This window comes from Cupriavidus sp. JZ107 (assembly GCF_053903255.1).
This window is the reverse complement of record NZ_CP096480.1, coordinates 632,107-856,210: the sequence shown is the minus strand read 5'-3', so window position 1 is coordinate 856,210 and position 224,104 is coordinate 632,107. Positions and strand designations below refer to the sequence as shown.

The 224,104-nt window shown below is 69.2% G+C and carries 201 protein-coding genes, 4 pseudogenes and 1 riboswitch (2 of these 206 running past the window's edge); of the genes and pseudogenes, 93 read left to right on the top strand and 112 right to left on the bottom strand.

The window, feature by feature from the left end:
- Positions 1 to 1,249, top strand: partial view of an ATP-binding protein gene (locus M1D55_RS03665; protein WP_456281139.1) — the 3' portion only. 671 nt of this gene lie to the left of the window's left edge; the window shows 1,249 of its 1,920 coding nt (coding positions 672-1,920); its start codon lies off the left edge, out of view; it ends in the stop codon at positions 1,247 to 1,249.
- The gene (locus M1D55_RS03660) at positions 1,246 to 2,646 is read left to right on the top strand and encodes a sigma-54-dependent transcriptional regulator (protein WP_456281138.1); all 1,401 of its coding nucleotides are present in this window, start codon (positions 1,246 to 1,248) and stop codon (positions 2,644 to 2,646) included. The genes M1D55_RS03665 and M1D55_RS03660 overlap by 4 nt, the downstream gene beginning before the upstream one ends.
- Positions 2,647 to 2,676: 30 nt before the next feature.
- Here M1D55_RS03660 and M1D55_RS03655 read toward each other — a convergent pair whose 3' ends face one another.
- The 5 genes from M1D55_RS03655 to M1D55_RS03635 form a co-directional block, all read right to left on the bottom strand.
- Positions 2,677 to 3,360 carry a hypothetical protein gene (locus M1D55_RS03655; RefSeq protein WP_456281137.1) on the bottom strand — a complete coding sequence of 228 codons (684 nt, stop codon included), beginning with the start codon at positions 3,358 to 3,360 and terminating at the stop codon, positions 2,677 to 2,679.
- 342 nt (positions 3,361 to 3,702) lie between these two features.
- Positions 3,703 to 4,401: a DUF2239 family protein gene (locus tag M1D55_RS03650; protein WP_456281136.1), complete on the bottom strand. Its 699-nt coding sequence runs from the start codon at positions 4,399 to 4,401 to the stop codon at positions 3,703 to 3,705.
- 100 nt (positions 4,402 to 4,501) lie between these two features.
- Positions 4,502 to 5,479 carry a Bug family tripartite tricarboxylate transporter substrate binding protein gene (locus M1D55_RS03645; protein WP_456281292.1) on the bottom strand — a complete coding sequence of 326 codons (978 nt, stop codon included), beginning with the start codon at positions 5,477 to 5,479 and terminating at the stop codon, positions 4,502 to 4,504.
- A gap of 23 nt (positions 5,480 to 5,502) precedes the next feature.
- Positions 5,503 to 6,414, bottom strand: coding sequence for a phosphate/phosphite/phosphonate ABC transporter substrate-binding protein (locus tag M1D55_RS03640; RefSeq protein ID WP_456281135.1), 912 nt, complete (start codon positions 6,412 to 6,414; stop codon positions 5,503 to 5,505).
- Positions 6,411 to 7,412, bottom strand: coding sequence for an ornithine cyclodeaminase family protein (locus M1D55_RS03635; RefSeq protein WP_456281134.1), 1,002 nt, complete (start codon positions 7,410 to 7,412; stop codon positions 6,411 to 6,413). Before M1D55_RS03635 ends, M1D55_RS03640 begins: the two co-directional genes overlap by 4 nt.
- Before the next feature lie 130 nt (positions 7,413 to 7,542).
- Here M1D55_RS03635 and M1D55_RS03630 point away from each other — a divergent pair, with 130 nt between their 5' ends.
- Entirely contained in the window at positions 7,543 to 8,430 is an 888-nt protein-coding gene (locus M1D55_RS03630; protein ID WP_064575560.1) for a LysR family transcriptional regulator, read from the top strand.
- Positions 8,431 to 8,473: 43 nt separating this feature from the next.
- Here M1D55_RS03630 and M1D55_RS03625 read toward each other — a convergent pair whose 3' ends face one another.
- The 5 genes from M1D55_RS03625 to M1D55_RS03605 form a co-directional block, all read right to left on the bottom strand.
- Entirely contained in the window at positions 8,474 to 9,670 is a 1,197-nt protein-coding gene (locus M1D55_RS03625; RefSeq protein WP_456281133.1) for a c-type cytochrome, read from the bottom strand.
- Between the two features lie 100 nt (positions 9,671 to 9,770).
- Complete coding sequence (locus M1D55_RS03620; RefSeq protein WP_456281132.1) at positions 9,771 to 10,637, bottom strand: ABC transporter ATP-binding protein; 867 nt, start codon at positions 10,635 to 10,637, stop codon at positions 9,771 to 9,773.
- Entirely contained in the window at positions 10,631 to 11,674 is a 1,044-nt protein-coding gene (locus tag M1D55_RS03615) for an ABC transporter permease (RefSeq protein ID WP_456281131.1), read from the bottom strand. The genes M1D55_RS03620 and M1D55_RS03615 overlap by 7 nt, the downstream gene beginning before the upstream one ends.
- A gap of 3 nt (positions 11,675 to 11,677) precedes the next feature.
- The gene (locus M1D55_RS03610) at positions 11,678 to 12,706 is read right to left on the bottom strand and encodes an ABC transporter substrate-binding protein (protein WP_456281130.1); all 1,029 of its coding nucleotides are present in this window, start codon (positions 12,704 to 12,706) and stop codon (positions 11,678 to 11,680) included.
- A gap of 77 nt (positions 12,707 to 12,783) precedes the next feature.
- Complete coding sequence (locus M1D55_RS03605) at positions 12,784 to 13,896, bottom strand: LLM class flavin-dependent oxidoreductase (RefSeq protein WP_023264675.1); 1,113 nt, start codon at positions 13,894 to 13,896, stop codon at positions 12,784 to 12,786.
- 247 nt (positions 13,897 to 14,143) lie between these two features.
- Between M1D55_RS03605 and M1D55_RS03600 the strand changes: the two genes are divergently transcribed.
- Positions 14,144 to 15,331, top strand: a complete 1,188-nt coding sequence (locus M1D55_RS03600; RefSeq protein WP_456281291.1) for an acyl-CoA dehydrogenase family protein — start codon at positions 14,144 to 14,146, stop codon at positions 15,329 to 15,331.
- 4 nt (positions 15,332 to 15,335) lie between these two features.
- Here the strand turns inward: M1D55_RS03600 and M1D55_RS03595 are convergent, their stop codons facing one another.
- Positions 15,336 to 18,245, bottom strand: coding sequence for an EAL domain-containing protein (locus M1D55_RS03595; RefSeq protein WP_456281129.1), 2,910 nt, complete (start codon positions 18,243 to 18,245; stop codon positions 15,336 to 15,338).
- Between the two features lie 335 nt (positions 18,246 to 18,580).
- Here M1D55_RS03595 and M1D55_RS03590 point away from each other — a divergent pair, with 335 nt between their 5' ends.
- Positions 18,581 to 19,030 carry a nuclear transport factor 2 family protein gene (locus M1D55_RS03590; RefSeq protein ID WP_006576799.1) on the top strand — a complete coding sequence of 150 codons (450 nt, stop codon included), beginning with the start codon at positions 18,581 to 18,583 and terminating at the stop codon, positions 19,028 to 19,030.
- A gap of 33 nt (positions 19,031 to 19,063) precedes the next feature.
- On the opposite strand, the gene M1D55_RS03585 is transcribed toward M1D55_RS03590, so the two are convergent.
- From M1D55_RS03585 to M1D55_RS03560, 6 genes are all read right to left on the bottom strand, one after another.
- A complete protein-coding gene (locus tag M1D55_RS03585) occupies positions 19,064 to 20,077 on the bottom strand; it encodes a tripartite tricarboxylate transporter substrate-binding protein (protein WP_006576798.1) in 1,014 nt (337 codons plus the stop codon).
- Positions 20,078 to 20,269: 192 nt separating this feature from the next.
- Positions 20,270 to 21,175: a LysR substrate-binding domain-containing protein gene (locus tag M1D55_RS03580; RefSeq protein ID WP_064575565.1), complete on the bottom strand. Its 906-nt coding sequence runs from the start codon at positions 21,173 to 21,175 to the stop codon at positions 20,270 to 20,272.
- Between the two features lie 49 nt (positions 21,176 to 21,224).
- Complete coding sequence (locus M1D55_RS03575) at positions 21,225 to 21,506, bottom strand: helix-turn-helix domain-containing protein (RefSeq protein ID WP_456281128.1); 282 nt, start codon at positions 21,504 to 21,506, stop codon at positions 21,225 to 21,227.
- The gene (locus tag M1D55_RS03570; protein WP_456281127.1) at positions 21,503 to 21,841 is read right to left on the bottom strand and encodes a type II toxin-antitoxin system RelE/ParE family toxin; all 339 of its coding nucleotides are present in this window, start codon (positions 21,839 to 21,841) and stop codon (positions 21,503 to 21,505) included. Before M1D55_RS03570 ends, M1D55_RS03575 begins: the two co-directional genes overlap by 4 nt.
- Before the next feature lie 295 nt (positions 21,842 to 22,136).
- Positions 22,137 to 23,141, bottom strand: coding sequence for a tripartite tricarboxylate transporter substrate-binding protein (locus tag M1D55_RS03565; RefSeq protein ID WP_440268229.1), 1,005 nt, complete (start codon positions 23,139 to 23,141; stop codon positions 22,137 to 22,139).
- On the bottom strand, positions 23,138 to 23,992 hold the full coding sequence (locus tag M1D55_RS03560; RefSeq protein WP_456281126.1) for an amidohydrolase family protein: 855 nt from the start codon (positions 23,990 to 23,992) through the stop codon (positions 23,138 to 23,140). Before M1D55_RS03560 ends, M1D55_RS03565 begins: the two co-directional genes overlap by 4 nt.
- A gap of 115 nt (positions 23,993 to 24,107) precedes the next feature.
- Here M1D55_RS03560 and M1D55_RS03555 point away from each other — a divergent pair, with 115 nt between their 5' ends.
- From M1D55_RS03555 to M1D55_RS03535, 5 genes and pseudogenes are all read left to right on the top strand, one after another.
- A complete protein-coding gene (locus M1D55_RS03555) occupies positions 24,108 to 24,995 on the top strand; it encodes a LysR family transcriptional regulator (protein WP_006579852.1) in 888 nt (295 codons plus the stop codon).
- A 107-nt stretch (positions 24,996 to 25,102) separates the two neighbouring features.
- Complete coding sequence (locus M1D55_RS03550; protein ID WP_064575567.1) at positions 25,103 to 26,083, top strand: SDR family oxidoreductase; 981 nt, start codon at positions 25,103 to 25,105, stop codon at positions 26,081 to 26,083.
- Positions 26,084 to 26,279: 196 nt separating this feature from the next.
- The gene (locus M1D55_RS03545) at positions 26,280 to 27,557 is read left to right on the top strand and encodes an MFS transporter (RefSeq protein ID WP_456281125.1); all 1,278 of its coding nucleotides are present in this window, start codon (positions 26,280 to 26,282) and stop codon (positions 27,555 to 27,557) included.
- Positions 27,558 to 27,668: 111 nt separating this feature from the next.
- The gene (chrA, locus tag M1D55_RS03540) at positions 27,669 to 28,892 is read left to right on the top strand and encodes a chromate efflux transporter (RefSeq protein ID WP_456281124.1); all 1,224 of its coding nucleotides are present in this window, start codon (positions 27,669 to 27,671) and stop codon (positions 28,890 to 28,892) included.
- 133 nt (positions 28,893 to 29,025) lie between these two features.
- Positions 29,026 to 29,658: pseudogene (locus M1D55_RS03535) on the top strand (UdgX family uracil-DNA binding protein); the annotation flags it as partial.
- A gap of 122 nt (positions 29,659 to 29,780) precedes the next feature.
- Here the strand turns inward: M1D55_RS03535 and M1D55_RS03530 are convergent.
- The 6 genes and pseudogenes from M1D55_RS03530 to M1D55_RS03505 all read right to left on the bottom strand — a co-directional run bounded on the left by M1D55_RS03530 (position 29,781) and on the right by M1D55_RS03505 (position 35,790).
- Positions 29,781 to 30,173, bottom strand: coding sequence for a Na+/H+ antiporter subunit G (locus tag M1D55_RS03530; protein ID WP_456281123.1), 393 nt, complete (start codon positions 30,171 to 30,173; stop codon positions 29,781 to 29,783).
- Positions 30,174 to 30,184: 11 nt separating this feature from the next.
- The gene (locus M1D55_RS03525; RefSeq protein ID WP_006578890.1) at positions 30,185 to 30,460 is read right to left on the bottom strand and encodes a K+/H+ antiporter subunit F; all 276 of its coding nucleotides are present in this window, start codon (positions 30,458 to 30,460) and stop codon (positions 30,185 to 30,187) included.
- Complete coding sequence (locus M1D55_RS03520) at positions 30,445 to 30,948, bottom strand: Na+/H+ antiporter subunit E (protein WP_232206482.1); 504 nt, start codon at positions 30,946 to 30,948, stop codon at positions 30,445 to 30,447. The genes M1D55_RS03525 and M1D55_RS03520 overlap by 16 nt, the downstream gene beginning before the upstream one ends.
- Positions 30,945 to 32,495, bottom strand: coding sequence for a monovalent cation/H+ antiporter subunit D (locus M1D55_RS03515; RefSeq protein WP_064575579.1), 1,551 nt, complete (start codon positions 32,493 to 32,495; stop codon positions 30,945 to 30,947). The genes M1D55_RS03520 and M1D55_RS03515 overlap by 4 nt, the downstream gene beginning before the upstream one ends.
- A gap of 167 nt (positions 32,496 to 32,662) precedes the next feature.
- Positions 32,663 to 32,983, bottom strand: a pseudogene (locus M1D55_RS03510) (Na+/H+ antiporter subunit C); the annotation flags it as partial.
- The gene (locus M1D55_RS03505) at positions 32,983 to 35,790 is read right to left on the bottom strand and encodes a monovalent cation/H+ antiporter subunit A (protein WP_456281122.1); all 2,808 of its coding nucleotides are present in this window, start codon (positions 35,788 to 35,790) and stop codon (positions 32,983 to 32,985) included. The gene M1D55_RS03505 and the pseudogene M1D55_RS03510, both read right to left, overlap by 1 nt.
- Before the next feature lie 382 nt (positions 35,791 to 36,172).
- On the opposite strand from M1D55_RS03505, the gene M1D55_RS03500 reads away from it, so the two are divergent.
- A complete protein-coding gene (locus M1D55_RS03500) occupies positions 36,173 to 36,601 on the top strand; it encodes a hypothetical protein (RefSeq protein ID WP_043437284.1) in 429 nt (142 codons plus the stop codon).
- A 59-nt stretch (positions 36,602 to 36,660) separates the two neighbouring features.
- On the opposite strand, the gene M1D55_RS03495 is transcribed toward M1D55_RS03500, so the two are convergent.
- The 5 genes from M1D55_RS03495 to M1D55_RS03475 all read right to left on the bottom strand — a co-directional run bounded on the left by M1D55_RS03495 (position 36,661) and on the right by M1D55_RS03475 (position 41,966).
- Positions 36,661 to 36,894: a hypothetical protein gene (locus M1D55_RS03495; RefSeq protein WP_064575582.1), complete on the bottom strand. Its 234-nt coding sequence runs from the start codon at positions 36,892 to 36,894 to the stop codon at positions 36,661 to 36,663.
- Positions 36,895 to 36,930: 36 nt separating this feature from the next.
- Positions 36,931 to 37,380, bottom strand: coding sequence for a PA2169 family four-helix-bundle protein (locus tag M1D55_RS03490; RefSeq protein ID WP_053823726.1), 450 nt, complete (start codon positions 37,378 to 37,380; stop codon positions 36,931 to 36,933).
- Positions 37,381 to 37,620: 240 nt separating this feature from the next.
- Positions 37,621 to 38,217: a GTP cyclohydrolase II gene (ribA, locus tag M1D55_RS03485; RefSeq protein WP_023263528.1), complete on the bottom strand. Its 597-nt coding sequence runs from the start codon at positions 38,215 to 38,217 to the stop codon at positions 37,621 to 37,623.
- A gap of 204 nt (positions 38,218 to 38,421) precedes the next feature.
- The gene (gene cls / locus M1D55_RS03480; protein WP_456281121.1) at positions 38,422 to 39,849 is read right to left on the bottom strand and encodes a cardiolipin synthase; all 1,428 of its coding nucleotides are present in this window, start codon (positions 39,847 to 39,849) and stop codon (positions 38,422 to 38,424) included.
- A 272-nt stretch (positions 39,850 to 40,121) separates the two neighbouring features.
- Complete coding sequence (locus M1D55_RS03475) at positions 40,122 to 41,966, bottom strand: EAL domain-containing protein (RefSeq protein WP_232206487.1); 1,845 nt, start codon at positions 41,964 to 41,966, stop codon at positions 40,122 to 40,124.
- 327 nt (positions 41,967 to 42,293) lie between these two features.
- Between M1D55_RS03475 and M1D55_RS03470 the strand changes: the two genes are divergently transcribed.
- The 4 genes from M1D55_RS03470 (at position 42,294) to M1D55_RS03455 (ending at position 47,892) form a co-directional block, all read left to right on the top strand.
- Positions 42,294 to 43,934 carry a methyl-accepting chemotaxis protein gene (locus M1D55_RS03470; protein WP_456281120.1) on the top strand — a complete coding sequence of 547 codons (1,641 nt, stop codon included), beginning with the start codon at positions 42,294 to 42,296 and terminating at the stop codon, positions 43,932 to 43,934.
- Between the two features lie 166 nt (positions 43,935 to 44,100).
- Positions 44,101 to 45,714 carry a class I adenylate-forming enzyme family protein gene (locus M1D55_RS03465; RefSeq protein WP_456281119.1) on the top strand — a complete coding sequence of 538 codons (1,614 nt, stop codon included), beginning with the start codon at positions 44,101 to 44,103 and terminating at the stop codon, positions 45,712 to 45,714.
- A 19-nt stretch (positions 45,715 to 45,733) separates the two neighbouring features.
- A complete protein-coding gene (locus M1D55_RS03460) occupies positions 45,734 to 46,621 on the top strand; it encodes an IclR family transcriptional regulator (RefSeq protein ID WP_456281118.1) in 888 nt (295 codons plus the stop codon).
- Positions 46,622 to 46,821: 200 nt separating this feature from the next.
- Positions 46,822 to 47,892 carry a hypothetical protein gene (locus M1D55_RS03455; protein ID WP_456281117.1) on the top strand — a complete coding sequence of 357 codons (1,071 nt, stop codon included), beginning with the start codon at positions 46,822 to 46,824 and terminating at the stop codon, positions 47,890 to 47,892.
- Here M1D55_RS03455 and M1D55_RS03450 read toward each other — a convergent pair.
- The gene (locus tag M1D55_RS03450) at positions 47,882 to 49,615 is read right to left on the bottom strand and encodes a thiamine pyrophosphate-binding protein (RefSeq protein WP_456281116.1); all 1,734 of its coding nucleotides are present in this window, start codon (positions 49,613 to 49,615) and stop codon (positions 47,882 to 47,884) included. The genes M1D55_RS03455 and M1D55_RS03450 overlap by 11 nt on opposite strands.
- Positions 49,616 to 49,974: 359 nt before the next feature.
- On the opposite strand from M1D55_RS03450, the gene M1D55_RS03445 reads away from it, so the two are divergent.
- Together M1D55_RS03445 and M1D55_RS03440 are read left to right on the top strand one after the other, a co-directional pair.
- Complete coding sequence (locus M1D55_RS03445) at positions 49,975 to 51,081, top strand: malate/lactate/ureidoglycolate dehydrogenase (RefSeq protein WP_456281115.1); 1,107 nt, start codon at positions 49,975 to 49,977, stop codon at positions 51,079 to 51,081.
- Positions 51,082 to 51,152: 71 nt separating this feature from the next.
- Positions 51,153 to 51,521 carry a 5-carboxymethyl-2-hydroxymuconate Delta-isomerase gene (locus M1D55_RS03440; RefSeq protein WP_006580094.1) on the top strand — a complete coding sequence of 123 codons (369 nt, stop codon included), beginning with the start codon at positions 51,153 to 51,155 and terminating at the stop codon, positions 51,519 to 51,521.
- 34 nt (positions 51,522 to 51,555) lie between these two features.
- Here M1D55_RS03440 and M1D55_RS03435 read toward each other — a convergent pair whose 3' ends face one another.
- Genes M1D55_RS03435 through M1D55_RS03425 form a run of 3 tightly spaced genes read right to left on the bottom strand, consistent with a single transcriptional unit; the run spans position 51,556 to position 55,048 of the window.
- A complete protein-coding gene (locus tag M1D55_RS03435; protein WP_456281114.1) occupies positions 51,556 to 52,911 on the bottom strand; it encodes an alpha/beta hydrolase in 1,356 nt (451 codons plus the stop codon).
- A 38-nt stretch (positions 52,912 to 52,949) separates the two neighbouring features.
- Complete coding sequence (locus tag M1D55_RS03430; protein WP_456281113.1) at positions 52,950 to 54,368, bottom strand: heavy metal sensor histidine kinase; 1,419 nt, start codon at positions 54,366 to 54,368, stop codon at positions 52,950 to 52,952.
- Positions 54,365 to 55,048, bottom strand: a complete 684-nt coding sequence (locus tag M1D55_RS03425) for a heavy metal response regulator transcription factor (RefSeq protein WP_006580091.1) — start codon at positions 55,046 to 55,048, stop codon at positions 54,365 to 54,367. The genes M1D55_RS03430 and M1D55_RS03425 overlap by 4 nt, the downstream gene beginning before the upstream one ends.
- Before the next feature lie 449 nt (positions 55,049 to 55,497).
- Between M1D55_RS03425 and M1D55_RS03420 the strand changes: the two genes are divergently transcribed.
- A complete protein-coding gene (locus tag M1D55_RS03420; RefSeq protein WP_231906401.1) occupies positions 55,498 to 55,884 on the top strand; it encodes a hypothetical protein in 387 nt (128 codons plus the stop codon).
- A 188-nt stretch (positions 55,885 to 56,072) separates the two neighbouring features.
- Here the strand turns inward: M1D55_RS03420 and M1D55_RS03415 are convergent, their stop codons facing one another.
- On the bottom strand, positions 56,073 to 56,516 hold the full coding sequence (locus M1D55_RS03415; RefSeq protein ID WP_023264950.1) for an HU family DNA-binding protein: 444 nt from the start codon (positions 56,514 to 56,516) through the stop codon (positions 56,073 to 56,075).
- 236 nt (positions 56,517 to 56,752) lie between these two features.
- The gene (locus M1D55_RS03410) at positions 56,753 to 57,250 is read right to left on the bottom strand and encodes an Mpo1 family 2-hydroxy fatty acid dioxygenase (RefSeq protein ID WP_456281112.1); all 498 of its coding nucleotides are present in this window, start codon (positions 57,248 to 57,250) and stop codon (positions 56,753 to 56,755) included.
- 209 nt (positions 57,251 to 57,459) lie between these two features.
- Here M1D55_RS03410 and M1D55_RS03405 point away from each other — a divergent pair, with 209 nt between their 5' ends.
- The 5 genes from M1D55_RS03405 to M1D55_RS03385 all read left to right on the top strand — a co-directional run bounded on the left by M1D55_RS03405 (position 57,460) and on the right by M1D55_RS03385 (position 62,765).
- Positions 57,460 to 58,203, top strand: a complete 744-nt coding sequence (locus M1D55_RS03405; RefSeq protein ID WP_456281111.1) for a Crp/Fnr family transcriptional regulator — start codon at positions 57,460 to 57,462, stop codon at positions 58,201 to 58,203.
- Entirely contained in the window at positions 58,200 to 59,069 is an 870-nt protein-coding gene (locus M1D55_RS03400; protein ID WP_456281110.1) for an arylamine N-acetyltransferase family protein, read from the top strand. The genes M1D55_RS03405 and M1D55_RS03400 overlap by 4 nt, the downstream gene beginning before the upstream one ends.
- A gap of 201 nt (positions 59,070 to 59,270) precedes the next feature.
- Positions 59,271 to 60,035, top strand: a complete 765-nt coding sequence (locus M1D55_RS03395) for an SDR family NAD(P)-dependent oxidoreductase (RefSeq protein WP_456281109.1) — start codon at positions 59,271 to 59,273, stop codon at positions 60,033 to 60,035.
- 22 nt (positions 60,036 to 60,057) lie between these two features.
- On the top strand, positions 60,058 to 61,869 hold the full coding sequence (locus tag M1D55_RS03390; RefSeq protein WP_456281108.1) for a class I adenylate-forming enzyme family protein: 1,812 nt from the start codon (positions 60,058 to 60,060) through the stop codon (positions 61,867 to 61,869).
- A 44-nt stretch (positions 61,870 to 61,913) separates the two neighbouring features.
- Positions 61,914 to 62,765, top strand: coding sequence for an acid phosphatase (locus tag M1D55_RS03385; protein ID WP_456281107.1), 852 nt, complete (start codon positions 61,914 to 61,916; stop codon positions 62,763 to 62,765).
- A gap of 14 nt (positions 62,766 to 62,779) precedes the next feature.
- Here M1D55_RS03385 and M1D55_RS03380 read toward each other — a convergent pair whose 3' ends face one another.
- The 4 genes from M1D55_RS03380 to M1D55_RS03365 form a co-directional block, all read right to left on the bottom strand.
- Entirely contained in the window at positions 62,780 to 63,304 is a 525-nt protein-coding gene (locus M1D55_RS03380; protein WP_456281106.1) for a CreA family protein, read from the bottom strand.
- A gap of 2 nt (positions 63,305 to 63,306) precedes the next feature.
- The gene (locus M1D55_RS03375; RefSeq protein ID WP_006577832.1) at positions 63,307 to 63,792 is read right to left on the bottom strand and encodes an acyl-CoA thioesterase; all 486 of its coding nucleotides are present in this window, start codon (positions 63,790 to 63,792) and stop codon (positions 63,307 to 63,309) included.
- Positions 63,793 to 63,978: 186 nt separating this feature from the next.
- Positions 63,979 to 64,260 (bottom strand): HU family DNA-binding protein, encoded by a 282-nt coding sequence (locus M1D55_RS03370; protein ID WP_006577833.1) that lies wholly within the window; start codon positions 64,258 to 64,260, stop codon positions 63,979 to 63,981.
- 279 nt (positions 64,261 to 64,539) lie between these two features.
- Complete coding sequence (locus M1D55_RS03365; RefSeq protein ID WP_064575595.1) at positions 64,540 to 65,760, bottom strand: Bcr/CflA family multidrug efflux MFS transporter; 1,221 nt, start codon at positions 65,758 to 65,760, stop codon at positions 64,540 to 64,542.
- Between the two features lie 317 nt (positions 65,761 to 66,077).
- Between M1D55_RS03365 and M1D55_RS03360 the strand changes: the two genes are divergently transcribed.
- The gene (locus M1D55_RS03360) at positions 66,078 to 66,644 is read left to right on the top strand and encodes a hypothetical protein (RefSeq protein ID WP_023264682.1); all 567 of its coding nucleotides are present in this window, start codon (positions 66,078 to 66,080) and stop codon (positions 66,642 to 66,644) included.
- Between the two features lie 328 nt (positions 66,645 to 66,972).
- Here the strand turns inward: M1D55_RS03360 and mdoH are convergent, their stop codons facing one another.
- Together mdoH and M1D55_RS03350 are read right to left on the bottom strand one after the other, a co-directional pair.
- Positions 66,973 to 69,552: a glucans biosynthesis glucosyltransferase MdoH gene (mdoH, locus tag M1D55_RS03355; protein WP_006577836.1), complete on the bottom strand. Its 2,580-nt coding sequence runs from the start codon at positions 69,550 to 69,552 to the stop codon at positions 66,973 to 66,975.
- On the bottom strand, positions 69,525 to 71,045 hold the full coding sequence (locus tag M1D55_RS03350) for a glucan biosynthesis protein G (protein WP_456281290.1): 1,521 nt from the start codon (positions 71,043 to 71,045) through the stop codon (positions 69,525 to 69,527). Before M1D55_RS03350 ends, mdoH begins: the two co-directional genes overlap by 28 nt.
- 784 nt (positions 71,046 to 71,829) lie before the next feature.
- Between M1D55_RS03350 and M1D55_RS03345 the strand changes: the two genes are divergently transcribed.
- The gene (locus M1D55_RS03345; protein ID WP_456281105.1) at positions 71,830 to 72,246 is read left to right on the top strand and encodes a hypothetical protein; all 417 of its coding nucleotides are present in this window, start codon (positions 71,830 to 71,832) and stop codon (positions 72,244 to 72,246) included.
- 90 nt (positions 72,247 to 72,336) lie between these two features.
- On the opposite strand, the gene M1D55_RS03340 is transcribed toward M1D55_RS03345, so the two are convergent.
- Entirely contained in the window at positions 72,337 to 72,975 is a 639-nt protein-coding gene (locus M1D55_RS03340) for a surface-adhesin E family protein (RefSeq protein WP_006577838.1), read from the bottom strand.
- 259 nt (positions 72,976 to 73,234) lie between these two features.
- The gene (gene ribB / locus M1D55_RS03335) at positions 73,235 to 73,945 is read right to left on the bottom strand and encodes a 3,4-dihydroxy-2-butanone-4-phosphate synthase (RefSeq protein WP_456281104.1); all 711 of its coding nucleotides are present in this window, start codon (positions 73,943 to 73,945) and stop codon (positions 73,235 to 73,237) included.
- A gap of 225 nt (positions 73,946 to 74,170) precedes the next feature.
- Positions 74,171 to 74,361: riboswitch (FMN riboswitch) on the bottom strand.
- 240 nt (positions 74,362 to 74,601) lie between these two features.
- Between ribB and M1D55_RS03330 the strand changes: the two genes are divergently transcribed.
- On the top strand, positions 74,602 to 75,228 hold the full coding sequence (locus tag M1D55_RS03330; protein ID WP_456281103.1) for an acyloxyacyl hydrolase: 627 nt from the start codon (positions 74,602 to 74,604) through the stop codon (positions 75,226 to 75,228).
- Here M1D55_RS03330 and M1D55_RS03325 read toward each other — a convergent pair.
- Positions 75,216 to 76,121 (bottom strand): helix-turn-helix domain-containing protein, encoded by a 906-nt coding sequence (locus M1D55_RS03325; protein WP_456281102.1) that lies wholly within the window; start codon positions 76,119 to 76,121, stop codon positions 75,216 to 75,218. The genes M1D55_RS03330 and M1D55_RS03325 overlap by 13 nt on opposite strands.
- Before the next feature lie 127 nt (positions 76,122 to 76,248).
- Between M1D55_RS03325 and M1D55_RS03320 the strand changes: the two genes are divergently transcribed.
- The 4 genes from M1D55_RS03320 to M1D55_RS03305 all read left to right on the top strand — a co-directional run bounded on the left by M1D55_RS03320 (position 76,249) and on the right by M1D55_RS03305 (position 78,864).
- Complete coding sequence (locus tag M1D55_RS03320) at positions 76,249 to 77,562, top strand: hemolysin family protein (protein ID WP_006577842.1); 1,314 nt, start codon at positions 76,249 to 76,251, stop codon at positions 77,560 to 77,562.
- A gap of 141 nt (positions 77,563 to 77,703) precedes the next feature.
- The gene (locus M1D55_RS03315) at positions 77,704 to 78,087 is read left to right on the top strand and encodes a DUF6152 family protein (protein ID WP_023264679.1); all 384 of its coding nucleotides are present in this window, start codon (positions 77,704 to 77,706) and stop codon (positions 78,085 to 78,087) included.
- Between the two features lie 19 nt (positions 78,088 to 78,106).
- Complete coding sequence (locus M1D55_RS03310; RefSeq protein ID WP_456281101.1) at positions 78,107 to 78,613, top strand: DUF6644 family protein; 507 nt, start codon at positions 78,107 to 78,109, stop codon at positions 78,611 to 78,613.
- 119 nt (positions 78,614 to 78,732) lie between these two features.
- Entirely contained in the window at positions 78,733 to 78,864 is a 132-nt protein-coding gene (locus M1D55_RS03305; RefSeq protein WP_006578423.1) for an entericidin A/B family lipoprotein, read from the top strand.
- Between the two features lie 72 nt (positions 78,865 to 78,936).
- Here the strand turns inward: M1D55_RS03305 and M1D55_RS03300 are convergent, their stop codons facing one another.
- The 4 genes from M1D55_RS03300 to M1D55_RS03285 form a co-directional block, all read right to left on the bottom strand.
- Positions 78,937 to 80,679: a phospholipase D-like domain-containing protein gene (locus M1D55_RS03300; RefSeq protein ID WP_456281100.1), complete on the bottom strand. Its 1,743-nt coding sequence runs from the start codon at positions 80,677 to 80,679 to the stop codon at positions 78,937 to 78,939.
- 100 nt (positions 80,680 to 80,779) lie between these two features.
- Positions 80,780 to 81,421: a bifunctional 4-hydroxy-2-oxoglutarate aldolase/2-dehydro-3-deoxy-phosphogluconate aldolase gene (locus M1D55_RS03295; RefSeq protein WP_023264677.1), complete on the bottom strand. Its 642-nt coding sequence runs from the start codon at positions 81,419 to 81,421 to the stop codon at positions 80,780 to 80,782.
- Positions 81,422 to 81,514: 93 nt separating this feature from the next.
- Positions 81,515 to 82,450, bottom strand: coding sequence for a sugar kinase (locus tag M1D55_RS03290; RefSeq protein ID WP_064575610.1), 936 nt, complete (start codon positions 82,448 to 82,450; stop codon positions 81,515 to 81,517).
- A 48-nt stretch (positions 82,451 to 82,498) separates the two neighbouring features.
- On the bottom strand, positions 82,499 to 83,827 hold the full coding sequence (locus tag M1D55_RS03285) for an amino acid deaminase (RefSeq protein WP_456281099.1): 1,329 nt from the start codon (positions 83,825 to 83,827) through the stop codon (positions 82,499 to 82,501).
- 197 nt (positions 83,828 to 84,024) lie between these two features.
- Between M1D55_RS03285 and M1D55_RS03280 the strand changes: the two genes are divergently transcribed.
- From M1D55_RS03280 to fghA, 8 genes are all read left to right on the top strand, one after another.
- The gene (locus tag M1D55_RS03280; protein ID WP_456281098.1) at positions 84,025 to 84,939 is read left to right on the top strand and encodes a MurR/RpiR family transcriptional regulator; all 915 of its coding nucleotides are present in this window, start codon (positions 84,025 to 84,027) and stop codon (positions 84,937 to 84,939) included.
- A gap of 2 nt (positions 84,940 to 84,941) precedes the next feature.
- On the top strand, positions 84,942 to 86,471 hold the full coding sequence (locus M1D55_RS03275) for an N-acyl-D-amino-acid deacylase family protein (RefSeq protein ID WP_456281097.1): 1,530 nt from the start codon (positions 84,942 to 84,944) through the stop codon (positions 86,469 to 86,471).
- A gap of 66 nt (positions 86,472 to 86,537) precedes the next feature.
- Positions 86,538 to 86,930, top strand: a complete 393-nt coding sequence (locus tag M1D55_RS03270; RefSeq protein ID WP_053823699.1) for a RidA family protein — start codon at positions 86,538 to 86,540, stop codon at positions 86,928 to 86,930.
- 210 nt (positions 86,931 to 87,140) lie between these two features.
- Positions 87,141 to 88,502 (top strand): GntP family permease, encoded by a 1,362-nt coding sequence (locus M1D55_RS03265; protein WP_023264676.1) that lies wholly within the window; start codon positions 87,141 to 87,143, stop codon positions 88,500 to 88,502.
- A gap of 147 nt (positions 88,503 to 88,649) precedes the next feature.
- Entirely contained in the window at positions 88,650 to 89,582 is a 933-nt protein-coding gene (locus M1D55_RS03260; protein ID WP_456281096.1) for an aldo/keto reductase, read from the top strand.
- 54 nt (positions 89,583 to 89,636) lie between these two features.
- On the top strand, positions 89,637 to 91,052 hold the full coding sequence (locus M1D55_RS03255; RefSeq protein ID WP_456281095.1) for an NTP/NDP exchange transporter: 1,416 nt from the start codon (positions 89,637 to 89,639) through the stop codon (positions 91,050 to 91,052).
- A 191-nt stretch (positions 91,053 to 91,243) separates the two neighbouring features.
- On the top strand, positions 91,244 to 92,350 hold the full coding sequence (locus M1D55_RS03250) for an S-(hydroxymethyl)glutathione dehydrogenase/class III alcohol dehydrogenase (protein WP_456281094.1): 1,107 nt from the start codon (positions 91,244 to 91,246) through the stop codon (positions 92,348 to 92,350).
- 20 nt (positions 92,351 to 92,370) lie between these two features.
- A complete protein-coding gene (gene fghA, locus M1D55_RS03245) occupies positions 92,371 to 93,231 on the top strand; it encodes an S-formylglutathione hydrolase (RefSeq protein WP_006578119.1) in 861 nt (286 codons plus the stop codon).
- A gap of 33 nt (positions 93,232 to 93,264) precedes the next feature.
- Here fghA and M1D55_RS03240 read toward each other — a convergent pair whose 3' ends face one another.
- Complete coding sequence (locus M1D55_RS03240) at positions 93,265 to 94,257, bottom strand: GlxA family transcriptional regulator (protein ID WP_023264392.1); 993 nt, start codon at positions 94,255 to 94,257, stop codon at positions 93,265 to 93,267.
- Between the two features lie 371 nt (positions 94,258 to 94,628).
- Between M1D55_RS03240 and M1D55_RS03235 the strand changes: the two genes are divergently transcribed.
- A complete protein-coding gene (locus M1D55_RS03235) occupies positions 94,629 to 96,446 on the top strand; it encodes a cation:proton antiporter domain-containing protein (RefSeq protein WP_232207012.1) in 1,818 nt (605 codons plus the stop codon).
- Between the two features lie 21 nt (positions 96,447 to 96,467).
- Here M1D55_RS03235 and M1D55_RS03230 read toward each other — a convergent pair whose 3' ends face one another.
- The gene (locus M1D55_RS03230; RefSeq protein ID WP_006578912.1) at positions 96,468 to 97,505 is read right to left on the bottom strand and encodes an AraC family transcriptional regulator; all 1,038 of its coding nucleotides are present in this window, start codon (positions 97,503 to 97,505) and stop codon (positions 96,468 to 96,470) included.
- A gap of 228 nt (positions 97,506 to 97,733) precedes the next feature.
- Between M1D55_RS03230 and M1D55_RS03225 the strand changes: the two genes are divergently transcribed.
- The 5 genes from M1D55_RS03225 to M1D55_RS03205 all read left to right on the top strand — a co-directional run bounded on the left by M1D55_RS03225 (position 97,734) and on the right by M1D55_RS03205 (position 103,653).
- Entirely contained in the window at positions 97,734 to 98,867 is a 1,134-nt protein-coding gene (locus M1D55_RS03225) for an acyl-CoA dehydrogenase family protein (RefSeq protein ID WP_232207013.1), read from the top strand.
- A gap of 58 nt (positions 98,868 to 98,925) precedes the next feature.
- A complete protein-coding gene (locus tag M1D55_RS03220; RefSeq protein ID WP_456281093.1) occupies positions 98,926 to 100,449 on the top strand; it encodes a CoA-acylating methylmalonate-semialdehyde dehydrogenase in 1,524 nt (507 codons plus the stop codon).
- A 26-nt stretch (positions 100,450 to 100,475) separates the two neighbouring features.
- Positions 100,476 to 101,375: a 3-hydroxyisobutyrate dehydrogenase gene (mmsB, locus tag M1D55_RS03215; protein WP_064575636.1), complete on the top strand. Its 900-nt coding sequence runs from the start codon at positions 100,476 to 100,478 to the stop codon at positions 101,373 to 101,375.
- The gene (locus tag M1D55_RS03210) at positions 101,372 to 102,556 is read left to right on the top strand and encodes an enoyl-CoA hydratase/isomerase family protein (protein ID WP_456281092.1); all 1,185 of its coding nucleotides are present in this window, start codon (positions 101,372 to 101,374) and stop codon (positions 102,554 to 102,556) included. The genes mmsB and M1D55_RS03210 overlap by 4 nt, the downstream gene beginning before the upstream one ends.
- A 275-nt stretch (positions 102,557 to 102,831) precedes the next feature.
- Positions 102,832 to 103,653 (top strand): hypothetical protein, encoded by an 822-nt coding sequence (locus M1D55_RS03205; RefSeq protein ID WP_456281091.1) that lies wholly within the window; start codon positions 102,832 to 102,834, stop codon positions 103,651 to 103,653.
- Positions 103,654 to 103,787: 134 nt separating this feature from the next.
- Here M1D55_RS03205 and alaC read toward each other — a convergent pair whose 3' ends face one another.
- Positions 103,788 to 105,050 (bottom strand): alanine transaminase, encoded by a 1,263-nt coding sequence (alaC, locus tag M1D55_RS03200; protein WP_006577854.1) that lies wholly within the window; start codon positions 105,048 to 105,050, stop codon positions 103,788 to 103,790.
- Between the two features lie 268 nt (positions 105,051 to 105,318).
- Here alaC and M1D55_RS03195 point away from each other — a divergent pair, with 268 nt between their 5' ends.
- Positions 105,319 to 105,603, top strand: coding sequence for a nicotinamide mononucleotide transporter (locus M1D55_RS03195; RefSeq protein WP_006577853.1), 285 nt, complete (start codon positions 105,319 to 105,321; stop codon positions 105,601 to 105,603).
- 47 nt (positions 105,604 to 105,650) lie between these two features.
- Here M1D55_RS03195 and M1D55_RS03190 read toward each other — a convergent pair whose 3' ends face one another.
- From M1D55_RS03190 to M1D55_RS03180, 3 genes are all read right to left on the bottom strand, one after another.
- Entirely contained in the window at positions 105,651 to 106,493 is an 843-nt protein-coding gene (locus M1D55_RS03190; RefSeq protein ID WP_456281090.1) for a siderophore-interacting protein, read from the bottom strand.
- A gap of 3 nt (positions 106,494 to 106,496) precedes the next feature.
- A complete protein-coding gene (locus M1D55_RS03185) occupies positions 106,497 to 107,135 on the bottom strand; it encodes a PadR family transcriptional regulator (RefSeq protein WP_456281089.1) in 639 nt (212 codons plus the stop codon).
- A 104-nt stretch (positions 107,136 to 107,239) separates the two neighbouring features.
- Positions 107,240 to 108,520, bottom strand: coding sequence for an AI-2E family transporter (locus M1D55_RS03180; protein WP_456281088.1), 1,281 nt, complete (start codon positions 108,518 to 108,520; stop codon positions 107,240 to 107,242).
- 255 nt (positions 108,521 to 108,775) lie between these two features.
- Between M1D55_RS03180 and M1D55_RS03175 the strand changes: the two genes are divergently transcribed.
- Together M1D55_RS03175 and M1D55_RS03170 are read left to right on the top strand one after the other, a co-directional pair.
- Positions 108,776 to 110,098, top strand: coding sequence for a DSD1 family PLP-dependent enzyme (locus M1D55_RS03175; RefSeq protein ID WP_456281087.1), 1,323 nt, complete (start codon positions 108,776 to 108,778; stop codon positions 110,096 to 110,098).
- 52 nt (positions 110,099 to 110,150) lie between these two features.
- A complete protein-coding gene (locus tag M1D55_RS03170; RefSeq protein WP_456281086.1) occupies positions 110,151 to 110,792 on the top strand; it encodes a histidine phosphatase family protein in 642 nt (213 codons plus the stop codon).
- A gap of 8 nt (positions 110,793 to 110,800) precedes the next feature.
- Here M1D55_RS03170 and M1D55_RS03165 read toward each other — a convergent pair whose 3' ends face one another.
- Positions 110,801 to 111,202, bottom strand: coding sequence for a tautomerase family protein (locus M1D55_RS03165; protein WP_456281085.1), 402 nt, complete (start codon positions 111,200 to 111,202; stop codon positions 110,801 to 110,803).
- 179 nt (positions 111,203 to 111,381) lie between these two features.
- On the opposite strand from M1D55_RS03165, the gene M1D55_RS03160 reads away from it, so the two are divergent.
- From M1D55_RS03160 to M1D55_RS03150, 3 genes are all read left to right on the top strand, one after another.
- A complete protein-coding gene (locus tag M1D55_RS03160; protein ID WP_456281084.1) occupies positions 111,382 to 112,269 on the top strand; it encodes a LysR family transcriptional regulator in 888 nt (295 codons plus the stop codon).
- 148 nt (positions 112,270 to 112,417) lie between these two features.
- On the top strand, positions 112,418 to 113,455 hold the full coding sequence (locus M1D55_RS03155) for a M14 family zinc carboxypeptidase (protein WP_456281083.1): 1,038 nt from the start codon (positions 112,418 to 112,420) through the stop codon (positions 113,453 to 113,455).
- The gene (locus M1D55_RS03150) at positions 113,452 to 114,219 is read left to right on the top strand and encodes an alpha/beta fold hydrolase (protein WP_456281082.1); all 768 of its coding nucleotides are present in this window, start codon (positions 113,452 to 113,454) and stop codon (positions 114,217 to 114,219) included. The genes M1D55_RS03155 and M1D55_RS03150 overlap by 4 nt, the downstream gene beginning before the upstream one ends.
- Here M1D55_RS03150 and M1D55_RS03145 read toward each other — a convergent pair.
- From M1D55_RS03145 to M1D55_RS03115, 7 genes are all read right to left on the bottom strand, one after another.
- Entirely contained in the window at positions 114,216 to 115,022 is an 807-nt protein-coding gene (locus tag M1D55_RS03145; RefSeq protein WP_456281081.1) for an HvfC family RiPP maturation protein, read from the bottom strand. The genes M1D55_RS03150 and M1D55_RS03145 overlap by 4 nt on opposite strands.
- Positions 115,015 to 115,893, bottom strand: coding sequence for an HvfB family MNIO-type RiPP peptide maturase (locus M1D55_RS03140; RefSeq protein ID WP_456281080.1), 879 nt, complete (start codon positions 115,891 to 115,893; stop codon positions 115,015 to 115,017). Before M1D55_RS03140 ends, M1D55_RS03145 begins: the two co-directional genes overlap by 8 nt.
- A 126-nt stretch (positions 115,894 to 116,019) precedes the next feature.
- Positions 116,020 to 116,586: an HvfA family oxazolone/thioamide-modified RiPP metallophore gene (locus M1D55_RS03135; protein ID WP_456281079.1), complete on the bottom strand. Its 567-nt coding sequence runs from the start codon at positions 116,584 to 116,586 to the stop codon at positions 116,020 to 116,022.
- 147 nt (positions 116,587 to 116,733) lie between these two features.
- Positions 116,734 to 117,363, bottom strand: coding sequence for an HvfX family Cu-binding RiPP maturation protein (locus M1D55_RS03130; RefSeq protein ID WP_064573886.1), 630 nt, complete (start codon positions 117,361 to 117,363; stop codon positions 116,734 to 116,736).
- A gap of 302 nt (positions 117,364 to 117,665) precedes the next feature.
- Positions 117,666 to 118,250, bottom strand: coding sequence for a cytochrome P460 family protein (locus M1D55_RS03125; RefSeq protein WP_456281078.1), 585 nt, complete (start codon positions 118,248 to 118,250; stop codon positions 117,666 to 117,668).
- A gap of 15 nt (positions 118,251 to 118,265) precedes the next feature.
- Positions 118,266 to 119,318 (bottom strand): alpha/beta fold hydrolase, encoded by a 1,053-nt coding sequence (locus M1D55_RS03120; RefSeq protein WP_456281077.1) that lies wholly within the window; start codon positions 119,316 to 119,318, stop codon positions 118,266 to 118,268.
- A gap of 168 nt (positions 119,319 to 119,486) precedes the next feature.
- Positions 119,487 to 120,530, bottom strand: coding sequence for a hypothetical protein (locus M1D55_RS03115; RefSeq protein ID WP_456281076.1), 1,044 nt, complete (start codon positions 120,528 to 120,530; stop codon positions 119,487 to 119,489).
- On the opposite strand from M1D55_RS03115, the gene M1D55_RS03110 reads away from it, so the two are divergent.
- Positions 120,529 to 120,732: a hypothetical protein gene (locus M1D55_RS03110; RefSeq protein WP_456281075.1), complete on the top strand. Its 204-nt coding sequence runs from the start codon at positions 120,529 to 120,531 to the stop codon at positions 120,730 to 120,732. The genes M1D55_RS03115 and M1D55_RS03110 overlap by 2 nt on opposite strands.
- A gap of 300 nt (positions 120,733 to 121,032) precedes the next feature.
- Here the strand turns inward: M1D55_RS03110 and M1D55_RS03105 are convergent, their stop codons facing one another.
- From M1D55_RS03105 to M1D55_RS03085, 5 genes are all read right to left on the bottom strand, one after another.
- Positions 121,033 to 122,514 carry a hypothetical protein gene (locus tag M1D55_RS03105; protein WP_456281074.1) on the bottom strand — a complete coding sequence of 494 codons (1,482 nt, stop codon included), beginning with the start codon at positions 122,512 to 122,514 and terminating at the stop codon, positions 121,033 to 121,035.
- Positions 122,515 to 122,731: 217 nt separating this feature from the next.
- Entirely contained in the window at positions 122,732 to 123,358 is a 627-nt protein-coding gene (locus M1D55_RS03100) for a LysE family translocator (protein WP_006577703.1), read from the bottom strand.
- A gap of 42 nt (positions 123,359 to 123,400) precedes the next feature.
- On the bottom strand, positions 123,401 to 125,077 hold the full coding sequence (locus M1D55_RS03095; protein ID WP_456281073.1) for a histidine kinase N-terminal 7TM domain-containing protein: 1,677 nt from the start codon (positions 125,075 to 125,077) through the stop codon (positions 123,401 to 123,403).
- Between the two features lie 157 nt (positions 125,078 to 125,234).
- Positions 125,235 to 125,855, bottom strand: coding sequence for a TetR/AcrR family transcriptional regulator (locus tag M1D55_RS03090; RefSeq protein ID WP_006577701.1), 621 nt, complete (start codon positions 125,853 to 125,855; stop codon positions 125,235 to 125,237).
- A 293-nt stretch (positions 125,856 to 126,148) separates the two neighbouring features.
- Positions 126,149 to 126,529, bottom strand: a complete 381-nt coding sequence (locus M1D55_RS03085) for a hypothetical protein (RefSeq protein ID WP_232207032.1) — start codon at positions 126,527 to 126,529, stop codon at positions 126,149 to 126,151.
- A 523-nt stretch (positions 126,530 to 127,052) separates the two neighbouring features.
- Here M1D55_RS03085 and M1D55_RS03080 point away from each other — a divergent pair.
- The 3 genes from M1D55_RS03080 to M1D55_RS03070 all read left to right on the top strand — a co-directional run bounded on the left by M1D55_RS03080 (position 127,053) and on the right by M1D55_RS03070 (position 128,781).
- Positions 127,053 to 127,412 (top strand): hypothetical protein, encoded by a 360-nt coding sequence (locus M1D55_RS03080; protein ID WP_456281072.1) that lies wholly within the window; start codon positions 127,053 to 127,055, stop codon positions 127,410 to 127,412.
- A gap of 190 nt (positions 127,413 to 127,602) precedes the next feature.
- A complete protein-coding gene (locus tag M1D55_RS03075; protein WP_456281071.1) occupies positions 127,603 to 128,322 on the top strand; it encodes an alpha/beta hydrolase in 720 nt (239 codons plus the stop codon).
- A gap of 87 nt (positions 128,323 to 128,409) precedes the next feature.
- Entirely contained in the window at positions 128,410 to 128,781 is a 372-nt protein-coding gene (locus tag M1D55_RS03070; RefSeq protein WP_064573897.1) for a hypothetical protein, read from the top strand.
- Positions 128,782 to 128,806: 25 nt separating this feature from the next.
- Here the strand turns inward: M1D55_RS03070 and M1D55_RS03065 are convergent, their stop codons facing one another.
- Positions 128,807 to 129,940, bottom strand: a complete 1,134-nt coding sequence (locus M1D55_RS03065; RefSeq protein WP_456281070.1) for an AGE family epimerase/isomerase — start codon at positions 129,938 to 129,940, stop codon at positions 128,807 to 128,809.
- 162 nt (positions 129,941 to 130,102) lie between these two features.
- Between M1D55_RS03065 and M1D55_RS03060 the strand changes: the two genes are divergently transcribed.
- Entirely contained in the window at positions 130,103 to 130,342 is a 240-nt protein-coding gene (locus tag M1D55_RS03060) for a hypothetical protein (RefSeq protein ID WP_006577695.1), read from the top strand.
- Between the two features lie 247 nt (positions 130,343 to 130,589).
- Entirely contained in the window at positions 130,590 to 130,892 is a 303-nt protein-coding gene (locus tag M1D55_RS03055) for a hypothetical protein (RefSeq protein ID WP_006577694.1), read from the top strand.
- Positions 130,893 to 130,914: 22 nt separating this feature from the next.
- On the opposite strand, the gene mdtD is transcribed toward M1D55_RS03055, so the two are convergent.
- Positions 130,915 to 132,363, bottom strand: a complete 1,449-nt coding sequence (gene mdtD / locus M1D55_RS03050; RefSeq protein ID WP_053823671.1) for a multidrug transporter subunit MdtD — start codon at positions 132,361 to 132,363, stop codon at positions 130,915 to 130,917.
- Between the two features lie 174 nt (positions 132,364 to 132,537).
- On the opposite strand from mdtD, the gene M1D55_RS03045 reads away from it, so the two are divergent.
- Positions 132,538 to 133,134 carry a lipocalin family protein gene (locus M1D55_RS03045; RefSeq protein ID WP_456281069.1) on the top strand — a complete coding sequence of 199 codons (597 nt, stop codon included), beginning with the start codon at positions 132,538 to 132,540 and terminating at the stop codon, positions 133,132 to 133,134.
- Between the two features lie 57 nt (positions 133,135 to 133,191).
- Here M1D55_RS03045 and M1D55_RS03040 read toward each other — a convergent pair whose 3' ends face one another.
- Positions 133,192 to 133,530: a hypothetical protein gene (locus M1D55_RS03040; protein WP_232207036.1), complete on the bottom strand. Its 339-nt coding sequence runs from the start codon at positions 133,528 to 133,530 to the stop codon at positions 133,192 to 133,194.
- Between the two features lie 252 nt (positions 133,531 to 133,782).
- Between M1D55_RS03040 and M1D55_RS03035 the strand changes: the two genes are divergently transcribed.
- Complete coding sequence (locus tag M1D55_RS03035) at positions 133,783 to 134,259, top strand: hypothetical protein (RefSeq protein WP_023265132.1); 477 nt, start codon at positions 133,783 to 133,785, stop codon at positions 134,257 to 134,259.
- Between the two features lie 76 nt (positions 134,260 to 134,335).
- On the opposite strand, the gene hpnA is transcribed toward M1D55_RS03035, so the two are convergent.
- Positions 134,336 to 135,337: a hopanoid-associated sugar epimerase gene (gene hpnA / locus M1D55_RS03030; RefSeq protein WP_456281068.1), complete on the bottom strand. Its 1,002-nt coding sequence runs from the start codon at positions 135,335 to 135,337 to the stop codon at positions 134,336 to 134,338.
- Positions 135,338 to 135,514: 177 nt separating this feature from the next.
- On the opposite strand from hpnA, the gene ispH reads away from it, so the two are divergent.
- The 6 genes from ispH (at position 135,515) to M1D55_RS03000 (ending at position 142,519) form a co-directional block, all read left to right on the top strand.
- Complete coding sequence (gene ispH / locus M1D55_RS03025) at positions 135,515 to 136,450, top strand: 4-hydroxy-3-methylbut-2-enyl diphosphate reductase (protein ID WP_232207039.1); 936 nt, start codon at positions 135,515 to 135,517, stop codon at positions 136,448 to 136,450.
- Between the two features lie 66 nt (positions 136,451 to 136,516).
- Entirely contained in the window at positions 136,517 to 137,713 is a 1,197-nt protein-coding gene (gene hpnH / locus M1D55_RS03020; protein ID WP_456281067.1) for an adenosyl-hopene transferase HpnH, read from the top strand.
- Positions 137,714 to 137,719: 6 nt separating this feature from the next.
- The gene (gene hpnI, locus M1D55_RS03015) at positions 137,720 to 139,111 is read left to right on the top strand and encodes a bacteriohopanetetrol glucosamine biosynthesis glycosyltransferase HpnI (protein ID WP_456281066.1); all 1,392 of its coding nucleotides are present in this window, start codon (positions 137,720 to 137,722) and stop codon (positions 139,109 to 139,111) included.
- Positions 139,108 to 140,529 (top strand): hopanoid biosynthesis associated radical SAM protein HpnJ, encoded by a 1,422-nt coding sequence (gene hpnJ / locus M1D55_RS03010; protein WP_456281065.1) that lies wholly within the window; start codon positions 139,108 to 139,110, stop codon positions 140,527 to 140,529. The genes hpnI and hpnJ overlap by 4 nt, the downstream gene beginning before the upstream one ends.
- Before the next feature lie 110 nt (positions 140,530 to 140,639).
- Positions 140,640 to 141,482 carry a hopanoid biosynthesis-associated protein HpnK gene (gene hpnK, locus M1D55_RS03005; RefSeq protein WP_456281064.1) on the top strand — a complete coding sequence of 281 codons (843 nt, stop codon included), beginning with the start codon at positions 140,640 to 140,642 and terminating at the stop codon, positions 141,480 to 141,482.
- Entirely contained in the window at positions 141,479 to 142,519 is a 1,041-nt protein-coding gene (locus tag M1D55_RS03000; protein WP_064573910.1) for a lysylphosphatidylglycerol synthase domain-containing protein, read from the top strand. Before hpnK ends, M1D55_RS03000 begins: the two co-directional genes overlap by 4 nt.
- A gap of 11 nt (positions 142,520 to 142,530) precedes the next feature.
- Here the strand turns inward: M1D55_RS03000 and M1D55_RS02995 are convergent, their stop codons facing one another.
- Entirely contained in the window at positions 142,531 to 143,172 is a 642-nt protein-coding gene (locus M1D55_RS02995) for an MlaC/ttg2D family ABC transporter substrate-binding protein (RefSeq protein ID WP_064573911.1), read from the bottom strand.
- 92 nt (positions 143,173 to 143,264) lie between these two features.
- Here M1D55_RS02995 and hpnN point away from each other — a divergent pair, with 92 nt between their 5' ends.
- Entirely contained in the window at positions 143,265 to 145,877 is a 2,613-nt protein-coding gene (gene hpnN, locus M1D55_RS02990) for a hopanoid transporter HpnN (protein ID WP_456281063.1), read from the top strand.
- A 48-nt stretch (positions 145,878 to 145,925) separates the two neighbouring features.
- The gene (locus M1D55_RS02985) at positions 145,926 to 146,792 is read left to right on the top strand and encodes an MlaA family lipoprotein (protein WP_456281368.1); all 867 of its coding nucleotides are present in this window, start codon (positions 145,926 to 145,928) and stop codon (positions 146,790 to 146,792) included.
- 101 nt (positions 146,793 to 146,893) lie between these two features.
- Here the strand turns inward: M1D55_RS02985 and M1D55_RS02980 are convergent.
- Positions 146,894 to 147,457 (bottom strand): annotated as a pseudogene (locus M1D55_RS02980) (phosphorylase family protein); the annotation flags it as partial.
- Positions 147,458 to 147,513: 56 nt separating this feature from the next.
- On the bottom strand, positions 147,514 to 149,595 hold the full coding sequence (gene shc / locus M1D55_RS02975; RefSeq protein WP_456281367.1) for a squalene--hopene cyclase: 2,082 nt from the start codon (positions 149,593 to 149,595) through the stop codon (positions 147,514 to 147,516).
- Positions 149,596 to 149,856: 261 nt separating this feature from the next.
- Between shc and M1D55_RS02970 the strand changes: the two genes are divergently transcribed.
- Positions 149,857 to 151,107 carry a CaiB/BaiF CoA transferase family protein gene (locus M1D55_RS02970; RefSeq protein WP_456281062.1) on the top strand — a complete coding sequence of 417 codons (1,251 nt, stop codon included), beginning with the start codon at positions 149,857 to 149,859 and terminating at the stop codon, positions 151,105 to 151,107.
- Positions 151,104 to 152,015: a citryl-CoA lyase gene (locus M1D55_RS02965; protein WP_456281061.1), complete on the top strand. Its 912-nt coding sequence runs from the start codon at positions 151,104 to 151,106 to the stop codon at positions 152,013 to 152,015. Before M1D55_RS02970 ends, M1D55_RS02965 begins: the two co-directional genes overlap by 4 nt.
- A gap of 32 nt (positions 152,016 to 152,047) precedes the next feature.
- On the opposite strand, the gene M1D55_RS02960 is transcribed toward M1D55_RS02965, so the two are convergent.
- From M1D55_RS02960 to M1D55_RS02945, 4 genes are all read right to left on the bottom strand, one after another.
- Positions 152,048 to 153,361 (bottom strand): diguanylate cyclase, encoded by a 1,314-nt coding sequence (locus tag M1D55_RS02960; RefSeq protein WP_456281060.1) that lies wholly within the window; start codon positions 153,359 to 153,361, stop codon positions 152,048 to 152,050.
- A gap of 161 nt (positions 153,362 to 153,522) precedes the next feature.
- Positions 153,523 to 154,251 carry an IclR family transcriptional regulator gene (locus tag M1D55_RS02955; protein ID WP_043438918.1) on the bottom strand — a complete coding sequence of 243 codons (729 nt, stop codon included), beginning with the start codon at positions 154,249 to 154,251 and terminating at the stop codon, positions 153,523 to 153,525.
- A 259-nt stretch (positions 154,252 to 154,510) separates the two neighbouring features.
- Positions 154,511 to 155,518, bottom strand: coding sequence for an isocitrate/isopropylmalate dehydrogenase family protein (locus M1D55_RS02950; RefSeq protein WP_232207311.1), 1,008 nt, complete (start codon positions 155,516 to 155,518; stop codon positions 154,511 to 154,513).
- A 184-nt stretch (positions 155,519 to 155,702) separates the two neighbouring features.
- A complete protein-coding gene (locus M1D55_RS02945; protein WP_456281059.1) occupies positions 155,703 to 157,052 on the bottom strand; it encodes a bifunctional alpha/beta hydrolase/OsmC family protein in 1,350 nt (449 codons plus the stop codon).
- A 425-nt stretch (positions 157,053 to 157,477) separates the two neighbouring features.
- On the opposite strand from M1D55_RS02945, the gene M1D55_RS02940 reads away from it, so the two are divergent.
- The 3 genes and pseudogenes from M1D55_RS02940 to M1D55_RS02930 all read left to right on the top strand — a co-directional run bounded on the left by M1D55_RS02940 (position 157,478) and on the right by M1D55_RS02930 (position 161,364).
- Complete coding sequence (locus tag M1D55_RS02940; RefSeq protein WP_456281058.1) at positions 157,478 to 158,602, top strand: TRAP transporter substrate-binding protein; 1,125 nt, start codon at positions 157,478 to 157,480, stop codon at positions 158,600 to 158,602.
- 15 nt (positions 158,603 to 158,617) lie between these two features.
- Positions 158,618 to 159,211, top strand: a pseudogene (locus M1D55_RS02935) (TRAP transporter small permease subunit); the annotation flags it as partial.
- A 209-nt stretch (positions 159,212 to 159,420) separates the two neighbouring features.
- Positions 159,421 to 161,364 (top strand): TRAP transporter large permease, encoded by a 1,944-nt coding sequence (locus M1D55_RS02930; protein ID WP_456281057.1) that lies wholly within the window; start codon positions 159,421 to 159,423, stop codon positions 161,362 to 161,364.
- Between the two features lie 63 nt (positions 161,365 to 161,427).
- Here the strand turns inward: M1D55_RS02930 and M1D55_RS02925 are convergent, their stop codons facing one another.
- Genes M1D55_RS02925 through M1D55_RS02910 form a run of 4 tightly spaced genes read right to left on the bottom strand, consistent with a single transcriptional unit; the run spans position 161,428 to position 165,708 of the window.
- On the bottom strand, positions 161,428 to 162,387 hold the full coding sequence (locus M1D55_RS02925; RefSeq protein ID WP_456281056.1) for a CobW family GTP-binding protein: 960 nt from the start codon (positions 162,385 to 162,387) through the stop codon (positions 161,428 to 161,430).
- Positions 162,384 to 164,039, bottom strand: coding sequence for an amidohydrolase (locus M1D55_RS02920; protein WP_232207303.1), 1,656 nt, complete (start codon positions 164,037 to 164,039; stop codon positions 162,384 to 162,386). Before M1D55_RS02920 ends, M1D55_RS02925 begins: the two co-directional genes overlap by 4 nt.
- Before the next feature lie 51 nt (positions 164,040 to 164,090).
- The gene (locus M1D55_RS02915; protein ID WP_006578429.1) at positions 164,091 to 165,473 is read right to left on the bottom strand and encodes a sodium:solute symporter family protein; all 1,383 of its coding nucleotides are present in this window, start codon (positions 165,471 to 165,473) and stop codon (positions 164,091 to 164,093) included.
- A 10-nt stretch (positions 165,474 to 165,483) separates the two neighbouring features.
- Positions 165,484 to 165,708 carry a DUF3311 domain-containing protein gene (locus M1D55_RS02910; protein ID WP_232207305.1) on the bottom strand — a complete coding sequence of 75 codons (225 nt, stop codon included), beginning with the start codon at positions 165,706 to 165,708 and terminating at the stop codon, positions 165,484 to 165,486.
- A 144-nt stretch (positions 165,709 to 165,852) separates the two neighbouring features.
- Here M1D55_RS02910 and M1D55_RS02905 point away from each other — a divergent pair, with 144 nt between their 5' ends.
- A complete protein-coding gene (locus M1D55_RS02905) occupies positions 165,853 to 166,782 on the top strand; it encodes a LysR family transcriptional regulator (RefSeq protein ID WP_006578427.1) in 930 nt (309 codons plus the stop codon).
- A gap of 148 nt (positions 166,783 to 166,930) precedes the next feature.
- On the top strand, positions 166,931 to 167,950 hold the full coding sequence (locus M1D55_RS02900; protein WP_456281366.1) for an aldo/keto reductase: 1,020 nt from the start codon (positions 166,931 to 166,933) through the stop codon (positions 167,948 to 167,950).
- Between the two features lie 24 nt (positions 167,951 to 167,974).
- On the opposite strand, the gene M1D55_RS02895 is transcribed toward M1D55_RS02900, so the two are convergent.
- The 4 genes from M1D55_RS02895 to M1D55_RS02880 form a co-directional block, all read right to left on the bottom strand.
- The gene (locus M1D55_RS02895) at positions 167,975 to 168,589 is read right to left on the bottom strand and encodes a hypothetical protein (RefSeq protein WP_456281055.1); all 615 of its coding nucleotides are present in this window, start codon (positions 168,587 to 168,589) and stop codon (positions 167,975 to 167,977) included.
- A 151-nt stretch (positions 168,590 to 168,740) separates the two neighbouring features.
- The gene (locus M1D55_RS02890; RefSeq protein WP_023263779.1) at positions 168,741 to 169,403 is read right to left on the bottom strand and encodes a TetR/AcrR family transcriptional regulator; all 663 of its coding nucleotides are present in this window, start codon (positions 169,401 to 169,403) and stop codon (positions 168,741 to 168,743) included.
- On the bottom strand, positions 169,403 to 170,905 hold the full coding sequence (locus M1D55_RS02885; RefSeq protein WP_456281054.1) for an MFS transporter: 1,503 nt from the start codon (positions 170,903 to 170,905) through the stop codon (positions 169,403 to 169,405). Before M1D55_RS02885 ends, M1D55_RS02890 begins: the two co-directional genes overlap by 1 nt.
- 309 nt (positions 170,906 to 171,214) lie before the next feature.
- Positions 171,215 to 172,222: a LysR family transcriptional regulator gene (locus tag M1D55_RS02880; protein WP_456281053.1), complete on the bottom strand. Its 1,008-nt coding sequence runs from the start codon at positions 172,220 to 172,222 to the stop codon at positions 171,215 to 171,217.
- 326 nt (positions 172,223 to 172,548) lie between these two features.
- Here M1D55_RS02880 and M1D55_RS02875 point away from each other — a divergent pair, with 326 nt between their 5' ends.
- Both M1D55_RS02875 and M1D55_RS02870 read left to right on the top strand, forming a co-directional pair.
- Entirely contained in the window at positions 172,549 to 173,883 is a 1,335-nt protein-coding gene (locus M1D55_RS02875; protein WP_456281052.1) for an MFS transporter, read from the top strand.
- An 88-nt stretch (positions 173,884 to 173,971) separates the two neighbouring features.
- Entirely contained in the window at positions 173,972 to 175,498 is a 1,527-nt protein-coding gene (locus M1D55_RS02870; protein WP_456281051.1) for a M81 family metallopeptidase, read from the top strand.
- Between the two features lie 363 nt (positions 175,499 to 175,861).
- Here M1D55_RS02870 and M1D55_RS02865 read toward each other — a convergent pair whose 3' ends face one another.
- The 6 genes from M1D55_RS02865 to M1D55_RS02840 form a co-directional block, all read right to left on the bottom strand.
- Entirely contained in the window at positions 175,862 to 179,341 is a 3,480-nt protein-coding gene (locus M1D55_RS02865) for an error-prone DNA polymerase (protein ID WP_456281365.1), read from the bottom strand.
- Positions 179,342 to 179,546: 205 nt separating this feature from the next.
- Positions 179,547 to 179,939 (bottom strand): PIN domain-containing protein, encoded by a 393-nt coding sequence (locus M1D55_RS02860; RefSeq protein ID WP_456281050.1) that lies wholly within the window; start codon positions 179,937 to 179,939, stop codon positions 179,547 to 179,549.
- The gene (vapB, locus tag M1D55_RS02855; protein ID WP_006577142.1) at positions 179,936 to 180,178 is read right to left on the bottom strand and encodes a type II toxin-antitoxin system antitoxin VapB; all 243 of its coding nucleotides are present in this window, start codon (positions 180,176 to 180,178) and stop codon (positions 179,936 to 179,938) included. Before vapB ends, M1D55_RS02860 begins: the two co-directional genes overlap by 4 nt.
- Before the next feature lie 106 nt (positions 180,179 to 180,284).
- The gene (locus M1D55_RS02850) at positions 180,285 to 181,901 is read right to left on the bottom strand and encodes a Y-family DNA polymerase (protein WP_456281049.1); all 1,617 of its coding nucleotides are present in this window, start codon (positions 181,899 to 181,901) and stop codon (positions 180,285 to 180,287) included.
- Entirely contained in the window at positions 181,834 to 182,796 is a 963-nt protein-coding gene (gene imuA / locus M1D55_RS02845; RefSeq protein WP_064573935.1) for a translesion DNA synthesis-associated protein ImuA, read from the bottom strand. The genes M1D55_RS02850 and imuA overlap by 68 nt, the downstream gene beginning before the upstream one ends.
- A 162-nt stretch (positions 182,797 to 182,958) precedes the next feature.
- Positions 182,959 to 183,873, bottom strand: a complete 915-nt coding sequence (locus tag M1D55_RS02840; protein ID WP_456281048.1) for a LysR substrate-binding domain-containing protein — start codon at positions 183,871 to 183,873, stop codon at positions 182,959 to 182,961.
- Positions 183,874 to 184,015: 142 nt separating this feature from the next.
- Between M1D55_RS02840 and M1D55_RS02835 the strand changes: the two genes are divergently transcribed.
- From M1D55_RS02835 to serA, 3 genes are all read left to right on the top strand, one after another.
- Positions 184,016 to 185,323: an MFS transporter gene (locus M1D55_RS02835; RefSeq protein WP_064574521.1), complete on the top strand. Its 1,308-nt coding sequence runs from the start codon at positions 184,016 to 184,018 to the stop codon at positions 185,321 to 185,323.
- Between the two features lie 121 nt (positions 185,324 to 185,444).
- Positions 185,445 to 186,137, top strand: coding sequence for a hypothetical protein (locus M1D55_RS02830; RefSeq protein WP_456281047.1), 693 nt, complete (start codon positions 185,445 to 185,447; stop codon positions 186,135 to 186,137).
- 61 nt (positions 186,138 to 186,198) lie between these two features.
- Positions 186,199 to 187,431: a phosphoglycerate dehydrogenase gene (serA, locus tag M1D55_RS02825; protein WP_456281046.1), complete on the top strand. Its 1,233-nt coding sequence runs from the start codon at positions 186,199 to 186,201 to the stop codon at positions 187,429 to 187,431.
- Positions 187,432 to 187,455: 24 nt separating this feature from the next.
- Here serA and M1D55_RS02820 read toward each other — a convergent pair whose 3' ends face one another.
- Together M1D55_RS02820 and M1D55_RS02815 are read right to left on the bottom strand one after the other, a co-directional pair.
- Positions 187,456 to 187,767, bottom strand: coding sequence for a hypothetical protein (locus tag M1D55_RS02820; RefSeq protein WP_006576889.1), 312 nt, complete (start codon positions 187,765 to 187,767; stop codon positions 187,456 to 187,458).
- 154 nt (positions 187,768 to 187,921) lie between these two features.
- A complete protein-coding gene (locus M1D55_RS02815) occupies positions 187,922 to 189,439 on the bottom strand; it encodes a BON domain-containing protein (protein WP_456281045.1) in 1,518 nt (505 codons plus the stop codon).
- Positions 189,440 to 189,638: 199 nt separating this feature from the next.
- On the opposite strand from M1D55_RS02815, the gene M1D55_RS02810 reads away from it, so the two are divergent.
- The 4 genes from M1D55_RS02810 (at position 189,639) to M1D55_RS02795 (ending at position 191,608) form a co-directional block, all read left to right on the top strand.
- Positions 189,639 to 190,112 (top strand): CBS domain-containing protein, encoded by a 474-nt coding sequence (locus tag M1D55_RS02810; RefSeq protein ID WP_082928328.1) that lies wholly within the window; start codon positions 189,639 to 189,641, stop codon positions 190,110 to 190,112.
- 143 nt (positions 190,113 to 190,255) lie between these two features.
- On the top strand, positions 190,256 to 190,444 hold the full coding sequence (locus M1D55_RS02805) for a DUF3008 family protein (RefSeq protein WP_006576892.1): 189 nt from the start codon (positions 190,256 to 190,258) through the stop codon (positions 190,442 to 190,444).
- A gap of 53 nt (positions 190,445 to 190,497) precedes the next feature.
- Positions 190,498 to 191,118: a DUF4142 domain-containing protein gene (locus M1D55_RS02800; RefSeq protein WP_006576893.1), complete on the top strand. Its 621-nt coding sequence runs from the start codon at positions 190,498 to 190,500 to the stop codon at positions 191,116 to 191,118.
- A gap of 91 nt (positions 191,119 to 191,209) precedes the next feature.
- Positions 191,210 to 191,608, top strand: coding sequence for a BON domain-containing protein (locus M1D55_RS02795; protein ID WP_064573947.1), 399 nt, complete (start codon positions 191,210 to 191,212; stop codon positions 191,606 to 191,608).
- Positions 191,609 to 191,760: 152 nt separating this feature from the next.
- Here the strand turns inward: M1D55_RS02795 and M1D55_RS02790 are convergent, their stop codons facing one another.
- Positions 191,761 to 192,228, bottom strand: a complete 468-nt coding sequence (locus tag M1D55_RS02790; RefSeq protein ID WP_006576894.1) for a hemerythrin domain-containing protein — start codon at positions 192,226 to 192,228, stop codon at positions 191,761 to 191,763.
- A gap of 65 nt (positions 192,229 to 192,293) precedes the next feature.
- Positions 192,294 to 192,746, bottom strand: coding sequence for a BON domain-containing protein (locus tag M1D55_RS02785; protein WP_082928329.1), 453 nt, complete (start codon positions 192,744 to 192,746; stop codon positions 192,294 to 192,296).
- Positions 192,747 to 193,058: 312 nt separating this feature from the next.
- Between M1D55_RS02785 and M1D55_RS02780 the strand changes: the two genes are divergently transcribed.
- Positions 193,059 to 193,568 carry a CinA family protein gene (locus tag M1D55_RS02780; RefSeq protein WP_064573951.1) on the top strand — a complete coding sequence of 170 codons (510 nt, stop codon included), beginning with the start codon at positions 193,059 to 193,061 and terminating at the stop codon, positions 193,566 to 193,568.
- A gap of 245 nt (positions 193,569 to 193,813) precedes the next feature.
- Here the strand turns inward: M1D55_RS02780 and M1D55_RS02775 are convergent, their stop codons facing one another.
- Complete coding sequence (locus M1D55_RS02775; RefSeq protein WP_456281044.1) at positions 193,814 to 195,856, bottom strand: ATP-binding protein; 2,043 nt, start codon at positions 195,854 to 195,856, stop codon at positions 193,814 to 193,816.
- 315 nt (positions 195,857 to 196,171) lie between these two features.
- Here M1D55_RS02775 and M1D55_RS02770 point away from each other — a divergent pair, with 315 nt between their 5' ends.
- The 3 genes from M1D55_RS02770 to M1D55_RS02760 all read left to right on the top strand — a co-directional run bounded on the left by M1D55_RS02770 (position 196,172) and on the right by M1D55_RS02760 (position 197,512).
- A complete protein-coding gene (locus tag M1D55_RS02770; protein ID WP_456281043.1) occupies positions 196,172 to 196,501 on the top strand; it encodes a hypothetical protein in 330 nt (109 codons plus the stop codon).
- 181 nt (positions 196,502 to 196,682) lie between these two features.
- Entirely contained in the window at positions 196,683 to 197,165 is a 483-nt protein-coding gene (locus M1D55_RS02765) for a hypothetical protein (RefSeq protein WP_456281042.1), read from the top strand.
- Positions 197,166 to 197,182: 17 nt separating this feature from the next.
- Complete coding sequence (locus tag M1D55_RS02760; RefSeq protein ID WP_456281041.1) at positions 197,183 to 197,512, top strand: hypothetical protein; 330 nt, start codon at positions 197,183 to 197,185, stop codon at positions 197,510 to 197,512.
- Positions 197,513 to 197,533: 21 nt separating this feature from the next.
- Here the strand turns inward: M1D55_RS02760 and M1D55_RS02755 are convergent, their stop codons facing one another.
- Both M1D55_RS02755 and M1D55_RS02750 read right to left on the bottom strand, forming a co-directional pair.
- The gene (locus tag M1D55_RS02755; protein ID WP_064573958.1) at positions 197,534 to 198,124 is read right to left on the bottom strand and encodes a hypothetical protein; all 591 of its coding nucleotides are present in this window, start codon (positions 198,122 to 198,124) and stop codon (positions 197,534 to 197,536) included.
- Positions 198,125 to 198,133: 9 nt separating this feature from the next.
- Entirely contained in the window at positions 198,134 to 199,147 is a 1,014-nt protein-coding gene (locus M1D55_RS02750) for an SDR family oxidoreductase (protein WP_064573959.1), read from the bottom strand.
- 500 nt (positions 199,148 to 199,647) lie between these two features.
- Between M1D55_RS02750 and M1D55_RS02745 the strand changes: the two genes are divergently transcribed.
- From M1D55_RS02745 to M1D55_RS02725, 5 genes are read left to right on the top strand one after another with little or no spacing between them, the layout of a single operon-like run.
- Entirely contained in the window at positions 199,648 to 200,919 is a 1,272-nt protein-coding gene (locus M1D55_RS02745; protein WP_064573960.1) for a glycosyltransferase family 4 protein, read from the top strand.
- Positions 200,920 to 200,932: 13 nt separating this feature from the next.
- A complete protein-coding gene (locus M1D55_RS02740; protein ID WP_064573962.1) occupies positions 200,933 to 202,030 on the top strand; it encodes a UDP-glucuronic acid decarboxylase family protein in 1,098 nt (365 codons plus the stop codon).
- Positions 202,027 to 202,230 (top strand): hypothetical protein, encoded by a 204-nt coding sequence (locus tag M1D55_RS02735; RefSeq protein ID WP_023263497.1) that lies wholly within the window; start codon positions 202,027 to 202,029, stop codon positions 202,228 to 202,230. Before M1D55_RS02740 ends, M1D55_RS02735 begins: the two co-directional genes overlap by 4 nt.
- Before the next feature lie 3 nt (positions 202,231 to 202,233).
- On the top strand, positions 202,234 to 202,968 hold the full coding sequence (locus M1D55_RS02730) for a PIG-L deacetylase family protein (protein WP_006578788.1): 735 nt from the start codon (positions 202,234 to 202,236) through the stop codon (positions 202,966 to 202,968).
- Positions 202,969 to 202,982: 14 nt separating this feature from the next.
- A complete protein-coding gene (locus tag M1D55_RS02725; RefSeq protein ID WP_064573964.1) occupies positions 202,983 to 203,900 on the top strand; it encodes a glycosyltransferase family 2 protein in 918 nt (305 codons plus the stop codon).
- Positions 203,901 to 204,157: 257 nt separating this feature from the next.
- Here M1D55_RS02725 and M1D55_RS02720 read toward each other — a convergent pair whose 3' ends face one another.
- The 11 genes from M1D55_RS02720 to M1D55_RS02670 all read right to left on the bottom strand — a co-directional run bounded on the left by M1D55_RS02720 (position 204,158) and on the right by M1D55_RS02670 (position 217,245).
- Entirely contained in the window at positions 204,158 to 205,105 is a 948-nt protein-coding gene (locus tag M1D55_RS02720; RefSeq protein WP_456281040.1) for a glycosyltransferase, read from the bottom strand.
- On the bottom strand, positions 205,098 to 206,225 hold the full coding sequence (locus tag M1D55_RS02715; protein WP_006578785.1) for a glycosyltransferase family 9 protein: 1,128 nt from the start codon (positions 206,223 to 206,225) through the stop codon (positions 205,098 to 205,100). The genes M1D55_RS02720 and M1D55_RS02715 overlap by 8 nt, the downstream gene beginning before the upstream one ends.
- Positions 206,222 to 207,265 carry a glycosyltransferase family 2 protein gene (locus M1D55_RS02710; RefSeq protein ID WP_456281039.1) on the bottom strand — a complete coding sequence of 348 codons (1,044 nt, stop codon included), beginning with the start codon at positions 207,263 to 207,265 and terminating at the stop codon, positions 206,222 to 206,224. The genes M1D55_RS02715 and M1D55_RS02710 overlap by 4 nt, the downstream gene beginning before the upstream one ends.
- Positions 207,252 to 209,018 carry a carbamoyltransferase family protein gene (locus M1D55_RS02705; RefSeq protein ID WP_456281038.1) on the bottom strand — a complete coding sequence of 589 codons (1,767 nt, stop codon included), beginning with the start codon at positions 209,016 to 209,018 and terminating at the stop codon, positions 207,252 to 207,254. Before M1D55_RS02705 ends, M1D55_RS02710 begins: the two co-directional genes overlap by 14 nt.
- A 33-nt stretch (positions 209,019 to 209,051) precedes the next feature.
- Positions 209,052 to 210,248 (bottom strand): glycosyltransferase family 9 protein, encoded by a 1,197-nt coding sequence (locus M1D55_RS02700; protein ID WP_456281037.1) that lies wholly within the window; start codon positions 210,246 to 210,248, stop codon positions 209,052 to 209,054.
- Entirely contained in the window at positions 210,245 to 210,901 is a 657-nt protein-coding gene (locus M1D55_RS02695) for a D-glycero-alpha-D-manno-heptose-1,7-bisphosphate 7-phosphatase (RefSeq protein ID WP_456281364.1), read from the bottom strand. Before M1D55_RS02695 ends, M1D55_RS02700 begins: the two co-directional genes overlap by 4 nt.
- Positions 210,901 to 211,641, bottom strand: a complete 741-nt coding sequence (locus M1D55_RS02690) for an SDR family oxidoreductase (protein ID WP_064573971.1) — start codon at positions 211,639 to 211,641, stop codon at positions 210,901 to 210,903. Before M1D55_RS02690 ends, M1D55_RS02695 begins: the two co-directional genes overlap by 1 nt.
- A 570-nt stretch (positions 211,642 to 212,211) precedes the next feature.
- Positions 212,212 to 212,679: a heme-binding protein gene (locus M1D55_RS02685; RefSeq protein ID WP_232206668.1), complete on the bottom strand. Its 468-nt coding sequence runs from the start codon at positions 212,677 to 212,679 to the stop codon at positions 212,212 to 212,214.
- A 167-nt stretch (positions 212,680 to 212,846) separates the two neighbouring features.
- A complete protein-coding gene (locus M1D55_RS02680; protein WP_456281036.1) occupies positions 212,847 to 215,561 on the bottom strand; it encodes an ABC transporter transmembrane domain-containing protein in 2,715 nt (904 codons plus the stop codon).
- Between the two features lie 44 nt (positions 215,562 to 215,605).
- Complete coding sequence (locus M1D55_RS02675; protein ID WP_456281035.1) at positions 215,606 to 216,562, bottom strand: hypothetical protein; 957 nt, start codon at positions 216,560 to 216,562, stop codon at positions 215,606 to 215,608.
- A gap of 137 nt (positions 216,563 to 216,699) precedes the next feature.
- Positions 216,700 to 217,245, bottom strand: coding sequence for a low affinity iron permease family protein (locus M1D55_RS02670; protein WP_456281363.1), 546 nt, complete (start codon positions 217,243 to 217,245; stop codon positions 216,700 to 216,702).
- A 410-nt stretch (positions 217,246 to 217,655) separates the two neighbouring features.
- Between M1D55_RS02670 and M1D55_RS02665 the strand changes: the two genes are divergently transcribed.
- Together M1D55_RS02665 and M1D55_RS02660 are read left to right on the top strand one after the other, a co-directional pair.
- Entirely contained in the window at positions 217,656 to 219,407 is a 1,752-nt protein-coding gene (locus M1D55_RS02665) for a BON domain-containing protein (protein WP_456281034.1), read from the top strand.
- 19 nt (positions 219,408 to 219,426) lie between these two features.
- Positions 219,427 to 220,047: a ParB-like protein gene (locus tag M1D55_RS02660; protein ID WP_064573976.1), complete on the top strand. Its 621-nt coding sequence runs from the start codon at positions 219,427 to 219,429 to the stop codon at positions 220,045 to 220,047.
- Positions 220,048 to 220,331: 284 nt separating this feature from the next.
- On the opposite strand, the gene M1D55_RS02655 is transcribed toward M1D55_RS02660, so the two are convergent.
- The 3 genes from M1D55_RS02655 to M1D55_RS02645 all read right to left on the bottom strand — a co-directional run.
- Positions 220,332 to 220,895, bottom strand: a complete 564-nt coding sequence (locus tag M1D55_RS02655; RefSeq protein WP_456281033.1) for a SecDF P1 head subdomain-containing protein — start codon at positions 220,893 to 220,895, stop codon at positions 220,332 to 220,334.
- A gap of 173 nt (positions 220,896 to 221,068) precedes the next feature.
- A complete protein-coding gene (locus tag M1D55_RS02650; RefSeq protein ID WP_006575714.1) occupies positions 221,069 to 221,500 on the bottom strand; it encodes an outer membrane protein assembly factor BamE in 432 nt (143 codons plus the stop codon).
- Positions 221,501 to 221,628: 128 nt separating this feature from the next.
- A protein-coding gene (locus M1D55_RS02645; RefSeq protein WP_456281032.1) for an ESPR-type extended signal peptide-containing protein crosses the window boundary here: on the bottom strand, positions 221,629 to 224,104 show its 3' end. 6,293 nt of this gene lie beyond the right edge of the window; the window shows 2,476 of its 8,769 coding nt (coding positions 6,294-8,769); the start codon falls outside the window, past its right edge; the stop codon is at positions 221,629 to 221,631.

Here is a 224,104-nt window from a genome sequence, read left to right as displayed (position 1 = left end):
GGTGCTGCTGACCAGCGAACCCGGCTGGCGCTTCCGTTCGCTGGTGCCGCTGGGCGAGCCGGCGGCCGAGCAGTTGCGGCGCAGCCTGCAGTTCGGCGATGCAACCTTCGCCCCGCTGCCGATCCGGCCGTTGTCCGCCCCGGCCGGTGCCGCGCCGGCATGGAAACCCCCGGTCAGCGGCGAAGAAATGCGCGCCGACGTGCCCGGCCACCCGGCCGGCGACAGCTATCTGCACGTGGCGCTGCCCGTACCTTCCACGCATTGGACCTTCCACCTGCTGGCACCCAGCCGCGGTGAACGGACCGGCATCGCGGCGCGGATGCAGGCCCAGGCGCTGGTGGTGCTGCTGCTCGCCTATGTCGCCATGGCCACCGCGTTCTATGCGCGGCGCCGGCTGCGGCGGCACAACGCCCAGCAGGCGGCGATCCGCGCCGAGCTGACCGCGCGCGTGGAGGCGCGCACCGCGGAATTGCAGGCGGCCAACGACCAGTTGCGCGCCGAAATGGAGGAGCGCCGGCAGGCCGAGCTGCGTCTCCATGCCGCGCAGGAAGAACTGGTGCAGGCCAACAAGCTGACCTTCCTCGGCCAGATCGCCGCCGGCGTCGCACACGAGATCAACCAGCCGGTGGCCGCGATCCGCAGCTATGCCGACAACGCCGGCAGCTATCTGGAACGCGGCGAGCCCGACGGCGCCCGCGCGAGCCTGGCTCGCATCGGTGCCCTGACCGAACGCATCGGCGCCATTACGGGCCAGCTGCGCGCGTTTGCCCGCAAGGGTTCGGGCGCACGAGAGCCGACGCGGGTGGACGACGCGATCGACGGCGCGCTGCTGTTGCTCGGGCCGCGCCTGCGCACGCAGCCCGTCGCGCTGGTGCGTTCCGGCGACAAGGGACTGCGCGTACAGGCCGAACGCCTGCGGCTCGAACAGGTGCTGGTCAATCTGCTGCAAAACGCGCTGGACGCCGTCGCCGGCCGCGACGATGCGCGGATCGATATCGCGACGCATGCCGACCAAGCGCGCGTCCGCATCGAGATCGCCGACAACGGCCCGGGCATCGCGCCCGACATCGCCGAGCGGCTGTTCACGCCCTTCTCCACCTCGAAGCGCGAAGGCATGGGGCTGGGGCTGGTGATCAGCCGCGACATCGTCGCCGACTTCGGCGGCACGCTCGATACGCGCTCCGGCAGCACGGAAAGCGGCGGGCCTGGCGGCGCCATCTTCACCATCACATTGAATTCATCCCCATGATGCAAACCACCGAAGGCCAGGCCAGCCATCGCCCGGTGCGCCGGGTCGCCCTGGTCGACGACGACCACGATGTCCGCGCAGCCGCGGCCGAGAGCCTGACGCTGGCCGGCTATCGGGTCGACGCGCACGCCAGCGCGCAATCGTTTCTCGACAGCCTGCGCGACGGCTATCCGGAGGTGCTGGTCACCGACATGCGGATGCCGGGGCTCGACGGCCTGCAACTGTTCGAACGGGTGCTGGAGCGCGACGCAAGCCTGCCGGTGATCTTCATCACCGGACATGGCGATATCGCGCAGGCGGTCGAGGCGATGCGCCGAGGGGCCTACGATTTTCTGGAGAAGCCTTACGCCACCCATCGGCTGCTGACCGCGGTCGGTCATGCCTGGGAACAACGCCGGCTGGTGCTGGAAAACCGCCGCCTGCACGACGCCGCATCGCAGGCCGAAAGCGCCTGGCCGCTGATTGGCGTCACGCCGGCAATGGAGCGGCTGCGCCAGACCATCCGCCATATCGCCGATGCTGACGTCGACGTGCTGGTGGTCGGCGAAACCGGCAGCGGCAAGGAAATGGCTGCGACCGCGCTGCATCGGTGGAGCCGTCGCAGCGCCGGCGAACTGGTCGCGCTCAATTGCGCGGCGCTGCCCGAGAGCGTGATCGAGAGCGAGCTGTTCGGCCACGAGCCCGGCGCCTTCACCGGCGCGCAACGCAAGCGGATCGGCCGCATCGAACATGCCAATGGCGGCACGCTGTTCCTGGACGAGATCGAAGGCATGCCGCCGTCGGTGCAGCTCAAGCTGCTGCGCGTGCTGGAGACGCGCAGCGTCGCGCCGCTGGGAACCAACGAAATGCGGCCGGTCGATCTGCGGGTCATCGCGGCCAGCAAGGTCGATCTGGGCGACCCGGCACAGCGCGGCGATTTCCGCGAGGACCTGTATTACCGCCTCAACGTCGTCACGCTGTATATGCCCCCGCTGCGCGAGCGGCGCGAAGACATTCCGCTGCTGTTCGAGGTCTTCACCGGCCAGGCCGCGCGCCGCTTCCAGCGTGAGGCGCCGCCGGTCACCGATGCCGTACGGCGCTACCTGAACACGCACGCGTGGCCGGGCAACGTACGCGAACTGCTGCATTTCGCCGAACGGTTCGTGTTGGGGGTGCATACGCTGCCGGCCGCACCTGTCGCGGCGAGCACGACGTCAGACGGTACGAGCGGCGAAGGCACGTTGGCCGAACGGATGGACCGCTACGAAGCCCAGCTGATCCGCGACACGCTCGCCGCGAACGGCGGCAATGTACGGTCAACGCTGGAATCGCTGGGCATCGCCCGCAAGACGTTCTACGACAAGCTGCATCGGCATGGGATCGAACGGCGGGAGTATTTGGCGGAGAAGGGGGAGTAGTCGAGGAGACGCTGGCTATTCGCGCGCTCTTCATTGGCCGAAGGAACCGTCTGATCCAGCTTGGTGAGGTGCTGAACTCGTTGGACGCTCAGACTTCTCACCATAGGCGTTCCGGCGTTGAGGCGCCGCCAGCAGTCGAGCCTGCGGCGCCTTGTCCGCCGCTATCCAGGCAGACCAGGCAGCTTGGAGTCGACAATGGCCGTTGCACCAGCGCGGCACCGTGTCGTCTATCCACGCGAGCATGGCGACGCCGTCCTGATAGATCTGGCCGAGATCCGTGGGGCTGAGCCACAACACTGGTTCGTGGTGGAAGACGCGATTTCGCAATGCCCGTAGTCGGTTCAAGATCGGGGACACGTTGTGGCGTTGACGTTCGACTTTGGGCAGGTGCCGAAACGCCTTCCTCAAGGGTTTCCACAGCAGCGACTGGAATTCCGCATTGAACAAGGTCACCCAGAAACCAAAGGTCAGTTCGGCGATGACCTTGTCCGGCGTACCGCGCTCTTTACGAAAGTGGAGTTTCGCTTTTGCGGCCTGGACTTGCGCAAATTGCCTCTCAAACAACGGGACACCTCTCCATGCCTCCCACCAGTCCAAGCGCCCGTAGTATTCGACCAACTGCCGATTGACGGCATTGCGAAGACACACCTCTACGACGGCCAGGAACGGAGTCAGCGCGCCGGCGACCAGGAGGTTATGGCGGTATGCCTCCATCGCCCTGATCCGGTCGCCACGACAGTGCGCCAAGTAGCGGCCAACTCTTGGCGATGAAAAGGCCTGCTCAAAGTTTCGCCAATCCACAACGCCTCCATGCTTTCGTGCGGTGCGCTATGGTGTGCCAGCCTCGGAGTTTTTTCGAGCGAAGCTCGTCGCGAAGTTTCGAATACGCCAAAGGTGGGGTAGAATCGCCGGGCAGCCCTAATCTGTCCTCTCCCGGATGACCATGCCGGTGATGACTCTAGGTACGTCAGTGGCCCGCCTCGCGCGGGCCACTTCATTTTGTACGCCGCACAACCGCCGGAAGAACTCTGGTCCAGCGGACCACGATCCGATGCGCTACGGCTGCTTCCGTTGCGTGGCAGCGCGACGGCGCGGCGCGGCCAGCGGTTCGGCCCCCTCTCCGCCGGGCGCCTCCCCCGGGAACGCCGGCTCGGCCAAGCGCCGCACATGATCCCGCAGATCGCGCGGCCATGATTCGGTCAGCATCACGAAGCGCTCGCCGTCACCGGCGTACAGCGCGCGGGACGCGTCCTCGTAGCCGGGTTGGTTGCCAAGCATCGCAAGCATGAAGCGGTCGGCTGCCTGCTGCGCTTCGCGCATCGCCTGCCGTCCTCCGTCCTGGGCACGCGCGTGCTCAACCAATTTGCGCAGCGTCACTGACGCGCCGCCCGGCTGTGCGGAAAGCCATTCCCAGTGGCGCGGCAGCAGGGTTACCTCGCGTGCCACCACGCCGAGCCTGGGACGGCCTGGCGTCCGGGGTTCGCCCCTGCTCTCTTCCCCTTCGCGTTCCGCCTGCTCCGAGGCCGGCTGTCGCCCGTCCGGTTGCAGCCTCGCGACAATCTCCTGATCCGTGCCGCGCAGGTCGAAATCGATCTGGCGGCCGCTGCGATCGTCGAAGATCAATACCGCTGGCGCCGACGCGTCGTCGCCCCGTTGCGCGAGGGCGCGCTTGACGGCAAGGGCAACGGCGCCGGGCGCGCCAGAAGCGAGAATGCGTTCGCCGATGAACGCGGTGCAGGTGTCTGGTTTTGGCATGTTGGAACTCCGTGAACTGGCGCTATTTTATCCGGGTAAAACAAGATGTCAATATTACCCGGGTTAAATTCCGCAACACGGTCACGCCCCTGCTGTCCACTCACTCCACCGAAATCCCCCGCTGCTTGATCACCGCTCCCCAACGCGCCGTCTCTTTCTGGATCGTCTCTCCCAGCTGCCGTGGCGTGCCGCCGCCGACGTCCATGCCGAGCGTCGCGAGCTTGCTCTTCAAGGCGGGATCCGCCAGCACCTCGCCGGTCTGGCGGTTCAGTTGTTCGACGACGTCGCGCGGCGTGCCGGCCGGGGCCATCAGCGCGTACCACGACACCGCCTCGAACTGCGGGAAGCCCTGTTCGGCGACAGTCGGCACATCGGGCAGCACGGCGGAGCGCCTGGCGCTGGCGACGCCCAGCGCGCGCAGGCGCCCGGCCTGGATATACGGCAACGCCGCCGACATCTGCGCAAACATCATCGTGACCTGGCCGCCGACGAGGTCGGTCATCGCCGGACTGACGCCCTTGTAGGGCACGTGGATCAGCTTGACGTTGGCGTCGAGCTGCAGCAGTTCACCGGCCAGATGCGCCTGGCTGCCCGCGCCCGGCGAGGCGAAGGTCAGCTTGCCGGGCTGCTGGCGTGCGAGCTTCAGCAGGTCGGCAAGCGACTTCGCCGGGACGCCGGGGTGAACCACCAGCACGTTTTCGGCCGTGGCCAGCATCGCGACCGGCACCAGGTCGGCCGCCTTGTACGGCAGGTTCGGCATCAGCGACGGATTGACGGCGATATTGCCGACCGGCACCACGGCCAGCGTATAGCCGTCGGGCGCGGCCTTGGCGACCTGATCGACGCCGATCGTGCCAGCCGCGCCGGCCTTGTTCTCGACGACGACCGGTTGGCTCCAGCGTTTGGACAGCCCCTCGCCTACCGTACGTCCGAGCACGTCCGCCGGACCGCCGGCCGCAAACGGCACTACAAGCCGGACCGGCTTGGCGGGATAGGCCTGCCCGCCGCCCTGCGCCGACGCGCCAAGCGGCACGCTTGCCGCGAGCAGCGCGCCCAGTATCGTGGAAAGCAAACGCATCATCGTGATTCTCCGAGAGTGGATCAGGCCAATGGATCGGATGGGTGCCGCGAGGACTCCAGCGAAGGCTCCGACAATGACGCCGGCACGGACTCCGGCAAAAACGGCAAGACACCCTGCACAACCGGTGTCGCCGCGGTCAGCGCCACCCCCGCGCGATCCGCCTCGTGCGCCCAGCGGACCAGGCGCCGATAGTCGTCCGGCACCATTGCCGCAAAGCGCGACAACCGCAGCGCGGCAAGCGCCTCGCCGCATTCCGGGTCGCGATGCGCGTGCAGCAATGCCTCGCGCAGCCGCGCCGCGATGTCTTCGTCGATGCCGGGAGAAGCGACCAGCGGCGGAATCGGCGAGGACTGCGTCACCGCCAGCGTGCGCACGGCGGCGATCCGTTCTGGCGCATGCAGCCGCAGCAAGTCGAGCACATAGCTGTCGACCACGCCGACCTCGGCGCGACCCGCGATCACCGCGTCGATCACGTCCTGCGGTGTCGGCGTGGCGTCATCGGTCGGCAGATACAACGCGCCCTCGACCAGCCCGAACTCCATCAGATAGCGGCGCGGCGCGTTGTACCCCGAATTCGATTCCGGCAGCATGCACGCAAGGCGCGTGCCGAAGGTCTGCGCCAGCGAGGTGCAGGGCGCATCGGCGCGCACGATGAATTCGCTGAAATAGCGCGGCATGCCGCCGTAGCGCGGCAGATCGGGCAACGGCGCGGCCAGCAGCCGGTAGCGCACCGGCGACGCCGCAAACGGATAGCCGCACATCAGCACGCAGGCGCAGTCGTCGCGCTCCCACAGCGCGCGGATCGGCGCCGGCGCGTCATGCTCGACATAGTCCAGTGCCACGCCGGCGCGCTGCGCCACGCGCATCAGCAGCGTCCGCCAGGCGCTGGCTGCTTGCGGCGACACCGAATACATCCTGGCATTGGCGATCATGCGTAGACCAGCCTTTGGCCGATGCCCATGCGCTGCGCCTTCTGCATGATCGCGTGGCCGAGCGCAATATCGCTGAGCGACAGGCCGCGATGCCAGAACAGATTGGTTTCGTCGTCGCTCTGCCGCCCCGGCTTGCGGCCCGCGACAATCTCGCCGAGCTCGGCATGCAGGGTCTGCTCCGACAGCTTGCCGGCCTCGACATGGGCGCGCAGCGAGCCGAACATGCCGCCCTTGCATTGGCTCCAGTCGTCGACCACCAGCTTGTCCATGATGTCGGTCAGCGACAGCTCGACCGCGCTCATCGTGCCGTAGGGCACGACAAAGGCGCCGCGCGAGATCCACTCGGTCTTTAGCAGCGGCGTCGGCCGCTCGAGCCGCGAGGCCTCGACGACGATATCGGCGCCGCGCACGCACGACTCCCAGTCCTCGGTCACGATGATCGCCTTGCCGAGGTCGCGCTCGAGCTTCGCGGCGAACGCATTGCGGCTTTCGGGGCGGCGCGAGTGCACGCGGATCTCGTCGAAGTCGAACAGGCTGTCGAGCAGCCGGATATTCCAGTAGGACGTGCCGCGCGCACCGATATGGCCCAGCACCTTGCTGTTGCGTCGTGCCAGATGCCGCGCGCCGAGCGCGGTCAGCGCACCGGTGCGGGCATCGGTGATGAAGGTTGCGTCGATCACGGCGACCGGCATGCCGGTGCGTGGATCGAACAGGTTCAGCAGCGCCATTTCCGATGGCAGGCCCCGCTTGTAGTTGTCGACGAAGTCGCCGACGATCTTGACGCCCGCCAGCCCGAGCGGCGCGACATAACCGCGCAGCACGTTGAAGTGTCCGTTGAAGGCGGGGTCCGGAATCAGATGCATGCGCGGCTCGATCACGGTCTGCCCATTGCCCTGCGCCACCAGCCCCTGCTCGACCGCGGCAAGGATCTCTTCCTCGGTCATCGCAAGCTGCGCGATGTCCTTGCCGTTGAGGTAAGTCAGATGGATGTCGCTCATACCGTCTCCTGATGTTCGTCAGATATCGCGTGATGTCGTGGAACCGTGAAATCGTCGAATTCAGTGTAGGGAGCGCGGCCATGACTGTCATATGCTTATATATCGGTGACGCTTAACATCGTGTTATGTGATGAAAATCAATCTGCGCCAGATCGAAGTGTTCCGCGCGGTGATGCTGACAGGTTCCATCAGCGCGGCCGCCAAGCTGTTGTATGTCTCGCAGCCGGCGATCAGCCGCCTGCTGTCGCATACCGAGCAGCGCCTGGGCTTCGCGCTGTTTCGGCGCACCAAGGGGCGGCTGTATCCGACGCCGGAAGCGCGCCGCATGCTGGCCGAGGTCAACGCGGTCTATGACGGCATCGAGCGCGTCAACGAGATCGCCGAGGATCTGGCGGCAAACCGCACCGGCAGCCTGCGCGTGTCGTGCAGCCCCAATCTGGGGCAGACGGTGCTGCCCCGTGCGATTGCGCGCTTCCGTCTGGCGCATCCCGAAGTCCGCATCGTGGTGCGCACGCAGATTCCCGCCAACATGCTGCGCACGCTGCTGTCGGGGCAGGCCGAGCTCGGCGTATCGACGATGCCGCTGACGCATCCGAACCTGGAGGCGCGCGTGCTGGCGCGCAATCCGCTCGTCGCGCTGGTGCCCGAGGGCCATCGCCTCGCCGGCCGCAGTGCGGTACGGCCCGCCGATCTGGCCGGCGAGCCGCTGATCGGCTACGGCGACGATGTCCCGTTCGGGCTGCTGATCCGGGAGATGTTCGGCGGCGAGGCCGATCAACCGGACTTCAGCGTGCAGGTGGAACAGGCGCACGTCGCCCGTGCGCTGGCGCAGGCCGGGGCCGGCATCGCGCTGGTCGATGCGATGACGGTGTTCGGCCAGAGCTGGCCCGATATCGTCGCGGTGCCGGTCAGGACGCGCGTCACCGCGTCCGCACAGATCTTCCATGTCGAGACCGAGCCGCTGTCGCGGCTGGCGCTCGACTTCGTCGACACGCTGGTGGCGATGATGAAGCGATAAAGATCACGGCGCGTACGGCCGCGCACCGCGGCTGGGCCTTCCGCTAATGCAAGATGCCGCCCTTGACGAAGCGCACCGGCTCGGCGTCCATCCGCAACAGCAGCGCGGTCAGGCCATCGGGCGCCGGCTTTTCGGTCGTCGCACTCGTCGTCGGCTTCGCCCCCTGCCCCGACTCGCACAGCAGATCGGCATCGGACCAGCCCTTCTGCTGCGGCGTACCCCGCGCGCGCAGCCAGCCATCGCGATCGGCCAGCAGCTCGGTGCCGCCGAGGCGCTCCGGCGCGACGCCGGCGAGCCGCGCGACGGTATCCCAGGCCTGCGGCGACACCGCCGCGCAATCGCTGCGGAACTGCGGCACAAAAGCGGGGGGCTTGCCGTCGGGCGTCACGAGCAAGGTCAGGAAGCGCGGGTCCTCGAGCGGGATGCCTTGGGACGAGCCATCGAAGGCCACCAGCCTCAGCCGCTGGCCGTCGCGCCACTGCGCCAGCCGGCGCGGCGTGCCGGCTCCGCAGCGGATCGCCATGTCGGGAAGCGCCACGGCCATCGGCCAGCTGCCGGCCGACTTCGCGCCCTCGCCCGCGGCCAGCGCCTTGGCATAGTCGAGCACCGCCCAGATCTCGCCGTCGCTCAATACCCCGGCGAATGCGGGCATGACAGGGCCGCCATGGTCCTCACGCATGCCATCGGCGATACGCCAGAACAGCTCGCCATCGGCGCGGCGCCCCAGCAAGGGCCCGACCAGCGTCGGCGGCCAGCGCGGCAACGTCGCCGCCAGTGGCCCTTCGCCACGGCCATCGTCGCCGTGGCAGGCGGCGCAATGCTGCCCGTAGATTCGTGCGCCGAGGGCAATCGCTTCCACCGAAAATCCGGTCGGACTCGCATGAAAGCTGGTCGGCGCGGCCGGCACGAACAACAGCACCGGCGCAGGCCAGGGAGCGAGCAGCAGGCCGGCGGCGGCGATCGCCAGCAGCATCGCGCGGCGGCGCCGCCATGGCAGCGCCAGCAGCATCGCCATCAGCGACAGCGCGACGGCGATGCCGGTCCAGGCCAGTTGCCTTGCCACGCCAAGATCGATCAGCAAGGTTTCGCCGGCGATCCGATGGCTCCATGGCCAGGCCGGTTGTCCGTGCACATCGCCGGTCAGACCCAGCCAGTGCCATAGCCGCAGCAAGCCGAACTGCGCCTGCTCGACGATGGCCAACAGCGTATCGAGCCAGGCCGGCAACACCACGCCATTCATCGCACCGCTCGCGCCACGGCGTCTCCAGACGCCGCTCCCAACGCCGCTCCCAACGCCGCTCCCAACGCCGCTGCCAACGCCGCTGCCAACGTGTCGGCCATCACCAGCTCGCGTCCAGGCCCAGATGGGTCAGCGCCTCGTGCCGCATCTCGGTCAGCCTGGGATCGCCGCGATGGCGGGGATACGGCAGATCGACGTCGATCTCCGCGCGGATGCGGGCCGGCCGATCGCTGAACACGATCACGCGCTGCGCGAGGAACAGCGCCTCCTCCACATCGTGCGTGACCAGCAGGGCCGAGAACCCGGCGCGCTGCCACAGCGCGACCAGTTCGCTCTGCATCGCCAGCCGCGTCAGCGAATCGAGCTTGCCGAGCGGCTCATCGAGGACCAGCAGGCGCGGATCGTTGACCAGCGCGCGCGCGAGCGCCACACGCTGCGCCATGCCGCCGGACAGCTGATGCGGAAAGGCACGCGCGAAGTCCTTCAGGCCCACCCGTTCGAGCGCCGCGTCGACCCGTTGATGCTCGCGGCCCAGCAGCCCGCGTGCCTGCAGGCCGAGCGCCACGTTGTCCCAGACGCGTCGCCACGGAAACAGTGTCGGGTCCTGGAACACGACGATGCGCGACGGGTCCGGGTCCGTGATCGTCGCGCCGTCCTGCAGGATCTGTCCTTCCACCGGCGCGTCGAGGCCCGCCACCAGCCGCAGCAACGTCGACTTGCCGCAGCCGCTGGGACCCAGCAGCGCGACAAATTCCCCCGGCTCGACGTTCAGGTTCACGTGGTCGAGTACCTGCAGCCGCGTCTCGCCTTCTCCGAACCAATGGCTGACCTGCCGTACCTCGATGCCAGCTCCGGCGCCCTCGCCTTCGATGCCCCCACCCGTTCCGTTGTTTTGTTGTTGATGCGAGCCGGCCAGTCCCCGCGCCACCGTCGCCCCTGCCTTGTCCGCAATCGCCGTGCTCACCATTTGACGGTCCCCTTCTGCCACGACAGCGCCCGGTCGCGCAGCGCAAACAACAACGTGATGACGCCGGAGAACAGCAGCGCCATCACGATCAGCGCCGCGTACATGTTCACGTACGAGGCCCAGCCCTGCGCCCACGTCAGATACCAGCCAAGTCCCGACTTGACGCCCATCATCTCGGCGGTGACCAGCACCGAGAACGACGCGCCCAGCCCCATGAACAGGCCGACGAACACCTGCGGCAGGGCCGCCGGAATCGCGACGCGCAGCACCAGGAACCAGCCCGACGCGCCCATCGTCCGCGCCACGTCGTAGTAGCGCTTGTCGACGCTGGCGACGCCGGACCACGTCAGCACCGCGACCGGGAATGCCGTGGCCAGCGCGATCAGGAACACCGCGGCCGAATAGCTCGACGGGAAGAAGTAGAAGGTCAGCGGCAGCAGCGCGGTCGATGGCAAGGGGCCGAGCACGCGCAGCACCGGATGCACCCAATAGCCGATCCGGCGCGACCAGCCGATCGACACGCCGATCAGGAAGCCGACGACCGCGCCGTGCGCAACGCCGAAGCCGAGCAGCTTCAGCGTGTTCAACGCGCTGTCGCCGAGCCGGCGCCAATCATCGAGATAGACCTCGATCAGCGCCTGCGGCGGCGCGAAGAACGGCGTCGGCAGTGTTCCGGTCTTGGCGGTCAGATATTCCCAGGCGGCCAGCACCAGCGGCACGGCCACCAGCCACGGCCCGGCAGCGCGAAGTGCCGCCCAGGCGCGATGCCGGGCCCACAAGCGCGGACCGACCGCGGCGGATAGCGCGAGCGCTGTGGCCACGACCAGTGCGGCGACGCCCAACTCGGCGGTATAGGCCCAGTCGCTGAACCCCGCGACCACGTTGGGCCAGCGCCAGGTCAGCAGGCCGAAGCCGGCCCATGCCAGCGCGGCAACGTAGCCGACCGGCCATGGCCTGGACACGCCCGCCCCCGCGCTCCGGCGCTTGGTCCGGCCGGCGTCGCTCGCCGCCTCGAACGCAGCTTGATGCGTACTCATGATTTATCCCAGGACATTGGCGTAGACATGCTGCGCCAGGCGTTGCGGATCGGTGGTCTTCTTGATCACGCCGATCTTGCGGAAATCCTCGGCATAGAAGGCGATTTCATCGCGCAGATCGACGCCGGTCGGATGATGGGTATAGGTCAGCGTCGCGTAGAGCTTGCGCAGATCGTCCAGCGAGATCTTCGGCGAGTACCTGGCGAACACCTTGGCCGCCTCGTTCGGGTTCTCGTGCACAAAGTCGGTCGCCTGCACGATCGCGCGCGCCAGCGCGGACGCCGTGGGCCGATCGTTGCGGACCAGTTCGCCGCGCGCGCCGACCACGCAGCAGACCTTGCGCGCGTACTCGCCGCTCAGATTGGTCGCCAGTTCGACGTAGGCGCCATGGGTGCGCTTCTCGAGCAGATAGAGATTCGGGTCGCCGTCGGCGATCGCCTGGATCTCGCCCTTGTCGACCGCGACGCCGAGCAGGTCGGCCGGATACTGGCGCCAGGTCACGTCCTTGTCCGGATCGATGCCGTTCTTGGCCAGCAGGATCGTGAAGAAGTGCTTGCCCGGCGCGGCCAGATCGCTGACGCCGACCGTCTTGCCCTTCAGCGCCCGCAGGCTGGTGACGCCGGCCGCCTTCGAGCCGACCAACCGCACGCACCCTCCGTGCGAGCTGCCGATGATCTTGACGTCGAATCCCGCCTCCAGCGGCTTGAGCCAGCGGTGGATCATGCCGACCGCGGCATCGGCCTTGCCGGTGGCGATCGATTCGAGCAGCTGGTCGGTGGAGCCGCTGTAGTTGATCAGATCGACCTGCAGGCCGTTCTTCTCGAAGAAGCCCTTCTCCTGCGCGACCACGATCGGCGTCAGGCAGAACGAATTCTGGTTCCAGGCGAAGGTCAGCTTGCGCGGCGCGGACCAGGCGCGCCGGCCGAGTATCAGCGCCGGGGCGGCGATGGCCGCGGCGCCGGCCAGGCGCAGCACGTCGCGCCGCCGCCCGGCGCTTGGCGCTGCATCGGCAGTGGGTTCGAAATGGCTCATGGTGATACGGCTCCCGTGGTTCTACGTGTTGTTGGTTTCGTCTCGGTATGTCGTGCGCGGTGTTGCCGGCGCGGCGGTCATGCCGCCTGCCGTTGCCCTTCTGCCTGCTCGAGCCGCCGCTGCGCATCGCGCTCGGCGACCAGCGCCCGCAGCCGCGGAATCAGCTCGCGGCCATAGTCGACCGCATCGTCGAGCGGATCGAAGCCGCGGATCAGGAAGGTGGTCACGCCCAGGTCGTAGTAGTCGAGCAGCGCGTGCGCGACCTGCTCCGGCGTACCGACCAGCCCCGTCGAATTGGACCGGCCGCCGGTCTCGCGCGCGATCGCGGTCCACAGCCGGGTATCGACGCGATCGCCCTGTTCGGCGGCGGCCAGCAGGCGGCGTGCGCCCTCGCTCTGCTGCGGCCCGCCGCGGCTGTAGCCCTGCTGCACGCGCAGCGCGCGGGTGCGTTCGAGAATGCGGTCGGCACGCTCCCATGCCTTCTGCTCGGTCTCGGCCAGCACCGGCCGGAACGACACCGAGAAGCGGATCTGGCGGCCGTGCCGCGCGGCCTCGGCACGTACCCGCGTGGTCAGCTCGCGGACCTGGTCCAGCGACTCGCCCCACAGCGCATAAACGTCGGCGTGCTTGCCGGCGACCGCGATCGCCGGCGCGGAAGCACCACCAAAGTAGATCGGCACATGCGGCTGCTGCGCCGGCTTGACCTCGGAAAAGCCGCGCTGGAAGCGGTAGTGGCGGCCCTCGTGATCGAACGGCTCGGGCTCGGTCCAGATCCGGCGCAGGATGCCGAGGTATTCGTCGGTACGCGCATAGCGTTCGTCGTGATCGAGGAAATCGCCATCGCGCTTCTGTTCGTCGTCCGAGCCGCCAGAGATGAAGTGCACGCCGAGCCGGCCGCCGCTGAACTGGTCCAGCGTCGCGATCTGCCGTGCGGCAAGCGTCGGCGCGGTAAAGCCGGGCCGATGCGCCAGCATGAAGTGGATCCGCTCGGTCACCGCGGCCGCATACGCGATCGTCAGCGTGGCCGACGGGCCGGTGGAATGGTGCGGCACCAGGATGCGGTCGAAGCCGGCCTGCTCGTGCGCCTGCGCGAAGGCCCTGACATAGTCGCGATCCACCACGGGACCGCTGGGCGGATGGATCTCGGATTGCTTCTGGCTCTGGATCATGCCGATGATGTCGACGCTCATGGGTTCTCCTGTGTCGCCCGCTGCGGTCACGGCGGCGGAATCTGGCGACAAACGTAAGGCAAACCCGCGTGTGACCGAACGAATAAAAACGAAACTCCATATTCGATTTGCATCGTTCATCGAAGCGGCATCTCGGCGTTACGCTAGGCGCCGATCCGAATCCGCACAGGGAACGACCGTCATGCCCTCTTCCACCTTGCTTCGACTGCGAGGCAGCGAGCCGCATCTGGACCGAATGCGCGACCGCATGCGCAACGACACACTCGACGAGACGCTCGACGACACGCTCGACGCCTTGCGCACCGCCTTCGCGGCGAGCGCCGCACGGCACGACGCCGATGGCAGCTTCGCGCACGACAACTTCGCGCTGCTGCATCGCCATGGCCTGATCGCGCAGGTCGTGCCGCAATCCCATGGCGGCGGCGGCGCGAACCTGGCGCGGGCGCGCCGCATCGTCGCGGCGGTCGCGGCGGGCGATGCCGCCACCGCGCTGGTGCTGACGATGACCTATCTGCAGCACCGCGCGATGGCGCGCGACGACACGCATTGGCCACCGGCAGCCACACAACGGGTGTTCGACAGCTCGGTGTCCGAGGGCGCGCTGATCAACGCCCTGCGCGTCGAGCCGGAACTGGGCTCGCCTTCGCGCGGCGGACTGCCGGGCACGGTGGCAACGCGCACGGCGGACGGCTGGCGCCTGCACGGACGCAAGCTCTATTGCACCGGCATCCCGGCGCTGCGCTGGCTCGCGGTCTGGGCGCGCACCGACGAGCCGCAGCCGCGCGTCGGCGTGTTTCTGGTGCCGGGTCCCGCCGATCCGGCGCGCGGCATTCGCGTGGTCGAAAACTGGAACCATCTGGGGCTGCGCGCTTCGGGCAGCCACGAGACGGTGCTGGACGATGTGTGGATTCCGCCGGAATACGCGGTCGATCTCCGCCTGCCCGAGCAATGGACGCCGGCGGGCGCCAGTCAGGCCGATATCGACGCCAATGCCGATCAGCAGGCCTGGATGGTCGTACTGCTCGGCAGCCTCTACGATGCGGTGGCGCGTGCCGGCTTCGACTGGATTCGCGACTTCGTGCAGACCCGTGCGCCGGCGAGCCTGGGCGCGCCACTGGCGACGTTGCCGCGCGTGCAGCAGACCATCGGCGAAATCGCCGCGCTGCTGCAGGCCAACCGGGCACTGCTCGACGACGCGACCTCGCGCATCGATGCCGGCCACCCGCCGACGCCCGGCGACAGCGGGCTATTGAAGTTCACCGTGACCGGCAATGCGATCCGCGCGGTCGAACTCGCGCTGCAACTGGCGGGCAATCACGGACTGAGCCGCAACAACCCGCTGGAGCGCCACTACCGTGACGTGCTCTGCAGCCGCGTGCATACGCCGCAGGACGACGCGATCCTGATCGCGGCGGGCAGGCATGCGCTGGCGTGATGGTTCATGATGCCGCCCGCCCGGCGATGTATGCGCTGGCACCGCGCTCGAGCAGTTGCAGGGCCTGCGCCGCCGGCACCGGCGGACTGAACAGATAGCCCTGCCCCTCGTCATAGCCCTCCTCGCGCACCGCGGCGAGCTGGCTCTCGGTCTCGATGCCCTCGGCCGTGGTCACGAGCTCGAACGCCGCGCCGAGGCTCGCCACCGCGTGCAGGATCGCGCGCGCTTCGTGGCCGCCGTGCAGATCGGTGACGAAGGAGCGGTCGAGCTTTATCTTGTCGAAGGCAAAGCTGCGCAGATAGCCCAGCGACGAATAGCCGGTACCGAAGTCGTCCATCGCGATGCGCACACCGACCTCGCGTAGCGCCTGCAGCGTCGACAGATTGGTCTGGCTCTCCTGCAGCAGCACCGACTCGGTGATCTCCAGCTGCAGCCTTTGGGGTGACAGCCCGGCCTCGCCCAGCGCTTGCCGCACCGTGCCAACCAGCGCCGGATCGCGGAACTGCAGCGGCGACAGGTTGACGGCCACCGACACCGCGGCCGGCCAAGCCGCGGCCTGCCGGCTCGCCTCGCGCAACACCCAGGCGCCGATCGGCACGATCAGGCCGGTCTCCTCGGCCATCGGCACGAACTCCGCCGGCGAAATCATGCCGCGGTCCGGATGCTGCCAGCGCAGCAGCGCCTCGAAGCAGCGGACCTGTCCCGAGCGCAGGTCGTACACCGGCTGGTAGTGCAGCACGAACTGTCCGTCGGCCAGCGCCTGGTGCAGGTCGCGCTTGATCGCGACGCGGGCGCGCAACTGCGCGTCCATGTCGGCGTGGAACGCGAGCACGCTCGAGGCGCCCTCGCGCTTGGCGTGGTCGAGCGCGATATCGGCGGCGCGCAGCAGATCGTCGGGCCGTTCCCCGTGTTCGGGCGCGATCGCGATGCCGACACTCGCGCCCATGGTCACCGTATGCTCCTCGATCGTGAACGGCTCGGACAGGCAGCACTGGATGCGGCGCGCCAGCGCCGCCGCCTGCGCGCCGTCGGCGACCGGCGTCTGCACCACGACGAATTCGTCGCTGCCCAGCCGGGCGACGGTATCGGCCTCGGTCAGGCAGCCGCGCAGCCTGTCCGCAACCTGGCGCAGCACGGCGTCGCCGACCGCATGGCCGAAGGTGTCGTTGACGCCCTTGAAGCCGCTCAGATCGACGCAATGCAGGGCGGCGCGGCTGCGCTCGCGCAGCAGCAGCTCCAGATGCTCGCGCAGGGCGACGCGGTTCGGTGTGCCGGTCAGCGCGTCGTGCCGGCTCAGGTAGGCCAGGTGCTGCTGCGCGGCCAGGCGTTCCTGTTCGGCGCGGCGGCGTTCGGTGATGTTGCGAAAGAAGATCGACAGGCCCTCGGCCGTCGGATAGGCGTGCACTTCCAGCCAGATCGCCAGCGGCGGCAGGTATTCCTCGAAGGCGACCGGCACCTGTTCGTCCAGCGCGCGCCGGTAGTGCCGCGCGAACACGCCGTCGGCCTCCTCGGGAAACATCTCCCACAGGCTGCGGCCGATCGCGGGGGCGCGTTCCTGCAACGCCCGGGCGGCGTTGCCGTTGAAATAGGTCAGGCGCCAGTCGCGGTCGATCACGATCACGCTGTCCATGGTGCTCTCCAGCACCGCGGACAGCCGCTGCGCCACCTGCTGCGCCTCGCGTTGCGCGCGGTCGGCCGCGTCGCGCGCCTGGCGCGCCTCGGTGGCATCGAGCGAAATCGCCAGCAGGCGCGCCGGCCGGCCCTGCTCGCCCGGGATCGACGCGGTCACGGTATCGAGCCACTGCACGGCGCCATTGCGGGTATGGCGGCGGATCGTGAAACGGCCGATGCCGCCGGAGCGGGCCGCGTCCAGCGCCGCGCCGGCGTCCGCGCGGCAGGGCTCCGGGACCAGGTCGACCCATCGTTGGCCCAGTACCGGCTCGTCGTCATCGAGCTCCAGCAGGCGATACGCGGTCGCATTGGCGTACAGCACGCGGCCATCCAGGTCGAGCACGCGAATGCAGTTGGGGCTGTTCTCGAGGATGCTGCGGCTGAATCGCTCGCTTTCGCGCAGCGCCGCCTCGGCACGCTTGTGGTCGTCGATGTCTTCCAGCGTGCCGTACCAGCGCACCACCTTGCCATCGTCGTCGCGCCGGGCCGCGGCGCGCGAGCGGAACCAGCGGTATTGGCCGGCCTGCATCCGCAGCCGGAACTCGTGGTCGAACGGCTGCCCCGTATCGACGCTGTCCCGCCAGCGCCGCAAGGTGTCGGGCAGATCGTCGGGATGGACCTGCTCGGCCCAGCCGGTGCCCTTGCCCTGCTCCACCGATCTGCCGGTCAGCTCCTCCCAGCGCGGCCCGGCTTCGGACACCAGCCCTTGCGCATCGGCGGTCCACGGCACCTGCGGATTCAATTCGACCGAATGGCGGTAATGCGCCTCGCTCTCGCGCAGCGCGCTCTCGGCGCGGCGGATGTCGGTGATATCGATGATCGAGGCGATCACGACCGGCATCGGCGCGCCGTCGGGTCCGGCCAGCATCACGCGGCGCTTGCGCGTTGCCAGCACGCGCGTGCTGCCGTCGGCGGCGGTCAGCGTCTCCTCGACCTCGCGTTCCTCACCGGTGTCGAACACCTCGTCGTCGACCGCCCAATAGCCGTCGGCCTGTTCCCTGGGCAGGAAGTCATGATCGGTGTGGCCGAGCAGCGCCGCACGGCTGTGGCCCATCAGGTCGCACATCTGGTCGTTCAGCAGCAACCAGCGATGGGCGCGGTCCTTGACCAGCACCGGATGCGGCAGCGCGTTCAGCAGCGCCTCGAGCGCGGCCGCGCCGCGGTCGCCGTGAAACAGCGCGAGCGCTGATGGGCCATCCTCCGATGGCGCTTCCTGTCGATCGGGCGCTGCGCGAGGGGTCATGAACGGGGCGATGGTTGCGTGGCGACAGCGGCGCGGTGCGGAGTGGCCGCGTCCGTACCGTGTCCATTGGGCGGCACTGTAGCGCACATGTCATCCGCCTTGCTGTCCACCGCTGTCCGACACTCGGTGAGCGGCGATACGCGATCGTGGCGTTGGGCGATGGCTTCGCATGGGCTGGCGACCGAGTCGCGCTTCTAATGCAACTGGTTGCATACGCTGAGGCGCACTGCTATTCTCAATGCAACCAGTTGCATAAGCAAGCGTGCCGCGGCTTCGGTCGATCCCCTCGGCAGGCTTTGCGCCGTCCCTGCCCTTGACCCGAAGAGGAGAGCCTGATGGAAATCGACGACCAGCCCTTGTCCGATGCCGCGCGCCGTACCCTGGCGGCCTGGCATCGGTTGCTGGAGCGCAATGCGATGGAGGAACTGGATCCGCTGCTGTCGGACCGCATCGTGTTCCGCTCGCCGGTCGCGCATACGCCCTACCCCGGCCGCGACGCGATCAAGCTGGTGCTGAAGACCGTCAATACGGTGTTCCAGAACTTTCGCTATCACCGCACCTTCGCCAGCAGCGACGGCAACAGCGTCGTGCTGGAATTCAGCGCCGAGGTCGACGGCAAGGCGCTCAAGGGCATCGACATGCTGCGCTTCGACGAGCAAGGACGGATCGAGGAGTTCGAGGTGATGGTGCGCCCGATGAGCGGCCTGCAGGCCTTGGGCGCGGCGATGGGCGAGCGCCTCGGCGCCGCCCGCGAGACGCTGACGGGCAAGGCGCCGCGGCATTGAACCGGCGGCGCCCGGGATAGCCGGTGCCGGCGCTCAGTCGGCGAAGGCGCCGGCCTTGCGCAGCATCGGCTGCCACTTGTCGCTTTCGGCCTTGAGCCAGGTCTTCAGGCCTTCCGGGGTCTGCTTGGCCGGCGGCACTATCTCGGCGCCCAGTTCGTCCAGCCGCTTGACCACCGCCGGGTCCTTCAGCGCCGCCTGCAGCGCGGCGGTCAGGCGCGCGACCACCGGGGCCGGCGTGCCCTTCGGCGCATACACGCCGTGCCACACCTTCATCTCGAAGCCCTTGAGGCCGCCTTCCTGCAAGGTCGGCGCATTGGGCAACGCGCGGATCCGCTGCGGCGTGGTGACGCCGTACAGCTTGACCTTGTTGGCGGCGATCTGCGGCAGCGTCGCGGTGGTCTGGTCGCACAACACGTCGACCTGGCCGCCCAGCAGCGCCGTCATGGCGGGCGCCGTGCCCTGGAACGGAATCACGTTCAGCTTGACGTTGGTGGCCTGCTCGAACAGCAGCCCGCACAGCTGCGAGACCGCGCCGAGCCCCGCGTTGGCAAGATTGATCTTCGACTCGTTCTGCTGCACGTAGCGGACCAGTTCCGCCGTGTTGTTGGGTGGCAAGTCTTTCTTGCCCAGCAGCGTCATCGGCACGTCGGCGACCTGGCCGACGTATTCGAAGTCCTTCAGCGGGTCGTACGACAGCTTGCGGTACAGCGCCGGCGCGGTGGCCATGCCGTTGTGGTGGATCAACAGCGTATAGCCGTCGGCCTCGGCGCGGGCCACATAGGCCGGCGCGATGGTGCCGCCCGCGCCAGTACGGTTCTCGACCACCACGCTCTGGCCGAGGTGTTTCGACATGGCCTGGCCGAGGCTGCGCGCGACCACGTCGGTGGGACCGCCGGCGGAGAACGGCACCACCAGCGCGATGGGCTTGTGCGGGAAGGCATCGGCCGCCTGCACGGCGGCCGCGGCGAGCAGGCCGAGCGCCGCGACGGTCAGGCGCAGCGAAGCGAGCGGTCGAAGGGAATGGGTGGACCCAATACGAACAGCCATGGCGATGTCTCCGGATGTAATGCCCTGCGTACCCAGGGCTCGAAATCGCCGTAGTGTCGGCCAACCGGCCGCTTCGGCGCCATCTGCCATTGCTTAAGCCATCGTACGGGTCAGCGGAAGCCGGGTTTATGCGGATCGCTGTTGCGGCCCGCCGGCGGACGCTGACAGCGACGGCTCAGCCGCCGGCGCGCCTCACTCCCCGGCGGCCATCCGCTCGAGATGCGCCACCAGCATGCGCGCGGCCGGCGACAGGCTCTGCTCGTCGCGGAAACAGATCGCAAAGCGCCGATGCGCCCAGCCATCGGTCAGCGGCACGACCCGCACGTCAAGACTCGCGGCGACCGGTTCGACCACCTCCCGCGGCATGATCGCCAGGCCCAGCCCGGCGCGCACGCAGCGCAGCGACGCGTCGAAGGTCGACACCACCGCGCGATAGGTCACGGGCCTGCCGACGATGGCCGCATGGCGCGCCAGCATGGTGTGTACCGCGGTCTGCGCCGGCAGGCCGATATGGTCGAAGTCCAGCGTATCGGAGAACGCGCACTCGATTGCCTCGGCGAGCGGATGCGAGGCAGGCACCACCGCGGCCAGATGGTCGGCGCGATAGGGGCGCGTGGCGAGCCCTTCCAGATCGGCGGCGTCCCAGCAGATGCCGAGCGGCGCGGAGCCCTCGCGCACCGCGCGCACCACCTCGCGGCTCACGGCTTCCTCGACCGACACGCGGATATCGCGGTGCTCGGGCTGCTGCAGAAAGCCGGCAATGTCGTCGGGCAGCGATTCCGCCATCGACGACACCGTGGCGAGCAGCCTGACCTGCCCCTTGATGCCCGAGCCATAGTCGGCCATGTCGCGCGCGACCCGGTCGGCCGCCGCCAGCATCGCCCGCGCATGCTCGAGCAGGATCTCGCCGGCCGGAGTCGGAATCACGCCGCGCCGGCGCCGTTCGAGCAGCTGCGCGCCGACCGTATCCTCCAGTTGCGCCAGCCGCTTGCTGATCGCCGACGCGACGATATGCTGTTGCTCCCCGGCCCGCGCCATGTTGCGCGTTTCGCAGACCGCGACAAACAGGCGCAGGCTGGTCAAATCCAGGTCCCGCATCGTGGGCTTGCTCCTTGGCACCTCGCGCGATCAACGAAACGACGTTGCGTCATGCACTTTCGACTACGCGCATCTCCACGTGCATACCGGCCGCGGCTGCCATATTGACCAGGGCATCGAGACCAAACAGATTGATCTTGCCGCGCATCAGGTCCGAAATGCGCGGCTGGGTCACGCCGAAAAGCCGGGCAGCCTCGGCCTGGCTCATTTCGCTGCGGCTAATGTAGTTCTTCAGCGCAATCATCAGTTCGGAACGCAGCTTCATGTTCTCCGCTTCTGCCGGCGTGTTTTCGATGGCGTCCCAAACGCTTGCATACTGGTTCTTGCTCATTGCCCTTGCTCCTTGAGCAGCTCGCGGTAACGCCTGGCGGCCAGATCCAGGTCGGGCTTGCTCGTCTTCTCCGTCTTCTTCTGGAAACAGTGAAGCACGTGCACGGCGTCGGCAAGCTTGGCTACGTAGATCACACGGAACACTCCGCACTCATCGCGAATCCGGATCTCTCGCACACCGGGACCCACGGTGTTCATCGGCTTCCAGTCATCCGGCTCCTGTCCGCGTTGGACCTGGTCCAGTTGATGGCCTGCTTCTCGTCTGGCTGCCGGCGTGAATTCGCGCAGGTCGTCAAGGGAGCTGCCGCAGAACCGGATGGGTTTGAGCACCGACATGGCGATTATACAAATTTGTATATAAGTGAGACAGGAAAATCGCGCTGACAGCGCGATCGCTTCATCACTTGTCGTCGCCCCCATCAACGGTATGCCGGCTGACCTGCATGGCTTCGTGCCGCGACCGTTGCCCGCAACGCCCGTCAGGAATCCGGCTGGATGGCCGCCTATTCTGCGGCGGCCGTGCGCAGCCGGAGCGCAGGATTTTCCGCGGACTATTGATCTGCGGCGCGACCGTCAGGGATCGCTGCCGGGGCATGCCGGTCCGCAAGCTGCCGGAGTGGACCTGCGTACTTCAATCGAGGCTGAGCTTCGCCTGCGCCGCGACCTTCTTCCACTTGGCGATTTCCGCTCGGCGGAAAGCATCGAGCTCGGCCGGCGTCGAGCCGACGGTCTCGGCGCCAAAGCCCGCCAGTTGCTCGGCCACGACCGGATCCTTCAGCACCTGCGCCAGCGCGCGGGAGACCTGGTCGACGATGGCCGGCGGCGTGCCGGCCGGCGCGAACACCGCGTTCCATTCGTAGCTCTCATAGCCCGGCACGCCCGCCTCCGCGATGGTCGGCAGCTCGGGCGCGGCCTTCGAGCGCTTCGAGCCGCCCACCGCCACCACACGCAGCTTGCCGTTCTTGATGTGCTGCCAGGCCGAACCCATGCTGGCGAACATCACCGGCACCTGGCCTGCCATCACGTCGACCATCGCCGGACCGCCGCCCTTGTAGGCGACGTGCTCGAGCCGCGTGTTCGCCATCAGGTTGAACAGCTCGCCGGCCAGATGCTGCGCCGAGCCGTTGCCGGCGGAGGCGAAATAGACCGGCTTGCCGGCATTGGCCTGGCCCAGCTTGATCAGGTCGGCCACCGACTTGACCGGATACGACGGCGTGACCACCAGCGCATTGGGCACGCGCAACAGCAGCGACACCGGTGCGAAATCCTTCAGCGTGTCGAACTGCATGCGGCTGTGCAGCGCCGGGTTCTGCGCGTGATTCGACGCATCGAGCATCAAGGTGTAACCGTCCGGCTTGGCGCGGGCGACATAGGCGCCGCCGATCATGCCGCCCGCGCCGCCGCGGTTCTCGATCACGACCGGCTGGCCAAGCAGGCTGGACAACTTCGGCGCCAGCAGCCGCGCGACGACGTCGACCGTGCCGCCCGGCGGATAGGTGACGACCAGCGTCACCGGGCGGTCGGGGTAGGCCGCGGCGGCGGGCGCGGCCGCCGCCGCGAGCAGCACCGCGGAGGCGGCGGCCAGGCACGCGCCGGCACGGCGCGACAACTTGTGGAACAGGACGGGCAACATCATGCGAAGTCTCCTTGGAATTGAAATAGGTGCAACGCGGTATCGCCGAGCAATTGCCGGCGCTGCGCGGCATCGTCGATCCAGTCATCCAGCCATTGCCGGGTCGCCCCGTAGGCCACGTGACGATGTTGGGTATGAGGCCAGTCGCTGCCCCACAGCAGGCGTTCGGCGGTGAAGGCCTCGAGCAGCCGCCGCGCCGCCAGCCGTCCGGCCTGCGCGCATTGCGCATCGGCCCAGTTGCGATAGGCGCCGGACAGCTTGACCCAGACCCGGCCGCTGTCGGCGTGGCGCAGCAGATCGTCGAAGCCGGGATCGGCCACGCCGAGCGCCGGATCGGGCCGGCCGAAATGGTCGACGACGATGCGGCAGCCGGCCGCCAGCAGCGCCGGCATGACCTGCTGCAGCCGCGCCGCGGGCAGATGCAGTTCGACGTGCCAGCCTCGCGCATGAATGCGTTCGAGCAGGCCTCGCCACGGCGCGGAGCCGAGATCCGGCGCCGGCAGGCCGAGCAGGTTCAGCCGGATGCCGGCCACGCCGGCGGCGGCCATCGCGTCCAGTTCGGCGTCGTCGGCGGCGGGATCCACCACGGCCACGCCGCGCAGCCTGGCCGGTGCGGCGCGCAGCGCCGCCAGCAGGTAGCGGTTGTCGGTGCCGAGAAAGCTCGGTTGCACCAGCACGCCGTGGCTCAGCCCATGCGCGTCGAGCTGCGCCAGGTAGTCGCCCAGCAGCGCGTCGTGGTCCGGCGCGTAGCGCCGGTTCACCGCCAACGCAAGGCCGTGCTCGAACACATGCGCATGCGAGTCGACGGCAGGTATTGGCGAAGCGGTTGGCGAGGTTGGCGAGGGCTGGGACAAGACGCGGCTCCGAACGGAAAGCAGATGAAATCGGGAAACGAAGTTCGGACGGATTCTAGGGAGCGCGGGTATAGTTTTCCATTATCCAGAATCTGTTTATTCATATCGTTTCAGTATGGAAACTCGCCATCTGCGCTACTTCCTGGCCGTGATCGACCATGGCAGCGTCAGCCGCGCCGCCGACTGGCTCGGCATCGCGCAGCCGGCACTGAGCACCGCGCTGGCCCGCATGGAGAAGGATCTTGGCGTCCGCCTGTTCGAGCGCTCGCGCCGCGGCGCGCAGCCGACCCCGGCGGCGCTGGCGATCCTCGACGATGTGCGTACCAGCGTCGAGCGCATCGACGCGGCGGCAAGGCGCGCGCAGGAGATCGGGCGCGGCAGCGCGGGGCAATTGACGATCGGCCTGGTCTCGTCGGCGCTGTTCGATACGCTGCCGCGCGCGCTGCGCGAGCTCCGCCGGCGCGCGCCGGGCGTGCGCGTGATCCTGCGCGAGATGAGCAATGCCGAGCAGGCCGAGGCGCTGCGCACCGGTGCGATCGATATCGGCCTGATGCATACGCCGGTGGCGGTCGGCGGCCGCATGCGCGAGCGTCCGCTGCTGCGCGACCGGCTCGTCGCGGCCATCCCGGACGAGCTGGAACCCGGGCCGGATGGCAAGGTGTCGCTCGCGCAGATCGCCGACGCCGGCCTGGTGATGTATCCGCAGTCGCAGCTGCCGGCCTTCCATGCCGGCATCCTCGACGCGATGCGCAAGGCGGGCCACGAGGCCCACGTCGCGCAGGAGGCCAACCGGACGCTGACGGTGCTGGCCTGCGTCGCCGGCGGCTGCGGCGTGGCGCTGCTGCCGAGCTGGATCCGATCGATGAACTTCCGCGGCGTGCGCTTCTGCGAGGTCCGCGACGGCGCCGCGCTGCCGACCTTCGACTTGTCGGTGATCTGGCCGGCGCGGTCGGTGCCGACGCTGGCCGATCTGTTCGCCGGTCTGGAGATGGGGCCGGCCTAGCGGCATGGGCTGACAGCACGGCGGCGGACAGGCTCGGCGGCCGATCAGCCGTGGCATGGCGTTTGCATCGTCACCCCGCACGATTGCCGATCCGCGAAGGAGTGACCATGCGCCCGTCCCGTCCCGTCACCATCGTCATCACCGGCGCGTCCAGCGGCATCGGACGGGCCACCGCCGAGGCCTTCGCCCGCCGCGGCGTGCGCCTGGTGCTCGCGGCGCGCGGCGAAGCGGCGCTGCGCGAGGTCGCCCATGTCTGCGCCGCGCACGGCGCCGACACGTTGACCGTGCCGACCGACGTCGGCGACGCGGAAGCGGTGGCGGCGCTGGCCCGGCTCGCGGCCGACACTGGCGACGGCCGCATCGACGTCTGGATCAACAACGCCGGCGTCGGCGCGGTCGGCCTGCTGGAGCAGACGCCGGTCCATGCGCACGAGCGCGTGCTGCGAACCAACCTGATCGCCTACCTGTACGGCGCGCACGCGGTGCTGCCCTACTTCAAGCGCGAGGGCCACGGCACGCTGATCAATGTGCTGTCGATGAACGCCTGGTCGCCGTCGGCTTATGGCGTGTCCTACACCGCGAGCAAATACGGGCTGCGCGGCTTCAGCGAAGCGCTGCGCGCCGAACTGTTGCCCTTCCCCGGCATCCACGTCTGCGACATCTTCCCCGCGGTGGCCGATACGCCCGCCTTTCGGCATTGCGCCAACTACACCGGCAAGGCGATCCGGCCGCCGCGGCCGCTGGTCGATCCCCGCACGATCGCCCGCGCCATCGTGCGCGCGGCGGCGCAGCCGCGCCGCCAGGCGACCACCATCGGCAGCGTGGCGTGGCTGTCCCGCCTCGGCAATCTGGTCGCGCCGGGCCTGACGCGCCGCTTTTCCCAGCAGCTGGCCCAGCGCTATCTGGACCGCGCCGACCACGCGTCACGCACCGATGGCAATCTGTTCGATCCGACCGAGGGCTATCTGGCCGTGGACGGTGGCTGGCGCAATCGCACGGACGCATCTCGCGCGGCGCAGGCCGGCGTGATCGGCGCCGGCCTGCTGGCGTTCGGAATTTGGGCGCTGTGGCGGCGGCAGGCCGGCTAGGGACGGCCAAGGTCGACCCGCGTGCCGGCGGCGTCATGCTGCGCTGCCGCACGATCGCGCGTTTTGCTTCACAATAACGCCGAAGCCGGCCGCCCGTAACTCGACGAGCGTGTCAGCGGGCCGCAGAGCCCGCGCTCCGGCCAATCACAAGATCCAAACAACACGCGTCCGCGCGATCTCTTGCAGTCATCTCCTCATGTCCGCCCCTGACGGTAGCCCGTACGATCCGATCGACTCCATTTCACACGCCCCCGCCTCTTCCGCAGCCTCCGTGGCTCCGTCTGACGCCACCAGCAAGGCCGCACGCCGCGCCGCGCGGCTCGCGCTGCTGGCGCTGGGGGTCGGCGGCTTCGCCATCGGCACCGGCGAATTCGTCATCATGGGCCTGTTGCCCGACGCCGCCAGCGACCTCGGCATCACGATCCCGGCCGCCGGCCATCTGATCAGCGCCTATGCACTGGGCGTGGTGATCGGTGCCCCGCTGCTGGCGGTGCTTGGCGCGCGACTGCCGCGCCGCACGCTGCTGCTGGCGCTGATGGCGGTCTTCGCCGTCGGCAACTTCGCCAGCGCGCTGGCGCCCGGCTACGGCTCGATGATCGTCGCCCGGCTGCTGACCGGCTTTCCGCATGGCACCTACTTCGGCGTGGCGGCGCTGGTCGCCGCCAGCCTGGTTGGGCGCGAGCGGCGCGCGCAGGCGGTCGGCATGGTAATGCTGGGGCTGACCGTCGCCACGCTGGTCGGGGTGCCGATCGCCGCGGCGATCGGCCAGTGGTTGGGGTGGCGCTCGGCGTTCGCGCTGGTCGGCCTGATCGGCGCGCTGACGGTGCTGCTGGTCTGGCGCTGGGTGCCCTTCGTGCCGGCCGACCGGCACGCCAGCCCGCTGCGCGAACTGTCGGCGCTGGGGCGCAAGCAGGTCTGGCTGACCCTCGGTATCGGCGCGATCGGCTTCGGCGGCATGTTCGCGGTGTTCAGCTATATCAAGCCGACGATGATCGAGCTGGCGCATATGCCCGCCAGCGGCATCCCCTTCGTGCTCGCGCTGTTCGGCGTCGGCATGGTGATCGGCAACCTGGCGGGCTCGAAGCTGGCCGACAAGGCGCTGATGCCGACCATCGGCGGCGTGCTGGTCTGGTCGGCGGCGGTGCTCGGCGCCTTCGTGTTGACCGCGCCGCATGCCTGGCTGGCATCGGCCAATGTGCTGCTGATCGGCACCGTGGTTGCGCTCGGACCGGCGCTGCAGATCCGGCTGATGGACGTCGCCGGCGATGCGCAGACGCTGGCCGCGGCGCTCAATCACTCGGCCTTCAACATGGCCAACGCGCTCGGCGCCTGGCTGGGCGGCGTCACGATCGCGGCGGGCCTGGGCTGGCAATCGACCGGCTGGGTCGGCCTGCTGCTGGCGGCCGGCGGCCTGCTGGTCTATCTGCTGTCGCTGTCCGACGCCTCGCGCCGCCGCGCGCCGGCCGCTGCCTGACGATGCGGTAGCCGCGCCTTGCCGCCGCGGCGCCATCGCGCTGCGCTACCATGGCGCTCCCTGCACTCGAGCCGACGCTCGTACCGGTCCAGCACCATGGAGCCAGAACCGATGCCGGCCACCGACGGCCATCCCCTCGCCCCCAACCGCCATCCGGTATGGGAGGTGTTCGTGGCCTTCCTGCGGCTGGGCCTGACCTCCTTCGGCGGGCCGGTCGCGCATCTGGGCTATTTCCACCAGGAGTTCGTGGTGCGCCGGCGCTGGTTCGGCGAGCGCGTCTATGCCGATCTGGTCGCGCTCTGCCAGTTCCTGCCGGGGCCGGCCAGCAGCCAGGTCGGCATGGCGATCGGGCTGTCGCGCGCCGGCCTTGCCGGCATGCTGGCGGCGTGGATCGGCTTCACGCTGCCGTCGGCCATCGCGCTGATCCTGTTTGCGCTGACCCTGTCGACCTGGGGCAATGTGCTGCCCGCCGGCATGCTGGCCGGGCTGAAGATCGTCGCGGTCGCGGTGGTGGCGCAGGCGGTCTGGGGCATGGGCCGCTCGCTGTGTCCGGACCGCCCGCGCGCGACGATCGCCGCGGTCGCGGCCTGCGTGGTGGTGCTGGTGCCGGGAGCGCTGGCACAGGTCATGGTGATGGCGGTGGCCGCATTGCTCGGCCGCGCGATGCTGAAGACCGCGCCGGCCGCCGAGCACGACCCTTTGCCGATCGCCGTCGGCCGCCGGCTCGGCGCGCTGCTGCTATTGCTGTTCGCCGCATTGCTGGTCCTGCTGCCGCTGGCGGCGCAAACCTGGCCCGGCCAGGCGCTGGCGCTGACCGATGCGTTCTACCGCGCCGGCTCGCTGGTGTTCGGCGGCGGCCACGTGGTGCTGCCGCTGCTGCAGGCCGCGGTGGTGCCCACCGGCTGGGTCGATAACGACGCCTTCCTGGCCGGCTACGGCGCGGCCCAGGCGGTGCCCGGCCCGCTGTTCACCTTCGCCGCCTTCCTCGGCGCCGCGATGCGGATCGCGCCGAGCGGCTGGGCCGGCGGTGCGCTGTGCCTGGTCGCAATCTTCCTGCCGTCGTTCCTGCTGGTCGCCGGCGCGCTGCCGTTCTGGGAGCGGCTGCGCCGCAGCCCGCATGCGCAGGGCGCGCTGGCCGGCGTCAATGCGGCAGTGGTCGGCGTGCTGCTGGCGGCCTTGTACGACCCGGTCTGGACCAGCGCGATCCACCGCCCGGCCGACTTCGCGCTGGCCCTCGCGGCGCTGGTGGCGCTGATGTTCTGGAAGCTGCCGCCGTGGCTGGTGGTGCTGGCCTGCGCGTTCGGGGGTTGGGGGTTGTCGCTGTTGCCACTGTGATCCCGCTGTGATCCCGCTGTGATCGCGCTGTAATCCCGCTGTGATCCGATCCCGGCGGATCGGACCCGGCGCCGTTGGCATGCGGCGTGCTTGAAGGACGGATGCGGTTCCGCAGCACCGCCAGCCACGCGCCATGTCCTCGCCATCCCGCCCCACCCCACCCGATGACGCACCCGACGACGCGCCGGAACCGTCCGACCAGCGGCCCGCCACGCTCGATGCCTGCCGCCGCTGCGACCTGTGGCGCAATGCCACCCACGGCGTGCCCGGTGACGGCCCGGCGCCGGCGCCGGTAATGGTGGTCGGCGAACAGCCCGGCAACCAGGAAGACCTCGCCGGCAAGGCCTTCGTCGGTCCCGCGGGCCGGCTGCTCGACGAGGCCTTCGAGAAGGCCGGCTTGTCGCGCGAGTCGGTATTCCTGACCAACGCGGTCAAACATTTCAAATGGGAACTGCGCGGCAAGCGGCGCTTGCACAAGACGCCGGCACAACGCGAGATCGAGGCATGCGGCTATTGGCTCGAGGACGAGCTGGAACGGGTTGCGCCGCGCGTGGTGGTGGCACTCGGCGCGACTGCACTGAAGGCCGTGCTGGGGGTCAAGGCAACGTCGCTGCGCAAGGTGCTGCGCCAGCCGATCGAGCACGAGGGCCGCACCGTGATACCGACCTACCACCCGTCCTATGCGTTGCGCGTGCCCGATCCCGCGGCGCGCGAGGCCGCCTTCGATGAAATCGTCGCGGCCTTGAAGCTGGCCGCGAAGGTCAGCGGCAAGCCCGCGCGCAAGCGCGCCGGCGCGACGGTGGCCAAACCGACTGCGGCGCCCCCATCCAACGCTGCTTCGAGGCCCCGCGCGAAGCCGGCGCCCAAGCCTCGGCCAGCGGCGAAATCCTAGCGCCCGCCGGTGCCGTCCTCGTCGGCCTCGTCGTCCGGCCCGGACTCGGCGCCGCGATCGGTCAACCAGGGCCGTCCGCGCGTGGGCGGATGGACCGGCACGCGCTGCTGCATCGCCGCCTTGGCCAGCATATGCGCGCTGATCGGCGCGGTCAGGAACAGGAAGGCCGTCAGCAGGATCTCGTGCAGGCTCCAGCCCTCGCCGAGGCTGCTGAAGTAGACGACCGAGGCGATCACCACGCCGCCGACGCCGAGCGTGGTCGATTTGGTCGGCCCGTGCAGCCGCATGAAGAAGTCCGGCAGGCGCAGCAGGCCGATCGCGCCGACCAGCGTGAACAGGCTGCCGATCAGCAGCAGCGCGCAGACGATGGCTTCGAGGTAGAACGGCATCGCGGCACTCCCTACTTCAGCTCGATGATGTCGCCGCGCTGCAGGTACTTGGTCAGCGCGACCGTGCCGATGAAGCCCATCACCGCCAGCAGCAGCGCGACCTCGAAGAACTGCGCCGAGCCGAGCCAGATGCCGAACACCACGATCAGCGCGATCGCGTTGATGTTCAGCGTGTCCAGCGCGACGATGCGGTCCGGCAAGGTGGGCCCGATCAGCAACCGCAGCAGCGTCAGCAGGAAGGCGATGCCGAGCATCGCCAGCGAAATCGGAATCACGATGGCAAGCATAGGAAGATCTCCCTCAACGGCGCCTCGTAGCGCGACTTGATGCGCGCGATCATTTCGTCCGCATCGTCGAGATCCAGCACATGGATCAGCAGACAGCGGCGGTCGTCGCTCAATTCGGCGCAGACGGTGCCGGGGCTCAGCGACACGATGCTGATCAGCGCGGTCAGCGCGATCTCGTGCTCGGCTTCGAGCGGCAGCTCGATAAAGGCCGGCTGCAGGCGCGCGCCACGCACCAATACGAGCCAGGCGACATGCACGTTGGCGACGACGATGTCGACCGCGACATGCCAGACCAGACGCAACGCGAGCCACGGCCGCGCCAGCCGCAGCGGCCGCAGCCACAAGCGCCGGCCGACGCGCAGGCCGAAGGCCCAGGCCAGCAGCGCGCCCAGCAGCCAGTCGCCGGGCGCGGCGGCATTGCCGAGCAGCAGCCAGATCGCCAGCAGCATGGCGCTGAGCCAGGGATGGGGCAACAGGCGCCGCATCATCGTGCCGGCTCCGTCGGCGCGCCCAGCACCGCGCGCGTATAGGCGGCGCGATCGAACAGCTGCAGCGCGGTCGCATCCAGATAGGCGGACAAGGGCCGTGCGAACACGACCAGCGCCACGCTGCAGGTGAGCAGCAAGGCGCAGCAGACCAGCTTGGCCGCGTCCGGCCGGCGCACCGGCGGCGTACTGGCGTCGGCCCGCGTCACCATGCCGTGCTCATGCGCGGCAGCAGCCGCCGGCCCCTGCCACAGCAGGCGGCTGCCGGTGCGGCTGATCGCGATGATCAGCGCCAGGCTCGACACCAGCACCGCCGGCCACAGCACCGCGGCGCCGTTCCATTCGCCATACAGCGGCACCGCCTGCATCAGCATCACCTTGCCGATGAAGCCGGACAGCGGCGGCAGCCCGACCACGACAATCGCGGCGGCCAGATACAGCGTGCCGGCCAGCCGCGAAATGCCGCCGCCGACCGGCATCCGGCCCGACCGCATCTCCAGCGAATCGGCCAGCAGGAACAGCGCGGCGGTGCCCACCGTGGTGCTGGCCAGGTAGTACAGCGTCGCGCTCCAGGCCTGCGGCGTCTGGATCGATACGCCCGCGCACAGCAGTCCGACCGACACCAGCACCAGATAACCGGTCAGCCGTTTCATCGAACGCGCCGCCAGCGCACCGCATGCCGCCAGCACCATCGTGACGATCGCCAGCCACCACAGCCAGTGATGCAGGAAGGCGCCGAACCAGCCGCGCCCGCCGTCGAACAGCAAGGCGTGGCAGCGCAGGATCGCGTAGACGCCGACCTTCGTCATGATCGCGAACAGCGCCGCCACCGGCCCCGCCGCCGCCGCATAGGCGCGCGGCAACCAGAACGACAGCGGAAAGATCGCCGCCTTCAAGCCGAACACCAGCATCAGCATCGCGCCGGCCGCCAGCGCCAGCGGCACCTCGGACGGCGCCAGCCGCGCCAGCCGCTCGCCCAGATCGGCCATGTTCAGCGTGCCGGTGATGCCGTACAGCACGCCGATCGCCAGCAGGAAGAACGACGAGCCGACCAGGTTCAGCACGACGTAGTGCAGGCCGGCGCCGATCCGCTCGCTGCCGCCGCCGTGGACCAGCAGCGCGTACGAGGCGATCAGCAGGATCTCGAAGAACACGAACAGGTTGAACAGATCGCCGGCGAGGAACGCGCCGTTCAGGCCCATCAGCTGGAACTGGAACAAGGCATCGAAATGCCGGCCGGCTCGGGTATCGCGCTCGCCGGCGCTGAGCACCGCGGCCGCGCCGAGCAGCGCCGTCAGCAGCAGCATCAGCGCCGCCAGCCGGTCCAGCTGCAGCACGATGCCGAACGGCGCGGCCCAGTTGCCGAGCGCGTAGACCGCGATATTGCCGCTGGACGCCTGGCCCACCAGGCTGGCCGAAATCGGCAGCAGCGCCAGCGTGGCCAACACGCCGAGCCAGCGCGAACGCGCGCGCCAGCGGGCCGGCAGCACCACCAGCAGGCCGGCGCTGAACAGCGGCACCAGGATGGGCAGCAGCATCGCGTGGTTCATCGCGCCTCCTCGCTGGCCGGGGATGGCGTGGTGGACGGCGCGGTAGACGGCGCGGCGGAGGGCGCGGCAGACGGCGCGGCGGACGGCGAGGCCGAACCCGCGCGCTCGGCATCCTCGGGACGTTCGGGCTCGGGCGGCTGCCCCGGCGTGGTCGCCCACGGATCGGGCGGCTCGTCGCCGTCGACATGATCGCTGCCGCGCAGTGCCCGCGAACGCAGCGCCAGCACCATGATGAAGGCCGTCATCGCAAAGCCGATCACGATCGCGGTCAGCACCAGGGCCTGCGGCAACGGGTCCGCATACTGCGCGCCGGGCGCGATGATCGGCGGCTTGCCGGTGGTCAGCCGGCCCATGCCCAGCAGGAACAGCGTGACCGCATAGGTCATCAGCGTCAGGCCGAGCACCACCGAGAAGGTGCGCGCGCGCAGCACCAGATAGATGCCGCAGGCGGCAAGCACCCCGATGGCGGCAGCAAACACGGCTTCCATCAGGCGGTCTCCGCGATCTGGCGCGCGGCGGCCACCCGCTTGTCGCGCACGCCCAGGTGGGACACGATCAGCAGCACGGTGCCGACCACGGTCAGATAGACGCCGAGGTCGAACAGCAGCGCAGTCGCCAGTTCGATGTCCCCGATCCAGGGCAGGTGGAAGTGGCCGAACGCGGTGGTCAGATACGGATAGCCGAACGCCCAGCTGCCCAGGCCCACCAGCCCGGCCAGCAGGATGCCGGCGCCGGCGATCGCGCGATGATGCAGCGTGATGCGCGACTCGGTCCACAGCACGCCGCTGGCGATGTATTGCAGCAGCAGCGCCACCGCGGTGATCAGTGCGGCGACGAAGCCGCCGCCGGGCAGCTGATGCCCGCGCAGCAGCATGAAGACCGCCACCAGCATCGTCAGCGGCAGCATCAGCCGCGCCAGGATCGCGAGCAGCAGCGGATGGCTCTGGCGCGACCAGGGCATGTCGTTGGGACCGGCGGTCGGGGCCGGCAGCCTCAGGCCCTTGAGCAGCGCATGGACGCCGAGGCCGGCGATCAGCAGCACGCAGATCTCGCCCAGCGTATCGAAGCCGCGGAAGTCGACCAGGATCACGTTGACGACGTTGTGCCCGCCGCCGCCCGGCACGCTCTGCGCGATGAAAAAGTCGGCGATGGTCTGGTGCGGGCGCGTCATCACCGCGAACGCGGCCACGCCGACGGTGCCGCCGCCGGCCAGCGCCAGCGCGGCATCGCGCAGATGCCGCGCGGTGCCGGCGCGCTCGGGCAGGTCGACCGGCAGGAAGTACAGCGCGAGCACCAGCAGAATGATGGTCACCACTTCGACCGAGATCTGCGTCAGGGCCAGGTCGGGCGCCGAGAAGCGCGTAAAGGCCAGCGCCACCATCAGTCCGCACAGGCTCGCCATCAGCAGCGCCACCACGCGCTGTCGGCGGGCCATCACCACTGCGATGGCGGCGATCGCCAGCAGGGCCAGGCCGGCCGCCGTGACCGGATCGACGGCCGATAGCGGAGCCGGCCCCTGGGCGCGCTCGAGGTCGAACAGATAGCGCGCCGGCAGCAGCACCATGGCCGCGATCGCGAAGGCCAGGTAGCGCTGCAGCGAGCCGTTCTCGAACAGCAGCGCAATACGCCCGGCGGCGCGCTCGATCCGTTCGATCGCATCCTCGAAGCGGTCGCGCGCGTTCAGCTGCGGCAGCTTCGCGTGATAGTGGCGGAACGAATCGCGGCGCAGGAAGAACAGTGCGCCGCCCGCCGCCATCGACAAGGCGCTCATCGCCAGCGGCAGATTGAAGCCGTGCCACGGACTTAGGCTGTAGATCGGCAGCGGCGCGCCCATGGTGCCGCGCGCGGCCGCATCGAGCAGGCCGGCGACGGTGTGGTTCGGAAACAGCCCGACTACCAGGCAGGTCACCACCAGGATCTCGACCGGAATCTTCATCCAGCGCGGCGGCTCGTGCGGCGGGTAATGCGGCAGGTCGTCGGGCTCGCCGTCGAAGAAGACCCCATGGATGAAGCGCAGCGAGTACGCCACGGTCAGCGCGCCGGCGGCGGTCGCCAGCGCCGGAATGGTCCAGTTGAACGGACCGAGCAGGCCCTGCGCCAGCGTCTCGCCGAAGAACATCTCCTTGGAGAGGAAGCCGTTGAGCAGCGGCACGCCGGCCATCGCCAGCGACGCGACGATCGCCAGCAGCGCGGTGTGCGGCATGTAGCGGCGCAGCCCGCGCAGGCGGCCCAGGTCGCGCGTGCCGGTCTCGTGGTCGATGATGCCGGCGGCCATGAACAGCGAGGCCTTGAACACCGCGTGGTTCATGATGTGGAACAGCGCGGCGACCGTGCTCAGGCCGGTATCGAGTCCGAACAGCAGCGTGATCAGGCCCAGGTGGCTGATCGTGGAATACGCCAGCAGCCCCTTCAGGTCCCGCTGCAGCAGCGCCATGCCGGCGCCCACCACCAGCGTGGCGAGGCCGGTCAGACTCAGCATGTAGAACCACCAGTCGGTACCCTCGAGCACCGGATACAGCCGCGCCAGCAGGAACACGCCGGCCTTGACCATGGTGGCCGAATGCAGATACGCCGAGACCGGCGTCGGTGCCGCCATCGCATGCGGCAGCCAGAAGTGGAACGGAAACTGCGCCGACTTGGTGAAGACCGCGAGGAGCACCAGCACGATCATCGGCGGATACAGCGGGTGTTTCTGCGCGGTACCGGCGCTGGCGATCACGTCCGACAGCTCCATGCTCCCGCAGATATGGCCGAGCAGCAGCACCCCGGCCAGCAGCGCGAGGCCGCCGCCGCCGGTGACCGTCAGCGCCATGCGCGCCCCCTTGCGCGCATCCGAGCGATACGACCAGAAGCCGATCAGCAGGAAGGAAACGATGCTGGTCAATTCCCAGAACACGACCAGCAGCAGCAGATTGCTCGACAGCACCACGCCGAGCATCGCGGCCATGAACAGCAGCAGCAGGGAGAAGAAGCGCGCGGTCGATTGGCTGCGCGACAGGTAATAGCGCGCATACAGCAGCACCAGCAGGCCGATGCCGAGCACCAGCAGCGAGAAGGCGTAGGACAGGCCGTCCAGGCGCAGGCTCAGCGCGAAGCCCAGGCCGTCGAGCCACGGCATGCGCCAGGCCAGCACCTCGCCGCTGAAGATCTCGCTTCGCACGCTGGCCAGCAGAGCGAGTCCGAGCATCGGCGTGCCGAGCACCAGCGGTGCGGTCAGCGGGCGCAGATGGCGGCCGACCAGCGGGGTCAGCATTGCCGCGCCCAGCGGCAGGGCGATCAGCCACAGCATCACCATCTGTCGTCTCCGGCAGAGCGTGCGGGAAGGCGAAGGGAAGGCGGCGGGCCCAGCCGCGCCGAGCATCGTGTGCGCAACATGAGGCTATTGTGCCCCATGACACCGGCATCGCGGCGATTGTTATGTCTGCCCTAAAAATAATTCACATCGAATGGGGACCATTGCACGCGAACCTGCATGCCGCACCGGGCGTATCACCGCATTCCAAAGAGCGCGGCCATTCGGGATAGCACGAGGTTGGATCGCCCCCCGGCGCCTACATATACTGGCATGCGGCCTGCATCGACGGCCGCACGACGCATCGTCCACGAGCATGCATACGCACCGCGCCGCTACCCCTGCCGCGCGGGACGACCGCACAACACCGAACCGGGAGCGGAGAATGGGGATGCTGACTGAAGAACAATACCAAGCCACGCAGGAATCGCGCCGCGCCGGATTGCGCGCGCTGCGCGCCGCGCTGCTGAAATCCCACAAGGAGATCATCCAGCACGACCGTAACGAATATGAACGCCTCTATGGCCCGATCCCCGCGGGCCAGTTCGTGCAGATCGTCACCGAGGACAACTATTTTCGCTGGCTCGACCCGCTGTCGCGCCTGATCGTCGAGATCGACGAGGAGCTCGACGGGCCCAAGCACCACGACGGCACCTGCCGCGCGGTGGCGGAGGCCGCGGCGCGGCTGTTCAGCACGCAGGGCGACCCCGCGTTCCGCGAGCGCTATCACGAAGCGCTGCAGGACGAGCCCGCGGTCACCGTCGCGCACGGGCAACTGATGTCGGTAATCGCACAACTTCGCAAGCTGCCGTAACGCGCGCACGACAAGACGCGGGAGCCGTGCGGCTCCCGCGTTCATTTGCAGATCCGCGATCAGCCGGTGCGCGCGCCCTTGCCGCCCTCCTTGCCGGGCCGGCCCGCGCTGCCGCTGTCGTCCTTGTCGGGTTCGACCGCGATCGGATCGCTGGCCGGGAACGTTTCCTCGAGCGCCTCGTCGAGATTGCGCTCGGTCTGATCCTCGGCCGCCCCACCCCGGCCCTGCTGGCCGGAGCGCGGAACCGCGGTGTCGGACTTGTTGGACTTGCCGGACTTGTCGGGCTGGCTCATCGTCTGTCTCCTTCGCGTGGCAAAGGCCGGAGCCGGTCAGGTCGCGCGATAGCGGTTGCGCAGGTCGCGCACCAGGTCGTGGTTGCGCAGCACGCCGTGATACTGGCGCTCGATCAGCGCGCGCACTTCGAAGCTCAGGTCGTCGTGCTGCAGGGCGTCCGCGTATTTCTTCTTGGCCACGTCCTCGCCGCGCTCGCACTCTTCCAGGATCGACAGATCGGTGCGGTTCGCGACCGCGCTGCGCAGGCTGACCCAGCCCCGGTGCAACGCGCCGGCCACGCTGCCGCCCTCTTCCGGCCGGCCGCCCAGCGCGATCACCTGCGACTGCAGTTCGCGGATGGCGGCGCCGATCTCGGTCGCGCGGCTGGTGAACAGTTCCTTCAGCTCAGGATTGGTGGCGTCCTCGGCGGCCTTCAGAAAGCCTTGCTCGCCGTCGCGCGACACTTCGATCAGATCGTTGAGCACATCGACGTTCTTGTCTGCCATGGCGACTCCTCGTTATCGTGGTGCCGCCGCATGCCGCGGCGGCGGTTGCAGGACGTATGCAGCGAGGCTGCAAAACGGCGCGCACCGCTTGCGGTGCGTCCATGCCTTCACGATAAGAGAAGCGGCGGGCCGGGACTGTAAGCAGGCCGCCCGAGAAGCTGTCGGCCGATGCCTACAGGGTTGGTGCAGCGCTTCTGCAGGGGTCTCGTCCGGCCCGTCGACCGGATCGACGGCGCACCGTCAGTCCAGCAGATGCCCGAGCCGGACGCGCTTGGTGGCCAGGTATTTTTCGTTCTCGGCGTTGGCAGGCACGCTGTGGCGTACCTGCTCGAGCACGGCGATGCCGGCCTCTTCGAGCTGCTGCCGCTTGCGCGGATTGTTGCTCATCAGCCGGATCGATTTGACGCCCCATTGGCGCAGCAGATCGGCGGCGAAGGCATAGGTGCGCGAGTCGACCGCCTGTCCCAGCGCCAGATTGGCGTCGACGGTGTCCAGCCCGCCATCCTGCAGGCTGTACGCGCGGATCTTGTGGCCCAGGCCGATGCCGCGGCCTTCGTGGCCGCGCAGATACAGCAGGATGCCGCGGCCCTCGGCGGCGATGCGCTCCATCGCCAGCGCCAGCTGCTCGCCGCAATCGCAGCGGCACGAACCGAATACGTCGCCGGTCAGGCATTCCGAATGCAGCCGCGTCAACACGCCCTCGCCGGCGATATCGCCGACGCTGAGCGCCAGGTGTTCCGTCCCGCTGGTCGCGCCCTTGAAGGCGTGAGCGGTGAACTCGCCGAAGCGGGTCGGCAGCCGTGCCGAACCGATCAGCGTGATTTCCGTGTCGTTCATATCATCTTGCCAATGCGTGTGCGCCGGATGCCGTGGCAGCGGGCGGGCGTGGGTCCCGGGAGTCCGCTGCCCGCCTGGTGATGCCCTGCCGATGGCCCCTTCCAGGGCGGCGCCTGACGGCAAGGATACCGCGAATCGGAAATCGCCCGCTGGAGGCCTCCGTAACCGGACCCCGGACCCCGGACCCGGGCGCGTTCTCCACCCCTACAGGATCGGCGCGAACAGCTTGGCCACATGCATCGCCACGCGGCGCGGACCCGGCGCGGCCAGGTACTCGTCGCGGCCGATCTCGCGTGCCTGCGCAAAATCGGCCAGCAGCATTCCCTCGACCTGACCAGCGAAGGCGCGATCGGCGGTCATCACGGTCAGCTCGAAATTGAGCCGGAACGAGCGGTTGTCGAGGTTGGCGGTGCCGACCGCGGCCAGTTCGTCGTCGATCAGCATCACCTTCTGATGCAGAAAGCCAGGGATATAGCGATAGATGCGGATGCCCGCGCAGATCGCCTGATAGGCGTACAGCGTCGAGGCGGCGAACACCACCTTGTGGTCCGCGCGTCCCGGCATCAGGATGCGCACGTCGACGCCTCGCAGCACGGCGAGCCGCAGCACCGCGAACACCGCCTCGTCGGGCACGAAGTACGGCGTCGTGATCCACAGCCGCTTGCGCGCGGCCTGGATCGCCTCGACAAAGAACAGCGAGCAGGTCTCCTGCGAATCGGCCGGACCGCTCGGCACCACCTGGCACACCATCGCGCCGGCCGGTTCGGCCGGCGGAAGCAGCAGCGTCGGTACCTCGCGCGAGGCCCAGTACCAGTCCTCCGCGAAGGTCATCTGCAGGTCCAGCACCGCAGGGCCGCGCACTTCGATATGGGTATCGCGCCACGGCGCCAGCGGCGGCCTGCGGCCCATGTATTCGTTGCCGACATTGTGGCCGCCGATGAAGGCGCGCTCGCCATCGACGACCACCAGCTTGCGGTGATTGCGGAAGTTCAGCTGGAAGCGATTGACGAAGCCGCGATGCGGCGCGAACGCGCTGACCTTGACCCCGCACTCGGCCAGGCGGCGAACGTAGTGGCCGGGCAAGGCGTGGCAGCCGATGCTGTCGTACAGGAAATAGATCTCGACGCCGGCGGCCGCGCGCTCGCACAGCAGTGCCTGCAGCTCGCGCCCCAGCTCGTCGTCATGGACGATGAAGAACTGCACCAGCGCGACGCGGCGCGCGGCCTTCAACGCGGCGAAGATCGCCGCAAAGGTCTCCTGCCCATCGACCAGCAGTTGCACATGATTGCCGGACAGGCAATGCAGCCCTGTCAGCCTTGGCAGCGCGCGCAACCCAGGGTGATCGGGTTGCCGGACAATGCAGGCCTCGCGCTCTTGCGGCTCCATGCCGTGGCGCAGTTCGCGCATCTGCTGGCGATAGAAGCGCCGCGCATTGACATAGCCGACGAAATTGCTGCTGCCGAACACCAGGTACGGCACCAGCGCCAGATACGGTATCAACAGCAGCGAGCCGGCCCAGGCAATGGCGCCCGGCGCGGTCCGGACCGTCATCACGGCATGCATCGCGGCAAACACGCCGACCAGGTGGAAACACAGGACAATCGTCGCGACAACGCTGGTGCTCGGTAACATCGGCTGCCATCCGCTGCGGAATCCGGTTGAACGATGAACGATGAACAGTGAACGCTGAACTGCCGCGCATTGTGGCATAGGGGGCCCGCATCGCGGCCTTCCATGTATGCGACATGGACGCTCGTCGGTTCGATGCCGCCCTCTGCATTTTTTTTAGGCAGTCCGATGGCACGACGCGCCGGCGCACGGCTGGCGCCCTGCCCGGTCGGGTTATCCACACAATCTGTGGATAACCCGAACACCCGTTCGCTGATCGGCCGCAGGCCGGTCGCTCAATGTGGACGGCCCTCTGCCGGTTCGTCGGAGGGACCCGCCGCGGCCAGCGTCGGCGCAAGATCGACGACCGCGAAACCGGCCGGATCCTTCTTGGCGTCGCGCTTGGCGGCGGCCGCGGCGGCGGCGATATGGCTGCTGCCCAGGCGCCAGCCGTCGGTCTCGGCGCGCGCGGCGCCGTGGGCCACGCGGACCGCGCCGATGGCCATGCTGACCATCGGGAAGAACGCGCTGCGGCCATGGCGGTCCTCGCCATGGATGCCGCCTGCCGCGCGGTCGTCCGCATCGTAGAGCTCGCGCGCGGCGCGGTTGAAACGCGCGATCGCGCCGCGCGCCCGCTGGCTCCAGTCGGCGCTCTGGTACAGCACCAGGAAGTCGTCGCCGCCGACATGGCCGAGGAAGTCGCGCACCGGATCGCAGGCATCGGCGAGGATCGCGGCCGCGCCCTTGATCATCTCGTCGCCCTTCCAGTAGCCGTACTGGTCGTTGAAGGGCTTGAAGTGGTTCAGGTCGACATAACAGGCGCAGAACGCCGCGCCCGCATCGAGCAGCCGGTCGACATGCTGGTTCAGCGGAATATTGCCCGGCAGGAAGGTCAGCGGATTGGCATAGCGCGCCGCCTCCATGCGGATCTCGGTGACGGCGCGGATCAGGTCGGCGCCGGTGCCCAACCCGGCATAGCGGCCGCCGTCGGTGATGATGAAACCATCGGCCAGATAGCGCTGGTTGCCGCTGGCCAGGCTCTTGGCCATGGTCTCGATGGTGGCGCCGCGATCGAAGCAGACCGGCTCGCGATGTGCCATCAGGATGCAGGCCTTCTTGCCGTACAGCTCGCGATGAAACGGCGCGGCATAACGATCGATGAAGCTCTGCCGGTTGATGATGCCGATTGGCTTGCCGTCCGCATCGAGCACCGCCAGCGCATGCAGGCCGGGGTGGGCATGGAACAGCGCCAGCACCTCGTTGTTGGTCTGCTCCGGCCGCACCGTCGGCGCGCGCCGCAGCAGCTTGCCCGCATTCGGCCCGGTCCAGCCCGAACGGACGACCTGCGGAAACACCGCGATCTGGCGCGACTCCAGCGCCTGCACGACGTCCCGCGGCGGCGCCTGCGACGGCTCCGGCAACGGCCGGCCGAGCAGATAGCCCTGGCCGAACGGCACCCCAAGATCGCGCAGCACCGCCAGCTCCTCGCTGTCCTCGATGCCTTCGGCAATCACGCTGGTGCCCAGCGCATCGGCCAAGCTCAACACGGTGCGCATCAGTTCCAGCCGCCGCGAGCATGAGGCCACGCCGTGCACCAGCGATTTGTCGAGCTTGATGAATTGCGGCGTCAGCTGGACCAACAGGTCGAGATTGGCATGGCCGGTGCCGAAGTCGTCCAGCGCATAGCGCAGGCCGAGATCGCGCAACACCACCATCGCGTCCGCGAACGCGGCCATGTCGCCGATGCGGGTCTGCTCGGTCAGCTCGATCACCACCCGCCCCGGCGCCACCGTGTTGGCGAGCAGCGCCGACATGCCGCGGCCATGGTCGGCCAGCAGCTGGCGCAGCGTCATCGGACTGAAATTGACGAACAGCAGCCCCGGCAACTGCAGTTCGGCAAAGCGCGCCAGCGCGGCCCGGGCCGCCTGCACTTCCAGCGCCATCGTATCGGCGGGGCTGACGGCAAGCCGGAACAGCGCTTCGGGCGAGGCCAGCGGCGAGCCCTCGGGTCCGCGCAGCAGCGCCTCGTATCCCAGCAGATCGGCCGACTCGAAGCGCACGATCGGCTGGAAGACGGCGCGCAGCGGCGGCAGACGCATCGGCGCGGCCGCTGCGCCGGATTCGATCACGGCAACGGACATGGGGATCTCGACAACGGTGTGAAGGACGCCGGGATGCACGCGGCGGCGGCGTTGGTGGCCTGGCGCCCGGCATCGACGAGGTGCCCGGCAAGGCAGCCTATTTCATGACAGTCATATGACGGCCATATGACAACCCCGCCGCATGGCGGGACGTCACGGCAACGTCACATCGCCTCGCCAGCATGGCGCCCAAACAAGCAAACAACCATTGACGGGCGCCGCGTGCGGCGGGGGAAAACCATGTTGCAAGGGTTCAGAACGGGTTGGCCGCGCTGGCGGTCGAGGTTCGGCCTGCGATCGATGGCAGGCAACGGGATCGCAGCGGTGATGGACACCGCTGCCACGGCACGAACAGGGGAAACGACAACGGGAGCCGCCGCATCGTCGCCGGACGCCTCGCCGCCGTCCTCCACAGGCCGGCGGCTGCGGCGCCTGCCGCTGGCCGCGCGGCTCGGCACCGCGTTCGTGCTGGTCTACCTGTTCGGCGCGGCGGCCGCGGTCAGCGGCATCGTCAATCTGGTCGCGCTGAAGGACAAGACCGACACGCTGTATCAGCGCGACATGCGCGGCGCGGTGGCCGCCGAGCGCGCGCAATCGGCGCTCGCCGGGCTGGGCCACGCCCAGCTGGCGTTGACGATGGCCACCAGCACGGCCGAGCGCGATACCGCCGTCCAGCAGATCGCGCAGGCGCTGCGGACGCTGGACACCACGCTGTCCGGCGTCGCCCGGGCCGCGCCGGATCAGGCCGAGGCGCTGGCGCGCGAGCGGGCCAGCGCCGCGCAGTTGATGCAGGGCTATGTCGAACTGCTGCGCAAGCAGCCGCTCGACGCGCTGCAGTTCGACAGCGCGGTCTCCGTCGAGGGCCACTTCGTCGCCGAACAATTGGCCAAGCTCGGCACGCAGATCGAGCAGGCGCGCGCGCGCCTCGAGAAGCAGGCTGCCGATACGGTGGCTTCGGTCTCGTCGAGCCAGGCCCGCGCGCAATGGATCACGATGGCGATGCTGGCGGCGAGCCTGGTGGCCGCCGCGGTGCTGGCATGGCTGGCCGCCCGCGCGCTGCTGGCCGAGCTCGGCGGCGAACCGCGCGAGGCGGCCGACGCGGCGCGGCGCATCGCCGCCGGCGACCTGACCGGCGGCGAGCGTCTGCAACGGCGTGGCGCGCGCGGTCTGCTGCAGGACCTGGCCGCGATGCGCGACGCGCTGGCCGCGATGCTCGCGCGCATTCAATCGTCGGCGCGCCAGATCCACGGCGCCAGCGAGCAGATCGCCGCCGCCAATCGCGACCTGTCGGAACGCACCGGGCGTCAGCTGGCCGCGGTCGACGAGGCGGCCACCAGTATCGGGGAGCTGCGCGGGCTGGTCGAGCAGATCCACGTGCGCGCGCACGAGTCCAGCGCGATGGCCAGCCAGGCGCGCGACGCCGTCGGGACCGGCAGCGCGGTGGTGCGCAGCATGCGGGCGTCGATGGATGCGGTGCAGGCGCGCTCGCGCGACATCTCCGAGGTGGTGGGCGTGCTGCAGGGCATCGCCTTCCAGACCAATCTGCTGGCGCTGAACGCGGCGGTCGAAGCCGCGCGCGCCGGCGCCGCCGGCCGCGGTTTCGCCGTGGTCGCCAACGAAGTGCGCGCGCTGGCGCAGCGCAGCGCGCAGTCGGCCCGCGATATCGGCGGGCTGCTGGGCGAAGCCACCCGTGACATCGAGGCCGGCGCCAGCCTCAGCGGCGAGGTCGAACAGGCGATGGCGGCGATCGAGCAGGCGGTGGTGCGCAGCCATACGTTGGCGGAACGGCTCAATGGCCTGGCCGAGCGGCAGGCGGCGGGGATCGCGGTGGTCGACGGCGCGGTCGCGCGCCTTGACGGCACCAGCCGGCAGAACGCGGAACTGGTGACCACGGTGGCGCAGCAAGCCGAATCGCTGGACTGGCAGGCCGGCGAACTGGCGGCGGATGTGGGGCGCTTCCGCTTCTGAACCAGGCCACCGGGCGCCCACACCGCCAGTGAGCGGTGTGATCGCGGTAGTTCTGCAATGCAGAACTACCATTCTGCATTGCGGTTGACGACGCCATCGAACGATGTAACCATCGCGGATAGACCAAGCCGGCCGCCGCGCCGGCAACGCCATTCCGGAGACTTCGATGAGCAGCACCTTCCGCGCCGATTCTGGCGCCGCTTCGTCCACCGCTTCGTCCACCGCTTCGTCCACCGCTTCGTCCACCGCTCTCACCGCCAGCCCGCCGTTCGTGCCGCCCTGCGCCCGACTGCATCAGGCCATCGCGCCCTGGGTAGCGGACCGTCCCGATGTCGTCGCGCTGATGGATGGCGAGCGCTCGATCCGCTATGGCGAGCTGGACGGCGCGGTGCGCCAGACCGCGGCCACGCTCGCCAAGGCCGGCGTGCGGGGCGGGGACCGGGTGGTGCTGGTGACCGAGAACAGCGTCGGCTGCGCGGTACTGATCCTGGCCCTCAGCTCGCTCGATGCCTGGGCCATTCCGGTCAACGCCCGCCTGTCGGCGCGCGAGATCGACAACATCATCGAGCACGCGGGCGCCCGGCTGGCGCTGTACCTGGACAACGCCTACCCCGAAGCGCGCGAGCACGGCCTGGCGCGCGGCGCGCAGTGGGGCGAATGGCCGCATGTGGGCCGGCTGCTGATCGGCCAGCTGAACACCGAGGCGGTACCCGAACCGGTGCAGGCGGACGCGCGCGAGCAGGTTGCGGCGGTGATCTACACCACCGGCACCACGGGCGCGTCGAAAGGCGTGATGCTGACGCATTCGAACCTGATGTTCATCGGCCACAGCAACCGCGTGCAGGCGCGCGTGCAGCCCGGCGACCGCGTCTATGGCGTGCTGCCGATCTCCCACGTCTACGGCCTGTCGGTGCTGCTGGTCGGTCCGTTGTCCAACGGCGCCACGGTCTACTACGAGCCGCGCTTCCGTCCCGAGCGGCTGGCGCGCGCGCTGGTCGAGGAGAACCTGTCGGTGCTGCACGGCGTGCCGGCGATGTACGCCAAGCTGATCGAATGGGGCCGCAGCCAGCCCACGCCGCTGCGCGCGCCGGCGCTGCGCATGGCGCAATCGGGCGGCGCGCCGCTGACCGCCACGCTGAAGGCCGCCTTCGAACAGACCTTCGGCATCACGCTGCACAACGGCTATGGCATGACCGAAACGTCGCCGACCGTCAGCCAGACCCGCGTCGATGCGCCGCGCAGCGACTGTTCGGTGGGCCAGGCGGTGCCGGGCGTCGAGGTGCGGCTCGGCGATCCGCTGCCGGACGGCAGCGGCGAGCTGCTGGTGCGCGGCCCCAACGTGATGAAGGGCTACTACAAGCGCCCCGACCTGACCGCGCAGGCCATCGATGCCGACGGCTGGCTGCATACGGGCGACCTGGCCAGGATCGACGCCGACGGCGCCATTTCCATCGTCGGCCGCTCGAAGGAAATCATCATCCATTCGGGGTTCAACGTGTATCCCGAGGAAGTCGAGCAATCGATCAACGCCTACCCGGCGGTCGTGCAGTCGGCCGTGGTCGGGCGTGCGGTCGAGGGCAACGAGGAGGTGATCGCGTTCGTCGAGCTCCGCGCCGGCATGACGCTCGATCCGGCTGCCCTGAAGGCCTTCCTGCGCGAACGGCTGTCGCCGTACAAGATCCCGGCGGACATCAAGGTGGTCGCGCAATTGCCCGCCGCGCCGTCGGGCAAGATCCTGAAGGCCCGGCTGCGCGCGATGCTGGCGGCCGGCGAGTTTTGAGCCCGGACCTGGGACCATCATGGCCAGCGACGATCAGGCGCACGGAATGCCGGCCGCCTCGGTGGACGAGGCGGAAGCCGGCCGGGCTGGCGCCGGCGACGATGCCCCTCGCCACAAGGAGGACCGCCACTTCGTCACCGCGCTGGCGCGCGGCCTCGATGTGCTGGCCTGCTTCCGCGGTTTCGACGCGCAACTGGGCAACGCAGAACTGGCGCAGCGCTGCGGCCTGCCCAAGTCGACCGTGTCGCGGCTGACCCATACGCTGACCGAGCTCGGCTATCTGCGCCTGGAGCCGGACGCCGGCAAATACCGCCTCGGCAGTTCGGCGCTGGCCCTGGCGCCGACCGCCCGCGAAGGCGCCGATGTGCTGGCGGTGGCGCGGCCGCACATGCAGCGCCTGGCCGATCTTTCGCAGGGCGTCGCCTCGCTGATCCTGCGCGACCGCGGCCGCATGCTGATCTTCGAGAACTGCCAGGCCGAGAGCTATCTGACCCTGCGCGTGGCCGTCGGCACGCGCATCTCGGGCCTGACCACCGCCGCGGGCCGCGCCTATCTGCAGGCGCTGCCGGCCGCCGATGCACAGCAGGCGCTGGCCGCATTCCGCGCCAACGACGCGCTGTCCGAGGCGGAGGCGCAGGCGGTGCTCGCGCGCAGCCGCGACGAGGTCCGGCGCATCGGCTGCACCAGCTCGTTCGGCGAATGGCTGCCGGACATCAATTCGATCGCGGCCGCCTTCCATCCGGGCCCCGCGCTGCCGCCGATGACGTTGAGCTGCAGCGGCCCCAACGCGGTCGTGCCGCCGCGGCATCTGCTCGACGTGGTTCGTCCAGTGCTGATCGAATGCGTCGCGCGTATCGAACGCGAACTGGGCGGCAGCGCAAGAACGGACAGCACGCCGCGGCGCTGAGCGCCGGCAGGCAAGCGGCCAGCGTCGAGCGGCCTGCCGTTTGCCACACTGACCGCACCAAATTCGCAAGCATGCCGGCAGCTCGCCGCCATGATTCCGGTGTCCCGCAAATCGATCTGCCCCGCCTGGCGGGCGTGGCCGATCGAACGCGGCAATCCACGGCCGCGCGCCGCCGCGGCCTTCACCGGACCGACCCTCGCATGCCCACCCTGCTCTGCTGTGCGCGCCGCTTCCATGCGGCGCACTATCCGACCCCACGCGATTTCTTCGACGCCGTCGCCAAGGGCACCGACGAACGCACACTGCGGCGGATCGTCGTGGAACGCGCTCCGTTCTTCGTCGGCGGCCGGGGCTACAGGCTCGTCGTGGAGAATGCCGGACGCCCAGACGAAGGCGGGCCCGCCGACATCCGGCTGGAGCGCAACTGGCGCGAATTCGGCTGGTTCCGTCGCATCGTGCTGACGCTGCTGAGCTGCGTCGTGCCGCGCGACAGGCAGCGCTGCGAGCGCCCCACTCGCGGTCAGTTTTCGGCGATGTCGTACACCATCGCGCGGCTGCGACAGGGGGCCCGCGTCGCCGTGCCCGTTGTGCCGCGTCCTCGGGACGCGCCGGCGCAGGCGGTGGAGCCGGAAACCTGCGCCGCGGAACCGCGACCGCCGATTTCTGCGGTGCTGACGCCCGAAGCCGGCCGCGCAAGGATCAGGTTGTTGCTCGAGCGCATCGACAAGGCGAACTGTTGCAAGCTGTTCGCGAACAAGGCGAAGTGGTGCAAGGTCGTTCGCTCGATCGCCGGCAACGACCCGCCGGAGTGCCACGACGTCGTCGCTGCGACGGTGCTGGCGCAGATGGCGGCCGTGGTCACCTACCTGCGTCGCCACCGCACGGGGAACGCATCGGCCTATGCCGAGGTGATGGGCATTCTGCAGGCGCTGCACGACGCGGCCGAAGCCAACGACGACAGGCTCGCCGACCTTGCCGCTCGCCTGACCGCCGTATGGAAGCAGCACTGGTGGCGCGGCGAGATTCCGCGGTATTCGGCGTTCGCCGCCTTCCGGCTGCCCGGCGCCGTGGCCCGGCGCATCGGCGCCTTCCTGCGCGCCGACTCGCTGCTCTTCGGCAATGAACTATGCACGCTGGAGCTGCGCGACCGCCAGATCAAGCGTCTGATCGCCGCCGCGTCGGCAAAGCCGGCTCCCGCCGTCCCTGCCGACGGCGCCGACAGCGCCGCCCCCGCCGTCGGTCCGGCGGCCTCCTCGGCTGCTAGGGCTTGAGCCGCATCGCCGGCGTGATCTGCCGCGGGTCGGTGCACAGTTCGAGCAGCGCCGGCCTGCCGGCGGCACAGGCGCGCGCGAACGCGTCGGCAAACCCGTCGGCGCTGTTCAGCCGTTCGGCCCAGGCCCCACAGGCCTGGGCCAGCGCGACGAAATCCGGATTGACGATGCCGGTGCCACTGACGCGGCCCGGATAGCGCCGCTCCTGATGCATGCGAATCGTGCCGTACATGCCGTTGTTCACCACCAGCACCACCACATTGGCGCCCACCGCGGCCGCGGTGGTCAGCTCCTGCGGATACATCTGGAAGCAGCCATCGCCGGCGAAGCAGACCACGGTGCGTTCGGGATGGCGCAGCTTGGCCGAGATCGCGGCCGGCAGCCCATAGCCCATCGCGCCGCAGGTCGGCGCCAACTGCGTGCGCGGCCGGCGATAGGCGAAGTAGCGATGCAGCCAGACCGCATAGTTGCCGGCACCATTGGTGACGATCGCATCGTCGGGAAGCGTGCGGTTCAGATGATCAACGACCGCGGTCATGTCGACACCGGTGGCATCGGCGTGCGGCGCGGCCGGTGCGACGAAGCCTTGATGATCGGCGCGCGCCGCGGCGGTCCATTCGCGCCAGCGGACGGTGCTCGGTGCCGGCATGCCCGCCAGCATCGCGGCCCCGGGACCGATGCCGGCGTGGATCGCCAGCTCGGGCTGGTACACCCGGCCCAGCTCCGCCGCATCGGCATGGATATGCACCAGCCGCTGGCGCGGCCGCGGCGGCTCGAGCAGCGTATAGCCGTCGGTCGCGACATCACCGAGCCGCGTGCCGAAGGCCACGATCAGATCTGCACCGCGCACGCGTTCGGCCAGCCGCGGATTGACGCCCAGGCTCAGATGGCCGACGTAGTGCGGATCGCGATTGTCGAGCACGTCCTGACGGCGGAAGGCGCAGGCCACCGGCAGATCCCAGGCATGCACGAAGCGCGCGAACGCGGCCGCATCCTCGTCGCGCCAGTTGGCGCCGCCGGCGATCACCAGCGGACGCTGCGCGGCGGCCAGCAGCCCGGCCAGCGTGGCGGCATCCGCGGCCGAAGGCGAGGCGACCACGGGCCGATACGCGCCGGTGTCGCGGCAGACGGCATCGCCATCGAGCACATCTTCGGGCAGCGCCAGCACCACCGGCCCGGGACGGCCAGAGGTCGCGACCTGGAAGGCGCGCGCGACCAGTTCGGGAATGCGCGCCGGGTCGTCGATTTCGGCGACCCATTTCGCCATGCCGCCGAACATCGCCGCGTAATCGACTTCCTGGAAGGCCTCCCTGCCGCGGTGCTCGCGGGCGATCTGCCCGACGAACAGGATCATCGGCGTCGAATCCTGCGCGGCAATATGGACGCCGACGCTGGCATGCGTGGCGCCGGGCCCGCGCGTGACAAAGCAGATGCCGGGGCGGCCGGTCAGCTTGCCGTCGGCCTCGGCCATATTGGCGGCCGCGCCTTCGTGCTTGCAGACGATCAGGTCGATCGCAGGCTGATCGTGCAGCGCGTCCAGCACGTCGAGAAAGCTCTCGCCCGGCACGCAGAACACGCGCTCGGCGCCGTGGATGCGCAGCGCATCGACCAGGATGCGGCCGCCGCTGCGTGGCGGGAGGGGCTGCGTGGCGGCGGCAGGATCGGGAGAACCAGGAGAACTGACAGACAGGGACGAACGGAGATCGGCGGTAGGCTGGGTCATCGGCGGGCTCATCGAATCGACATCGGAAACGGAGGCGGCTGCGGCTGCGGCTGCGGCACCGGCACCGGCAGCCAAGGCAGCGGCATCGGAACGGGTGCCCCTGCGTCGCCCCATTGTGCAGGCGAAAGCCAAACGGGGAACGAGACAGGACCGATTATCGCGCCAAAATTCCGGACCGCCGCGGCGCACCGCCGCCCCGGGCAATGGCCGCGGGGCCGCACGGCGCTTATCATGGCTGGCCGCCGCGGGCCAAGCCAATGCCGGCTCCAATCGGAACGGCAATGACTACGGGCAACGAACGCGGGGAACGAACCCCGGGGAACGAACCCGGGCGACAACAGAACGACGAGAGCGAGACGATGAACGACGCGAAGACCGAACTCCTGCTTCCGACCGCGGACCTGCACCGATGGGTCGCCGAGCTCTGGCTGGCCGCGGGCTCCGGCGCGCGCGAGGCAACGCTGACCGCGGACCACCTGGTCGGCGCCAACCTGAGCGGGCACGACTCGCATGGTGTCGGCATGATCCCGAAGTACGTGCTGTCCTGGCAGGCCGGCGAGCTGCAGCTGAACCGCCAGGTCAGCGTGGTGCAGCAGGCGGGCAGCCTGCTGAGCCTCGATGGCAATCGCGGCATGGGACAGGCGGTGACCGAGCAGGCCATGGCGATGGCGATCGACCGTGCGCGCGAGCATGGCGTCTGCGTGATGGGACTGCGCCATTCGCATCATCTGGGCCGCGTCGGCCACTGGGCCGAGCAGGCCTGCGCGGCCGGCATGATCTCGATCCACTTCGTCAACGTGTTGTCCAAGCCGATCGTCGCGCCGCATGGCGGCTACGAGGCGCGCTATGGCACCAACCCGTTCACCATCGGCGTGCCGGTGCCCGGCGCGCCGCCGCTGGTGCTCGACTTCGCCACCAGCGCGATCGCATTGGGCAAGGTCCGCGTCGCCCACAACAAGGGCGTGCCGGTGCCGCCCGGCTGCCTCGTCGATGCCGAGGGCCGCCCCACCACCGATGCCGGCGTGATGTATCCCGCGGACGGCGGGGCGCGCGGCGCGCTGCTCGGCTTTGGCGAGCACAAGGGCTACGTGCTGGCGATGATGTGCGAACTGCTGGGCGCCGCGGTGACCGGCGGCCATACCATCCGCCCAGAGACGCTGACGCACCGCCACGCGGTCTGGAACAATATGCTGGCGATCGTGTTCGATCCGGCCAGGCTGGCCGACAGCACCGCGTTCGGCCACGAGGTGCAGGCCTTCGTCGACTGGGTGCGCGCGTCGCGCCGCCAGCCCGGCTGCGATGCGATCCTGCTGCCGGGCGAACCCGAACGCGAGGCGCGCCGCCGCCGCGCCGAAGCCATCCCGATCGACGCCGGCACGCTGGCCGAGCTCGACGATGCGGCCGCGCGGGTCGAAACTGCGACCGGGCGGTCGCCGGGACCGCTGTCGCGGCTATGCAGGCGCTGACGCCAGCGCCATTCCACTTCCCACGCCATGTTCGCGCTGTCTTTTTTTCTCTCTATTCCACGGAGTCCCCGATGCCCCATCTCGTCATTGAAATCACCGAAAACGCGCGCCTGAACTGCTCGCCCGAGGAACTGCTGGACCAGGCCAACGCCGCGCTGCTGGCCTCCGGGCAATTCCAGGAACCCGATATCAAGTCGCGTTGCATCACGCTGGAGACCTATCGCCAGGGCACCGAACCGGTCGAGCGCGCCTTCGTCCATGGCCGGCTGTCGATCCTCGATGGCCGCGATGTCGCGACGCGGCAGGCGCTGGGCCAGGCGGTCTGCGAGGTGCTCGCCGAAGCGGTGCGCTCGGGTGCAAACAACACGCCGGTGCAGATCAGCGTCGAGGTGCGCGAGATGGAGCGGGCCAGCTATGCGAAGCAGGTGATCGGCGGCTGAAGACGTCTTCCGCCACGATGGCCGGCTGCGTCCGCTATTGCGATGTCGTCGCGGATGCGGCCGACGGCGCCGCCGCGGATGGGGTTGCCGCGGCTGTCGTTGGCGCGAGCCCCGGCACCGGCGCAGCGCTGCCGTCCAGCCCCAGCACCGACAACATCACGCCGGTCTGCCACGCGAAATACGGGTTGTAGGTCAGCCGCGCGTGCACCTTGCCGGGCTCACGATAGCCCCAGTCCGAGTACCAGACCTCGCCGCCGTCGACACAGCGCCGGTACTCGGCCGGCTCCTGCCCGTTCAGGCAAAGCCGCAGCGATCCCTGCCGGCCATAGAGCGGATTGGCATCGGAAAACAGCACGCCCATGTGCGAGAACTGGCTGATGCGCTCGGCCGGCAGGCGGTCGGGGCGAACCAGTACGCGGCCCGCGCCGGCATTGGGCACGGCATCGGCACTGGCACTGGCACTGGCACTGGCATTGACAACGGCATCGGCGCCTGCGTTGCCTTCGCCCGCCCCATACCAGATCAGCCGGCTCGCCGGATGCGTGAAGCGCGTGCCGAACACTTGCCTCACGTAGTGCGAGTCCACCACCGAATCGTGCTCGGCGACGATCAGCAGCGCCGGCTTGTCGTAAGGCCGCGCGTTCAGCGCGGCGCGCGCCGCGACATTGCTGCGGTAGTACTGCGCGAAGCCGTTGGTCGGCGTGTTCAGGTAGCGGACCGGCGTCTGCTGCGGGCGATCGTCTCCGGTCGACAGCAGCCACGGCACCACCGGCGCGAGCCACGGCGTCAGCCACTCCCACCGGCTGCCGGAGCGCAGCGCCGGCGATACCAGCAGCAGCCCGGCGACCTCGGGGTGCGCCTGCGCATAGTCCAGCACCAGATTGGCGCCGGTGGAAAAGCCGCCAAGATACAGCGGCCCCTCGCCGACGGTGTCCCGCAGCGCCGCGGCCTGCTCGCGCAGCACGCGCTGCCAGTCTTCCAGCGTGACGCCCATCAGGTCCGCCGGCGCGGTGCCATGGCCGGGCAGCAGTACCGTACGCACCAGCAGCCCGCGCTCGGCCAGCCGCGGTGCGATATCGACGAAGGACCACGGCGAATCGCCGAGCCCGTGCACCAGCAGCGCGCCACCCCGCGGGGTGCCGGCCGGGCGCCATTCGCGCGGCAGATTCCATTCGGTCTCGGCGCGCATGTCGGCCGACACATAACGGCGTCGGCCTTCCAGCGCGGCCAGCGCTTCCGCGCGATGGGCCGCGAAGGTCGGTGCGATCGAAGGCCGCGGCGCCACCGCGTCGTGCCGCGCGGTGACGCCGCAGGCCGAAGCGAGCACGATCAGCCCGGCGGCGACCGGGATCATCGCGGCGGTCCCGAGGCGGCGGACACGGTTTGCCATGCGCACGCTGCGCGGCGTGCGCCCGCTTTCCCCGCCGATCATGCCGTGGCCGCCTGTGTCAGCGCAGGCAGGCTGTCGGAAGTCGGCGCCTGCGGCGGCAGCGCCGGCAGCGTCAGGCCGATGCAGACCACGCCGCGCGACTGGCGCGCGAACACGGCGCCGCCATGCATCGTCGCGATCGCCTTGACGATGGCGAGGCCAAGTCCGTGGTTCTGGCGGCTGTCGGCGCGCGCGCTGTCGACGCGGTAGAAGCGGTCGAACAGGCGGTCCATCTGCGCGGTCGACAGCGGGTCGGCCTCGTTGCGCACCGCGATCGTCACCGCGCCGGCATCGTCGCCGATCTCGACCGCGACCGGCCGGCCGCGCAGGCCATGCTGCAGCGCATTGCCGAGCAGATTGGTGATCGCCCGCTGCAGCAGCGAGGCATTGACGCGGGCACGGGCGTCGCCGACGATCTCCAGCGTCGCGCCGGCGTCCTCGAACAGCATGTCGAGAAAGTCCGCGCTGCGCCGCACCTCATGCGCGACCGACACCTCGACCAGGTCGCGCGCGAGCGCGCCGCGGTCCGACTGCGCCAGAAACAGCATGTCGACGACGATGCGGCCGAGCCGCTCCAGGTCCTCCAGGTTCGACTGCAGGATGTCCTCGAGCTCGCGCACGCTGCGCGGGCGCGACAGCGCCACCTGGGTCTGGCCGATCACGTTGCCGAGCGGCGTGCGCAGTTCGTGCGCGACATCGGCATTGAACGCCGACAGCTGCACGTAGGCGCGTTCGAGCTTGTCGAGCGCGCCATTGAAGGCCAGCACCAGTCCCGAGAGTTCGGCCGGCAGGTCGGTATCGGGCAGCCGCTCGAGCTTGCGCGGATTGAGCTCGCCGGCATGGCGCGACAGCGCCTCGATCGGCGCCAGCCCGACCTTGGCGATGCGCCAGCCGAGCACCGCCACCGCGAGCACGCCGAGCGCCGAGCAGACGATCAGCGCGATGCCCAGCACGCGGCTGGTCTGGTAGAACGGCGCCTGGTCGACCGCCACCACCAGCGCCAGCGCCGGGCGCTCGTCCAGCGCGGGAATGATCCGCTTGAGCATCAGGAAGCTGCGGTCGTCGAACTGCACCGTCCAGACGTCCGGCGCACGCTGCTCGGTCACCGCGTTGCGCGGGAACGGCTTGCCGAAGCGGAAGCGCGGGTCCGGCGTGTCGACGAAGTAGCGCAGGCTGTCGTCCTCCGGCGTCATGCCGGTCAGCACCGCGCCGAAGCGCTCCCATTGCGGCTGCGTGCCGTAGTGCGCCGCCTTCGGGCCGATCAGCTGGAAGCGCGCCTCGAGCTCCTCGAGCTGGCGCTTCTCGAGCTCGACGCACTGGACGTAATACATCACGAAGCCGGTGACCGAGAACACCAGCGCCGCCGCGAGGGCGAACATCGCGGCCAGCCGCGTGGCGATCGAACGGCGGCGGCTCACGCGACCTCCTCGGCGCGGCATTCGAGCACATAGCCCATGCCGCGGATGGTATGCAGCAGCTTGGGCTCGCCCGGCCAGTCGAGCTTGGCGCGCAGCCGCTTGATCGCGACCTCGACCACATTGGTATTGCAGTCGAAGCTGATGTCCCAGACCAGTTCGGTGATCGCGGTCTTCGACACGATCTGCGACTGGCGCCGCGCCAGCACCGACAGCAGCGTGAATTCGCGCGCGCTCAGGTCTAGCCGCCGGGTGCCGCGCATCGCGCGCCGCGACAGCAGGTCGATGCGCAGGTCGCCGACTGTCAGCTGCGACGGCTCGCTCTGTCGGCCGCGGCGGGTCAGCACGTTCAGGCGGGCCAGCAGCTCGAGGAAGGAGAATGGCTTGGCCAGGTAGTCGTCGGCGCCGGCATCGAAGGCATTGAGCCGGTCGTCCAGGTCGTCGCGCGCGGTCAGCATGATGACCGGCGTCTGCTGCTCGCGCCGCAGCGACTTGAGCATCGATACGCCGTCGAGGTCGGGCAGCATCACGTCGAGCACGATCGCATCGTAGGGTTCGGTACAGGCCATATGCAGGCCGTCGACGCCGTTGGTCGCGGTGTCGACCACATAGCCGTTTTCCGACAGTCCACGGCGCAGATAGTCGACGGTCTTGATCTCGTCCTCTACCAACAACAGTTTCATGGGTCCGGCCCTCCCGTATCCGGAAAACTCGCGGAAAACTCGCGGAAAACTCGCGGAAAACTCGCGGAAAACTCGCGGAAAACTCGCGGAACAATTCGGCGGCAAGTTCGCGGCAAAGTCGTTGTCCGCAATGTCCGCGCCAACGGCGCGGCGCTGCCATTTCCGGACTATAGGTGAAAGCCGCCGGCCGAACCTGTCAGCGTTGTCAGCTTGCGGCCGGCGCGGCCGGCGCTGTCCGCCTCGACCTTTCCGCCCCGACCTTTCCGCCCCCAACCTTCCCGCTGTCACCTGCCCTGCACCGCGCCGCCCGCATCCTGACGCAATTGTCAGGCTGGCGTCACCGACGCGTCCGGCCCGGTTCGTAGACTGCTAACCGTGCTTGGCCAAGCCGTCTCCCCTCGTCAAGGTTCCAAGAACCGCCCCGGATCCCAATCTGAAGGAGTGTTGCCATGACTCGACCGACACCAATCGCCGTTCCTCACCGATCTTCCGGCGCCCCGCCCCGTCCGCGTCCGCCCCTGGCGGCGCAGCGGCTGCGTGCATTGCGCCAGCGCTGGCAGGCGCGCCGCCGCGCGATGCTGGCCGCGCTGCTGCCCACCGTCGCGATGATGGTCGGCGCGACCGTCTCGCTGTCGGCCAAGGCCGCCCCGCGCAGCGCCGATCCGTACACGGACGGGGCGCGCAGCGCGACGCAGAAGTTCGATGTGTTCACCGAAGGTGCCAACCGGCTGGGCCCGCGCGACAGCTTCACGCAGGGCGGCCATGCCCCCGACCATCGCGATCGCTTCACCGACGGCGCGCATACGCAGGAAACGCCGGGCGACCATAGCGCCTGAGGCCGACAGTACGCGGCCCCCGCCCTGCTTGCCGCGAACGGTGGGTGGGGCAAATGCCTGGCAGTTAATTGCAAACAACAAAGGCGTCGTGCCGCAACGCGCCAATGAAAAAGGGAGCCGCAAGTGGCTCCCTTTTTCACTGCCTGCCGCGTCAGGCGTTTGCCCGTCGCGGCCACGTCGATGACGGATTACAGCGCAGCGTCCTTCAGCTTCTTCAGCGGACGGACCTTGACCTTGACGCTGGCCGGCTTGGCCGGGAACCAGCGCTCTTCGCCAGTGAACGGGTCCTTGCCGAAGCGCTTCTTCTTCGCCGGCACCTGTTGCGCGGTGATCTTCAGCAGGCCGGGCAGCGTGAATTCGCCGGCGCCCTTCTTGTGCAGCGCGCTGACGATGGTGTTTTCCAGATGGGCGAGCACCGTCTTCACGGCCTTCGGCTCGACTTGCGTCTGCGCGACCAGGTGAGCGACCAGGCTGGATTTATTGAAGGTGTCCTTCAGCGGACGCGGGGTTGCGGTTGCGGGCGCAGCGGCCTTCTTCGCGGCAGCCTTCACGGGCGCCTTGGTTGCCGGTGCCTTCTTGGTCGCGGCGGTCTTGGTTGCAGCTTTCGCGGTCGATTTCGCTTTGGTCGCCATATTGGTCAGATAGAGTTGAACGGTTGGCGCCGCAAACCCCGCGAAAACAGCGTACGGCTGCGGCGGCCACCGAATCATAGCGGAAAGTGACGCATTTCCAAGGGGGTTTGGCCCGTTACCCCCCTGAAACCCCGTAAAAACCCGGTGAAAAGTCCCGCTATCTGTCGCGCCGATGCATCGACGCATGGGCGTGGCATCGCGCGGCATCGCTTCGGCCAGGCCGATGCGATGGCGATTCAATGCGCGTGCGCATCCATCCGTTCGCGCGTATCGCGTGCCAGTCCCAGCGCGAACGCCGTCTCGGCGACCAGGAACAGCGGCCCGATCAGCAGCCCGACCAGGTCGTCGACGAAGGCCGGCTTGCGCCCTTCGTAGTAGTGGCCGACGAACTGGATGACCCAGCCAAGCACGAACAGCCCGATGCCGATCGCCAGCCAGGCGCCCGTCGACAACTCGCCGATCCGATGGCCGACGTAGACGAACAGCGCAAGGATCACCGTCATCGCGATGCCAAAGCCGGCCGACAGCCGCAGATAGAACAGGCACGACAGCAGGTAGACCACGATGGCCGGGGTCAGCACCGCGGCGCCGTCGCCGAGCGGGACCTGCGGCCGCGCCAGCAGCGTCGTGACCGCGAGCACGATCATCGGGATGCCGACGAAGTGGGTCGCCACGTTGCGGCGGTCGCGGTGATAGGCAGCGTATCGGGATAGATGGTCGACCAGCGTTTTCATGGCGTCTCCTGCTGTCTGCGGACATTGCGAACGGCATGCCGTGGCGCGTTGCGAGCGGTTCCGGCCCGGCACGATCGATTTATAGTAATGGGCACGCCAGGCGCGGTCTGTCCGAATTTTGACAGTCCGGCTTTCGTCCCTGGCCCCACCGACGCACCACGGCCTCGGCTCGAACGTTGCGCTGCGTCGCGAAGACGATGGAGACCACCATGGGCATCCCGCCCCTCGCCTGCCCCACGCGCGACACCGCCGACGCCGCCGATGCGCTCGCCCCGCTGCGCACCGGAAGCTGGTTCCGCGGCCTGCCCGCGGACATGCGCGCGGCGCTGCTCGACGGCGGCACGGTACGCCGGCTCGAACCGGGCGAGGTGCTGTTCCAGCGCGGCGATCCCTTCGACGGCCTGTACGCGGTGATCGCCGGCGCGGTGCTGGTGCATGCGCACGATGCCGGCGGCAAGGCCGCGCTGCTCGGCCTGCTCGAGGCCGGGGCATGGTTCGGCGAGATCTGCCTGTTTGACGGACTGCTGCGCACGCATGACGCCCGCGCGGCCACGCGTGCCGCGGTCTGGCACGTGCCGCGCCGCCGGCTCGACACGATGCTCGCCGCGCAGCCGGCGTGGTGGCGCGAATTCGGCAAGCTGCTGGCCGGCAAGACGCGCGAGGCATTCCGCTATGTCGAGGAGGCCCAGTTGCTGCCGCCGCTGGCACGCACGGCGCGCCGGCTCGCGGCCATCGCGCGATCCTATGGCGACACGCCCGCCGCCGCGGCAGACCCGGCGCGCCCCCCCCATCGCTCGATCCATCTGCCGCAGGAACAGCTGGCGCAGATGCTTGGCCTGTCCCGGCAGACCGTCAACCATGCGCTGCGCGAACTGGAGGCGCGCGGCCTGCTGCGGCTGCGCTATGCCGATATCGAACTGCTCGACCTGTCGACCCTGGAGACCTTGACGTGACCACACCGGTAAACCCATCCGCCCAGCCGGCCCTGGACGGCGCCCGGCTCGACGCCTATCTGGATCGCATCGGCCTGCAGCAACGTCCGGCACCCAGCCTCGAGGCGCTCGACGCGATCGTCGCCGCCCATCTGCGGCGCATCCCGTTCGAGAACATCGACGTGCTGCTCGGCCGGCCGATCGATATCGCGCTCGACGCGGTGTTCGACAAGCTGGTGATGCGCGAACGCGGCGGCTACTGCTTCGAGCACAACACGCTGCTGGCCGCCGCGCTGACCGCGCTCGGCTTCGAGGCGATGCCGCTGGCCGCGCGCGTGCGCTACGGCATCGACGAAGGCGTGCCGACGCCGCAGTCGCATCTGCTGCTGCGGGTGCGCGTCGCCCATCGCGACTACATCGCCGACGTCGGCTTCGGCGGCCCGAATCCGCCGTGCGCGCTGCCACTGTCCGAGCCGGCGCCGGAAACGCTGCCGTTCCGGCTGGTCGGTGCGCCGTTGAGTGCGGCGTCGACTGGCACCTTCCACCTGCTCGATCTCGAGCTGAAGACCGAACACGGCTGGACCAAGCTCTATCGCTTCGACCTGTCGCCGCAGGCCTGGATCGACTACGCGGCGCGCAACTGGTATGTCTGCACCCACCCGGACAGCGTCTTCCTGCACCGGCTGATGGCCGCGCGCACCGACGGTGCAGTCCGCCTGACGATAACCAACGGCGAGCTGACCGAACGCGATGCCGATGGCGCGAGCCGCCACGTGCGGCTCGAAACGCCGGAGCAGATCGTCGCCACGCTGCGCGAACGGATCGGCGTGCGGCTGGACGACGAGACGGCGGCGAGCCTGCGCGAGTGGCTGGCGCGGCAAGGGTAAGGCGTGCCGGCGCACACCATGCACGCCGTGAATCCCCCGCAGAAAGAATGCTGATAAGGGCCGCGGAACGTGTGCCGGCCTGTGGACGCGGCCAGACCCACCGACCATAATGTGCCGATCGCCGTCGCCCTGGCATCGCGGGCGCGGCGCCACGCCAACATCAGAATCCACCGGAAAACGGGATCGGTAGAGGAGACACCCATGTCATTGTTCGATCTGAGCGGCAAGGTCGCCATCGTCACCGGCTCTTCGCGCGGCATCGGCCGCGCAATCGCCGAGCAGATGGCGGTCCAGGGCGCCAAGGTGGTTATTTCGTCGCGCAAGGCCGAGGCCTGCCAGGAAGTGGTCGACGCCATCAACGCGAAGCACGGCGACGGCATCGCGATCGCCGTGCCGGCCAATATCTCTTCCAAGAGCGATCTGCAGCATCTGGTCGACGAGACCAACCGCGTGTTCGGCAAGATCGACGTGCTGGTCTGCAATGCCGCGTCCAACCCCTACTACGGTCCGATGGGCGGGGTCACCGACGAGCAGTTCCGCAAGGTGCTCGACAACAACGTGATCTCGAACCACTGGCTGATCCAGATGGTCGCGCCGCAGATGATCGAGCGCAAGGACGGCTCGATCATCATCGTGTCGTCGATCGGCGGCCTGCGCGGCTCGCCGACCATCGGCGTCTACAACATCTCGAAGGCGGCGGACTTCCAGCTCGCGCGCAACCTCGCGGTCGAGTTCGGCCCGCACAATGTGCGCGTCAACTGCATCGCCCCGGGCCTGATCAAGACCGACTTCGCCCGCGCGCTGTGGGAAGACCCGGTGCGCTACAAGCAGTCGACCGAGAACGCGCCGCTGCGCCGCATCGGCGAACCGGTCGAGATCGCCGGCGCGGCGGTCTACCTGGCGTCGAGCGCCAGCTCCTTCATGACCGGCCAGGCGCTGGTGGTCGACGGCGGCGTGACGATCTGAGCGGCATCACGCTCGCCGTCCGATGGCAACGCCGACCCGCAGTCCACAGGGCAGCGCCGACGATAGTTCGCCGGCCTGGCCGGCGATCTCACTGGCCGAAGCCCATGCCCGCCTGACCGCTCCGGGCGCACCGTTCGAAACCGAGGTGCGCGAAATCCGCGGCATTCCGACCACGGTGTGGAAGCACGCACCGCCTACGCTGCGCGAGCTGTTCCTGCAGGCCCGCGCGCGGGGCGAGCGCACCTTCGTCGTCTACGAGGACCAGCGCGTCTCCTATGCCGGCTTTGCCCGCGCGGCGCTGGCGATCGCGCATGCGCTGATCGAGGACGGCGTGCGTCCCGGCGATCGCGTCGCGGTGGCGATGCGCAATCTCCCCGAATGGCCCGCCGCGTTCTACGGCGCGCTGCTGACCGGCGCCATCGCGACGCCGCTGAACGCGTGGTGGACCGGCCCCGAGCTGCAATACGGCCTGACCGATTCCGGCTGCAAGGTCGCGATCATCGACGACGAGCGGCTCGAGCGGCTGCGTCCGCATCTGGCCGACTGCCCCGCGCTGCTGCGCATCCATGTCTGCCGCGGCGGCGGGGATGGCGCGGATTGCGGCCATGACACCATGGCGCGGGATGCCGACCCGCGTGTGGTACCGCTGGAGCGGACCACCGGCGACGTGATGGCCTGGGACCGGCTGCCGGAGCTGCCGCTGCCCGACGTCGCGATCGATCCCGACGACGATGCCACGCTGTTCTATACGTCCGGCACCACCGGCAAGCCCAAGGGCGCCATCGGCACGCACCGCAATGCGACGACGGTGGCCTTCTGCGGCGGCTTCGGCCCGGCGCGCAATTTCCTGCGCCGCGGCCAGCCGATCCCCGAACCCGACCCGCTGGCACCGCAGAAGTCCACGCTGCTGTCGGTGCCCTTTTTCCATGTGACCGGCTGCATGTCGGTGCTGAACGGCGCGCTGCACGCCGGCAGCAAGATCGTGCTGATGCGCCGCTGGGACGCGCTGCGCGCGATGGCGCTGATCGAGCGCGAGCGCTGCACGGTGGCCGGCGGCGTGCCGACCATCGCCTGGCAGCTGGTCGAGCATCCCGAGCGCGAGCGCTTCGACCTGTCCTCGCTGGAGAGCGTCAACTACGGCGGCGCGCCGGCCTCTCCCGAGCTGGTTCGCCGCATCGTCGAGGTGTTTCCGAAGTCGATGCCCGGCATCGGCTGGGGCATGACCGAGACCTCGGCGACCTTCACCAGCCACAACGCCGAGGAATACCTGCATCGGCCCGACAGCAGCGGCCCCGCGCTGCCGATCGGCGAGATGAAGATCGTCGACGGCCGCGGCCGCGCGCTGCCGCCCGGCGAGGTCGGCGAGCTGATGGTGCGCGGCGCCAATGTCGTGCGCGGCTACTGGAACAAGCCCGAGGCCACCGCCAGCACCTTCGTCGACGGCTGGCTGCGCACCGGCGATATCGCGCGGCTGGACGAGGAAGGCTTCCTCTATATCGTCGATCGCGCCAAGGACATGCTGATCCGCGGCGGCGAGAACATCTACTGCATCGAGGTCGAGAGCGCGCTGTACGCGCATCCGGCCGTGATGGACGCGGCGCTGGTCGGCATTCCGCATCGCACGCTGGGCGAGGAGCCGGGCGCGGTGGTCGGCGTCAAGCCGGGCGCCAGCGTCACGGAGGCCGAGCTGCAGGCCTTCGTCGCGCAGCGGCTGGCGGCGTTCAAGGTGCCAGTGCGCGTGATCGTGCGTAGCGAGACGCTGCCGCGCAATGCCAACGGCAAGATCCTGAAGTCCGAACTGCGCAAGCTGTTCGACGACGGCGCCAACGCCTGACCGCGCGCAACGCCCGATCTCACGACAACCGGGAGCAATCCATCTTGGCCTCAGCCCCTTCGTCCCCCCGCGCCGCCTGGCGCGGCGCCCTGTCCGTACTTGCCGTCGCCGCCGCCCTGGCGGGCGCCGCCGGTTGCGCCAGCCATGCCCCCACCAGCCGGGCCGGCGACGTGCCGGAACTGCGGCCGGGCGTCCTGGCCGGCTATCTGCCCGCGGACCAGCGTCCCGACAGCCTGCGCCTGGTGCCGCCACCGCCGGCGGCTGGCTCGGCGGCGCTTGCCGCCGACGAGGAAGCGGCGCGCGCGAACCTGGCCAAGGCGGGCAGCCCACGCTGGCAGGTCGCCGTCGAAGATGCCAATCTGAAATTCCCGCAGGCCGCCGAGACGTTCTCCTGCACGCTGGGCGTGCCGATCAACGAACGCGATACGCCGCAGCTCTATCTGCTGCTGCGGCGCAGCCTGGTCGACGCCGGCCTGTCGACCTATCGCGCCAAGGACCACTACCGGCGCCAGCGTCCGTTCCTCGTCAACCATCTGCCGACCTGTACGCCCGACGATGTCGCCAAGCTGTCCAAGGATGGCTCCTACCCGTCCGGCCACAACGCGGTGGGCTGGGCCTGGGCGCTGATCCTGACCGAGGTCGACCCCGAGCGCGCCGACGCGATCCTCGCGCGCGGGCTCGCCTACGGCCAGAGCCGCCTGGCCTGCAACGTGCACTGGCAGAGCGATGCGAACCAGGGCCGCATCATGGGCGCCGCGACGGTGGCACGGCTGCATGCCGATCCAACCTTCCGTGCGGATCTTGCCGCGGCGCGCGCCGAGGTGGCGGCTGCCCGGGCCAAGGGCCTGAAGCCCACGCGCGACTGCGCGGCGGAGCGCGCGGCGCTGGGGCAGTAAGGCCCAGCGCGCCTTCAGCGCAGCGGGATCGGCGTGGCGGCCTCCACCGGCACGGCGGTCACGCTGTTCTTCGGGCTGCCCGACACGATGCGGTCCGAATAGGTCAGATAGACCAGCGTGTTGCGCTTGCGGTCGACCACGCGCACCACATGCAGCGTCTTGAACAGGATCGACATGCGTTCGGAGAACACATTGTCCTGCTGGCGCAGCGGCCCCTTGAAGCCGATCTTGCCGACCTGGCGGCAGGCGATCGACGCCTCCGCAGGATCCTCGGCCATGCCGAGCGAGCCCTTGATGCCACCGGTGCGGGCGCGCGAAACGTAGCAGGTGATGCCGTCGACTTCGGGATCGTCGTAGGCCTCGATCACGACGCGGTCCGAGCCGGTGACGCGGAAATGCGTGTTGACGCTGCCGATCTCTTCGGCGTGCGCCGGCGCGATCGATGCGAATGCCAGCGCGGAAACCAGTGCGGAAACCAGTGCGGAAACCAGCGGGGAAGCCGGCGCAGCGGACAGCGGGCGACGGGATGCGCGCGCCATGGTCAGCTCACCGCGCCCTGGATCTGGTCGTGCCGGCGCTCCATCTCCTGGCGCAGCTGGCGGCGCAGTTGCGCGGCCGCGAAGCGCTGGCGCTCGACCTCGTCGCGCGGCACCAGCGTCGGCACCTCGGCCGGCTTGCCGTCGTCGTCGACCGCGACCATCGTGAAATAGCAGCTGTTGGTATGGCGCACCAGCTTGCTGCGGATGTTCTCGGTGATGACCTTGATGCCGATCTCCATCGAGCTGCGGCCGGTGTAGTTGACCGCGGCGAGGAAGGTCACCAGTTCGCCGACATGGATCGGCTGGCGGAACACCACCTGGTCGACCGACAGCGTGACGACATAGCGCCCGGCGTAGCGGCTGGCGCAGGCATAGGCGACCATGTCCAGATATTTGAGGATGGTGCCGCCGTGGACGTTGCCGGAGAAATTGGCCATGTCCGGCGTCATCAGCACGGTCATCGACAGTTGATGCGAGAGGTCGTTCATCGGGAGCGGCGCGAGCAATCGGCGCGGTGTAGTTGAGAATGCGGTAGCGGAATGCGGGGTGGCGCAATGCGTGCGGATTCCGCTTGCAGGATGCGAGTGTAGCGCGGCGCGGCGACGGCGGCGCCAAATGAAAAAAGCGGCCCACATGGGCCGCTCTCCCGGTTGGCATCCGCTGGATGCCCGCTCTTACTTCTTCTTGTTCACAGCGTCCTTGAAACCCTGGCCGGCAGAGAACTTGACCGTCTTGGCGGCCGGAATCTTGATCGTTTCGCCGGTGCGCGGGTTGCGGCCGGTGCGGGCGGCACGCTTGCCGGCGCCGAAGCTGCCGAAGCCCACCAGCGTGACCGAATCTCCCTTGGCAACCGCCTTCTTGATGTTTTCCAGCGCGGCGTTCAGGGCGCGCTCCGCTGCAGCGTTGCTCAGTTCCGCGTCTGCGGCGATGGCAGACACCAGTTCACCTTTATTCATGGCTGTATCCCTTGTTGGTCGTCGTCACCGGTGACCAGCCTGAGCCGTTTCACCGACCGGCGCAGTCTAATCCGCCGCTTGCGCCTTGGGCAATCCCCAGTCGCACCGACGCAACGAAAATGCCGGAAATCCTTCCGTCAAGCGGCTTTCGGGGAGATTTACCCCCTCAATTCCGGGCTTTGACGCGGGTCCGACAGCGGGTTATCCCCAACCCGGGGGCAAAGCGTAAAGGGCAAAAGGCAAGGGGCAACCGCCGACGGCGGGACCGCCCTCCCCCTCTTATTCGGCGGCCGCGACCGCGGCGGACCGGCGGCCGAGCATCCGCATCAGTACCGCGCCGATGCCGCCGATGGCCATCACCACGCCCAGCGGCAACGCGGTGCCGTCGTGCCACAGGCTGACCGCGGTACCGGCCAGCGTGCCCATGCCGAATTGCAGCGTGCCCATCAGCGCCGACGCGGTGCCGGCGCGGTGGCCCTGATGCGCGAGCGACAGCGCCGATGCGTTGGGCATGATGCAGCCCAGCGCTGCCACGTAGACGAAGAATCCAAGCAGCAGCACCGGCAGCGTCGCCGCGCCGGCGAGATTGGCCAGCGCCAGCAGCAAGCCCGCTGCGCACGGCGCGGCCAGCGCCAGCCGGAGCACGCGATCGAGCGAACGCCCCCGCACCAGTGCGGCATTGAGCTGCGACATCGCGATCAGGCCGAAGGCATTGGCCCCGAACACGAAGCCATAGTGGGAAGGATCGATGCCGTGCAATTCGATCAGCACGAAAGGCGAGCCGGCGATGTAGGCAAACATGCCCGATTGCGCAAAGCCGGCGCACAGCGAATAGCCAAGGAATTCGCGGTCGCGCAGCAGCGCGCCGTAATTGTGGAAGACCTCGCCCAGGCGCAGCGGGATCGCGCGTCGCGGATCGAGCGACTCTTCCAGCCGGAAATGCACCTGCAGCAGGATCATCGCGCCGACCGCGGCCATCACCCAGAAGATCGCGCGCCAGCCCAACGTGGTCAGGATCGCGCCGCCGACGATCGGCGCCAGGATCGGCGCGAGACCCATGACCAGCATCAGCGACGAGAACGCGCGCGCGGACTCGTGCGCTTCGAGCCGATCGCGCACCATCGCGCGCGCCATCACCATGCCGGCGCAGCCGCCGGCCGCCTGCACGAAGCGCCAGGCCATCAGCGCGGGCGCGTCGCCCGCCAGCGCGCAAGCCACCGACGCGACGACATAGAGGCCGAGCCCCACATACAGCGGCGCCTTGCGTCCGAAGCGGTCGCTGACCGGACCGTAGAACGACTGCCCGATCGCGAGGCCGACCAGGAAGGTGCCGAGCGTCAGCTGCACGCTGCCGATGTCGACGCCGAGGTCGGCGGCCAGCGTCGGGAACGCCGGCAGATACATGTCGATCGACAGCGGCGCGAGCGCGGTCAGCGATGCGCAGATCAGCAACCAAAGCGGGAAGCGCGGCGTCGTGGCCGGGCGAGAGGACTGGGTCATTGCAATGGGGAAGATGTCGTCCGCGCCGGCATGCGAGAGAACAACGAAGACCTGCGCGGCAACGCACTGACGGACGACGGGAACGACGTCAAGCGAAAGGCGCAATTGTTGCACAACGTGATGTATTGCGCGCCGGCGGGTTCCGCCTCACGGGGCCGGCAGGTACAATGGCACCCGGTCGACACACTGCCGGTCCATCTTCATTGCCGGCCTCGATCGCGGGACTTCAGCGCAGCCCCAGCCCCGTGCCGTTCCAGGCGTTCTTTCCCTGCATGCGAACCAAATCGAACCACACGACTGCATCGATCGCCCGAGGAATGTCGGCCTCCATCGGGATCGCTACCGCCACCGGATTGCTGTGGGCCTCGTCGGCCTGCGCGGCGCCGGTCACGGCGCGTACCGTCGCGGCGCATCCGGCCGCGAGCGCGGCCGTGGTGGTCGATGAAGCCGATTCGCTGACCCGCATGCTGCGCGGCGCGGCCACCGGCCAGAACACCGGCGCGGCCGGCGTGCCCGAATTCCTGCGCAGCTCGCGCCGGCCCGATACCGTGCTGGCACGCGCCTGCCGGCAGCTCAACGACGCGCTGCCGATCGAGATCGACAAGGAAACGCGTCTGCGCCGCTGCCAGGCGGTGCCCGGCAAACACATCCTGTTCCAGCTGGAATTGACCAATTACAGCGGGCCGATGCTCGATCTGGCCAGCTTCGAGGTCAGCTATGCCGCGCCGCTACAGCGCAATATCTGCGCGAACCGCGACGTCGAGATCCTGACCAAGCTGGGCGTCAGCATGATGTTCCGCTACATGACACGCAAGGCCAGAGGCGAGCGCCGCGTCGGCGACGTCTATATCAACGGGCCGATCTGCACGGCGGCGCTGCGCTGAAGATCGCCTCGGCTTCACTGTTGGTCGCATCACCACCGCCCTTGCCCTCTCCCCCAACCCCTCTCCCGCATGCGGGAGAGGGGAGCCAAGCATGGACCAGCATTGGCGGTCGAAGCCGCGCTGGGGTTCTCCCTCTCAGTGAGAGAGGAGCGAAGCACGGAATCGGCGTTGGGAGCGGGACCCCGCCGTTGAGGTTCTCCCTCTCTCCTTCAGGGGGAGAGGGGGTGGTTTCAAGCACGGTCGCATAATGACCGCACTGCCCTCTCCCCCAACCCCGCTCCCGAAAGCGGGAGCCGGGAATCATCGGCAAGCGCGAGTCACCGATCTTTCAAGCCGCCGCACTTCCCCGCGGGCGCAGGGGTACGACGTTGGCGGCGCGGCGCAGCAGCGCACGCGTGGCCTTCCAGCCGTCGTCGGCCAGCGGCGACGACCAGACCGCTTCGTGCAGGCGCGACAGCGCCAGCGGATCGTTCAGCAGCAGCAGCTTCTGCCTGGCGTTCAGATTGTCCGGGCCATTGGTCAGCGCCTGCTGCACCAGCACCGCGTGCTGGCGCTGCGTGCCGGCGGGCTGCACCACGCGCGCGGTCGCGGTCGCGCACATCAGCGCGTTGGTGACCGGATCGACCACCGCGTCGACGAAGCCGGGCGTGTCGCCGGCCTCGGCCACATGGCGTTGCGTATCGACGATCTCGCGCGGCGGCTCGGCTTCCTCGGGAATCACGAACAATCCGGCACGGCGCGTGGCACGGCCAAGGCTGACGCGCGAGAGCCAGACCGACAGCGGGATCGACAGCGCCAGCGCGCCGACGATCGGCAGCAGCCACCAGACGAAGCCCGGGTCGAGCCAGTACACCAGCGCGCCCCAGCCGAGACCCAGCACCGTGTGCCAGCCGTGGCGGCGCACCGCCTCGCCCCAGGTCGTCTCGGCGTCCTCGCGCGGCGGCGACTTCCACGAGATGCCCCAGCCGATATAGGCGGCCAGCACGAACTGCGTATGGAACAGCATGCGCACCGGCGCCAGCAGCGCGGAGATCACGACCTCGATCAGCATCGACAGCATCAGCCGCAGCGCCCCGCCGTAGCGGCGCGCCTCTTTCATCAGCAGCACCACGCCGAACAGCTTGGGCAGGAACAGCAGCGTCGCGGTGGCCGAGAACAACGCCAGCGCCTTCTCCGGATGCCACTCTGGCCAGTTCGGATAGAACTGATACGGCTGCGAGAAATACTCGGGCGGCACCAGCGCATGCTTGGCCAGCATCGCGGTCGACAGCAGCAGGAACAGGAACCACAGCGGCGCCGACAGATAGGCCATCACGCCGGTCAGGAACACCGCGCGGTGCACCGCGTGGAAGCCCTGCTTCATCCACAGCCGGAAGTTCATCAGGTTGCCCTGGCACCAGCGGCGGTCGCGCTTGACCTCGTCGAGCAGGTTGGGCGGCAGCTCTTCGAACGAGCCCGGCAGATCGTAGGCGATCCACACGCCCCAACCGGCGCGGCGCATCAGCGCGGCCTCGACGAAATCGTGCGACAGGATCTCGCCGGCCAGCGGCCCCTTGCCCGGCAGCGGCGCCAGCGCGCAATGCTCCATGAAGGGCTTGATGCGGATGATCGCGTTGTGGCCCCAGTAGTGCGATTCGCCCAGCTGCCAGTAATGCAGGCCGGCGGTGAACAGCGGTCCGTAGACGCGCGTGGCGAACTGCTGCACGCGCGCATACATCGTCTCGCGGCCGGTTGCCAGCGGCGCAGTCTGGATGATGCCGGCGCCGGGGTTGGCCTCCATCAGCCGCACCAGCGTGGCCAGGCAATCGCCGCTCATCACGCTGTCGGCGTCGAGCACGACCATGTAGCGGTACTTGCTGCCCCAGCGGCGGCAGAAGTCGGCGACGTTGCCGGTCTTGCGCTTGACGCGATGGCGGCGCCAGCGATAGAAGATACGGCCGAAGCCGTTCACCGCGCGGCAGGTCTCCATCCACGCATCGGTTTCCGCGGTGCGCAGATCGGGATTGCCGCTGTCGGACAGCACGAAGAAATCGAAGTGCGCAAGCTCGCCGGTGCGTTCCAGCGATTCGTAGGTCGCGCGCAGTCCGGCGAAGACGCGGGTCACGTCCTCGTTGCAGATCGGCATGATCACCGCGGTGCGGGCCTGCTCCGCGATCGGCGCGTTGCCGCTGGCCGAGCGCGAGATCAGATGTCGGTCGCCGCCCTTGGCCAGCACCAGGAAGCCCATCATCGCGGTCCAGAAGCCGGCCGAGACCCACGAGAACAGCACGGTGAACAGGCCCAGCGTGATCATCTCGAGGGTGTCGTTGCCCTTGTACGGCAGCACCGTCGACATGAAATACGTCGCCATCATGGTCTGCACGATCACCAGGAACAGCAGCACCCAGCGGCGATGCGCGCCGGCCGGATGCCACTTGCCCTCGGCATCGGGACCGTCGTGCAGCGTGTCCCACGTCTCGGGAACGGGCGGCTTGCCGAGCAGCTTGCGCACGCCGTTGCGCACGAAGGCCGCGACCAGGTGCGGCGGCCACGGCCGCGGCACCATTGAGGCGCGCTTTGGCTCGGGGCCGGTGGCCACATGGACGGTGCCGTCGGCGCGTCGCTCGATCAGCGGTTCGCCGCCGACCTTAGGCTCGCCATAGGCCAGTTGCAGGCGCCGCTCGATCGAGCCGTAGGCCGCGCCCGCGGGCGAGGCCGCGGCGTCGCCATTGGCCAGCGCCTTCTGCAGCGAACGCACGCCGGGATCGTCGCCGGTGGCATCGCCCTTGATGACGATGCCTTCATGCAGCGCGGTATCGGCGAGCAGGTCGCGGCGCTGTTCCGGCGATACCGGCAGGCGGTCGACATAGCGCTCGCACGCCGCCGCGGCCGAGCGCTGCTTTAGCCTGGGGGTAAGATGTAGCTCCATGTCTCTGACAGGGTTGTGTTGCCGTTGCGAAGATAGCCGCGCAACTCGACCGGCTTGTTCTCGTCCTTGCGGCGCAGGAACATCGTCATGCGCCAGCCACCGGTGGCCTCGTTACGCTGCGTCGTCGTGCGCAGCAGTTCGGCGTTGCCATCGGCCGATACCACCGCGTCGATATGCGTGGCGGGATCCAGCTTCTTGAATGCGGGGCCCTCGAAATCGACCAGCAGCGAGAAGCTGGTGTCTTCCTTGTTGCGGGTCAGCCCCTGCCCGCGGCGGGTCTGCGTGACCCACGACAGCGGCGGCATGCGCTCGCGGTCCTTCTGCCACAGCAGCCGGTATTCCAGATCGAACGGCTGCTTCGGCTTGGGCGGATTGTCGGGCACCCAGTAGGCCACGATGTTGTCGTTGGTTTCGTCCGGCGTCGGAATCATCACCAGCTCGACGCGGCCCGAACCCCAGTTACCGCGCGGTTCGACCCAGCCGCTCGGCCGGCGTTCATACCATTCGCCGATTTCCTGGTAGCTGGCGAACGACCGATCGCGCTGCATCAGCCCGAAGCCCTGCGGGTTGGTCGCCGAGAACGAGGTCACCAGCAGGCGCTTCGGATTGACCAGCGGACGCCAGATCCATTCGCCGGTGCCCAGCTGGATCGACAGGCCGTCGGAATCGTGCACCTCGGGACGGAACTCCGGCGCCGCTGGCGGCTGGTTCTCGCCGAACAGGTACATGCTCGTCAGCGGCGCCAGGCCCAGCTTGGTCACGTTCTCGCGCAGATAGAGCCGCGCCTTGACCTCGGTCTCGGTATCGGCACCCGGCTTGACCACGATGCGATAGGCGCCGCTCATGCGGCGCGAGTCCATCAGCGCATAGATGGTCAGCTGCTTGTCGCCGGGCGCCGGACGTTCGATCCAGTACTCGACGAAGCGCGGGAATTCCTCGCCCGACGCGAGCGCGGTATCGACCGCGACGCCGCGCGCCGACAGGCCGAACCACTGGTCCTTGCCGACGCCGCGGAAATAGCTGGCACCGACGAAGGACACCACCTCGTCCTTGTGCTTGCCGTTGACCGGATGCAGCACGCGAAAGCCCGCAAAGCCCAGGCCCTTGAGCATCTCCGGGTTGAACTTGTGCGAGCCGTAGTTGAAGTCCGCCGGATTGAAGCGCATCTCGCGCACGCGGTTGCCGGTGACCTCGTTGATCTTCACGGGCTGGTCGAACACCATGCCCTCGTGGAAGAACGACAGCTCGAACGGCAGCTTGGTATTGCGCCAGACGAAGCGTTCCGGCTTGTACTGGATTTCGCGATAGCGCGGGTACGACAGTTCGCGCAGCTCGGTCGGCAGATGGGCCTTGGGGGCCTTGTACGGGGAATTGGCCAGCTGGCGCGCGCGCGCCGCCACGGTATCGAAGCTGAACGCGTGCGCCGCCATCGCGAAGCAGGCGAGCGCACCGGCACACAGCCAGCGTCCCAGCCGCACGCCGTCGGAGCGCATCGGCGACGTGGGCCGGCACGAACGGGCGGAAAGCGGCGGAGAAATGGCGGAGTCGATCATGAATGCCGTCATCAAAGGCGGTAGTCGGTAATGCAATTGGTTATTCGGGAAGCCGCGGACAGTGGCGCGGATACTCGTCGATGGCCAGGCCGGATGACCGGTGCCTGAGCCGCCCCATGACGGACTTTGCCGGGGGCTGTGACTTGGGTGACGCTTGGAAGGTATTGGATTTGCTGCAATGCGGGACAAAACCTTAACAAATTTGCCTACCAAAAGTCACGTTTCGATCACGCAACGGTTGCAACAATTTGAAACGATTGTTGATTATTCGTCTCTTGATTGATCAACGTCGGGTATCCTCCTCATGGCTCGAATGACGCCGGAATTGCACCGCAACAAACCCGCGGCACGGTGGCGGGCGCAAGGCCTGCCCGCTCCTGTCGTCCTGCGCACAGGAGCAAACGAATCAGTGACGGGATCGGATGCGCGCCGGACGGCACGCGGGTCGGTTGCGGATGCAGCCGTGGCTTCCGGCGGCAAGGCCGGCAAGCGAACGGGCCGCAGCGGGCGCGACGATTGAAACTAGGTCCGTGTCATTGCCGCGTCAATCGGACGCTGTCCGACAAAATCCTTGCTTGGTGGGGCGGGACACGCATGCCCGCATGCGACGGCCGCGGCCGGTGGCCGCGCGAACTACAATCGACCGATCCGGGCGACGGCGCACCTGCGTGCGACCAGGCCACGCCCTCGCCGCTCACACGATCTCGCCGCCAAGGGGATGCCGATGCCGCATGCCGCGCCCGCCCGCCTGCCGCTGCCGTCGGGGCTGGCGACTGCATTGGCGTTCGCGCTGGGCCTGGGCGCGCCGGCACCGGCACGGGCATACGTCGACCACTATCTGACCAGCACGATCGTCGGCACGATGACGCAGAGCGAGGCACGCGCCTTCGCCTCGGCGGTCAATCGCGCACTGACCACGACCGAGGACGGCACCGCGGTCTCGTGGCGCACCCAGGCGACGCCGCGGCGCCCGGCCACCTACGCCAGGATCACGCCACTGCAGAGCAAGACCGACCGCGGCCAGCCCTGCCGCCAGATCCGCAGCGAACTGATGCGCTCCAGCAATGAGGAAAGCTGGACCGGCTGGTTCTGCAAGCAGCCCGACGGCCGCTGGCGGGCGCGCGCCGTCGAGGAGGAATAGCGAAGGAAACGGCGGGGACGGGCGCAGCCGGCAACGGTCGTGCCGGCTTCCATGGGAAGGCCGTTCAGCGCCTGTGCCGCTGAACGGCGCTCAGCGGCACAGGCGCGCCATCACCTCGCCGGCCAGCGAGCCGGACGAGACCGGCCGCGGCGTCGCCCGCTGCGGCGAGCGGATCGTGTAAAGCGGCTCGCCGCGCGCGAATCGGCGGGGAAACAGCGTCTGCTCGACCACCGCGTACATCGACGTGGCGCAGTCCAGCACCATCCGCCGCAGCGACGACTGGATCGGCTCGCCGCTGGTGGTATGGATGGTCCCGCCGACCGGCGCGTTGCGCATCAAGACCACGCCGATGCGCGCGCCCTGCCGGCGCACCGAGCGCTGGTCCAGGTACGAGATCACGCCGTTGGCGCCCATCAGCGGCAGCCAGCGCTGCGGATCGGGCGCGGACGGGTCCGGGGCGGCCAGCGTCACGCAACCCTCGCGCGGCGTCGAACGAAACACCGTGCCGCCATTCGGTCCCTGGCATTGATAGAGTCCGGCCGCAGCGGCCGGCACCACCTTGCCGCGCGCGGTGTCGGCGTGGGCGTCGGTGCCGAATGCCGGCGCCAGCGTCAGCGAGGCGGCCAGCAACAGCGGCGCAAGCGAATCGGAGGAACGGAAGCGAAGAGTCGCGGCGCTCGCGCGGAAAGCGCGGCGGCGCGGTGCGGGCGTGGCGGCACGAAACGACATGATGCGGGGCGCGTTGGCAAGACAGGGACGGCCCGGGGACCGGCGGCAGGCGCGGCCGCGATGATGCACGGGCCGCGCGACAGCCGGCATTGTCGCACAGCGACGCGCCGCCGCGGCCGGAACGGTCCGGCTGGCGGCGGCGTTCGCTGCGATTAGCCCCATGTTTGCGCCGTGGTTTGCGCCGTGGTTTGCGCCGTGGTTCGCGTGGCGGTTTGCGCGCCAGCTTGCGCCGTGATGCAGGCCTCGGTCCGCGCCGGCCTCAGTGCCCCTGCTCTCGCCAGGCGACCAGCTCGGCGATCGTCAGCACCGGCAGATCGTGCTGCGCGGCGAAGGCCAGCGCCTGTTCGTAGCGGGCCATCGTGCCATCCGGATTCATCAGTTCGCACAGCACCGCGGCCGGCGCGAGGCCGGCCAGCCGCGCCAGCTCGACCGATCCCTCGGTATGGCCGCGGCGGGTCAGCACGCCGCCGTCGGCGGCCACCAGCGGAAACACATGGCCGGGACTGACGACCGCGTCGAGCCCCGCATCGTCGGCGATCGCCGCGCGGATCGTCGTGATCCGGTCGGCCGCGCTGACGCCGGTGGTGACGCCGGTGCGGGCCTCGATCGACACGGTGAACGCGGTGCCGTACTGGCTGCGATTGTTCTCGACCATCGGCCGCAGGCCGAGCCGCGCGACCTTCTCGCGCGTCAGGCACAGGCAGACGATGCCGCTGCATTCGCGGATCAGCATCGCCATATTGGCCAGCGTCAGACGCTCGGCCGCGACGATCAGGTCGGCCTCGTTCTCGCGGTCGTGGTCGTCCATCAGCACCACGGGCCGGCCTTCGCGCATGGCCTGCAGCGCCTGCTCGATGCGGGTCGGCAGATCATGGGGAAGCGCCGGCACGATGGCGTCGGCAGGGCCGACGGCGGCCGCGGCGTGGTCGGGGGAAAGATTGGTTTGGGAAGGCGACAGCGTGGACAGCATTGAAACGCTCCTTGCGTAAAGATCAACGGGCGTTTCAGGGGATTGGCGACGCAAGCCGCAGCGCGCACGACGGCCGGCCAGAAGCGCCGACCTGGGTGATCGTCCACTCGCTGTCCGCTTGCGCATGGCAAGGCGACGAACCGCGGGCCGCATGCACAGGCACGCGACCGCGCAGGCCCGCGCCGTTCCATCGACATGGCAATGAAACGGCAGCGATGCTTGCTCGCCCATCTTCTTTCATCCGGACTATGACCGTCGGCCCTGGCCTCTCACCAGGTCTGCTGACCCCGGGCGCAACCATGTCGGATACAACGAAGACATGGAACGACGCGGGCGCTCGCGGGCTCGCCGGCCGCGTCGGTGAACGCGTTCGGCATACCGCCGGTGGGGACTTTCACCCCGCCCTGAAGACGTAACGAAACCGGCGAAACGCGCTTGCCCTTCGAAGGATCGTGGACCGATTCACGAAGGCGCAGGCTCGCGCCGGCGTTGCGATGTTATCACGCGATGCGGCGTAAGCGCCCGATCTGTACTACAACTAAACGACTTGCGCGGACGCCGCGCCCGCCATGCGGGCGCCGGATTCCTTCGAGCTCCGCAGGCTTTCCGCGCCCTCTGCGCGTTTCCCGTTCCCGTTTTTTCTTGCCGCGATCACGATGCCATTCGACGACGACCTGCTTGCCCGCCTGTTCCGCCGCCCTTCCCGCTCCCTTGCCCTTTGCCCTTGCCGCCCATCCCGCCGCTCCTTGCGAGCGCTGCGCTGGCTCGCCGCGCTGCCGCTGCTGGCCGCCGGCAGCGCCGCATGGGCCGATCCCACCGTGCAGATCGCCTACGGCACCGACAGCCGCACCGACGTGCGCAAGGTCGATATCGCGTTCGGCTGGGATTCCGGCTATGGCTGGGGCGACCCGGCCGGCCTGCGGCTCGGCCTGCTGTGGGAGCTCAATGTCGCGCGCTGGGACAGCACCAGCGACGCCAATCCGCGCAACCTGTGGGAGATCGGCGCGCAGCCGGTGCTGCGGCTGGCCTGGCAGCGCCATCGATGGGTGCCCTTTCTCGAGGCATCGATCGGCGTGCGCCTGATGAGCGGGACGCGGACCTCGGACAACCATTCGATGTCGACCGCGTTCCAGTTCTCCGACATGGCGGGCGTCGGCATCGCCTTCGGCAAGGACCAGCGCTTCGCCATCGGCTACCGCTACCAGCACATCTCGAATGCCGGCATCAAGAAGCCCAACCCCGGCTCGGACTTCCATACCGCCTATCTGCGCTACCGGTTCTGAACGGCAGCCGGCGCGGCGTCGTGCCCGAGCGCCTCGAGCGCGAGGCGCGACGGTTCGTCGGCGGGGAAGAAACATTCGATCCGCAGTTCCTGCAGCGTGACGTCATGCGGATTGCCCAGCGTGGTCAGCGTCGAGAACAGCGAGGCCTGGAAGCCGTCGGCGCGCAGCACCACCGGCAGCACCGGCGGCAGCGGGCCTTCGCTGCCGTCGTCGTCGGCATGCGGCACGCCGCCCGGTCCGATCATCTCCGGATGCCATTGCGCGATGCGGGCGAAGATCTCGCGCGCGACGCGGTCGTGCGCCTGCGCCTGCAACTCCTGCCAGACGCGTCGCAGCAGATAGCGGCCGACCTGATGGGCGTTTTCGATCATTGGCCACAGCCCCTGCGGATCGAACACGGTCAGCATCAGGTTGATGCGCGGGCCGCCGCCCGCATCGTTGCCCAGGCATTCGGGCAGCACCGCGGCGGCACGGCCGTCGAGCAGCGCGTCGACCATGCGCCGATAGGCGCGGTTGGCATCGCTGATGTTCCAGAAGCGGTCCAGCACCACCGCGGGATACGGCTCCTGCTTGGCGAGGATCAGCGCGATGGCCTGGCGCACCATCTGCAGCGGCGGTTCGGCCAGCGCGTGTTCGCTGTAGGCGGGAGCGAAGCCGGCCGCCAGCAGCAGCCGGTTGCGCTGGCGCAGCGGCACGCCGAGCCGGTCCGACAGCGCCAGGATCATCTCGCGGCTGGGCCGGGCGCGGCCCGATTCGAGAAAGCTGATATGCCGCTGCGACACCCCGGCGGCAAGCGACAGCGCGAGCTGGCTGTAGCCGCGGCGCCCGCGCCAGTAGCGCAGCAGGGCGGGAAAGTCGAGAGCGGTTTCGGAGGCGGGGGTCAGCGTGTCCATGGCCGCATTACAGCATGCGGTGCGCGCCCTGGCGATAACCTGCCAGGTAATCAACGGCGGACGTGCCACATGCCGATGTTATGCTTGACGGCTCGACAACACCCGCGCGCGTAGGGCGCGCACCCTGATGGAAATAGCCATCCTGCTGGCGCTGATCCTGCTCAACGGCGTGTTCGCCATGTCGGAGATCGCGCTGGTTTCGGCCCGCAAGGCCCGCCTGCAGAAGCTGATCGACGAAGGCGATCGCGGCGCGATCGAGGCGGTCAAGCTGGGCGAGGATCCGACCCGTTTCCTGTCCACCGTGCAGATCGGCATCACCTCGATCGGCGTGCTCAACGGCGTGGTCGGTGAATCCGCGCTGGCGCAGCCGCTCGGCGTCTGGCTGCAGGGCGTGGGCATGGCGCAGCCGACCGCGGGCTATGTGGCCACCGCGATCGTCGTCGCGGGACTGACCTACTTTTCCATCGTGCTCGGCGAGCTGGTGCCCAAGCGGCTGGGCCAGCTGGCGCCGGAGACCCTGGCGCGCGCGGTCGCGCGGCCGCTGTCCTGGCTGGCAGTCGCCTCGACGCCGTTCGTCAAGCTGCTGTCGGGCTCGACCCGGCTGGTGCTGCGGCTGATCGGCGTCAAGAGCGGCGCCGGTCCCGCGGTCACCGAGGAAGAAATCCACGCGCTGCTGGTCGAGGGCTCGGAGGCCGGCGTGATCGAACGCCACGAGCACACGATGGTGCGCAACGTGTTCCGGCTCGACGACCGCCAGCTGACCTCGCTGATGGTGCCGCGCGGCGACGTGGTCAGCCTCGACGTCGAACTGCCGCTGGAGGAAAACCTGCGCCGCATCGAGGAATCGGACCACTCGCGCTTCCCGGTGGTACGCGGCGGCATGCACGACGTGATCGGCGTGGTCAGCGCGCGCCAGCTGCTGGCGCGCAAGCTGCGCGGCGAGGCCACCGAGCTGGCCGCCGTGATGCAGGCCCCGGTCTATGTGCCGGAAAGCGTCACCGGCATGGAGCTGCTCGAACATTTCCGCTCGTCCGGCGGACAGATGGCCTTCGTCATCGACGAGTACGGCGAGGTGCTGGGCATCGTCACGCTGCAGGACCTGATCGAGGCGATCACCGGAGAGTTCAAGCCGGACATCGCCGGCGACGAATGGGCGGTGCAGCGCGAGGATGGCTCCTGGCTGCTCGACGGCCTGATCCCGATCCCCGAGCTGAAGGACCGCATCGGCCTGCGCAGCGTGCCGGAGGAAGACAAGGAGCGCTATCACACGCTGTCCGGCATGCTGTTGCTGCTGCTGGGACGGCTGCCGCAGATCGCCGATTCGGTCAGCTGGCTCGACTGGAAATTCGAGATCATCGACATGGACGGCAAGCGCATCGACAAGGTGCTGGCAAGCCCGCTGCCCGCCGAGGAAGGTCCGGAGCCGGATACGACGGGCTAGCCGTTCGGGGTGCGATGCGGCCGCGCCCTCTCGCCAGCCCTCTCCCTCTTGCGGGCGAAGGATTGGGGGAGAGGGAGAGCCGCGACGCCCCTTGCTCGAGCGGCAGCTATACTCCACGAACGCAGAAGCCGGAGAACCGCCATGTCCCGCCCGTTCCGCTCGATGTCCCGCGGCCCGCTTGCCGCGCTTGCCACCGCCGCCGCGTTCGCCGCGCTGCTGGCCGGCCCGGCCGCCGCGCACCACGGCTGGTCGAGCTATGACGACAGCAAGCCGATCACGCTGACCGGCAAGCTCACCGAAGTCAAATACGAGAATCCGCACGCGATGGTGCGGATCGACGCCAACGGCAAGCGCTGGCTGGCCGTACTGGCGCCGATCTCGCGGATGCAGGCGCGCGGAGCGACCGCCGACAAGGTCGCGGTCGGCCGCGAGGTCACCATCGTCGGCTACCCCAGCAAGGAACACGGCGACGAGATGCGCGCCGAGCGGATCGTGCTCGACGGCCAGACCGTCGAACTGCGCTGACTGTCCCGCAGCGGGCGCCGTGGCATCGCTGACCGAGCTGGGCGCCACGCTGGCGGCGCTGCCGCTGTCGAGCGCGCTGCGCGCTTCCGCCTGGGCCTATCCGCTGGTCGAAATCGTCCACCTGGCCGGCATGGCGCTGCTGTTCGGCACCATCGCCGTGGTCGACCTGCGGCTGGCCGGGCTCTGGCGCAACCTGCCGGTGACGGCGCTGCTGCGCCAGGTGCTGCCGCTGACGATGGCCGCCTTCGTCGCGGTGGCGGTCAGCGGCATCCTGCTGCTGCTCGCGCATGCCGACGAGCTGGCGACCAATCCCGCGCTCTATTTCAAGCTGATCCTGATCGCCCTCGGGCTGCTCAACGCGCTGGCATTCCACCTTTGGCCGTACCGCGCCCTGCAACGGGCCGCCGGCCCCGCCGACTGGAACGTCGGCGCCCGGCCGCCGCGCTGGGCGCGCACCGCGGCGGTGCTGTCGCTGCTGACCTGGACGCTGGTCATCGCCGCCGGCCGGCTGATCGCCTACGTCTAGGACGCCGCGCCTCCCCTTCCCCCGCGCTGCCCGTTACAAATAGCGACACTGCCCTGTGCGCAGCGGGCCGCACCGATTGTAAAATCGCCCCGTTCGCAACACCTCAAAAGGAGCGCAGTGTGAAAAAAGGTTGGATTTTTGGTGTGATGCTGGCTGTGCTGCTGACCGGCTGCAACACGATGGCCGGCCTGGGCCAGGACATCCAGCGCGGCGGCCAGAAGCTCGAAGGCGCGGCGGATCGCCACAAGTAAGCCGCTCAGTCAGCGGGCAGGCCGCCAGCCAGTTGCGCGGCGGCCTGCCCGGACTTGCATCCGCCCCAGCGCTTACAGCAGCTCTTCCGGCGTAAACGGCGTCAGCACGTCGATCCAGAGGCGCTGCGACCAGGTGGTATCCGGCTCGGTGTCGAGCACCACCGCCTGCTTGCCCTGCCCATCCACCCATTGCAGCTCGTCGTCCTCCGACAGCTGCAGCCGCCAGCTGTTGACGCCGATGGCGTCCGAGAAGATCTGCGCCACCTGCCCCGCCAGCCGGGCATTGCGCACGATGAGGCCGGTCTCGGTGTTCTGCGTGATCGAGCGCGGATCGAAGTTCATCGAGCCGACGAACAGCGTCTGACGGTCTACCACCGCCGCCTTGACGTGCAGGCTGGCTTGCGAGGATCCGAAATTCCCGACCGAGCGCTGCTGCCGCTGCAACCGCGGCTTCAGTTCGTGCAGCTCGACCCCGGAGCGAATCAGCGCCTTGCGGTAGCGCTCGTAGCCGACGTGGACGATCGGCGAGTCGGTTGCCGCCAGCGAATTGGTCAGCACGCGCACCTTGACGCCGCGCGCGGTCAGTGCGCTGAGCCATTCGACGCCGCGTTTGCCGGGCACCAGATACGGCGAAATGATGATGACCTCCTGGCGGGCCTCCTTCATCATCCGCGCGACCTCGTCGGCCAGCGTATCGTCGCTGTCCGGCAGCTTGTCGGGCTCGACCTTGGCCGGGTTGTCGACCAGCACGCTGGCGCGGGCCCATTCGAAGTTCAGTCTGCCGCCGCGCGAGAGTTCGCGGGCAAGGAAGCTCTTGGCCGGATCGATCTTCTGTGGCGCCGTCATGCCGCTCGCCTCGAGCCGCTTCTGTTCGGCCTCGCGCTGCGCGGCCTCGTCGACCAGCGCCTGTTCCGGCGGCGCCGAAGCGGAACTGGCCGATCCGCCCGATCCCCCCGCCTTCTTCGAATCGCCCGGCCCATCCGATCCGCGCGCTCCGGCGGCCTGCACGCCCGACCCGGGCGGCGTGCCAGCCGGACCCGGCGCCGCCTCGTCCGGATTGGCCAGCGCCTCGACCGGGTACGCGTACTGGCTGTTCCAATACTCGTCGAAGCCCGCGGACAGCCGGCGCACCGCCGGACCGGCCACCACCACGTCGAGATCGAGGAAGTTGGTATCGGGCGCACGCAGGAAATAGGCGTTGCCGATATTGCGGCCGCCGGTCATCCCCATCGCGTTGTCCGCGATGAAGACCTTGTTGTGCATGCGCCGGTTGACCCGCCTGGCGTCGCCCGCCACGCTGATGAAGCGCGTCAGCTTGGAAAAGCGTCCCGCCGGAAACGGATTGAAGTAGCGCACCTCGATATTGGGATGGCGGGCGAAACGCAGGAAGGCCGGGTCCTTGCCGTCGCTGTGCAGGTCGTCGACCAGCAGCCGCACATGGACGCCGCGCTCGGCGGCGGCGCGCACGCGGCGCAGGATCTCGCGCGACGATTCGTCGGCGGCAACGATGTAGTACTGCAGGTCCAGGGATCGGGTGGCGCGGTCGGCAAGCGTGATCAGCGTGCCGTAGGCATCTTCGCCCGACGACACCAGGTGAAAGCCGGACAGCGCCGGGTCCGGCGTACTCCTGGCGACGACCTGGCCCAGCGGGGTATCGGCCCAGCCGGTGAAGGCGGTCGAGGGCCGGCGCGGCACATCCTGCGGCAGGCTGGCGCAGGCGGAAGCGCTGAGCGCCAGCGTCACCGTGGCAAGCCAGCGCAGCCAGCTTGCCGTGCGCGGCCTCGCTTTCCCCCACGACACCGCAAACGCCGTCATGCCGACTCCATCAGTCCCGATGCTGTCAGCTTAGGTGGCGCCACCGGCGCGGACAATCGGCCTTTGTCCGACAGCCCGCGGACGCGGGAGAGGGCCGCGCTCAGCCGCGCCGCAGCGCCGCCGCTTGTTCGGCCAGCGCGCGGATGCGCGCCCAGTCGCCGCTGGCGACCGCGTCCTTGGGCACGACCCAGGAGCCGCCGACGCAGACGACGTTCGGCAGGGCCAGATAGCCCGGCGCACGCGCCGCGTCGATGCCTCCGGTCGGGCAGAAGCGCAGCCGCGGAAGCGGCCCGTTCAGCGACTTCAGCATCGGCATGCCGCCGGCGGCCTCGGCCGGGAAGAACTTCAGGAAGGTAAAGCCGGCTTCGAGCGCGGCCATCGCCTCGCTGGCGGTGGCCACGCCGGGCAACAGCGATATGCCGGCATCGCGCGCGCCTTCGGCAAGCCGCGGCGTCAGCCCGGGCGACACCGCGAACTGCGCGCCGGCATCGCGCACCGCATGCAGCTGCGCGGCGTCGAGCACGGTACCGGCGCCGACGATGGCCTGCGGCAACGCGGCGGCGACCGCGCGCATCGCCTCGAGCGCGACCGGCGTACGCAGCGTGATTTCGAGCACCGGCAGGCCGCCGGCGACCAGCGCCTCGGAGACGCGCAGCGCCTCGTCGACGGCGTGGAATTCGAGTACGGGGATGACCGGCACGCCGGCCAGGCGGTCGATCAGCGAAGGAGATTGGCTGGGCATGGCGTTATCGGGAAGGAAATCGGTACGGGTTGAAAGGAAGCGTCGTCGCGCGCAAGGACTCGACAGGCCGACCTGAAGCGCGGACCGGCGCCATCATCGGATCACCGAGACGGATTCGGCCAGCCGCGCCAGCACCGTGTCCGCCGACGGAATCGGCGCGACCGCGCCATAGCCGGTGGTCGACAGCGCGGCGGCCACGTTGGCATAGCGGGCCGCCTCGAAGGGATCGTCGCCGGCCGCCAGCCGGGCGATGAAGCTGCCGCCGAAGCAATCGCCGGCGCCGGTCGCGTCGAGCGGCTGCACCGGATAGGCGGGCACCAGCGCGCGCGCATCGGGGGTCGCCACATAGGCGCCCTCCTCGCCCAGCTTGAGCGCGACCAGTTTGACGCCGCAGCCGAGCAGATGGTCGACGATCGCGTCGCGGTCGTCGAGCCCGGTCAGCACCGTGACATCGTCCCAGCTCGGCAGGCAGATATCGGTCAGGCCAAGCGCCTCGCGCATGATGCCGCGCGCGCGGGCCAGCGACCACAGCCGCAGCCGCAGATTGGTATCGAGCGAGACCTTGACGCCGGCCTTGCGCGCCAGCTCCATCGCCGCGAGCCCGGCGTCGCAGGCGCTGTTGCTGATCGCCAGGCTGATGCCCGACAGATGCAGATAGCGCGCTTCGGCGATCGCCTGCTGCGGCAGGTCGTCATGGCTGTAGCAGCTCGCCGCCGAGCCGGCGCGCAGATAGTCGAAGCGATGGCCGTGGTTGTCGTGGCTGACGAAGTAGACGCCGGTCGGCGCCCGCGGATCGGTGCGGACATGGCGGGTATCGACACGCTCCTGTGTCCACAGCGCCAGCAGCCGCTCGCCGAAGCTGTCGGCGCCCACCGCGCTGATGAAGCCGGTCTGCGCGCCCTGCCGCGCGGCAGCGATGCAGAAGTTCGAGGTATCGCCGCCGAAGCCCTGCAGATAGCGCTCGGGCGCGTCGGGCTGCTGGTTGAACTCGACCAGCGCTTCGCCGAAGGCCAGGATATCGATGCTCATGGTGCGATCGCCGATAGGGAAGAAGAAGACCAGAGAAGCGGGATGCCGTCAGAAAAAGGTCTGCACGATATCGACCACGCGCAGCTCGTCGTCCAGCACCGGGATATGCCGCCACTTGTCGAAGGTCAGGCAAGGGTGCGAGATATCGAAGGCGATCATGTCGCCGACCCGCACGTCATCGCCCGGCGCGATCCGCACGTAAGCGTGCTGGTCCATCATGCCGGTCACTTCCCAATGGGACGGCGCATCGGCCGGTGCGGTTCCCCGCGCGTGGGCCGGCGCGCTTGCCGGCGCGCTTGCCGGCGCATTTGCCGACCCCGGGCGGAAGTGCCGCGCCGGAATCGGCATGCCGGCATCGAAGGCCGCATCGCGCTTGCCCATGCCGACGATCGCGCGGTCCGGCTCGGGGATCGACTGCACATAGGCCCACAGCTGCAGGGCGGGCAGCAGGCCCTCCCGCATCTTCTGCGCCACCGGGTTGCTCGCCAGGATGCGCTGCTGCGCCTGCCGGTAGATGCCGACGTCGTGCGTCAGATAGCAGCCGGGCCGCAGCACGACATCGATCGGCGCGCCGATGTCGGCGCCGGCGAATTCCTCGGCCACCACGTCGTACCAGGCCGAGCCCGCGCCGGACAGCACCACCGGGCGGGGTTCCGAACCCGAGCCGAAGCGGCCCTGCCCGGCCAGTTCGCGGGTGATCGCGACGGTGCGGCGCAGGAAGGCGCGGATATCGGCCTCGTGCTGCAGCACGCCCTCGTAGATTTCCACGCCCGCCAGCGTCAGCGCGTCGGTCCAGCGGTCCAGCGCGTCCAGCACCTGCTGCTGTTGCGCGGCATCGCGCACGCCGGTGCGCCCGCCCTCGACGCCCAGCTCGAGCAGCACCTGCAGGCGCTGGCCGCGGGCGCGAAAGAAGCCGCCGAGCTGGTCGACCAGTTCGGCCGAATCGACCAGGCAGAAGAATTCGAAATCGGGATCGCGCAGCAGGTCGGCGACGATCTCCATATTGCGCCGCCCCACCAGCTGGTTGGCCATCAGCACGCGCCTGACCCCGTGCGCATGGGCGGCGGCGGTCTGCTGCGCGGTGGCCAGCGTGATACCCCAGGCGCCGGCCTCGAGCTGCCTGGCGAACAGCTTGGGCGCCATCGTGGTCTTGCCGTGCGGTGCGAGCTTCACGCCGTATTCGTCCATGAACCGGCGCATCCAGGCGAGGTTATGCGCCAGCCGGCTTTCGTACAGCACGGCGGCCGGCAGGCTCAGCTCCTCTTCCAGCAGCCGCCAGCCCGTTGCGGCCTCGGCGGGTGCCAGCGGCGCCTCGAGCTTGCCCAGCGCCTTGTTCAGTGGATCGATGATCCCGCTCTGGTACTTTATATCACGCATGTCCTGATCCGCCTTTCCGCGCATTTCCGTGTATTCCCGCGTGCTGACACGACCCCCGGGCGCCACCTCGAAATTTTCGATTGACGTAATGATAGCGGCGAAATTACGATATTTCACCTTTGTTATAAAGTAACACGCCGCGATGCCGCGCCTCCGCCCGAGGCGAGACGCGCCATCCGGCCCCTTCCGCCAAGCCCATGCCCGCTGCCTTCGACATCCTGACCCGCATCGCCGAGCGCGGCCCGACGCTGCGGCTGGCCGAGCAGAAGGTGGCCCAGGTCATCCTCGAAGACGTCGCCGGCGCGGCCTCGGCCAGCATCAATGCGCTGGCGCGCAAGGCCGGCGTCAGCGAGGCCAGCGTGACGCGCCTGGCCAAGGCGCTGGGCTGCCGCGACGTGCGCGACCTGAAGCTGCGGCTGGCGCGCGCGACCGCGGTCGGCCAACGCTTCCTGCAGCACGAGCCGGGCACCGCCGGCGCCGAAGCGGCCCCGCCCTCGCTGGCCGATCGGCTGCATGGCGACGTGGTCGCGGTGCTCGAGGCCAACCGCCAGCTGATCGACGAGGCCCAGATCGAGCGCGCGGCGCGCCTGTTGCAGGACGCGCGCATGGTCTACGCTTTCGGCATGGGCGGCGGCTCGACCTGGCTGGCCGACGAGGCGCGCTACCGCCTGGCGCGGCTGGGCCGGCCGGTCGCCAGCTATCAGGACGCGGTGCTGCAGCAGATGGTCGCGGCCACGCTGGTCAAGGGCGATGTGGTGCTCGCCTTCTCGGTGAGCGGCAGCGTGCCAGAGATGCTGGCCAGCTGCGATGTCGCGCGCGAATACGGCGCGCGGGTAATCGCGGTGACCGCGCTGGGCTCGCCGCTGGCCGCGCGCGCCGACGTGCTGCTGCCCGTGCGCGCGCTGGAAACCGATTTCATCTTCAAGCCGTCCGCCTCGCGCTATGCGATGTTGCTGGTGCTGGACGTACTGGCCACGCGGCTGGCGCTGCTGCAGCAGGACGACAGCCAGGAACGGCTGCGGCGGCTCAAGTACGTGCTGGACGCGCATCGGGGCAGCGGCGAGCGCGGCAACGCGGCGCTGCGCGACAGCCGTCAGCCGCTCGGAGACTGACCATGGCAGCGAGCCCGGACACCGCCTTCGCCTATGACACGCTGATCCGCGGCGTTACCGTGATCGACGGATCTGGCGCCGCCGCGCGCGTCGCCGATGTCGCGCTGTGCGACGGCCGCATCGCGCGCATCGTCGGCATCGATGCCGACGACGATGGTGGCGCCGAACGGATCGCCACCGATGCCGCGGCCGACGTCGTCGATGCCGCCGGGCTGGTGCTGGCGCCGGGCTTCATCGACGTCCACACGCATGACGACACCAACGTGGTGCGCCAGCCGGAGATGACGCCGAAGCTGTCGCAGGGCGTGACGACCGTGGTGGTCGGCAACTGCGGCATCAGCGCGGCGCCGGTGTCGCTGCGCGGCGATCCGCCCGATCCGATGAACCTGCTGGGCGATGCCGCCGCATTCCGCTACCCCAGCTTCGCGGCCTACGTCGACGCGATCGCGGCCGCGCGGCCCGCGGTCAACGTGGCCGCGCTGGTCGGCCACACCGCGCTGCGCAGCAATCATCTGGACCGGCTCGACCGAGCCGCGAGCGCCCGCGAGATCGCCGCGATGCGCGCGCAATTGCAGGAGGCGCTGGATCACGGCGCGCTCGGCCTGTCGACCGGACTGGCCTACGCCAACGCATTCGCCGCGCCGACCGAGGAAGTGCTGGCGCTGGCCGAGCCGCTGGCGGGCGCCGGCGCGCTGTACGCCACGCATCTGCGCAGCGAATTCGCCGAGATCCTCGACGCGATGGACGAGGCCTTCCGCATCGGCCGCCATGCGCGCGTGCCGGTCGTGATCTCGCACCTCAAATGCGCGGGCGTGGACAACTGGGGCCGCAGCGGCGCGGTGCTGGCCGCGCTCGACGGCGCGCAGCGCTGGCAGCCGGTCGGCTGCGACTGCTATCCCTATACCGCCAGTTCGTCGACGCTGGACCTGAAACAGGTCACCGGCGACTTCGACATCATGGTGACCTGGTCCGAGCCGCATCCCGCCATGGGTGGACGCCTGCTCGCCGATATCGCGGCCGAATGGCAGGTCGACCTGCACGAGGCGGCGCGGCGCCTGCAACCGGCGGGCGCGGTCTATCACTGCATGGAAGACGCCGACGTCGATCGGATCCTCGCCCATCCGGCCACGGTGATCGGCTCGGACGGGCTGCCGAACGATCCGCTGCCGCATCCGCGCCTGTGGGGCGCCTTCCCCCGCGTGCTGGGCCACTACGCGCGCGATCGCGAGCTGTTCCCGCTGACGATGGCGATCGCCAAGATGACCGGCATGTCGGCCGAGCGCTTCGGCCTGGCGGGCCGCGGCTTCGTGCGCGAGGGCCATTGGGCCGACCTGGTGCTGTTCGATGCCGCGACGATTCGCGACGCGGCCACGTTCACCGAGCCGATGCAGCCGGCCGAGGGCATCGCCGCGGTGTGGGTCAACGGCACGCTGTCATGGTCGCAGCGGCGCGCCACCGGCGCGCGCGCCGGGCGTTTCCTGCCGCGCGGCGAACGGGGCCCGGCCGTTGCGGACGCCATCGCGGACACGTAAATCCGCACCATTCCTTCCCCGTTTTTCAAGCTCATCGTTTCCCGTATTCAGTTCGAAGGAGTCTTCATGGATATCCAACGCTTTGGCGTCGAAGGCGGCACCGGCACCGGCGGCCAGCACATGCCGTTCGCGCGCGCGGTCGCGGCCGACGGCTGGCTCTATGTGTCCGGCCAGGTGCCGATGGTCGATGGCGAGGTCGTCGACGGCGGCATCGTCGCGCAGACCCACCAGGCCATCAGCAACGTGCTGGCGATCCTGGCCGAGGCCGGCTACGGCCCCGAGCACGTGGTCCGCTGCGGCGTCTGGCTCGACGACGCGCGCGACTTCGCCTCGTTCAACAAGATCTTCAAGCAGTATTTCGGCGCCAATCCCCCGGCCCGCGCCTGCGTGCAGTCCAGCATGGTGGTCGACTGCAAGGTCGAGATCGACTGCATCGCCTACAAGCGGCCGGGCGGCTGATTCGGCCGCCAAACCGTTTCCATGCGGCCCCGCTGACAGGTCCGCGACCACCCGCTGTCGTTCCCGCGGATGCGGGAATCCAGCGTCTTTGAAAGCCACTGGGTCCCCGCCTCCGCGGGGACGACAGCATTGCTTCCCAACCGGGCCGCGCCAGCGGCCTCTTTCATACCGCCGCGGCGCCGACCGGCCCCGCGCACCCAAGGAGACAACATGGTCCCAGTCACCGGAACCACGCTGTTGCTGTATGCGCTGATCGCCGTGATCGCGCTGGTCGTGCTGATCGCGCGATTCAAGCTGAACCCCTTCATCACGCTGGTGGTAGTCTCGGTCCTGCTGGGCTTCTCGGTCGGCATGCCGATGAACGAGATCGTCAAGTCGTTCGAGGCCGGCGTCGGCGGCACGCTGGGCCATATCGCGCTGGTGGTCGGCCTGGGCACCATGCTCGGCAAGATGATGGCCGAGTCCGGCGGCGCCGAGCGGATCGCGCGCACGCTGATCGCGTTCTTCGGCGAGAAGCACGTGCACTGGGCAATGGCGACGATCGCCTTCATCGTCGGCTTGCCGGTGTTCTTCGAGGTCGGCTTCGTGCTGCTGATCCCGATCGCCTTCAATATCGCGCAGCGCACCGGCACCTCGATGGTCAAGGTCGGCATCCCGATGGTGGCCGGCCTGTCGGTCGTGCACGGCCTGATCCCGCCGCATCCGGCGGCGCTGCTGGCGGTGACCGCCTACGGCGCCGACATCGGCCGCACCATTCTGTATGCGCTGATCGTCGGCATCCCGACCGCGGCGATCGCCGGCCCGATCTTCGCGACGCTGATGGACCGCCATATCAAGCTGCCCGCCGACAACCCGCTGGCCGCGCAGTTCATCGAGGAAGCGGACGACACCGCGCCGGCGCAGGCGCTGCCGGGCTTCGGCATTACCGTGTTCACGATCCTGCTGCCGGTGATCCTGATGCTGATCGGCAGCAGCGCCGACCTGGTGACGACGCCGAAGACCTGGGCCAACGACTTCCTGAAGCTGATCGGCAATTCGGTGATCGCGCTGCTGATCGCCGCGCTGGTCAGCTTCTATACCTTCGGCAAGGCGCGCGGCTTCAATCGCGAGGCGATCCTGCGCTTTACCAACGAATCGGTGGCGCCCACCGCGATCATCACGCTGGTGGTCGGCGCCGGCGGCGGCTTCGGCCGCATCCTGCGCGACTCGGGCATCTCGAACTCGATCGTCGAAGTGGCCACCGGCGCCAACGTGTCGGTGCTGGTGCTGGGCTGGCTGGTCGCCGTGATGATCCGCATCGCGACCGGTTCGGCGACCGTGGCGATGACCACCGCGGCCGGCATCGTCGCGCCGATCGCGGCCAGCGTGCCCGGCACGCGCCCGGAGCTGCTGGTGCTGGCCACCGGCGCCGGGTCGCTGATCCTGTCGCACGTCAACGATGCGGGCTTCTGGCTGGTCAAGGAGTACTTCAACATGACGGTCGCGCAGACCTTCAAGACCTGGACCGTCTGCGAGACGATCATCTCGGTCGTGGCGCTCCTGCTGACGCTGGGTCTGGCGACCGTGATCTGAGCCTGGCGCGGTTGGGCTGGAGCGGCGTCGCGAGATGGGGCGCCGTTGCCCTCTCCCCCGACCCGCGCCGCAATATCCCGCCCCAATGCCAACTCCGCGCGTCTTACCTACAATGGCCGGGAAGTTGCCGGCTCGCCAGGAGACGCCATGCCCATCGATCGTCGCCGCTTCCTTGCCTGTTCCGCCGCGCTGGCGGGCACGCTGACGCCCGCCGTACGCGCCCAGCCCGGTCCCGCTTCCGCGCCGGCTGCGGCAGGCGCGGCCCCACTGCGCCGCGCTATCCCGGGCACGCGCGAAACGCTGCCGGTGATCGGCCTGGGCACCGCCGACACCTTCGACGCGCCGACGCAAGGACTGCAGCAGAGCCCGCTATCCGAGGTGATGTCGCTGCTGCTGCGGATGCCGGGCGCCGTTCTCGATACCGCGCCCAGCTATGGTGCGGCCGAGGCCGTGACCGGTGAATTGTTGCGCCTGCACAATGCCCGCAAGCAGGTCTTCCTCGCCACCAAGATCTCCGCCTCCGCCAGCAGCGCGCCCGCGCAATGGGCGCGCTCGCAGCAGGAGCTGGGCACCGACACCGTCGACCTGCTGCAGGTCCACAACCTGATCGACTGGGAAGAGAACCTGCGTTTCCTGCGCCGGCTGCAGGAACAGGGCAAGACCCGCTATATCGGCGTCACCCACTATCGCGCCGATGCGCACGAGCGGCTCGAGCAGATCGTGCGCAGCGAGAAGATCGATTTCGTGCAGATCAATTATTCGCTGGGGGAGCGCGAGGCCGAACGGCGGCTGCTGCCGCTGTGCCGGCAGCGCGGCATCGGCGTGCTGATCAACCGGCCGTTCCAGGACGGACGGCTGTTCCGTGCGGTGCAAGGCCGGCAGCTGCCGCAGTGGGCCGCCGAACTCGATTGCAACAGCTGGGGCCAGCTGTTCCTCAAATTCATCGTCAGCCATCCGGCGGTGACCGCGGCGATCCCGGCGACTTCCAATCCTCGCCATATGCGCGACAACCTCGGCGCGGCGCTCGGCAGGATGCCCGACGCGAAGCAGCGCGAGCAGATCGCCACGCTGCTGGCGTAGCGTCCCAACCCAGCGCCCCAACCCAGCGCCCCAACGCCGCCGCACCGATACGGCATGCCCGCCGCTCCGCCTCCGCCCACCAGCCCCGGCCGCCTCGGCCCGCTCGGCATCCGCGCGGGCGAACATGCGGCCGTGGTCGCGGCGTTCGCGTTCTTCTTCTGCCTGTTCGCCAGCTATTTCATGCTGCGGCCGGTACGCGAGACGATGGGCATCGCCGGCGGCGTGCAGAACCTCCAATGGCTGTTCACCGCGACCTTCGTCGTGATGCTGGCCGCGATTCCGCTGTACGGGCTGTGCAGCGCGCGGCTGCCGCGCAGGCGCTTCGTGCCGTGGGTCTATGCGTTCTTCATCGCCAATCTGCTGGCCTTCGCGCTCGCCACGCGGGCGCGGCCCGACGATGTCTGGCTGGCGCGGGTGTTCTACGTGTGGCTGTCGGTGTTCAATCTGTTCGTGGTGTCGGTCGCGTGGAGCCTGATGGCGGACGTGTTCCGCCCCGAACAGGCGCGCCGGCTGTTTCCGGTAATCGCCGCCGGCGCGAGCGTCGGCGGGCTGGCCGGGCCGCTGCTGTCGGGATGGCTGGTCGGACCGATCGGGCTGACCGGGCTGATGCTGCTGTCGGCCGTGCTGCTGGCGGCGACGCTGCCGGGCTGTGCCTGGCTGTTCCGCTGGCGCGCGCGGGCCGGGGCCGGGGCCGACGCGGGCAACGGGGCCATCGCACGGGGCGACGGCGCGCCGATTGCCGGCGCCGCCCCTCACCCGCACGCGGCGCGCGACGATCCGCGCAATCCCATCGGCGGCGGCCTGCTCGCCGGGCTGACGCTGATCGCCCGCTCACGCTACCTGCTGGGCATCGCGCTGTTCGTGATCCTGCTGTCGACCGCGAGCACCTTCCTGTACTTCGAACAGGCGCGGCTGGTCGCCGAGACCTTCCCCGACCGCACCGAGCAGACGCGCGTGTTCAGCGCGCTCGACGCGATCGTGCAGGCCGCCACCATCGCGATCCAGCTGTTCTTCTCGGGCCGGGTGGCGCGCCGCTATGGCGTCACCGCGCTGCTGACCGTGGTGCCGCTGGCGGTGGCCTTCGGCTTCGTGCTGCTGGCGATCTGGCCGCTGTTCGGCGTGCTGGCCGGCGTGATGGTGCTGCGCCGCGTCGGCGAGTATGCGCTGGTGCGCCCCGGCCGCGAGATGCTGTTTACCGTGGTCGATGCCGAGACCAAGTACAAGGCCAAGAACGTGATCGACACGATGGTCTATCGCGCCGGCGATGCGGTCAGCGCCTGGGTCAAGACCGGCATCGATGCACTGGCCGGCCATCCGGCGGTCGTCGCCGTGACGGGCGCCGTGCTGGCGCTGGTCTGGGGCTTGCTTGGCTGGTGGCTGGGCCGGCGCCACCAGGGCGCGGCCGGCGATGCGCCGGCGCGCACCGCCAGCACGGCGACGCAGGCCCCGGCCCGCATGCCGGGCCGCTAGCCCTCGCATTCGGCCAAAATGGCGGCATGCGGGGCCAAGCGGACAGGCTCGCCGCGCCGGCCCGATGCCGCAGGCATTACAGTGTCGGCCGAAGCGGGCAATGCCGCGCCGTGCCCGCACGGCCGACCCGTGCCGCCATCGATCGAACCCGGCCACGCGCTCCCCGCGCGCCGCCACCGAAGGAATCCGCCATGAAAACCAAAGCCGCCGTCGCCTGGAACGCAGGCGCCCCGTTGACCATCGAGGAAGTCGATCTGGCCGGCCCGCGCGCCGGCGAGGTGCTGGTCGAGATCAAGGCCACCGGCATCTGCCATACCGACTACTACACGCTGTCGGGCGCGGACCCCGAGGGCATCTTCCCCGCGATCCTGGGCCATGAGGGCGCCGGCGTGGTGACCGACGTGGGCCCGGGCGTGACCTCGCTGAAGCCGGGCGATCATGTGATTCCGCTTTACACGCCCGAATGCCGCCAGTGCAAGTTCTGCCTGTCGCGCAAGACCAACCTGTGCCAGGCGATCCGCGCGACCCAGGGCAAGGGCCTGATGCCGGACGGCACCTCGCGCTTCTCGCTCGACGGCAAGCCGATCTTCCACTACATGGGCACGTCGACCTTCGCCAACCACATCGTGGTGCCGGAGATCGCGCTGGCAAAGATCCGCGACGACGCGCCATTCGACAAGGTCTGCTATATCGGCTGCGGCGTGACCACCGGCGTGGGCGCGGTGCTGTTCACCGCCAAGGTCGAGGCCAGCGCCAACGTGGTGGTGTTCGGCCTGGGCGGCATCGGCCTGAACGTGATCCAGGGCGCGAAGATGGTCGGCGCCGACAAGATCATCGGCGTCGACATCAACCCGAATCGCGAGGCACTGGCGCGCCAGTTCGGCATGACGCATTTCGTCAATCCGAACGACGTCGAGAACGTCGTCGACCAAATCGTGCAGCTGACCGACGGCGGCGCCGATTACTCGTTCGAATGCATCGGCAACACCAAGGTCATGCGCCAGGCGCTGGAGTGCTGCCACAAGGGCTGGGGCAAGTCGATCATCATCGGCGTGGCCGAGGCCGGCGCCGAGATCTCGACCCGCCCGTTCCAGCTGGTGACCGGCCGCGAGTGGAAGGGCTCGGCCTTCGGCGGCGCCCGCGGCCGCACCGACGTGCCGAAGATCGTCGACTGGTACATGGACGGCAAGCTGAACATCGACGACCTGATCACGCATACGCTGCCGCTGGAGCGGATCAACGAGGGCTTCGACCTGATGAAGCGCGGCGAGTCGATCCGTTCGGTGGTGCTGTACTGAAGGCCGGAGGCGCGACGCTCATGCTCGAACTGCTCTCCGAGCACGGCTGCTTCGGCGGCGTGCAGCGCTTCTACCGGCATGCGTCGACCGCGGTCGGCCTGCCGATGCGCTTCTCGGTTTTCCTGCCGCCCGCGGCGCTGGCCGGCGTCGGCACGCCGCGGCCGGCGCTGTTCTACCTGGCCGGCCTGACCTGTACCGAAGAGACCTTCATGATCAAGGGCGGCGCGCAGCGGCTGGCCGCGCAGCTCGGCCTGATCCTGGTCGCGCCCGATACCAGTCCGCGCGACACCGGCATCGCCGGCGAGGCCGACGAGTGGGACTTCGGCGCCGGCGCCGGCTTCTACCTGGACGCGACGCAGGCCCCGTGGCGCGCGCACTGGCGCATGGAAAGCTATGTGGCCGGCGAGCTCTACGATCTGGTGGTCGGCGAGCTGGGCGCCGATCCGCGGCGCATCGGCATCTTCGGCCATTCGATGGGCGGACACGGCGCGCTGGTGCTGGCGCAGCGCCATCGCGAGCGCTTCCGCTCGGTGTCGGCGTTCGCGCCGATCGCCGCGCCGTCGCAATGCCCCTGGGGCGAGAAGGCGTTCGGCCGCTACCTCGGCGAGGATCGCGCGCAATGGCTGCAGTACGATGCCAGCGCGCTGATGCGGGCGCAACCCGCCGCGCCCTTCCCCGGCGGCATCCTGATCGATCAGGGCCTGGCCGACAAGTTCCTTGCCGACCAGCTGCATCCCGAGGCCTTCGAGGCGGCCTGCGCCGCGGTGGGCCAGCCGCTGACGCTGCGGCGCCACCAGGGCTACGACCACGGCTACTACTTCATCGCGACCTGGATGGAGGACCATCTGCGCCATCATGCGGCGCAGTTGCAGGCGCCCTGAAGCGCCGGTCCTTGCGGCGCGGCGCGATCGAGCCTAGGCCGCCGCGCCGAAGCGCTGGCGATAGTCGCGCGGCGTGATGCCCAGATGGCGCAGGAAGGCGCGCCGCAGCGCTTCGTCGGAACCGAAGCCGCTGCGCGCGGCCACCGCCTTCAGCGGCAGCTCGCCCTGCTCCAGCAGGCGGCGCGCCGCTTCGAGCCGCGCCGATTCGATGAAGGCGGTCGGACTGGCGCCGGTCTCGCGCGCGAACACGCGGCGGAAATTGCGCTCGCTCATCGCGGCCCGCGCCGCCATCTCGCTCATCGTGAACGCGCGCGTCAGGTCGCGCAGGATCCAGTCCTGCACCTCGCGCACGCCGGCGTGGCCGGTGGTCTGGCTGGCCAGATGCACGCTGAATTGCGACTGGCCGCCGGGGCGCTTCAGGAAGACCACCAGCTCGCGCGCCAGATCGAGCGCGATCTCCCGCCCCAGATCCTCCTCGACGATGGCCAGCGCCAGGTCGATGCCGGCCGTGACGCCGGCCGAGGTCCACAGCGTGCCCTGGCGCACGAAGATCGCATCGGGATCGACTGCCACCGCGGGATAACGCTGCCGCAGCAGCGGCGCGACGCTCCAGTGCGTGGTCGCGCGCTTGCCGTCGAGCAGGCCGGCGGCGGCCAGGAAGAACGATCCCGAACACAGCGCCACCAGCCGGCCGATGCGCGGCGCCACCGCGCGCGCCCACGGCACGATCTCCTCGGCGTCGCGCAACGCCCCTTCGATATCGCGCGCGCCGACGATCACCGCGGTATCGGGCAGCAGCACCGTGTCGAGCCGCGCGGTGGCCTCCAGCGTCATCAGCGTGTCGGACCGCACCGGGCCGACGCGGGTCGACACGATGCGCGTGCGATAGGCCGGCGGCTGGCCGCGCCGGGCCAGCTGCAGGTTCGCGTAGTCGAACACCGTCATCGGCCCGACCGCCTCCATCGCCTTGAAGCCGGGATAGACGACCAGATCGATCTGATGGGGGGCGGGGGATGGTGGGGGCATGAAACGGCGATCACGGGCGGCCGGCGCGAACGGCTGGCGGCATGGCGGGAAACGAAAGGCCACAGTGTAAACGAGGCAGTGTTTCTGCTTGCAGAGATGCATCTTGATACGCGATCCCCCTCGCGCCAGTTTTCTCCGCTCTGCCGCTTGCGGGAGAGGGGTTGGGGCAGAGGGCAAGCGGCGTTGACAGTGCGACCGCCGTCCCCCTCTCCCCGACCCTCTCCCCGGTGGGGAGAGGGAGAACACATCTGCCTGCCGCAGGCGGGTGAAGGCAGCAACATCGGCCAGCCACACCCGCTTGCTATCATGAACTGCAGACCGTTGCGCCACCGATCCTCCCGATCCCTTGATCACTTCGCTGCGAGCCGCCCGTGCCCCATGAAGTCAGCCTGATCACCACCATCGCCGCCGGCCTCGGTCTGGCGCTCGTCTTCGGCTTCATCTGTGCCCGCCTCGGCGCGCCGGCGCTGGTGGGCTATCTGCTGGCCGGCATCGTGATCGGGCCAGCCACGCCGGGCTTTGTCGCCGACATGGCGCTGGCCGGGCAATTGGCAGAGATCGGCGTGATGCTGCTGATGTTCGGCGTCGGCCTGCACTTCTCGCTGGAGGACCTGCTGTCGGTACGCCGAATCGCGCTCCCGGGGGCGATCGTGCAGATCGCCTTTGCCACCGCGCTGGGGGCCGGGGTGACCACGCTATGGGGCTGGCCGCTCGCCGATGCGCTGGTGTTCGGGCTATGCCTGTCGGTCGCCAGCACCGTGGTGCTGCTGCGCGCCCTCGAGCAGCGCGGCACGCTCGATTCGGTCAACGGCCGCATCGCGGTCGGCTGGCTGGTGGTCGAGGACCTGGTGACGGTGCTGGTGCTGGTGATGCTGCCCGCGCTGGCGGAGGTGCTCGGCACCGTTCCATCGGGCCAGGCCGCCGCGATAGCGGCCGGCGGCAACGGCGCCGTGCCGGCCGCGGACGGCGCCTCGCTGTGGGCGACGCTGGGCGCCACGCTCGGCCGCGTCGCGGTGTTTGTCGCGCTGATGCTGCTGGTGGGCCGGCGCCTGTTTCCGTGGCTGTTGTGGCAGGTCGCGCGCACCGGCTCGAACGAGCTGTTCACGCTGTGCCTGGTGGCCGCCGCGGTCGGCATCGCCTACGGCTCGGCGGTGCTGTTCGGCGTCTCGTTCGCGCTCGGCGCCTTCTTCGCCGGCATGGTGCTGCGCGGCTCGGCACTGAGCCATCGCGCCGCGCAGGAAACGCTGCCGCTGCGCGACGCCTTCTCGGTACTGTTCTTCGTCTCGGTCGGCATGCTGTTCGATCCGCGCGTGCTGCTCGACGCGCCGCTGCAGGTCGCCGTCACGCTGGCCATCGTGATCGTCGGCAAGTCGCTGGCCGCGCTGGCGCTGGTGCTGGTGATGCGCTACCCGCTGAACACCGCGCTGACGGTGTCCGCGAGCCTCGCGCAGATCGGCGAGTTCTCCTTCATCCTCGCCGGGCTCGGCGTCACGCTCGGCATGCTGAGCGCGCAGGGACACAACCTGGTGCTGGCGGCTTCGCTGATCTCGATCGCGCTGAACCCGCTGGTATTTCACGCAGTCGAGCCGCTGCAGCGCTGGATTCGCGCTCGATCGGCGCTGGCGCGCAAGCTCGAGCGCAGCGCCGACCCGCTGGCCGAGCTGCCCGCCACGGTCGACCAGGCGCTGCTGACGCGGCAGGTCGTGCTGGTCGGCCATGGCCGCGTCGGACGCCGCATCGCCGCGGCGCTGCGCTCGCACGGGGTACCGGTGGTGGTGGCCGACCAGAACCGCGAGATCGTCGAGGCGCTGCGCGCGCAGGGCGTGCCGGCGGTATCGGGCGATGCAGCCGAACCGTCGGTATTGATCCAGGCCCATATCGCGCGCGCGGGCATGCTGGTGATCGCCACGCCCGATACCGTTGGCGTGCGGCGCATGGCCGAGATCGCGCGCACGTTGAATCCGGGCATTCGCATCCTCGTGCGCACGCACAGCGAGGACGAGGCCGCGCTGCTGCTGCAGGACCGCGTCGGCGAGGTCTTCCTCGGCGAGCACGAACTGGCAACGGCGATGATCGAGCGCGTGTTGCAGAGCGCGCGGCAGGACGCGGCGGCGCACGATGCGAGCGCGAACAGCGACGCCAGCGGCGGCGCAAGCGGCGGCGGCCAGCGCGCCGGCGCGCCGCACTGAAGCGCCCGGTCGGCCGCGACGTCAGTCCGCCGCTGCCTGCATGCCGCGATAGACGCCAGGCCGCAGCCCGGTCCAGCGCCGGAACGCCCGATGGAAGGCGCCAGGCTCGGCAAACCCCATCTCGGCCGCGATCTCGGTGATCGGCAGATCGGTATGGCTCAGCGCCTCGATCGCCAGGTCCCGCCGCAATTCGTCCTTCAGCTGCTGATAGGTGGCGCCCTCCTCCATCAGGCGTCGTCGCAACGACGAAGCGGACAGGTGCAGCGCCGACGCCAGCGCCTCGAAGGTCGGCCACACGTCCGGCCGCGACTGCCGCAGCAGCCGGCGCACGCGCGCCACCACGCTGCTGCGGTCCGAATACTTGACCACCACGTTGTGCGGCGCGTCGCGCAGGAACGCCTTGACGCTGCGCTCGTCGTGCCGCACGGGATGGTCCAGCCACGCGGCGTCGAAGACCAGCGCGGTGCCGGGCGCGTCGAAGGCGAGCTGGCGCGAATACATGACGCGGTACTCGGCGCTGTAGTCTGGTTCTGGATAGCGGAACGCGGCCAGCCGCACCGGCACGCGCCGCCGCGCCAGCCAGCACATCAGTCCGTGCAGCATGATCAGCAGCGTCTCCTGCGCGAACACGCCGGGCCGGCGGCCCGACGGCTCGGTCAGCACCAGCGCGGCACGCTGCGGCCCGCCGGCGGTGGCATTGCCCTCGTAGCGGCGCAGCAGCTGCACGCCGATATCGTCGAGCAGCACGCCGAAGCCGCGCGCGACCCGATCCAGGCCCTGCCCCAGCGTGCGGCTGCCGGCCACCGCATGGCACAGCAGCGCGAAGCTGCCGGGCTTCATCGCGCGCGAGTCCTGGCCGAAGAACTCGTCGCCCAGCGCCGCCGACACCCCCAGCCACAGCGCCCCGTAGCTGGCCGCCGATACCCGCGCCTGCGGCACCGCCAGCATCGCGGGCGCGATACCGGCGGCGCGCAGCACCGGCTCGGCATCGATGCCGCGCGAGCGCAGGCCGGAGATCGCATGGTGGACGAAGCAGATCGCGACACTACCTTTTTCCATCGGTACGCAGGGCAACAACGGGACGCAACAGCAAAGGCATGGAGACGGTCCGTGGGGTTCGGTGAGGTTCGCTGAATTGACGCGGCCACGGCGACGGTCGTTTCGAGGACACCGCCGGCAGTGGCAAATCAGTTCAGCGCAGTTGACGGATTTTGGCATAGCGCGCGCCGGCATCGGCTTTCTACACTGCCGTCAATCTCGCTCGCCCGACCACACAACGACAGCGCCATGTACAGCGAATACACCGAGCAGCAACGCATGATCCGCGACACCGCGCGCGCCTTCGCCGAGGAACGTCTGAAGCCCAACGCCGCGCAATGGGACCGCAGCGGACAATTGCCCGACGAGATTGTCACGGAGATGGGCGCGCTCGGCCTGCTTGGCATGATCGTGCCCGAGCAATGGGGCGGCACCTATACGGACTACATCGCCTACGCGCTGGCGATCGAGGAGATCGCCGCCGGCTGCGCGGCTTGCGCGACGCTGATGAGCGTGCACAGCTCGGTCGGCTGCGGCCCGATCCTGCACTACGGCACCGAAGCGCAGAAGGATCGCTATCTGCCGGCGCTGGCCAGCGGCGAGCTGATCGGTGCGTTCTGCCTGACCGAGCCGCAGGCCGGCTCGGAGGCCCACAACCTGCGCACACGCGCCCGTCCGGCCGATGACGGCTGGGTGCTGTCCGGCAACAAGCAGTTCGTCACCAACGGCCAACGCGCCGGCATCGCAATCGTCTTTGCCGCGACCGAGCCGGAACGCGGCAAGCGCGGACTGTCGGCCTTCCTGGTGCCGACCGACACGCCGGGTTTCCATGTCCATGCCCCGGAGAAGAAGCTGGGCATCCGCGCCTCGGACACCTGCGCGATCACGCTGGAGGACTGCGTCGTGCCGCACGACGCGCTGCTCGGCGACACCGGCGAGGGCTTGCGCATCGCGCTGTCGAACCTCGAAGGCGGCCGCATCGGCATCGCCGCGCAGGCAATCGGCATCGCGCGCTCGGCCTTCGATGCCGCCTGCCGCTATGCCGGCGAACGCGTGCAGTTCGGCCGTCCGCTGCGCGAGCATGCGCCGATCGCCAACATGCTCGCCGACATGGCGACCGAGCTGAACGCGGCGCGCCTGCTGGTGCATCGTGCCGCGCGCATGCGCAGCGACGGCCAGCCCTGCCTGTCCGAAGCGTCCCAGGCCAAGCTCTATGCGTCCGAGCTGGCCGAACGGGTCTGCTCGAAGGCGCTGCAGATCCACGGCGGCTACGGCTACCTCGAGGACTACCCGGTCGAGCGCCACTACCGGGACGCGCGCATCACGCAGATCTACGAGGGCACCAGCGAGATCCAGCGGATGCTGATCGCGCGCTCGCTGTAGTTCGGGCCCTCGCCCTCCCTTGCGACTTGCCTCGCCAGAACAAACCGACGGAGACACCATGACCAAACAGCCCGCCACCGAAACCGCGATTCCGACCGTCAAGCTGCTGATCAACGGCGAATGGGTCGAATCGGCCGCCACCGAATACCGCCAGGTCGTCAATCCGGCCACGCAGCAAGTGCTGGCGCGCGTGCCGCTGGCCACGCGCGCCGAGGTCGACGCGGCGGTCGGCGCGGCGCAGCGCGCCTTCGCGAGCTGGCGCCATACGCCGATCGGGGCCCGGCTGCGCATCATGCTGAAGTACCAGGCGCTGATCCGCGAGCACAGCAAGCGCATCGCCGCGATCCTGACCGCCGAACAGGGCAAGACGTTGTCCGACGCCGAGGGCGACATCTTCCGCGGCCTGGAGGTGGTCGAGCATGCCGCGTCGATCGGCACGCTGCAGCAAGGCGGCTTTGCCGAAAACGTGGCCGCGACCGTGGACACCTACACGCTGCAGCAGCCGATCGGCGTGTGTGCCGGCATCACACCGTTCAACTTCCCGGCGATGATTCCGCTGTGGATGTTCCCGATGGCGATCGTCTGCGGCAATACCTTCGTGCTCAAGCCGTCCGAGCAGGACCCGCTGTCGACGATGGAACTGGTGGCGCTCGCGCTCGAAGCGGGCGTGCCGCCCGGTGTGCTGAACGTCGTGCATGGCGCCAAGGACGTGGTCGACGCGCTGTGCACGCATCCCGATGTCAAGGCGGTGTCCTTCGTCGGCTCGACCGCGGTCGGCACCCATGTCTACAACCTGGCCGGCAGCCACGGCAAGCGCGTGCAGTCGATGATGGGCGCGAAGAACCATGCGGTGGTGCTGCCCGACGCGCACAAGGAGCAGACGCTGAACGCGCTGGTCGGCGCCGCCTTCGGCGCGGCCGGGCAGCGCTGCATGGCGACCTCCGTGGCGGTGCTGGTCGGCGCGGCGCGCGGCTGGGTGCCGGACCTGATCGCCAAGGCGCGCACGCTGAAGGTCGGCGCCGGCGCCGAGCCCGGCACCGATGTCGGACCGGTGGTGTCGGTCGCGGCGAAGCAGCGCATCCTGGGGCTGATCGAGGCCGGCGTGCAGGAAGGCGCGACGCTGGCGCTCGACGGCCGCGATGTCAGCGTGCCGGGCTATCCGGACGGCAACTTCATCGGACCGACCGTGTTCACCGACGTGACGACCGGGATGTCGATCTACACGCAGGAGATCTTCGGGCCGGTGCTGGTCGTGATCGGCGTCGACACGCTCGACGAGGCGATCGCGCTGGTCAACCGCAATCCCTTCGGCAACGGCACCGGCGTGTTCACGCAGAGCGGCGCCGCGGCGCGCAAGTTCCAGAGCGAGATCGACGTGGGCCAGGTCGGCATCAATATCCCGATTCCCGTGCCGGTGCCGTACTTCAGCTTCACCGGCTCGCGCGGCTCCAAGCTGGGCGACCTCGGGCCCTACGGCAAGCAGGTGGTGCAGTTCTATACGCAGACCAAGACCGTGACGGCGCGCTGGTTCGATGACGAGACCGTGAACCAGGGCGTCAACACCACCATCGCGCTGCGCTGAACCGCGCCAACGGACAGGAGACCTCGATGCATATCGCCTTTATCGGCCTGGGCAACATGGGCGCGCCGATGGCGCGCAACCTGCTGAAGGCCGGCCACACGCTGACGGTGTTCGACCTCAATGCGCAAGCGCTTGCCGCGTTGCGCGACGCCGGCGCCAGCGGCGCCGATTCGCCGAAGCAGGCAGCCGCCGAGGCCGACATCGTGATCACGATGCTGCCGGCCGCGGCGCACGTGCGCGGCGTCTACACCGGCGAGAACGGCGTGCTGGCCGGCGTGCGTGCCGGCGTGCCGCTGATCGATTCGAGCACGATCGACCCGGCGACGGTGCGCGAACTCGCCGCGCTGGCCGCGCGCCAGGGCAATCCGTTCGCCGACGCGCCGGTGTCCGGCGGCACCGGCGGCGCGCAGGCCGGCACGCTGACCTTCATGGTCGGCGCCGACGCGGCGCTGTTCGAGCGGCTGCAGCCGGTGCTGGCCGGCATGGGCAGGAACGTGGTCCGCTGCGGCGACACCGGTACCGGCCAGGTCGCGAAGATCTGCAACAACCTGATCCTCGGCATTTCGATGATCGGCGTGTCCGAGGCGATGGCGCTCGGCGCGCGGCTCGGCATCGACGCCAAGGTGCTGGCAGGCATCGTCAACACGTCGACGGGGCGCTGCTGGTCGTCCGACACCTGCAACCCCTACCCCGGCGTGATCGACACCGCCCCGGCCGCGCGCGATTACAGCGGCGGCTTCGGCGCCGAACTGATGCTGAAGGACCTGGGCCTGGCCAACGACGCCGCCCGCGCGGTGCGGCAGCCGCTGTTCCTCGGCGCGCTGGCGCAGCAGCTGTACCAGGCGATGTGCCAGCGCGGAGACGGGCAACTCGATTTCTCGGGCGTCATTCGGCAATACCTCGACGCCGATGGAGGCGCGGCGTGAACGCAAGAGTTGAATCGCTGCCGCAGCGGATCGAGGCCGAGGGCACCGATGAAGTCCGCTTCGAGGTCATCAACCGCGTCGGGCTGGTGACGCTGAACCGGCCGCGCCAGCTCAATGCGCTGTCGTATCCGATGATCGTGGCGCTGCGCCGGCAACTGCGGCAATGGGCATCGCAGGACGCGCAGGACAGTATTGTCGCCGTGGTGCTGCGCGGCGCCGGCGACAAGGCGTTCTGCGCCGGCGGCGATATCCGCGTGCTATACGACAGTTATCGCGACGCCGCGGCCAGACGTGGCGGCGACGATGGGGAACCGCTGTACCGGCGTTTCTTCGTCGACGAATATCAGCTCGACTTCGAGCTGCACCGCTATCCGAAGCCGGTGGCCGCGCTGATGGACGGCATCGTGATGGGCGGCGGCATGGGGCTGGCGCAGGCGGCACCGCTGCGCATCGTCACCGAACGCTCCCGCATCGCAATGCCGGAGACCGGCATCGGCCTGGTGCCCGATGTCGGCGCCAGCCACTTCCTGTCGCGGATGACGCCCGAGCTGGCGCTGTATGTCGGCCTGACCGGCGTGACGCTCGGCGCGGCCGATACGCTGCTGTGCGGACTCGCGGATGTCGCGACCGACAGCGCTTCGCTCGTGGAGTTGGAGACGACGCTGGCCAGCATCGACTGGCCGGCCAGTGACCGTGACACGGTGCTGGCAACGCTGCGCCGGGCGCTGGCTCCCGCGTCGCCGAGCACCGCGGCCGACGCCCCGCTGCTGAAGGTGTTGCCTGCGCTGCTGCGGCACTTCCGCGCCGACGCGACGCCCGCGTCGATCCTGCAAGGCCTCGCCGGTGAACAGGATCCATGCTGCGCCGACTGGGCCGCGAAGACGGCGACGCTGCTGCGCGGCCGCTCCCCGCTGATGACGGCGGTCACCCGCGAACTGCTGCTGCGCGGCCGCCGGCTGGACCTGGCCGACTGCTTCCGCATGGAGCTCGACGTGGTCAGCCACGCCTTCACCGACGGCGACTTCATCGAGGGCGTGCGCGCGCTGATCGTCGACAAGGACCAGACGCCACGGTGGCGGGTGGACAGCCACGATGCGGTCGATCCCGATGCGGTACGCGGGTTCTTCGTGTCGCCGTGGGAAGGCGAGCGGCATCCGCTGTCGGCACCAGCACTGAAATAGGAAAGGGCGCTCCGAAGAGCGCCCTGTATAGCCGACAAGTCTGTCGTCCCCGCGAAGGCGGGGACCCAGCGGCTTGGTCATCCCGCTCCGGCACAGGTGGAAACACCGTTCTGCCGTCCTACCGGTTACGATTCCCGCGCCTTGAAGGAAAAAAGGGCGCTCCACGGAGCGCCCTTCAAGGAGGAAGTTGGGGGTCCGCTTGCCTATTCAGGCAGCTGCCGACACTGATCCCGACCTATCGCCAGCGAATATAGCCACGCTCACAGCTCGAGTCAATGGACCACCTGTCCGAACCAGATTTGGCTAGCGTCGCAGCCCTTCTCTCGGACGAACGGCTTGGAACGTTCGAGCGCTTCACCGGGTCTCGCCGCAGCGCCATTGCGCTCCATCAGGCAATGCTCAGACTTGCCGCCTCGCTGATGACGGTCACCGCCGTGGTAGAGATTGCATTGCGCAACGCCGTCTGTGCCCAGCTGACGGACCACTTCCAAACCCCGGACTGGCTCCGCATGCCGCCCGCTCCCTTTCAGTGGGACAACGAGTTGAAAGCGAAGATCCTGCAGACCGACGCCAGCGCGCGAAAGACTGCGTACGCAAAGATGAACCTGGACGAACGGCAACAACTGGATAGACGCGCGTTCTGCGGCGGCATTGCACCGCACGGTCTTGCATATGAGCACATCCTGAGGGCCCGGCAAAAGGTCGTCAGCGTATCGATGGGACAACTGGTGGTACAGCTGACTCTGTACTTCTGGAAGCGGCTGTTTTCAACGAGCTACGAGCACACGCTATGGCGACCCGCGCTGAAGCACGTCTTCCCGGACAAATCGGTGTCGCGCGCATTGGTTGCCAGCCATCTTGAAGCGCTTTATCAGACCAGGAATCGCATTGCGCATCACGAACCTGTCTACGGACACAGGCTTCAACAAGCCCAAGCCGCTATCGACTTCATTGCACGGTGTCTGCGGCGAGGTGACATCAAAGGTGCCACCCCGCTGGAGAAGCTGCTTCAAGCAGAAATGACGGAGCTGAGAACCCGCGCCGAGTCAGCAAACCGCATCCTCGGCATGCGTGTTCCGCCGGCGCGGCCGCATTGAAGCAAGAGAGGCGCTGATGAGAGCGCCCAAGCTTGCCAACGGAGATTGTCGTCCCCCAAAGCGGGGAACCCAGCGGCTTTCAAAGACGCTGGATTACCGCTTTCGCGGGAACGACATGCGGTACGCGAGCGTGCTCAGGGCTTTGGCGCCGTTGCGGAAGCCGCCGCCGGTGCGACCAGCCCATCGGCGCGGAACATCGCCTTGATGCCCCGCACCGCCTGCCGGATGCGCGATTCGTTTTCAATCAGCGCGAAGCGCACGTAGTCGTCGCCGAAGTCGCCGAAGCCGATGCCCGGCGATACCGAGACCTTGGCCTTCTCCAGCAACTGCTTGGCGAATTCCAGCGAGCCCAGCGCGCGATACGGCTCGGGAATCCGCGCCCAGATGTACATCGATGCCTTCGGCAGCTCCACCGGCCAGCCGGCCTCGTTCAGCCCGCGCGCCAGCACATCGCGGCGCGACTGGTATTGCGCGGCGATCTCGCGCACGCATTGCTGGTCGCCCTCGAGCGCGGCGATCGCGGCAATTTGCAGCGGCGTGAACGTGCCGTAGTCGTGATAGCTCTTGATGCGCGCCAGCGCCGTCACGAGGTCGGCATTGCCCGCCATGAAGCCGATGCGCCAGCCCGCCATGTTGTAGCTCTTCGACAGCGTGAAGAACTCCACTGCGATGTCCTTGGCGCCCGGCACCTGCAGGATCGACGGCGCCTTCCAGCCATCGAAGACGATGTCGGCATAGGCGAGGTCATGCACGACCAGGATGTCGTGCTTGCGGGCCAGCGCGATCACGCGCTCGAAGAAATCGAGTTCCACGCATTGCGCGGTGGGGTTCGACGGGAACCCGAGCACGATCATCTTCGGCTTCGGATAGCTGCCGCGGATCGCGCGTTCGAGCTCGGCGAAGAAGTCGACGCCGGGAATCAGCGGCACCGAGCGGATATCGGCACCGGCGATCACCGCCCCGTAGATATGGATCGGATAGCTCGGGTCGGGCACCAGCACGGTGTCGCCGCGATCGAGCGTGGCGAGCATCAGGTGCGACAACCCCTCCTTCGAGCCGATCGTCACGATGGCCTCGCGCTCCGGATCGATGTCGACGCCGTAGCGCTCGCGATACCAGTGCGAGATCGCGCGGCGCAACCGCGGAATGCCGCGCGAGGTCGAATAGCCGTGGGTATTGGGACGCTGCGCCGCCTCGGTGAGCTTGGCCACGATATGCGCGGGCGTCGCGCCATCGGGATTGCCCATGCTCATGTCGATGATGTCCTCGCCGCGGCGGCGCGCCGCCATCTTGAGCTCGGCGGTGATATTGAAGACGTAGGGGGGAAGACGATCGATGCGCGCGAAGCGGCGCTGGCTCGACGGGCTCGAGCCGGGGGATGCCGGAATGGCTGACATGGTTGTCCTTGTACGTAAGCGCCCGGAACCGTCCGAGCGACGTTGGCGGTTGTCAGTGCCGCCGGCGACGATGTTAATCGGGTTACGGGCGCGCGTCCATCGCCGTCGTGCAGGCGCGATCTCGTGTTGATCGGCCCGCTTCGGCGCGAAGGAGTCCGCCGCACGTCGCGCCAGGCGTATATCCCCTCTTGCTCCCAGCGTGCTTCGGCGTTAAGCTTCGCACGCTTTGTATGCAAAACTTGAACACAAAAAAAGGAGACATAGCGCGATGGATCTCGCTGCCGCCCAACTGCCGATGGTGCTCAATGGTCTGGAATGGTCGGGCTGCGCGCTCGCGATGAGCGGCTCGCTGCTGGTCGCGCTGCACAACAAGGCGTCGCGCTGGGGCTGGATCTCGTACCTGTGCTCGAACATCGTGTGGAGCGTGTTCGCACTGGTGACCGGCACCTATGGCCTGTTCGTGCAACAGCTCGGCTTCACCGCGACCAGCCTGTACGGACTCTACCGGCATACGCAGTTCCATCGGCAGGGCGGACACGCCGGCTCGCACTGAGCCGGACGCCCTCTCGGCCCTCTCCAACTCCGGCCTCTTTACGCGGCTCAGTCGTCGAGCGTTTCATGCACGCCGACGGCGCCGTGCTTCCAGTAGGCCGACGCGCGGATGCGGCGCTTGTCGATGCCGCGCTCGTCGACCAGGCAGGCGCGCACGGCCCGCATCGCGGCTGCCTCGCCGGCGGCCCAGACATAGCCCTCCACGGCAGGCAATTCCAGCCGGCGCAGCGTCGTCAGCAGTTCGTCGCCTTCGGCGCGATACAGCCAGTGCAGTTCGCAGGCGGCGTCGCCGCGCAGATCGACACGCGCCTCGCGATCGTCGACCTGGACGACCACCACCACGCGCTTGCCGGCCGGCAGTTCCTCGACCCGGCGCGCGATCGCGGGCAGCGCCGCTTCGTCGCCGATCAGCAGGTGCCAGTCGAACGCCGACGGGATCACGAAGGAACCGCGCGGCCCGCCGATGCCCAGCCATTGTCCGGGCTGCGCCTGCGCCGCCCAGCTGGCGCCCGGGCCATCGCCGTGCAGCACGAATTCGATATCGAGCTCGCGCGCCGCGGCGTCGTAGCGGCGCGGCGTGTAGTCGCGCGCGATCGGGCGCGGCTGTCCTTCAGGAAACATCGGACCGTCGGGCCCCATCTCCGGCAGCACCGGGCGCTGCTGTCCCGGCGCCGGCAGGAACACCTTGATATGGTCGTCGAACGAGGCCGACACGAAGTCGGCGAGATCGTCGCCGGTAAAGGTCACGCGCAGCAGCGCCGGTGAGATCCGCTGCGTGCGGACCACCTGGATATGGCGGAACTTCAGCGGATGGCGGACGCGCTCGACGGTGAGCGCGGCGTCGCGGCGATCGGTGGCGTCGAAGGATGTGGCACGGTCGGTAGCGGACATGCATTACCTCGGGTTGCGTGGTCGGGCGGGATGCGGCGGCACGGCGGCCGCCTCGGTGTTTTCGATATCGGCGGCGGCGCGCAGCAGGATGTCGGCGATGCGCCGCTGTTCGTCCGGGGTGGCATCGGTGCGCAGCAGCAGCGCCCGCTTGAGCGCCATCCGCGCCTGCACGAATTCCGGCAGCCAGCCGTTGCCCTGATCGTCCGGCTCCGGCGGCGGCTCGCCGGCCAGGGCGCGGCGCACCCATTCCATCTTGCGGGCGGCATGACGCAGCCCGTTCCACAGCAGCGCCAGCCGTTCGCGGTTGGCCTGCAGGAACTCGCGGCCCGGCTCGGCCAGCCGGTAGCACTTGCGGTTGCCGTCGACGTCGACGGCCGCGTGGCCGATCTCTTCCAGGTACGTCAAGGCGGGATAGATCACGCCCGGGCTAGGCTTGTAGAAGCCGGCACTGCGCGCTTCCAGCGCCTTGATCAGTTCGTAGCCGTGGCTGGGCTGCTCGGCCAGCAGGTCGAGCAGCAGCAGTTGCAGGTCGTCGGCGCCCAGCTTGCGGCCGCGGCGCAGGCTGTCGGCATCGGAGCCGAATCCGCCGAAGGGACCGCCGGGGCCGTGGCCGTGCCGGCCGTGATGATGGCGAGGGGGCATGGAACAGTCGCTCGTTATATCGAAAAACATATCTTACGATATAGTCCGCGGCACTGAAGGTCAACCCCTGGCCCTGTTTGCGGCAGGGTCTTGTCGGCTCGGCCCTACTCCCCGAGGAACTCGGCCATGAATTCCAGCCCTTCGATATGGTCGGCCACCACCTTGGCGATCACGGCCAGCGGAATCGCCAGCAGCATGCCCCACGCGCCCCACAGCCACGTGAACAGCAGCAGCGCGACAAACACCGCCACCGGATTCATCTTGGCCATCCGGCCGGTCATCCAGGTCTGCACCACCGAGCCGATCAGCGTCGCGATCAGCAGCGACCCGCCCGCGGCCGCGGCGGCCAGGCCCAGCGTGCCGAACTGCATGAAGGCCGCCACGCCGAGCGCGATCGCGGTCGCGCCGGAGCCGAAATACGGAATCAGATGCAGCGCGGCCGCCGCCAGCGCCCAGGTGCCGGCGTGCTGCAGGCCGATCGCCTTCAGCAAGAACCAGGTACAGACGCCCAGCGCGGCATTGGTGATCAGCAGCATCAGCATGTAGCGCTGGATCTGCCGATTGATCTCGCCCAGCATATGGACGTTGACCTTCTTCTGCGTCAGCGTGCGGCCCGTCATCTTGACGAACTTGCGCTTGAACATGTCGCCCGACACCAGCAGGAAGAAGGTCAGGAACAGCACCACCACGGCCTGCCCCGCCGCGGCAAAGGCGCTGACCGAACCGGCCAGCACCATGTCGTGCAGCGCCCCGGCCGGCTTCTCGATGACGACCGGGGCGCCGCGCGACAGCTGGGGCGTGCCGCCGGTCAGCACGGTCGCCGCGCGCTGGATCTTCTGCCACATCGAGTCGTCGCCGCTGAGCAGCGCCGACAGGCTGCGCGACAGCTTGCGCGCGATCTCCGGCAGCCGGTCGACGATGGCCTCGACCTGGCCCTGCAGCAGATACGCACCGCACAGCAGCACCGCGACCAGGCCCAGCAACACCAGCGTCGCGCCGATCGGGCGCGGCAGCCGCTGGCGATGCAGCGCCGATACCAGCGGATCGAGCAGATAGGTCAGGATCACGGCCAGCACCACCGGGATCACGAACGCCTTGGCGACATGCAGCGCGTACAGGCAGGCCAGCGTCGCCAGCACCACCAGTGCGAGGCTGCCGCGCTGGATCGCGACCGGCAGCGCGCGGGCGCCGGCCGGACCACGGGCCGGCTCGGCGGCCGCCGAGGATGCCGAGGCCGCCGCCGCGGGCTCGTCATCGCGCGCGTCCGCGGCGATGGCCGGGGTGCCCGGCGCCGTGTCCGCAGCATTGTCCGCGGCAGCCTGCGCTGCAGGGCGCGCTGCGGATGGCGCACCGGGCTGCGCAGACGGGGTGGGCGTGGCATGCATGGCGAGGGGACGGTGCGGGGGTGACGAGCGCCGCGCGAGAGGCGCGGTGCATCACTGTCAGCATAGTCGGCGGCTTGCGCGTCCCGCAGTCGGACGGCCGCCGCAAGCCGTGTAGGACAAGCGCGACAGCGTCCTCGCCGCAGCGGGGGGCCGGGTCGCGGCGGCGGCACGGTTTGACAGTCCGTCCCGATCGGCCGATGATCCCCCGCGCCCTACGCCATCCGGCCCACCGCCTCATTTGGAGACATCGCCGTCATGCCCGACCCTCACGCCGTGCCTTCCGCTTCCTCCGACCTGCCCGTCTTGCGCGATCCGGCGGGACTGCCCACGCTGCCTCCGATCGCGGAACCCGGCCAGCCCTGGCAGGCGATCGACACGCCGGCGCTGGTGCTGGTGCTCGATGCCTTCGAGCGCAATCTGCAGCGGATGCAGCAGGCCGCGGACCGGGCCGGCGTCGCGCTGCGGCCCCATGCCAAGGCGCACAAATGTCCGGACATCGCACTGGCGCAAATGACGCGCGGCGCCGTCGGCATCTGCTGCCAGAAGGTCAGCGAGGCGCTGCCCTTCCTGCGCGCCGGCGTCGCCGACATCCATATCAGCAACGAGATCGCCGGCCCGGCCAAGGCCACGCTGCTGGCACGCATGGCCCGCCACGCGCGCATCAGCGTCTGCGTCGACGCGGTCGTCCAGGTGCGCGCGCTGGCCGAGGCGGCCGAACGCGAGCAGAGCGGGCTGACGGTGCTGGTCGAGCTCGACATCGGCCAGGGCCGCTGCGGCGTCGCCGACGCCGACGCCGCGCTGCGCCTCGCCGAACGGATCGCCGCGCAGCCGCGCCTGTCGTTCGGCGGACTGCAGGCCTACCATGGCGGCATCCAGCATGTGCGCGACCATGCCGCCCGGCGCGAGGCCGCGGCGCGCGCCGCCGAGCGTGCCGGCGCGGTCGCGGCCCGGCTCGCGGCGGCCGGTGCGCCCTGCCAGGTGGTCACCGGCGGCGGCAGCGGCAGCGTCGAATTCGATCTGGCCAGCGGCGTCTTCACCGAGATCCAGCCCGGGTCGTACGTCTTCATGGATGGCGACTACGGCAGCAATGAGGGCGTCGCGGCCAGCGGAACCGGCGGCGGGATCGATGGCGGCGGCGCGGCCGAAGCGCTGCGCTTCGAGCACAGCCTGTTTATCGCGACCACGGTGATGAGCACCGCGGCACAGGGCCAGGTCGTGGTCGACGCGGGATTGAAGTCGATGGCGGTCGATTCGGGGCTGCCGTGGGTATGGGAACGCAACACCGGAGAGCGCAACGCCGAGGAACGCAACGCCGGGGAACGCCACGGCGGCCAGTTCGGCGGCGGCAGGCGCAGCACGCGGCTGGCCTATGTCGCCGCCAATGACGAACACGGCATCGTGCGCCCGGTGCCGGCTGCCGGCGGCGAGCTGCCGGCGCTGCCGCAGCTGGGCGAACCGCTGTGGCTGGTGCCGGGACACTGCGACCCGACGCTGAACCTGTACGACACGCTGGTCGGCGTGCGCGACGGCAAGGTCGAGTCGCTGTGGCCGATCTCGGCGCGCGGTCTCAGCCGGTAGTACGAGCCAGCGAGGCCCGCGGGCGGGACGGCCGGGCGCAAGGAGGAGCAACATGATCGATCGCAGCGAAGCCGCCATCTCGCCCTCCCCGCGGCGCCGCAAGGCGTTGGCCGTCGCGGCCCGGCTCGCCTGCTGGACCCTGCTGGCGGCGGCCATGCCGGCGGGCATGTCCAGCGCCCTCGCGCAACCGATCCCCACACTACCCGTTTCGGCGCTCGCTCGTCCCAATGTGGTCGTGTTGCTGCGCCATGCCACCGCGCCGGGCGTCGGCGACCCGCCCGGCTTCGACCTGACCTCCTGCCGGACGCAGCGCAATCTCGATGCGAGCGGGCGCGCCCAGGCCCAGCGTCTGGGCGCGGCCTGGCGCGCCGCGGGCTTTCGTCCCAGTGCGGTGTGGGCCAGCGCCTGGTGCCGTTGCCAGGACACCGCGCGGCTGATGGACCTCGGCCCCGTCACCGTGCTGCCGCTGCTGAACTCGTTCTTTGGCGACGCCGGCGCCCGCACCGATCAGACCGCAGAACTGTCGCGCTTCATCGATCGGCTCGATCCGCGCGGCGGGCCGTATCTGATGGTGACCCATCAGGTCAACATCACCGCGCTGACCGGACAAGGGGCGGACAGCGGCGGCGGCGTCGTGTTCGAACTGTCGCCGGACGGACAGCCACGGCGCCTGTATCGGCTGCCCGCCGGCTGAGCCCCGCCCTACAACGTCGACCCGTGCTGATGGCGGTATTCCTGCGTGCGGCCGCCATAGCCGTACGCCGCCGCGCGGGCATCGATCACATGGATGTACGAGCAGTCGTGCACCTTGCCGATCAGCTCGGACAGCGCATGGTGCACCGCTTCGAGGTAGCGCGCCTTCTCCGCCTTGGTATTGGTCTCGTCGGTGACGCTGATATCGAGATGAAAGGCGTTGCGCCCGAGCGCGGAGAGCGGCTGGCCATCGATGAACCAGGCGTCGTGCGGCACGTACTGGACCGCCACCGCCATCACCTCGGGCTTCTTGCCGAGCACGGTACGGGTCAGTTCGGCGACGGTGGCGGCGGCCTTCGCGGTCAGCGCGGCGTTGGGTTGACCGGAAATCTGCAGTTGAAGATGGGGCATCGCGGTTTCCTCTTCGAATGGTCGTTGCATCAAATGGCAGGTGGCATGGGCCGGCCCGATACCGCCGTGCCGACCCGCCACTGACTCGATGCTAGTGCCCGCCCTGCCATCGGAAAAGCAGGAAAATGCGATACCATCCATCGGTATCGCCGAAACCAGAAGCGAACCTGGAGCAAGACATGCGCGGCTTCGATCTCGAACAATTGCGTACCTTCGTCGCGGTGGCCGACAGCGGCAGCCTGTCGGCCGCCGCGCCACGGCTGTTCCTGTCGCAGTCATCGGTCAGCGAGCAGCTGCGCAAGCTGGAGGAGCGCGCCGGCGTGCCGCTGCTGCTGCGCGGGCGCCGCGGCGTGCAGCCCACCCCGGCCGGCGAACGGCTGCTCGGCCACGCGCGCCGCATGCTGGACCTGGAGGCGCTGGCGATGCAGGACATTCGCGGCGAGACGCTGGCGGGCGAGCTGCGGCTTGCCATCACCGATTACTACCGCACCGCCGAGATCGCCGGCATGCTGCGCCGCCTGCGCGAGCGCCACCCGCAATTGCGGCTGCACGTGACCGTGATGAAGAGCGCGGCGATCGACGCCAGCGCCGACGACGACGCTTTCGATATCGGCCTGACGATGCGCGTAGCGGGAGCGCGCGGCGGCACCGGCGAGCGGCCACGCGCCGGCTTGCGGCCGTTGCGACGGGAGCCGCTGGCCTGGGTCGCCGCGCGCGGCGAAACGGCGCAGATCGGCATGCCGCTGCCGCTGGTGCTGCTGCCGGACACCTGCTCGCTGCACCAGTACGTGGTACGCATGCTCAAGCGCGCTCGTGTGCCCTACCGGGTCTCGCACTCCGCCTCCGGCGTGGCGGGATTGCAGATGGCGCTGGCGGCCGGACTCGGCATCTCGTGTTTGAACCAATCGGCGATTCCGGCCGGCGTGGCCACGCTCGATCCTGCGACGGTGTCGTCGCTGCGGCTGCCGGCACTGCCCGACGTCGAGTTCTGCCTGCTGCCGCCCCGCCGCGGCGAAGCGCCGGTGGTGCAGGCCGCGCGCGAGGTCCTGGCCGAGCAGCTCGGCTGACCGAAGCGGCGGTCTGGCGCGGCACGATGACAGTCCCGTGTCGTCACAAGGCACTGTCATATTGCGCGAGTAGACTCGCAACATCGTTCCGTCATACGGACCGGCGCCGTCGCGGCCCGGCCGCTTCCCTTTCCGCCCAGCCGACCCGATGCCCCTTCCCGCCTCCGACAGTTTCGCCGAGCTCGATCTGCTGCGCGCGCTGCTGGAAGTCGGCGCGGAACATTTCGATATCGACGTGGTGTGCGAGGCCAGCAGCCATGGGCGGCGTTTTCCGGTGTATCTGGCCGGCATCGGCTCGCGCGATCCCCGCGCGCCGGCGATCGGCCTGTTCGGCGGCATCCACGGCCTCGAACGGATCGGCACGCAGCTGCTGCTCGACTATATGCGGGCGCTGCTCAAGCGCCTCGAATGGGACGAGCTGCTGCACCTGCAATTGCGGCAGGTCCGTCTGCTGTTCATGCCGATCGTCAACCCGGCCGGCATGTGGGCCGGCCGGCGCGCCAATCCGAACGGCGTCGACCTGATGCGCAACGCGCCGCAGGATGCCGAGGGGCGCGTGCCCTTCCTCGCGGGCGGCCAGCGCATCGGCCCGTGGCTGCCGTGGTACCGCGGCAGGGCCGGCACGCCGATGGAGGCCGAGAGCACGGCGCTGCTGCGCGTGGTGCAGGCGCAATTGCTGACGCGGCCGCTGAGCTTTGCCGTCGATTGCCACTCCGGCTACGGCTGGCGCGACAGCATCTGGTTTCCCTACGCCCGGACGCAGGCCGCGATGCCCCATCTGCCGGAGATGTACGTGCTGAAGACGCTGTTCGAGCAGGCCCATCCGCATCACGGCTACGCGTTCGAGCCGCAGAGCCACCAGTACCTGGTGCACGGCGACCTGTGGGATTACGCCTATGACCGCACGCCCGCGCCGCATATCTTTCTGCCGATGACGCTCGAACTGGGCTCCTGGCTGTGGATCAAGAAGAATCCGCGGCAGCTGTTCTCGCGCGACGGCTTCTTCAATCCGGTCAAGGCGCATCGCACCGCGCGCGTGCTGCGCCGCCATGTCAGCCTGTTCGATTTCCTGGCGCGCGCCGCCTTCGCGCCGGCGCGCTGGCTGCCGACCGGCGCCGCGCGGCAGGCCATCTGGCGCGAGGCCAGCGAACACTGGCGCGCCCCCGCGGGCAGGCCGGCACGATGAGCGACTGGATCCTGCTGCGCGGCCTGACGCGCGAGGCGCGCCATTGGGGCGAACTGCCGGCGGCGTTGCGGCGCCGCGGCGCGCTGCGCGACGACGATCGGCTGACGATGCTCGATCTGCCGGGCAACGGCGAGCAAGCGGGCCGGCGCTCGCCGGCGTCGGTGGCCGACGTCGTGGCCGAACTGCGCGCCGATGCGGCACGGGCTGGGCTGCGCCCGCCGTACCGGCTGCTGGCGATGTCGCTGGGCGGCATGGTCGCGACCGCGTGGGCGCAGCGGCATGCCGACGAGATCGAACGGCTGGTGCTGATCAACACCAGCATGCGGCCGTTCGGCGCGCCGCACCAGCGCATGCGCCCCGGCGCATGGCCGGCCGTGCTCGGCCTGATGCGATCGTGGCACGACGGGGCCCGCTGCGAGGCCACCATCCATCGTCTGACCTGTGCCCGCACCGATTCGCTGGAATCGGATCTGGCCAGCTGGACCGCGATCCGCGCCGCCGCCCCGGTCAGCCGCGCCAATGCGCTGCGCCAGCTGCTGGCGGCGGCCCGCTTCCAGGCCGGCACCGCGCCGCCGCGCTGCGCGACGCTGCTGCTGTCGTCGGCGGCCGACCGGCTGGTGTCCCCGGCCTGCTCGGCGCGCCTGGCGGCGGCGTGGTCGGTCCCGCATCGCGTGCACCCCTGGGCGGGACACGACCTGCCGCACGACGATCCGGATTGGGTCGCACGCGAGGTCGCCGGCTGGATCGGCTTCCAACGAGGCTAGGCATCGCTCCCGGCGCCGACCTCCGGGGCGGCCGCAACGAAGCCGTCGGCGTGCATGTCGTCGAGCAGCGCCATGCCCGCGGCAACGAACGACGGCAAGTCCGGCACGCGGCATTGTCGACCGAGTGCTTGCAGCAGGCCGTCGGCGGTCAGCGCGCCGCCCGCCTGCCCGATCTCGTGCAGCAGCTGCCAGGCAAGCGGACTCAGTTCCGAGAATCGCACGTCGTCGTCGGCCGTCCTGCGCACCAGCAGAAAGGTCCCCAGTGCCGGCGGCTGCGACGGCCGATACGCCGGTCCGAGCCGATGCACCGGCCAGCGATACGCCAGGGGCCAGGCCAGCGGGCACAGTTGCAGCGGCCGGTCCACCGCCGGTGCGCGGGTCGCGGCCGACGGATCCGCCGCGAGCGGTCGTGCATCGCTGTGGAGCAGCGCCATTTCCACCCACTCGTAATGCGCGAGCTCGGCGAGGAACGGCCGCCGCATCGGCGCCGGCAAGGCTTCGATGTCGAGCGTGTCGACGAAGGCGACGAACTCCTCGGCAATCTCGCCGAAGCGCGGCGTGTGCGAGCGGTGGTCGCGCAGGAAGCGCTCCACCAGCCAGCGCCAATGCTCGGCTCCCAGCAAGGACACCAGTACCGGAAAGGCCCCGCCCAGCAACGACACCAGGTTGCCGGTCACCAGTTCGCGATAGATCCGCACGCGGGCGGGGTCCATGCCCGCCGGCGACGGATGGCGCGACGGATCGCGCAGGTGGCGCGTCAGATCCATCTGCTGCTGCATCGAAGTGCGGGCGATCTCAGCCATGGGCCATTCTCCTCGCTGCGCCACCGGCGCGGGCCTGCAGTTCGCGGATATATCGCAGCTCGCTGGCCAGCTCGGCATAGTCGGGGAAGTTGAAGTCGCGCTCCAGCACGGTCGGGTGCACGCCGAAGCGGGCATAGGCGTATTCCAGCAACGCCCATACCTCGCTCTTGACCGCGGCGCCATGCGTGTCGATCTTCAAGTCGTCGGCTTCGTCGTAATGACCGGCCACGTGATAGGCGGCCACCCTGCCCGGGTCCAGCGCATCGAGGAAGGCATAGGGATCGAAGCCGTGGTTGATCGCGTTGACATGGACATTGTTGACATCCAGCAGCAAGGCACAGTCGGCCTCGCGCAGCACGGCGTTGGTGAAGGTCGCCTCGTCCATGTCCTGTCGCGGGGCGGCGTAGTACGACACGTTCTCGATCGCCATCGTCCTGCCGAGGATCTGCTGCGCACGGCGAATGCGGGCGGCGACATGTTCGATGGTCTCCGCAGTGAATGGCAGCGGCAGCAGATCGTAGAGATGCGCGTCGTCGGTGCAGTAGCTCAGGTGCTCGCTGTAAAGCGGCACGCGGTGGCCGTCGAGAAAGCTGCGGATCTCGTTCAGCAGCTCTTCATCGAGCGGCGCGATGCCGCCGAGCGACAGCGACAGGCCATGGCAGTAAAGCGGATACCGCGCGGCCAGACGGCCCAGCGCCTTGCCATAGGCGCCACCGACGCGCAGCCAGTTCTCGGGAGCGAGCTCGAGGAAATCGAAGTCGCCGGGCGGCGCCTGCTCCAGCTGCGGGATCAGGGCCCTGCGCAGTCCCAGGCCGACGCGGGCGGATGCGGAGCGAGGTGAAAGGACGGAGGAACGGATCGGCACCGACACGGTGAATCTCCTTGGCAATCGATAGAGGACACGGGGCCGCCGGGACCCCGTTGCCACGCTTGCGCATCCGCGCCGCACCGGTTCGCGTTCCGGCCCGGCGCGGCGCGGCGCCGCTACATGCGACGACTACTTCTTCAGCTTGGCAAACAGGTTTTTCGGTACCGGCTTGCCGTTGGCCTGGTAGGTGGCGCGCAGATACTCGTAGGCCTCGGCCTCCGAGATATTGCCGTCGTGGCTGGTGTCGATCTTGTCGAACTCCGCGGCACGCGTGAGCGCCACCGCCAGGAACTCGGCGCGCGAGACCAGGCCGTTCTTGTCGGTATCGGTGCGCGAGAACGAGGCATCGCCGCACTTGCCTTCGCCGCATTTACCTTCACCGCACTTGCCTTCGGCTTGCGCACCCTTGCTGGCGCCGCGCGACACGCGCGTCGTTTCGGCACCGCACTTGCCCTCCCCGCACTTGCCTTCGGCCTGGGCACCCTTGCTGGCGCCGCGCGGTGCACGCTTCGTTTCGGCACCGCACTTGCCTTCGCCGCATTTGCCCTCAGCGGCCTTGCCGTCGGCCGCGGCGACCAGATAGCCCTGCGCCAGCGGTTGCACGGCGAAGACCGGTCCGTTCAGCAGCACGCTGCCTGCCAGCGCGGCACCAAGCAGGCCGAGCGTCGTCTTGCGGGAGGAATGAGCATATGACATGGTGGATCTCCTGAATCAATGCACGCGGACGTGCGGGTCTGTGCCACGGGATGTGGCGAACAAAATCGGTTCGATTGGGGTGATGCTGTGTATGGCGGGCTTTGCGTATCGAAGCGCCCCATATCGATCGGCGGGATGGGGAGACCGTCAGCGCCGGGCCCGGCACAGCACGGCCAGCGCGATGCCGATGGCGATCAGCGCGCCACCGGCCCACGGCAGCAGCAGCGCAATCGGCAGCCCGAGCAGGATCAGCAGGGCGGACCAGACGGCATGGCCGGCATCGATCGTCGCGACGGCCGGCAGCGCTTGACCATGCGTCCACCGGTGCATCAGCAAGCCGTCCAGGCTCAGCGGGCCGGCTCCGCGCAGCAGCAACGGCAGCAACATGACCAGATACAGCAGCGGCAGCTTGAAGTTGCCATAGCCGTTGTCGGTGACGGCGTAGCCCTGCCACAGCTCGGCGAGGCTTGCCCACTCCGTCGGCCAATGCACGGCATAGGTGGCGACCACGGTCAGCACGATCAGCGCGTAGGCGACGAACCGCGTGCCCAGGCCCAGCAGCAGTGCGGCGGCGCCCAGCAGTTCGAGCCAGGTCGCCAGCGTCCAGTTGAGATTGGCGCTCAGCAGCGAGAACGGCGGCGGGAACTGCCCGGCAAGCTGGTCGAACCAGTTTTCTCCCAGCAGCTTTTCGCGGCCCGACTCGAAGAACTCCCAGGCGAGGATCGCTCGCAGGCCCAGCGGCGCGAGCCAGTGGCCGGCCGCATCGATGCGGGTCATCAGAGGGGTGGGAATAGGCCGGTCTTGCACAGTGCGCTCCTTGAAATGGCGTCGTGGATTCGATGTCGCTATTTCAGGGTGGGTGTGTATCGCCGATGTGTTTGTCGCAGCGCGGGATTGTCACGAAGTTGCATCGCAAGCCGTGCCAGATACAGTGCAATACAAAGCGCGGGCCTTCCCTACAGCTCGCGCGCATGCACCCTGGTGCCGTTGCGCTTGCCGAGCTCAAAAAAAACCGGATCGGCCTGCCAGGCGACAGGTCGATCCGGATCGGGCACCGCAGGACGCAGCCAGCGCCGCCGCTATGGTGCGAAGCGCGTGAACACGTAATCGCGGTCCTTGACGCGGGCCGCATGGCAGGCGAAGCAGGTCTGATGCTGGGCCGCGTCCACCGCCACGCCGTTGACGAAGCGCCCGAAGCCCCAGCCTCCGGTCGACGCATACCGGCGCGAGTCCTTGACCATCACCTGTACCGTGGTCGGCTGTCCCGGTATCGTCGCGGGTTCGAAATCGGGCGATGGCTTGCGCTTGTAGGCCAGCTTGACCAGCACGGCCCCGTCGGGAAAGCGCTTCGCGGACCGTTCGATGGCCTCCATCGCTTCCGGATTGCCGAGCACCACGCGCAATTCATCGAGCGGAGCCGCCTCCTGGGCCGGCGCGATCAGCTGCCATTTTCGGTAGCCCGGCGGGATCGTCACGCCGTAGATCGGCGATGCAGAGGGCCTGGCGCTCTGCTGCCCGGTGGACGGCTGCGGGGCCGGCTGTTGCCTGGGCACCGTTTCGCTTGCGCCGTGGACCGGTGGCTGCGCCAGTGCATGCTGGCCCAGGGCGGCGCAGGCCAGCAGCGCGAGGGCGCGGAAAGCCGCTGCGATTCGGAGTCGTTGCATGCACGTCTCCCCGGCTCAAAGCTTGACAACCTGCAGCACCGCGTCGGCGAACGCGCGCGGCGCTTCCTGCGGCAGGTTGTGGCCGATGCCGCCACCAACGTCCCGATGTTGATATTTGCCGGTGAACATGCCGGCGTACGCGGCGGGCTTCGGATGCGGCGCACCGTTGGCGTCGCCTTCCATCGTGATGGTCGGCACCGAGATCTTCGGCGCGGCCGCCAGGCGCTTCTCCAGCGCATCGAATTGCGGCTCGCCCTGGACCAGGCCGAGGCGCCAGCGGTAGTTGTGGATCACGATGGCGACGTGATCGGGGTTGTCGAACGACTGCGCCGACCGGCGGTACGTCGCGTCATCGAACTTCCACTGCGGCGAGGCCAGTTGCCAGATCAGCCGGTTGAAGCCGTCGAGGTTGGCCGCGTAGCCGGCGGCGCCGCGTTCGGTGGCGAAGTAGAACTGGTACCACCATTGCAGCTCGGCCTCCGGCGGCAAGGGCTTGCGGTTGGCTTCCTGGCTGCCGATCAGATAGCCGCTGACCGACACCAGCCCGAGGCAGCGCTCCGGCCACAGCGCGGCGACGATATCGGCGGTACGGGCGCCCCAGTCGAAGCCGGCGATGATGGCCTTGTCGATCTTCAGCGCATCCATCAGCGCGATGACATCGACCGCGAGCGCGGCCTGCTGGCCGTTGCGCGGCGTGTCAGCCGACAGGAAGCGGGTCGAGCCGTAGCCGCGCAGGTAGGGCATGATCACGCGATAACCGGCCTTCGCCAGCACCGGCGCGACGTCGACGAAGCTGTAGATGTCGTAGGGCCAGCCGTGCAGCAGGATCGCGACCGGGCCGTTGGCCGGACCGGCCTCGGCATAGCCGATGTTCAGCGTGCCGGCGTCGATCTGGCGAATCGCGCCAAGCGAAGCGCTGCCGGGGGACTGGCCCGCAACGGCGGCGGCTTGCCGTGCCGGCCCCGCGTGGGCCACGCTGCCCAGGCCCAGCTCCAGCAGGCCGATACTGGCCAGCGCCGTGGTCGAGCCCAGCAGGCGGCGGCGTTGTGCGTTCACGGTGTTTGACATGGTCGTTTCTCCGATCAGGTGGGTGAGAAACGCCAGTAGACCGCCGCGCGGTATCGGCGACGTGTCGGCAACCGGCCCGCCGCGCATCGCCGTGTATCGCCCCGCTGCGTCGATACACGGCGATACAAACCCGCTGCTTGACGGCGGAATCGTCAGACCGCGCAGGGCTTAGCGGAGGGCCTGGCGGAGGGCGGTGCCATCGCCCGGCGTCGCGCCGGAGAATCCGGCCTCCCGCGCCACCTCGGCATCGACCAGCCCGATGCTGCGCCAAATCTGCTGCGCCTGCTCGCGTACCGCGGACTGTCGCGCCCGCACGCCGGCGATCCCCGCCATCGCGTCGCGCAAGGCCTGCGTGCCGGTGTCGTACAGCGCCTCGCGGATGTCCAGCAGCTTGCGGCACACGGTCCAGGCTCTCAGGCCGGCCCGCTGCAGCGCGTCCCCGAGGCGATGCAGTTGCGGCTCGGTCAGGCGAGCTCCGGCACGCGTCAACAGTTCGTCCAGGCGGGCCGCGATTGCCGCGGGAAACGCCTCGCGCTCGCGCTGCCGCGCCACGGTGCGCAGGTTGTGTACCAGCGAACCGACCGCGGCATCGATCTGCCCGGCTTCGCTGCCGCGGTCGAGCAGCAGTTCCGTCAGCGTCTTTGCGGCGATCGGTTGCGAGCCGTGCTTGCGTGCGTTGCCGGTGGGACTCGGCGCGGTGTCGGCGGCCTCGTCCGGCCCGGTGTCATGGGACAGGCTCGACCGCGGTGCCTGCCGCGCGATGCCAAGCTGCGCGCAGATCAGGACCAGCGCGGTGTCTCGCTCGCGCAAGCGCAGTGCATCGGCATGCCGCGCCATCACCGCCCCGGTCAGCCTTCCAGCCTCCAACGCCTCGCACAGCGCTGCGGCGGCGTCGACCCATTGCGCCGCCAGGGCGTGCGTGACCGCGGGATCGCCATCGGCCATCTCGAAACGGCACAGCGCCTCGATCGAGCGGCGGAACATGTCGAAGGCGTTGGCGGCATGGCAGCCACCGGCGACGAACTGGCGATCGCGCGGGCGCCGGCTGACCCAGTCGTCACGCAGTCGCGCCAGGTCGAGGACGCCCTTGCCGTCGCGAACCTTTGCCAGCGCGCGGTGCAGCTGCGTCAGCACGTGCCGGATGCCGGCCGGCGGAACGATCCCATCCGGCTCGAACGCACGCAATGCTTCCCTGGCTTTCGTCTCGATCATGTCCTTCGCCAGGATCGCGTCCGTATCGCCCGCCGCGTGGGCGTTGCCGGCTGCCTGGCACCAGCTCACCATCGCCCGCAGGGTGTCCCTGGAGCAGCCGCGGCAAAATGCCTCGAGCGCGTCCGGCGCCAATGGCGCCAGGCTTTCGACGATCGACTTCGTGGTGTCCCGTTCCGACCACGGCGGTGGCGTGGAAACGTAGGTGATCCGAGGCGACGGGTGGGCGCGGGCCCGTTCCGTACGCGGGCCGCGCCAGAAGAACAACGTGCGAACAAGCCGCGACCAGAGGCTGGTTCGCGGGCTCGGGGTATCCCGCGTCAAGCGTACGGATGCGGCGGCTGCGGGCCGCGGCTTGTACCTGACGCCCAGGCACTGGCCGATGTATCTGAATACGACTGGCAACAACATCCGATCCCTCATACACAAATCAGTTTAAAAAATGCTCCGCGCGGCATAGGCCGATGCCGCGTCGTTTCCACATGTCCTGGCATTGGGCTTGGGGTCAGGCTCGGACCCAATCGAGCTGCAAGCCGGTGCCGCCGTCAGGCGCGGGGTCGGTTGCAAAGAGTTGCCGGAACAGGTCGGCCGCCGCGGCGACCTCGGCCGCTTGTCCGGATGCCGGCGACGCGGCGGCTTTGCGCTTCGCCGCGGACTCCGCTTGCGGCGGCATGCGCACGGTCAGCAAGGCAGCCAGACCGTCGTAGGCCAAGACCCAGTCGCGCAGCAGCCGGCGCTGCGCGGCGAGCGCGCTGGCGGCGCGGGAGGTGCCCTCGTCCTGCGGCAGGTTGGCCCGCGCGGAGCGATCCACCATGGTGCGCAATGCGACCAGCGTTGGCGTCGTGATCCACCGATGCAGACTGGCAATGTCGCTCGGGTTCGACGCAGTGAGCCGCGTCGCCAGCGCGTCCTGCAACAGACCGTCCCGCGCGGCCTCCGAGGCCTGCCGGTCCAATGCGCCGCCCGCGGACGGCGCGCTTTCGACGAGCTTGCGTGCGCAGGCGCCGAGCGCAGCCAGTTCGGCGAGAAGGACCGCATCGTCGGCGTGCCGGTTCGCGTCGGCCGCACAGTGCCTGGCATGCCGGCAAAGCCTGTCGAGCGTGTTCGCTGCCACGCTCGACAGCGTACTGCCCGCGTGCAGCATCGGAGCCAGTTCCGGGCCGAGTCCCGGGCACTGGCGCAGAGCGATCCGCTGCGCGGGGCTCAGCCCGTGACCGCCCTCGAGCGCCAGCCGGTATAACGCCGCGCGCAGTGCGGGCGGGAAGGGATCGGCAGCCGACGTTGGCTCGCAGGTGCGGGCCAGCATTTGCAGATGCGCCAGCAGGAGGTCGACCTGGTGGACCGCGGCCTGACGATCCGGCAGGCGGTCGCTGTTGATCATCGCGACAAGGTCCCATGGAGGGCCGCCGACGATTGCGCGAAGCGCGGCGTCGGCCCGTTCCCGCATCGACGCATGCTCGCGGCCGTAGGGCGTCGCCTCCAGCGCGCCGATCAGTGCTTCGACCGCGCGCTGCAGCGTGGGGACGTCCGCGTCTGCCGATGCCCCGCTCCGCAGGCGATCGCGCAGCGCATGCGCCTGTGCGATGGCGCTGCTGCCCTGTGCCGAAGCGGCAAGCGGGCTTGACGAGGCGAGCGGGCCGGCGGGCCTGCCATCGGCCAGCAGCTCGTCGAGCAGCGCAATCGCAGCGGCGCGATCGCCGGGCAGGCCCGTGGCGAGACGTTCGGCGAGCGGCACGCCGGTGCGCCGGCGCAGCAAGCCCAGTGCCGCGTCGACATGGCTGGCGGGATCGGGTGCATCGAGCGGGACGCGCGTCAGCACGGGTTCGGCTGTCAGCGGCGGCTGGAGCAGCGCCAGCGCGGCACATGGATGCATTGGGTCCAGCGCGGGATCGGCGCGTCGGCCATCAGGGTGGAATTGCCCGGGTTCGGAACGCAACAACGGCTGACCGGGCGGACGGCCGAGGGAGAAGAAGGAAGATGGAAACACGATGACGGTCGCCTCGGCGGTCGAGCGGAAAGGCGCAATCTAGCGCTCCCGCGCGGGCCTGCTGTCGAAGCGGATCCGACGCTGTAGAAACTCGCCGACGTACCGCGATCCATGTTTCAGAATCTATACGGACAGCCTCGGTGCGCCAATTCGCAGCGCATGTCGGTGCCGCAGCGGACTGGCGTTTGGCATTGAGGCCGGGCGCTGGCGCTCGCCCCTACCGCTGCGCCGTCGCAAGCCGCAGCGCGAGGCCGGCGAAGACCGTGCCGGCGAACCAGTTCAACGCCCGTCGCGCCCGCGGCGAGCGCAGCAGCAAGGTGCCGAACAAACCCGAGAACCAGGCGATCGCGCCGAATACCAGCAGCGTCGCGAGCATGAACACCGCGCCGAACACCGCGATCTGCATGGCGATCGGTCCCTGCGCCGGCGAGACGAATTGCGGCAGGAAGGCGAGGAAGAAGATCGCGACCTTGGGATTGGTGACGTTCATCACCACACCGCGGCGATACATCTGCCAGCCGTCGCCCGCCCGCTCGCCCGCCTGCACCGGCGCATCGACCGGCGCGCGGAACGCCTGCCACGCCAACCACGCCAGATACAGCGCGCCGCAGATCTTCAGCACGGTGAACGCGGTGGCCGACGCAGCGAACAGCGTCGCCAGTCCGAGCGCGACGGCGGTGGTATGGACCAGCAGGCCGGTGCACAGGCCCAGCACCACCGTCAAACCGGCGCGCGGGCCGCGCATGGCCGACTGCAGCAGCACGAAGACGTTGTCGGGACCGGGCGCGAGGCCAAGCAGCACTGCAATGCCGAAGAAGGCGATCAGCGTATCGAGCGTGGGCATCTTGTCTCCTGGGACTGGAAGGCCGGCGGGCCGGCAGCGCGGTCAGACCAGCGGGCGGGATGGATCGGCGCTATCCGCGTTATCCGCGTTATCCCCGTTGTCCGCGTTATCCCCGTTGTCCGCGTTATCCGTGTCATCTGCGGACATCGGCGCGCTCGCCTGGCCGCCGGCCATCACCAGCCGGTTGCGGCCGCCGCGCTTGGCCGCGTACAGCGCGACATCGGCCGCCGCCACCAGCTCCTCGATCAGCGGCGAGTCCGGAACGCGCGACACCGCGCCGACGCTGATGCTGAGGAACGGATGGGACGGATCGGCGCCGACATGCGGCATCTGCAGCGACCGCACCGCCTGCAGCATGCGCATGCCGATGGCGCGGGTACGCTGGGCGTCCGCCTGGTGCAGCACCACGGCGAATTCCTCGCCGCCGACGCGCGCGCAGAAACTGGCGGCCTCGTCCAGCGTCTGCGCCAGCGTGGCGCCGATCGCACGCAGACATTCGTCGCCGCGCAGATGGCCGTAGATGTCGTTGTACTGCTTGAAGAAGTCGACGTCGATCAGCATCAGCCCGAGCGGCGTGCCACGCTCCTGCGCGGCGGCCAGCAGCACACCGGCCTCGCGCTGGAAGAAGCGCCGGTTGAACAGGCCGGTCAGCGGGTCGCGATACAGATCGCCTTCGATGCGCAGCAGCTTGTCGACGGTCTCGTTGAGCCGCACCGCCAGATTGGAGTTCTCCTCCACCAAGGCATGCTCGCGCGTGCGAAACGCGCTGACATCGCGCACGAAGACGATGCGGCCGATGACCCGGTCGTCCAGGTTTCGGACCGGTTCGACCGTCAGCTCGTAGTCCGGGACACCGGCCACATAGGGCCTGGTCGCCATCCATGAAGCGGGCGCCGGGTCGCCGCGCCGCAGCCCCGGCAACATGCGCTGCGCGGTGCGGTTCAGATCGGCGATCCGCTCGCGGTCGTCGACGATGACGCAGCCTTCGCGCAGCGCATCGAACACGCGCAGCCGCGCATAGTGACCGACGTCCCCCAGATGCGGCCGCAGCGCGCACAGCCAGACCAGCAGCGCCATCACCGAGAACGTCGCGGGCGTCAGGTCGCCGCCGAGCGCAGTCGTCCAGCCGCGCAGATAGGCGACGTTGGCAAGCACAGGCAACAGCAGGCCGGCGATCAGCAGCGCCCTGCCGCCCGGCGGCAGCTTGCCGCGCGGGCGCGCCTTCACGAGGAAATACAGGCTCGCCAGCAGCAGTCCGTAGCTGTAGGCGGCCAGCGCCCAATAGGCCGGGCCGTGCGAGAACACGGCGCGCGTATGCAGGCCAACGCCACCGAACCACTGGACCTGCGGCCAGACCAGGCCGTGGCGTTCGTTGGTCAGCACCAGCACCATGCCGGCGACGCCGACCGCCAACGCCAGCGTCATCCAGCCGCGGCCGATCACATGGTCGGGACGCGTCAGCCGCACGACCGACAGCAGCCAGCCCACCGGCACCATCAGGATGCCCGGATACTGGAGCTTGGCCCAGAGGATGCGTTCGGCGACGTTGGGAGCCTGGATTTCCAGCATGCGCCCGGCGCACCAGATGCCGGCGCCGACCGCCAGCAGCAGGAAGGCCCGCACGGTGGGATCGTCGCGCCGCGGCCAACTGGCGATCGCGATCGCGGCGCACACCAGCAGTGCGCCGGCCATCAGCAGAATCAGCAGGGAGATCGCCATCGGGCAGGATTGCAGCATGCATCGCCCGGGCGGGCAACCGCTGCAGCACAGGAGTGGGTATCGGGGTCCGCGGGATGGCGGACCGGAGGCGGCGCCGAACTGCCGGTCGAGATCGACCGGCGGCGGGAATGGAGATCGGGGTGCGGCGTCGCCGCGCTCAACCGGCTGCGGCTTCGGCCGGCAGTGGAGCGGCGGATGCGGATGCGCCGGCCGGCTTGCCCACCGCGGCCAGCAGCATCTGCGCCGCCGCCTCCCAGCGTTCGGGCGAGCGGAACAAGCGTGCCGAGATCAGGCCGCTCTGCAGTGCGCCGAAGATCACCATGGCCAGCTCGGAAGCCGGGATCGGCTGGGCCGGCGCACCTTCGGCACGGGCCTGTTCGATCATGCCGGTCAGCAGGCGTTCGTGCAGCAGGAAGAAGTCCTTCAGCACCGCATGGACCGCCTCCGGCAGGCACTCGGTTTCGGTCGCCAGCATGCCGCACATGCAGATCTGGTCGGGGTCGAGCTTGCGGCGCCAGCCGTTCAGGTAAAGCTCGGCGCGCTCGACCGGGCTCAGCGCCGGGTCGATATGGCTCAGTTCCTCGGCGATCTTTGCCGTGTATTGCTTGGTCGCTTCCAGCGCCAGATCTTCCTTGCAGGGGAAGTAATAGTGGATGCTGGACGTCTTGACGCCGACCAGGTCGGCGAGGTCGCGATAGCTGAAACCATTGAAACCGCGCCGGCGGATCAGGGCGAAGGTGTGGTCGAGCAGTTGCTCGCGGACGGATTGCGCTTTCATGACGCCACTTTATCTACCAACAGATAGGTTAGCAATGAGGGATAGCCCCGGATTGCCGGCATGTCTGCCGTGCTGGCGTCATGCAAGATGCGAGCCCATGCGCGCCTTCAAGCAGGCAACACCTGCGCGATCGCCGTGACGAGCCAACCACTTGCCCCGCACAGCAACAGCCAGCCGGACACAATCAGAACACTGTCGCGAATTCCCATGATCGACTCCTGAAAACAAGCCGGACCGCGGTACGGGGCGGCCCGGCCACGATGATGGCCGCGGGCCGGACGCCCGCCGCGGACTCAGGCGCGGGCGCCGTCGGTGTAGGTATCGACGCTGCGCGCACCGTCGGTGTACGAGTCGAAGCGGCGCGACGGCGAGGCCGACACGCCGGTGCGATCCAGGCCGGCGCTGCGGAAGCTGTCGGTGAACGGATCGGTCTTGCCGACGCGGGCGCCTTCGGTGAACGGGTCGAACTTGCCCGCACGCGCGCCCTCGCTGTAGACGTCGAACTTGCCGGTGCGGGCACCCTCGCTGTACGGGTCGAACTTGCCGGTACGCAGTTCGTACCCGTAGCGGTCGGCCGGCACGCTGCCCGCGGACGCGGCGGTGGCCTGGCCCGCGACGGTTGCGGCGGCCACGGTGGCGATGGCGATCAGGGTCTTGGCGAACTTGGCTTGCATGATGTTTCTCCTGGCTTCGTTGGACCGGCGGGGTTCTCGTTCAGGGTCCCGCGTCAGTCCTGGCAACGGTGACACCGGCGCTTTCCGTGACAGTGATTATCTACTCGTAGATAGACAACCATTGTCAAAAAAATAGCCTCGGCGGCTCGGTAATGCTGCTGGACCTGCAGTGCGTTGAGCATTCAGGGCTTCAACGGACTGCGGCTTCCATGCGTTGCATGTTATCTATCGATAGATAGATAGTCAAGAAAAATATTGTGGCGCCCCCCTGCCAGTCGCATCGAGAGGTGCGCCACGTGAAGCCAAGCTCATAAATTGGCGTGTCCCGCTGCGGCACACCGGACAATCTACCCCGCTCCGCCGCGATCCGACAATCGGGCCGGGCGCGCGGTTGTGGGCGATCCGCGACGGATGCGGTCCGCCGCACATGGCCGACGTGCATTGGCGTCTATATTGGATCGCATGGCCTGAGAGGTTTTTCGACCACAAGGATCATCGAGTCCAGTACGGGAGGTACACCGCCATGCGTTCGCTTGCATCACTGTTCATTGCACCCAGCCCGGAAAAGATCGCCGCCAAGGAGCTGCAGGACATGCGGCTTGCACTGTTCCAGGCCGAACGGCGGCTGCTGGAGGCGCAGATGCAGGTCGACTACTACCGCGACATGGTCGGCTTTCTGGAAGAGGTGGCCAGCGCCGGGGTCGAACAGGTGGTCGACAAACGCCGCGCCAGCGAGGCCGCTGCGGCCGAGCACGCCGAGCACGCCGAGCTGGCCGAGGCCGCCGTTTCGCACACCGTGCCGGTGCCGCCGCAGACGGCCACGCCGCCTTCGCGCATCGCACCCGGGCTGACCACCGTGCCGATCGTCCCCTCGGCAGCCTGATCCCTTGCCTTCAGCGGTGCGCCCCGGGGCGGGTGCGCGCCGCATCTGTGCGATACTCGCAGCCGCGCTGCCTGGCGCCGTTGCATTCGCAAAGTGCGGATGCCGGCGTTTCCCTGAGGGCACCGCACGCCATCCCCTCTCGATGCCGTCCAGTCCCTCCCCAGCGCGCCGTTGACCCTCGCGCCCTGCCATGACCGAAGCCTTCTACGCCGCCCCATCCGCCGCCGACGCCCCCATCGAAATCGAAACCGCACCGGAGCCACGCTTTGCCGTGATCTGGATGCACGGCCTGGGCGCCGATGGCGGCGATTTCGTGCCGGTGGTGCCCGAGCTTGGCTTGCCTCCGAGCGCTGCGGTCCGCTTCGTCTTTCCGCACGCGCCGCTGATTCCGGTGACCTGCAACGGCGGCTATATCATGCGTGCCTGGTACGACATCGTGTCGCTCAGCGACGCGCGCCGCCACGCCGACGAGAGCGGCATCCGCGCGTCGCGGGAAACGATCCGCGCGCTGATCGCCCGCGAGAACGCGCGCGGCATCCCGAGTTCGCACATCGTGCTGGCGGGCTTCTCGCAAGGCGGCGCGATGGCCTATCTGGCCGGACTGACCCATCCCGAGCCGCTGGCCGGCATCATCGCGCTGTCGACCTATCTGGCCTCGCCCGCGCTGCTCGACGCCGAGGCCGCGCCGGCCAACGCCGCCACGCCGATCTTCGCCGCGCATGGCGCGCAGGACGACGTCGTGCCGCTGGCGCTTGGCACGCAGGCGCGCGACCTGTTGCAGCAACGCGGCTATCCGCTGACGTGGCAAACCTATCCGATGCCCCATTCGGTCTGCCTCGAGGAGATCGCCGACATCGGTGTCTGGCTCGGCCAGCGGCTGGCGTCGATCGGCGCCGATTCGGCGGCTTGATACCGTCGCGGTCGCCGTGGCCTGACTGCACCCTTTCCGTTTGTGGGGCGGATTTCGCCCGCCCGTGCCAATCCGATTCGTTTTCCGATGTCAGCGACTCCTTCCGCTCCCCTGCTCGATTTCGATACCCGCAAGGCCCTGCTGTTCGCGCTGGCCGCCGAGCGCCTGTCGGCCTATTACGAGCATGGCAAATGGATGACCGACGCGCAGGGCGCGACGCTGGCCGCGCAATGGCTGTCGCGTTCGCGGCTGCAATTGGCGCTGAGCGAGCGCCGGCTGCTGTCGGAGCTGAGCGATCGGCTGGCACGCCAACTCGCCGAGACGCTGTCGCGCGCGGCCGGGCTGTACGCCGCGCATGAAATGATGGAAGCGCTGGACCCGAACTATCAATCGGCCTTCGCGCACGACATGCTCGACGAATGCGAGCGGCTGCTGCGCGAAAACGGCGTGCAGGACTGAGCCGCCCGGCTCTACCGCCCCGGATTCAATCGGCGAGCTTGCGCAGCGCCTCGTAGGCGGTGGCCAGGTGGTAAGGCGTGGTCGACGGCATCTCGCCGCGCAGCACCGCGTCGTCGGGGCCGATGCATTCGTGCCAGCCGCGCGCATGCAGGAAACGGCCAGGGAAAGCCGCCAACCATCGCGCCAGCGCGGCGCGTCCCTCTTCGTCGCCACGCAGCGCCAGCGCCCGCGCATATTCGGTCTGCGCCCAGATCCGTTGCGTCGCATCGATGATGTGCCCGTCGGCGCCTAGCGCGGCGGCCACGCCCTCGGTCTGCGGTGCCACGCCATGGCGCTGCGCGAAGGCACAGCCGCGCGTCAGCGACTCGCCCAGTTCGCAGGCGCCGAACACCGACGGCGCCATCGCCAGCAGCGAATACCACTCGAACTGGTGGCCCGGCTCGATGCGGTTGTCGGCCGTGCCCAGCGGCAGCTCGGCGACGCAGCCATTGGCCGGATCGACGAAAGTCCGCTGGACCTGCCGCGCGATCTCCCGCAGGCGCTGCACATACCACTGGTCGGCCGTGGCCTCATAGGCTGCCAGATAGGCCTCGGTCAGATGCATCACCGGGTTCTGCAGCACCGCCTCCCGCTCGACGGTGAAGTCGCGCGCCAGCGCGGCGTGGTACAGGCCGTCCGGAATGCCGAATTTCGTTTCGATCAGCGCGACGGTATCGTCCAGCACCGCACGAGCGTCCGCATTGCCGCTGCGGCGCCAGTACGCGGCGCAGGCGAACACGACGAAGGCGTGCGTGTACAGGTCCTTGCCGGTATCGAGCGGCGCGCCGCCGGCGTCGATGCTGTAGTACCAGCCCCCGTCCGGGTCGGCGAACCGCCGGCGCAGCGCGGCGAACAGCGTATCGGCATGCGCGATCCCGTCGGGCTGGCGCGAGAACACGTAGAGCTGCCGCGCGCACGCCATCGCCCGATAGCGCTGCACCGGCAGCGGGCTGGCATCGTGCCCCGCCAGCGCCTCGTAGGGCAAGCCGATCGATTCGTGCCAGCCGGGGCCGGTCCACAGCGGCAGCACCGTGGAGTCGTAGTGCGCCAGCAGCGAGGCGACGGCGGCGCCCAGGTCGGCGGATGTGTTCGAAGCGGCGGAGGAGGAAATGCGGCTCATCGAGACAAGGAGGTCGGCGGCGGGGCACGGGCGGGGGCACGCGCAAGCGCAGAAGATACTGTAAATGCCCACGAAACAAAAGCGGCGGACCGGACGGCGCCCCAGGCCGAAATCCCGCGGCTCAACTGCTACGATGAATCAGGTAGCAAGGGGGGCCCCGCCATGCCGAACACATCCCTGTCCCTGTCCGACCAGCACCGCACCGTGGTGCTGCACGTGATCGAGCTGCAGCCGCAGGCCTACACCTGGCAGATGGTGCTCGAGGAACACTGTGGCAGCGCCGACTGCGACTGCATCATCGAGGCGCACGCGGAGTGGCCCACGCAGGCCGAGGCGCAGGCGGCCGGCTGGGCCGAATGCAATCGGCTGCTGAACGGCCCCCGCGTCGCCACGGAACACTGAGCCGGGGCGCCGGCGCTTGAACGCCGGCCGATATGCACTACGCTGAAGACGTCGGGCCTCCGCCCGACGCGGGTCTGCTGCGCGCTCGCGACCTGGCTTGACGGCACCTTGCCGGCAGGGCGCAGACGCCGTCGGCGTCTCACTGGACCCGATCCGACCGACTCTCACCACGACGGGAGAACCCCACTGGCCACCGGCGCCGCGGCGCACCGGCAAGCGGGGCTGTTCCGCTCGCAGGGAGACCGCCATGGAAAAGCCAGTGATCAGTCCGCGCCGCTTCGTCGAGATGGTCAATGCGCGGCTGCCCAGCCATCCGCTGTACCGCGAAGGCATGCACGTGTACGCGGTACCGCGCCATGCCGAACATCCGCGCAGCCTGGTCTGCGTGGGCCCCAGGGGCACGGTGGGCGTCTGTACCGCGATCGAGACCATCGTGCGCAACGAATACGATGTCGAGCCGGACATCCCGCGCGAGTGGCATCACGACATCCCGCCCTGCGCGCCGAATATCCGCCGCGCCCATCTTCCGGCGCAGGCACGCCAGTCCTGACCGGCACGCCCAGCCCCGCCCGTCAGACCTCCGCCGCCTCGGCCGTCTCGCGGGTTTCCCGGGCGGCCCGGCCCGTGCCGGTATCGTCCTCCGGCGTCAGCTGCATGAAGATCCACGCCGACGCCGACGTAATCAGCCCGACGCAGACGAAGGTGGCATGAAACGCCGGCAGCGGCCCGGCCTGCGCGTGCTCCTGCAATACGCGGTTGAAGGTGCCCAGCAGCGCGCCGGCGGAGGTCACCGCCAGGCTCATCGCCAGCATCTGCACCATCGACAGCAGGCTGTTGCCGCCGCTGGCGCTGGCGCCGCCGAGATCCTTCAGCGTGACCGTATTCATCGCGGTGAACTGGATCGAATTGACGGCGCCGAACAGCGCCAGCTGGCACAGCACCAGGGGCAGCGGCAGCGTCGGCGAAATCAGCCCGAACGAGGCGATCACCAGGCCCACCACGAAGGTATTGGTCACCAGCACGCGGCGATAGCCGTGCCGCTCGATCAGGCGGGTCGCCACGCGCTTGGACAGCATGCCGGCCGCGGTCACGGGCAGCATCATCAGGCCGGCGTACAGCGGCGAGTAGCCAAGACAAACCTGCAGCGTCAGCGGGATCAGGAACGGCATCGCGCCATTGCCGATGCGCGCGAACAGATTGCCCAGCAGGCCCACGCTGAAGCTGTGGATGCGGAACAGCGTCAGCGGAAACAGCGGCTGCGTGCGCCGCGCCGCATGCAGCGCGTAGGCCGTCAGCGCCGCCAGGCTGGCGATCAGCAGCATCAGCACGGTGGCGTGCTCGAAGCCGAAGTCCGCCAGGCCGTCGAGCGCGAAGGAGATCGTCACCATCGCGGTGGCGAGCAAGGCGTAGCCGGCGAGGTCGAAGCGGCCGGTCTCGGCCAGGCGGCTGTCCGGCATATAGCGAAGCGTCGCCAGGCCGCCCAGCAGCCCGACCGGCACGTTGATCAGGAAGATCCAGTGCCACGACAGCGCCTGCGTCAGCCACCCGCCCAGCGTCGGCCCGATCAGCGGGCCGATCATGCCGGGGATGGCGACGAAGCTGAGCGCCTGCAGGAACTGCTCGCGCGGAAAGGTCCGCAGCACCGCCAGCCGCCCGACCGGCAGCAGCATCGCGCCGCCGACGCCCTGCACCACGCGCGCCGCCACCAGGAACGGCAGGCTCTGCGCATAGGCGCACAGCAGCGAGCCCAGCACGAACAGCGCGATCGCCAGCTGGAAGATCCGGCGCGTGCCGAAACGGTCGGCCAGCCAGCCCGACGCCGGGATGATCACCGCCATCGTCAGCGAGTACGCGATGATCACCGACTGCATCCGTAGCGGACTCTCGCCAAGGCTGGCCGCCATCGCCGGCAGCGCGGTATTGACGATGGTGCTGTCCAGCGTCTGCATGAAGAAGCCGACCGCGACGACCCACAACATCACCTTGCGCGTGCGGGCTTCGCTGTCCTGGGTGGGCGTCATGCGGCTGCAATTCCATGGAGACAAGTCAATACAGCACCATACGCCACATCGTTGCGGTACGACAAGGCCGGCAGCCGGCCCGCCGTGCGCGTAGGACGCGGACCGATGCCGCCGGCGCTGATCGCTGCCTAGACTGGCCGATGTCCCGACCCCAAAGGACCCAAGGAGGCAGAGATGAACAAGGCTCGCATGACCACGCTGGCCACGCTTGCCGGCGTCGCCAGCGTTGGTGCGGCACTGCTGCTGGCCGCGCGCTCGCGCGAACCCGTGCGCAACCCGCACGTGCCCGAGCCGGACAAGGATGTGGAACTGGACCCTTACCTGGGACGCTGGTACGAGATGGCGCGCTACGACAACCACTTCGAGCAGGGCGCCGACGCGGTCACCGCGGAGTACAGCCTGCGGCCGGATGGATTGCTCGACATCGTCAACCGCGCCGGCCGCGACGCGACCGGCAAGCCTCGCATCTCGCGCGGCAAGGCGCGCGTGGTGCCGGATAGCCGCAACGCCAAGTTCAAGGTGTCATTCTTCGGACCGTTCTATGTCGGCGACTACTGGATCCTGGACCACGCCGAAGACTACAGCTGGTCGATCGTCGGCGAGCCGTCGGGGCGCTATCTGTGGATCCTGACGCGCGCCCGCGACCCGGAGCCGGCGCTGCGCTCGCAACTGCTGTATCGGGTCGCCGAGCTCGGCTACGACGTCGACGCGCTGCGGATGACCGAACACGCGACGCTGCAGGAAGCGCCGGCGCCCGCGGCGCCGGCCTGAGGCAGCCCGAGCCGCCGGCTTCGCCGATGCACCGATCGCGAAGCCGGCGTGCGTGGCTCAGTGCCAGCGGCCGTGGTCGCGCCAGCGCGCCTCGCGGTAGCCGTCGTGGCGGTGCCAGCCGCGGGCGTAGCCATACGGCGGGCCGTAGCGGACCGGCGCGGGAGCGACCACCACCGGGCGGGGCGCCACGACCACCGGCGCCGGCGCATAGGCGACCGGGGCCGGCGCATAGACGGGCGCGGGAGCATAGACCGGGGCCGGCCGGTAGACCGGGGCCGGCGCGACCACCACGCCGGGCACGCCGACGCCGATATGGATGTCCACCCCGGCATGAGCCGCGGCGCTGGCTGCCAGCATGGCACCGCCCACAGCGGCCATTGCGAGAATCCGTTTCATGGCTGTCCCCCTGAGGAACCGTTGAACATGGGCGTACTGTATGCGGCGGCGCCGTAATATTGGCCTCGGGAAGTGTTGCATTTGTGACGCTGTATTACGCGTCCGGATGTCCGCTGCGGCGCGTCGATGGTCGCGGCTACTTTTGCGGGATCGGCAAGAAAGCAGAAAACCCGTCGGCAAATTGCCTGCGAGGCGAGAACAAACCCGGCCTTCGCATCGTCAAACGGCTATCCCCGTCACAGGAGAACCTCGATGAAGACACTGACTCTTGCATCCGAATCGTCCTGCCTTGGCCATTCCGGCCGCACCGACCCTCCCCGCCACCCGCACCGCCCTGCCGGTCGCCTCGCCCGCTTCGGTGCCGCCGCGCTCGGCGCGCTGGCCTTCAGCGTCCCCGCCCTGGCGGCGGACCTGACGCCGCAGACGGCTGGCCCCTTCACCTATGTTTGCGGCGGCGTAGCCGAAGACGAGCAACAAGCGATGCGTGCCGAGGCCCGCAACTACGACATGGGCCTGCTGATGACCGAAGGCCCGCGCGGCGAATACCTGTCCGATGTCGATATCACGCTGTCGCGCGGCGGCAAGCAGGTCGCCAACTTCCGCTCGACCGGACCGCGCTGCCTGATCAAGGGGCCGAAGGGCACTTACCAGGTCACCGCGGACTATCAGGGCAAATCCAAGCGCACCACGCTGAGCGCCGGGCAGCGCAACAAGCAGCTGCGCTGGTAGGTCCGGCCCCACGATCATCGTCGCGTACGGCGGCCTGCGGGCCGCCGCTGCATTGGCGCGCTCGAATCCCCCGGTCTCAGCGCAGATACCCCGCCCCGCGAAACCACTCGACCGCATCGCGCAGCCCGTCCCGATACGGCCGCGGCCGGTAGTCCAGTTCACGGCGCGCCTTGTCCGAGCTGAAGTACATCCGGTAGCGCGACATCGCCAGCCCATCGACCGTCAGCAGCGGCTCGGTGCCGCGCCGCCGCGCGATGGCCTCCGACAGATGCGCGAACGGGATCAGCGGCCAGCGCGGCAGCGGCACCAGCGGCCCGCGGCGGCCGGTCAGCTCGGCGATATCGCGCAGCATCTGCCGCAGCGGCACGTCCTCGCCGCCGAGGATATAGCGCTCGCCGATGCGTCCGCGCTCGAGCGCGAGCCAATGCCCCTGCGCGACATCGTCGACATGCGCGAGGTTGAGGCCGGTATCGACGAAGGCCGGAATGCGCCCGCTGGCCGCTTCGACGATCACGCGGCCGGTGGGCGTAGGCCGGATGTCGCGCGGCCCGATCGGTGTCGACGGATTGACGATCACGGCCGGCAGCCCGCCCGCAATCTCGCGTTCGACCGCGCGCTCGGCCAGCACCTTGCTGCGCTTGTACGCCCCGATCGCCTGCTGCGGCGACAGCGTGGCGGTCTCGGTGACCGGCGCGGCCGCGCCCTGCACGCGCAGTGTGGCGACGCTGCTGGTATAGACGACCTTCTCGACGCCGCAGCGCCGGGCCGCCGCCATCATCGTCTCGGCGCCGACCACATTGGTGCGGACGATGGCCTCGGGCTCGGGCGCCCACAACCGGTAATCCGCCGCCACGTGGAACAGATAGCGGACCCCGCGCATCGCGCGCTCGACCGATTTCGGGTCGCACATGTCGCCCTCGACGATACGCACCGGCAAGCCTTCGAGATTGCCGCACGGGCTGCCGGCGCGAACCAGCACGCGCACGCGCCAGCCGCGCGCGAGCCCTTGCCGCGCCACCGCCGAGCCCAGAAAACCCGATGCGCCGGTCACCAGAACGTCGTCGTCGATGCTTTCCATCGGGCTCTCCATCGTTGCTGTCGATCGGGCGGTCGATCAGGCGGTCGATCGTGCCGCCCCTGGCGCCGGGCAGAGGCGCTGACGCGGGTATATAGTAACCACCGTACGACGGGAAGCGACGCTTCCCGGACACCGATGGCGCTGTGTCGACAGGGTATTGCCAGGGGGAACGTCTCCATGCGGGTGATTCTGGCTCAGCCGCGCGGCTTCTGCGCGGGCGTGGTAAGAGCGATCGAGATCGTCGATCGCGCGCTGGTCAAGCACGGCGCGCCGGTCTACGTGCGGCACGAGATCGTCCACAATCGCCATGTGGTCGACACCCTGCGCGACAAGGGCGCGCGTTTCGTCGAGGAGCTCGACGAGGTGCCGGCCGACGCGGTGACGATCTTCAGCGCGCACGGCGTCGCGCGCAGCGTCGAGGAAGAAGCCCGGACGCGCCAGCTGCATGCGATCGACGCGACCTGCCCGCTGGTGATCAAGGTCCACAACCAGGGCCGGCAATACGCGGCCAGCGGCCGCATCGTGATCCTGATCGGCCATGCCGGCCATCCCGAGGTGGTCGGCACCATGGGCCAGATTCCCGGCCGCGTGATCCTGGTGCAGAACGAGGCCGAGGTCGCGCAGCTGGACCTGGCCGCCGATACCCCGCTCGCCTATGTCACGCAGACCACGCTGAGCGTCGACGATACGCGCGGCATCATCGCGGCCCTGGAACGGCGCTTCCGCGATCTGGTCGGACCCGATACGCGCGACATCTGCTATGCCACGCAGAATCGCCAGAGCGCGGTGCGCGAACTGGCCACGCAGGTCGACGTGCTGCTGGTGATCGGCGCGCCCAACAGTTCGAATTCCAACCGTCTGCGCGAGATCGGCAGCGAGAGCGGCGTGCCGTCCTATCTGATCGCGGACGGCAGTGAGCTCGACCCGGCCTGGGTGCGCGATGCCGCGGTGGTGGGCATCACCGCCGGCGCGTCGGCGCCGGAGGCGATGGTCGAGGACGTGCTGGCCGCGCTGCGCCGGCTGGGCACGGTCGAAGTCAGCACGATGAATGGCCGCGAGGAAAACGCGCAGTTCCGGCTGCCGGCCGAACTGGCCGGCGTCACGATGGCCTGAAGCCGCCGGGCGCAGCGCGATCCCGCCCAGGCATCCATCCACCCACATCGAAGGAGGAAGCGCGCCTTGGCCATCCCCCTGCTCCAGGTCGCCCGCGTCGGCGCCTATGTGGTCCGCCAGCGGCTGGCCGGCCGCCGGCGCTATCCGCTCGCGCTGATGCTCGAGCCGCTGTTCCGCTGCAACCTGGCCTGCGCCGGCTGCGGCAAGATCGACTACCCCGAGCCCATCCTGAACCAGCGCCTGTCGCTCGACGAATGCCTGGCGGCGGTCGACGAATGCGGGGCGCCGGTGGTGTCGATCGCCGGCGGCGAGCCGCTGCTGCACAAGGAGATGCCGGCTATCGTCGAGGGCATCGTCGCGCGCCGCAAGTTCGTCTACCTGTGCACCAACGCGCTGCTGATGGAGAAGAAGCTCGACGCCTACCGGCCGAGCCCCTACTTCGTCTGGTCCGTGCATCTGGACGGCGACCCCGAGATGCACGACCGCGCGGTCTGCCAGCCTGGCGTCTACGAGCGCGCGGTCGCCGCGATCCGCGCCGCCAAGCAGCGCGGCTTTCGGGTCAACATCAATTGCACGCTGTTCAACGATGCCGACCCGGAGCGCGTCGCCCGCTTCTTCGATTCGGTCAAGGCGATGGGCGTGGACGGCATCACGGTCTCGCCGGGCTATGCCTACGAGCGCGCGCCCGACCAGCAGCATTTCCTGCACCGCGGCAGGACGCGCCAGCTGTTCCGCGACATCCTCGCGCGCGGCCGGCGCGGCCGCCAATGGGCCTTCAGCCAGTCGACGCTGTTCCTCGATTTCCTCGCCGGCAACCAGACCTACCGCTGCACGCCCTGGGGCAATCCCGCGCGCACCGTGTTCGGCTGGCAGCGTCCCTGCTATCTGCTGGGCGAAGGCTATGCGGCGACGTTTCGAGAGCTGATGGAGGACACCGACTGGGACGCCTATGGCACCGGCAACTATGAGAAATGCGCCAACTGCATGGTGCACAGCGGCTACGAGGCCACCGCGGTCGCCGATACAGTCGCGCATCCGCTGAAGGCGATGCGCGTGGCGCTGCGCGGCGTGCGCACCGATGGGCCGATGGCGCCCGATATTCCGCTGGACGGACAGCGCCCGGCCGAGTATGTGTTCTCGCGCCATGTCGAGATCAAGCTCGAGCAGATTCGGCGCGGGGCGGCAGATTCGGCTGATTCGGCCGATTCCGGCCATGCCGCCCGCGCGCCAGAACCGGACCGCCGGGCCACGGCCCTGCATTGAACGCGCATGGACTGGGCGAGACTGGCCGGCGCCATCCTGACCGTGCTGGCATCGGGCTATGCCGCGGCGGCGTGGTGGGCCAGCCGCCGCCCCATCGCTGCGCCACTGGTGCGAAGCGATGACGGCCTCGCGCCGGTGACGGTGCTCAAGCCGCTGTGCGGCGACGAGCCGCGCCTGTACCGCAATCTCGCGACCTTCTGCCGGCAGCGCCATCCGCGCTTTCAGCTGGTGTTCGGCGTATCGGAGGCCGACGATGCCGCGCTGCCGGTCGTCGAGCGATTGCGGCGCGCCTTCCCCGACTGCGATATCGCCGTGGCGATCGGCGCGCAGGGGCCCGCGGCGGCACGGCCGAACGTCACCCCCATCAATCCGAAGGTCGCCAACCTGATCGCGATGCTGCCGCTGGCACGCCACGAACGGCTGGTGATCGCGGACAGCGATATCGCGGTGCGCGCCGACTATCTGCGGCGCGTCACCGCGCCGCTGGCCGATCCGCGCGTCGGCATCGTGACCTGCCTGTATCGCGGCCGGCCGCTGCGTGGCGCATGGGCGCGGCTCGGTGCCCAGTTCATCGACGAGTGGTTCGTCCCCGCGGTGCGCGTCGCGCAGGCGGGCGGCAGCCAGCGCTTCGGCTTCGGCGCGACCATCGCGTTGCGGCACGAGGTGCTGCTGCGGATCGGCGGCTTCGCGGCCGTGGCGGACCGGCTCGCCGACGACTACTGGCTCGGCGAGCTGACCCGCCGGCAAGGGCTGCTTACCGTGCTGTCGGACGTCGAGGTCCGCACCGATATCGCGGAAACCACGCCGCGCGCGCTGTGGTCTCACGAATTGCGCTGGCTGCGGACGCTGCGCGCGCTCGATCCGGCCGGCTTCGCGCTGGTCTTTCTGACCTTCACCTGGCCGATGCTGGTGTTGGGGCTGCTGCTGGCGTCCTCGCATGCGGTCGCGCTGCTGGCCGTGCTCGGGGTGCTGGCCCGCTCGGCGCGCTGCCGCGATGCCGGCGCGGCGCTGCGCGCGCCGTGGCGCGATGCGCTGCTGCTGCTCGAATGGACGGTCGCGATGGCGGGACGGCAGGTGCGCTGGCGCGGTGCGCGTCTTGCGATCGAGTGGACGCGCGATGGGATGGCGAGCGCCGCTGCCCTCTCCCCCGGCCCCTCTCCCACAGGTGGGAGCGGGGAGAACACCAGTGGCCCGTCTCCGAAGCAGCGGTTTGCTGCCCTCTCCCCCGCCTCCTCTCCCGCAGGTGGGAGAGGGGAGAACATCGGGAACTCGTCTTCTGGCTCGAGGTTTGCTCCCCTCTCCCGCTTGCGGGAGAGGGGCTGCGGGAGAGGGCCAGCCCACGCAAAGAAAACAAGCCCGCGACCGCAACACCCTTCCGTCTCACGGAGGCCCCGATGAAGACCCTGTTCCTGCAAGCGCCGTCCTTCGATGGCTTCGATGGCGGTGCCGGGTCGCGCTATCAGGCCAGGCGCGAGATCCGCTCGTTCTGGTATCCGACCTGGCTGGCGCAACCGGCGGCGCTGGTGCCGGACAGCCGCCTGCTCGACGCACCGGCCGACGGCCTGAACCTTGAGCAGACGCTGGCCATCGCCGGCCAATACGAACTGGTGATCGTGCATACCAGCACGCCGTCGTTCCCGGCCGACGTACGTTTCGCGCAGGCGCTGAAGGCACGCTATCCGGCCATCCGGCTCGGCATGGTCGGCGCCAAGGCCGCGGTCGACCCCGGCGGCACGCTGGCCGCCAGCGAGGCGATCGACTTCGTCTGCCGCGAGGAATTCGACTACACCTGCCGCGACGTCGCCGCCGGCCTGCCGTTGCCGCGGATCGCCGGGCTCAGCTATCGCGCCCCCGATGGCGCGATTGAACACAACCCGCCGCGTCCGATGATCGAGGACATGGACGCGCTGCCGTTCGTCTCGCCGGTCTACCGGCGCGACCTGAACATTCGCAACTACTTCATCGGCTATCTGCTGCACCCCTATGTCTCGATCTACACCGGCCGCGGCTGCCGCTCGCGCTGCACGTTCTGCCTGTGGCCGCAGACGGTCGGCGGCCATCGCTACCGCGTGCGGTCGCCCGAGAACGTGCTGGCCGAGGTCGAATGGATCCGGCGCAATATGCCGGAGGTGCGCGAGATCATGTTCGACGACGACACCTTCACCGACTTCAAGCCGCGCGTGGAAGAGATCGCGCGCGGGCTTGGCAGGCTGGGCGTGACATGGTCGTGCAATGCCAAGGCCAACGTCCCCTACAGCACGCTGAAGATCATGAAGGACAACGGCCTGCGGCTGCTGCTGGTCGGCTACGAATCGGGCGACGACCAGATCCTGCTGAACATCAGGAAGGGCCTGCGCACCGATATCGCGCGGCGCTTCACCGAGGACTGCCGCAAGCTCGGCATCACGATCCACGGCACCTTCATCCTCGGCCTGCCTGGCGAGACGCGCGAGACCATCGAGAAGACCATCGCCTTCGCACAAGAAATCAATCCGCATACGATCCAGGTCTCGCTGGCCGCGCCCTACCCCGGCACCGCGCTGTACCGGCAGGCGCTCGACAACGGCTGGCTGGCGGACGACAAGGTGATCCCGCTGGTCAACGATCGCGGCGTGCAGCTGGCGGCGATCAGCTATCCGCATCTGTCGCGCGACGAGATCTATCACGGCGTCGAGACCTTCTACCGCCGCTTCTATTTCCGGCCGTCCAAGATCTGGGAGATCACCCGCGAAATGATGGGCAGCTGGGAAATGACGCGGCGCCGGCTGCGCGAGGGCGTCGAGTTCTTCCGCTTCCTGCATACCCACGAGGCCTGATTCTGCCAAGCCCGATCCCGCCCACGCCACCGACAAGGACCGCACCGAACGCAGCGGCCGCGGCGGCCGCCGCCGCGGCAACGCGCCGCACGCGGCCACGCGCGCTGATCGTGACCGCCGACGACTTCGGGCTCCATCCGGCGGTCAACGAGGCGGTCGAACAGGCGCATCGGCACGGCGTACTCGACGCCGCCAGCCTGATGGTCGGGGCGCCGGCCGCGGCCGATGCCGTCTCGCGCGCGCACCGGCTGCCGACGCTGCGTGTCGGCCTGCACCTGGTACTGGCCGACGGACCGTCGGTGCTGCCGCCGGCCGCGATCCCGGACCTGGTCGACGCCGCCGGCCGCTTCGGCAGCGCGATGGCGCGCGACGGGCTGCGCTTCGTGCTGTCCGATTCGGTGCGCCGCCAGCTGGCTGCCGAGATCCGCGCGCAGTTCGCCGCCTTCGCCGCGACCGGTCTCGCGCTCGATCACGTCAATACCCACAAGCATTTCCATCTGCATCCGACCGTGTTGTCGCTGATCCTCGCCATCGGCCGCGACTACGGCCTGCGCGCGATGCGGCTGCCGCGCGAGGCCGGCGCGCCGTGGTGGCTGCGCCCGTGGCTCGCGCTGCTGCGCCGGCGCCTCGATGCCGCCGGCATCGCGCACAACGACTATGTGATCGGCATCGCCCGCAGCGGCGCGATGGACGAACCGGCCGTGCTGGCCGCCCTGCGCGCGCTGCCGCCCGGCGTCGGCGAACTCTATCTGCATCCGGCCACCGAATCGGGCGAGCGGATCGCGCCGTCGATGCGCGGCTACCGCCATGCCGACGAGCTGGCCGCGCTGCTGTCGCCGCATGTGCGTACCGCGCTGGAGCGGGCGGCGCCGCGGCGCGGCGGCTTCGCCGATCAGCTGCCCGCGCGCATCGGCGACGGCGGGCCCTGCGCGTCGCCGGGGTGGCCCCGATGAAGCGGCTCGGACTGCTGGCCGGACTGATCGGGCTGATCGCGCTGGGCGCACTGATCGTGCACCAGGGCGTGGGCCAGATCGCGGCCACCGTCGCGCGCGCGGGCTGGCCGCTGCTGTGGCTGCTGCCGGTGCACGGCGTCGCGATCGCGCTCGATGCGCGTGCCTGGCAGGGGCTGCTGCGCGCCGCGGCGCCCATGGCCCGTCCCGGCATGCTGTTCCTGTGGTGGGTCGCCAGCGTGCGCGAGGCCGTCAACCGGCTGCTGCCGACGGCCAATGTCGGCGGCGAGCTGGCCGGCATCCGGCTGGGCAGGCTGCAGGTCGGCGACACCAGCGCGGTCACCGCCAGCGTGGTCGTCGAGGTCATGGTCACGCTGTTTTCGCAGTACCTGTACTGCGTGATCGGCGTGCTGTTGCTGATCGCCGCGATCCCCGGCGGCCATCAGGAACAGCGCGCGTTGACGATCGGCGGCGGGCTGCTGCTGTCGCTGCCGTTGCCTGTCGCGTTTGCGCTGGCGCTGCGGCATGGCGCGCTGTTCGCGCGGCTCGAACGGCTGGCGCGGCGCCTGCTGGGCGAGGAACACCGGATGGTCGATGCGATCGCCGGCGCCGACCTCGGCGCCGGCCTGGACCAGCGCATCCGCGCGCTGCTGGGACGCCTGCGCACGCCGGTCGCCGCCGCGGTCTGGCAGCTGCTGGGGCTGACCGCCGGCACCGTCGAGACCTGGTTCGCGCTGCGGCTGCTCGGCCATCCGGTGTCGTTCGGCGAGGCGCTGGCGATCGAGTCGTTGACGATGGCCGCGCGCAATATGGCCTTCTTCGTGCCAGGCGGTCTCGGCGTGCAGGAGGCGGTGGTGATGCTGCTCGGACAGCTGCTGGGCATCGACGCGCAGACCGCGCTGTCGCTGGCGCTGGTGCGGCGCGCGCGCGAGGTCCTGTACGGCGTGCCGGCGCTGCTGTCGTGGCAGTGGTTCGAGGTGCGCCGCTGGCGCGACCGGCATGGCAAGCCCGGCTCGGCCGCACGGGGCCGTCCGCGATGAGGCGCCGCGCTTCAGCGGCTGCCGGCCTGGCGCGCGTTGTGGTCGGTCAGGTAGCGGATCAGTCCGTCGATGCCGTCACGCTCGACGATGTCGGCGAACTGGCGGCGATAGACCTCGATCAGCCAGGCGCCCATCATGTTGATGTCGTAGATCTTCCAGCCGTCGACGCCGCGCCGCAGCCGATAGTCGATCTGGTTCTCGTCGCCGGCGGTGATCACGCGGGTGCGCACCACCACGTCGTCGGCATTGGCGCCAGCCTGCGCCGGCGTATAGCGGAACTCGACGTTCTGGCCGCGCAGCTGCGACAGCGACAGCGCATAGGTGTGGACCAGCAGCGTGCGGAACTGCTCGACCAGCTGCTGCTGCTGCACCGGATTGGCGGTACGCCAGGCGGGACCGAGCGCCAGCCGCGTGGTGCGCGCGAAATCGGTGTACGGAAGGAACTGGCGCCGCACCACGGCCACGACGCTGGCCTGGTCGCCGGCGCTGGCCGCGCGATCGGACCGCACCGCGGCGATCACGCCTTCGACGGCGGTGCGGACCTGGCGGTCGGGCGCGGCCCGCTCGGCGGCGTTGGCAGGCAGCGAACAGATCAGCGCGGGCACCGCGATGGCCAGCGCGGGAATCGGCGAATGGGGACGGATATGGAACATGATCGGCAATCCGGCTGCATGGCAAGGCGAGCGATCGAGTATAGCCCCGCGGCGGCGGCCGTTGCAGCGCCGGCTGGCAACGCCTTGCCGACATGCTGACCGCGGCCATCACCCGCCTGGTGATGCTGGCGACGGCGCGCGCCTGGCTGACCATCGCGCTGGCGGCCGTGGTCTGCGCCGGCAGCGGCTGGTACGCGGCGCGGCACTTCGCGATCAATACCGATATCGGCCGGCTGCTCGATCTCGACGCGCCCTGGGCGCGCTACGATGCCGCGCTGAACCAGGCCTTCCCCGACCGCGATCGCCTGATCCTGGCGGTCGTGCAGGCACCGGTCCCCGAGCTGGCCGAGGCCGCCGCCAATGCGCTGGCGCAGTCCTTGCGCGAACAGCCGTCGCACTTCGAGGCGGTGCGCCAGCCCGGCGGCGGCGCCTTCTTCGCGCGCAACGGCCTGCTGTTCGTCGATACGCCGGCGCTGGCCCGGCTGACGCGCGACCTGAGCGATGCGCGCCCGCTGCTGAACGCGCTGGCGCGCGATCCGAGCCTGCGCGGGCTGGCCGATACGCTGTCGGTCTCGCTTGGCCTGCCGCTGCAGATGGGTCAGGTCACGCTGGCACAGATGGCGCCGCTGCTCGCGCGCAGTGCGATGACGCTGGAACAGGTGCTGGCGGGCCGGCCGGCGGCGCTGTCCTGGCGCACGCTGGCCGACCCGACGCCCGCGGCCGGACCGGCGCTGGCCTTCGTCGCGGTCAGCCCCGTACTCGATTACGGCGACCTGCAGGCCGGCGCCGATGCCTCGGCGGCGATCCGCGCCAGCGCGGCGCAGCTGCAACTGGCGCAGCGCTACGCGGCCGAGGTGCGGCTGACCGGGCCGCAGGCGCTGGCCGACGACGAGTTCGCCTCGGTGGCCGACGGCGCCGCGCTGAACGGCGCGGTGACGGTGCTGGTGGTGATCCTGATCCTGTGGCTGGCGCTGCGTTCGGCGCGGCTGATCGTCGCCGTGCTGCTGAGCCTGTTCGCGGGCCTGGCCGTCACGGCGGCGCTGGGTCTGGCGATGGTCGGCGCGCTGAACATGATCTCGGTCGCGTTCGCCGTACTGTTCGTCGGCCTCGGCGTGGACTTCGGCATCCAGTTCGGCGTGCGCTACCGGGCCGAGCGCCACGATCGCGACCATATCGTGACGGCGCTGGCCCATACCGCCCAGGCGCTGGCGATTCCGCTGTCGCTGGCGGCGGCGGCCACGGCCGCGGCGTTCTTCGCCTTCCTGCCGACCGACTATCGCGGCGTGGCCGAGCTGGGGCTGATCGCCGGCGTCGGCATGTTCGTCGCGTTCTTCACCACGGTCACGCTGCTGCCGGCGCTGATCCGCGTGCTGCAGCCCAATGGCGAGACGGTCGCGCCGGGCATCCGCTGGCTCGCGCCCGCCGACGACTTCTTCGAGCGCCATCGCAAGCCGGTGCTGTGGGTCACCTGCGGTGTCATCGTGGCCGCCTCGCCGCTGCTGACGCAGCTGCGCTTCGATTTCGATCCGCTGAACCTGAAGGACCCCGCCTCCGAATCGATGGCGACGCTGCGGGCGCTGAAGGACGCGCCGCAGGCGGGCACCGAGGATGTCAGCGTGCTGGCGCCGTCGCTGCAGCAGGCGCGTGCGCTGGCGGCGCGGCTGTCGGCACGGCCCGAGGTGGCGCGCGTCGCCACGCTCGACAGCTTCGTGCCGGCCGATCAGGACGCGAAGCTTCCCCTGATCGCATCGGCCGCGCAGGCGCTGCTGCCGGCGCTGACGCAGCCGGCCGCGCCGCCGTCTACCGACCCGCTACGCGTGGCCGCGCTGCGCCGGACCGCGGCCCAGCTCGAGCTGGCTGCGAACGCCCGCTCGGCGCCGGGCACCACGCCGGCCGCCGGCGTGACCGAGGCACGGCGGCTGGCCCAGGCGCTGCGCAAGCTGGCCGATGCCGATGCGGCGACCCGCGACCGCGCCGAACGCGCGATCGCCCTGCCGCTGCGCCTGGGACTGGCGGGCCTGGCGCAGGCGCTGCAGGCCGAGCGCGTCAGCGTCGACTCGCTGCCGCGCGAGCTGGTGCGCGACTGGCTGACGCCCGACGGCCGCGCGCTGGTCACCGTCAGCCCGCGCCTGCCGCCCGGCGAACGCGCGCGCGAGGCGGCGCTCGATGTCTTCGTTCCCACGGTACTGGCGATCGCGCCGGAGGCCACCGGCGGGCCGATCGCGGTGCGCGGCTCGGCACACACCATCCTGAGCGCGTTCGCACAGGCCGGCGCCTGGGCGGTGTTGTCGATCGCGGTGCTGCTGTGGCTGACGCTGCGCCGCTTCGGCGACGTGCTGCGCACGCTGGTGCCGCTGCTGGTCTCGGCGGTGCTGACGCTCGAGCTGTGCGTGGTGTTCGGCATCGCGCTGAACTTTGCCAACGTGATCGCGCTGCCGTTGCTGCTTGGCATCGGCGTTGCCTTCAAGATCTACTATGTGATCGCATGGCGCGAGGGCAAGACCGGCCTGCTGCAGTCGAGCCTGACCCATGCGGTACTGTTCAGCGCGGCCACCACCGCGACCGCGTTCGGCAGCCTGTGGCTGTCCAACCATGCCGGCACCGCCAGCATGGGCAAGCTGCTGGCGCTGTCGCTGGTCTGCACGCTGGCCGGCGCGGTGTTTTTCCAGCCTATCCTGATGGGACGGCCGCGCCAGTCGCGCTGAATTGTCCTGGACCGCGGACGGACCGACCACGACGCCACCATGATCGCCATGCCAGAGCCCTCGCCCCCTTCGTCTCCTTCGTCTCCTTCGCCCGCTCCATTACTGCTGCGCCGGCTGGTCCCGCTGGTGCCGCTCGCCGCGCTGTGTTGCGGTGCCTGCGCGACCGGGCCCAACGCCAACCCGGCCGATCCGCTGGAACCGATGAACCGCGCGATCTATACGGTCAACGACAAGATCGACACCTATGTCGCCGTGCCGGTCGCCAAGGGCTATCGCCGCGTCACGCCGCAGCCGGTGCGCACCGCGGTGACCAATGTGTTCAACAACGTCGGCGACGTCGGCAACGCGATCAACAACCTGCTGCAGGGCAAGGGCGTCGCGGCGGCCGAGAGCGTGATGCGGGTCGCGATCAATACCGTGCTGGGCCTGGGCGGACTGATCGATATCGCCACGCCGGCCGGGCTCCCGCGACATCCGCAGGACCTTGGCCTGACGCTGGGCACCTGGGGCGTGCCGTCGGGCCCGTATCTGGTGCTGCCGCTGTTCGGGCCCAGCACCGTGCGCGACGGCATCGGCATGGCCGGGGACGTGTTCACCGATCCGGTCACCTACATGGACCCGGCCTGGCGCAACAGCCTGTTCGCGCTGCAGTTCGTCAATACGCGCACCAATCTGCTCGATGCCACCAGCCTGCTGGAGCAGGCCGCGCTGGACAAATACAGCTTCGTGCGCGACGCCTATCTGCAGCAGCGCCGCCAGCGGCTGCGCGGCGGCGAGGCAGGCGATCTGCCCGACTATGGCGATGACGGCGACGACCGCGACGAAGGAGACGAAGGAGACGGCGCGGCGGGCGGCGCTTCGCCATCGACCGACGCACCGGGCTCGGTCCCTGCTCCGGCTCCCGCCGCCCCATGATCGCGCGATCGACCCGCCGAGCACCGCAGTGTGGCCGCCAGCCGGCGCAATCCCCGTCGCGCCGCGGCGGTATCGCCGGCAAGCCGCAGCAGTTCGCGCAATTGCGCGGGTTGCTTGAGCACGCTTGCGCATAGCGCGCGCATCGCGATGCCGCCATCCGCGCCGAACGCGGCCAGTGCGGCCGGCGGAATGCGCCGCCCCGCCGGATCGGCGATCGCCCGGCACACGACGAAAGGCAGCCCCGCCGCGCGCGCCGCGGCGGCGATCCGGTGCGATTCCATGTCGACCGCCACCGCGCCGGTCGCCGCATGCAGCGCCCGTTTGTCGGCAACGGCCGCGGCCGGCGTATCGACGCCCGCGATGGTTCCGCCGACGGCCGCGGGCAATGCCAGTCGAATCGCGCTGGACCAGCGGGCATCGGCGTCGAAGCGCGAACCTTGCGTGGCGACGGCATCGGCCACGATCACGCTGCCAGCCGGCAGCGCGGGGTCGAGCCCGCCCGCCACCCCGAAGCTGATCAGCCCCGCATAGCGCGGCGCCGATCCTGCGTCGTCATGCAAGGCAGCGATCATCGCGGCATTCAGCGCGGCATCCAGCGCATCGCCGCGCAGACCGCTCAGCGTCGTCGCGCCTGGCCATGACAGCAGCCGCGCCTCGAAGGCCATGCCGGTGACGACGAGCCAGCGCGGCGCGCCGGCATCGATGCGGCCGCCGGTTTCGCTCACATGCCCCATGGCATGCGGCCCGCGGCATCGTTGGCATCGGCCGGTTTGCGGACGCCCTCGAGATTGCGATATCGCGCCAGCGCCCACAGCGGGAAATACCGCGCATAGCCGTGATAGCGCAGATAGAACACGCGCGGAAAGCCGACCGCGGTGAAATGCTGCTCGTCCCACAGCCCGTCGGCGCGCTGCTCGCGCAGCAGATAGTCGATACCGCGCGCGACCGCCGGCAGACCGCGGCAGCCGGCCGCCATCAGCCCCAGCAGCGCCCAGGCGGTCTGCGACGGCGTGCTCGGCGCGCTCTCATGGCCGCGGTAGTCGAGCCGGTAGCTGCTGCCGTCCTCGCCCCAGCCGCCGTCGTCGTTCTGCACCGACAGCAGCCATTGCGCGGCGCGGCGGACCGGCGCCGCCTCGGGCCCAAGCCCCGCCGCCTGCAGCGCGCACAGCGCGCTCCAGGTGCCATACAGGTAGTTGGTACCCCAGCGTCCATACCAGCTGCCGTTGGCCTCCTGCTCGCCCAGCAGATAGCGCAGCGCCTGCGCGGCGGCGCGGCTGTTTGCAGGCAATTGGCCCAACTGCGCCAGCATCGACAGGCAGCGCGCCGACACGTCGGCGGTCGGCGGGTCGAGCAGCGCGCCATGATCGGCGAACGGGATGCTGTTCAGGTGACTGTGCGTGTTCTCCGGTTCGAACGCGCCCCAGCCGCCGTCGCTGCTTTGCATGCCTTCGATCCATTCGCGGGCCCGCGCCAGCGCGGGCTCGACGCGGCCCTGCCAGCGCGCATCGCCGCGCGCGGCGCGATCGAGCGCCATCGCCACCACGGCGGTATCGTCGACATCCGGATAGTGGGGATTGGCATACTGGAAGGCCCAGCCGCCGGGACGCAGACCGGGCCGGCGCACGGTCCAGTCGCCGCGTACGTCGAGCACCTGCAACGGCAGCAGCCAGTCGAGCGCCCGCCGCGCCGCCGCCTGCGCGCGCTCGCCACCGGCTTCGAGCATTGCATGGCAGGCCAGCGAGGTGTCCCACACCGGCGAAAAGCACGGCTGGCAGTACGCCTCACCCCCTTCGTCGCCATGCTCGACCAGCAGCCGGTCCAGCGCCGCGCGCGCCTGCGCGGCCGCCGGCTCGTCGCGCGGCACGCCGAGCGCGTCGAACATCATCACCGCATTGACCATCGCGGGAAAAATCGCACCCAGGCCATCGTCGCCGTTCAGGCGCTCGCGCACGAACTGCTCGGCGCGCTCGATGGCCCGCTGACGCATCGGGCGCGGCGACAAGGGCTCGAGCACGCGCAGCGCGACATCGACGCCGCGGAACACCGCATACCAGAAGCGGCTCTGATGCGGCGCCCTGCCCGGCATCCGCGCGGCCTGGCTGGGCCGGCGAAACAGTTCGTCGATGCCGACGCGGCGCGGATTGCGCGCGCAGGGGCGCAGCGTGTTCAGCACCAGCAGCGGCACGATCACGGTGCGCGCCCAGTACGAGATCTTCGACAGATGAAACGGAAACCACAGCGGCAGCAGCATGATCTCGACCGGCATCAGCGGCACCGCGCGCCACGGCATCACGCCATACAGCGCCAGCAGCGTGCGGGTGAACACATTGCTCGCTTCGGCCCCGCCCAGCGCCAGGATGCGCTCGCGCGCGCGCCGCATCGCCGGCGCGTCGACCGGCTCGCCGATCATCTTCAGCGCGAAGTACGCCTTGACGGAGGCGCTGGTATCGGACGCGCCGCCATGAAACAGCGGCCAGCCGCCGTCTGCGTTCTGCCGGCGCAGCAGATAGCGCCCGATGCGCGCCTCCAGCGCGGCATCGGCCGGCTCGCCCAGATAGTGGACCAGCAGCACGTATTCGGACGGGATCGTGGTATCGGCTTCGAGCTCGAACACCCAATGGCCGTCGGCCCGCTGCCGCGCGATCAAGGCGTCGACGGCGTGCGCGATCGCGGCATCGAGACGCGGGTCGGTGGAAGCTGGGAACGAAGGGAAGGACGGCGCGAGGGAGGCGGCGGAATCGGGCCGAGCCTTGGTGGCCACGGGGTCGGCAGCGGACGGCGAACCGTTCAACGCGATCTGGATTTCAGCCACATCACTCCTCGTCACGCTATGACATCGCGAGGCAGCCGGCCGGGGCGGGACCACGACCGGCGCGGGAAAACTCGCGATCGGTGTTGGGGGTCGGGCGATTATAGCAACCAGGCCAGAAGCGGGCCGGCGCCGCCCGCTCGCCTTGACAGCCCCGGCCCCGGGCTTCTATGCTGGCACGCATTGTTCCTTTGAAAAGACCGATGTTCTGTTGTTCAGAATAAATGGAATGTCGGCGCACTTGCCGCACTCGCAATGAATCCCGACTCCGCCAACGGCAACCCGTCCGGGTCAGCCCACCAGTCCCCCCGCAAACCCTTGCGCGGCATCCGCGTGCTAGACCTGACCAATGTGCTGGCCGGCCCCTTCTGCTGCCACCAGCTCGCGCATCTGGGCGCGGACGTGATCAAGGTCGAGACCCCTGGCACCGGCGACCTGGCGCGCCAGCTGGGCGCCGATGCCGAGCTGAACCGCCGGCTGATGGGCGTGTCCTTTCTCGCGCAGAACCCCGGCAAGCGCTCGATCACGCTGAACCTGAAGCATCCGCTCGGCAAGCAGGCGCTGCGCCGGCTGGTGCAGCACTCGGACGTGCTGGTCGAGAACTTCCGGCCGGGCGTGATGGCGCGGCTGGGGCTCGGCTACGACACGCTGAAGCAGGACAACCGGCGGCTGATCTATTGCGCGATCTCGGGCTTTGGCCAGGACGGTCCGCTGGCCGACCTGCCCGCCTACGACCAGATCATCCAGGGCATGGCCGGCGTGATGAGCATCACCGGCGATGCGCAGACCGCGCCGTATCGCGTCGGCTATCCGGTCTCGGACACCGTCGGCGGGCTGACCGCGGCGCTGGCGGTGGCCGCGGCGCTGGCCGACCGCGACCGCACCGAGGGCTATCTGATCGACGTGTCGATGCTCGAATCGACGCTGGCGACGATGGGCTGGGTGGTGTCGAACTACCTGGTGGCCGGGCGCGAACCGGCGCCGATGGGCAACGACAACATGACCGCGAGCCCGTCGGGCACCTTCCGCACCGGCGACGGGCTGATCAATATCGCCGCCAACAAGCAGGAACAGTTCGAGGCGGTCTGCCGCGTGATCGGCCGGCCGGAGCTGGCGGCCGACCCCCGTTTCGCCGAACGGCAGGCGCGGCTGCAGCATCGCGCCGCGCTGCAGGGGGAGCTCGAAGCCGAACTGACGCGGCAACCCACCGCGCATTGGTGGCCGCTGCTGAACCAGGCCGGCGTGCCCGCCGGGCCCGTCTATACGGTGCCGCAGACGCTCGCGCATCCGCAGGTCGCCGCGCGCGGTCTCGTCGCCGAGTTTGCCGATGCGCCCGGCGTCGGGCGCGACCTGCGTCTGCTGCGCACCGGCTTCAAGCTGGACGGCGCCACGCCGGCGGTCGATGCGCCGCCGCCCGAGCTGGGCCAGCACACGCGCGACATCCTTCTCGAACTCGGCTATACGGCCGAGCAGATCGACACCATGCAGGCGGAGCAAGCCCTATGACCGCATTCGACCCCGCCAACCCCGACGCCGGGCAGCGCCGCGCCCAAGACTGGTGGCACAGCGCCATCATCGACATGCAGCCCGGCGTGATCCGCTATCGCGGCTATCCGATCGAGCAGCTGATCGGGCGGGTGTCGTTCGCGCAGATGATCTGGCTGATGCTGCGCGGCGAGCTGCCGCCGCCGGGCCAGGCCGCGCTGCTCGACGCCGCGCTGATGTCCGCCGTCGACCATGGCCCACAGGCGCCCAGCATCGCGGTCGCGCGGATGGCGGCGACCTGCGGCGTCGGGCTGAACAATGCGATGGCGTCGGCCGTCAATCTGCTTGGCGACGTGCACGGCGGCGCCGGCGAGCAGGCGGTCGCCCTCTATCTGGACATCGCCGGGCGCGTCGACACGGGACTGGCACTGGCCGACGCGGTGCGCGCCGGCCTGCAGGCCTGGCGCGAGCTGTACGGCAAATATGTCTCGGGCTTCGGCCATCGCTTCCATCCGGTCGATCCGCGCGCGCCGCGGCTGCTCGAGCTGGTCGACCAGGCCGCGGCGGACGGCGTGGTCGGCGGACGGTTCGCCGCGATCGCGCGCGCGGTGGAGATCGAACTCGGTGCGGGACGATCGCGGCCGGTACCGATGAACATCGACGGCGCCACCGCGGTGATCTATGCCGAGCTGGGTTTCCCGCCGCCGCTGGCGCGCGGGCTGTTCTGCCTGTCGCGCTCGGTCGGCATCCTCGCGCACGCGTGGGAGCAGACCGAGCAAGGCGGCCGCAACAAGGGACCGATGCCGCGCGAATTCATCTGGACCTACGACGGGCACCCGCCGCGCGATGTGCCGGAGACACCGTCGAGCGACCCGCGAAGCGGCCCGAGAAGCGACACGAGAAGCGAACCGCCAGACGGCGAGCGGTAGTCAGTATGCGAGTCGAGCTCGCGGCTGGCGCGTCAGCGGCCGTCGCCGGAGAGATCGGCCTCGAACGGGATGTCCGAGGCCGCGGCGGATTCCAATCCGGACGCCCCGGCCTGCCGTTCGGCGCTGGCCGCCGCCATCGCCTCCTCGCGCTCCAGCGTGGACGCCAGCACATAGCGATCCCGCCCGCGCCGCTTGGCCTCGTACAGCGCGCGGTCGGCATGGCCGAACAGCTGCTGCCACAGCCCCACCGAATCGGAACCGTCGTCCCGCAGCTGGGCGACGCCGATGCTGACGCTGGCGAACTTGCCGGCCGGCCCCGGCAACGGAATCGCCCGTACCTTGCGCAGGATCCGCCGGGCCAGCGCGGTCGCCTGATGCTCGTCGGTATGGGGGCACAGCACGCAGAATTCCTCGCCGCCATAGCGGCCGGCCACATCGGAGGCGCGGCGCGAGTTGTCCAGCGCCTCGGCGATTGCCTGCAGCACGGCGTCGCCGGCGCGATGGCCGCTGCGATCGTTGACCTGCTTGAAGTGATCGACGTCGATGACCAGGCAGGCGACCGCCTGCCGGTTGCGCAGCGCCGACACGATCAGCCGGCTGGCGGCGTTGTCGAGTGCGGCGCGATTGAGCAGGCCCGTCAGGCCATCGATGCGGGCGCCCCGCTCCTTGTTGGCGATCACCTGCTCCAGCGCCATCACGGTGAAGCCGAACAGCCCGAGCAGCGTCGCCACCAGCGGAGCCAGCACCACCACCGCGTTATAGGTGGCGTCGTGGGTCAGGCTGGCCGCGTTGAACGGCGACGGGGAAATCGCGCCGTCGCTTTGCCAGGCCACGGCCGCGCCGTAGAGCTGCGCGCACAGCTGGACCGCGCTGGCCAGCAGCACCAGCGGCAGCCCGATTTCGCTATGGCGCACGCGCGAGCGCAGCAGCACCAGGATGGTCGCCAGCGACAGCAGCGCCAATGCGACATAGGCAACCCGATGCAGCTGCAGCACCGGCTGCGGCCCGGTCAGCGCATCGAGCGAGGCGGCGACGGCGATCACCACGGCCGCGCCCTGGATGCGGGTGAATCCGGGCAAACCCTGATGCACGCGCACGCCGCCATAGATCGTCAGCTTGCCGGCCAGATAGACCATCGCGGCCACCGCGCCGACCTCGACCACATGGGCCGTGGCCGCATTGAGGGTCAGCGCCAGACCGCCGGCCGACAGCACCAGATGGCCGCCGGCCCATAGGCGGCCGGCATCGGTGCGGATCAGCGCGAACACAAGGCCCGTCGAGATCAGCAGCGTGCTCGAAAACACCACCATCATGACGATCACAATGCTGTGCTGGTCTAGCTGCACGGTATCCCTCGGAAAATGCCGCGTTGCATATGCCCCGGCGGCACGGCCGCTCGTCCCAAAAACCTTTGATGATAGCTGGCGCACCGGCGCGGGGCATCCCCCTTGAGTCGGGCATCGGGCCGCCGCGGCAGCGGGCGTGCCGCCGCCGGGCCAATGCCGGCTCAGTCTTCGAAGGGGAAACTGCCGCCCAGCGTTTCGGTCAGCGCGCGCGCGGCGCGCAGCACATCGGTGCGGAAATCGGGCCGATAGCGCGAGGCCGGACAGGTCAGCGTCAGCGCGCCGCGCAGCTCGCCGCCAGGACCGAACACCGGGGCCGACACGCCGGCGATATCGGGCACGCGGTCGCCGACCAGCGTCGCCACGCCGTCGCGGCGGATGGTGTCGTACAGCTGGCCGCGCGCACCGGCGAAGGCGCGCAGCACGCGCCCGCCGGCGCCGCGGTTGCGCGGCAACAGGTCGCCAGCGCGGGCGTGGTCACGCACCGGCTGCGGGGAATCGACGCGATACAGGCAGAGCCGGTGCTCGCCCTGCTCGATATGAAAGGCCGCGCTCTCGCGGGTGTCGTGCACCAGTTGGCGCAGCACCGGCATCACCGCCGTTTCCAGCGAGAACGACGCGGCATAGACCGCATGCAGCCGCGCGACTTCGGGGCCGAGGCCGTAGCGGCCGTCGGCGTGGCGCACCACCAGCCGCGCATGCTCCAGCGAAGCGAGCAGCCGCAGCAGCGTGCTCTTGTACAGGCCCGAGCGCTGCGCCAGTTCGGCCAGCGTCAGCGCGGTATCGCCAAGCCGGAACGCACGCAGCAGGAACAGCGCGCGATCCACCGCCACCGCGCCGCCTTCGGCGGCATGCTTGTCGGCTTCGGAAACCTGGGCGGCTTTACGGGGCATGGGGCGGAACAGCGCGCCATCGACGCGCAATCAACGAGGTCCGCGCACCGTATAGAACGGCCCCCGCTTTGTCAATGCAGCACAGGGCAGGCCGCGAAGGACGCAAGCCGCTGGGTCCCCGCTTCCGCGGGGACGACGGGTGGCCAGACCCGTTGCATACCGCTGTCGTCCCCGCGCAGGCGGGGACCCAGTGGCTTTGATGTCGCCGCGAAGGACGCAGGCTGCTGGGCCCCCACCTTCGCGGCGACAACGGCATGGTTCACCCCAGCCGCCGCACCACCGCGTCCGCGAACTCGCGCGTGCTGGCCTTGCCCTTCAGGTCCCCGGTACGCACGTTGTCCTCGTTCAGCGTCCGGTCGATCGCGGCGCGCATCCGCTGCGCCAGGTCCTGGCGGCCGACATGCTCGAGCATCAGCCCGGCCGCCAGCATCAGCGCGACCGGATTGGCGACGCCCTTGCCGGCGATGTCGGGCGCGGAGCCGTGCACGGCCTCGAACACCGCCGCGTGCTCGCCGATATTCGCCCCGGGCGCCAGGCCCAGCCCGCCGACCAGGCCGGCGATCTGGTCCGACAGGATGTCGCCGAACAGGTTCGTGCACAGCAGCACGTCGAACTTCCACGGGTCGAGCACCAGCTGCATCGCGCAGGCGTCGACGATGCGGTCGTCCATCTCGACCCGTCCCGCATAGTCCGCCGCCACCTCGCGCGCGGCCTCGAGGAAGATGCCCGTCAGCGCCTTCAGGATATTGGCCTTGTGTACCACGGTGACCTTCCTGCGGCCGTTGCGCAGCGCATATTCGAAGGCGAAGCGGGCGATCCGCAGGCAGTCGGCGCGCGTATTGGTGCCGGTCGACACGGCCACCGCGCGCGGATCGTCGCCGACCGCGATGTAGTAATCGTGCGCGACGTAGAAACCGCCGACGTTCTCGCGCACCAGCACCAGGTCGATGTTCTCGTAGCGTCCCGGAACCAGCGTGCGTGCGGGCCGCACGTTGGCGTACAGCTGGAACAGCTCGCGCAGCCGCACGTTGACCGAGCGGAAGCCCCCGCCCACCGGCGTGGTCAGCGGCCCCTTCAGCGCCAGGCCGGTGCGGCGGATGCTGTCCAGCGTCGCTTCGGGCAGCGGATCGCCGCTGGCCTCCAGCGCGGCCATGCCGGCCTGCTGCGTTTCCCAGGCGAACGGCGCGCCGAGCGCGTCGAGCACCTGCAGGGTGGCATCCATGATTTCCGGGCCGATGCCATCGCCGGGAATCAGCGTGGCCGGGATGGCGCCGCCGCCGCTGCTGTTGCTGCTGTTGCTGCTGCTGTTGCTATTGCTGCTGGCCGCGGGGTCGATCTTGTTGGTCGGATTTGCATCGGTTTGCACAGGCGGTCTCCACAAAATGACAATGGCTACGGATGACGGTGGCACGCCGGCGACGGCCGGCGAGGGCCCGCGGACACGGCCTCGCTCAGCCGCCAGGCGCCGTGCCGGCGGGGCTGGCGCCCGCCTCGGCGGAGCCCAGGGCCGCCTGGCCCTCCCCTTCCACCGGCGCCGCGCGCGTGCGCACCACCACTTCCGAATGCAAGGTTCGGTGCACCGGGCACTTGTCCGCGATCGCCAGCAGCGCCTCGCGCTGCTGCGCGTCGAGCGGCCCGCGCAGCGTCACCTCGCACTCGATCCAGTCGACCTTGCCATCGCGGGTGTCGCACTCCGCGCAGTCCGCGGCATGGATCTTCTCGTGCCTCAGTGACACGCTGACGTGTTCCAGCGGCCAGCCCTTGCGTTCGGCCACCATCCGGATCGTCATCGACGTGCAGGCGCCCAGCGCGGCCAGCAGCAGATCGTAGGGCGCGGGTCCGCCGTTCAGGCCGCCAAACGAGACCGGCTCGTCGGCCAGCAGCTGGTGCTTGCCGACCGTGACCTGCTGCTGGAACTTGCCCGCGTGGTTTTCCTCGACGCGCACCAGCCCTTCCTCCACCGCGGCGGCCGGCAGCGTGGCCGGATCGATGCCGAGGTAGCGCTGGCTCCAGGCGGCGATCGTGTTGGCGACATAGGTCGCGTCCTCGCGCCGGGTCAGCAGATGGTCGGCATGATCGAGCGAGACAAAGCTCTTCGGATGGCGGGCCGCGATGAACAGCTGCGTGGCATTGTCGATGCCGACCGTGTCGTCGAGCGGGGAATGCATCACCAGCAGCGCGCGCCGCAGCCGCGACACCTTGGCGAGCAGCGCCTGCTCGGCGACGTCGTCGAGAAACTGCTTGCGGATGCGGAACGGGCGGCCGGCCAGCTGCACCTCGGCCTCGCCCTGCGCGGCGATGGTGTCGGCGTGCTCGCGCAGCAGGCCGACCACGTGCGACGGGTCGCTCGGCGCGGCGATGGTCGCCACCGCCCTTGCCTCGGGGATGCCCTCGGCCGCGGCCAGTACCGCGGCGCCGCCCAGGCTATGGCCGATCAGCAGCGCCGGCGCCTGCAGATGCCGGCGCATATGGTCGGCCGCTGCGTGCAGATCCGCGACGTTCGACGAGAAATTGGTGTTGGCGAAATCGCCGCCGCTGCCGCCCAGTCCGGTGAAGTCGAAACGCAGCACCGCGATGCCGTGCTGGGTCAGCGCCTGCGCGATGCGGCTGGCCGCTACCACGTCCTTGCCGCAGGTAAAGCAATGCGCGAACAGCGCGTAGGCCTTGACCGGCCCGGCCGGCATATCGAGGCGGCCCGCCAGCGGCTGGCCGTCGTGGCCGGGGAACTGGACTTTCTGGTTGGGCGCGCCGGGCGAGTTCGGCGAGTTCGGCGAGTTCGGTGAATTCGACGGATCGGGCATGCGTGGCTCCTGGCGAAAAAAATGGCGGGATGGCCGGTCCTTGCTACTGTAGCCCGTCCGTCCGCCGAAGTGGCCGAAAGGTCATGCAAAACCAGGCGCCGATGACCCATTGAGGGTCCGCGACAGTGGCCCCGCCAGACATGGAGCAGACAAGCACGAGACAAGATGCAGACATGCCGTAGCGCGCCGATTTACACGCGGCGACAAGGCCGATCCGTCACGGGTAATCCCTACATTGTTGCGCTTGGTTGCAATTCCTAACATGAAGTCAATTACAAACCACTTGCACGCCGCCCCCTGAAAACGGCAGTCGCCATCGGGCCGGCCACCGCATCGCAATTCCAGACGTCGCATCAACGGTTCGAGGCTGGCGCACTCGCGGCGCTGCCTCCGGTGTCGTCAACAGCAGCAAGGGGGAAGACAGCATGGCAGCGAAAAACAAGCGCGGTGCGGTATCGCGACGGGGATTTCTGGGCGGGGCGGGGGCTGCGGTCGGTGCAACGGCGCTGGGATTTCCGGCGATCGTCAAGGCACAGGGTCCGGTGACGATGCGCTGGCAAAGCACCTGGCCCAGCAAGGACATCTTTCACGAGTTCGCCGGCGACTTCGTCGCCAAGGTCTACGACATGTCGGGCGGCGAGCTGAAGATCGAGCTGCTGCCGGCCGGCGCGGTCGTCAAGGCGTTCGACCTGATCGACGCGGTCAGCAAGGGCACGCTCGACGGCGGCCACGGCGTGATCGCCTACTGGTATGGCAAGAACTCGGCGCTGGCGCTGTGGGGATCGGGGCCGGCCTGGGGCATGGACCCGAACATGCTGCTGGCCTGGCACAAGTACGGCGGCGGCAAGGAACTGCAGCAGGAGATCTACCGCAGCCTGAACCTGGATGTCGTGTCCTTCCTGTACGGACCGATGCCGACGCAGCCGCTGGGCTGGTTCAAGAAGCCGATCACCAAGCCGGAGGACTTCAAGGGCCTGAAGTTCCGCACGGTCGGCCTGTCGATCGACATCTTCACGGGGCTGGGCGCCGCGGTCAACGCGCTGCCCGGGGCCGAGATCGTGCCGGCGATGGACCGCGGCCTGCTGGACGCGGCCGAGTTCAACAACGCCAGCTCGGATCGCGCGCTCGGCTTCCAGGACGTGTCCAAGGTCTGCATGCTGCGCAGCTTCCACCAGTGTTCGGAACAGTTCGAGATCCTGTTCAACAAGAAGCGCTACGACGCGCTGCCGCCCAAGCTGCGCGCACTGATCGCCAACGCGGTGGACGCGGCCTCGGCCGACATGTCGATGAAGGCGATCGACCGCTACTCGAAGGACTATCAGGCGCTGCAGCAGCAGGGCGTGAAGTTCTACGCGACGCCCAATTCGGTGCTGCAGGCGCAGCTGAAGATCTGGGACGAGGTGGTGGCGCGCAAGGAAAAGGAAAACCCGATGTTCAAGAAGGTCAACGACTCGATGAAGGCGTTCGCGATGCGCAGCACCCGCTGGCAGAACGACACCAACGTCGACTACCGGATGGCCTCGGCGCACTACTTCAGCAAGCGCAGCTGAACGCGGGGCGCGATCGTGCAAGGCCTGCTGCTGGCGATCGACAGGATCAGCACCCTGATCGGTCAGGCCGCCTCGTGGCTGATCGTCGCGTTGACGCTGATGATCAGCTACGAGGTGTTCTCGCGCTATGTCCTGTCGGCACCGCACGCCTGGGTGTTCGACGCGAGCAATATGCTGTACGGCGCGCTGTTCATGCTGGCCGGCGCCTATACGCTGGCCAAGCGCGGACACGTGCGCGGCGACATCCTCTATGGTTTCCTGCCGCCGCGCGCGCAGGCCACGATCGACCTGGTGCTGTATCTGGTCTTCTTCTTCCCCGGCGTGATCGCGCTGGCCTGGGCCGGCATCGACTTCTTCGAGGTCTCGCTGGCGCAAAACGAGCACTCGTCGATCGCGGCCGACGGCCCGCCGATCTATCCGTTCAAGGCGGTGATTCCGGTGGCCGGCGCGCTGCTGCTGTTGCAGGGCGTCGCCGAGACGATCCGCTGCGTGATCTGCCTGAAGCGAGGGCATTGGCCGATGCGCGAGGGCGATGTCGAGGAAGTCGACGTGGACAAGCTCAAGCAGATGGTCAGCGCCGACGCCGCGGCCGGCACGGTGGCAACGCCGGCGGTCGGGGAAGGTGGCGAAGTGCAGGATCACCGCAATGAGCGGGACGAACGGCATGACCGCGACCAGGTCGATGCGCCGGTTCAACGCGACGCGCCCACTACCGATCCCGGTCCACACCATCCCGGCCCGGCAGATCCGCACCACCCCCGCGATCGCCACGACGATCGCGAATCGAAGCCAGCGCGCGAAACCGACGGAGCGCCGCGATGAGAAAGGAACTATGGTTCGGCGCCACGCTGATGGCGCTGATCGTCGTCGCGGTGCTGGTGCTGATGCCCTCGCCCGCCGATTGGACCAACGGACATCTGGGCCTGCTGATGCTGGCGCTGATCGTCGCGGCGATCATGCTGGGCTTTCCCACCGCGTTCACGCTGATGGGCATGGGCGTGCTGTTCGCCTGGCTGGCCTATCGCCATGCCGACCCCAACATCGCCGTGCAGCAGACGCTGGACCTGATGGTGCAGCGGACCTATGCGGTGATGACCAACGACGTGCTGATCTCGGTGCCGCTGTTCGTCTTCATGGGCTACCTGGTCGAGCGCGCCAACCTGATCGAGCGGCTGTTCCGCAGCCTGCATCTGGCGCTGGCGTGGCTGCCGGGCTCGCTGGCCGTGGCCACGCTGATCACCTGCGCGGTGTTCGCGACCGCCACCGGCATCGTCGGCGCCGTCGTCACGCTGATGGGACTGCTGGCGCTGCCGGCGATGCTGCGCGCCGGCTATAGCGCGTCGCTGTCGGCCGGCTCGGTCACCGCCGGCGGGTGCCTCGGCATCCTGATCCCGCCGTCGGTGCTGCTGATCGTCTACGGCGCGACCGCCGGCGTGTCGGTGGTGCAGCTGTATGCGGGCGCCTTCTTCCCCGGCCTGATGCTGACCGGCCTGTATCTGCTGTACGTGATCATCCTCGCGAAGCTGCGGCCGCGGCTCGCACCGCCACTGCCACTGGCCGAGCGCGAGGTCCCGCTGCCGCCGCTGCAGCAGCGGCTGCGCGACACCATCGGCACGCGTGCGCTGCCCGCGCTGGTCACCGCGCTGAAGGGCAAGCGCAACGCCACCATCCCGACCGGCCAGCTGATGCGCCAGTTCGGCATCGCGGTGCTGCCGGCATTGGTGGTCGCGCTGCTGATGGGCTCGATCTACGCCGGCGTCACCGCCGCGCCGCCGGCGGCGGTGGATTCGACGCTGATGGAGCTCGGCGCGCAAAGCAGTGACGATGCCGCGGGCCTCGATACGCTGGCGCCGCCGCCGAGCGAGGACAACCCCGCTGCCGCGGCGGCGACCCCGAGCGTTCCGGCTACCCCCGCCGCTCCCCCCACTCCCGCAGCCGAAGCACCACAAGCCGACGCCGCGCCGAGCCCGCCCGGCGCCGACACCGCCAATCCGCCGGCCACCGCGCCGCAGGCGCCCAACTGGTTCTGGATCACGCTGGCCGTGGTCTGCGTGGCGATGCTGTACTTCTACTGGCGCTTCGACTTCGCGCGGATGGAGATCTTCAAACAGCTGCTGTCGTCGTTCTTCCCGCTGGCGGTGCTGATCCTCGCCGTGCTCGGCTCGATTGTGTTCGGACTGGCCACGCCGACCGAGGCCGCGGCGGTCGGCGCGCTCGGCGGCGCGCTGCTGGCGGCGGCCTACGGCCAGCTCAACTATGGCGTGGTCAAGGAGTCGGTGTTCCTGACCGCCAAGACCAGCGCGATGGTCTGCTGGCTGTTCGTCGGCTCGTCGATCTTCTCGGCCGCGTTCGCGCTGCTCGGCGGCCAGGCGCTGGTCGAGCAGTGGGTGATGTCGCTGGACTTGACGCCGCTGCAGTTCATGATCCTGGCCCAGGTGATCATCTTCCTGCTGGGCTGGCCGCTCGAATGGACCGAGATCATCATCATCTTCATGCCGATCTTCGTGCCGCTGCTGGACAACTTCGGCATCGACCCGCTGTTCTTCGGCCTGCTGGTCGCGCTGAACCTGCAGACCGCCTTCCTGTCGCCGCCGGTCGCGATGGCCGCCTTCTACCTGAAGGGCGTGGCGCCGCCGCATGTCACGCTGAACCAGATCTTCGGCGGCATGCTGCCGTTCATGGCGATCCAGGTGGTGGCGCTGGTGCTGCTGTACATGTTCCCGGACATCGGGCTGTGGCTGCCGAGGGTGTTGTATCAGTAGGCCGGCCAACAAGCCGGCCAACAAGCCGGCCAATAAGCAGGCCAATAAGCCGGCGCGGCGCGCTCAGGCCAGCGCCGCGTCGAGGCAGGCGCGCACCGTGGTCTCGTCGTCCGCCGCGAAGGGGCCGATGAAGACCAGCGCCGATTCGTCTCGCGGCGCGTGCCCGCATGGATGAGGGATCGCCTCGACCCGCATCCGCCCCGCGACGACGTGCACGGCATGCGCGCGCGCATCGCGATCGAACGCAACCACGCCCTTGGCCCGCAGCAGGCGCACCGGCAACGCCTTCAGCGCCTGCCGCAAACGCGCCTTGTCGAACTCCCGGCTCGTCCGGTAGGAGAAGGTCACGATGCCCCGGTGCAGCGCCTCGGCGCGGCTCCAGCGCTGACCGTCCGCCGACAGCAGCCGGCCCTGCGCCGGCGGTGGCGCGACGTCCAGATAGACCGACAGCGGCAGCTGGCCATGCCGTGCCGTCAGCACGGCGGCCCGCGGCGCCAAGCCACCGAGCGACGCTGCGACGGTCTGGGCTGTCGCGGCGCCGGCCAGATCGACCTTGGTCAGCGCCAGTACCGATGCGCCGGCGATCTGCCGCCGCGCCATGTCGCCGATCAGCGGATCGCGCAGCACCTCGGAGACGCCGGCCACGTCGACCGCGACGATCACCGCATTGAGCCGGAATGCCGGGTCGAGCAGGCCAATCTGCGCGATCCGCTGCGGATCCGAAACCCCGCTGGCCTCGATCACCAGCAGCTCGGGACGCTCGGGTCGCGCAGCGATGGCGACCAGCGCGTCGGCCAGCCGGCCGCCGATCGAGCAGCAGATGCAGCCGTTCTCGAGCTCGATCACGTCGTCGCCGCGGCTGCGGATCAGCGTGGCGTCGATATTGATCTCGCCGAAGTCGTTGACCAGCACGGCGATCCGCCGTCCCCGGGCATCGGCCAGCAGCCGGTTCAGCATCGTGGTCTTGCCCGCGCCCAGATAGCCGCCGACCACCACCAACGGAATGGGCGGCCGCGCGTTCATCGTGCCGGCGCCGCAAAGACGCGCCCGCCCAGCACCGTGCCCCAGACCCGGACATCCTTCAGCGCGTGCGGCGCCACCGCGGTGGGGTCCTGCTCGAGCACCGCGAAATCGGCCAGCTTGCCCGGCTCGATGCTGCCGACCAGATGGTCCAGCCGCAGTGTATGCGCCGCGCCCAGCGTGATCGCGTGCAGGGCCTCGCCGACGCCGAGCCGCTCGTCCTCGCCCAGCACGCGGCCCGACGCGGTCTGGCGCTGCACCGCGCACCATGCCGTGAACAGCGGATTGAGCGGGGTGATTGGCGCATCGGAGTGGATGGCGACCGGAATGCCCAGCCGCAGCGCCGAGCGCGCCGGATTCATCCGCGCGGCCCATTGCGCGCCGACGGTCTGGCCGGCGTGCGCCTCGCCCCAGTAATACAGATGGTTCGAGAAGAAGTTGATGCACAGCCCGAGTCGGGCGGCGCGCGCCAGCTGAGCGGCGTCGGCAAGCTGGCAGTGCTGCAGCGTGTGCCGATGGTCCGCGCGCGGATGGCGCGCCAGCATGGCCTCGAGCGCGTCCAGCACGACCTCGGTCGCCTCGTCGCCGTTGGTGTGGATATGCAGCTGCAGACCGGCCAGATGGAATGGTGTGAAGCACGCCAGCAGCTGCGCCGGCGGAATCAGCCACAGCCCGTTGGGCTGGCCGCCTGCGTAGCCGGGCGCGCGCAGGCGAGCGGTGAAGCCCTGGATCGAACCGTCGACGATGAACTTGACCGGACCGAAATGCAGCTTGTCGTTGCCGCTACGCGCGGCGGCGTGGACCCGTTCGGCTCCGCCGTCCGGATTGCGCTGCGGGGAGAAGGCGGGAACGATGCGCAGCGGAAAGTCGCCGGCGGCGGTGACTGAGCGCAGCGTGTCGAGTCCGGCCTGCGACAGGTCGCTGACCAGATCGGTCGCGGTGGTGACACCGGCGAGCTGCGCGACCCGCCCGAAGCGGCGCACCGCCTCCGGGTCCTCGGCCGCCGCCAGCGACAAGCCCTTGCCGATCACGCGGTGGACCGGAAACATCGCCGCGAACTCCTGCAGCTCGCCGGTGGGCCTGCCGTGCTCGTCCTTGTGCACCCCTTCGATGTCGGTATCCTCGTCGATGCCGGCGAGCGCCAGCATCGCCGAATTGACGTTCATCAGATGCACGCTGGCGTGCATCACGACGATCGGCCGCGTGGCGGAGACCCGATCCAGTTCCCGCACGCTCAGGCGGCCGGCACCGAAGTAGATCGGATCGAAGCCCCAGGCCAGCAGCGGCGTGTCGGCTTCGGTTAGCCGGCTGGCGGCGCTGGCGAGCCGGTCGATGACCTGATCGAGCGTACGCAGGCCACGCCACAGCCGCCCGTCCGGATCACGGCGATCGAAGTAGCCGACATAGACGGCCTCCCACATGGCGCCCTCCATCAGGTGGCAGTGTGCCTCGACCAGCCCGGGCATCAGCACCTTGTCGCGGAAGGTATCGTCGACCTCGGCGTCCGCGCACGGCGCCATGTCGCCTCGCGCGCCGACCGCGACGATCTTGCCGTCGCGGACCGCTACGTGTGTGGCATCCGGCTGAGCGGGATTCATCGTCAGGATCTTGCTGGCGCGGAATATTCGTGTGCGCGCCGGTTCATGGTGGTTCATCGTTGCTTCTGCAAATGGGAGGTTCGGGGCAGGAAATCCGGCCAACGCAAATCAGGCCGCCTGGACTCGCGCCGGCCGCGGAACGAGGTTCACCAGCGCCGTCACCAGCAGGTTCACCGCGAGGCTGACCAGTCCGACGTTGATCCCGCCAAAATCGGCCTGCTGGACATAGAGCGCGATGGCCAGGCCCTGTCCGCTCAGAATGCCGAGCGCGATCGCCAGCGGCCGCACCTTCCACGAGAACAGGATCGCCATCACGCCCGGGAAAAACTGCGTCACACCGTAGTAGGTGGTATTGATCAGCGTCAGCATCAGGTTGGGCGTAACCAGCGTCATCACGATCGACAGCACCAGATAGATCGCGATCACCACCTTGGCGCCCTGCTTCTGCCGCGGCTCGGGCAGGCCGGGCATCAGGTTGCGCGTGACGATCGGTCCGATGGCCAGGCAGATGCCGGCCAGCACCAGCAGGCCCGACAGCGCCGCGCCGGCGGTCACCAGTCCCAGCAGCCAGTCCGGCAGCAGGCGCACCGCGGCGGCGAAGAACGCCTCGTTCGGCGAGGCGAGCTGCAGGTTCTGGCTGATCGCGTAATACGACGCCAGCACGAGGAACGGATACATCAGCATGTACAGCGGCATCGCGATCTGCGTGCGCCGGATCGTGTTGGCGCTCTTCGCGGTGAAGAAGTTCTGCACCGCGAACGGCATCATGTAGAAGCCGAGCGCCTGGAACAGCATGGTGCTCATCGAGAAGCGCAGCTGCGTCTCGCTCATCTGGTTGCTGACCTGCATGCTGGCCGCGTGGAAGACGTCGCCGACGCCGGCCTTCCACCCCACCGCCACGCCGGTGGCGACGATCGCCACCACCATCAGCACATCCTTCAGGATCGCGATGTAGGCCGAGGCCCGCACGCCGGAGATCGCGATGTAGGTGAAGGCCAGCCCGGCCGAGATCAGCACCAGGTGCAGCGGATCGACATGCCAGCCCAGGCCCTTCAACGCGGCCACCAGGCCGGTGAACTGCAACTGGCCCCATGGCAGCAGGAACAGGATGGACGAGGCGGCGACGATCAGCTCCAGCGCACGGCTTCCATAGTGGCCCTTGAACAGGTCTGGCAGCGTGATCGCGTTGTAGCGCGCGCCGGCGCGCCAGATGCGCGGACCGAGGAAATAGCCCAGGGGGTACGCCAGCAGGATATAGCCGAGAAACCAGATGCCGTAGGTCGGTCCCTTGGCATAGATGCCGCCGGGAAATCCCACCATCGTGCCGATGCTGTAGATCTCCCCGGCCGCCAGGAAGAAGACCAGATAGGCGCCGAACTGACGCGACGCGACAAAGAAGTCGTGCACGCTTTGCGCGCCGCGCCCCTGACGTGAGCGGATGGCGAGGTAGAGGGACAGCGCGATGAAGCCGAGAAATACCGCGGTAGTCATGGCGGCTCCTTCAGGCGCGATGGGGCGCGGCGTCGGCGTCGGCGTCGGCCGGCGCGTGGCGGTCGAATAGCAGCCAGCACAACAGCATGCAGCCGGACGTCAGCACGAACCAGGCAAAGATCCAGGCGTAGATGAAGGGAACGCCGAGCACGAACCGCTCGACCGACGCCACCCAGGGCAGGAGTCCGATCACCCCGAGATACGGGATGCCGAGACCGATGAACAGCTTGAGCATGCTTTTGTCTCCGTGGTCCGATGGCCGGTGTGCGGTGTGCCGAAAGGCGACGAGGCAGCGCCCGCTGTTGTTGTGGAGCCATCATAGGGAGCCGCGATGTATGATTCAAATGCAAATATCTAACGACTTCCATAACGGATTGGCATGGATACGCAGAAGCTGCTGCACCTGCTCGCGGTGGTCGAGCATGGGACCTTCTCCGAGGCGGCGCGCGCCGTGCACCTGACGCAGCCGGCATTGAGCCGCAGCATTCGCGCGCTCGAGGACGAACTGAAGGCGCCGCTGTTCGACCGCGGTGCGCGGCGCGCGCGGCTGACGGTGTTCGGCGAACTGGTGGCCGAGCGCGCCCGGCGCATCCGGCTGGAAGAGCGGCAGCTGCGACGCGACCTCGACCTGCTGCGCGGCGGCGAGGAAGGGTCGCTGGCGATCGGCATGGCGCCCGCACCGGCCGCGCTGCTGCTGACGCCGTTCCTCGCGCATATGGCGCAGGCCCATCCGCGCATCCGGGTCCGCACAGAAACCGGCGCCACCAGCGCGCTGCTCGAGCAGCTGCGCAGCGAGGCGATCGACGCCATCGTCGGCGATGCCTATGTGCTGCGCGCCGCCGACGACATCGACCTGGAGACGCTGGGCGAGCTCCCCGCGGGGCTGGTCTGCCGGGCGGGCCATCCGATCCTGCGCAAGCGCCGGCTCGATATCGAGGCGATCCGCGCCTATCCGGTTGCCTCCACCACGCTGAGCGCCATCATCGGCCGCCAGCTGATCGAGCTGTGGGGACCCGAGGCCGCGCCCGAGCGGCTGATCACGCTGCATTGCGACAACCTGGACGTGCTGCGCAGCGTGGCGCTGAGCACCGATACGCTGCTGTTCGGCGTGCTGTCGATCACGCGGCAGCAGCGTGCCGAGGGCTCGATGGCCGAGGTGCCGATGCCGCCGGATCCGCGCCGGCGCGGGCGCTATGGCATCGCGCGGATGGCGGCGCGCTCGCTGTCGCCCGCGCTGCAATCGCTGTATGCGTTCACGCGGGCGCAGTGGACGACATTGTCGACGGAGCCGCCTGGGTCGCGCCGGTGATCACCCTGCACCGGGGACCGGCGACCGCGCTGCGGCACAAGCGGTCCCCGTTGTATCCTTGGCGTTTCGTCTCGCCTCCGTTTTCGCTCCCTTCCTTCCCTTACCTTCCCGCACGAGGAATGCCATGTCCGCAACGTCCGAATTCAAGATGGAATACCGCCGCCTGGGCCGCAGCAATCTGAAGGTGTCCGCGCTGTGCCTGGGCACGATGATGTTCGCCGACCAGACCGACGAGGCCGAGGCCGGGCGCATCGTAGCCAGCGCACGCGATCATGGCGTCAACTTCATCGACACCGCGGACGTCTACAGCAAGGGCGCTTCCGAGCAGATGGTGGGGCGGCTGATCGAGGCCGAGCGGCAGCAATGGATCCTCGCGACGAAGCTGGGCAACGCGATGGGGTCGGGGCCGAATCAGGGCCATTACTCGCGCGTCTGGATGCTGCGCGAAGTCGAGGACAGCCTGCGGCGGCTGGCGACCGACTACATCGACATCCTGTATCTGCACCGCGATTACGCCGACGAGAATCTGGAGGAGGCGGTGCGCGCGATGGGCGATCTGGTGCGCGACGGCAAGATCCGCTACTGGGCGGTGTCGAACTTCCGCGGCTGGCGCATCGCCGAGATCGCGCGGCTGTGCGATCAGCTGGGCGTGCCGCGGCCGGTCGCCTGCCAGCCCTACTACAACCTGCTGAACCGGATGCCCGAGGTCGAGATCCTGCCGGCCTGCGAATACTATGGGCTCGGCGTGGTGCCCTACAGCCCGGTCGCGCGTGGCGTGCTGACCGGCAAGTACCTGCCCGGACAAGCGCCGGAGGCCGGCACCCGCGCCGGACGCGCCGATCGCCGCATGATGCAGACCGAGTTCCGCGAGGAATCGCTGGTCATCGCGCAGCAACTGAAGGCCCACGCCGAGGGGCGCGGCTTGACCGCGGGCCAGTTCGCGACCGCGTGGGTACTGGCCAATCCGCTGATCACCGCGGTGATCGCGGGCCCGCGCACGCTGGCGCAATTCGAGGACTATTTCGGCGCGATCGGCGCGACGCTGTCGCCCGAAGAGGAAGCGATGGTCGACGCGCTGGTGGCGCCGGGACATCCGTCCACGCCAGGCTATACCGATCCGAACTATCCGTTCACGGGGCGGCCGGTCAAGGTGGCCGCAGCGGGCTGAGCGCCCGGACTCACCAGCCCGGCCTCACCAGCCGCGCCCCATGTCGTAGATCGAGCGCGACAGCCCCAGCGACTCGATCCCGGCCAGCGTCGCGATGCCGACACCGTCGCGGCCGCTGCCCGGATCGTCCTGGCCGAGTTCGGTCAGGCAGCGCGATATATGGACGATCTGCGTCGGCAGGCAGGGTTCCGCACCGCCTCCCGGCTGTACCGGCCGCGTTCGTCCGCCTGCCGGGCGTGGCCGGCCCATCCTGTTCTGCCGCATCGGCGCATTCCTGCGGCTATGGAATCGCAGCGCTTCGCGGCCATCGTGCGGTGCGGTCGGAGCGCGCGGTTCGCCGCGGCGCGGTGCCGGCCGGACGCCCGCATCCCGGCGCGGGTTGCTCCCGCCATCGGCGACCAAGGCCAGTGCTTCGCGCAGGTATTCCGCGCGGCTCTGCCTGCAACGGTAGATCTCGACGAGGATCGGACCCGACCCTCGCTCCGCGGTGGGCGGCGCGTTGACATCGGCGTGGATGAACGCGATCGACATCTCGTCGTTCTGCCGGTCGGCCAACGTCATGCGGCCCGTGGCCGGCGCGGCGGACAGATACAGCGGCTGCGGCGTGCCGGAGAGCCATGATTTCAGTACGGTCAACATGCTTGTCCTCGTCGAGTGGAAGCGAGGCGCCATCTTTGCCTGCATCCCTGACGCGGACTACTGAAAACAGGTGAGGAATGTGCGCATAGCGATGTGTTACCGCATCGCCATGCGACTGTGAAACGCGGCCTCGGCCGGGCGCCGGGGCGCGCTACAGCCCCTTCTCCACCATCGCCAGCACGCGCTCGCCCAGCGCAATGCGCATCGCTTCGTCGGCATGGCGCAGCGGGCCGTCGATGATCAGCAGCGCCAGCCCGTGCACCGCCGACCAGGCCAGGTACTCGGCTCCGGGGCGCCGCTCGGCGGGCAGCACGCCGGCCGCCACCAGCCGGTCCAGCGCGGCGCCTAGCAATTGGAAGGGATTGAGGCCGCCGGGGCCGGCCTTGGCGGGATCGGGGTCGTCCTCCACCATGCTCGGCGTGGCGAAGGCCGTGCGGAACAGACCCGTCTGCGTCTGCGCGAACTTCAGATAGCCGGCGCCGATCGCGCGCAGGTCGGCGCGCGCCCTGGCGGCCGGGTCATTGCGGTCGACCTGCTCGGCCGCGGCGGCCAATTCGGTTTCCATCGCCACCGCCAGCGCGGACAGCGCCGCCGCGCGTACCGCCTCGAACAGCGCCTGCCGATTGGCGAAGTGCCGGTAGGCGGCATTGGGCACCACGCCGGCGCGGCGCGTTGCCTCGCGCAGCACGACCGCGTCGGGACCGCCGTCGCTTGCCAGCGCGATGCCGGCGTCAATCAGCGCGCGACGCAGGTCGCCGTGGCGATAGGTCGTGCGTGGCGGCGGCGCGACGGCCAGCTTCAGTGCGGTGACCATCAGGCTGCATGGCCGCCATGGGGCGCGGCCATGCCCGTCTCCGCGGCCGGCCCGTCGGCCGCGGCCTCGGCGCCCTCCGGCGTCACCGACACCGGCGCGGTACGCGTGCGCAGCAGCATGCCGCCCAGCACCGCGGCCACCAGCGCGAACACCGCGCCGACCAGGAACGCGAGGTGATAGCCCGCGTTCAGCGCGTCGGCAGGCGCGCCGCCGGCCGCGGCCACGCCCGCGGTGCGGCCCGCCGCCAGGCTGGCGAGCACTGCCAGGCCCAGTGCGCCGCCCATCATGAACGAGGTGTTGACCACGCCCGAGGCCAGGCCGGAATCGCTCGGCTTGACGTCGCTCATCGCCGCCAGCAGCACTGGATTGAACGCGATGCCCGCGCCCAGCCCCAGCAGCAGCATGCCGGGCAGCACGTCGACGACGAAGCTGCCGCCGACCGGCGCACGCGCGAACAGCAGCAGCCCCAGCGCCGCCAGCAGCAGCCCGGCGGCCAGCGGCGCGCGCACGCCGTAGCGCATCACCAGGCGCGCCGACAGGCCCAGCGAGAACGCCGCCATGATCAGGTTGGCCGGCAGGAACGCGAGGCCGACCTGCATCGGCGTGTAGCCGAGCACCAGTTGCAGATACAGCGCCGAGATGAAGAACCACGCGAACATCGCCGCGGCCCACAGCACGCCGACCACGTTCGATACCGCCACATTGCGCAGCCGGAACAGGCCCAGCGGCATCAGCGGATGCGCGACGCGCGACTCGATCAGCAGGAACACCAGCAGCAGCGCCACCGCGATGCCGAGCATCGACACGGTCTGCGTGGCCAGCCAGCCGACCTCGTTGCCATTGACCACCGCATAGACCGCCAGCATCAGCGAGACCGTGATCGTCACCGCGCCGCCGACGTCGAGGCGCTGCCCATTGGCCGAGCCCGGCAGGTTCGGAATCAGCGCGAGGCACAGCGCATAGACCGCGACGCCGATCGGCAGGTTGACCAGGAAGATCCAGTGCCAGCTCAGGACGCTGGTCAGCAGGCCGCCGAGCAACACGCCGATGCTGCCGCCGCCGGCGCAGACGAAGCCATAGACGCCCATCGCCTTCGCGCGGTCAGACGGCGTCGAGAACAGGTCCATGATCAGCGACAGCGCCACCGCGGACACCACTGCCCCGCCGACGCCCTGCACCGCGCGGGCGGCGACCAGCAGGCCCTGCGATTGCGCCACGCCGCAGGCCAGCGACGCGAGCGTGAACAGCGTGATGCCGAGCAGGAACAGCCGGCGGTGGCCAAACAGGTCGCCGAGCCGCCCGCCCAGCAGCAGGAAGCCGCCGAAGGTCAGCATATAGGCGTTGACCACCCAGACCAGCGCGGTCTCGTTAAAGCCAAGCTCGTTGCGGATCGACGGCAGGGCGACGTTCACGATGGTCGTGTCGAGCACGATCATCAGCTCGCCCAGGCATAGGACCATCAGCGCGAGCCAGCGCTTGCGGTCATCGAGTGTGTGTTGCATGGGGTGTCCTTTTTCGGTTCTTGGTTTTTGTTTGTGTTTTCTGCTTCGAAAGCGTTGACTCGCGGGCGTTTTGCACAGTTGTGTACAGCGTTCACAACCATAGCACACAAATGGACAATGTCCACTTCTGTGTGGTCATGTTTGCGTTACGACACCTCTCGGCGGTTTGGCTGGATGCTGATTGGCTCCCCTCTCCCGCTTGCGGGAGAGGGGCCGGGGGAGAGGGCAGCCAGCGCCAGCGTTATCGCCAGCGCGCCGCCCGCTGCCCTCTCCCCAACCCTCTCCCACAAGTGAGAGAGGGAGCCGGCCTTAAGCGCTTTCGACGCCGCCGCCGGCCCCGCGCGCGCTGCGTCCTCGGCCCTTCTTCTGCCCGTCGGCCCGCAACACCGTCATCTCCGCCAGATAGTCGAGCAGGCGCTTGACCGCCGCCGAGCGCGGCCGCTTGTCGCGCACGATCAGCTGCGCGTCGGCGGCTTCCAGCACCGCGTTGCGCACCGGCAGAGCGACCAGCTGGTGGCCCAGCTCGCGCGCGACCGCCAGGGCCGGCAGGAAGGTCACGCCCAGGCCGGTACTGGCGTAGTGCTTCAGCGCCGCGATCGAGTTGGTGGTCAGCGCCGCCGTGAAGCGGACCTTCTCGGTCAGTTCGACCAGCTGGATCACCTGGCGCAGGCCGAAGCCCGGCGTCATCAGCCCGACCGGATACGGCAGGATGTCGGCGACGGTCAGCGCCTTGCCGCGCCGCGCCAGCGGATGGTCGGGCCGCGCGATCACGCAGACCGGCTGGCGCCGCGCGGCCAGCACGCGTAGCGTCGGCTCCGGCGGCGGCGCATAGGCCAGCCCCACATGCGCGCGATCTTCCGCCACCGCGCGCACCACCTCGTTGACGTTCATCAGCTCCAGCGTGACGTTGATCTTCGGGTAGCGCTGGCAGAACTCGTTGAGCACCGCGTGGATCAGCTCGTCGATGAAACCCTCGCCGGCGACGATCTGGATCTGCCCGCGCTGCAGCCCGTTCAGTTCCTGCAGCCTGGCCAGCAGCGTTTCCTCGCCGGCAAGGCGCTCGCGGTAGTGGTCGAGCACCAGCTGGGCCGCTTCGGTCGGCATCACGCCGCGGCCGCGCCGCTCCAGCAGCGTCGCGCCGAGCTCGCCTTCGAGCTGCTGGATCTGCCGGCTGATCACCGACGGTTCGACATCGAGCTTGTCCGCGGCGGCGCGGATCGAGCCGGCGGCCACAGCCGCATAGAAATAGCGCAGCCGGCGTTCGCTGAGTCCGGCCGGCAAGGCGCCGTCGCGGTTCGGATCGGGGGACAGGGGCACGGCGTTTCCTCGAAGGTGGTTGCGGAGCTCGCGGGACGCCATCCACGTCATTCCCGCGCAGGCAGGCACCCAGCGTCGTTGAAAGCCACTGGGTCCCCGCCTTTGCGGGGACGACGGACTCGCCGCAGCGTTGACCAAAAAGCAACGGAATCGTACAGCGATGGCTATTGTTCCTCAACGGCCGCGTTGGCAACAATGCGCGAAGGCCGGCCGCGCCCGCGCGGATGCCGGCCTACGGGACAACGACAGCACAACGACAGCAGCCCGATCAGAACAAGCGCCCGTCCTGCCAACCCCCACCGTGCCTGCGGCACCCGGAGACATCGATGCAACAGACCACCACCTCGTGGAATCCATCCGACGCGATGGCCGCCACGCCCGACGCGCTGGCGCCGATCTATCGCAAAATCAGCCTGCGCGTGCTGCCCTTCCTGCTGCTGTGCTACGTGTTCGCCTACCTGGACCGGGTCAACATCGGCTTTGCCAAGCTGCAGATGCAGCAGGACGTCGGCATCAGCGACGCGGTCTACGGGCTGGGCGCCGGCATCTTCTTCCTCGGCTACGTGATGTTCGAGGTGCCGAGCAACCTGCTGCTGGCGCGCATCGGCGCGCGCAAGACCATCAGCCGGATCATGGTGCTGTGGGGCGCGACCTCGGCGTGCATGCTGTTCGTGCGCGACGCGCACAGCTTCTACGCGCTGCGCTTCCTGCTCGGCGTGTTCGAGGCCGGTTTCGCACCGGGCATGATCTTCTATCTGACCTACTGGTACGGCGGCGCCCGCATGGCGCGCGTGATGGCGATCGTGATGCTGGCCGGCCCGATCGGCGGCATGGCCGGCGGCCCGGTATCGACGTGGATCATGACCGCGCTGGCCGGCTCGCATGGCCTGGCCGGCTGGCAATGGATGTTCCTGATCGAGGGGCTGCCCTGCGTGCTGCTCGGCGTGGTCGCCTACTTCTTCCTCGACGACACGCCGGCGCAGGCCCGCTGGCTCAGCGACCACGAGCGCCGGCTGCTGGCGCACGACATCGGCGCGGCGCGCGCCGGCGGCGGACACCACAGCTTCGCCACCGTGCTGCGGGATCCGCGCATCTATGCGCTGGCGTTCGGCTACTTCTGCCTGATCAGCGGCATCTATGCGGTCAGCTTCTGGCTGCCGACGATCCTGAAGGGCGCGGGCGTGACCAGCACGATGGCGATCGGCATGTATTCGGCGCTGCCTTACGTCGCCGCGGCCATCCTGATGTTCCTGGCGGCGCGCAGCTCCGACCGCCGCCAGGAGCGCCGCTGGCACAGCGCGACGCTGGCCTTCGTCGGTGCCGCCACGCTGGCGATCGCGGCCTTCACCGCCGACAACCTGACGCTGTCGCTGATCAGCATCACCGTCGCGACCGCCGCGATGTGGGCCGCCTACACGGTGTTCTGGGCGATTCCGTCGGAATATCTGCAGGGCACCGCCGCGGCCGGCGGCATCGCGCTGATCAACAGCCTCGGTCTGCTGGGCGGCTTCGTCAGCCCGACGCTGATCGGCGCGGTCAAGGACCTGACCGGTTCGCTCGAAGGCGGGCTGCTGGCGATGGTGGCGCTGCTGGCCGCCGGCGGCCTGGCGATCCTGCTGAACCGGCTGCCGAAGGACCGCGCGCCCTCCGCGGTGCGCTGAAGTGTGCCGGGGCACGCGGATGCGTGCCTCGCCCCGCTTGCCGCCGACGCCCCCGTTTCCCCAATCCGAATTCAACGACTACCGACCCATGCGCATCCTTCTCGCCGGTTTCCAGCACGAAACCAATACCTTCGCGCCATCGAAGGCCCACTACGACAACTTCGTCCGCGGCGAGGGCTTTCCCGCGATGGTGCGCGGCGCCGACGTGCTGGCGCTGCGCGACGTCAATATCCCGGCGGCCGGCTTCATCCGCGCGATCGGCGAACTGACCCGCAACGAGGCGCAACTGCTGCCGGTGATCTGGGCCGGCGCCAGCCCTTCGGCGCATGTCGCCACCGATGCGTTCGAGCGCATCGCCGGCGAGATCGTCGAGGCCGCGCGCGCGCAGCGGCCCGACGCGATCTATGTGGACCTGCATGGCGCGATGGTGACCGACGAGCACGACGACGGCGAAGGCGAACTGCTGGCCCGGCTGCGTGCGGCGGTGGGCGCGGACGTGCCGATCGTCGCCAGCCTCGACCTGCATGCCAACGTCACGCAGCGCATGCTGGAGAGCGCCGATGCGCTGGTCGCCTACCGCACCTATCCGCACGTCGACATGGCCGACACCGGCGCGCGCGCGGCGCAGCTGCTGCAGCGCCTGCTCGCCGCCGGCGGCGGTCAGAGGTTGCATCGTGCGGCGCGGCGCCTGCCCTTCCTGATCCCGATCAACGGCCAGTGCACCTTCCTCGAGCCGGCGCGCGGCATCTACGCGCTGCTCGACAAGCTCGAACGCGAGCTGGACGGCGTGGTGTCGCTGTCGTTCACGCCGGGCTTTCCGGCGGCGGACTTCGCCGAATGCGGCGGCGTGGTCTGGGGCTATGGCGACGACGCCGCCCGTATCGAACAGGCGGTCGCCGCGCTGACCGACGCGGTCGTCGCGCGCGAGGCCGACTGGGCGGTGCCGTTCCTGGCGCCGGACGAGGCGGTTCAGGAAGCGATGCGGCTGTCGCAGGCGGCGAGCCGGCCGGTGGTGATCGCCGACACGCAGGACAACCCCGGCGCCGGCGGCGACTCGAACACGACCGGCATGCTGCGCGCGCTGGTGCGCGCCGGCGCCACCGATGCCGCGATCGGGCTGATCGTCGATGCCGAGGCGGTGCGCGCCGCGCATGCCGCCGGCGTCGGCAGCGATATCACGATCGCGCTCGGCGGCCAGTCCGGCGTGCCGGGCGACGCGCCGTTCGAGGCGACCTTCCGCGTCGCCCAGCTGTCCGATGGCCGCTGCCGCTTCGACGGTCCGATGATGAACGGCATGGACGTCGACGTCGGCCCCGCCGCGCGGCTGACGATCGGCGGCGTGCACGTGGTCGTCAGCGCGGGCAAGGCCCAGATGCTCGATCGCAATCTGTACCGGATGGCCGGCGTCGAGCCGGAGCGGATGAAGATCCTGGTCAACAAGAGTTCGGTGCATTTCCGCGCCGACTTCCAGCCGATCGCCGAGGCCGTGCTGGTGGCCAAGGCGCCGGGCCCGCTGCTGGCCGATCCAGCCGATCTGCCGTGGAAGAAACTGCCGGCCGGATTGCGGCTGCGGCCGCTGGGGCCGGCGTTCGAAGGGCCTGTGGCGCAGCGTTGAGAGTCACTGGGTCCCCGCGTTCGCGGGGACGACGTGGTAGCAAGCGACATCGCATGGATTCGTCGCCCCCGCGAAGGCGGGGGCCCAGCGGCGTTTTGGAGGACCGGTGACGCAGCGTCGAGAGTCACTGGGTCCCCGCGTACGCGGGGACGACGTGGCAACAAGCGACATCGCATGGATTCGTCGCCCCCGCGAAGGCGGGGGCCCAGCGGCGTTTTGGAGGACCGGTGACGCAGCGTCGAGAGTCACTGGGTCCCCGCGTACGCGGGGACGACGTGGCAACAAGCGACATCGCATGGATTCGTCGCCCCCGCGAAGGCGGGGGCCCAGCGGCTGTCGCAACGAAGCCGCCCTGCAACAACGTCAATGAAAATCCCGGCTGCCCGCCACCAGCCGGCCCAGCAGCGGACTGAGGTCGACCAGTTCCTTGGCGATCAGATGCCGGACCTCGCCCTGCCGCTGCCAGGTGCCGACCACGCCGAGCAAGGCCGCGCCGAGCACCTCCTTGCGCTGGCGGTCGACCAGGTCGGGCCACAGGATCACGTTGACCGAACCGGTCTCGTCCTCGATCGACGAGAAGATCGTGCCGCTGGCGGTGCCGGGCCGCTGGCGCACGGTGACGATGCCGCAGGCGCGCACCCGCCGTCCATTGGGTAGCCGGGCCAGATCGCGCGCGGTGGCATAGCCCATCGCCGCCAGGCGCCGGCGCAGCAGCGTCAGCGGATGGGCCTTCAGCGACAGGCCGAGGCTGGCGTAGTCGTCCACCAGCTCCTGCCCCAGCTTCGGCGCCGGCAGCGCCAGCGCGCCCTCGGCCGGCGGCGCGCTGTGCAGCAGGTCGCGATGCGCGGCCTGCACCGCCGCGGCGCGCGCCTGCCAGCGGGCCTGGCGGCGATGGCCGGCCAGCGAGCGCAGCGCATCGGCCGCGGCCAGCACGTCGATATCGTGCCGATCGAGCCCGGCGCGCAGCACCAGGTCCTCGACGCTGGCGAAGGGCCGCTCGAGCCGGGCCTGTTCGATCCGCAGCGCCGCGGCCTCGCGCATGCCCTTGACCCGGTTCAGGCCGAGCCGTACCGCGTCGTTCTCCAGCACGCTTTCCCAGCCGCTGACCGTCACGTCCGGCGGCAGCGACCTGACGCGATGGCGGCGCGCGTCCTGCACCAGCTGCGACGGCGAATAGAAGCCCATCGGCTGGCTGTTCAGCAAGGCGCAAAGAAAGGCCGCGGGATGATGGCGCTTGATCCAGGCGCTGACATAGACCAGCTTGGCGAAGCTCGCGGCGTGGCTTTCGGGGAAGCCGTATTCGCCGAAGCCCTCGATCTGCTTGCAGATCGCCTGCGCGAATGCATCCGGATAGCCGTTGCGGGTCAGCGCCTTGATCAGCGCATCCTGGTGTCGCTTCAGATCGCCCTTGCGCCGCCACGCGGCCATCGAGCGGCGCAACTGGTCGGCCTGGCCCGGCGTGAAGCCCGCCGCATCGATGGCCAGCTGCATCACCTGTTCCTGGAAGATCGGCACGCCCAGCGTGCGGCCCAGCACGCGGCGGATCACCTCGTTGTGATAGGTCGGCAGCTTGCCGGTGCGGCGGACCATCTCGCGCCGCTTCAGATAGGGATGGATCATGCCGCCCTGGATGGGCCCCGGCCGCACGATCGCGACCTCGACCACCAGGTCGTAATAGCGGCGCGGCTGCAGCCGCGGCAGCATCGATTGCTGCGCGCGCGACTCGACCTGGAACACGCCGATGGTGTCGGCCTTGCACAGCATGTCGTAGGTATCCTCGTCGTCCTGCGGAATGTCCTCCATGCGGCAAGGCAGCTGCGGATGCGCGGGATTCGGATTCGGGATCATCGCCAGCGCGCGCCGGATCGCGGTCAGCATGCCGAGCGCCAGCACATCGATCTTCAGCAGGCCCAGAGATTCGAGATCGTCCTTGTCCCACTGGATCACGCTGCGCTTCTCCATCGCCGCATTCTCGATCGGCACCAGCCGCGACAGCTTGTCGCGCGCGATCACGAAGCCGCCGACATGCTGCGACAGGTGGCGCGGAAAACCGCGCAGCTGCGCCACCAGGCTGGCCCACTGGCGCACCGCCGGCGAATCCGGGTCGAGCCCGTAGCGCGCAATGCGTTCGACGAAGGTGTGGCCGCTCTCCCACCACGCCTGGCCCTTGACCACCTGCTCGACCACGCCGGGGTCGATGCCGAGCGCGCGGCCCACGTCGCGCAGCGCGCTGCGGGCACGATAGGTGATCAGCGTCGCGGCCAGCGCGGCGCGATGGCGGCCGTACTGTTCGTAGATGTACTGGATCACCTCCTCGCGCCGCTGGTGCTCGAAGTCGACGTCGATGTCGGGCGGCTCGTCGCGCTCGCGCGAGATGAAGCGGCCGAACAGCAGATTGGTCTGCTCGGGGCTGACCTCGGTGATGTACAGGCAGTAGCAGACCACCGAATTGGCGGCCGAGCCGCGGCCCTGGCACAGGATGCCCTTGCCGCGGGCAAAGCGGACGATGTCGTAGACGGTCAGGAAGAAATGCTCGTAGCCCTTTTCCTCGATCAGCGCGAACTCGTCCTCGAGCCGTTGCCGCACCGATTGCGGAATGCCGTCGGGATAGCGCAGTGCCGCGCCGGCCAGCGTCTCCTGGCGCAGGTAGGAACTCGGCGTATGGCCCTTCGGCACCAGCTCCTCGGGATATTCGTAGCGCAGCGCATCGAGCGAGAAGTCGCAGGCCTGGGCGATCTTCACCGTCTGCGCCAGCGCCTCGCGCGGATAGAGCCGCGACAGGCGCTGCCGCATGCGCAGATGGCGCTCGGCATTGGGCGCCAGCGCGGTGCCGCAGGCGCCCAGCGGCTGCCCCAGCCGGATCGCCGTCAGCACATCGGCCAGCGGCTTGCGCGAGCGCACATGCATCTGCACCGCGCCGGCGGCCACCAGCGGCACGCCGGTTTCCGCGGCCACCGCCTCGAGCCGCTCGCGATGCAGCGCGTCGGCATGTTCCTGCAGCAGCTCCAGCGCAATCCAGACGCGCTCGCCGAAGACCGCCCGGCACCATTGCGCCTGCGCGCGCAGCGTGTCGGGGTCGGCGCAGTAGTCCGGCAGCAGCAGCGCCAGGCAATGCGGCATGCCGAGCAGATGCGCTTCTTCGGCAGCGGGATCGCTGATGTCGTGCTGGTACAGCTGGTAGCTGCCCTTGTCGGCGCGCCGGCGTCCGAGCGTGATCAGCTCGCACAGATTGCCGAACCCCTCGCGGTCCTGCGCCAGCAGGATCAGCCGGATACCGGAGGGGACATCGGACGGGACGTCGCGCTGCCGCAAACCCAGTTCGCCGTTGCCCTCCCCCGCATCCGCCTGCAGCGTCATGCGGCTGCCGATCAGCAGCCGGAAGGCTTCGGCCGCCTCGGCCCGGGCCAGCAGGCGCGCATGCCGGCGCAGGAACTCCGGCTGGACCGTCCCGCCTGCCGGCGGATCGGCCATGGCAGCGGCTGCCCCCGGGCCTGACGATGGCGCCGCGAGCCACATTTCGTTGTCGTCATCGTCGTATTCGTCATCGTCGTCCGCGTCGTCGGGTGAGGCGCCGGCGGCCATCCTCGCCAGCCGCGCCGCACTGCGCTCCACCGCCTCGCGGGTACGCTCGCGCAGCGTCTTCAGCGCGTGATGCGCCCGCGCCGTGCCAGCCACCGAGGCCTCGTCGGTCAGCGCCAGCCCGCGATAGCCCAGCGCCAGCGCGCGTTCGATCAGCTCCTCGGGATGAGAAGCACCGGTCAGGAAGGTGAAGTTGGAAATGCAGTGCAGCTCCGCGTAGTCGGGCAGGCTGCCAAGCAGCAGCGACGCCAGCGATGGCGGCAGCGACGACGTGGAAAACGGGGGTTGGGGTGGAGCTTGGGACACAACACTGCGAGAAGGAATGCCTTGGATTGGCACTGTATATTTATACAGTATTTGCCTTCGAGAAGGCAAGACACATCACGCCCCATGCCAGCACGGCGGCCAATGAAAAAGCCTCCCGAAGGAGGCTACTGAAGAGGCACCGTCACCAGTCCCGACGTATTTTTCAGGACTCCCAATCTTCTACCGAGATACCAGGCACACGCTGGAACTCCCTCACATTGTGCGTAATCAGCGTGAGCTTGCGGGCGACTGCTTGCCCTGCAATCAGGACATCGTACGGTCCTATGGGTGTGCCGGCGGCTGCCAACATCGCCCGCAATTCCGCCGCATGGCGTGCATCCTCACGGTCGAAATCCAGGACTTCGAACTGCAATGCCTCCACTCGGGCCAGATTTTCGGCAGTGCGCTGTCCCTTGTACGCTCCATAGAAGAGCTCATGCGCCACGATTGACGGGATGCCAAAATCCCGGGGCTGATGCTGGCGCAGGTGCGAAAGGACGCCGGTGTGGCCTTTCATGATGGCGATCACGGCGTTGCTGTCGAGCAGATATCTCACTTGAAAAAATCCAGCTCGGGGCGATCCTGTTCAGCGGGCTGCTCGTTGACCGCCTGCACAAAGTCTTCGTCGACGGGACCGACGACCTGATCGAGCCATTTCCAATCGTCGGCGATGGGTTCGAGAATGACCGCATTGCCGTGGCGGCGAATGCGAACTTCGGCGCTCTCGAAGCGAAAGTCCTTTGGCAGACGGACGGCCTGGGAGCGGCCGGACCAGAAGATCTTTGCGGTTTCCACGCTACCCTCCTGTTTGATGTATATCAAAAAGATATACCAATAGTCGGGCGATAGCAAGTCGCGGAAGTGCATTGAGGCCCCTCGGCGGAGAACATACGCGCTCTCCTCACCCAAACAACCCCTGCAAAAACCACCGGTACTCCCCCTCCTCGTCCCCCTCGCGCCCCGGCCGTTCTCGATAGACCCAGCAGCGCAGGCCGTCGCTGCGTTCGGCGATGAAGTAGTCGCGCGTGGCGAGGGCGCCGTCCCACCAGCCTGACTCGATGCGTTCGGGTCGGGACAGCAGCGTCAACGGGGTGCCGTGGCAGGGGCGATGCCGGCGCACCGGCAGGCGCAGCGGCGGTTCGAGCAGCCACAGCGGGCGGTCGGGCAAGGCAATCCCATCGGCCGCAATCATCGAAGCGCGCGGCGAAGTGCGCGGTGATGCGTTGGCGCGGCCCGCGCCGGCTTCGTCGACCGGCCGCCAGCGGTTGGCGCATTCGGGCCGATGGTCGGCCAGCGGATGCGGCTGCAGCACGTTCTCGCGGCCCAGCCGCGCCACCAGCGTATCGAGCACGCGGCCGAGTTCGGCCTGCCCGCCGCCCGGCTCGGGAAACAGCGTGTCGCTCTGCGGCAGGCATTCGGCCACGGTCTCGACCTTCAGCATCAGGCCGACCACCGGCGCATCGAACTGCAGCCGGTCGAGCTTTTCCTGCAGCAGCCGCGACAGATGCCCGGGATCGCGGCTGGGCTGGGCCAGGCTGACCGTCACCGGCGTGGCGGCGATGGCGGCGTCGCGCCGCTGGCGTTCGTGTTCGAGCCGCAGCACGAAGCGCGTGACGCCGGCCTGATGCACGGTGAGCCAGCCGGCCACCGCCTGCAGCAGACGCTGCGCGCCGGCCAGCACGCCGGCGGCCGACTCGGTCCGCCCCGGCAATTCCATCCGTTCGGCGAAGGCCGGCGGCGCGGCGAACCAGCCGAGGCGCGCCGGCGTCTCGCCATAGGCCTGGTCCAGCCGCGCCAGCAGGTCCGTGCCGAGCCGGCGCTGCAGTCCCGCGCGCGGCAGCCAGCGGACCTCGCCCATGGTGCGGCAACCGATGCCGTCGAGCCAGCGCGGATCGGCCAGGCTTGCCAACATCTCGACCGGCAGCCGGTCCAGCAGCCGCGCCATCCGCTCGGCCCGCACCGCCCGCCGCGCGGGCCGCAGCACTTGGCCGCGGCGCCCCAGCCGCAGCGGCATCGCGGCCAGCCAGGCGGCGCCATGGGCGGTGGTGCCGCAGCCGATCTGGGCGAAGGTGCCGAGGCTGCGCACGCAGGCACGCACCGCGCGGCACAGCGCGCGATGGCCGCCGAACAGGCGCAGGCTGGCGGTCACGTCGAGCGCGACGGTGGCGGGGCCGAGTTCCTCGTCCAGCGTGACCTGCGGCGTGAAGCGCAGCAGCGCCAGCGCGGCCGCGGCCAGCAGTTGCGCTTCGGCGGCCGGGTCGCGCTCCAGATGGACGATCTCCGCCGACAGCGCCTGCACGCCGCCGCGCCGCATGCCGGCGGACACGCCCAGCGCCATCGCCGGCCGGTTGGCCAGCACCACCCGCTCCTGCTCCAGCACGACCGTCGGCACCGCATGGCTCAGCGTGCCGGTGTGGCTGCCGATGTGGCTGCCGGTGCTGCCCGCGGCCTCAGGCCAGCTGGGGTGCAGCGCGTCCAGCGGCAGGCGCGGCAGATGCACCGCGATCCAGAACGGCATGATCGGACTCGTGGAGGGATTCGTTGGCGCTGGCGGCCGCCGGGGTCATCGATTCGGACATCGACTCCGGCATCGATTCGGGCACCGGCTCGGCCACCGCCGAGCGCCCGGCCGGCACCGCCGGCATCGCGCCGAGCGGCAGGATCAGCGGGGTATCGCGCACCGGTCCGCGCCGCTTGTGGAACACGATCGACAGCGCATTGCCGGGCAGCGGCGACAGCAGCAGCCGCAGCACCGCCGGCGACGATTCGCGCAGGGCCGCGGCAGGACGGCAGACCCAGACCACCGCGTCGCTGGCCTGGGCCAGCACCTGCAGCCGCCGCACCGCCTCGGGACGGGCCGAAGGCAGCCACACCAGCACGCCGCCGAAGGCCTGGCTGCGCAGCACCTGCTCGGCGGCCCACAGCAGATCGGCCTGGCGGGCGGCCTGAGTGGCCTGGGCGGTCTGGCGAGCCGGACGCCTGCTCTTGGCGGCGGCCTGGCGGGCCGCGCCCTCCTCTTCGTTGGCCCGGACCCAATACACCTGCCGGGCCGGCAAACCCCAGGCCGCCAGCGCCGGCGCATTGACGGCATGCGGCGCGCCGATCCATACCAGCCGGCGCCCGGCCTCGGTCAGCGATTGCAAGGCCGGCCGCAACAGGCGCACTTCGCCGACGCCGTGGTCCGGCACCAGCAGCTCGGTCACCGCGCCGACCGGCCAGCCGCCGCCAGGCAACTGTGCCGACAGCGCGTCGTAGCCGGTCGGCCATACCGGCAGCGAGGCGGCGCGGCCGAGCTGGCCGGCCCGCCACAGGTCGGGATGGCGCCGCTCCAGTTCGGCCAGCGCGCGCTGGCGATCCAGCGGGGCTTGCGGCAGGGAAGGCGGTGACGTGACGGCAGGCGATGACGCAATCATGGTGGTCTCTAGGTCTTTCCGTGCACCATCTGTGCGTTGGTGTGCGCTCTTGTGCGCTGTTGTGCGCTTCACAGCGCCGGAAAGACTCGGCTTTCGGATACTGTATGTTTATACAGTATTTTGACCGAACTCAACAGAGACCCACCGCCGGACTCGGGAAAGTCAACTTCCGATCCGATGCCCCGCCGCCTCCTGGCGGATCCATGCCACCACCTTCAACACATCGGCACGCGGACGCTCGTCCGCCTGGATCAGCCAGTAGCCGAAGCTGTCGCCCGAAGCCGGCGGCGGCGCGGCGACCACGCCGAGCTGCCTGTCGTCGAGCAGGTCACGGATCAGTTCCAGCCGCCCCAGCGCGACGCCCTGTCCCGCCAGCGCGGCCTGGATGACCTGGTCGTACTGGTTGAACTGCGTCATCGCGCGCGGCTTCGCTCCCTGCCAGCCGCGCTCCTCGAGCCAATGGCGCCAGCGCAGCCGAGGATTGGTGTCGTCGTCGAGCTCGAGCAGATTCAGGCCCTGCAGCGTCCGCACGCTGTCGATCGCCGCGACGCCCAGCGCGGGATGCGCGACCGGCACGATGGTCTCTCCGAACAGCGCGATCGCGCCCGGCGGCGCATGGTCGGCGGCGCAGTAGCGGATCGCCAGATCGATCTGCTCGGCGCGCAGGTCCGCCACCCGGTTGCTGGCCGACAGCCGCAGCTCCAGCCCCGGATGCGCCTGCTGCAAACGCCCCAGCCGCCGCAGCAGCCACAGCCCGGTGACGCCGACGCTCGCGGTCAGCGTGACGGGCCGCTGCGCGACCTGCACGCGCAACTCGCCGACCACGTCCTGGATCTGCTGGACCGCGGCGTTGGCACTGCGGAACAGCCGCTCGCCGGCACCGGTCAGCGCGATCGCGCGATGCCGGCGCACCAGCAACTGCACGCCCAGTTGCGCCTCCAGCGCGCTGATCTGCCGGCTGACCGCCGACTGGGTCAGGCACAGGTCCTCGGCCGCGAGCGTGATGCTCATGCGCCGGCCAACGGCAACAAATCCCTTGAGCAGATCGAGCGACGGCAAGCCGACGAGGTGTTGCATGGCGGTCCTTTCTATCTTTCGCATTCCTCTATCGCATGCGAGCGGACAAAGAAATCAATTGAGCTGCACACATGCAGCCGGCTTAATGGAATCCGGTGGATGTCACCGCATGCTAACCGCTCATTCGAAGGCCGTCACGACCATGCCCCATTCCCGCTCTCCCCTCGGCGCCGCCTCCCCCGCTCCCCGGCTGTCCGCCACCGATCCGCTGGTGCTGGTCGTGGCCGGCGGCCTGATCCTCGGCCTCGCGCTCGGCATGCGCCATGTGCAGGGCCTGTTCCTGCTGCCGATCACGATGGAGCGCGGCTGGACGCGCGAGGCGTTCGGCTTCGCGATGGCGGTGCAGAACCTGGTCTGGGGGCTGGCGCAACCGTTTGCCGGCATGATCGCCGACCGCTTCGGCTCGGCTCGCGTGATGCTGGCCGGTCTGCTGCTGTATGCGCTGGGGCTTTACACGATGACGCAGGCAAGCACCGCCGTCGCCTTCGTCTGGAGCGCCGGCATCTGCCTCGGCCTGGCGCTGTCGGGCACGACCTTCGGCGTGGTGTTCGCCGCGCTGAGCCGGCTGGTCAGCGCCGAGCGACGCGGCTGGGCGCTGGGCGTGGCCGGTTCGTTCGGCGGACTCGGCCAGTTCCTGCTGGTGCCGGCGGTGCAGGCGGGCGTCGAGCGGATCGGCTGGAGCGCCGCGCTGTGGTCGATGGCCGTCTGCGCGCTGGTGGCGCTGCCGCTGGTATGGCCGCTGCGCGAACGCGGCGCCCGCGCAGCCGAGGCAACGACGACAGCATCGGCGGCGGCATCGGCAGCGCCGCAGGAGAACCCCGACGGCAACCGGCAATCGATGCGCGCCGCGATCCGCCAGGCCTGCGGGCATCGCGGCTTCTGGCTGCTGAACATCGGCTTTCTGGCCTGCGGCTTCCAGCTCGCCTTCATCGCCTCGCACCTGCCCGCCTATCTGCTCGACCGCGGGCTGTCCGCGCGCGACGCGGTGATCGCGCTGGCGATCATCGCGCTGGCCAATATCGCCGGCACCTATCTGTGCGGACTGCTCGGCAACCATGTGCGGCGGCATCGGGCGCTGGCCGGGATCTATCTGCTGCGCACCGCGGCGATCGCGCTGTTCCTGCTGGTGCCGCTCTCCAGCGTCAGCGTCTTCGTGTTCGCCGCGGTAATGGGCTTCGTCTGGCTGGGCACGGTGCCGCTCACCAGCGGGCTGGTCTCGCAGGTGTTCGGCACCCGCTATGTGGCGACGCTGTTCGGCTTCGTCTTTCTTGGCCATCAGCTCGGCTCCTTCCTCGGCGTCTGGCTCGGCGGCTATCTGTTCGACCGGACCGGTTCCTACGATCTGGTGTGGATGGGCGCGATCGTGGTCGGGCTCGGCGCGGTCGTGCTGCACTGGCCAATCGACGACCGGCCGGTCGGTCACCGGGAAGCGGCGATGGCGGCGGCGTGAACGCTGCGGCGCGGCCGTCATATCGAAGGGAAACGTTGTCCTCGATTTCCCTTAGTTGCCCTCGAACTGCCATCGTTTTCGTGTACGTTACGCCGTTCAAAAACATGACAGGGAGACATGGATGACGCTGCACCGCAGTGATGCAGGAGAGCCGACGATCGTGGCCCTGGTCGAGGCGATGAAAGCCTGGCAGCGCGCGCTCGATACGACGCTGTCCACTTCCGGCCTGACCTACGTCAAATGGATCCTGCTGCGTGCCATCGCGCGCGGCGACTATGTGCGGCACCGCCCTTACCTCGGTGCAATCCTGATCGACGTCGAGATGGCCGAGCATCTGCTGGCCGAACTGCATCGCGATCGCTGGATCGGTTTCGTCGACGGCGCCGGCATGGCGTGCGGCCCCGCGCTGCCCGAGGGACAGCCGGTCGTTCCCGAGGCCGAGCGTGCGCGCGTGCAGCGCATCGCGCAGTCGCTCAAGGCCCTGCATTCGGTGTCGGTCAGCCCGTTCAGCAGCGACGAACGCACGATGCTGTCGACGCTGCTGCAGCGGATGCAGGTCAACCTGAACGAATTCAGCGACCGGCGCGATGCGCAGCACGCGGAAGCGGCGAACGACGAGACCCCGCTGATCCGTGCCCACGCAATGCTCGGCGCTTCGGCCAGGACATCGACGTCCCCCCACTCCAGCTCGCACTCCAGCTCGCACACCGGCGCCCACTCCACGTCCCACGCCAAGACCGCCGAACGCGGCCCGCTGCCGGTCCGTCCGGCGCGCCGCAAATCGTCGCCTACCTCACTTCCCTGCCGAAGTTGAGGCAAGATAGAGCGCTGCACCGACACCGTCGGGCCCACCACGATCGCCACAAGAGGCCGCGATGACCAAGGTAATGCTGCTCGAAAACATTCACGAAAGCGCCAGCGAACGGCTGGCCGAGGCCGGACTGCAGGTCGACCGCCGCGCCGGTGCGCTGACCGGCGGCGAACTGCACGAAGTGCTGGCCGCCAACGAGCTGATCGGCATCCGATCGGCGACCCATCTGCATGCCGACGACATTCGCCACGCCGCGAATCTGCTGTCGATCGGCTGCTTCTGCATCGGCACCTCGCAGGTCGACCTCGCCGCCGCGACCGCGGCCGGCATTCCGGTATTCAACGCGCCGTTCTCGAATACGCGCTCGGTGGCCGAGCTGGTCGTCAGCGAAGCGGTGATGCTGCTGCGCCGGATCCCCGAGAAAAACACGCTGGCGCATGCCGGCAAATGGGCCAAGGGCGCGGCCGGCGCGTTCGAGGCGCGCGGCAAGACGCTCGCCATCGTCGGCTACGGCAATATCGGCTCGCAGGTCGGCGTGCTGGCCGAGGCGATGGGCATGCGGGTGGTCTACTACGACGTGCAGCCGCGGCTGTCGCTGGGCTCGGCCAAGGCGGCCGGCTCGCTGGCCGACGCGGTCGCGCATGCCGACGTGGTGACGCTGCACGTTCCGGCGACGCCGCGCACACGCAATATGATCGACGCGACCGTGCTGGCCGCCTTCAAGCGCGGCGCGATGCTGGTCAACGCCTCGCGCGGCAGCGTGGTCGATATTCCCGCGCTGGCCGAAGCCTTGCGCCAGGGACGGCTCGGCGGCGCCGCCATCGACGTCTTCCCCAGCGAACCGAAGAACAACAAGGACGCCTTCGTCAGCGAACTGCAGAACCTGCCCAACGTGCTGCTGACCCCGCATATCGGCGGCAGTACCGAGGAGGCGCAGCAGAACATTGGCGTCGAGGTCGCGGCCAAGCTGGTCAATTACCTGACCACCGGCGCCACCATCGGCGCGGTCAATTTCCCCGAGGTCGATCCCGGTCCGGTCGATTGTCCGGCGCGGCTATTGAACGTCCACGGCAATGCGCCGGGCGCGCTGGCGGCATTGAACACGCTGCTCGCGCGCGAGGGCATCAATATCGCGGGACAGCATCTGGAGACGCGCGGCACCACCGGCTATGTCGTCACCGATCTGGACAAGGCGCCATCGGCCGAGCTGGAGCAGGCGCTGGCCGCGCTGCCCGGCGTGCTGCGGCTGCGCGTGCTCAGGCGCGAGGAGGCCGGCGTGGCCGGCGCGGCCTCGTAACCGGTTGATGGTGGATTTCGCAGGTCAGGCGGCTGGCGGCTGGCGCCGGCTGCCCCACAGCAGGATCGCGCTGATGACCCAGCCGCAGAAGAACAGCGCGTCGCCGAGCTGATTGAGCACCAGCGGCATCGCGTCGCCGCGGAACATCTGGGCCAGCATGGGTTCCGGCAGGCGCGACGCGATCCACAGAAATACGGCCGGCGCGCTGCAGTAGACGCCCGGCTGCCACCATGGCGCGCGCGTGTTTCCGGTGTCAGCCTGGCCCGATGCCGGTGCGCCGGCATCGCGCGGTGCCGCCGTGCGGTTGGCGGCGATCAAACCCTCATTGGCGGTCATGGCGCCCTCCCTGTTGTGGGCGCAATATTGCCCAAGGAGGCGGCGCGGCGCCATCGGCGGCTGTCTGACACGCGTGCGGTGGCGCACGCAACGTCAGGTTGCCGGCGGGCGGCGGGCGGGCCGCCGGACAAAACCGCCCGCCTCGCCGGCGCGATCAGTCCGGCGTCCAGCCCTTCAGATCGTCCATCTTCGCCGGCGATTCCCCGCTGTCGCGGCGGACGCGAATATCGTTCTCCACGTCGGTCACGCCGAACACATTGTCGACCAGGTCCTCGATGTCGTACTTCTCGTTGCGGTCGCGCACGGTGCCGCCGAGCTTGACGATGCCGCCGTCGACGTCGACCGTCACCTCGCTGACATCCAGCCCTTCGGCATAGGCCAGCCGTTCGCAGACGGCCTCGCGGACCCGCTCGTCGCTGCGGCGATAGCCCTTCGGGCCGACCCGGCGCTGCGGCCGGTCGTCGGTGCCGAAGAATTCGCTGACCGCCTCGCCGATGCGCCGGCCGATGTTGTACAGCGGACCATGTTCGTCGCGATCGTCGTCGCGTTCGCGGCGCTCGTCGCGGCCATAGTCACCGCGGTATCCGCCGCGATATTCGCCGCCGTAGCCGCCGCCATAGCTCAGCTCGCCGGCCGACAGCCGGCCGGCGTCGCGGCCCGACCATTCCTCGCGATAGTCACCGCCGTAGCGGTGTTCCGGCACCGCGTAGTTGCGGCCGGGCCAGTCGTCGTCGAAGCGATCCCAGCCGTAGTTCGACGTGCCGGCGTTGCTGTAGCCACCGCTGCGTTCGGCTTCGCGCAGCCAGTCCTGGTCTCGGTTGCGCATGCCCTGCCGCTGGCCGCCGCGCCACGTGGTCGTTCCGCTCGTTCCACCGTAGCGCTCGTCCTCGTCGCTCCATTCGTCGCCGCGCGTGCCGGTCGCGTACGAGGGGCCGGTGCCGGTCTCCAGCGCCGCGGCGCCGGAATAGCCGGACTGCCACGGGTCGGTGCGGTACTCGTTGCGGCGGGTCGACGATTCGCCGCGGCCATATCCGCTGCTGCCGGATTCACCGCCGTATTGGCCACCGTATTGGCCGCCGTATTGACCACCATATTCGCTGCCGGATTGCCCGCCGTATTGACGCCCATATTGGCTGCCGTATTCGCCGCCATATTCACCGCCATATCGGCCGCCATATCGGCCGCCGTACTCCGACCCATATTCGGAGCCATAGCCGGACTGGCTGCCACCGTATCCGCCGCGGCCATATCCGCGCCCATACTGGCTACGCCCATACTGGCCGCCACCGCCGCCTTGCCCGCCACCTTGCGCGCGGCCGTATGGACCGCGGCCTGACTGACCGCTGGTGTATTGCTCGCCGCTGTAGCGCCCCTCGCCATAGCCGCCGCTGCCGCGGTATGGCTGGCTCTGCCGGCCGGCTTCGCGGCCATAGCCGGTACCGTAGGTATCGTCGTCGTCGAACGCGCCACGCGGCGGGCCGCCCTCGCTGAGCTGGTAGGGCGTCATCTGCGCCCGGCGCCAGCGCGACTCCCACTCGTTGCCTTCCGATTCCGCCTGCCAGTCGTCCTGGGCCCAGCGTTCGGAGCGGTTGTCGCTCCAGCCATCGTCACGTTGGTCGTAGCCAGGCCAGGATTGGTCCGGCCGATTGCGTCGCATGGATTCGTTTCGCATATCGATCTCCTGCACGTGGTCCGGCGCGATGCGCGCCCGTATCCATGGAGCCGCGCAAGAACCGTACCGTCGCGGCGAACGGTCGCGCGCGGCGTGTCACGGCGGCGTCATCCAGGCAGGCGCTCTGGAACGCATCTTGCGAAACCGTCGATGCGTGCGAAGCGCACGCAGTGCCAACCATCCGCAAGGAGAAACGACGATGGCAACCCAGATGCAAGGAGGCGGCGCCCAGCGGTCAGGCGGCGTGCTACGCGATGTGATGACCGCACAGCCGGCCTTTCTGACGCAGGACGACACCATCAAGCGCGCGGCCGAACTGATGGCGCAGCTCGATGTCGGCGCGCTTCCCGTTTGCGACGGGCGCCGGCTGACCGGCATGGTCACCGACCGCGACATCACCGTGCGCTGCACCGCCGCCGGGGCCGACCCGGCCAACACCAAGGTCACCCAGGCGATGAGCGAGGACGTGCAGTGGTGCAGCGATGACGAGTCGATCGATACCGCCCGCGAGAAGATGGCGGCGCATCAGATCCGCCGTCTGGCGGTGATCGACAAGGACCATCATCTGGTCGGCATGGTGTCGCTGGGCGACCTGGCGGTGAAGACCGGCGATACCGGCGGCGCGGGCGAGGCGCTGGAAGGCGTTTCGCAGCCGGCCAAGCCGTCCCGCTGACGTCCCGCTGACGTCGAATGCCGCTTGCCTGCGGGCCGCGGCAACGACCGGGGCAACGACCGGGGCAACGACCGGGATTTACAAGGCTTGCAAGATTGCAACCCTCCCCCACCACCCGACCCTGACTGTCAATGGAGGACCCGATGCCAGCCAAATCGAAATCGCAGCAAATGGCCGCCGGCGCGGCGCTGTCGGCCAAGCGCGGCGACAGGAAGGTCGGCGAGCTCAAGGGCGCGTCGAAGTCGATGTACAAGTCGATGAGCGAGAAGGAACTGCACGACATGGCATCGACGCCCCAGAAGGGCAAGCCGGACCACAAGTCCGAGAGCTGACGCGCGTCACCGGCGTTGGCGCGCCGGCGGCGTTGCGTCGATGGAGACCCGCGATGACGACGATCGCATCCACCCCTCGCATGGCGGCCCAGTTACTGCTGGCCGCCGTGGCCGTGGCCACCGCGCTTGCTGCCGGACCGGTGTCGGCGCAGCCGTCCGCCACCTCGCCGCTGGCGACGCCGCCCACCGGCGCTTCCAAGCCGCCCGCGACGTCGCTGTCGACCGACGACCTGCGCTTTATCGACGAAGCGATCCTGACCGCCGCGATGGGCGTCGAGACCGCGAGCATGGCGCTCGAGGTCTCCGCCGATCCGACGCTGCTGGCCTACGCCCGCAGCGCCGCGCGCGACTACCGCGCGCTCGCGGCGGAACTGGCGCGCATCGCGCAAAGCAAGGGCGTTCAGCCCGAACAGCGGCTGCCCGAGGCGCCCGAGGTCACCAAGCTGCGTTCGCTGAAGGGCGCCGAGTTCGACAAGATGTTCGTGCAGATCGTCGCGGTCGACGCTAATCGGCAGGCGCTGGCGCTGTTCCAGCGACAGGCCGAGATCGGCAAGGATCCGGCGTTGCGGGCCTTCGCCAAGCGGTCGTTGCCGATGCTGGAAGAACGGCTGTCGCAGGGCAAGTCGATGTCGACGCGGACCATGACGTGGCGCAGCGGCATCGCCCAGCGCTGATGGCGCGGCCCCGCTGTCTCATTGGCCGGGCGCGTGAGAACCACCACGGCGCGCGCCCTTCTTTCCTTTCCTGATCCCGACGAGCACGCCCATGTCAAACGCCAATCCTTCGCAGCCCTCCCCGCCGGCCGGCACCGATACCGCCGCACAGGACGACGACCTGCTGCGGCAGGCACGCGAGCATATCGCCGAGGAATTCGGCGGCGCCATGCCGCAGGGTATCGAGGTCGGAATCGAGGACAAGCGCATCCGGCTGCGCGGACGCGTGGCCGACCTGCCGACCGCCGAGCGCATCGCCAAGGCGGCGGCGATCGGGCCTGGCATCCTGGGCGTCTACAACGAGCTGGAGGCGGCCGATCCAGGCGAACCGGCCAGCCCGATCGCCGGGGCCGAAGCCGCCGATGCGATCGACGCGCCGGAGCCCGGGGAGCGCGGAGAGCGCGGCGCACCGTTGCCGCCGGTGCCCGGGCCGATTCACCACAAGGTGTGAGAGGCGGCGGCAAGCTCGCCGCCGAGTGGGATGGGAATGTCGTTCCCGCGCAGGCGGGAACCCAGCGGCTTATCGGAGCTGCAAACGGAGCCGGAAGGCCGGAGCCGGAAGGCCGCTGGGCCCCCGCCTGCGCGGGGGCGACGGTGGCCAACCTAGGCCATGGCTCCCATCAGTTCTTCCTTGCGGGCGGCCATCTGCTCGGCCATCTCGCCCAATTCCACGTTCTTGCTGATGACCATCTTGAAGAGTTCGTTCTCCTCTTCCTGCACGTGGTGGTTGACGTATTCGGACAGCACCTTGTAGTTGGCCTCCAGCATCTCGCCGCCCAGATCGCCTTCGATGGCCGCGATCAGGTCCTTGGCGACCTGGTGTTCGACCTTCGCTTCATCGAGCATGTCGTCGAGCTTCTCGTGGACCCCGCGCAAGCCGGGATAGAAGATCTCCTCCTCGATCTGCGCGTGCACGGTCAACTCGTGGCAGGTCTGCTGCGCGATCTGTTCCTTCTCGGAACGCTCCTTCGCGCTCTCGAACGACTTGAACAGCTTCTTGACGTTGCGGTGGTCGTCGAGCAGCAGGCTCAGCGCGGCGCGTTGGGCGCTCGGAATCTTGGACTTGTCCATTCGAAACTCCTTTTATCGTGGTGGGGATTGTGCAGGCACTGCGTGGGTGGCCCTCGTTCGATGGCTCACCCTTGAGACTCGGTGCGGTCCGGCGCGACCCGGATCCGGTTCTCGATATCCGAGACGCCCTGGCAGGCGTCGACGCACGCTTCGATCTGCCGGCGTGCCATGCGGCTGCCGACCTGGCCTTCGAGCGTCACGTGGCCGCCTTCGACGCGAACCGACACCTCGCTGACGTCGAGCCCGGCGCGCCACAGGCGCTCGCAGACCCGATCCAGAATGCGATCGTCGGAATAGCTGACGCGGTTGCGCGCCGAGCCGGTCTCCGATCCGCGCGCCGCATCGCCCTGCCGCTGATAGCTGGGGTTCTCGTTCTTGAAGCCGCCGTAACTGCTTTGACCGGGATCGGCACTGCGGCTGCGCACCTCATCGCCAGACCGGTCGGTGCGGGTCCCCGGCGCGGCAAACGGTGCCCCGGTGACACTGCGTTCTCGCGGATTGCTGGTGGATTGCTGCATGCCTCGACTCCTTGTGCTCCGGTTGTATCGGATCGCCACGGACCGGGCGCTTCAGCGCTGCGCACCCGCGGCTTCGAGGCCAGACGCAATATCCATACCGCCGCCGCTCGCGTGGCCGAGCACGGGCTCCAACCGTGGCCAATCACCGCTGTCGGCGTGCTGCCGGCATTCGGAATTTCATGCGGGGGCCGCTTTCTACACACTTTTCCGATGTCCGCCGTGGACCACTCGGCAAAACGTGCAGATTTGACCAAGGCCGCCGATGGCATGGAATCTGCACACCGGCGGTCATTGACTCGGGAGGAAAACGAGATGAATGCCCATGAGGAGGCCGCACGCTTTCTGTTGCGGCATGGCCTGCAACTGGCTACCGCGGAGTCGTGCACGGCCGGCCTGATCGCCGCACGCATCGCCGATGTGCCCGGCTGCGGCGACGCGCTGCGCTGCGCGGTGGTGGCCTATGCGCCGGCGATCAAGCATCGCGTGCTCGGCGTTTCGCCGGAAACGATCCGCCGTTACGGCCTGACCAGTGAAGAGGTATCGCTGGCGATGGCGCGCGGGGTACTCGCGCTGACCGACGCCAACCTGGCGATCGCCAATACCGGCATTGCCGATGGCAAGGGAGACGACGGCACGCCGCCCGGTACGCAGTGCTTCGCCTGGATCTTCAGGCAGACCGGCCGCGGTAACGGCCGCACCGTCGAGTTTTCCGAAACCGTGCGGTTGCGCGGCAGCCGCAACGAGGTCCGCGAGGCCGCGGCCGAATTCGCGCTCGCGCAGATCCCCCGCTATTACGCGCTGGCACAGCAGCGGGAGCGCTGACCGAACCGCGGCGCCAACAGACGCGCCGCTGCCCTCTCCCCAGCCCTCTCCCCGCAAGCGGGAGAGGGAGACCACCGTCGGCATGGGAAAGGCCCGCTGGTTTGCTGCCCTCTCTCGCTTGCGGGAGAGGGAGAGAACACCGTCGGCATGGAGAAGGCGCGCTGGTGTGCTCCCTCTCCCGCTTGCGGGAGAGGGGCCGGGGGAGAGGGCATTGGGCACTGGCAAACCGCAGCGCTTGCGCCAGCTCAGCTGCGCCGCGGCAGATGGCAGGCCGGCAGGAACAGCGTCACCGTGGTCCCCTTTCCCGGCGCCGAGCGCACCGTCACCGCGCCGCCCGCTTCACGACAGAAATCGGCGACCTGGCTCAGGCCCAGACCGGTGCCGACCCCGTCCGGCTTGGTGGTAAACAACGGCTCCAGCGCCCGGTCCGCGACATGGGCAGGCATGCCGATGCCGCTGTCGCTGACCCAGATCCGCACGTAGACGCCCCGCATCGGCGTCGCGGCATCGGCAGCAGGACCGTCCGCCGCCTCATCGGCGGGCCCGTCGGCCGGCTCGTCGGTCCGCTCTTCCGGCCGTCGACGCTCTGCCCCATCGACAGAACCCTCCGCCCCGCGGCGCGCATCGAGCTCCGGCGGCAGCGTCGCCGCGCCGCTTGAGGCCGTGCCCAGATTGGCGGCACCGATCTCCAGCAGGCCGCCCTCGGGCATCGCATCGCGCGCGTTGGCCGCGAGGTTCAACAGCGCGAGCCCCAGCTCGCAACGGTCGGCATGGACCGGCAGGCAATCGGGACTGACCGCATAGCGCAACGCAATCCCGGGGCCGAGGGTCGCGCGGATCAGCGGATCGCATTGCTGCAGCTCCTCGTCGAGCGCGATCGACTCGCGGCGATGCTCGCGCCGCCGCACCACGCCCAGCAGCCGATCGGCCAGCAGCGCGCCGCTGGCCAGGCTCTTGCGGATGCCGGCCAGCGCGGTACGGTTGGCGCGGTCCGCCCTCTCGGCCCTCTCGGCCCTCTCGGCCCTCTCGGCCCTCTCGGCTCGCTCGGCCCGCTCCACCCGATCCCCCCGATCCGCGCCATCGCCCCCGCTGCGATGTCCCGCCCCGCCAGTGCGCAGGATCAGCACATCGGTATAGGCCGAGATCACCGCCAGCACATTGCGGAAGTCATGCGCGACCGAGGCGATCAGCTGCCCCATCGCCTCGAACTTGCGCGACTGCCGGTAGCGCTTCTCCAGTTGCTCTCGCCGCGCGCGTTCGTCGCGCCAGCGCCGCCGCACCGCCTCCTCCGCACGAATGCGCCGCAGCGCGCTCCACAACGACAGGGACAGCACCGCCGAGACAATGGCGGCAGCCAGCGAGGCGGGCGCCATGCGCCGCCACCAGGCGCGGTAGACCACGCGATACGGCACGCTGACCATCGCGCTGGCCACCCCGTCGCCGACCGGGTGGACCGCGACCAGCCAGGCATGGCCGTCGGCGCGCCCGACCCGCTCCGGTCCATCTCCCTCGCGCAGGTGCCGGACCTGGGCGGCGAACCGCGCGGCGTCCGGGTCTGGCCATGGATAGGCGGCCAGCACCGCGCCATCGCCGCGCACCAGCGCCGCGCGGTATCCATCGGTGTTCTCCAGCAATTGTCGGTAGAAGTCGGCGAAATAGGAAGGCCGCAGCGAGATCGACACGATGCCGGCAAGCCGTTGGCCGTGCATGCGCGGCATGCTCGCCTTGAACACCGGTTCGGGGATCACGCCGCCCAGCAGCACCGCGGACAGGTGCGCGGGCTCGCGCTCGAGCATGATGGCGCGATAGTCTTCCCGTCCCGCGATATTGAGAGGCGGAGCCGGATACAGCAGGCTGCTGGCCAGCAGCGTGCCATCGTCGCCGAAGATCCCCAGCGCGAAGGCCTGCGGCAGATCGCGGCCCATCCGCGCCATGCGCCGATGCAGCTCGAGCTCATGGTGCCGGATGTCCGCGTTGCTCCAATGCACGGTCAGGTCGCGCAGGCGCTGGTCGGCGAGGCGGTTGCTTTCCATCACCTTGCTCGCGTGTTCCTGCACCACCCGTGCGATCAGCACGCATTGCCGCTCGGCATCGGCGAACGCATCGCGCAGCGCGAGCCAGCCCCAGCCGGCAAGCAGGCACAGCGGCAACAGAACGGTACCGGCCAGCAGCAGTGCGGCCACGCGGCGGCGCAGCGGGTAGTCGGCGTGGGACTCGGCATGCGCGGCGGCCGGGGGCTCGGCCTGTGCGTGGGTGTCAAAGGTCTGCGGGGAATTCGACGTGTCCATGGCGTGAGCCGGGCGCGGCATCAGATCGCCGTTCGGCCGGGTGCGGGCCAGCTTAGTGAGCGCTGCCGAGGCTGCAAGACCGGCTGCGCCAGAAGCTATAGTTGCCGCCCGCCGGGGTCCGGGGCGGGACGATGCCGTCACGGTGCGGGTGGCGCCGCTTGCCCAACGAATTACAACGTCCATGTAAAACCGGCCGATAAACGAGCGCACTCGGCGCCGGGCAGCCTCGCAAAGGGCATGTGCAGCAGGCTTCGCGACTGGCATGGTTAGTGCTCGATCGAGGGAAGTGCAACTTGCCTTCGGCGGAGTGGACGCATGGCAACAGAACCACGGCCCGGGACCGAATCCCCCAATGGCGGCGACCCCGCCGGCCAACGCAACGATCCGGGCGGCAGCAAGAGTTCGGGGCCGTCCCCGGCGCAGAGCGCGCCCGATGCCGGCGGCCGCAATGGTCAAGGCAATGAGCATCGCAATGACGAGCGCAGCGGCCAACGCGACATCGAACGCGACAGCGGCGGCGGGTCCGCGCGCGAGGCCGACCCGGCGGCCGGGCGCGACCTTCCCGATGAAAACGGCGAGCCGCCCTCGGTCAAGCGTCCCGGCGGCAATCCGGAAGAAAGTGAGCCGCCGGTGGAAAACATCTGAACCGATCGCGAAAAACGTCCTAAAACACTAGAGCACGCCGCCATCGGCACGCAGCTATCGCCGGCATGCGGTCGCGCGCCTCGGATCCGGCCGACCCCCGGTCCACCCCGTACGACCGTCTCCTTACCAAGCCGACATTGCCGTGTTCGCCCACGCCCGTTCGCCAAACCGCCCGCACACCGTGAAATCGACCCTTCCGTCCCCAGACGACCCGACCGCCATGCTGGCGGCGTTGGGCGAACTGGCCGCGCTCTGCGGGCAGGCGCTCGAAGCCGCCTCGGTCAGCGCCGCCGATCCGCAATTGCGGGCTCTGCTGATCCATCGCGCCAACCTGCAGCGGCGCGCGGCCGCCGATCTGTCGCAGCGCGCGCTCGGTGCGCCGGGCGCGGCGCCGCAAGGCGATGGCGCCGCGCATCGCGAGCGCCCCGGCGATACACCGCTGCAACTGGCCTGTCGCCGGGCGAGCCGTTCGGTGAGCGCATGTGGTGCGCTGCTGCGCGGCGAACTGGACGATCCGACGTTGCGCCCGTGGCTGATCCGCTATTACCACGAAGCGGCCGACCTGCTGCGCGTGCTCGAGCAACTGACGCGCGAGCAGTACCCGGCCTCAGCACGCCGGTCGCCGTCGCGGCCGATCGTCAACCGGCCGCTGCCGCACCGCTAGTCCGCCTGGTCCCGTCGATGCCAACGAATCCGCCGAACTCGCCGAACTCCCCGAATCCGCAGACTCCCCATCCCGATCTGCGCCGCACGCCGGCCGATGCCGGGCCGGCGGCAATGCCGCCGGTGCCCCGGCCTGCCTGGACGCGCCTGCTCGATGCGCTGGCGATGACGCTGCTGGTGATTGCCGGTGTGCACGAGGCGATCATCTGGCTGGGAGGCGAGGGCTGGCTGGCGCGCCTTCCGAGTGCGGGCGGCAGCGACAACGCGGTGGTGGTCGGCGTCGTGTTCGCGCTGGCCGCGGCCTATGGGGCCTATCTGGTCGTGCGCAGCTGGCGGCGCGTCGGCTGAGCGTTGGGCCGCCCCTCAGCCTTATCCCTCCGTCACCACCGCCGCGCCCTGCTCGCGCTCGACGCCATGCCGGCGCCGCCAGCGCCGGCAGCGGTAAAACTCCTCGACGAAAGGCAACACGCCGCATAGCGCCGTCGCGGCGAGCACTACCGCGAGATACCAGCCGGGCAACGGCGGCTGTTTCGGCGTCAGCGAAAAATCCGGGGTCTGCTCGCCGAGGCCGAACAGCGCCAGCGCCTGCGGCCAGTGCGCGACCGCCACCAGCGCCAGCGCCGACAACGGCAACACCTCGAGCAGACCGTGCATATGCTGCTCGGTCGGCCCGATGATCCGGCGCCCGTACGTGTAGTGGACATCCCACCAGGCGGTGGCTGCATGCACGACCACGGCCACCATCATGATCGCCAGCGCCAGCGCGTTGATCTCGAAGAACAGCGCGAGCAGCACCGGCACGCCGACCTCGGCCAGCATCAACAGATGCAGCGCCGATTCGTAGGTGCCGGCATTGCGCTCGATCCGCTCGCGCCGATGGCAGGCCCAGTCGCCCAGCCCCGCCAGCAGCCACAGCGGGACCAGGCCATACATCAGGATCAGCGTGGCCGCCTCAGCCATCGTCCCCGCTCATCGCATGCGCGTGCGCCGCATGCCGAGCGCCGCGGCGAGCGCCAGCGATGCGCCGACCACCATCGCGCCGGTCATCACCGGATGACGGGTGCTGGCCGTATAGGGACAGGTCCGGACCACGTGCCGGCGCCCCTCCCGCTCGACCAGGTCGTTGGTGGCCTGGAACAGCGCGTTGTTCTCGCGCGGGCCGGCCGGCCGGGCGGTGCACTGCGCGCGGCCCAGGAAGCGCCGCATCACGCGGTCGTACAGCGCCGGCATATGGTAGGCGGCGGACGACATCGCCTTGGACGCCGCGCCGACGAACATGTCGCGGCGCGGATGCTCGGCGGCAAACAGGATCGCCTCGGCCGCCATCTCGGGGTCGTAGACCGGCGGCGCCAGTTCCGGCTCGACGTCCAGGTAGTTCTTGGCGTGGCTGGCGAACGGCGTGTCGAGCGCCGCCGGCTTGATCAACGTGACGGAGACCGGCGCGCGCTCCTGTTCAAGCTCGAGCCGTAGCGAATCGGTGAAGCCCTTGATCGCATGCTTGGACGCCGCATAGGCGCTCTGCAGCGGCAACGGCACGTCGGAGGCCTCGCTGCCCATATTGATGATCGCGCCGCCGCGCTCGCGCAGATGCGCGGCCGCGACCAGCGAACCATGGACCACGCCCCAGTAGTTGGTATCGAACAGCTTGCGCTGGTCCTCCACCGGGACCTCGTTGTAGCGGCCATAGATCGTCACGCCGGCGTTGTTGACCCAGGTATCGAAGCCGCCGAAGCGCTCGATCGCGGCCTGCGCGAGCGCCTTGACCGCCTGCAGATCGCCGACGTCCGTGGTCACGGTGATCACTTCGGTACCGTTCTCGCGCAGCTGCTCGGCGAGTTGGTGCAGTGCTTCTTCGCCGCGCGCGGCGAGAACCAGCTTGGCACCGCGCGCCGCGGCCTTGCGCGCGGCCAGCAGGCCCACACCGCTGGTGGCGCCGGTGATCACGATGACCTGCGATCCGATTTTCTTCAGCGTCATTCTCATCTGCTTGCTACTCCAGCGGCCCGGGTCTCGATGTATTGCGTCGCGCTCTCCCCAGTGCAGTCGCCCCGCATCGATTTGATCGATGCCGTCGGTCTCATCCATCCGAACGACGCCGCACGCGCGCGGCCGCCGGCACGGGGCCTTGCCGCCGACAGCGTTGCACGTCTCGCAAGGAGCGTTCCCGGCCCCATTCGCCCTGCATTGCGCTGCTGTTTCGCCCGCGCCGCGCATGCACGGCCGATGCCAGCGCGCGCTGCTGGCGCGTATTACAAAAAGCTGCAATTTCGCCATGCCCGCCCGCAGCGAGCGAAAGTGCGTGCGCAAATTTTCATGTGCGGCATGGGAACCGAAGCAGAAGCGATATAACGCTTCTCCAGTTCTTCCCGCCATCAACAGCCTGAGAAGTCGCACGCTGGCATGCAAGCTGCAAACACGGTGGCTTTACTAGCGAGCGGATCGCGGCTGTGACGGCTGGCAGCTCGCTCCCCTGGGAGCCAACCATGCAAAGGATCGCGTTGATCAGCGAGCACGCTTCCCCTCTGGCCGGGCCGGGCAGCGTGGACAGTGGAGGACAGAACATCTACGTGGCGCAGCTGGCGCGCCATCTCGGCAAACGGGGCTATCCGGTCGACGTGTTCACGCGGCGCGACAAGGGCCTGTTGCCCGAGGTCGTCGCGTTCGCGCCCAACGTCCGCGTGATTCATGTCCCCGCCGGGCCCGCGGTGCACGTGCCCAAGGAACAGCTATTGCCTTATATGGACGAGTTCGGCGCCTACATGGCCGAATTCATGGCGCGCGATCGCGTCGGCTATATGGTGATGCACGCAAACTTCTTCATGTCGGGGCTCGCGGCGCTGCACGTCAAGCAAAAGCTTGATATTCCGCTGGTCATGACCTTCCATGCGCTCGGCAAGGTCCGGCGCCAGCACCAGGGCAGCGCGGATGGCTTCCCCGACTGCCGCTTCGAGATCGAGGAGCAGCTGGTGCGCGAATCGGACTGCGTGATCGCCGAGTGCCCGCAGGACCGGCACGATCTGATCCGGCTTTACGGTGCCGACCCCGGCACGATCGAAACGGTGCCCTGCGGCTTCGACGGAGACGAGTTCTCGCCGGTGCCGCGTAGCGAGGCGCGCCGTGCGCTCGGCTGGCCCACGCATGAATTCTCGGTGCTGCAGCTGGGCCGCATGGTGCCGCGCAAGGGCATCGACAACGTGGTGCGCGCGATGGGCGAGCTGCGGCGTGCATTCGGCCTGCGCGCCCGGCTCTACGTGGTCGGCGGCAATTCCGACCAGCCGAGCCCGGCCGCCACGCCCGAAATCGGCCGGCTGCAGAAGATCGCCGCCGAAGAAGGCGTGGGCGATGCGGTCACCTTCGTCGGCCGGCGCGGCCGCGACCAGCTGCGGCTGTTCTATAGCGCGGCCGATGTATTCGTCACCACGCCGTGGTACGAGCCGTTCGGCATCACGCCGGTCGAGGCGATGGCCTGCGGCGTGCCGGTGATCGGCGCCGCGGTTGGCGGCATCCGCAGCACGGTACTGAATGGCCGCACCGGCTACCTGGTGCCGCCCAACGATCCGGCGGCGCTGGCCGCGCGGCTCGCGCGGCTGGCCTGCGATCCGACGCTGGCGGAACGGATGGGCGCATCGGGCCGCCGCCGCGCGCACGCGCATTTCACCTGGGCTGGCGTCGCCGCGCGCATGGAAGGCGTGTATGCGCGGCTGGCCGGCGTCACCATCGACGAAACGGCGCAAACGCCGCAAGCCGCGGCTTGAACGGAGCGACCTCATGAAAGAAGCCAACCGACGCCGCGTGCTGGTCACCGGAGGCGCGGGCTTTCTCGGCTCGCATCTGTGCGACCGGCTGGTCCAGGCCGGCCACGATGTGCTGTGCGTGGACAACTTCTATACCGGCAGCAAGGACAATATCGCGCACCTGCTGCGCGAGCCGAACTTCGAGCTGATGCGTCACGACGTGACCTTTCCGCTCTATGTCGAGGTCGACCAGATCTACAACCTGGCCTGCCCCGCCTCGCCGGTCCACTACCAGAGCGATCCGGTGCAGACCACCAAGACCAGCGTGCACGGTGCGATCAACATGCTGGGACTGGCCAAGCGCGTGAAGGCGCGCATCCTGCAGGCGTCGACCAGCGAGGTCTACGGCGATCCCGACTGCCATCCGCAGCAGGAGTCTTACTGGGGCCACGTCAATCCGATCGGCCCGCGCTCGTGCTACGACGAGGGCAAGCGCTGCGCGGAGACGCTGTTCATGGACTACCACCGCCAGCACGGCGTCGACGTGCGCATCGCGCGGATCTTCAACACCTACGGGCCGCGCATGCATCCGGCCGATGGCCGCGTGGTGTCCAACTTCATCACGCAGGCGCTGTCGGGCCAGCCGCTGACGGTCTATGGCGACGGCTCGCAGACGCGCTCGTTCTGCTATGTCGACGATCTGATCGAAGGGCTGATCCGATTGATGGAAGCGCCGGGCGACCACAGCACGCCGATCAATCTGGGGAACCCCTGCGAGCTGTCGATGCTGGAGATCGCGCGGAAAGTACTGGCGGCGACCGGCTCGTCGGCGCCGATCGTGATGCGGCCGCTGCCGGAGGACGATCCGCGCCAGCGCTGCCCCGATATCACGCAGGCCGGCCAGCAGCTGCAATGGGTACCGCGCATCGACCTGGACGAGGGGCTGCGCCGCACGGTGGCCTACTTCGCCGAGCGCCTGGCGCGCGGCGCCGGCATGCCGGCGCCGGCGGTCAACGACACCGTCGCGCAGCAGGCCGATGGCGTCGCCGCGGCGGCGCAGGTTTCCGCCGGCATGGCGACGCTCGCGCCACGGCGCGGCGCCGGCCCGGCGCCAAGGGGAGCGACGCGATGAACGGCAATATCACCTTCCTGGTCTACCGGCTCGAATGGCATCGCCGCCGTGCCGAAGCCCTGCACGCGGCGCGCAGCGGACGCTTGCGCGAGCTCGCCGATCTGCCCTCGTGCAAGATCTACTGGGCCGCCGACGCCTTTGCACACCGCGGTCACGCCGCGGCGCCGCGGATCGGGGACCTGCAAACCGAACCGGAATGAACCATGTCCCTGTCGGTCTCCATTCCCCTGGTCGTGATCTCGCCGCACCTGGACGATGCCGTCTTCAGTTGCGGCAACCTGCTGGCGGCATGCCCCGGCTCCGTGGTCGTCACCGTGTTCGCCGGCGTGCCGCCGGTCGACATGCCGGCGCCGGACTGGGACCGGCGCGCGGGCTTTTCCAGCGCGGCGCAGGCGGTGCTGGCGCGGCGCGAGGAAGACCGCGCCGGCCTGGCGATCCTCGACGCGCAACCGGTCTGGCTCGATTTCCTCGACAGCCAGTACAACCGGCGCCACACCGCGGGCGAGATCGCCGCGCAGCTCTCGAAGGTGATTTCGCTGCATAACGCCTGCGCCGTGGTGGCGCCATGCGGTCTCTACCATTCGGATCACACGCTGGTGCACGAGGCCTGCGCGCGTCTGTGGCGCGAACGCGATCACGGCGGACCGCCGTGGCTCTATTACGAAGAGGCGATCTATCGGCGCAAGCCCGGCATGCTGCACAAGCTGCTGGCGCGCTGGCACGCGGCCGGCACCGTGTCGACGCCGGTGGACCTGGCGATCGGCGAGCACACCGCCACCAAGGCCCGCGCCTGCAACGCCTACGCCAGCCAGCTGGCGATGTTCGATTCGAATACGATCAGCGATCTGAGCGCGCCCGAGCGCTATTGGCAGTGGGAAGCCAGCGCGGGCGATTCGACCGAGGCGCAGACCGCCTGCACCAGCGAGGGCAGCGTGTGAACGCAGCGGACGGCATGACGGCGCTGGCGCCCGGCGGCGACCGTCGTACGCAGGCGCAGCAGGAAGCGCGCGTCAGCGTCGTGGTGTTGACGTACAACCGGCGCGAATGGCTGCGCGCCACGCTGTCGCGCCTGTGCGCGCTGCCGGAGCGCCCCGCCATCGCCGTGGTCGACAACGGCTCGAGCGACGGCACCGCCGACATGGTGCGTGGCGATTTTCCGCAGGCTGCCCTGCTGCGGCTGCCGGCCAATCTCGGCGCCGCGGCGCGCAATGTCGGCGTCGACTGGGCTCGGACGCCCTATGTCGCGTTCTGCGACGACGACACCTGGTGGCACCCCGGCGCGCTGAAGCTGGCCGCGGACACGCTGGACCGCCATCCCGACGTCGCCGCGCTGACCGCGCATCTGATGGTCGTGCGGGAAGACAGCGCGCCGCAGACCGACCCGATCAGCCGCATCATGGCCGACAGCCCGCTGCCTTCCGCCGGGCTGCCCGGCAAGGCGATCCTCGGCCTGCTGGCCGGCGCGACAGTGTTTCGCGTGGACGCCTACCGCCGCGCCGGCGGTTACCATCCGCGGCTTTTCATCGGCGGCGAGGAAACGCTGCTCGCGCTGGATCTGGCGGCACTGGGCTGGCAACTGGTCTATTGCCCGGAGCTGATCGCCTACCACCAACCCTGCCCGATCCGCGCGCACCGGATGCGCCGGCGGCTGCTGGCGCGCAATGCGATCTGGTCGGCGTGGCTGCGCCTGCCGGCCGGCGCGGCGCTGCGCGAGAGCCTGCGCATGGTGCCGGCGCTGCTGCGCGAAGGGGGACTGGTGGGATGCGTCGACACCGCGCGCGGCCTGCCGTGGGTATTGCGCGAGCGCGCGGTGATTCCGCCGACGGTGCAGCGGTTGCGGCGTTATCTGGGGTCGGCGCAGATGCGGTGAGGGTTAGAGCGAGCGGCGGTGGGTAAGTGAGCGCCGCTTGCCCTCTCCCCGACCCTCTCCCGCAAGCGGGAGAGGGAGAACACAGGCGGTTGATAAAAGAGCTGCTGGTTTGCTGCCCTCTCCCCGGCCCTCTCCCGCGAGCGGGAGAGGGAGCGAACAAAGGGCTGCGGACCCTCTCCCCTCTCCCGCTTCCGGGAGAGGGGTTGGGGGAGAGGGCAAACGGCCGCCCACTCCGCGACAACGCCCGCCCTCACCCCTTACTGCGCCACCTGCCTCAACACCCCACACCAATCCTCGACAAACCGCCCGATCCCGAAGCGCTCCAGCGCGCTCGCGCGCGCCTGTTCTCCCCATTCCCTGGCCAGGCCTGGATCGTCGATCAGCCGCCGCATCACCTCGACCAGCCGCTCGAGCCGCGTATCGACATAGCCGCTGTGTCCATTGCGGATCGCGGTCGACATCTCGGTGGTCGCCAGTCCGACCACCGGCATGCCGATCATCATCGCCTCGACCACGGCGAGCCCGAGGCTCGTATAGCGAATCGGATTGAAGAAGAAGCGGTAGCGCGCGACAAAGGCCGCCAGCTCGGGATTGGGCACCTCGCCGAGCCCACCGGCCTCCTCCGCCGCCATGCCGACCAGATCGAGCGGCACCTGCTCGCGCGCCTGCGCGAAGATGTCGGCTCCAAGCCGGCGGCCGCGCCTGGTCAGGTTGTTGACCACGCTGATGCCGCGCGGCGCCTCGCCGCTGTAGCGCACCGAGGGATCGACCAGCACGCCATGCTCGATCACGCAGTGCGGCGTGACGCCGCTGTCCCACATCAGCGCATTGAACGGCGTCACATGGACCAGCATCACGTTGGGGTCCTGCACCGGATGCACGGTCGCCGTCGGATGCTGCTGCGGCGGATCGTGTTCCAGGAAGATCGTCGGCAGCCGCCGCTGCGCCTCGGTCAGCAGCGTCTCGCGATCGCTGTCCCAGTGCCGCTGGTGCTGGTACAGCACGCAATCGAACTCGCGCTTCGGCACATCGTCATAGGCGACCTCGTGCACGTTGCCGCCCCACGGCAGCGCGCCCACCGCGCCGGCATAGCCCGGCGGCGAGCCCGGCTTGGTGACCAGATACAGGTCGTGCGGAATCTGCGACAGGTAGTACAGATAGTTGCCGTGAACGTGCCAGGTCAGGATGCGCAGCCGCTCAGGCATGGCTGACCTCCTGCGTCTCGCGCGACTGCCCGATCATCGCCATCGCGGCGGCCACCACGTCGTCGACCTCGACGCCCTCGGCGCACAGATGCCCGACCGGGCAGTCCTGATGCATGCAGGGGCGGCATGCCGGATAGTCGGCCAGCACGCGATGGCGCGCATTGTCGAGCGGTGCCCAGCGCGCGCTGTCGCTGCCGCACGAGACCACGACGCTCGGTGTGCGCATCGCCGCGGCGATATGCGAGGCGCCGGTGTCGTTGCACAACAGCAGCCGGGCGTGCTTGACGACCGCCGCCATCGCGCCCAGATCGGTCTTGCCGCACAGGTTGATCACCGGCGAGCCGAGCGCATCGCACAGCTGCCCCGTCAGTTCGGCCTCGTCCGGCGTGCCCGTCACGACGATCTTCCAGTGCTGGCGCAGCATGTCCGCCACCGCGGCAAAGCGCTCGACGGGCCAGCGCCGCGAATGCATGCGGGCGCCGGGGTGCACGCAGATGAAATTGCCCGGCATCAGGTCGTACATCAGCGCCAGCCGCTGCCACGCCGCGTTGTCAGCCGGCCGCAGCGGAAATTCGAGGTGGTTGCCATCGGGCGCATAGCCGAGCCGGCTGGTCAGCGCCAGCAGCCGCTCGATCTCGTTGCCGCCCGGCCAGTCGATCAGCAGCTCGTTGACCGGCCGCGCACCGTACGAGAACACGCCGGGCTGCCACTTGCGCTCGGCGCGGCCAGCGCTCGGCGCCGCCGGCACCGGCCGGAATCCGGCCATCTGCCGCGCGCCAAGCTGCCGCACGATCGCGTTGGTCACCAGTCCGCTGCCGTGCAGCTGGATCGCCAGATCGAACTGGCGCGCGCGCGCCTGCTCGTAGAAGGCCTGGGCTTCCTCTTCGCGGATCGGCTGCTCGGGCATGCCGGGCGCGCCGGGGAACACCATCAGGTCGTCCACCAGATGCGAGAAGCGTTCGACAAACGAGGCCGCCCATGGCAGCCCGATCAACGTGATGCTCGCCTGCGGCTCGGCCTTGCGCAGCGCGCGCAGCGCCGGCACCGCGCACAGCATGTCACCCAGTTGCAGCGCTCGGAATACGGCGATCCGGCGCGGACGCTCCGCGAATCTGATCATAGGAAACCAACCTTGAAGGCAAGGGCGCCGCGCAGGCGCCAGTACAGGGAAAGCGGGGGAATCAGAATCGAAGTCGCGATCATCTCGGCGACATGCGAAGGGGTCAGCGCGGCGCCACGCAAGCGGCGGGCGCAGAACCACGCCGTCAGTGCCAACCAGAGGCCGAAGCCGCTCCATGCCAGCGGCGCGTGGCCAACCAGCGCGGCGATCAACGCCACCAGCAAGCCCAGCACCGACACGTAGTAGTGCCACGGCGGGATCGGCCGGATGCGCTCTCGATACCAGCGCGGATGCTTCTTGTACAGCAGCGCGTCGAAGAACACCTTGGATTGCGCGGCAAGGCTGCTGCCCCACGGGGCCGGCCGCACCGGATGCACGACCATCGCGTCCGGCGCGTTGCCGATCGGCCCGACCTGCTGCAGCAGGCGGAACTGCAGATCGGAGTCCTCGCGCCACGCGCGCTTGAAGCGTTCGTCGAAGCCGCCGACCTTGACCAGCGCTTCCTTGCGGACGAAGCAGTTGGCAGTGACGAATTCCGCGGTGGCGAGGCCGCCGGTATCGCGCTGATGGTCGGTAGGCCGCGCCGGCAGCGGCACCACCACCTTGCCGGTCATCGCGCAGCATTGCGGCGAGGTCGACAGTGCCAGGCAACCCTCGCGCAGCCAGCCCGGATCGGGGATGGTGTCGTCGTCGGTAAACGCGATCACCGACGCGCGCGCGATGCGCCAGCCCGCATTGCGCGCGGCGGCCGGCCCTTGCGTGTCCGGCACCGCCAGATAGCGCAGCGCGCAGCGTGGCCACGCGCCGTTCAGTTCCTGAACCAGACGCTCGACCTCCGGCTGGCAGCCGTCATCGGCGACGATCACCTCGAACGAACCGGCGCCGAACTGCTGCACGCCGATCGCGCGCAGGCAACGGTGCAGCAGGTCCGGCCGGCGATAGGTCGGGATCACGACCGAGATCAGCGGCTCGTCCGCGGTCTCCGCCGTCTCCGTTTCGACACGGTCGATGGTTCGGTCGGCGGGCTCATGCACCGGCATGGGCGCCCTCCCGCGCAGGCTTTTCCAGCAGGAACGGGCCGATCACCAGCGCATCGAGCGGCGAGGTCCAGAAGCACTCGACCGCATCGCGCGGCGTGCAGACGATCGGCTCGCCGCGCGTGTTGAACGAGGTATTGACCAGGATCGGCACGCCGGTGCGCTGCTCGAACGCCGCCAGCACGTCGTAGTAGGCGGGATTCTGCTCGCGTCGCACGGTCTGCACGCGAGCCGTGCCGTCGACGTGGCAGACCGCGGGGATGCGATCCTCGCGCCCCGGCTTGACGTTGAACACGAACAGCATGAACGGCGCGCGCCAGTTGCCCGGACAGGCGGCGGTAAACCATTCGGCCGCGCGCTCCTCCATCACGACCGGCGCGACTGGACGGAAGTCCTCGCGGTCCTTGATCTGGTTGAGCTTCTGCTGCATCGACGGATCGATCGGCGAGGCCAGGATCGAGCGGCCGCCCAGCGCGCGTGGGCCAAACTCCATGCGCCCCTGGAACCAGCCGATGATCTTGTTCTGCGCCAGCAGCTCGGCGGTCTCGCCGGCCACGTCGTCGAGCCGGCGGTACGGCAGCTTGGCCTGGTCCAGGAAGGCCGCGATTTCCTGCTCGTCGAAGGCCGGGCCGTAATAGGCGTGCTCCATCGCCCAGCGCCGCGCCGGCTTGCCGCGCTGCTGCCAGTCGACCCACAGCGCCGCGCCCAGCGCGGTGCCGGCATCGCCGGCGGCCGGCTGCACCCAGACCTCATCGAACGCGCCCTGGTCGCGCACCCGCGCGTTCATCACGCAGTTCAGCGCAACTCCACCCGCCATTGCCAGCTTGCGCTCGCCGGTCTCGGCGGCCAGCCAGGCCGTCATGCCGAGCACCGTTTCCTCGAGGATCAGCTGCAGCGAGCGCGCGATATTGAAATGCTCGCGCGTGAATTCGCTGCCGCGCACGCGCGGCGGCCCCAGTACCGCTTCGAGATCGGCCTGGTCGATGCGGTAGCCGCCCTCGCGATCGCCATGGACCATCGCGCGGAACACGTCGGCGCGGGTCGGCTCGCCGTACGAGGCCAGCGCCATCACCTTGTACTCGTCGGACGAATGCAGGAAGCCGAGATGCCGCGTCACGCGCTCATACAGCAGGCCCAGCGAATCGGGCAGGTCGATCTGCTTGATGCGGCGATAGTCGCGCCCGTCGAACACGCCATAGCTGGTGGTCGCGCTCTCGCCGCGGCCGTCCATCGTCAGCACCGCGCAGCGGTCGAACGGCGCCGCCAGGAAGGCGCTGGCTTCGTGCGCCATATGGTGCTCGACGTAGTGCCAGCGGTACGGCGCCTCGGCGCTGCTGCGCACGGTGGCGAAGCGCTTCTGCAGGTGATGCGGCACGCCCGACACCAGTTGCCGCGGCGCGTTGACGACATAGGACAGGAACAGCGGGTCCCACGGAGAATCCGCCACGCCGGGCCTGGCGTGCTTCGACGGCTCGAGCGGCAGCGTCACCGTTTCGTCGTGGCGGCGCTCGCCGAGCATGATCGCGGGGTCGAAGGAATAGGCGATATGGTCCACGTCGGCCAGCGTGATGCCGGCCTCCTTCAGGCAATAGTCGATCGCGTGGTAAGGAAGCTCCCAGGCGGTGAACGGCACCGGCCGCTTGCCGTGCTTGATGTGCGTGAACCGTTCGTCTTCCGCCGCGGCGATGACCTCGCCGTCGCGCACCAGGCAGGCGGAGGTGTCGTGATAGGCGGCGTTGATTCCAAGCGTGTACATGGCGGCTCCTCTGCGCGATTCCTTGTGTCCGATTCAGGTGGCCAGCACCGCGCCACTGGCGCGTACCGGCGGCAACGGGGGCATGACGGGGGCGGGAACGATCAGCGGCGGCAGCACGTTCGCGGCCTCCGCCGGCGCCCCGGCCAGCAGTTCGCGCGCCGCGCCGACCACGTCGGCCACCTCGACATCGTTCAGGCAACGGTGGTGCTGTTGCGGGCAGACGCTCTTGTAGCAATAGCGGCACGGCACGTCGGCGTAGAGGGTGCGGTGCGGCACCTGCCACGGCGTGTGCTGCGGATTGGTCAGCGCATACAGATCGACCACCGGCGTGCCGAGCGCGGCCGACAGATGCACCGGTCCGCTGTTGTTCGAGATCAGCAGGTCGGCATGCTCGATCAGCGCGCCCATCTGGCCGAGCGTCAGCTGGCCGGCGATGCCGATCACGCGCGGGTGGCCGGCGGCGGCGCATACGCTGTCGACCAGCGGCTGCTCGCTGACGCCGCCGGTCAGCAGCACCAGCGCGCCGTCCTGCTCGGCCAGCGTGCGCGCGACCTCGGCGAAGCGCGGCGCCGGCCAGCGGCGCGACTCGGCGGTCGCGCCCGGATGCATCACGATGCAGGGGCGGGGCACGGCGCCTTCTTGCTCACCCTCGCCCTGCCAGCGTTGCAGCAGCCGCTGCACTGCGCGCCGATCGTGCGGCTGTACGCGAAAGCGCAGCCGCGTGTCCGAGGCCACCGCGCCGACGGTTGCCACCAGGTCGAGCTGGCGCTGCGTCTCGTGGCGGACCTGCGATTGCGGTTCGGTCTCCGGCACCCAATCGCTGAGCAACTCGTATGGGTTCTCGCGGCAATGCGCCAGCCGCAGCGGAATGCCGGCCATCGTGCACAGCAGCGCGGCCGGCAACGGGTTCTGGCTGTAGACGGTGAAGATCACCGCCGCATCGAAGCGCGCGGCCTGCAGCCGCTGCGCCCACGGCAGCACGCTGCTGGCCGTGCGGTTGCCGGTGCCGTTGCCCTTGACCCAAGGCGCATCCCACGTCAGCAGCGTGTCGATCATCGGCAGGTGGCTGGCCAGCGCCGCGGCGCCGCTCGAGGTCAGCAAGGTCAGATGACGGGACGGGTCGCTGTCCTTCAGCGCCTGCATCGCGGGCGTGGTCATCAACACATCGCCCATATTGTCCAGCCTCACGCACAGGATGCGTTTGGCGTCGCGCCATGCCGTCATCGTCATGAGGCCTCCGCCCGGCAACGTTCGGCGTGCCGCACCGTGCCGCCCAGATGACGGACCACGATGCGCGCGGCCTGATCCAGATCGGCAACGACATGCTCGGGCGTGCGGTACGGCCCGCGCACCCATTCGGTCTCGTTGCCGCAATCGACCAGGATCGTGTGGCAACCGGCGCGCTGGCCGGCCTCGATGTCGTCGAGGATGTCGCCGATCATCCAGGACCGGCGCAGATCGAAATGCAGCAGCGTCGCGGCATTGCGCAGCAGCCCCGGCAAGGGCTTGCGGCACAGGCAGGTGCGCGTGAAGCGCGGCACCACGCCTTCCGGATGGTGCGGACAGAAGAAGAAGCCCGACAGCCGCGCGCCGTGGGTCGCGAACAGCTCGCCCAGGCGCTGGCGCATCGGTGCCAGCGCCTCCGGCGTGAAGCGGCCGAGCGCGAGGCCCGGCTGGTTGGACACCACCACCAGCGGCACCCCGAGCTTGCCGAGCCGGCGCAGCGCACGGGCGGCACCCGGTGCGAGCCGCATCTTGTCGGGGTCGACGTTGTACGGCACGTCCTGCAGCACCGTGCCGTCCTTGTCCAGCAGTACCGCGCCGGGGAGTCCGGCGAGTCCGCTGCCTGCTCCGGCCCGAACGGCGGCGCCAGGGTCGTCGATCACGGCCACGACGTTTCCTTCATCGGCAGCACCATGACCTCGGGGATCACGGTCTCTTCGGGCTGCGTCAGCACGAAGCGCACCGCTCGCGCGACATTGGCCGGGTCCTGCAGGGTGGACTGGTCGATATCGGCGAAGCGGTCGAGAAGGAATGGCGTGCGCATGCCGCCGGCGACGATGGCCGACACCTTGATGCCGTGCGGCCGCAGTTCCGCGTGCAGCGCGTGCGAGAAGCCCAGCAGCCCCCATTTGGTGGCGTGGTAGGCCGAGGCATTGGGCCAGGCGCGTTTGGATGCGGTCGACGCGATATTGACGATATGGCCACCGCCCTGCGCCTTCAGCATCGGCACCACCGCGTGCGACATCAGATAGGGGCCGTACAGATTGACCATCAGCACGCGGTGCCAGCGTTCGGTTTCGACCTCGTCGACCGGCAGCGTGATGTCGATGGCGGCGTTGTTGATGATGCCGTCGAGGCGGCCGCTGCGTTCGCGCACCTGCTCGAAGGCCGAGCGCACGGCGGCCGGCTCGGCCACGTCGAAGGACAGCGAATAGGCCCGCTCGCCGCTGGCATCGAGCTTCTCGGCGCAGTTGCGGGCCAGGGTTTCATCGACATCGGCAACCACCAGGCTGGCGCCGGCGGCCGACAGGTTCTGGCAGATCGCGGCGCCTAGCCCGCGCCCTCCCCCGGTCACGAGAAAGGTCTTGCCTTGCAGGCTGGCGTCTGGCGCATCGGTCATTTCGGCTCCTGAAGTTTGGCTTGGAAGGCTTGACCGGATGCGCGCGCGCATGGAATCGGCGCGTTCGACGGGCAGGACGGAAAGGGGAAACGCACGGCACCGCTCCCCATTTCCGGTGGCCCGCCGCTCCGTGCGACGGCGGCGAATCCGGTTCTCTGTGGGGATGCCTTCAGCGAATTGCATGCCAGACGCGTGATGGCGCCGTGGCTTGCCGTTTCGGGGGAAACGGTTCCCCCATGTCAGGAGTTACATGGGGGGCGTTGGCGTTTATGCCGTGGCTGGTAAAAGTTGCAGGGCGGGCGGTGGCGGCGGGTCGCCCTCTCCCCGGCCCTCTCCCGCAAGCGGGAGAGGGAGAACACCGGCGGCATGCGTACGGCTTGCGGTTTTGCTCCCCTCTCCCGCTTGCGGGAGAGGGGTTGGGGGAGAGGGTATTGGGCACCGGCAAACCACCGTGGCAACGGACACGCCCTTGCCCTCTCCCCAGCCCTCTCCCGCAAGCGGGAGAGGAAGAACACCGGCGGCGTGCGGAGGCGCTGGGTAAACCCGAACCGATGTAGGACCGGTCGCTCCCTACTTCTCTGCTCTGCGCCTTTGCTGCGCCACTGCCCTTAGCAGCGCTGCCACGCTCAGCGCGAAAGCCTCGTCGTACCAGGGGTTCGCCCCGCTGACCGCGACGACGATGCCGTCGAGCACTGCCGCGCCGCCCAGCATCGATTCTTCGGCGCGCAGCAGGTGCGGCGCCCGCGCCTGGATCTGGTCGGTCGCCATGCCGGTGCGCCAGGCGACCTTGGCCTTCTCGCGGGCGTACCAGGCATAGTCGGCGTCCCAGCGTTCCCGTCCCGGCGTCGAATACTCGAACAGGATCGCCTGCTCGAACGGGCAGTCCGCCGGGCACTTGCCTGGGTCCATTACCACCACATGCAGGAAGCCGCCCTCGCCGACCTCGCGGTCGCGCACCGCCGCTTCGAGCATCGGCACCGCCAGCGCGACGGCGCGCTCGGCGCTGGCCGCATCGGCGAAACGGCTGCCCAGCGCCATGCCGGGCGAGGCGGTGGCGCCGGGCACGTCGGCGGAGGATCGGGAAGGCGTGGAACTGGGCAGGTCGGGCCTGTCGTGAGGCTGCATGGTTTCTCCTCGATCGGGAAATGAGAAATGGAAAATCAAGCGAAATTCGACGATCCGCGACCCCGGCCCGGCAGGCCGCGCTAACCTCGCGGCCCCGGCACCGTGGCGTCGGCATCGCGATGCCGCACCATCGAATGGATCGCGATCACCAGCTCGCCGATCTGCACCGGCTTGGACAAGTGCACCTGGAAGCCGGCCATCATCGCGCGCATGCGGTCCTGCGCCTCGGCATGGCCGGACAGCGCGATCGCGCTGAGGCGACAGGCCAGCGGCACGTTGCGGTCGGTCTCGAGCCGGCGCACGCGCCGCAGCACGGTGTAGCCGTCCTCCTCGTCCAGCGCGATATCGCACAGCAGTACCTGCGGCCAGTGCTGCGGATCGGCCTGCTCGAGCAGGGCCAGCAGATCGTCGCCGCGGCCGAAGGCCTGTGCTTCGGCGCCATAGTCCTCCAGCGTGCTGGTCAGCACCTCGCGGGTAGGCTCGTCGTCGTCGAGCACCAGGATGCGCAAACCCTTCAGCGCATCGGCAGCGGGCAGCGTCGATGTGACATCCGGCGGGGCCACCGGCGGCGGCACCGGCGCTTCGCGAATCGGCCGCAGTGGCATCGCCATCCGATAGCCGTGGCCATGCGGGTCGACCGTCAGGCGGACCGCATGGTCCTCCAGCAGCCCCTCCAGCTCGCGCATATCGGGCAGCGGCGCCTGCCGGTCCGGCGCGGCCACGTACAGCGACGCCTCGCCGCCCTGCCGCTCGAGCCGCAGCTCGATGCGTCCGCCCGGGTCCATGTCGTCGATCAGCGCATGGCACAGTTCCCACACCGCCTTCTGCACGACACCAGGGTCGCCCGTCACGCGCAGTTCGGCCTCGCCCAGCACGGTAAACAGATTGACCTGCCGCTCGGCGATCAACTCACGCAAGCCGTCGACCACCGCGGCCACGATCGCCTCCAGCCGGATCGGCTGCAGCGCCAGCTTCTGCTCGGTGCGTTCCAGTTCGCGCTGCTGCTGTTGCAGCCGCCACATCTGCGCGTAGACGCCGCGCCGCGCCAGCAACGCATCGTGGGTACCTTCTTCGACCACGCGGCCATGCTCCATCACCAGGATATGGTCGGCATCGGCGATGGTCGACAGCCGGTGCGCGATGATCAGCGCGGTGCGGCCCTTGGCCACTTCGGCCAGCTCGCGCTGGATCGCCCGCTCCGAACGCGTATCGAGGGCCGAGGTGGCCTCGTCGAACACGACGATCGGCGGCTTCTTCAGCAGCGCGCGCGCAATCGCCACGCGTTGGCGCTCGCCGCCGGACAGCCGTACGCCGCGTTCGCCGACGCGAGTCTCGTAGGTGTCGGGCAGCCGGTCGATGAAGGTGTCGAGCTGCGCGGCGCGCGCGGCCTCGACGATATCGGCACGGGTCGCGCCCTCGCGGCCATAGCCGATGTTGTAGGCGATGGTGTCGTTGAACAGGATGGTGTCCTGCGGCACGATGCCGATCACCTCGCGCAGGCTCTGCTGCGTGACCAGCCGCAGGTCCTGTCCGTCGATGCTGATCTTGCCGCTGTCCGGCAAATAGAGCCGGAACAGCAGCCGCGCCAGCGTCGATTTGCCCGAGCCACTGCCGCCGACCACCGCCACGGTCTGTCCGGCGCCGATGCGGATACTGACGTCCCACAGCGTCTGCCGGCTCGGGTCATAGCTGAAGTTGACGTTCTCGAACACGATTTCGCCGCGGGACACGTGCAAGGGCCGCGCGCCCGGCGCATCGTGGTCCTCGCCCGGCGGCCCCTGCGCATCGAGCAGCGCGAACAGCCGCTCGACCTGCGTCATCGCGTCGTTCGACTCACGGAAGATGAAGCCCAGCGTATTGAGCGGCAGCACCACCTGGATGATGTAGGCGTTGATCAGCACCAGGTCGCCAACGGTCAGCGCGCCGGTGACGACGCGCTCGGTCGCCAGCAGCATGACTGCCGCCACGCCCAGCGCAATGCAGCAGCTCTGGCCGACATGCAGCGCGGACAGCGCGTACTGGTTCTCGACGCTGGCATCGACCCAGCCTTCGAGCAGCCCCGACAACCGCTTCGTCTCGAACTTCTCCCGCGCGAAGAACTTGACGGTGTCGTAGTTCAGCAAGCTGTCGACCACCTTGCTGTTGGTCTGCGCCTCGACCGCATTGACCTTGCGCTGCACCTTGGTCCGGCGCCGCGTCATCACGAAGGTGTATCCCGCATACAGCGCGAACGTGACGACGATGATCGCCGCAAAGGCGCCGCCATAGGCCGCGATCATGATGATCAGGACCGAGCCGATCTCCATCAGCGTCGGCACGATCGTGAAGACGGCGACACCGAGCAGGAAGCCGATCGCGGCCGTGCCCTTCTCCAGGTCGCGGATCACGCTGCCGGTTTCGCGGCGCGCATGAAAGCGCGCGCCCAACGCATGCAGATGCGAGAACGTGCGCTCCATGAAGGTCGCCACGGTACGCTGCGTGACCGGCGCGAACACGACGTCGCGCAGTTCGTTGAAAGCATTGCCGAGCAGGCGCAGCGCGGCATAGGCCAGCACCAGGAAGACCGGCATCGTGATCGCCGCGCCGGCCATCGCGGCGGCGCCGGTGGCTACCGGGGCGACATCGTCGACCACCAGCTTCAGCACCAGCGGCACCGCCACCGCGGCGGCCTTGGCGAGCACCAGCAACAGCACCGCCACGCCCACGCGCGCACGAAAACGCCAGATCGTTGCCCACAGCTCGGCTGCGATCCGGCGTTTGGAGGCGGGAGTGGGATGTCCGTTGGTCGTCGCCATCGTCTCTCTGGTTGGGGGCGGCGCGGAGCGGACCGCTCAGGCCGTCACGAACGGTTGTCGACCTTCGGCGCGTCCGGCGTGGTGCTGCCCGGGTCGCGCAGGTCGCCCTCGCCGACACCCGGCGGGAACTGCCCGCGGCGGATCTGGCGGAAGGTGTCGTTCGGCCCGCTGGGCTCCGGCGTGGTCGTCGCGCCGCGCACCAGTTCAGGCTCGTTGTCCTTCTCGCCCGGCTGGCGATGCGACTGCGCCGATTCCCACGCTTCGCGCGGTTGCTGTTCGGCGGGGTGCTGGCCATGGCTTTGGTCCTGGCTTTGGTGCTGGCTTTGGTCCTGGCTCTGACCCTGGCCTTGGTCCTGGAAATGACCTTGGCTCGCCCCCTGCTCCGCCCGCAGACCGGCCGGCGGCGTCTCGCCCGTGCCACCCTGCTGCCGCGGTTCGCCCGCCCTCTGGCCCTGCATCCGTGCCTCGTCGCCCTTGCTGACGCCCTCGTGCGTGGTGGTGTGCTGGCCCGGCGTCAGCAGCACGCCGAGGTCGCGCTCACCGTTCGCGCCTGCACCGGTACCCGCCTGACTACCGTGGCGATCCTCGTCCTGCCGGACCGACTGATCGATCTCGCTGCCCGGATCCTCGTTGCCGGTCGGGTTCAGTGCCCCTTCGCCCAACTGGCCGGCACGCTCGTGCGGCGCGGTCTCCTGCAGCGGCCTTGGCGTGCCAAGCGGGTCGAAGTCCGTCCAACGGCCGTTCTCCCACTGCCCCTCCGCCTGTTCAAGTTCGCGCCCGCCTTCCAGGCGGATCAGTTCGGCCGCGGTCTGCAGCCGTTCGGGTTCGACGCGCGCGGCCAGCAGCACGCCGGGCGGGCGCGCCAACTGCTCGGCGGCCTGCGGCGTGCCGATCGTGAAGATCGACACGTCCCATACCGAAAATCCGTGTCCATAAAGCCCTCGCGCCGCGCGCTCGGCGTCGGCGAAGGATTCGAAACGCCCTGCCACGATGGTCGACATGATTGGCTCCTGGGTTCGGCAACGACATTCCCGGTGTCGTGCAAGGAATGCGCCCGCGCGTGCAGTGCGGACCTGGCGCGCCCCGTCGTCACGGCGGCATCGGTTGCCCATGTCGAACTTGCAACACGCACACCGAACTACACGGCCTCATCCGATCCGCTTCCGCGCGAGCCCGGCGTGCCGCCGTCGCTGCTACCGTCGCCACGGCGCTCCTTCGATCCGAGCTCGGCCGCTACCTCTTCCTCCAGGTCGTGCCGCGCTTCCTTCTTGGCAACATGCGTCTGCAGCGCGTCGTCGAGCCCGTGGGTTTCCTCGATATCGCTCTCGCGCTCGGCCAGTTCGGACAGTTGCCGGTAGAACGCCGCCAGCTTCTTCAGGTCCTCTTCGTCCAGATCCTCGATCGACACCAGCCGGCTGCTGGCGTGGCGATGCGAAGCCAGCAATTCGTTCAGCTTCAGATGCACTGCCAGCGAATCCTTGTTCTGCGTCTGCTGAATCAGGAACACCATCACGAAGGTGATGATCGTGGTAGCGGTATTGATCACGAGCTGCCAGGTCTCCGAGTAATCGAACATCGGGCCGGTCACCGCCCACAGCAGCACCACGCCTACCGCCAGCGCAAAGGCGATCGGTGAGCCGGCGCCCCGGGTGGCATGACCGGCAAACCATTCGAAGGCATGCATCACCCTGCGTCGCCAGCCCGGCCGGTCCTCCTCCAAGGAGCCGCTGCCGGCGCCATTGGCATTGCCGTTGGCGGACTTGCCGTTGATCACTTCGCGGGCGACGCTGGCGAGGCGTTCGCGGTCGGTACTGGCTACATCGGGCATGGCAGTTCTCTAGGCGCCTCCCGGCATCGCGGCCTGCAGCAAGCAAAGCGCGCCCCGCCGGACAATCGGCAATACCTCGACATACGGCAAGTTCCATACCTGCCTCGGCAGCACGGGGCGCACGGGACACGTCAATGACACGCCAATGACGAAAGAGACTGCGCTTCGGCGCCGCCGCCACCATGCGCCGTACTTTTTACAAGTGCCGGCGGCAAACTTTTCAGGTCTAGCACGTCCTGCACGACGATCCCGCGCGTCGCTTTCGCATGCCGCCCCTCGCGCACAAGGGTACGGTTCTTGCGGTTCTCTACCCGGTCGGGCAATGGTCCGGCGCAGTGCGCGGCGCGTGCCGCCACTCGGTACGCAAGGAGGGACAGATGAGCAACGGCAGCAATCAGCGCTACCCCGGCGGCTACGGTGGCTACGGCAGCGGTCCGGGGCGGGATCAGGGGAGCGGCAGCGAATGGTGGCGTGACAAGGACGGTGACGATATGGGCGAAGAAATGCGGTTTGGCGAGTACGGCGACGAAGGCGAATCGCGCGAACAATACGGCGGCCGGGAGCAATACGGCCGCGGGCAATCGGGCCGTGGCCAATCAGGCGGTCAATATGGCGGTCAGCGCCAGGGTCAAGGCCAACAGCGCTATGGGCAGGGCCAAGGACAGGGCCAAGGACAGGGCCGGCAACGCTTTGAAAACGAACGCGAACGCTGGCGCGATGAATGGGGCGCCGGACGTGGCGGCGGCGATCGTTCGCGCAGCGGCGGCGGCGGCTCCTCGTACGAACAGCAATCGTCGCCGCGCTATCGCGGCGGCGGCCAGGGCCGCTACGACCCGACCGACATGGGCGGCGCGCGCAATCCCTACAGCAGCGGCTATGCCGGCTACGACCCCAGCGGCGGCGGCGTGGAGCGCTACGGCATGTACGGCGTGCGCGATACCGGCCGAGATGATGGACGGATGGGCCAGAGCTCCGGTGAAAGTTCGATACAGGGCTATGGCGGCCAGCAGTACGGCGGCTATGGGCGCGAGCAGGGACGAGGCGGAAGCGGCGGCGACACGTGGCGCGACCTCGAGGCGCGGGAACGTCTGCGTCGCGGCAACGAGGCCGGCTATGGCGGCGGCTACTACGGCGGCAGTTCGAGCGGCGGCCAGTCGTACAGCGGCGGACAGCGGACCTATCCGGGCGACCCCGGCTATCGCCAGAGCGGTACCTCGGGCTATGGCGGCAGTTCCGGCCAGGGCGGCCGCGGTTATGGCCTGGAGAGCTACGAATCCGGCGGCCGGGGGCGTTCGCAGTATCAGTCGGGGTATGGTTCGCAATCCGGGTCGCAATACGGATCGCAGTACGGGCAAGGGCAGCAATACGGCGGCCAGCAATCCCAGCAGTACGGCCAGCAAGGCCAGCAATACGGGCAACAGCAGCGCCGCCGTCGCGTCGGCCCGAAGGGCTATCAGCGCTCGGACGAGCGCATCCGCGAGGACCTGTGCGAGCGGCTGTCCGATGTGCCGATGGTCGATGTCAGCCAGGTCTCGGTCGAGGTCAGCGGCGGCGCCGTGACCCTGACCGGCACGGTGCGCGAGCGGCACGAGAAGTTCGTCATCGAGGATATCGCCGATGAGATCTTCGGCGTCCAGGAAGTCCACAACCAGATCCGCGTGACCCGTGACAACATGGGCAGCGCGGGCGCCGGCTCGGAGGCCGGCGGCGACTATCGCAGCAGTGGCGGCGGCATGTCTGGCACCCTTGGCTCATCGGGGACATCGGGCTCATCGGGGTCCACCTCGGCCACCTCCACCGGCTCGCCGCTGTCTTCTGGCACGATGGGCACGTCCGGCACCACGGGCAGCACGGGAACGATGGGAACATCCGGCACGTCGGGCACGTCGGGCACGACGGGGACGACGGGGACGACGGGGACGACGGGCGCATCCGGTTCGTCGGTCTCCTCGGCCTCTGGCAGCACGCCCGATATCGGCGACGGGCTCGGTTCGACGGGCAAGGGAACCAACCGCTGATCCCGCTGGAACGGCGCACGTGGGCACCAAGACCCTGGCCAAAGGCAGCAAGCTCCGCGCCCCGATCGCGGAGCTGCGGCCGACCCAGATCACGGTCGGCGCGCTGCATGTCAAGCGCAAGATGCAGACGACGCGCCGCCAGCCCGAGGACCGGCTCGAGGCCTTCTTCGACAAGCACCGCATTCACGTGGTGGTGGGACCGCAGCACGTGCTGTGGGTCGTGGACCATCACCACTGGGTGCGGGCGTGGCACGAGCTCGGCTTCGAGATCATCCCGGTGTTCGTGCGCAAGGACCTGAGCGACCGCTCCGAGGACGAGTTCTGGGAGTACATGCTGCGCCGCCATCAGGTCCACCCCTACGACGAGCACGGCCGGCGCCAGCCGCTGTCGGCCCTGCCGCGCTCGGTCGCCGGCATGCGCGACGATCCGTATCGCAGCCTCGAGGCGTTCGCCCGCATCGCGGGCGGCTACCGCAAGGTCAAGCAGGCGTATCCGGACTTCAAATGGGCGGACTTCTTCCGCCGCGAGATTCGCGGGCCGATGGACAACCCGGAGTGCTTTGCCTACGCGCTGGCGCTGGCCGTCAAGGCGGCCAGGAGTCCGAAGGCGCGAGGACTGCCTGGCTATATCGGCAAATAAGTCGGGAAGGTCTTGCCGCGCCCGTGTTTTTGTCGCCCCCGCGAAGGCGGGGGCCCAGCGGCTTTTGCAGCCCCAATCAAGTCACTGGGTCCCCGCCTGCGCGGGGACGACGGGGATGTCTTTTGTCGCCCGCGTGTCTTTGTCGCCCCCGTGTCTTTGTCGCCCCCGTGTCTTTGTCGCCCCCCGTGTCTTTGTCGCCCCCGCGAAGGCGGGGGCCCAGCGGCTTTTGCGGCCGCAATCAAGTCACTGGGTCCCCGCGTTCGCGGGGACGACGGTGGATCGTGTTACCGCGCTGCCGGCGCGCCGGCGCCGCCAATCACGGCCGCGACGTTCAGCGCCTGCTGCTCGTTGGCCATCGGCACGAACAGCACGCCATTGGTGATGGGCCGGCCGATGCGCGGCGTTGCCACCAGATTGCCGCCAACGGTCAGCACCAGGTTCTTGCCGGAGAACCGCTGCGTCAACGCAGCGAGCTTCTGCGCGCCGGGCTGCGTGAAGTTGAAGCGCACGTACGACTTGCCGTCCTTCGCCTTGACGGGCACGACCGTGCTCAGGTCACCGCGCGCGAGAACCGGTTGCGGCGCGACCCACAACGTGGCATTGGCCATGCGCAGTTCGTTGAGGTTGGGGGCGCGTTCCGGCTGCGCCAGGCGGAATTCGACGGCCGGCTGCTGTGCTGCCTGTTGAGGAACAGCCGCGCGCGGCGCTTGCGCGGGTGCAGGAGCAGGAGCCGCAGCGGCGGGCGCCATCGGCGCGGGCTGCTGACCCTGCTGGGCGGGCATCTGTTGGCAGGCGCCGAGGGCGAACACGGCAAGAACGGAAGCGGCAACCGATGCGGCGCGATACATGGCAACTCCAAAAAACAAGGGCCGTTACCGGCCCGATCAAGATGTCTGTGGTCTGCTCGAAAAAGCAGACCGGGCAATGCTACCTCAAGTCACTGGGTCCCCGCCTTCGCGGGGACGACAGCTATGTCTCGTCGCCCCCGCGAAAGCGGGGGCCCAGCGACTTCCAACGAACCTCAGGCTTTCGCCTTCGCGATCAACGCCTTCGCCGCCTCCTCGCACTCCTTCTCGCGCCACAGGAATTCCTGCGCGCGCGTGTCGCGGTCGAACAGCACCTTGTACTGGCAGGCCTTGTCGCCGGACGGCGTCTGCAGATGGAACAGGTAGTCCCATTCGCGCACGAAGAAGAAGCCCTCGAGGAAGTGCGGGCGGCCCAGCAGGTGGTACAGCTGGTCCTTCGTCATGCCGGCCTTGACCAGCGCGAGGCTGTTCGGGTCCGGATGGATGCCCTCGAGCAGCGTCATGTTCTCGACATCCATCTTCGGCCAGACCGGCGCAGCGGTGTGGCCTTTGTCGTCGATCTTGCTCAGGTTGCCGCAGCCGGCCAGCAGCGCTGCCGCCAGCAAGGCGGCGCAGGGTGCGGCATGGCGTTTCATCGAATCAAACATGGTTTCGAACTCCTTGTCCCGGCATGGCGTCATCGCGCCGGCGGGACGTTGATGATCGGGTAGTGGTCGGACGTGCGCCAGCTGGGGGACTGGCGCACGCCCGTGCTACACGGACAATCCCGTGCGGCTTACCACTGATAGCCGACGCCCACCGCGCCACCGTAGTCGCCACGCGACGAAGCGGCACCAGACGCCTTGTAGACCCACGAGCCGTTGTCCGACACGCGCGACAGGCCCAGCGCGTAGCCGGTTTCGCCGTTGAACGTGGCAGCACCGATGGCCAGCATGCTCTTGTTCGGCAGGTAGGCCTGCGGCAGACCCGCCATCGCCATCGCCGACGCGATACCCGCGTTCGACCGGTTCTCGACCGCGCGGATACGGCTGTCCATGCCCGCGAACTTCTGGTCGATGCCCTGGCTGATGCGGTTCAGCTGGTTGACGTTGACCGCATCGGTCGGCGCCGTGCCTTCGGCCACGCCGGTGATGCGGCGATCGCCATCCTTGCCCGCCATGCTGACCGTGGTGCCGCCGGTGTCGCCGCCGACCGAGATCGGACCGTTATTCGTCTCCTGCTTGACGATACCGATCTTGCCCTCGACCAGGTTGTTCACCGTGGTGTTGGTCTGGTGCAGCTGCGAACCGTTGACGGCATCGGTCGAGTTCTCGCTGATATTGCCCGCGGCGACGTTGGTGATCTTCGTCCCGTTGGTGCCGCCGAGCGTGATCTGCGAGCGATCCGAGTTGTCGTACTGGATCGAATTCGACGCCTGACCTGCCGCCTCGCCGATCGCATCCGCCACGTTCGCGTAGGTCTTGCCGTTGACCGTGAAGCCGCCGCCGATGTTGCCGGTGGAAGGATCGTAGGTCGTACCGCCGCCCAGGTGGTTCGCCAGGCTGCTGCCCTGGTTCTTGACGATGGTGTCCTGCGCGCCCAGCGCGTCGCCCACGTTGTTGTAGGTGCCGCCACCGACCGAGTAGCTCGGTGCGGTATAGGAACCGGTGGTCGAGTCGTACGAGGCGCCGCCGCCCAGCGAGCTGGCCGTGTTCTGCGCGACCTGGTTCAGCTGGCTGACGTTGACCGCATCGGTCGGGGCCGAGCCGGCGGCCACGTTGGTGATCTGGCGTTCGGCGCCTGCATTGCCGACCGACACTTCACCGACCGAGTTCTGGCTGCCGACGCCGTAGCCGATGTAGCCGGTACGCGCGCCCACCGTCGTCACCGAGCCTGCGCCCAGCGCCACGCTGTTGGCGAACACCGCCTGCGAACCCGCGCCCAGCGCCAGGGACTGGATCCCCTGCGACTGCGCGTTGGTACCCAGCGCGACGCCATCGGCCTGCGACACCAGCGAGTTCTGGCCGATCGCGGTACCGCCAGGCGCGGTCTGCGCGACCTGGGCGTTGCGGCCCATGCCGATGCCGTTGTCGCCGTTGACGATCGTCTCCGGACCCACCGCGATCGAGTCGACACCCACGGCCAGCGAATCGGCCAGCGTCGAGTTGGCGTGGAAGTACTTGGTACCGGTGGCCGTTACCGAGCCGATCGCGCCTTGGAGCTGGCGGATCGTCACGGCGTCATGCGCGCTGGTACCGTCGGCCACGTTGGTGATCTGGCGCAGCGTGTTGGTCGCGGCATTGCCGACCGACACCGCACCGGCCAGGTTCACGTCGGTAGTGTTGTACGGCACGATCGCGGTACCGGCCGTGATGGTGCCGCTGACCGGAGCCAGCGCACGATCCGACACCGAACCCGAACCCAGCGCCACGCCGCCGTCGACACTCGAGACCGCGCCGTTACCCATCGCGATGCTGTTCGTGTTGTTGGCGACCGCCTGCGGACCGACGGCGATGCTGTCGGTGCCGAGCGCCTGGCTGTCGGCCAGCGTCGAATTGGCGTGGAAGTACTTGATGCCAGCGCCGTTGTTGATATCGCCGATGATGGTGTTCAGGTTGGCGATATTGGTCGTGTTGGTGGCGATATCGGCGGTGTTCAGGTCCACCTGCTGGTTGGTCGCGTACAGCTGCGAGCCGTTCACCGCGTCGGTCGACGTATCGCTCAGGCGACCCGCCGCGACATTGGTGATGGTCCGCTCCGCGCCCGCCGCGCCCACGCTGACCGTCGAGGTCGGCGTGGCACCGGCGAAGGTGTAAGCGTTGCCACCGATGGTAGCGCCTGACGTACCCACGGCTGCAGCCGTCACCGAACCTGCGCCCAACGCGATGTCTCCGGCGTTGTTGGCGACGGCGTTCGGACCGATCGCGACCGAGTTCGCGCCAAGCGCCTGGCTGTCCGGCAACGTCGAATTGGCGTGGAAGTACTTGATGCCGCCGCCGTTGTTGATGTTGTCGATCGTGTTGTTCAGGTTGGTGATATCGGCGGTGTTCAGGTCCACCTGCTGGTTGGTCGCGTACAGCTGCGAGCCATTCACCGCGTCGGTCGACGTATCGCTCAAGCGGCCGGCGGCGACGTTGGTGATGGTCCGCTCCGCGCCGACCGCGCCCACGCTGACCGTCGAAGTCGGCGTGGCACCCGCGAAGGTGTACGCGTTGCCACCGATCGTCGCACCCGGCGTGCCGACCGCTGCTGCCGTCACCGAGCCCGAACCG

What these genes read in the sequence shown, in the direction of transcription:
- M1D55_RS03660 (WP_456281138.1), top strand. Translation starts at nt 1,246, where the DNA reads ATGATGCAAACCACCGAAGGCCAGGCCAGCCATCGCCCGGTGCGCCGG.
- M1D55_RS03655 (WP_456281137.1), bottom strand. Translation starts at nt 3,360, where the DNA reads ATGGAGGCATACCGCCATAACCTCCTGGTCGCCGGCGCGCTGACTCCG.
- M1D55_RS03650 (WP_456281136.1), bottom strand. Translation starts at nt 4,401, where the DNA reads ATGCCAAAACCAGACACCTGCACCGCGTTCATCGGCGAACGCATTCTC.
- M1D55_RS03645 (WP_456281292.1), bottom strand. Translation starts at nt 5,479, where the DNA reads ATGCGTTTGCTTTCCACGATACTGGGCGCGCTGCTCGCGGCAAGCGTG.
- M1D55_RS03640 (WP_456281135.1), bottom strand. Translation starts at nt 6,414, where the DNA reads ATGATCGCCAATGCCAGGATGTATTCGGTGTCGCCGCAAGCAGCCAGC.
- M1D55_RS03635 (WP_456281134.1), bottom strand. Translation starts at nt 7,412, where the DNA reads ATGAGCGACATCCATCTGACTTACCTCAACGGCAAGGACATCGCGCAG.
- M1D55_RS03630 (WP_064575560.1), top strand. Translation starts at nt 7,543, where the DNA reads ATGAAAATCAATCTGCGCCAGATCGAAGTGTTCCGCGCGGTGATGCTG.
- M1D55_RS03625 (WP_456281133.1), bottom strand. Translation starts at nt 9,670, where the DNA reads ATGAATGGCGTGGTGTTGCCGGCCTGGCTCGATACGCTGTTGGCCATC.
- M1D55_RS03620 (WP_456281132.1), bottom strand. Translation starts at nt 10,637, where the DNA reads ATGGTGAGCACGGCGATTGCGGACAAGGCAGGGGCGACGGTGGCGCGG.
- M1D55_RS03615 (WP_456281131.1), bottom strand. Translation starts at nt 11,674, where the DNA reads ATGAGTACGCATCAAGCTGCGTTCGAGGCGGCGAGCGACGCCGGCCGG.
- M1D55_RS03610 (WP_456281130.1), bottom strand. Translation starts at nt 12,706, where the DNA reads ATGAGCCATTTCGAACCCACTGCCGATGCAGCGCCAAGCGCCGGGCGG.
- M1D55_RS03605 (WP_023264675.1), bottom strand. Translation starts at nt 13,896, where the DNA reads ATGAGCGTCGACATCATCGGCATGATCCAGAGCCAGAAGCAATCCGAG.
- M1D55_RS03600 (WP_456281291.1), top strand. Translation starts at nt 14,144, where the DNA reads ATGCGCAACGACACACTCGACGAGACGCTCGACGACACGCTCGACGCC.
- M1D55_RS03595 (WP_456281129.1), bottom strand. Translation starts at nt 18,245, where the DNA reads ATGACCCCTCGCGCAGCGCCCGATCGACAGGAAGCGCCATCGGAGGAT.
- M1D55_RS03590 (WP_006576799.1), top strand. Translation starts at nt 18,581, where the DNA reads ATGGAAATCGACGACCAGCCCTTGTCCGATGCCGCGCGCCGTACCCTG.
- M1D55_RS03585 (WP_006576798.1), bottom strand. Translation starts at nt 20,077, where the DNA reads ATGGCTGTTCGTATTGGGTCCACCCATTCCCTTCGACCGCTCGCTTCG.
- M1D55_RS03580 (WP_064575565.1), bottom strand. Translation starts at nt 21,175, where the DNA reads ATGCGGGACCTGGATTTGACCAGCCTGCGCCTGTTTGTCGCGGTCTGC.
- M1D55_RS03575 (WP_456281128.1), bottom strand. Translation starts at nt 21,506, where the DNA reads ATGAGCAAGAACCAGTATGCAAGCGTTTGGGACGCCATCGAAAACACG.
- M1D55_RS03570 (WP_456281127.1), bottom strand. Translation starts at nt 21,841, where the DNA reads ATGTCGGTGCTCAAACCCATCCGGTTCTGCGGCAGCTCCCTTGACGAC.
- M1D55_RS03565 (WP_440268229.1), bottom strand. Translation starts at nt 23,141, where the DNA reads ATGATGTTGCCCGTCCTGTTCCACAAGTTGTCGCGCCGTGCCGGCGCG.
- M1D55_RS03555 (WP_006579852.1), top strand. Translation starts at nt 24,108, where the DNA reads ATGGAAACTCGCCATCTGCGCTACTTCCTGGCCGTGATCGACCATGGC.
- M1D55_RS03550 (WP_064575567.1), top strand. Translation starts at nt 25,103, where the DNA reads ATGCGCCCGTCCCGTCCCGTCACCATCGTCATCACCGGCGCGTCCAGC.
- M1D55_RS03545 (WP_456281125.1), top strand. Translation starts at nt 26,280, where the DNA reads ATGTCCGCCCCTGACGGTAGCCCGTACGATCCGATCGACTCCATTTCA.
- chrA (WP_456281124.1), top strand. Translation starts at nt 27,669, where the DNA reads ATGCCGGCCACCGACGGCCATCCCCTCGCCCCCAACCGCCATCCGGTA.
- M1D55_RS03530 (WP_456281123.1), bottom strand. Translation starts at nt 30,173, where the DNA reads ATGCCGTTCTACCTCGAAGCCATCGTCTGCGCGCTGCTGCTGATCGGC.
- M1D55_RS03525 (WP_006578890.1), bottom strand. Translation starts at nt 30,460, where the DNA reads ATGCTTGCCATCGTGATTCCGATTTCGCTGGCGATGCTCGGCATCGCC.
- M1D55_RS03520 (WP_232206482.1), bottom strand. Translation starts at nt 30,948, where the DNA reads ATGATGCGGCGCCTGTTGCCCCATCCCTGGCTCAGCGCCATGCTGCTG.
- M1D55_RS03515 (WP_064575579.1), bottom strand. Translation starts at nt 32,495, where the DNA reads ATGAACCACGCGATGCTGCTGCCCATCCTGGTGCCGCTGTTCAGCGCC.
- M1D55_RS03505 (WP_456281122.1), bottom strand. Translation starts at nt 35,790, where the DNA reads ATGGTGATGCTGTGGCTGATCGCCCTGCCGCTGGGCGCGGCAATGCTG.
- M1D55_RS03500 (WP_043437284.1), top strand. Translation starts at nt 36,173, where the DNA reads ATGGGGATGCTGACTGAAGAACAATACCAAGCCACGCAGGAATCGCGC.
- M1D55_RS03495 (WP_064575582.1), bottom strand. Translation starts at nt 36,894, where the DNA reads ATGAGCCAGCCCGACAAGTCCGGCAAGTCCAACAAGTCCGACACCGCG.
- M1D55_RS03490 (WP_053823726.1), bottom strand. Translation starts at nt 37,380, where the DNA reads ATGGCAGACAAGAACGTCGATGTGCTCAACGATCTGATCGAAGTGTCG.
- ribA (WP_023263528.1), bottom strand. Translation starts at nt 38,217, where the DNA reads ATGAACGACACGGAAATCACGCTGATCGGTTCGGCACGGCTGCCGACC.
- cls (WP_456281121.1), bottom strand. Translation starts at nt 39,849, where the DNA reads ATGTTACCGAGCACCAGCGTTGTCGCGACGATTGTCCTGTGTTTCCAC.
- M1D55_RS03475 (WP_232206487.1), bottom strand. Translation starts at nt 41,966, where the DNA reads ATGTCCGTTGCCGTGATCGAATCCGGCGCAGCGGCCGCGCCGATGCGT.
- M1D55_RS03470 (WP_456281120.1), top strand. Translation starts at nt 42,294, where the DNA reads ATGGACACCGCTGCCACGGCACGAACAGGGGAAACGACAACGGGAGCC.
- M1D55_RS03465 (WP_456281119.1), top strand. Translation starts at nt 44,101, where the DNA reads ATGAGCAGCACCTTCCGCGCCGATTCTGGCGCCGCTTCGTCCACCGCT.
- M1D55_RS03460 (WP_456281118.1), top strand. Translation starts at nt 45,734, where the DNA reads ATGGCCAGCGACGATCAGGCGCACGGAATGCCGGCCGCCTCGGTGGAC.
- M1D55_RS03455 (WP_456281117.1), top strand. Translation starts at nt 46,822, where the DNA reads ATGCCCACCCTGCTCTGCTGTGCGCGCCGCTTCCATGCGGCGCACTAT.
- M1D55_RS03450 (WP_456281116.1), bottom strand. Translation starts at nt 49,615, where the DNA reads ATGACCCAGCCTACCGCCGATCTCCGTTCGTCCCTGTCTGTCAGTTCT.
- M1D55_RS03445 (WP_456281115.1), top strand. Translation starts at nt 49,975, where the DNA reads ATGAACGACGCGAAGACCGAACTCCTGCTTCCGACCGCGGACCTGCAC.
- M1D55_RS03440 (WP_006580094.1), top strand. Translation starts at nt 51,153, where the DNA reads ATGCCCCATCTCGTCATTGAAATCACCGAAAACGCGCGCCTGAACTGC.
- M1D55_RS03435 (WP_456281114.1), bottom strand. Translation starts at nt 52,911, where the DNA reads ATGGCAAACCGTGTCCGCCGCCTCGGGACCGCCGCGATGATCCCGGTC.
- M1D55_RS03425 (WP_006580091.1), bottom strand. Translation starts at nt 55,048, where the DNA reads ATGAAACTGTTGTTGGTAGAGGACGAGATCAAGACCGTCGACTATCTG.
- M1D55_RS03420 (WP_231906401.1), top strand. Translation starts at nt 55,498, where the DNA reads ATGACTCGACCGACACCAATCGCCGTTCCTCACCGATCTTCCGGCGCC.
- M1D55_RS03415 (WP_023264950.1), bottom strand. Translation starts at nt 56,516, where the DNA reads ATGGCGACCAAAGCGAAATCGACCGCGAAAGCTGCAACCAAGACCGCC.
- M1D55_RS03410 (WP_456281112.1), bottom strand. Translation starts at nt 57,250, where the DNA reads ATGAAAACGCTGGTCGACCATCTATCCCGATACGCTGCCTATCACCGC.
- M1D55_RS03405 (WP_456281111.1), top strand. Translation starts at nt 57,460, where the DNA reads ATGGGCATCCCGCCCCTCGCCTGCCCCACGCGCGACACCGCCGACGCC.
- M1D55_RS03395 (WP_456281109.1), top strand. Translation starts at nt 59,271, where the DNA reads ATGTCATTGTTCGATCTGAGCGGCAAGGTCGCCATCGTCACCGGCTCT.
- M1D55_RS03390 (WP_456281108.1), top strand. Translation starts at nt 60,058, where the DNA reads ATGGCAACGCCGACCCGCAGTCCACAGGGCAGCGCCGACGATAGTTCG.
- M1D55_RS03380 (WP_456281106.1), bottom strand. Translation starts at nt 63,304, where the DNA reads ATGGCGCGCGCATCCCGTCGCCCGCTGTCCGCTGCGCCGGCTTCCCCG.
- M1D55_RS03375 (WP_006577832.1), bottom strand. Translation starts at nt 63,792, where the DNA reads ATGAACGACCTCTCGCATCAACTGTCGATGACCGTGCTGATGACGCCG.
- M1D55_RS03370 (WP_006577833.1), bottom strand. Translation starts at nt 64,260, where the DNA reads ATGAATAAAGGTGAACTGGTGTCTGCCATCGCCGCAGACGCGGAACTG.
- M1D55_RS03365 (WP_064575595.1), bottom strand. Translation starts at nt 65,760, where the DNA reads ATGACCCAGTCCTCTCGCCCGGCCACGACGCCGCGCTTCCCGCTTTGG.
- M1D55_RS03360 (WP_023264682.1), top strand. Translation starts at nt 66,078, where the DNA reads ATGTCGGCCTCCATCGGGATCGCTACCGCCACCGGATTGCTGTGGGCC.
- mdoH (WP_006577836.1), bottom strand. Translation starts at nt 69,552, where the DNA reads ATGGAGCTACATCTTACCCCCAGGCTAAAGCAGCGCTCGGCCGCGGCG.
- M1D55_RS03350 (WP_456281290.1), bottom strand. Translation starts at nt 71,045, where the DNA reads ATGCGCTCCGACGGCGTGCGGCTGGGACGCTGGCTGTGTGCCGGTGCG.
- M1D55_RS03345 (WP_456281105.1), top strand. Translation starts at nt 71,830, where the DNA reads ATGCCGCATGCCGCGCCCGCCCGCCTGCCGCTGCCGTCGGGGCTGGCG.
- M1D55_RS03340 (WP_006577838.1), bottom strand. Translation starts at nt 72,975, where the DNA reads ATGTCGTTTCGTGCCGCCACGCCCGCACCGCGCCGCCGCGCTTTCCGC.
- ribB (WP_456281104.1), bottom strand. Translation starts at nt 73,945, where the DNA reads ATGCTGTCCACGCTGTCGCCTTCCCAAACCAATCTTTCCCCCGACCAC.
- M1D55_RS03330 (WP_456281103.1), top strand. Translation starts at nt 74,602, where the DNA reads ATGCCATTCGACGACGACCTGCTTGCCCGCCTGTTCCGCCGCCCTTCC.
- M1D55_RS03325 (WP_456281102.1), bottom strand. Translation starts at nt 76,121, where the DNA reads ATGGACACGCTGACCCCCGCCTCCGAAACCGCTCTCGACTTTCCCGCC.
- M1D55_RS03320 (WP_006577842.1), top strand. Translation starts at nt 76,249, where the DNA reads ATGGAAATAGCCATCCTGCTGGCGCTGATCCTGCTCAACGGCGTGTTC.
- M1D55_RS03315 (WP_023264679.1), top strand. Translation starts at nt 77,704, where the DNA reads ATGTCCCGCCCGTTCCGCTCGATGTCCCGCGGCCCGCTTGCCGCGCTT.
- M1D55_RS03300 (WP_456281100.1), bottom strand. Translation starts at nt 80,679, where the DNA reads ATGACGGCGTTTGCGGTGTCGTGGGGGAAAGCGAGGCCGCGCACGGCA.
- M1D55_RS03295 (WP_023264677.1), bottom strand. Translation starts at nt 81,421, where the DNA reads ATGCCCAGCCAATCTCCTTCGCTGATCGACCGCCTGGCCGGCGTGCCG.
- M1D55_RS03290 (WP_064575610.1), bottom strand. Translation starts at nt 82,450, where the DNA reads ATGAGCATCGATATCCTGGCCTTCGGCGAAGCGCTGGTCGAGTTCAAC.
- M1D55_RS03285 (WP_456281099.1), bottom strand. Translation starts at nt 83,827, where the DNA reads ATGCGTGATATAAAGTACCAGAGCGGGATCATCGATCCACTGAACAAG.
- M1D55_RS03280 (WP_456281098.1), top strand. Translation starts at nt 84,025, where the DNA reads ATGCCCGCTGCCTTCGACATCCTGACCCGCATCGCCGAGCGCGGCCCG.
- M1D55_RS03275 (WP_456281097.1), top strand. Translation starts at nt 84,942, where the DNA reads ATGGCAGCGAGCCCGGACACCGCCTTCGCCTATGACACGCTGATCCGC.
- M1D55_RS03270 (WP_053823699.1), top strand. Translation starts at nt 86,538, where the DNA reads ATGGATATCCAACGCTTTGGCGTCGAAGGCGGCACCGGCACCGGCGGC.
- M1D55_RS03265 (WP_023264676.1), top strand. Translation starts at nt 87,141, where the DNA reads ATGGTCCCAGTCACCGGAACCACGCTGTTGCTGTATGCGCTGATCGCC.
- M1D55_RS03260 (WP_456281096.1), top strand. Translation starts at nt 88,650, where the DNA reads ATGCCCATCGATCGTCGCCGCTTCCTTGCCTGTTCCGCCGCGCTGGCG.
- M1D55_RS03255 (WP_456281095.1), top strand. Translation starts at nt 89,637, where the DNA reads ATGCCCGCCGCTCCGCCTCCGCCCACCAGCCCCGGCCGCCTCGGCCCG.
- M1D55_RS03250 (WP_456281094.1), top strand. Translation starts at nt 91,244, where the DNA reads ATGAAAACCAAAGCCGCCGTCGCCTGGAACGCAGGCGCCCCGTTGACC.
- fghA (WP_006578119.1), top strand. Translation starts at nt 92,371, where the DNA reads ATGCTCGAACTGCTCTCCGAGCACGGCTGCTTCGGCGGCGTGCAGCGC.
- M1D55_RS03240 (WP_023264392.1), bottom strand. Translation starts at nt 94,257, where the DNA reads ATGCCCCCACCATCCCCCGCCCCCCATCAGATCGATCTGGTCGTCTAT.
- M1D55_RS03230 (WP_006578912.1), bottom strand. Translation starts at nt 97,505, where the DNA reads ATGGAAAAAGGTAGTGTCGCGATCTGCTTCGTCCACCATGCGATCTCC.
- M1D55_RS03225 (WP_232207013.1), top strand. Translation starts at nt 97,734, where the DNA reads ATGTACAGCGAATACACCGAGCAGCAACGCATGATCCGCGACACCGCG.
- M1D55_RS03220 (WP_456281093.1), top strand. Translation starts at nt 98,926, where the DNA reads ATGACCAAACAGCCCGCCACCGAAACCGCGATTCCGACCGTCAAGCTG.
- mmsB (WP_064575636.1), top strand. Translation starts at nt 100,476, where the DNA reads ATGCATATCGCCTTTATCGGCCTGGGCAACATGGGCGCGCCGATGGCG.
- M1D55_RS03205 (WP_456281091.1), top strand. Translation starts at nt 102,832, where the DNA reads ATGGACCACCTGTCCGAACCAGATTTGGCTAGCGTCGCAGCCCTTCTC.
- alaC (WP_006577854.1), bottom strand. Translation starts at nt 105,050, where the DNA reads ATGTCAGCCATTCCGGCATCCCCCGGCTCGAGCCCGTCGAGCCAGCGC.
- M1D55_RS03195 (WP_006577853.1), top strand. Translation starts at nt 105,319, where the DNA reads ATGGATCTCGCTGCCGCCCAACTGCCGATGGTGCTCAATGGTCTGGAA.
- M1D55_RS03190 (WP_456281090.1), bottom strand. Translation starts at nt 106,493, where the DNA reads ATGTCCGCTACCGACCGTGCCACATCCTTCGACGCCACCGATCGCCGC.
- M1D55_RS03185 (WP_456281089.1), bottom strand. Translation starts at nt 107,135, where the DNA reads ATGCCCCCTCGCCATCATCACGGCCGGCACGGCCACGGCCCCGGCGGT.
- M1D55_RS03180 (WP_456281088.1), bottom strand. Translation starts at nt 108,520, where the DNA reads ATGCATGCCACGCCCACCCCGTCTGCGCAGCCCGGTGCGCCATCCGCA.
- M1D55_RS03175 (WP_456281087.1), top strand. Translation starts at nt 108,776, where the DNA reads ATGCCCGACCCTCACGCCGTGCCTTCCGCTTCCTCCGACCTGCCCGTC.
- M1D55_RS03170 (WP_456281086.1), top strand. Translation starts at nt 110,151, where the DNA reads ATGATCGATCGCAGCGAAGCCGCCATCTCGCCCTCCCCGCGGCGCCGC.
- M1D55_RS03165 (WP_456281085.1), bottom strand. Translation starts at nt 111,202, where the DNA reads ATGCCCCATCTTCAACTGCAGATTTCCGGTCAACCCAACGCCGCGCTG.
- M1D55_RS03160 (WP_456281084.1), top strand. Translation starts at nt 111,382, where the DNA reads ATGCGCGGCTTCGATCTCGAACAATTGCGTACCTTCGTCGCGGTGGCC.
- M1D55_RS03155 (WP_456281083.1), top strand. Translation starts at nt 112,418, where the DNA reads ATGCCCCTTCCCGCCTCCGACAGTTTCGCCGAGCTCGATCTGCTGCGC.
- M1D55_RS03150 (WP_456281082.1), top strand. Translation starts at nt 113,452, where the DNA reads ATGAGCGACTGGATCCTGCTGCGCGGCCTGACGCGCGAGGCGCGCCAT.
- M1D55_RS03145 (WP_456281081.1), bottom strand. Translation starts at nt 115,022, where the DNA reads ATGGCTGAGATCGCCCGCACTTCGATGCAGCAGCAGATGGATCTGACG.
- M1D55_RS03135 (WP_456281079.1), bottom strand. Translation starts at nt 116,586, where the DNA reads ATGTCATATGCTCATTCCTCCCGCAAGACGACGCTCGGCCTGCTTGGT.
- M1D55_RS03130 (WP_064573886.1), bottom strand. Translation starts at nt 117,363, where the DNA reads ATGACCCGCATCGATGCGGCCGGCCACTGGCTCGCGCCGCTGGGCCTG.
- M1D55_RS03125 (WP_456281078.1), bottom strand. Translation starts at nt 118,250, where the DNA reads ATGCAACGACTCCGAATCGCAGCGGCTTTCCGCGCCCTCGCGCTGCTG.
- M1D55_RS03120 (WP_456281077.1), bottom strand. Translation starts at nt 119,318, where the DNA reads ATGTCAAACACCGTGAACGCACAACGCCGCCGCCTGCTGGGCTCGACC.
- M1D55_RS03110 (WP_456281075.1), top strand. Translation starts at nt 120,529, where the DNA reads ATGTCCTTCGCCAGGATCGCGTCCGTATCGCCCGCCGCGTGGGCGTTG.
- M1D55_RS03115 (WP_456281076.1), bottom strand. Translation starts at nt 120,530, where the DNA reads ATGATCGAGACGAAAGCCAGGGAAGCATTGCGTGCGTTCGAGCCGGAT.
- M1D55_RS03100 (WP_006577703.1), bottom strand. Translation starts at nt 123,358, where the DNA reads ATGCCCACGCTCGATACGCTGATCGCCTTCTTCGGCATTGCAGTGCTG.
- M1D55_RS03095 (WP_456281073.1), bottom strand. Translation starts at nt 125,077, where the DNA reads ATGGCGATCTCCCTGCTGATTCTGCTGATGGCCGGCGCACTGCTGGTG.
- M1D55_RS03090 (WP_006577701.1), bottom strand. Translation starts at nt 125,855, where the DNA reads ATGAAAGCGCAATCCGTCCGCGAGCAACTGCTCGACCACACCTTCGCC.
- M1D55_RS03085 (WP_232207032.1), bottom strand. Translation starts at nt 126,529, where the DNA reads ATGCAAGCCAAGTTCGCCAAGACCCTGATCGCCATCGCCACCGTGGCC.
- M1D55_RS03080 (WP_456281072.1), top strand. Translation starts at nt 127,053, where the DNA reads ATGCGTTCGCTTGCATCACTGTTCATTGCACCCAGCCCGGAAAAGATC.
- M1D55_RS03075 (WP_456281071.1), top strand. Translation starts at nt 127,603, where the DNA reads ATGACCGAAGCCTTCTACGCCGCCCCATCCGCCGCCGACGCCCCCATC.
- M1D55_RS03070 (WP_064573897.1), top strand. Translation starts at nt 128,410, where the DNA reads ATGTCAGCGACTCCTTCCGCTCCCCTGCTCGATTTCGATACCCGCAAG.
- M1D55_RS03065 (WP_456281070.1), bottom strand. Translation starts at nt 129,940, where the DNA reads ATGAGCCGCATTTCCTCCTCCGCCGCTTCGAACACATCCGCCGACCTG.
- M1D55_RS03060 (WP_006577695.1), top strand. Translation starts at nt 130,103, where the DNA reads ATGCCGAACACATCCCTGTCCCTGTCCGACCAGCACCGCACCGTGGTG.
- M1D55_RS03055 (WP_006577694.1), top strand. Translation starts at nt 130,590, where the DNA reads ATGGAAAAGCCAGTGATCAGTCCGCGCCGCTTCGTCGAGATGGTCAAT.
- mdtD (WP_053823671.1), bottom strand. Translation starts at nt 132,363, where the DNA reads ATGACGCCCACCCAGGACAGCGAAGCCCGCACGCGCAAGGTGATGTTG.
- M1D55_RS03045 (WP_456281069.1), top strand. Translation starts at nt 132,538, where the DNA reads ATGAACAAGGCTCGCATGACCACGCTGGCCACGCTTGCCGGCGTCGCC.
- M1D55_RS03040 (WP_232207036.1), bottom strand. Translation starts at nt 133,530, where the DNA reads ATGAAACGGATTCTCGCAATGGCCGCTGTGGGCGGTGCCATGCTGGCA.
- M1D55_RS03035 (WP_023265132.1), top strand. Translation starts at nt 133,783, where the DNA reads ATGAAGACACTGACTCTTGCATCCGAATCGTCCTGCCTTGGCCATTCC.
- hpnA (WP_456281068.1), bottom strand. Translation starts at nt 135,337, where the DNA reads ATGGAAAGCATCGACGACGACGTTCTGGTGACCGGCGCATCGGGTTTT.
- ispH (WP_232207039.1), top strand. Translation starts at nt 135,515, where the DNA reads ATGCGGGTGATTCTGGCTCAGCCGCGCGGCTTCTGCGCGGGCGTGGTA.
- hpnI (WP_456281066.1), top strand. Translation starts at nt 137,720, where the DNA reads ATGGACTGGGCGAGACTGGCCGGCGCCATCCTGACCGTGCTGGCATCG.
- hpnJ (WP_456281065.1), top strand. Translation starts at nt 139,108, where the DNA reads ATGAAGACCCTGTTCCTGCAAGCGCCGTCCTTCGATGGCTTCGATGGC.
- M1D55_RS03000 (WP_064573910.1), top strand. Translation starts at nt 141,479, where the DNA reads ATGAAGCGGCTCGGACTGCTGGCCGGACTGATCGGGCTGATCGCGCTG.
- M1D55_RS02995 (WP_064573911.1), bottom strand. Translation starts at nt 143,172, where the DNA reads ATGTTCCATATCCGTCCCCATTCGCCGATTCCCGCGCTGGCCATCGCG.
- hpnN (WP_456281063.1), top strand. Translation starts at nt 143,265, where the DNA reads ATGCTGACCGCGGCCATCACCCGCCTGGTGATGCTGGCGACGGCGCGC.
- M1D55_RS02985 (WP_456281368.1), top strand. Translation starts at nt 145,926, where the DNA reads ATGCCAGAGCCCTCGCCCCCTTCGTCTCCTTCGTCTCCTTCGCCCGCT.
- M1D55_RS02970 (WP_456281062.1), top strand. Translation starts at nt 149,857, where the DNA reads ATGAATCCCGACTCCGCCAACGGCAACCCGTCCGGGTCAGCCCACCAG.
- M1D55_RS02965 (WP_456281061.1), top strand. Translation starts at nt 151,104, where the DNA reads ATGACCGCATTCGACCCCGCCAACCCCGACGCCGGGCAGCGCCGCGCC.
- M1D55_RS02955 (WP_043438918.1), bottom strand. Translation starts at nt 154,251, where the DNA reads ATGCCCCGTAAAGCCGCCCAGGTTTCCGAAGCCGACAAGCATGCCGCC.
- M1D55_RS02945 (WP_456281059.1), bottom strand. Translation starts at nt 157,052, where the DNA reads ATGCCCGATCCGTCGAATTCACCGAACTCGCCGAACTCGCCGAACTCG.
- M1D55_RS02940 (WP_456281058.1), top strand. Translation starts at nt 157,478, where the DNA reads ATGGCAGCGAAAAACAAGCGCGGTGCGGTATCGCGACGGGGATTTCTG.
- M1D55_RS02930 (WP_456281057.1), top strand. Translation starts at nt 159,421, where the DNA reads ATGAGAAAGGAACTATGGTTCGGCGCCACGCTGATGGCGCTGATCGTC.
- M1D55_RS02925 (WP_456281056.1), bottom strand. Translation starts at nt 162,387, where the DNA reads ATGAACGCGCGGCCGCCCATTCCGTTGGTGGTGGTCGGCGGCTATCTG.
- M1D55_RS02920 (WP_232207303.1), bottom strand. Translation starts at nt 164,039, where the DNA reads ATGAACCACCATGAACCGGCGCGCACACGAATATTCCGCGCCAGCAAG.
- M1D55_RS02915 (WP_006578429.1), bottom strand. Translation starts at nt 165,473, where the DNA reads ATGACTACCGCGGTATTTCTCGGCTTCATCGCGCTGTCCCTCTACCTC.
- M1D55_RS02910 (WP_232207305.1), bottom strand. Translation starts at nt 165,708, where the DNA reads ATGCTCAAGCTGTTCATCGGTCTCGGCATCCCGTATCTCGGGGTGATC.
- M1D55_RS02905 (WP_006578427.1), top strand. Translation starts at nt 165,853, where the DNA reads ATGGATACGCAGAAGCTGCTGCACCTGCTCGCGGTGGTCGAGCATGGG.
- M1D55_RS02900 (WP_456281366.1), top strand. Translation starts at nt 166,931, where the DNA reads ATGGAATACCGCCGCCTGGGCCGCAGCAATCTGAAGGTGTCCGCGCTG.
- M1D55_RS02895 (WP_456281055.1), bottom strand. Translation starts at nt 168,589, where the DNA reads ATGTTGACCGTACTGAAATCATGGCTCTCCGGCACGCCGCAGCCGCTG.
- M1D55_RS02890 (WP_023263779.1), bottom strand. Translation starts at nt 169,403, where the DNA reads ATGGTCACCGCACTGAAGCTGGCCGTCGCGCCGCCGCCACGCACGACC.
- M1D55_RS02885 (WP_456281054.1), bottom strand. Translation starts at nt 170,905, where the DNA reads ATGCAACACACACTCGATGACCGCAAGCGCTGGCTCGCGCTGATGGTC.
- M1D55_RS02875 (WP_456281052.1), top strand. Translation starts at nt 172,549, where the DNA reads ATGCAACAGACCACCACCTCGTGGAATCCATCCGACGCGATGGCCGCC.
- M1D55_RS02870 (WP_456281051.1), top strand. Translation starts at nt 173,972, where the DNA reads ATGCGCATCCTTCTCGCCGGTTTCCAGCACGAAACCAATACCTTCGCG.
- M1D55_RS02850 (WP_456281049.1), bottom strand. Translation starts at nt 181,901, where the DNA reads ATGCCGTTCTGGATCGCGGTGCATCTGCCGCGCCTGCCGCTGGACGCG.
- imuA (WP_064573935.1), bottom strand. Translation starts at nt 182,796, where the DNA reads ATGATTGCGTCATCGCCTGCCGTCACGTCACCGCCTTCCCTGCCGCAA.
- M1D55_RS02840 (WP_456281048.1), bottom strand. Translation starts at nt 183,873, where the DNA reads ATGCAACACCTCGTCGGCTTGCCGTCGCTCGATCTGCTCAAGGGATTT.
- M1D55_RS02835 (WP_064574521.1), top strand. Translation starts at nt 184,016, where the DNA reads ATGCCCCATTCCCGCTCTCCCCTCGGCGCCGCCTCCCCCGCTCCCCGG.
- M1D55_RS02830 (WP_456281047.1), top strand. Translation starts at nt 185,445, where the DNA reads ATGACGCTGCACCGCAGTGATGCAGGAGAGCCGACGATCGTGGCCCTG.
- serA (WP_456281046.1), top strand. Translation starts at nt 186,199, where the DNA reads ATGACCAAGGTAATGCTGCTCGAAAACATTCACGAAAGCGCCAGCGAA.
- M1D55_RS02820 (WP_006576889.1), bottom strand. Translation starts at nt 187,767, where the DNA reads ATGACCGCCAATGAGGGTTTGATCGCCGCCAACCGCACGGCGGCACCG.
- M1D55_RS02815 (WP_456281045.1), bottom strand. Translation starts at nt 189,439, where the DNA reads ATGCGAAACGAATCCATGCGACGCAATCGGCCGGACCAATCCTGGCCT.
- M1D55_RS02810 (WP_082928328.1), top strand. Translation starts at nt 189,639, where the DNA reads ATGGCAACCCAGATGCAAGGAGGCGGCGCCCAGCGGTCAGGCGGCGTG.
- M1D55_RS02805 (WP_006576892.1), top strand. Translation starts at nt 190,256, where the DNA reads ATGCCAGCCAAATCGAAATCGCAGCAAATGGCCGCCGGCGCGGCGCTG.
- M1D55_RS02800 (WP_006576893.1), top strand. Translation starts at nt 190,498, where the DNA reads ATGACGACGATCGCATCCACCCCTCGCATGGCGGCCCAGTTACTGCTG.
- M1D55_RS02795 (WP_064573947.1), top strand. Translation starts at nt 191,210, where the DNA reads ATGTCAAACGCCAATCCTTCGCAGCCCTCCCCGCCGGCCGGCACCGAT.
- M1D55_RS02790 (WP_006576894.1), bottom strand. Translation starts at nt 192,228, where the DNA reads ATGGACAAGTCCAAGATTCCGAGCGCCCAACGCGCCGCGCTGAGCCTG.
- M1D55_RS02785 (WP_082928329.1), bottom strand. Translation starts at nt 192,746, where the DNA reads ATGCAGCAATCCACCAGCAATCCGCGAGAACGCAGTGTCACCGGGGCA.
- M1D55_RS02780 (WP_064573951.1), top strand. Translation starts at nt 193,059, where the DNA reads ATGAATGCCCATGAGGAGGCCGCACGCTTTCTGTTGCGGCATGGCCTG.
- M1D55_RS02775 (WP_456281044.1), bottom strand. Translation starts at nt 195,856, where the DNA reads ATGGACACGTCGAATTCCCCGCAGACCTTTGACACCCACGCACAGGCC.
- M1D55_RS02770 (WP_456281043.1), top strand. Translation starts at nt 196,172, where the DNA reads ATGGCAACAGAACCACGGCCCGGGACCGAATCCCCCAATGGCGGCGAC.
- M1D55_RS02760 (WP_456281041.1), top strand. Translation starts at nt 197,183, where the DNA reads ATGCCAACGAATCCGCCGAACTCGCCGAACTCCCCGAATCCGCAGACT.
- M1D55_RS02755 (WP_064573958.1), bottom strand. Translation starts at nt 198,124, where the DNA reads ATGGCTGAGGCGGCCACGCTGATCCTGATGTATGGCCTGGTCCCGCTG.
- M1D55_RS02750 (WP_064573959.1), bottom strand. Translation starts at nt 199,147, where the DNA reads ATGAGAATGACGCTGAAGAAAATCGGATCGCAGGTCATCGTGATCACC.
- M1D55_RS02745 (WP_064573960.1), top strand. Translation starts at nt 199,648, where the DNA reads ATGCAAAGGATCGCGTTGATCAGCGAGCACGCTTCCCCTCTGGCCGGG.
- M1D55_RS02740 (WP_064573962.1), top strand. Translation starts at nt 200,933, where the DNA reads ATGAAAGAAGCCAACCGACGCCGCGTGCTGGTCACCGGAGGCGCGGGC.
- M1D55_RS02735 (WP_023263497.1), top strand. Translation starts at nt 202,027, where the DNA reads ATGAACGGCAATATCACCTTCCTGGTCTACCGGCTCGAATGGCATCGC.
- M1D55_RS02730 (WP_006578788.1), top strand. Translation starts at nt 202,234, where the DNA reads ATGTCCCTGTCGGTCTCCATTCCCCTGGTCGTGATCTCGCCGCACCTG.
- M1D55_RS02725 (WP_064573964.1), top strand. Translation starts at nt 202,983, where the DNA reads ATGACGGCGCTGGCGCCCGGCGGCGACCGTCGTACGCAGGCGCAGCAG.
- M1D55_RS02720 (WP_456281040.1), bottom strand. Translation starts at nt 205,105, where the DNA reads ATGCCTGAGCGGCTGCGCATCCTGACCTGGCACGTTCACGGCAACTAT.
- M1D55_RS02715 (WP_006578785.1), bottom strand. Translation starts at nt 206,225, where the DNA reads ATGATCAGATTCGCGGAGCGTCCGCGCCGGATCGCCGTATTCCGAGCG.
- M1D55_RS02710 (WP_456281039.1), bottom strand. Translation starts at nt 207,265, where the DNA reads ATGCCGGTGCATGAGCCCGCCGACCGAACCATCGACCGTGTCGAAACG.
- M1D55_RS02705 (WP_456281038.1), bottom strand. Translation starts at nt 209,018, where the DNA reads ATGTACACGCTTGGAATCAACGCCGCCTATCACGACACCTCCGCCTGC.
- M1D55_RS02700 (WP_456281037.1), bottom strand. Translation starts at nt 210,248, where the DNA reads ATGACGATGACGGCATGGCGCGACGCCAAACGCATCCTGTGCGTGAGG.
- M1D55_RS02690 (WP_064573971.1), bottom strand. Translation starts at nt 211,641, where the DNA reads ATGACCGATGCGCCAGACGCCAGCCTGCAAGGCAAGACCTTTCTCGTG.
- M1D55_RS02685 (WP_232206668.1), bottom strand. Translation starts at nt 212,679, where the DNA reads ATGGCGCTGGGCAGCCGTTTCGCCGATGCGGCCAGCGCCGAGCGCGCC.
- M1D55_RS02680 (WP_456281036.1), bottom strand. Translation starts at nt 215,561, where the DNA reads ATGGCGACGACCAACGGACATCCCACTCCCGCCTCCAAACGCCGGATC.
- M1D55_RS02675 (WP_456281035.1), bottom strand. Translation starts at nt 216,562, where the DNA reads ATGTCGACCATCGTGGCAGGGCGTTTCGAATCCTTCGCCGACGCCGAG.
- M1D55_RS02670 (WP_456281363.1), bottom strand. Translation starts at nt 217,245, where the DNA reads ATGCATGCCTTCGAATGGTTTGCCGGTCATGCCACCCGGGGCGCCGGC.
- M1D55_RS02665 (WP_456281034.1), top strand. Translation starts at nt 217,656, where the DNA reads ATGCCGCCCCTCGCGCACAAGGGTACGGTTCTTGCGGTTCTCTACCCG.
- M1D55_RS02655 (WP_456281033.1), bottom strand. Translation starts at nt 220,895, where the DNA reads ATGTATCGCGCCGCATCGGTTGCCGCTTCCGTTCTTGCCGTGTTCGCC.
- M1D55_RS02650 (WP_006575714.1), bottom strand. Translation starts at nt 221,500, where the DNA reads ATGTTTGATTCGATGAAACGCCATGCCGCACCCTGCGCCGCCTTGCTG.